This window comes from Pseudomonas sp. LB-090624 (assembly GCF_003205205.1).
Lineage (GTDB): Bacteria > Pseudomonadota > Gammaproteobacteria > Pseudomonadales > Pseudomonadaceae > Aquipseudomonas.
On record NZ_QJRL01000002.1, the window covers coordinates 1 to 227,557 of the forward strand.

General features: G+C 63.1%; 208 protein-coding genes, 4 pseudogenes and 1 riboswitch (1 of these 213 cut by a window edge). Of the genes and pseudogenes, 108 read left to right on the plus strand and 104 right to left on the minus strand.

Annotation, left to right across the window (positions count from 1 at the left end):
* Window positions 1-319: 319 nt before the first annotated feature.
* From DMX11_RS01960 to DMX11_RS01975, 4 genes are all read right to left on the minus strand, one after another.
* Entirely contained in the window at window positions 320-880 is a 561-nt protein-coding gene (locus DMX11_RS01960) for a nucleotidyltransferase family protein (protein WP_110742912.1), read from the minus strand.
* Between the two features lie 193 nt (window positions 881-1,073).
* On the minus strand, window positions 1,074-2,015 hold the full coding sequence (locus DMX11_RS01965) for an AraC family transcriptional regulator (RefSeq protein WP_110743297.1): 942 nt from the start codon (window positions 2,013-2,015) through the stop codon (window positions 1,074-1,076).
* Between the two features lie 27 nt (window positions 2,016-2,042).
* A complete protein-coding gene (locus DMX11_RS01970; RefSeq protein WP_110742914.1) occupies window positions 2,043-2,876 on the minus strand; it encodes an oxidoreductase in 834 nt (277 codons plus the stop codon).
* A 584-nt stretch (window positions 2,877-3,460) separates the two neighbouring features.
* A complete protein-coding gene (locus DMX11_RS01975) occupies window positions 3,461-4,972 on the minus strand; it encodes a sensor domain-containing diguanylate cyclase (protein ID WP_110743298.1) in 1,512 nt (503 codons plus the stop codon).
* A gap of 425 nt (window positions 4,973-5,397) precedes the next feature.
* On the opposite strand from DMX11_RS01975, the pseudogene DMX11_RS01980 reads away from it, so the two are divergent.
* Window positions 5,398-7,034 (plus strand): annotated as a pseudogene (locus tag DMX11_RS01980) (mechanosensitive ion channel family protein).
* 11 nt (window positions 7,035-7,045) lie between these two features.
* Here DMX11_RS01980 and DMX11_RS25945 read toward each other — a convergent pair.
* Window positions 7,046-7,201, minus strand: a complete 156-nt coding sequence (locus tag DMX11_RS25945; RefSeq protein ID WP_158286148.1) for a hypothetical protein — start codon at window positions 7,199-7,201, stop codon at window positions 7,046-7,048.
* 37 nt (window positions 7,202-7,238) lie between these two features.
* On the opposite strand from DMX11_RS25945, the gene DMX11_RS01985 reads away from it, so the two are divergent.
* Genes DMX11_RS01985 through DMX11_RS02005 form a run of 5 tightly spaced genes read left to right on the plus strand, consistent with a single transcriptional unit; the run spans window position 7,239 to window position 11,285 of the window.
* Complete coding sequence (locus DMX11_RS01985) at window positions 7,239-7,835, plus strand: paraquat-inducible protein A (RefSeq protein ID WP_110742916.1); 597 nt, start codon at window positions 7,239-7,241, stop codon at window positions 7,833-7,835.
* Entirely contained in the window at window positions 7,832-8,476 is a 645-nt protein-coding gene (locus DMX11_RS01990) for a paraquat-inducible protein A (RefSeq protein ID WP_110742918.1), read from the plus strand. The genes DMX11_RS01985 and DMX11_RS01990 overlap by 4 nt, the downstream gene beginning before the upstream one ends.
* On the plus strand, window positions 8,457-10,112 hold the full coding sequence (locus DMX11_RS01995) for an intermembrane transport protein PqiB (RefSeq protein ID WP_110742920.1): 1,656 nt from the start codon (window positions 8,457-8,459) through the stop codon (window positions 10,110-10,112). Before DMX11_RS01990 ends, DMX11_RS01995 begins: the two co-directional genes overlap by 20 nt.
* Window positions 10,113-10,128: 16 nt before the next feature.
* A complete protein-coding gene (locus DMX11_RS02000; RefSeq protein WP_110742922.1) occupies window positions 10,129-10,677 on the plus strand; it encodes a PqiC family protein in 549 nt (182 codons plus the stop codon).
* Between the two features lie 47 nt (window positions 10,678-10,724).
* Window positions 10,725-11,285: a hypothetical protein gene (locus tag DMX11_RS02005; protein WP_110742924.1), complete on the plus strand. Its 561-nt coding sequence runs from the start codon at window positions 10,725-10,727 to the stop codon at window positions 11,283-11,285.
* Between the two features lie 37 nt (window positions 11,286-11,322).
* Here the strand turns inward: DMX11_RS02005 and DMX11_RS02010 are convergent, their stop codons facing one another.
* Together DMX11_RS02010 and DMX11_RS02015 are read right to left on the minus strand one after the other, a co-directional pair.
* Window positions 11,323-12,597 carry a Y-family DNA polymerase gene (locus DMX11_RS02010; protein WP_110742925.1) on the minus strand — a complete coding sequence of 425 codons (1,275 nt, stop codon included), beginning with the start codon at window positions 12,595-12,597 and terminating at the stop codon, window positions 11,323-11,325.
* Window positions 12,587-13,015, minus strand: coding sequence for a LexA family transcriptional regulator (locus DMX11_RS02015; RefSeq protein ID WP_110742927.1), 429 nt, complete (start codon window positions 13,013-13,015; stop codon window positions 12,587-12,589). Before DMX11_RS02015 ends, DMX11_RS02010 begins: the two co-directional genes overlap by 11 nt.
* Window positions 13,016-13,117: 102 nt before the next feature.
* Between DMX11_RS02015 and DMX11_RS02020 the strand changes: the two genes are divergently transcribed.
* From DMX11_RS02020 to DMX11_RS02035, 3 genes are all read left to right on the plus strand, one after another.
* A complete protein-coding gene (locus tag DMX11_RS02020; RefSeq protein WP_110742929.1) occupies window positions 13,118-13,837 on the plus strand; it encodes an SOS response-associated peptidase family protein in 720 nt (239 codons plus the stop codon).
* Window positions 13,838-14,564: 727 nt separating this feature from the next.
* A complete protein-coding gene (locus tag DMX11_RS02030) occupies window positions 14,565-16,151 on the plus strand; it encodes an ABC-F family ATPase (protein ID WP_016715632.1) in 1,587 nt (528 codons plus the stop codon).
* Between the two features lie 182 nt (window positions 16,152-16,333).
* On the plus strand, window positions 16,334-17,521 hold the full coding sequence (locus tag DMX11_RS02035) for an MFS transporter (RefSeq protein ID WP_110742931.1): 1,188 nt from the start codon (window positions 16,334-16,336) through the stop codon (window positions 17,519-17,521).
* On the opposite strand, the gene DMX11_RS02040 is transcribed toward DMX11_RS02035, so the two are convergent.
* Entirely contained in the window at window positions 17,489-18,529 is a 1,041-nt protein-coding gene (locus DMX11_RS02040) for a dienelactone hydrolase (protein ID WP_110742932.1), read from the minus strand. The genes DMX11_RS02035 and DMX11_RS02040 overlap by 33 nt on opposite strands.
* Before the next feature lie 201 nt (window positions 18,530-18,730).
* Between DMX11_RS02040 and yghU the strand changes: the two genes are divergently transcribed.
* The 4 genes from yghU (at window position 18,731) to DMX11_RS02060 (ending at window position 23,161) form a co-directional block, all read left to right on the plus strand.
* Window positions 18,731-19,570, plus strand: coding sequence for a glutathione-dependent disulfide-bond oxidoreductase (gene yghU, locus DMX11_RS02045; protein WP_110742933.1), 840 nt, complete (start codon window positions 18,731-18,733; stop codon window positions 19,568-19,570).
* Between the two features lie 192 nt (window positions 19,571-19,762).
* Window positions 19,763-21,466: an amidase gene (locus DMX11_RS02050; protein WP_110742934.1), complete on the plus strand. Its 1,704-nt coding sequence runs from the start codon at window positions 19,763-19,765 to the stop codon at window positions 21,464-21,466.
* A gap of 106 nt (window positions 21,467-21,572) precedes the next feature.
* The gene (locus tag DMX11_RS02055; RefSeq protein ID WP_110742935.1) at window positions 21,573-22,247 is read left to right on the plus strand and encodes a transcriptional regulator; all 675 of its coding nucleotides are present in this window, start codon (window positions 21,573-21,575) and stop codon (window positions 22,245-22,247) included.
* Window positions 22,244-23,161, plus strand: coding sequence for a pyridoxal-phosphate dependent enzyme (locus DMX11_RS02060; protein WP_110742936.1), 918 nt, complete (start codon window positions 22,244-22,246; stop codon window positions 23,159-23,161). Before DMX11_RS02055 ends, DMX11_RS02060 begins: the two co-directional genes overlap by 4 nt.
* A 49-nt stretch (window positions 23,162-23,210) precedes the next feature.
* On the opposite strand, the gene DMX11_RS02065 is transcribed toward DMX11_RS02060, so the two are convergent.
* Complete coding sequence (locus DMX11_RS02065) at window positions 23,211-23,420, minus strand: DUF2945 domain-containing protein (RefSeq protein ID WP_110742938.1); 210 nt, start codon at window positions 23,418-23,420, stop codon at window positions 23,211-23,213.
* Window positions 23,421-23,614: 194 nt separating this feature from the next.
* Here DMX11_RS02065 and DMX11_RS02070 point away from each other — a divergent pair, with 194 nt between their 5' ends.
* Together DMX11_RS02070 and DMX11_RS02075 are read left to right on the plus strand one after the other, a co-directional pair.
* Window positions 23,615-24,712: a carboxynorspermidine decarboxylase gene (locus DMX11_RS02070; protein WP_110742939.1), complete on the plus strand. Its 1,098-nt coding sequence runs from the start codon at window positions 23,615-23,617 to the stop codon at window positions 24,710-24,712.
* Window positions 24,713-24,745: 33 nt separating this feature from the next.
* Window positions 24,746-25,990 (plus strand): saccharopine dehydrogenase family protein, encoded by a 1,245-nt coding sequence (locus tag DMX11_RS02075; RefSeq protein WP_003248123.1) that lies wholly within the window; start codon window positions 24,746-24,748, stop codon window positions 25,988-25,990.
* A 75-nt stretch (window positions 25,991-26,065) separates the two neighbouring features.
* Here DMX11_RS02075 and DMX11_RS02080 read toward each other — a convergent pair whose 3' ends face one another.
* Entirely contained in the window at window positions 26,066-27,112 is a 1,047-nt protein-coding gene (locus DMX11_RS02080) for a class I SAM-dependent methyltransferase (protein WP_110742941.1), read from the minus strand.
* Window positions 27,113-27,356: 244 nt separating this feature from the next.
* Here DMX11_RS02080 and DMX11_RS02085 point away from each other — a divergent pair, with 244 nt between their 5' ends.
* On the plus strand, window positions 27,357-28,718 hold the full coding sequence (locus tag DMX11_RS02085; RefSeq protein ID WP_110742943.1) for a UDP-glucose/GDP-mannose dehydrogenase family protein: 1,362 nt from the start codon (window positions 27,357-27,359) through the stop codon (window positions 28,716-28,718).
* Here the strand turns inward: DMX11_RS02085 and mqo are convergent.
* Window positions 28,715-30,292: a malate dehydrogenase (quinone) gene (mqo, locus tag DMX11_RS02090; RefSeq protein ID WP_110742945.1), complete on the minus strand. Its 1,578-nt coding sequence runs from the start codon at window positions 30,290-30,292 to the stop codon at window positions 28,715-28,717. The two genes, DMX11_RS02085 and mqo, sit on opposite strands and share 4 nt — an antisense overlap.
* Before the next feature lie 142 nt (window positions 30,293-30,434).
* Between mqo and DMX11_RS02095 the strand changes: the two genes are divergently transcribed.
* Entirely contained in the window at window positions 30,435-31,655 is a 1,221-nt protein-coding gene (locus DMX11_RS02095) for a putative DNA modification/repair radical SAM protein (protein WP_110742947.1), read from the plus strand.
* On the plus strand, window positions 31,646-32,494 hold the full coding sequence (locus tag DMX11_RS02100; protein WP_110742949.1) for a TIGR03915 family putative DNA repair protein: 849 nt from the start codon (window positions 31,646-31,648) through the stop codon (window positions 32,492-32,494). The genes DMX11_RS02095 and DMX11_RS02100 overlap by 10 nt, the downstream gene beginning before the upstream one ends.
* A gap of 41 nt (window positions 32,495-32,535) precedes the next feature.
* On the opposite strand, the gene DMX11_RS02105 is transcribed toward DMX11_RS02100, so the two are convergent.
* From DMX11_RS02105 to DMX11_RS02115, 3 genes are all read right to left on the minus strand, one after another.
* Window positions 32,536-33,507 carry a biotin-dependent carboxyltransferase family protein gene (locus DMX11_RS02105; protein WP_110742951.1) on the minus strand — a complete coding sequence of 324 codons (972 nt, stop codon included), beginning with the start codon at window positions 33,505-33,507 and terminating at the stop codon, window positions 32,536-32,538.
* On the minus strand, window positions 33,504-34,391 hold the full coding sequence (locus tag DMX11_RS02110) for an allophanate hydrolase subunit 1 (RefSeq protein WP_110742953.1): 888 nt from the start codon (window positions 34,389-34,391) through the stop codon (window positions 33,504-33,506). Before DMX11_RS02110 ends, DMX11_RS02105 begins: the two co-directional genes overlap by 4 nt.
* An 86-nt stretch (window positions 34,392-34,477) precedes the next feature.
* Window positions 34,478-35,236: a 5-oxoprolinase subunit PxpA gene (locus DMX11_RS02115; RefSeq protein WP_110742955.1), complete on the minus strand. Its 759-nt coding sequence runs from the start codon at window positions 35,234-35,236 to the stop codon at window positions 34,478-34,480.
* Between the two features lie 120 nt (window positions 35,237-35,356).
* Between DMX11_RS02115 and DMX11_RS02120 the strand changes: the two genes are divergently transcribed.
* Window positions 35,357-36,274 (plus strand): LysR family transcriptional regulator, encoded by a 918-nt coding sequence (locus DMX11_RS02120; RefSeq protein WP_110742956.1) that lies wholly within the window; start codon window positions 35,357-35,359, stop codon window positions 36,272-36,274.
* Between the two features lie 17 nt (window positions 36,275-36,291).
* Here DMX11_RS02120 and DMX11_RS02125 read toward each other — a convergent pair whose 3' ends face one another.
* The 5 genes from DMX11_RS02125 to gtdA all read right to left on the minus strand — a co-directional run bounded on the left by DMX11_RS02125 (window position 36,292) and on the right by gtdA (window position 41,379).
* Window positions 36,292-37,485 (minus strand): 3-hydroxybenzoate 6-monooxygenase, encoded by a 1,194-nt coding sequence (locus tag DMX11_RS02125; protein WP_110742957.1) that lies wholly within the window; start codon window positions 37,483-37,485, stop codon window positions 36,292-36,294.
* A 29-nt stretch (window positions 37,486-37,514) separates the two neighbouring features.
* Window positions 37,515-38,156: a maleylacetoacetate isomerase gene (maiA, locus tag DMX11_RS02130; protein WP_110742958.1), complete on the minus strand. Its 642-nt coding sequence runs from the start codon at window positions 38,154-38,156 to the stop codon at window positions 37,515-37,517.
* Window positions 38,157-38,174: 18 nt separating this feature from the next.
* A complete protein-coding gene (locus tag DMX11_RS02135) occupies window positions 38,175-39,527 on the minus strand; it encodes an aromatic acid/H+ symport family MFS transporter (RefSeq protein ID WP_110742959.1) in 1,353 nt (450 codons plus the stop codon).
* 81 nt (window positions 39,528-39,608) lie between these two features.
* A complete protein-coding gene (locus tag DMX11_RS02140; RefSeq protein ID WP_110742960.1) occupies window positions 39,609-40,307 on the minus strand; it encodes a fumarylacetoacetate hydrolase family protein in 699 nt (232 codons plus the stop codon).
* Between the two features lie 16 nt (window positions 40,308-40,323).
* Entirely contained in the window at window positions 40,324-41,379 is a 1,056-nt protein-coding gene (gtdA, locus tag DMX11_RS02145) for a gentisate 1,2-dioxygenase (protein ID WP_110742962.1), read from the minus strand.
* A gap of 141 nt (window positions 41,380-41,520) precedes the next feature.
* Between gtdA and DMX11_RS02150 the strand changes: the two genes are divergently transcribed.
* The 9 genes from DMX11_RS02150 to DMX11_RS02190 all read left to right on the plus strand — a co-directional run bounded on the left by DMX11_RS02150 (window position 41,521) and on the right by DMX11_RS02190 (window position 52,424).
* Window positions 41,521-42,447 (plus strand): LysR substrate-binding domain-containing protein, encoded by a 927-nt coding sequence (locus DMX11_RS02150; protein ID WP_110742964.1) that lies wholly within the window; start codon window positions 41,521-41,523, stop codon window positions 42,445-42,447.
* An 87-nt stretch (window positions 42,448-42,534) separates the two neighbouring features.
* Window positions 42,535-44,601: a maltose alpha-D-glucosyltransferase gene (gene treS / locus DMX11_RS02155; RefSeq protein WP_110742966.1), complete on the plus strand. Its 2,067-nt coding sequence runs from the start codon at window positions 42,535-42,537 to the stop codon at window positions 44,599-44,601.
* 286 nt (window positions 44,602-44,887) lie between these two features.
* Entirely contained in the window at window positions 44,888-46,216 is a 1,329-nt protein-coding gene (locus DMX11_RS02160) for a hypothetical protein (protein ID WP_110742968.1), read from the plus strand.
* A gap of 32 nt (window positions 46,217-46,248) precedes the next feature.
* Window positions 46,249-48,480, plus strand: coding sequence for an Ig-like domain-containing protein (locus DMX11_RS02165; RefSeq protein ID WP_110742971.1), 2,232 nt, complete (start codon window positions 46,249-46,251; stop codon window positions 48,478-48,480).
* A 15-nt stretch (window positions 48,481-48,495) separates the two neighbouring features.
* A complete protein-coding gene (locus DMX11_RS02170) occupies window positions 48,496-48,969 on the plus strand; it encodes a curlin (RefSeq protein ID WP_110742972.1) in 474 nt (157 codons plus the stop codon).
* A 16-nt stretch (window positions 48,970-48,985) separates the two neighbouring features.
* Window positions 48,986-50,431 (plus strand): curlin, encoded by a 1,446-nt coding sequence (locus DMX11_RS02175; RefSeq protein ID WP_110742973.1) that lies wholly within the window; start codon window positions 48,986-48,988, stop codon window positions 50,429-50,431.
* Between the two features lie 188 nt (window positions 50,432-50,619).
* Window positions 50,620-51,267 carry a DNA oxidative demethylase AlkB gene (gene alkB / locus DMX11_RS02180; RefSeq protein WP_110742976.1) on the plus strand — a complete coding sequence of 216 codons (648 nt, stop codon included), beginning with the start codon at window positions 50,620-50,622 and terminating at the stop codon, window positions 51,265-51,267.
* Window positions 51,268-51,436: 169 nt separating this feature from the next.
* Entirely contained in the window at window positions 51,437-51,724 is a 288-nt protein-coding gene (locus DMX11_RS02185) for a hypothetical protein (RefSeq protein ID WP_110742979.1), read from the plus strand.
* Window positions 51,725-51,809: 85 nt separating this feature from the next.
* Window positions 51,810-52,424 (plus strand): Yip1 family protein, encoded by a 615-nt coding sequence (locus DMX11_RS02190; protein WP_110742981.1) that lies wholly within the window; start codon window positions 51,810-51,812, stop codon window positions 52,422-52,424.
* A 19-nt stretch (window positions 52,425-52,443) separates the two neighbouring features.
* On the opposite strand, the gene DMX11_RS02195 is transcribed toward DMX11_RS02190, so the two are convergent.
* From DMX11_RS02195 to DMX11_RS02215, 5 genes are all read right to left on the minus strand, one after another.
* Window positions 52,444-52,704, minus strand: coding sequence for a DUF1652 domain-containing protein (locus DMX11_RS02195; protein ID WP_110742984.1), 261 nt, complete (start codon window positions 52,702-52,704; stop codon window positions 52,444-52,446).
* 186 nt (window positions 52,705-52,890) lie between these two features.
* Window positions 52,891-53,817, minus strand: coding sequence for a DNA-3-methyladenine glycosylase (locus tag DMX11_RS02200; protein WP_110742986.1), 927 nt, complete (start codon window positions 53,815-53,817; stop codon window positions 52,891-52,893).
* Between the two features lie 129 nt (window positions 53,818-53,946).
* Window positions 53,947-54,813, minus strand: a complete 867-nt coding sequence (locus DMX11_RS02205) for a pirin family protein (RefSeq protein WP_110742988.1) — start codon at window positions 54,811-54,813, stop codon at window positions 53,947-53,949.
* A 94-nt stretch (window positions 54,814-54,907) separates the two neighbouring features.
* Complete coding sequence (locus tag DMX11_RS02210) at window positions 54,908-55,780, minus strand: alpha/beta fold hydrolase (RefSeq protein WP_110742991.1); 873 nt, start codon at window positions 55,778-55,780, stop codon at window positions 54,908-54,910.
* 21 nt (window positions 55,781-55,801) lie between these two features.
* Window positions 55,802-56,422: a LysE family translocator gene (locus DMX11_RS02215; RefSeq protein WP_110742993.1), complete on the minus strand. Its 621-nt coding sequence runs from the start codon at window positions 56,420-56,422 to the stop codon at window positions 55,802-55,804.
* A 133-nt stretch (window positions 56,423-56,555) separates the two neighbouring features.
* On the opposite strand from DMX11_RS02215, the gene DMX11_RS02220 reads away from it, so the two are divergent.
* The 8 genes from DMX11_RS02220 (at window position 56,556) to DMX11_RS02255 (ending at window position 63,951) form a co-directional block, all read left to right on the plus strand.
* Window positions 56,556-57,035, plus strand: coding sequence for a GNAT family N-acetyltransferase (locus DMX11_RS02220; protein ID WP_110742996.1), 480 nt, complete (start codon window positions 56,556-56,558; stop codon window positions 57,033-57,035).
* 112 nt (window positions 57,036-57,147) lie between these two features.
* Window positions 57,148-57,370: riboswitch (cobalamin riboswitch) on the plus strand.
* A 93-nt stretch (window positions 57,371-57,463) separates the two neighbouring features.
* Entirely contained in the window at window positions 57,464-57,652 is a 189-nt protein-coding gene (locus DMX11_RS02225; protein ID WP_110742999.1) for a CbtB-domain containing protein, read from the plus strand.
* 13 nt (window positions 57,653-57,665) lie between these two features.
* Window positions 57,666-58,352, plus strand: coding sequence for a CbtA family protein (locus DMX11_RS02230; protein WP_110743001.1), 687 nt, complete (start codon window positions 57,666-57,668; stop codon window positions 58,350-58,352).
* Complete coding sequence (locus DMX11_RS02235; protein ID WP_110743003.1) at window positions 58,352-58,738, plus strand: cobalamin biosynthesis protein; 387 nt, start codon at window positions 58,352-58,354, stop codon at window positions 58,736-58,738. Before DMX11_RS02230 ends, DMX11_RS02235 begins: the two co-directional genes overlap by 1 nt.
* 35 nt (window positions 58,739-58,773) lie before the next feature.
* A complete protein-coding gene (cobM, locus tag DMX11_RS02240; RefSeq protein ID WP_110743004.1) occupies window positions 58,774-59,526 on the plus strand; it encodes a precorrin-4 C(11)-methyltransferase in 753 nt (250 codons plus the stop codon).
* A gap of 66 nt (window positions 59,527-59,592) precedes the next feature.
* Window positions 59,593-59,835, plus strand: coding sequence for a DUF1272 domain-containing protein (locus tag DMX11_RS02245; protein WP_110743005.1), 243 nt, complete (start codon window positions 59,593-59,595; stop codon window positions 59,833-59,835).
* Between the two features lie 219 nt (window positions 59,836-60,054).
* Window positions 60,055-60,669 (plus strand): response regulator transcription factor, encoded by a 615-nt coding sequence (locus tag DMX11_RS02250; protein ID WP_110743006.1) that lies wholly within the window; start codon window positions 60,055-60,057, stop codon window positions 60,667-60,669.
* Between the two features lie 12 nt (window positions 60,670-60,681).
* Window positions 60,682-63,951 carry a transporter substrate-binding domain-containing protein gene (locus DMX11_RS02255; RefSeq protein WP_110743007.1) on the plus strand — a complete coding sequence of 1,090 codons (3,270 nt, stop codon included), beginning with the start codon at window positions 60,682-60,684 and terminating at the stop codon, window positions 63,949-63,951.
* Here the strand turns inward: DMX11_RS02255 and DMX11_RS26355 are convergent.
* The 3 genes and pseudogenes from DMX11_RS26355 to DMX11_RS02265 form a co-directional block, all read right to left on the minus strand.
* On the minus strand, window positions 63,926-64,420 hold the full coding sequence (locus DMX11_RS26355) for a methyl-accepting chemotaxis protein (RefSeq protein ID WP_371105382.1): 495 nt from the start codon (window positions 64,418-64,420) through the stop codon (window positions 63,926-63,928). The genes DMX11_RS02255 and DMX11_RS26355 overlap by 26 nt on opposite strands.
* Before the next feature lie 42 nt (window positions 64,421-64,462).
* A pseudogene (locus DMX11_RS26360) lies at window positions 64,463-65,281 on the minus strand (PAS domain-containing protein); the annotation flags it as partial.
* A 109-nt stretch (window positions 65,282-65,390) separates the two neighbouring features.
* A complete protein-coding gene (locus DMX11_RS02265) occupies window positions 65,391-66,410 on the minus strand; it encodes a LacI family DNA-binding transcriptional regulator (protein ID WP_110743009.1) in 1,020 nt (339 codons plus the stop codon).
* Between the two features lie 207 nt (window positions 66,411-66,617).
* Here DMX11_RS02265 and DMX11_RS02270 point away from each other — a divergent pair, with 207 nt between their 5' ends.
* The 3 genes from DMX11_RS02270 (at window position 66,618) to DMX11_RS02280 (ending at window position 69,011) form a co-directional block, all read left to right on the plus strand.
* Complete coding sequence (locus tag DMX11_RS02270) at window positions 66,618-67,157, plus strand: gluconokinase (protein WP_110743010.1); 540 nt, start codon at window positions 66,618-66,620, stop codon at window positions 67,155-67,157.
* Window positions 67,158-67,268: 111 nt separating this feature from the next.
* A complete protein-coding gene (locus DMX11_RS02275; protein WP_003253832.1) occupies window positions 67,269-68,621 on the plus strand; it encodes a GntP family permease in 1,353 nt (450 codons plus the stop codon).
* 84 nt (window positions 68,622-68,705) lie between these two features.
* Entirely contained in the window at window positions 68,706-69,011 is a 306-nt protein-coding gene (locus tag DMX11_RS02280) for a hypothetical protein (RefSeq protein WP_110743011.1), read from the plus strand.
* A 19-nt stretch (window positions 69,012-69,030) separates the two neighbouring features.
* Here the strand turns inward: DMX11_RS02280 and DMX11_RS02285 are convergent, their stop codons facing one another.
* The 4 genes from DMX11_RS02285 to DMX11_RS02300 form a co-directional block, all read right to left on the minus strand.
* Window positions 69,031-70,458, minus strand: coding sequence for a sigma-54 dependent transcriptional regulator (locus tag DMX11_RS02285; protein WP_110743012.1), 1,428 nt, complete (start codon window positions 70,456-70,458; stop codon window positions 69,031-69,033).
* Entirely contained in the window at window positions 70,427-71,920 is a 1,494-nt protein-coding gene (locus DMX11_RS02290) for a HAMP domain-containing sensor histidine kinase (protein WP_110743013.1), read from the minus strand. Before DMX11_RS02290 ends, DMX11_RS02285 begins: the two co-directional genes overlap by 32 nt.
* A gap of 297 nt (window positions 71,921-72,217) precedes the next feature.
* Window positions 72,218-73,678: a HAMP domain-containing sensor histidine kinase gene (locus DMX11_RS02295; RefSeq protein ID WP_110743014.1), complete on the minus strand. Its 1,461-nt coding sequence runs from the start codon at window positions 73,676-73,678 to the stop codon at window positions 72,218-72,220.
* Between the two features lie 123 nt (window positions 73,679-73,801).
* The gene (locus DMX11_RS02300) at window positions 73,802-74,395 is read right to left on the minus strand and encodes a lytic transglycosylase domain-containing protein (protein ID WP_110743015.1); all 594 of its coding nucleotides are present in this window, start codon (window positions 74,393-74,395) and stop codon (window positions 73,802-73,804) included.
* Window positions 74,396-74,580: 185 nt separating this feature from the next.
* Between DMX11_RS02300 and gspG (DMX11_RS02305) the strand changes: the two genes are divergently transcribed.
* The 7 genes from gspG (DMX11_RS02305) (at window position 74,581) to DMX11_RS02335 (ending at window position 85,235) form a co-directional block, all read left to right on the plus strand.
* Window positions 74,581-75,006 (plus strand): type II secretion system major pseudopilin GspG, encoded by a 426-nt coding sequence (gspG, locus tag DMX11_RS02305; RefSeq protein ID WP_110743299.1) that lies wholly within the window; start codon window positions 74,581-74,583, stop codon window positions 75,004-75,006.
* Between the two features lie 11 nt (window positions 75,007-75,017).
* Window positions 75,018-76,208, plus strand: a complete 1,191-nt coding sequence (locus tag DMX11_RS02310) for a type II secretion system F family protein (RefSeq protein ID WP_110743016.1) — start codon at window positions 75,018-75,020, stop codon at window positions 76,206-76,208.
* Between the two features lie 204 nt (window positions 76,209-76,412).
* A complete protein-coding gene (gene mexE / locus DMX11_RS02315) occupies window positions 76,413-77,654 on the plus strand; it encodes a multidrug efflux RND transporter periplasmic adaptor subunit MexE (protein WP_110743017.1) in 1,242 nt (413 codons plus the stop codon).
* Window positions 77,655-77,666: 12 nt separating this feature from the next.
* Window positions 77,667-80,846 carry an efflux RND transporter permease subunit gene (locus DMX11_RS02320; protein ID WP_110743018.1) on the plus strand — a complete coding sequence of 1,060 codons (3,180 nt, stop codon included), beginning with the start codon at window positions 77,667-77,669 and terminating at the stop codon, window positions 80,844-80,846.
* Window positions 80,843-82,258, plus strand: coding sequence for an efflux transporter outer membrane subunit (locus DMX11_RS02325; protein ID WP_110743019.1), 1,416 nt, complete (start codon window positions 80,843-80,845; stop codon window positions 82,256-82,258). The genes DMX11_RS02320 and DMX11_RS02325 overlap by 4 nt, the downstream gene beginning before the upstream one ends.
* A 226-nt stretch (window positions 82,259-82,484) precedes the next feature.
* Complete coding sequence (locus DMX11_RS02330; RefSeq protein WP_110743020.1) at window positions 82,485-83,540, plus strand: HEAT repeat domain-containing protein; 1,056 nt, start codon at window positions 82,485-82,487, stop codon at window positions 83,538-83,540.
* 78 nt (window positions 83,541-83,618) lie between these two features.
* Window positions 83,619-85,235: a response regulator gene (locus tag DMX11_RS02335; protein WP_110743021.1), complete on the plus strand. Its 1,617-nt coding sequence runs from the start codon at window positions 83,619-83,621 to the stop codon at window positions 85,233-85,235.
* A 6-nt stretch (window positions 85,236-85,241) separates the two neighbouring features.
* Here the strand turns inward: DMX11_RS02335 and DMX11_RS02340 are convergent, their stop codons facing one another.
* Entirely contained in the window at window positions 85,242-87,230 is a 1,989-nt protein-coding gene (locus tag DMX11_RS02340; RefSeq protein WP_256590490.1) for an ATP-binding protein, read from the minus strand.
* 273 nt (window positions 87,231-87,503) lie between these two features.
* On the opposite strand from DMX11_RS02340, the gene DMX11_RS02345 reads away from it, so the two are divergent.
* Together DMX11_RS02345 and DMX11_RS02350 are read left to right on the plus strand one after the other, a co-directional pair.
* Window positions 87,504-88,190 carry a type 1 glutamine amidotransferase domain-containing protein gene (locus DMX11_RS02345; RefSeq protein ID WP_110743023.1) on the plus strand — a complete coding sequence of 229 codons (687 nt, stop codon included), beginning with the start codon at window positions 87,504-87,506 and terminating at the stop codon, window positions 88,188-88,190.
* Between the two features lie 131 nt (window positions 88,191-88,321).
* Window positions 88,322-89,128 carry a CSS-motif domain-containing protein gene (locus tag DMX11_RS02350; protein ID WP_110743024.1) on the plus strand — a complete coding sequence of 269 codons (807 nt, stop codon included), beginning with the start codon at window positions 88,322-88,324 and terminating at the stop codon, window positions 89,126-89,128.
* Between the two features lie 22 nt (window positions 89,129-89,150).
* Here the strand turns inward: DMX11_RS02350 and hppD are convergent, their stop codons facing one another.
* The gene (hppD, locus tag DMX11_RS02355; protein ID WP_110743025.1) at window positions 89,151-90,227 is read right to left on the minus strand and encodes a 4-hydroxyphenylpyruvate dioxygenase; all 1,077 of its coding nucleotides are present in this window, start codon (window positions 90,225-90,227) and stop codon (window positions 89,151-89,153) included.
* A 300-nt stretch (window positions 90,228-90,527) separates the two neighbouring features.
* On the opposite strand from hppD, the gene DMX11_RS02360 reads away from it, so the two are divergent.
* Both DMX11_RS02360 and rarD read left to right on the plus strand, forming a co-directional pair.
* A complete protein-coding gene (locus DMX11_RS02360; protein ID WP_110743026.1) occupies window positions 90,528-92,114 on the plus strand; it encodes an EAL domain-containing protein in 1,587 nt (528 codons plus the stop codon).
* A 33-nt stretch (window positions 92,115-92,147) separates the two neighbouring features.
* Window positions 92,148-93,035, plus strand: coding sequence for an EamA family transporter RarD (gene rarD, locus DMX11_RS02365; protein ID WP_110743027.1), 888 nt, complete (start codon window positions 92,148-92,150; stop codon window positions 93,033-93,035).
* On the opposite strand, the gene DMX11_RS02370 is transcribed toward rarD, so the two are convergent.
* The gene (locus DMX11_RS02370) at window positions 92,998-94,569 is read right to left on the minus strand and encodes a TerC family protein (RefSeq protein WP_110743028.1); all 1,572 of its coding nucleotides are present in this window, start codon (window positions 94,567-94,569) and stop codon (window positions 92,998-93,000) included. The two genes, rarD and DMX11_RS02370, sit on opposite strands and share 38 nt — an antisense overlap.
* A gap of 414 nt (window positions 94,570-94,983) precedes the next feature.
* Here DMX11_RS02370 and DMX11_RS02375 point away from each other — a divergent pair, with 414 nt between their 5' ends.
* Window positions 94,984-95,565 (plus strand): LysE family translocator, encoded by a 582-nt coding sequence (locus DMX11_RS02375; protein WP_110743029.1) that lies wholly within the window; start codon window positions 94,984-94,986, stop codon window positions 95,563-95,565.
* Here the strand turns inward: DMX11_RS02375 and DMX11_RS02380 are convergent.
* From DMX11_RS02380 to DMX11_RS02390, 3 genes are all read right to left on the minus strand, one after another.
* Entirely contained in the window at window positions 95,530-96,378 is an 849-nt protein-coding gene (locus tag DMX11_RS02380) for an AraC family transcriptional regulator (protein WP_110743030.1), read from the minus strand. The genes DMX11_RS02375 and DMX11_RS02380 overlap by 36 nt on opposite strands.
* Before the next feature lie 44 nt (window positions 96,379-96,422).
* Window positions 96,423-97,541: a glycosyltransferase 61 family protein gene (locus DMX11_RS02385; RefSeq protein WP_110743031.1), complete on the minus strand. Its 1,119-nt coding sequence runs from the start codon at window positions 97,539-97,541 to the stop codon at window positions 96,423-96,425.
* A gap of 73 nt (window positions 97,542-97,614) precedes the next feature.
* Window positions 97,615-98,769 (minus strand): hypothetical protein, encoded by a 1,155-nt coding sequence (locus tag DMX11_RS02390; protein WP_110743032.1) that lies wholly within the window; start codon window positions 98,767-98,769, stop codon window positions 97,615-97,617.
* A 452-nt stretch (window positions 98,770-99,221) separates the two neighbouring features.
* On the opposite strand from DMX11_RS02390, the gene DMX11_RS02400 reads away from it, so the two are divergent.
* The 3 genes from DMX11_RS02400 to DMX11_RS02410 all read left to right on the plus strand — a co-directional run bounded on the left by DMX11_RS02400 (window position 99,222) and on the right by DMX11_RS02410 (window position 102,664).
* Window positions 99,222-100,841, plus strand: coding sequence for an NADP-dependent glyceraldehyde-3-phosphate dehydrogenase (locus tag DMX11_RS02400; RefSeq protein WP_110743034.1), 1,620 nt, complete (start codon window positions 99,222-99,224; stop codon window positions 100,839-100,841).
* Between the two features lie 110 nt (window positions 100,842-100,951).
* Window positions 100,952-101,419, plus strand: coding sequence for a VOC family protein (locus tag DMX11_RS02405; protein WP_110743035.1), 468 nt, complete (start codon window positions 100,952-100,954; stop codon window positions 101,417-101,419).
* Window positions 101,420-101,482: 63 nt separating this feature from the next.
* Window positions 101,483-102,664, plus strand: a complete 1,182-nt coding sequence (locus DMX11_RS02410; RefSeq protein WP_110743036.1) for a hypothetical protein — start codon at window positions 101,483-101,485, stop codon at window positions 102,662-102,664.
* A gap of 53 nt (window positions 102,665-102,717) precedes the next feature.
* Here the strand turns inward: DMX11_RS02410 and DMX11_RS02415 are convergent, their stop codons facing one another.
* Window positions 102,718-103,605, minus strand: coding sequence for a MerR family transcriptional regulator (locus tag DMX11_RS02415; RefSeq protein ID WP_110743037.1), 888 nt, complete (start codon window positions 103,603-103,605; stop codon window positions 102,718-102,720).
* 155 nt (window positions 103,606-103,760) lie between these two features.
* Between DMX11_RS02415 and DMX11_RS02420 the strand changes: the two genes are divergently transcribed.
* The 7 genes from DMX11_RS02420 (at window position 103,761) to DMX11_RS02450 (ending at window position 109,264) form a co-directional block, all read left to right on the plus strand.
* Window positions 103,761-104,207, plus strand: coding sequence for a PAS domain-containing protein (locus tag DMX11_RS02420; RefSeq protein ID WP_110743038.1), 447 nt, complete (start codon window positions 103,761-103,763; stop codon window positions 104,205-104,207).
* Window positions 104,208-104,310: 103 nt separating this feature from the next.
* A complete protein-coding gene (locus tag DMX11_RS02425; RefSeq protein WP_110743039.1) occupies window positions 104,311-104,733 on the plus strand; it encodes a nuclear transport factor 2 family protein in 423 nt (140 codons plus the stop codon).
* Window positions 104,730-105,482, plus strand: coding sequence for an SDR family oxidoreductase (locus tag DMX11_RS02430; RefSeq protein WP_110743040.1), 753 nt, complete (start codon window positions 104,730-104,732; stop codon window positions 105,480-105,482). The genes DMX11_RS02425 and DMX11_RS02430 overlap by 4 nt, the downstream gene beginning before the upstream one ends.
* Before the next feature lie 3 nt (window positions 105,483-105,485).
* Window positions 105,486-106,733: an NAD(P)/FAD-dependent oxidoreductase gene (locus DMX11_RS02435; RefSeq protein ID WP_110743041.1), complete on the plus strand. Its 1,248-nt coding sequence runs from the start codon at window positions 105,486-105,488 to the stop codon at window positions 106,731-106,733.
* On the plus strand, window positions 106,730-107,539 hold the full coding sequence (locus tag DMX11_RS02440; RefSeq protein ID WP_110743042.1) for a DUF1365 domain-containing protein: 810 nt from the start codon (window positions 106,730-106,732) through the stop codon (window positions 107,537-107,539). The genes DMX11_RS02435 and DMX11_RS02440 overlap by 4 nt, the downstream gene beginning before the upstream one ends.
* Entirely contained in the window at window positions 107,514-108,776 is a 1,263-nt protein-coding gene (locus DMX11_RS02445) for a cyclopropane-fatty-acyl-phospholipid synthase family protein (RefSeq protein ID WP_110743043.1), read from the plus strand. Before DMX11_RS02440 ends, DMX11_RS02445 begins: the two co-directional genes overlap by 26 nt.
* The gene (locus DMX11_RS02450; RefSeq protein WP_110743044.1) at window positions 108,776-109,264 is read left to right on the plus strand and encodes a DUF2878 domain-containing protein; all 489 of its coding nucleotides are present in this window, start codon (window positions 108,776-108,778) and stop codon (window positions 109,262-109,264) included. Before DMX11_RS02445 ends, DMX11_RS02450 begins: the two co-directional genes overlap by 1 nt.
* Here the strand turns inward: DMX11_RS02450 and DMX11_RS02455 are convergent.
* From DMX11_RS02455 to DMX11_RS02500, 10 genes are all read right to left on the minus strand, one after another.
* On the minus strand, window positions 109,202-109,384 hold the full coding sequence (locus tag DMX11_RS02455; RefSeq protein WP_110743045.1) for a DUF2256 domain-containing protein: 183 nt from the start codon (window positions 109,382-109,384) through the stop codon (window positions 109,202-109,204). The two genes, DMX11_RS02450 and DMX11_RS02455, sit on opposite strands and share 63 nt — an antisense overlap.
* Window positions 109,381-109,923, minus strand: a complete 543-nt coding sequence (locus tag DMX11_RS02460) for a DUF3833 domain-containing protein (RefSeq protein ID WP_110743046.1) — start codon at window positions 109,921-109,923, stop codon at window positions 109,381-109,383. The genes DMX11_RS02455 and DMX11_RS02460 overlap by 4 nt, the downstream gene beginning before the upstream one ends.
* A gap of 2 nt (window positions 109,924-109,925) precedes the next feature.
* The gene (locus tag DMX11_RS02465; RefSeq protein WP_110743047.1) at window positions 109,926-110,465 is read right to left on the minus strand and encodes a chalcone isomerase family protein; all 540 of its coding nucleotides are present in this window, start codon (window positions 110,463-110,465) and stop codon (window positions 109,926-109,928) included.
* Between the two features lie 83 nt (window positions 110,466-110,548).
* Window positions 110,549-111,913, minus strand: coding sequence for a sensor histidine kinase (locus DMX11_RS02470; protein WP_110743048.1), 1,365 nt, complete (start codon window positions 111,911-111,913; stop codon window positions 110,549-110,551).
* Window positions 111,910-112,572, minus strand: coding sequence for a response regulator (locus DMX11_RS02475; protein WP_110743049.1), 663 nt, complete (start codon window positions 112,570-112,572; stop codon window positions 111,910-111,912). The genes DMX11_RS02470 and DMX11_RS02475 overlap by 4 nt, the downstream gene beginning before the upstream one ends.
* A gap of 2 nt (window positions 112,573-112,574) precedes the next feature.
* On the minus strand, window positions 112,575-113,216 hold the full coding sequence (locus tag DMX11_RS02480; protein WP_110743050.1) for a tetratricopeptide repeat protein: 642 nt from the start codon (window positions 113,214-113,216) through the stop codon (window positions 112,575-112,577).
* Complete coding sequence (locus DMX11_RS02485) at window positions 113,213-114,019, minus strand: SDR family oxidoreductase (protein ID WP_110743051.1); 807 nt, start codon at window positions 114,017-114,019, stop codon at window positions 113,213-113,215. Before DMX11_RS02485 ends, DMX11_RS02480 begins: the two co-directional genes overlap by 4 nt.
* Complete coding sequence (locus DMX11_RS02490; RefSeq protein ID WP_110743052.1) at window positions 114,006-114,686, minus strand: TenA family transcriptional regulator; 681 nt, start codon at window positions 114,684-114,686, stop codon at window positions 114,006-114,008. The genes DMX11_RS02485 and DMX11_RS02490 overlap by 14 nt, the downstream gene beginning before the upstream one ends.
* A gap of 8 nt (window positions 114,687-114,694) precedes the next feature.
* On the minus strand, window positions 114,695-116,158 hold the full coding sequence (locus DMX11_RS02495; protein WP_110743053.1) for an AMP-binding protein: 1,464 nt from the start codon (window positions 116,156-116,158) through the stop codon (window positions 114,695-114,697).
* Window positions 116,148-116,825, minus strand: a complete 678-nt coding sequence (locus DMX11_RS02500; protein WP_110743054.1) for a thermostable hemolysin — start codon at window positions 116,823-116,825, stop codon at window positions 116,148-116,150. The genes DMX11_RS02495 and DMX11_RS02500 overlap by 11 nt, the downstream gene beginning before the upstream one ends.
* Window positions 116,826-117,097: 272 nt before the next feature.
* Here DMX11_RS02500 and DMX11_RS02505 point away from each other — a divergent pair, with 272 nt between their 5' ends.
* The 3 genes from DMX11_RS02505 (at window position 117,098) to DMX11_RS02515 (ending at window position 121,161) form a co-directional block, all read left to right on the plus strand.
* Window positions 117,098-117,400, plus strand: a complete 303-nt coding sequence (locus tag DMX11_RS02505) for a hypothetical protein (protein WP_110743055.1) — start codon at window positions 117,098-117,100, stop codon at window positions 117,398-117,400.
* Between the two features lie 282 nt (window positions 117,401-117,682).
* Window positions 117,683-119,440, plus strand: coding sequence for an OPT family oligopeptide transporter (locus DMX11_RS02510; RefSeq protein WP_110743056.1), 1,758 nt, complete (start codon window positions 117,683-117,685; stop codon window positions 119,438-119,440).
* Between the two features lie 200 nt (window positions 119,441-119,640).
* Window positions 119,641-121,161, plus strand: coding sequence for an NCS1 family nucleobase:cation symporter-1 (locus tag DMX11_RS02515; RefSeq protein WP_110743057.1), 1,521 nt, complete (start codon window positions 119,641-119,643; stop codon window positions 121,159-121,161).
* Between the two features lie 93 nt (window positions 121,162-121,254).
* On the opposite strand, the gene DMX11_RS02520 is transcribed toward DMX11_RS02515, so the two are convergent.
* The 3 genes from DMX11_RS02520 to DMX11_RS02530 all read right to left on the minus strand — a co-directional run bounded on the left by DMX11_RS02520 (window position 121,255) and on the right by DMX11_RS02530 (window position 124,333).
* Complete coding sequence (locus tag DMX11_RS02520; RefSeq protein ID WP_110743058.1) at window positions 121,255-121,692, minus strand: MerR family transcriptional regulator; 438 nt, start codon at window positions 121,690-121,692, stop codon at window positions 121,255-121,257.
* A 114-nt stretch (window positions 121,693-121,806) separates the two neighbouring features.
* Complete coding sequence (locus DMX11_RS02525; RefSeq protein ID WP_110743059.1) at window positions 121,807-123,030, minus strand: M20 aminoacylase family protein; 1,224 nt, start codon at window positions 123,028-123,030, stop codon at window positions 121,807-121,809.
* A 1-nt stretch (window position 123,031) separates the two neighbouring features.
* The gene (locus DMX11_RS02530; protein ID WP_110743060.1) at window positions 123,032-124,333 is read right to left on the minus strand and encodes an MFS transporter; all 1,302 of its coding nucleotides are present in this window, start codon (window positions 124,331-124,333) and stop codon (window positions 123,032-123,034) included.
* 372 nt (window positions 124,334-124,705) lie between these two features.
* Here DMX11_RS02530 and DMX11_RS02535 point away from each other — a divergent pair, with 372 nt between their 5' ends.
* A complete protein-coding gene (locus tag DMX11_RS02535) occupies window positions 124,706-125,836 on the plus strand; it encodes a porin (protein WP_110743061.1) in 1,131 nt (376 codons plus the stop codon).
* On the opposite strand, the pseudogene DMX11_RS02540 reads toward DMX11_RS02535, so the two are convergent.
* The 3 genes and pseudogenes from DMX11_RS02540 to DMX11_RS26015 form a co-directional block, all read right to left on the minus strand.
* Window positions 125,813-126,238: pseudogene (locus DMX11_RS02540) on the minus strand (LysR family transcriptional regulator); the annotation flags it as partial. The gene DMX11_RS02535 and the pseudogene DMX11_RS02540 sit on opposite strands and share 24 nt — an antisense overlap.
* A gap of 107 nt (window positions 126,239-126,345) precedes the next feature.
* The gene (locus tag DMX11_RS02545; protein ID WP_110743062.1) at window positions 126,346-126,846 is read right to left on the minus strand and encodes a peroxiredoxin; all 501 of its coding nucleotides are present in this window, start codon (window positions 126,844-126,846) and stop codon (window positions 126,346-126,348) included.
* Window positions 126,847-126,949: 103 nt separating this feature from the next.
* Complete coding sequence (locus DMX11_RS26015; RefSeq protein ID WP_177410701.1) at window positions 126,950-127,090, minus strand: hypothetical protein; 141 nt, start codon at window positions 127,088-127,090, stop codon at window positions 126,950-126,952.
* A 396-nt stretch (window positions 127,091-127,486) separates the two neighbouring features.
* Between DMX11_RS26015 and DMX11_RS02550 the strand changes: the two genes are divergently transcribed.
* Together DMX11_RS02550 and DMX11_RS02555 are read left to right on the plus strand one after the other, a co-directional pair.
* Window positions 127,487-128,470, plus strand: coding sequence for a DUF1852 domain-containing protein (locus DMX11_RS02550; RefSeq protein ID WP_110743063.1), 984 nt, complete (start codon window positions 127,487-127,489; stop codon window positions 128,468-128,470).
* Window positions 128,471-128,496: 26 nt separating this feature from the next.
* Window positions 128,497-129,531, plus strand: coding sequence for a methionine synthase (locus DMX11_RS02555; protein WP_110743064.1), 1,035 nt, complete (start codon window positions 128,497-128,499; stop codon window positions 129,529-129,531).
* 118 nt (window positions 129,532-129,649) lie between these two features.
* On the opposite strand, the gene DMX11_RS02560 is transcribed toward DMX11_RS02555, so the two are convergent.
* The 11 genes from DMX11_RS02560 to pedF form a co-directional block, all read right to left on the minus strand.
* On the minus strand, window positions 129,650-130,264 hold the full coding sequence (locus tag DMX11_RS02560) for a hypothetical protein (protein WP_110743065.1): 615 nt from the start codon (window positions 130,262-130,264) through the stop codon (window positions 129,650-129,652).
* A gap of 559 nt (window positions 130,265-130,823) precedes the next feature.
* Complete coding sequence (locus tag DMX11_RS02565; RefSeq protein WP_110743066.1) at window positions 130,824-132,488, minus strand: NahK/ErcS family hybrid sensor histidine kinase/response regulator; 1,665 nt, start codon at window positions 132,486-132,488, stop codon at window positions 130,824-130,826.
* The gene (gene ercA, locus DMX11_RS02570; protein WP_110743067.1) at window positions 132,472-133,635 is read right to left on the minus strand and encodes an alcohol dehydrogenase-like regulatory protein ErcA; all 1,164 of its coding nucleotides are present in this window, start codon (window positions 133,633-133,635) and stop codon (window positions 132,472-132,474) included. The genes DMX11_RS02565 and ercA overlap by 17 nt, the downstream gene beginning before the upstream one ends.
* An 89-nt stretch (window positions 133,636-133,724) precedes the next feature.
* A complete protein-coding gene (gene pqqD, locus DMX11_RS02575; RefSeq protein ID WP_110743068.1) occupies window positions 133,725-133,997 on the minus strand; it encodes a pyrroloquinoline quinone biosynthesis peptide chaperone PqqD in 273 nt (90 codons plus the stop codon).
* Between the two features lie 51 nt (window positions 133,998-134,048).
* A complete protein-coding gene (gene pqqA / locus DMX11_RS02580; protein ID WP_003243383.1) occupies window positions 134,049-134,120 on the minus strand; it encodes a pyrroloquinoline quinone precursor peptide PqqA in 72 nt (23 codons plus the stop codon).
* Window positions 134,121-134,351: 231 nt separating this feature from the next.
* Complete coding sequence (locus tag DMX11_RS02585) at window positions 134,352-135,872, minus strand: aldehyde dehydrogenase family protein (protein WP_110743069.1); 1,521 nt, start codon at window positions 135,870-135,872, stop codon at window positions 134,352-134,354.
* 126 nt (window positions 135,873-135,998) lie between these two features.
* On the minus strand, window positions 135,999-137,786 hold the full coding sequence (gene pedH, locus DMX11_RS02590; RefSeq protein WP_110743070.1) for a PQQ-dependent alcohol dehydrogenase PedH: 1,788 nt from the start codon (window positions 137,784-137,786) through the stop codon (window positions 135,999-136,001).
* 133 nt (window positions 137,787-137,919) lie between these two features.
* Window positions 137,920-138,852, minus strand: coding sequence for a quinoprotein relay system zinc metallohydrolase 1 (locus DMX11_RS02595; protein ID WP_110743071.1), 933 nt, complete (start codon window positions 138,850-138,852; stop codon window positions 137,920-137,922).
* A gap of 40 nt (window positions 138,853-138,892) precedes the next feature.
* Complete coding sequence (locus DMX11_RS02600; protein WP_110743072.1) at window positions 138,893-139,660, minus strand: quinoprotein dehydrogenase-associated SoxYZ-like carrier; 768 nt, start codon at window positions 139,658-139,660, stop codon at window positions 138,893-138,895.
* Window positions 139,661-139,681: 21 nt separating this feature from the next.
* Window positions 139,682-140,557: an ABC transporter substrate-binding protein gene (locus tag DMX11_RS02605; protein ID WP_110743073.1), complete on the minus strand. Its 876-nt coding sequence runs from the start codon at window positions 140,555-140,557 to the stop codon at window positions 139,682-139,684.
* Window positions 140,558-140,562: 5 nt separating this feature from the next.
* Window positions 140,563-141,024 (minus strand): cytochrome c-550 PedF, encoded by a 462-nt coding sequence (pedF, locus tag DMX11_RS02610; RefSeq protein WP_110743074.1) that lies wholly within the window; start codon window positions 141,022-141,024, stop codon window positions 140,563-140,565.
* Between the two features lie 254 nt (window positions 141,025-141,278).
* On the opposite strand from pedF, the gene exaA reads away from it, so the two are divergent.
* Together exaA and DMX11_RS02620 are read left to right on the plus strand one after the other, a co-directional pair.
* Window positions 141,279-143,174, plus strand: coding sequence for a quinoprotein ethanol dehydrogenase (gene exaA, locus DMX11_RS02615; protein ID WP_110743075.1), 1,896 nt, complete (start codon window positions 141,279-141,281; stop codon window positions 143,172-143,174).
* A 66-nt stretch (window positions 143,175-143,240) separates the two neighbouring features.
* Window positions 143,241-143,900 (plus strand): pentapeptide repeat-containing protein, encoded by a 660-nt coding sequence (locus DMX11_RS02620; protein WP_110743076.1) that lies wholly within the window; start codon window positions 143,241-143,243, stop codon window positions 143,898-143,900.
* 444 nt (window positions 143,901-144,344) lie between these two features.
* On the opposite strand, the gene DMX11_RS02625 is transcribed toward DMX11_RS02620, so the two are convergent.
* Window positions 144,345-144,983 carry a response regulator transcription factor gene (locus tag DMX11_RS02625; RefSeq protein WP_110743077.1) on the minus strand — a complete coding sequence of 213 codons (639 nt, stop codon included), beginning with the start codon at window positions 144,981-144,983 and terminating at the stop codon, window positions 144,345-144,347.
* Complete coding sequence (locus tag DMX11_RS02630) at window positions 144,983-146,257, minus strand: histidine kinase (protein ID WP_110743078.1); 1,275 nt, start codon at window positions 146,255-146,257, stop codon at window positions 144,983-144,985. Before DMX11_RS02630 ends, DMX11_RS02625 begins: the two co-directional genes overlap by 1 nt.
* A 150-nt stretch (window positions 146,258-146,407) precedes the next feature.
* Here DMX11_RS02630 and DMX11_RS02635 point away from each other — a divergent pair, with 150 nt between their 5' ends.
* The 6 genes from DMX11_RS02635 to DMX11_RS02660 all read left to right on the plus strand — a co-directional run bounded on the left by DMX11_RS02635 (window position 146,408) and on the right by DMX11_RS02660 (window position 151,599).
* Window positions 146,408-147,601 carry an ABC transporter substrate-binding protein gene (locus tag DMX11_RS02635; RefSeq protein ID WP_110743079.1) on the plus strand — a complete coding sequence of 398 codons (1,194 nt, stop codon included), beginning with the start codon at window positions 146,408-146,410 and terminating at the stop codon, window positions 147,599-147,601.
* Window positions 147,602-147,631: 30 nt separating this feature from the next.
* Complete coding sequence (locus tag DMX11_RS02640; RefSeq protein ID WP_110743080.1) at window positions 147,632-148,621, plus strand: YVTN family beta-propeller repeat protein; 990 nt, start codon at window positions 147,632-147,634, stop codon at window positions 148,619-148,621.
* The gene (locus DMX11_RS02645; protein ID WP_110743081.1) at window positions 148,618-149,358 is read left to right on the plus strand and encodes an ABC transporter ATP-binding protein; all 741 of its coding nucleotides are present in this window, start codon (window positions 148,618-148,620) and stop codon (window positions 149,356-149,358) included. Before DMX11_RS02640 ends, DMX11_RS02645 begins: the two co-directional genes overlap by 4 nt.
* The gene (locus DMX11_RS02650; RefSeq protein ID WP_110743082.1) at window positions 149,355-150,146 is read left to right on the plus strand and encodes an ABC transporter permease; all 792 of its coding nucleotides are present in this window, start codon (window positions 149,355-149,357) and stop codon (window positions 150,144-150,146) included. The genes DMX11_RS02645 and DMX11_RS02650 overlap by 4 nt, the downstream gene beginning before the upstream one ends.
* A gap of 168 nt (window positions 150,147-150,314) precedes the next feature.
* Window positions 150,315-150,875 carry a PQQ-dependent catabolism-associated CXXCW motif protein gene (locus DMX11_RS02655; protein ID WP_110743083.1) on the plus strand — a complete coding sequence of 187 codons (561 nt, stop codon included), beginning with the start codon at window positions 150,315-150,317 and terminating at the stop codon, window positions 150,873-150,875.
* Between the two features lie 58 nt (window positions 150,876-150,933).
* On the plus strand, window positions 150,934-151,599 hold the full coding sequence (locus DMX11_RS02660; RefSeq protein ID WP_110743084.1) for a response regulator transcription factor: 666 nt from the start codon (window positions 150,934-150,936) through the stop codon (window positions 151,597-151,599).
* A gap of 45 nt (window positions 151,600-151,644) precedes the next feature.
* Here the strand turns inward: DMX11_RS02660 and DMX11_RS02665 are convergent, their stop codons facing one another.
* The 9 genes from DMX11_RS02665 to pstS form a co-directional block, all read right to left on the minus strand.
* Window positions 151,645-153,543 carry a NahK/ErcS family hybrid sensor histidine kinase/response regulator gene (locus DMX11_RS02665; RefSeq protein ID WP_110743085.1) on the minus strand — a complete coding sequence of 633 codons (1,899 nt, stop codon included), beginning with the start codon at window positions 153,541-153,543 and terminating at the stop codon, window positions 151,645-151,647.
* Window positions 153,512-154,675: a nitric oxide-sensing protein NosP gene (nosP, locus tag DMX11_RS02670; RefSeq protein WP_110743086.1), complete on the minus strand. Its 1,164-nt coding sequence runs from the start codon at window positions 154,673-154,675 to the stop codon at window positions 153,512-153,514. Before nosP ends, DMX11_RS02665 begins: the two co-directional genes overlap by 32 nt.
* 140 nt (window positions 154,676-154,815) lie before the next feature.
* On the minus strand, window positions 154,816-156,003 hold the full coding sequence (locus tag DMX11_RS02675) for a porin (RefSeq protein WP_110743087.1): 1,188 nt from the start codon (window positions 156,001-156,003) through the stop codon (window positions 154,816-154,818).
* A gap of 258 nt (window positions 156,004-156,261) precedes the next feature.
* Window positions 156,262-156,861 (minus strand): hypothetical protein, encoded by a 600-nt coding sequence (locus DMX11_RS02680; RefSeq protein WP_110743088.1) that lies wholly within the window; start codon window positions 156,859-156,861, stop codon window positions 156,262-156,264.
* A complete protein-coding gene (locus DMX11_RS02685; RefSeq protein ID WP_110743089.1) occupies window positions 156,861-157,559 on the minus strand; it encodes a hypothetical protein in 699 nt (232 codons plus the stop codon). Before DMX11_RS02685 ends, DMX11_RS02680 begins: the two co-directional genes overlap by 1 nt.
* A 94-nt stretch (window positions 157,560-157,653) precedes the next feature.
* Entirely contained in the window at window positions 157,654-158,415 is a 762-nt protein-coding gene (gene pstB / locus DMX11_RS02690) for a phosphate ABC transporter ATP-binding protein PstB (RefSeq protein WP_017148287.1), read from the minus strand.
* 76 nt (window positions 158,416-158,491) lie between these two features.
* On the minus strand, window positions 158,492-159,385 hold the full coding sequence (gene pstA / locus DMX11_RS02695) for a phosphate ABC transporter permease PstA (RefSeq protein WP_064491590.1): 894 nt from the start codon (window positions 159,383-159,385) through the stop codon (window positions 158,492-158,494).
* A complete protein-coding gene (gene pstC, locus DMX11_RS02700; protein WP_110743091.1) occupies window positions 159,382-160,350 on the minus strand; it encodes a phosphate ABC transporter permease subunit PstC in 969 nt (322 codons plus the stop codon). The genes pstA and pstC overlap by 4 nt, the downstream gene beginning before the upstream one ends.
* A 70-nt stretch (window positions 160,351-160,420) precedes the next feature.
* Window positions 160,421-161,452: a phosphate ABC transporter substrate-binding protein PstS gene (gene pstS / locus DMX11_RS02705; protein WP_110743092.1), complete on the minus strand. Its 1,032-nt coding sequence runs from the start codon at window positions 161,450-161,452 to the stop codon at window positions 160,421-160,423.
* Window positions 161,453-161,722: 270 nt separating this feature from the next.
* Between pstS and DMX11_RS02710 the strand changes: the two genes are divergently transcribed.
* Complete coding sequence (locus tag DMX11_RS02710) at window positions 161,723-162,103, plus strand: termination factor Rho (RefSeq protein WP_110743093.1); 381 nt, start codon at window positions 161,723-161,725, stop codon at window positions 162,101-162,103.
* A 33-nt stretch (window positions 162,104-162,136) separates the two neighbouring features.
* On the opposite strand, the gene DMX11_RS02715 is transcribed toward DMX11_RS02710, so the two are convergent.
* A complete protein-coding gene (locus tag DMX11_RS02715) occupies window positions 162,137-162,370 on the minus strand; it encodes a hypothetical protein (RefSeq protein ID WP_110743094.1) in 234 nt (77 codons plus the stop codon).
* Between the two features lie 315 nt (window positions 162,371-162,685).
* On the opposite strand from DMX11_RS02715, the gene DMX11_RS02720 reads away from it, so the two are divergent.
* Window positions 162,686-163,912 (plus strand): MFS transporter, encoded by a 1,227-nt coding sequence (locus DMX11_RS02720; protein ID WP_110743300.1) that lies wholly within the window; start codon window positions 162,686-162,688, stop codon window positions 163,910-163,912.
* A gap of 18 nt (window positions 163,913-163,930) precedes the next feature.
* On the opposite strand, the gene DMX11_RS02725 is transcribed toward DMX11_RS02720, so the two are convergent.
* The 6 genes from DMX11_RS02725 to DMX11_RS02750 form a co-directional block, all read right to left on the minus strand.
* Window positions 163,931-164,821 carry an alpha/beta fold hydrolase gene (locus DMX11_RS02725; protein WP_110743095.1) on the minus strand — a complete coding sequence of 297 codons (891 nt, stop codon included), beginning with the start codon at window positions 164,819-164,821 and terminating at the stop codon, window positions 163,931-163,933.
* A 26-nt stretch (window positions 164,822-164,847) separates the two neighbouring features.
* Entirely contained in the window at window positions 164,848-165,981 is a 1,134-nt protein-coding gene (locus DMX11_RS02730) for an aminotransferase class V-fold PLP-dependent enzyme (protein WP_110743096.1), read from the minus strand.
* A 122-nt stretch (window positions 165,982-166,103) separates the two neighbouring features.
* Window positions 166,104-166,973 (minus strand): oxaloacetate decarboxylase, encoded by an 870-nt coding sequence (locus DMX11_RS02735; protein ID WP_110743097.1) that lies wholly within the window; start codon window positions 166,971-166,973, stop codon window positions 166,104-166,106.
* 120 nt (window positions 166,974-167,093) lie between these two features.
* Window positions 167,094-167,702 carry a L(+)-tartrate dehydratase subunit beta gene (gene ttdB / locus DMX11_RS02740; RefSeq protein ID WP_110743098.1) on the minus strand — a complete coding sequence of 203 codons (609 nt, stop codon included), beginning with the start codon at window positions 167,700-167,702 and terminating at the stop codon, window positions 167,094-167,096.
* Window positions 167,699-168,607 carry a L(+)-tartrate dehydratase subunit alpha gene (gene ttdA, locus DMX11_RS02745; protein WP_110743099.1) on the minus strand — a complete coding sequence of 303 codons (909 nt, stop codon included), beginning with the start codon at window positions 168,605-168,607 and terminating at the stop codon, window positions 167,699-167,701. Before ttdA ends, ttdB begins: the two co-directional genes overlap by 4 nt.
* A gap of 10 nt (window positions 168,608-168,617) precedes the next feature.
* Window positions 168,618-169,964 (minus strand): dicarboxylate/amino acid:cation symporter, encoded by a 1,347-nt coding sequence (locus tag DMX11_RS02750; RefSeq protein WP_110743100.1) that lies wholly within the window; start codon window positions 169,962-169,964, stop codon window positions 168,618-168,620.
* 194 nt (window positions 169,965-170,158) lie between these two features.
* On the opposite strand from DMX11_RS02750, the gene DMX11_RS02755 reads away from it, so the two are divergent.
* From DMX11_RS02755 to DMX11_RS02765, 3 genes are read left to right on the plus strand one after another with little or no spacing between them, the layout of a single operon-like run.
* A complete protein-coding gene (locus tag DMX11_RS02755; protein ID WP_110743101.1) occupies window positions 170,159-171,088 on the plus strand; it encodes a LysR substrate-binding domain-containing protein in 930 nt (309 codons plus the stop codon).
* 26 nt (window positions 171,089-171,114) lie between these two features.
* Window positions 171,115-172,470 (plus strand): MATE family efflux transporter, encoded by a 1,356-nt coding sequence (locus DMX11_RS02760; RefSeq protein WP_110743102.1) that lies wholly within the window; start codon window positions 171,115-171,117, stop codon window positions 172,468-172,470.
* 40 nt (window positions 172,471-172,510) lie between these two features.
* A complete protein-coding gene (locus DMX11_RS02765; protein WP_110743103.1) occupies window positions 172,511-173,152 on the plus strand; it encodes a TetR/AcrR family transcriptional regulator in 642 nt (213 codons plus the stop codon).
* Between the two features lie 33 nt (window positions 173,153-173,185).
* On the opposite strand, the gene DMX11_RS02770 is transcribed toward DMX11_RS02765, so the two are convergent.
* Together DMX11_RS02770 and DMX11_RS02775 are read right to left on the minus strand one after the other, a co-directional pair.
* Window positions 173,186-175,894, minus strand: coding sequence for a glycoside hydrolase family 3 C-terminal domain-containing protein (locus DMX11_RS02770; RefSeq protein ID WP_110743104.1), 2,709 nt, complete (start codon window positions 175,892-175,894; stop codon window positions 173,186-173,188).
* Complete coding sequence (locus DMX11_RS02775) at window positions 175,891-176,133, minus strand: hypothetical protein (protein WP_146230334.1); 243 nt, start codon at window positions 176,131-176,133, stop codon at window positions 175,891-175,893. Before DMX11_RS02775 ends, DMX11_RS02770 begins: the two co-directional genes overlap by 4 nt.
* A gap of 489 nt (window positions 176,134-176,622) precedes the next feature.
* On the opposite strand from DMX11_RS02775, the gene gspE reads away from it, so the two are divergent.
* The 11 genes from gspE (at window position 176,623) to gspD (ending at window position 186,437) form a co-directional block, all read left to right on the plus strand.
* Window positions 176,623-178,311, plus strand: coding sequence for a type II secretion system ATPase GspE (gspE, locus tag DMX11_RS02780; RefSeq protein ID WP_110743106.1), 1,689 nt, complete (start codon window positions 176,623-176,625; stop codon window positions 178,309-178,311).
* A 1-nt stretch (window position 178,312) separates the two neighbouring features.
* Window positions 178,313-179,512 carry a type II secretion system F family protein gene (locus tag DMX11_RS02785; RefSeq protein WP_110743107.1) on the plus strand — a complete coding sequence of 400 codons (1,200 nt, stop codon included), beginning with the start codon at window positions 178,313-178,315 and terminating at the stop codon, window positions 179,510-179,512.
* Between the two features lie 10 nt (window positions 179,513-179,522).
* Window positions 179,523-179,945 carry a type II secretion system major pseudopilin GspG gene (gspG, locus tag DMX11_RS02790; protein WP_110743108.1) on the plus strand — a complete coding sequence of 141 codons (423 nt, stop codon included), beginning with the start codon at window positions 179,523-179,525 and terminating at the stop codon, window positions 179,943-179,945.
* A 2-nt stretch (window positions 179,946-179,947) separates the two neighbouring features.
* Window positions 179,948-180,388: a GspH/FimT family pseudopilin gene (locus tag DMX11_RS02795; protein WP_110743109.1), complete on the plus strand. Its 441-nt coding sequence runs from the start codon at window positions 179,948-179,950 to the stop codon at window positions 180,386-180,388.
* Entirely contained in the window at window positions 180,385-180,747 is a 363-nt protein-coding gene (locus DMX11_RS02800) for a prepilin-type N-terminal cleavage/methylation domain-containing protein (protein ID WP_110743110.1), read from the plus strand. Before DMX11_RS02795 ends, DMX11_RS02800 begins: the two co-directional genes overlap by 4 nt.
* The gene (locus tag DMX11_RS02805; protein ID WP_110743111.1) at window positions 180,744-181,352 is read left to right on the plus strand and encodes a type II secretion system protein GspJ; all 609 of its coding nucleotides are present in this window, start codon (window positions 180,744-180,746) and stop codon (window positions 181,350-181,352) included. The genes DMX11_RS02800 and DMX11_RS02805 overlap by 4 nt, the downstream gene beginning before the upstream one ends.
* Window positions 181,349-182,062: a type II secretion system protein GspK gene (locus DMX11_RS02810; RefSeq protein ID WP_110743112.1), complete on the plus strand. Its 714-nt coding sequence runs from the start codon at window positions 181,349-181,351 to the stop codon at window positions 182,060-182,062. The genes DMX11_RS02805 and DMX11_RS02810 overlap by 4 nt, the downstream gene beginning before the upstream one ends.
* Window positions 182,063-182,136: 74 nt before the next feature.
* Window positions 182,137-183,102 (plus strand): PilN domain-containing protein, encoded by a 966-nt coding sequence (locus tag DMX11_RS02815; protein WP_158286149.1) that lies wholly within the window; start codon window positions 182,137-182,139, stop codon window positions 183,100-183,102.
* Entirely contained in the window at window positions 183,083-183,697 is a 615-nt protein-coding gene (gene gspM, locus DMX11_RS02820) for a type II secretion system protein GspM (protein WP_110743114.1), read from the plus strand. Before DMX11_RS02815 ends, gspM begins: the two co-directional genes overlap by 20 nt.
* Entirely contained in the window at window positions 183,694-184,206 is a 513-nt protein-coding gene (locus DMX11_RS02825) for a type II secretion system protein N (RefSeq protein WP_110743115.1), read from the plus strand. Before gspM ends, DMX11_RS02825 begins: the two co-directional genes overlap by 4 nt.
* Window positions 184,203-186,437 carry a type II secretion system secretin GspD gene (gspD, locus tag DMX11_RS02830; protein ID WP_110743116.1) on the plus strand — a complete coding sequence of 745 codons (2,235 nt, stop codon included), beginning with the start codon at window positions 184,203-184,205 and terminating at the stop codon, window positions 186,435-186,437. Before DMX11_RS02825 ends, gspD begins: the two co-directional genes overlap by 4 nt.
* 161 nt (window positions 186,438-186,598) lie before the next feature.
* On the opposite strand, the gene DMX11_RS02835 is transcribed toward gspD, so the two are convergent.
* The 4 genes from DMX11_RS02835 to DMX11_RS02850 all read right to left on the minus strand — a co-directional run bounded on the left by DMX11_RS02835 (window position 186,599) and on the right by DMX11_RS02850 (window position 190,006).
* Window positions 186,599-187,294 carry an anti-sigma factor domain-containing protein gene (locus DMX11_RS02835; protein WP_110743117.1) on the minus strand — a complete coding sequence of 232 codons (696 nt, stop codon included), beginning with the start codon at window positions 187,292-187,294 and terminating at the stop codon, window positions 186,599-186,601.
* Window positions 187,291-187,839, minus strand: coding sequence for a sigma-70 family RNA polymerase sigma factor (locus DMX11_RS02840; RefSeq protein ID WP_110743118.1), 549 nt, complete (start codon window positions 187,837-187,839; stop codon window positions 187,291-187,293). The genes DMX11_RS02835 and DMX11_RS02840 overlap by 4 nt, the downstream gene beginning before the upstream one ends.
* A 104-nt stretch (window positions 187,840-187,943) precedes the next feature.
* Window positions 187,944-188,471: a DUF3455 domain-containing protein gene (locus tag DMX11_RS02845; protein WP_110743119.1), complete on the minus strand. Its 528-nt coding sequence runs from the start codon at window positions 188,469-188,471 to the stop codon at window positions 187,944-187,946.
* A gap of 152 nt (window positions 188,472-188,623) precedes the next feature.
* Window positions 188,624-190,006 (minus strand): PLP-dependent aminotransferase family protein, encoded by a 1,383-nt coding sequence (locus tag DMX11_RS02850; RefSeq protein WP_110743120.1) that lies wholly within the window; start codon window positions 190,004-190,006, stop codon window positions 188,624-188,626.
* A 121-nt stretch (window positions 190,007-190,127) separates the two neighbouring features.
* Here DMX11_RS02850 and DMX11_RS02855 point away from each other — a divergent pair, with 121 nt between their 5' ends.
* Window positions 190,128-190,997, plus strand: a complete 870-nt coding sequence (locus DMX11_RS02855) for a DMT family transporter (protein WP_110743121.1) — start codon at window positions 190,128-190,130, stop codon at window positions 190,995-190,997.
* Window positions 190,998-191,167: 170 nt separating this feature from the next.
* Window positions 191,168-193,021 (plus strand): ABC transporter ATP-binding protein, encoded by a 1,854-nt coding sequence (locus tag DMX11_RS02860; protein ID WP_110743122.1) that lies wholly within the window; start codon window positions 191,168-191,170, stop codon window positions 193,019-193,021.
* A 66-nt stretch (window positions 193,022-193,087) separates the two neighbouring features.
* Here DMX11_RS02860 and DMX11_RS02865 read toward each other — a convergent pair whose 3' ends face one another.
* A complete protein-coding gene (locus DMX11_RS02865; protein ID WP_110743123.1) occupies window positions 193,088-193,858 on the minus strand; it encodes an IclR family transcriptional regulator in 771 nt (256 codons plus the stop codon).
* Window positions 193,859-194,013: 155 nt separating this feature from the next.
* Here DMX11_RS02865 and DMX11_RS02870 point away from each other — a divergent pair, with 155 nt between their 5' ends.
* The 4 genes from DMX11_RS02870 to DMX11_RS02885 are packed head-to-tail and all read left to right on the plus strand — an operon-like array spanning window position 194,014 to window position 198,581.
* Window positions 194,014-194,823 carry a shikimate dehydrogenase gene (locus tag DMX11_RS02870; RefSeq protein WP_110743124.1) on the plus strand — a complete coding sequence of 270 codons (810 nt, stop codon included), beginning with the start codon at window positions 194,014-194,016 and terminating at the stop codon, window positions 194,821-194,823.
* Window positions 194,824-194,827: 4 nt separating this feature from the next.
* Window positions 194,828-196,561 (plus strand): FAD-binding protein, encoded by a 1,734-nt coding sequence (locus tag DMX11_RS02875; RefSeq protein WP_110743125.1) that lies wholly within the window; start codon window positions 194,828-194,830, stop codon window positions 196,559-196,561.
* Window positions 196,546-196,866 carry an NIPSNAP family protein gene (locus tag DMX11_RS02880; protein WP_110743126.1) on the plus strand — a complete coding sequence of 107 codons (321 nt, stop codon included), beginning with the start codon at window positions 196,546-196,548 and terminating at the stop codon, window positions 196,864-196,866. The genes DMX11_RS02875 and DMX11_RS02880 overlap by 16 nt, the downstream gene beginning before the upstream one ends.
* A gap of 41 nt (window positions 196,867-196,907) precedes the next feature.
* The gene (locus DMX11_RS02885) at window positions 196,908-198,581 is read left to right on the plus strand and encodes an FAD-dependent oxidoreductase (protein ID WP_110743127.1); all 1,674 of its coding nucleotides are present in this window, start codon (window positions 196,908-196,910) and stop codon (window positions 198,579-198,581) included.
* A 9-nt stretch (window positions 198,582-198,590) separates the two neighbouring features.
* On the opposite strand, the pseudogene DMX11_RS02890 reads toward DMX11_RS02885, so the two are convergent.
* Window positions 198,591-199,010: pseudogene (locus DMX11_RS02890) on the minus strand (type VI secretion IcmF C-terminal domain-containing protein); the annotation flags it as partial.
* 211 nt (window positions 199,011-199,221) lie between these two features.
* Here DMX11_RS02890 and DMX11_RS02895 point away from each other — a divergent pair.
* Window positions 199,222-200,547 carry an MFS transporter gene (locus tag DMX11_RS02895; RefSeq protein ID WP_110743128.1) on the plus strand — a complete coding sequence of 442 codons (1,326 nt, stop codon included), beginning with the start codon at window positions 199,222-199,224 and terminating at the stop codon, window positions 200,545-200,547.
* 114 nt (window positions 200,548-200,661) lie between these two features.
* Here DMX11_RS02895 and DMX11_RS02900 read toward each other — a convergent pair whose 3' ends face one another.
* The 3 genes from DMX11_RS02900 to DMX11_RS02910 form a co-directional block, all read right to left on the minus strand.
* A complete protein-coding gene (locus DMX11_RS02900; RefSeq protein WP_110743129.1) occupies window positions 200,662-201,477 on the minus strand; it encodes a sugar phosphate isomerase/epimerase in 816 nt (271 codons plus the stop codon).
* Between the two features lie 27 nt (window positions 201,478-201,504).
* Window positions 201,505-202,557 carry a Gfo/Idh/MocA family protein gene (locus DMX11_RS02905; RefSeq protein WP_110743130.1) on the minus strand — a complete coding sequence of 351 codons (1,053 nt, stop codon included), beginning with the start codon at window positions 202,555-202,557 and terminating at the stop codon, window positions 201,505-201,507.
* 139 nt (window positions 202,558-202,696) lie between these two features.
* Complete coding sequence (locus tag DMX11_RS02910; RefSeq protein ID WP_110743131.1) at window positions 202,697-203,473, minus strand: IclR family transcriptional regulator; 777 nt, start codon at window positions 203,471-203,473, stop codon at window positions 202,697-202,699.
* 193 nt (window positions 203,474-203,666) lie between these two features.
* Here DMX11_RS02910 and DMX11_RS02915 point away from each other — a divergent pair, with 193 nt between their 5' ends.
* Complete coding sequence (locus DMX11_RS02915) at window positions 203,667-205,379, plus strand: FAD-dependent oxidoreductase (protein ID WP_110743132.1); 1,713 nt, start codon at window positions 203,667-203,669, stop codon at window positions 205,377-205,379.
* A gap of 139 nt (window positions 205,380-205,518) precedes the next feature.
* Here the strand turns inward: DMX11_RS02915 and DMX11_RS02920 are convergent, their stop codons facing one another.
* The 4 genes from DMX11_RS02920 to DMX11_RS02935 all read right to left on the minus strand — a co-directional run bounded on the left by DMX11_RS02920 (window position 205,519) and on the right by DMX11_RS02935 (window position 212,493).
* On the minus strand, window positions 205,519-208,401 hold the full coding sequence (locus DMX11_RS02920; RefSeq protein WP_110743133.1) for an HD domain-containing phosphohydrolase: 2,883 nt from the start codon (window positions 208,399-208,401) through the stop codon (window positions 205,519-205,521).
* Window positions 208,402-208,539: 138 nt separating this feature from the next.
* On the minus strand, window positions 208,540-210,033 hold the full coding sequence (locus DMX11_RS02925; protein WP_110743134.1) for an aldehyde dehydrogenase: 1,494 nt from the start codon (window positions 210,031-210,033) through the stop codon (window positions 208,540-208,542).
* Window positions 210,034-210,228: 195 nt separating this feature from the next.
* On the minus strand, window positions 210,229-211,611 hold the full coding sequence (locus DMX11_RS02930; protein ID WP_110743135.1) for an aspartate aminotransferase family protein: 1,383 nt from the start codon (window positions 211,609-211,611) through the stop codon (window positions 210,229-210,231).
* A gap of 39 nt (window positions 211,612-211,650) precedes the next feature.
* Window positions 211,651-212,493 carry a helix-turn-helix transcriptional regulator gene (locus DMX11_RS02935; protein ID WP_110743136.1) on the minus strand — a complete coding sequence of 281 codons (843 nt, stop codon included), beginning with the start codon at window positions 212,491-212,493 and terminating at the stop codon, window positions 211,651-211,653.
* A gap of 281 nt (window positions 212,494-212,774) precedes the next feature.
* Here DMX11_RS02935 and DMX11_RS02940 point away from each other — a divergent pair, with 281 nt between their 5' ends.
* From DMX11_RS02940 to DMX11_RS02955, 4 genes are all read left to right on the plus strand, one after another.
* Window positions 212,775-214,157, plus strand: a complete 1,383-nt coding sequence (locus DMX11_RS02940) for an APC family permease (RefSeq protein WP_110743137.1) — start codon at window positions 212,775-212,777, stop codon at window positions 214,155-214,157.
* Between the two features lie 201 nt (window positions 214,158-214,358).
* The gene (locus DMX11_RS02945) at window positions 214,359-215,732 is read left to right on the plus strand and encodes an 8-oxoguanine deaminase (protein WP_110743138.1); all 1,374 of its coding nucleotides are present in this window, start codon (window positions 214,359-214,361) and stop codon (window positions 215,730-215,732) included.
* Between the two features lie 184 nt (window positions 215,733-215,916).
* A complete protein-coding gene (locus tag DMX11_RS02950; protein WP_110743139.1) occupies window positions 215,917-216,507 on the plus strand; it encodes a biliverdin-producing heme oxygenase in 591 nt (196 codons plus the stop codon).
* Between the two features lie 270 nt (window positions 216,508-216,777).
* Window positions 216,778-217,128 (plus strand): hypothetical protein, encoded by a 351-nt coding sequence (locus DMX11_RS02955; protein WP_110743140.1) that lies wholly within the window; start codon window positions 216,778-216,780, stop codon window positions 217,126-217,128.
* A 68-nt stretch (window positions 217,129-217,196) separates the two neighbouring features.
* On the opposite strand, the gene DMX11_RS02960 is transcribed toward DMX11_RS02955, so the two are convergent.
* Entirely contained in the window at window positions 217,197-217,352 is a 156-nt protein-coding gene (locus tag DMX11_RS02960; protein WP_110743141.1) for a DUF2986 domain-containing protein, read from the minus strand.
* A gap of 237 nt (window positions 217,353-217,589) precedes the next feature.
* On the opposite strand from DMX11_RS02960, the gene DMX11_RS02965 reads away from it, so the two are divergent.
* The 3 genes from DMX11_RS02965 to DMX11_RS02975 all read left to right on the plus strand — a co-directional run bounded on the left by DMX11_RS02965 (window position 217,590) and on the right by DMX11_RS02975 (window position 221,701).
* Window positions 217,590-219,344 (plus strand): phosphoethanolamine transferase CptA, encoded by a 1,755-nt coding sequence (locus DMX11_RS02965; RefSeq protein WP_110743142.1) that lies wholly within the window; start codon window positions 217,590-217,592, stop codon window positions 219,342-219,344.
* A 163-nt stretch (window positions 219,345-219,507) separates the two neighbouring features.
* A complete protein-coding gene (locus DMX11_RS02970) occupies window positions 219,508-220,176 on the plus strand; it encodes a TetR/AcrR family transcriptional regulator (RefSeq protein ID WP_110743143.1) in 669 nt (222 codons plus the stop codon).
* A gap of 10 nt (window positions 220,177-220,186) precedes the next feature.
* Complete coding sequence (locus DMX11_RS02975; RefSeq protein ID WP_110743144.1) at window positions 220,187-221,701, plus strand: MDR family MFS transporter; 1,515 nt, start codon at window positions 220,187-220,189, stop codon at window positions 221,699-221,701.
* Between the two features lie 135 nt (window positions 221,702-221,836).
* Here the strand turns inward: DMX11_RS02975 and DMX11_RS02980 are convergent, their stop codons facing one another.
* Together DMX11_RS02980 and DMX11_RS02985 are read right to left on the minus strand one after the other, a co-directional pair.
* The gene (locus DMX11_RS02980; protein ID WP_110743145.1) at window positions 221,837-222,109 is read right to left on the minus strand and encodes a hypothetical protein; all 273 of its coding nucleotides are present in this window, start codon (window positions 222,107-222,109) and stop codon (window positions 221,837-221,839) included.
* A gap of 145 nt (window positions 222,110-222,254) precedes the next feature.
* On the minus strand, window positions 222,255-223,136 hold the full coding sequence (locus DMX11_RS02985; RefSeq protein WP_110743146.1) for a LysR family transcriptional regulator: 882 nt from the start codon (window positions 223,134-223,136) through the stop codon (window positions 222,255-222,257).
* Between the two features lie 191 nt (window positions 223,137-223,327).
* On the opposite strand from DMX11_RS02985, the gene argC reads away from it, so the two are divergent.
* Window positions 223,328-224,269, plus strand: a complete 942-nt coding sequence (argC, locus tag DMX11_RS02990) for an N-acetyl-gamma-glutamyl-phosphate reductase (protein ID WP_110743147.1) — start codon at window positions 223,328-223,330, stop codon at window positions 224,267-224,269.
* A gap of 78 nt (window positions 224,270-224,347) precedes the next feature.
* Window positions 224,348-225,034, plus strand: a complete 687-nt coding sequence (locus DMX11_RS02995) for a GNAT family N-acetyltransferase (protein ID WP_110743148.1) — start codon at window positions 224,348-224,350, stop codon at window positions 225,032-225,034.
* A 109-nt stretch (window positions 225,035-225,143) separates the two neighbouring features.
* On the opposite strand, the gene DMX11_RS03000 is transcribed toward DMX11_RS02995, so the two are convergent.
* The 3 genes in view from DMX11_RS03000 to DMX11_RS03010 are tightly spaced (each overlapping or abutting the next) and all read right to left on the minus strand, a layout consistent with a single transcriptional unit that may run on beyond the window.
* On the minus strand, window positions 225,144-225,899 hold the full coding sequence (locus DMX11_RS03000; RefSeq protein WP_110743149.1) for an ABC transporter permease: 756 nt from the start codon (window positions 225,897-225,899) through the stop codon (window positions 225,144-225,146).
* Window positions 225,899-227,104, minus strand: coding sequence for an ABC transporter substrate-binding protein (locus DMX11_RS03005; protein WP_110743150.1), 1,206 nt, complete (start codon window positions 227,102-227,104; stop codon window positions 225,899-225,901). Before DMX11_RS03005 ends, DMX11_RS03000 begins: the two co-directional genes overlap by 1 nt.
* A protein-coding gene (locus DMX11_RS03010) for an ABC transporter ATP-binding protein (RefSeq protein ID WP_110743151.1) crosses the window boundary here: on the minus strand, window positions 227,091-227,557 show its 3' portion. 355 nt of this gene lie beyond the right edge of the window; the window shows 467 of its 822 coding nt (coding positions 356-822); its start codon lies beyond the right edge, outside the window — the gene reads right to left on this strand; the stop codon is at window positions 227,091-227,093. The genes DMX11_RS03005 and DMX11_RS03010 overlap by 14 nt, the downstream gene beginning before the upstream one ends.

Consider the following 227,557-nt stretch of genomic DNA (forward strand, 5'->3'; position numbering starts at 1 on the left):
TGGCACAGGTGTTACTGGCCCGAAACAAACGTAGGAGCGAGCGCAGCTCGCGATGCGCCGCGCGGGCGGCGCTCGATCTCATAGGCGCAGAAGATATCACGGCGAACGTCCGCAATGGGTCGAAAGCTGCCGATCGCGAAACTTCACCAGTCTTCAAGCATGCGCACTAGCTGTCGATGCCGCGCTTCCGGTGATGGGTCAATAAGCTTGGTGGATGGTCGGTAAATCGGTCACGCAAGCTCGTCTTAGTCTTAGCGCCATTCCATCGGTCTTTGCTTTTTTGTTCTGCTCATCCAAGCGTGCTACCACTGTCTGACGCTCATTCAACCAACTGAAGCCATGGCCAGCGTGCCTGGTAGCTGGCAGCTTTCGCTCTAAATAAATCTGGACGTGGATTCAACGCGTTCATCCTAAGCCAGTTGTTCGAGAGGTCGTTCAAACCGTGGGTGCAGTAAAGTTTACCAGTACTGACGTCAACACCAAGGCAGGTCGATCGAATGAGATAGCGGTCGATACCATCCGTTACCTTTTCCAACGGTGAATAGGCCGCGCCGAATTTCTCTTCGTACCACAAATGCACGCGGGCCTGATTGCGGATCTCGACGTGGACGCCTAAATGGGAGAACGCCTGCTGAACCCGGGCAATGACTCGGTCTTCCGCTTCCCATGACAAGTCTGCGTCGAAGTAGGCGATGTCATAGTCCTTGATGCCCCACTCGGCAGGTTTTCCCGAGCGGTGATTCCAGAACGTCTGGAACAATGCCCCTGCAACCAACATGGCATTCGGAATGTCGAGTGTTGCCAGGGTCTCCAACAGCGCCCGGTTTATCGGGTTCTGATGGATGATCTCCAGTAGGTGCTCTTTGTTAAGGGGACACATGGATGCCGTCCTTGGTGGCGTCTCAGAACGCTGAGTGTACCTGCCGACATTGTGACCAGTGAAGACAGGGTACCGCTCGATTGCCGCTATCCACCCATGGCAGCATTGGGTCGGCAGCGGCAGCTCACGACCATCCGCTGTCGACCCCGATCAAGGCCTGATGGGTGCCGGGCAAAACAAGACTGTTCGTAGGTCAGTGTGATGACACGAACGGCGATGGCGTTGTCGGTGCCGGCAATGCATACGTTCGTTTCATCCACGCCACCTCCGCTATGGGTGTGCGGCCGAAAAGGCGTTTGAAGTCGCGGCTAAACTGCGAAGCACTTTCATAGCCCACCAGAAATGCGGATTTGGCTGCAGTCAAATCGTTACGCAGCATCAGTAATCGTGCTTGATGCAACCGTGTCGACTTGAGGTACTGCATGGGCGAGGAGTCGGTCACCTTGCGAAAATGCAGATGAAAATTGGGCACGCTCATCTGCGCTTCCCGGGCCAGGGCTTCTACATCCAGATGCTCATGGTAGCACCTGTGGATTTTATGAATGGCGCGCGTCACCTTGCCGAACTTGCCCTGCTGGGCGATGGCCGCACGTAACGTACCGCCTTGTTCACCGGTAAGGATGCGGTAGTAGAGCTCGCGCAGCATCGCCGGACCGAGGATTTGCGCGTCGGCAGGGTTACCCATGACTTCCAAAAAACGCAGGGTCGACTGGCGCAGCGGTTCGTCCATGGGCGATGCGTACATGCCCATAGGCTGAGCCGCGCTGAAGTTCCAGATCTCATCCACCTGCTGAATCATCTCGCCGGCCAGGGTGAAATCCAGACGCAGGTACACCGCCAGCATTGGCTCCGCCTCGCTGGCGTCAGTCTCCATCGTAAAAGGCACCGGCACCGAAACCACCAGATAATGCTGGGCGTCATAGACGTAAACTTCATCACCCAGATAGCCGCGTTTCTGCCCCTGACAGAGGATGACGATGCCGGGTTCATACAAAACTGGCGTACGTGTCAGTGGCCGGTTGGAACGCAGAAAACGCACATCATCCATTGGGCTCAGGTTGTAACCCTCCAACGGCGCAAGCTGGCTCATCAACTGCACCATACGCGCTGTACTCGGGTCCTTGGGTTTTGGCATCGAATGCACGATCTCCACATTTTTTGCTCAACCGTCCGTAGAACAGCTAAGCGCCTCCCATTGCTTGATACTCTCCGCCGTCCGGTGCAGCTTGTCACGCACCAGTGCCAGGGCGTCGCTGCCCAGCAGCAGGTGAGCCGGCGGGGTGGGACTGGCGATAATCGTCAGCATGGCGCGTGCGGCTTTCTGCGGGTCGCCCAGTTGATGGCCGTTTTTTTCCTCGCGCGCTTTGCGCACCGGGTCGAAGCTCGCATCGTAGTCACTGATACTGCGCGGCGTACGCTGCATCGAACGCCCCGCCCAGTCAGTGCGAAACGACCCTGGTGCTACGGCGGTGACAAAAATATTGAAGGGTGCGAGCTCTTTGCTCAACGCGTCAGAGATGCCCTCCAGTGCAAATTTGCTGCCGCAGTAATAGGCAATGCCCGGCATGGTGATATAGCCGCCCATGGAAGTGATATTGAGGATATGCCCTACCCGCCGCTGGCGAAAATACGGCACGAACGCCTTGGTCACCGCCACTGCGCCAACTACATTCACGTCGAACTGACGGCGCATTTCCTCCAATGGCGACTCCTCGAAAACACCCTCGTGGCCATAACCCGCATTATTGACCAGCACATCCACCGGGCCATGCTGATGCTCAACAGCGGCAACCACTGCGTCGATGGCAGTGATGTGGGTAACGTCCAGCACCACGCCATGGGCCCGCTCAGGCGATAGCGCCTCGAACGTTGCCAGGGCGGATTCGCTGCGAACAGTGCCGATCACTCGATGCCCCTGCACGAGCGCTTCCTTAGCCAGGGCCTGACCAAAGCCACTGCTGACGCCGGTGATAAAGAGGGTTTTCTCAGCACTCATGGGGTGCACTCCTGAAGAAATAAGGTGAGGCCATGTTAGGGCTGAGAGTGGTGAGGGACTATGCCGGATTGGATTTGAGTATTGCCTGATCCTATCTGGGTGCTCGGTGGACGCTGCTGATAAAAATCTAGACCCCAGGAAGCATGGGGTAGATCTACAGGCTTCCATCTAAACGTCTCCCATGGCCGAAATTTTCGGGTCACACGACTGACCGCTGTCGACCCATAGCGGACGTTCACCGTGATATCTTCTGCGCCTATGAGATCGAGCGCCGCCCGCGCGGCGCATCGCGAGCTGCGCTCGCTCCTACGTTTGTTTCGGGCCAGTAATACCTGTGCCAATCGCGCGCGATCGTCTTGTTGGTGCGACGCAACATCGCGTCATGCGCCAAAGCCTTCGCGCGCAAACCTCACAGGAATAATTGGCCCGAAATAGACGTAGGAGCGAGCGCAGCTCGCGATGCGCCGCGCGGGCGGCGCTCGATCTCATAGGCGCAGACGATCTCATGGCGAACGTCCGCAATGGCTCGAAAGCTGAAGTCCGCGTCCGGAGGCTAGCGACCCATAGTGGGTCATCTGTGCCTCTCAGGTCGTCACCCCCACGAAGCATTCCACTCGGTTTCGCCCCGTTTCTTTAGCCCGGTAAAGGCATTCATCCGCACGTTTGAGAACTGTCTCGCACGCCATGGTGGCATCGTCGCAACTTGCCACTCCAATCGATACGGTGATGCGGCCCACGATCGGGATCTCGCTGTTCGCGACAGCCTCACGAACCCGTTCTGCAATCAGGTTCGCGACATCCGTGCCTGCGTCGGGCAGTATCAGCAGAAACTCCTCGCCGCCGGCCCTGCACGCCAGATCAGCGGCCCGGCAATGCTCCATAAGCGTCTGTGCGACCTGCCTGATTGCCAAGTCGCCTTTGTCGTGGCCGAAAGTGTCATTGACCCGCTTGAAGTGGTCGATGTCTACCGACAACACCGAGTAGTTTCGCCCGGCCGTTCGCAAGCCTTGCAACTCATCGTCCATTGCCCTGCGGTTGGCCAATCCGGTGAGCGGGTCGGTAAGGGCCTGGCGGTTGAGCCGGCCCATCTTCGCCTGCAGCAACTGCACCCCTGCCAGCATGGCCTGGCGAATGGCCGCTGCTTCACGGTACCAAGCATTGACCCGACGCAGGTCCTCGGTGGTTTGCGGGGCGGCCAGCTGGCCGGCGATCCTGGAAAGCTCACGCAAAGGCCGTGAGATCATCAGCGCACCGGCACCAATCAAGATGATGCCGATGATCGCAGCCGGGACCATGCCCATTACCATGTCGCGCATCAACGTACTCAGTGGTGCCAGACTTGCGTCCTGCGGCTGCTGGGCAACCACTGCCCAACCCGCGCCCGATACCTGGGCATATCCCGCCAGCATCGGGATGCCTTTGTAGTTGCGCACCGCCATGGAGCCGCTACGGCCCAGTAACGCGGCGTCTACTGTTTTGCTGTAGCCAAGCTTTTCGCCAATCCGCGCACTGTCTGGGTGATAGAGCAATTGTCGATCCCGGTCGGCAACGAACGCAAAAGTGCCCTCATGGTAAAAGTGCTGGCTGATCAACGTATGCAGTGCACTTTCCTGCTGCAGATAAATGGAGCCACCCACAATGCCGACAAAGCGGTGGGCAGCGTCGAAGACCGGTACGGCAACGAATACCACCCTGTTGCCAGCAGCCGACATATAGGCAGAGCTGACGTAGGGTTGGCGCGCTGCAAGTGCCTGATTGACCGCCTCAGAGCCCAATGTCGAGCCATTCATCTGTAGGGTGTCAGGGAATACATCCAAGACTTTGGAGGTGGCGTCGACGATGATGATGGCGTTGAAATCAGCGTCCTGTTGCTGCAGTCGCAGCGTCTCGGCATGCATGATTTCAGCGCTGCCCCAGTGGCTGCCCAGTCGTTCGGCACTGAATTGCAAATGGCTCTGCGCCCCACGGATGAATTCCTCGATGCTCGATGCGAGCTTGGCTGCATACGCACTGTTCGATAGCAAGGCGTGCTCGATCAGTGCTTCACGCTGCACCCGATAGGCGGTGACCAGGCCGTTGACCAAGGTCGCCAGCATGGCCACCAGCACCAGGCCAAGAATCAGCAGCCGCAAGTCGAGTACCTTCGCCAAGCTGCGGGGTCCGCCCAATTGTGTGTCGGGTGGTGGTTGCTGTTCGCCAGGCTGGTTAATCACGGCTGCGGGCCCTCCCCTCAAGCCATCGCGCCGCTACTATTGTTGACAGCTTCATGCCCTCTCCTTGACTGCTTCCCCAGCAGGCCCGCTGGCCTGGGCTAACCATAGCCAATCCCGGATTACCCGCAACTGTGCGCCGCTCGATCATACCGGGCCATGGCTGACGAAACCGGTGCCTCGGCTGACGTCGTGGAACACGATCATTGAGGCTAGATTAAAGGTGCACAAAGACTTGATGCCGGCAACTGAATGCTGTCTGAAGCCGACTATGCTGGAAGCAACTCACTCGCAGGCACAGGGGCTGATAAATGAGCAGGCAGCGCAGGTTCGGAGGGGTTGCTTGGCTGACGCTGCTTATCCACGTGCTGTTTTCCCCTCTGCTTCATGCGGACACACCTGGGGCCGTACCCGAGATAGAGGGTGTCGTTGCCGAGCCCGCCCCCCTGACCGTCATGAACCGCACGGTATTGGTGTTTCGTGCGTCCCTGCTGGGCGAAACACCTGCGGTGCGTGCCCAGCGCGCCAAGAAGGTCATCGAGGACACGCTCCAGGAAACCAATGACCTGGAGGTCCGCCTCGACCCTATTCTGCACAGCTACCTGGTGCTGCTTGGCGGGCGCCGTGCCTTCATTGTGACGCCACTGGATGCTGCGGCCGATAGCATCACAGCGGGCGAGGCAGCCGAGCAGGCGGCCGAGAATCTGCGTTTGGTTGTGGAGGAAACCCGTCAGGCGCGTAGCCTGCGCTTTTTGCTCACCGCGATAGGCTACAGCGCTGCAGCCACTTTGATCTTTTTCATTCTGGCCAAGGCCGCAGGCTACTGTCGACGCAAGCTCCTGGGGCTGTTACCTGCATTGATGGGCAAACATTCCGAGCGTTTCAAGGTCGGCCACACGCCACTGTTCGACCTGCAAAACCTCTACTACCTGATCGACCGCTCGCTGTGGCTGCTGACTGGTTGGTACTGTTGTTGCTGTGCTACCAGTGGCTCGGCTTCGTACTCTCTCAGTTCCCCTATACCCGGTCTTGGGGTGAAAGCCTCAATATCCACCTGATGGATCTGCTCGACTACCTGATCAGCGGCATCCTGCATGCCCTGCCCGGCCTGGCGGTTGCACTGTCGATCTTCTTCATCGCCCGTGGCATCAGCGCTTTCTCCAAGCGCGTGCTACGGCGCATGGCACGCCCGGGCACGTTGAAGTGGCTGACCACCGAAACCTTGCAACCGACCATGCGCCTGACTTCGCTGGCGATCTGGCTATTCGCGCTGGTGATGGCCTACCCCTACCTGCCAGGGTCAGGTACCGATGCTTTCAAGGGGCTGTCAGTGTTGCTCGGTCTGATGATTTCGCTGGGTGCAACCAGCGTCATCGGCCAAGGCGCTGCGGGGTTGATCCTCACCTACACCCGCACGCTGCGCGTCGGTGAATTTGTGCGCGTAGCCGACTACGAGGGCACAGTGACCGAGGTGGGCATGTTCACCACGACGATTCGCACCGGGCTTGGCGAAGTCCTGACACTTCCCAACTCCATGATTACCGGCTCGGTCACGAAGAACTATTCACGCATCGTGCAAGGGCCAGGCTATGTGGTCGATACCGTTGTGACCATCGGCTATGACACGCCTTGGCGCCAGGTCGAGGCGATGCTGCTGGAAGCGGCGAGGCGCACCGAGGGCGTGTTGCAGGAGCCCCAACCCCAGGTATTCCAGACGGCACTTTCGGACTTCTACCCAGAATATCGCTTGGTGGCCCAAGCCATTCCCTCAGAACCCAGACCACGCGCGTTGCTGCTGAGCCTGCTGCACGCCAATATCCAGGATGTGTTCAACGAGTTTGGCGTGCAGATCATGTCGCCCCACTACCTCGGCGATCCGGAACAACCCAAATGGGTGCCCAAGGACCAGTGGCATGCGGCCCCATCCAAGCCTGAAAACACTGCTTGAGCCATGTTCGCTCAGGGGGTGGTCAGCGCAATGATCACCGGCCCCCAGAGCGCCAGCAGCACATTCGAGATGGCATAGCACAGGGTAAAGCCGATGACCGGCGTATTGCTGCCGGCGGCTGAAAAATCTGAATTATTTGCCGAATGCTCCAGCGCTTCTATATTCACCTAGACCCTGAATCAGTGCATTTCATTGAGCGACCCCATGCCGACAACGGACGCGTTGATTATCTGCGAGCACTGCGATTGCGTGTATAAAAAATCCACGCTCGGCAAGCACCAGAAAACTATCTGTGTCAGGTGTGGTGGGGTATTGGAGCGCTATAACGGTTTGACCGTGCAACAGCGCCTGGCGCTCACGTTCACCGCGGCAATATTGTGGCTGTTCGCGAATTTCTATCCGGTAATGAGCATCAGCCTGAAAGGCCTCAAGAACAGCGCGACATTATGGGACTCGGTGGTTGCCCTGAGCCAAGGCCCGATCACCTTCATGGCCATGGTCGCAGCCATATCGATCATCATCGCCCCGGGGTTCCAGGTGGTGCTGCTGGTATGGGTACTGAGTTTCGCTCTGGCCTCCCGTCGCGCACCCGGCTTCAAACCGGCGATGCGCTGGCTGGAAACATTGCGCCCGTGGAGCATGCTCGAGGTGTGCCTGCTTGGGGCAATGGTAGCGGTATTCAAATTAGCCGGCATGCTCGACGTTTTGCCCGGCATCGGCCTTTTCGCATTGGCCGTGCTCAGTCTGCTGATGATCCGCATCGCCGGGCGCGACATCCGCGAGTTATGGGACATCCTATGAATCCGCCACCAACGGCCAGCCAGCTCCACCTGTGCCTGTGCCACAGCTGTGGTCTGGCTTGCGACATGACTGACGAGCCGCACCACTGCCCACGGTGTGATGCCCCCTTGCACCGGCGCAAGACCAACTCCCTGACGCGCACCTGGGCATACATGCTTGCAGCCCTGGCGTTCTATGTGCCGGCCAACCTGTTGCCGGTGATGAACACAACGATGTTGGGTGATGGGGCCGACAGCACCATCATGAGCGGCGTGCTGGAGTTCTGGGAGCATGGCGCGTGGGATATCGCGCTGATTATCTTCATTGCCAGCATCGCAGTACCCGGCATCAAGTTCGTTGCTCTTTCGATGCTGCTGATCACTGTGCAGCGTGGCAGCCAATGGGCGCGTAAAGAGCGTTCTAAGCTGTACCGCTTTGTCGAGCTGATCGGGTACTGGTCGATGCTGGACGTGCTGGTGGTTGCCCTGGTGGCCGCACTGGTGAAATTCCAGGCCCTGGGTGACATCGAGCCGCGACCCGGCATTTTGTTCTTCGGCCTGGTGGTGGTCTTCACCATGCTTTCAGCAATGAGTTTCGACCCGCGTCTGATCTGGGAAAGCCCAGCCTCCGAGGAGCCCATGGATGAAACCATCCATCAATGAAGGACCGCAAAATCCGGGGCATGCCCCGGTCAAGACTCGCAGGTTCAGCGTATCGCTGGTGTGGATCGTCCCCATCGTCGCCGTGCTCGTGGGCCTTTCATTGGTCATCCACAGCAAGATGCAAGAAGGCCCGACCATTATCCTTTCCTTCAAGACAGGTGATGGCCTTACCGCCAATAAAACCGAAGTCAAGTATCGCAGTGTGGTCATCGGCCACGTATCCGAAGTCGAGCTCAGTGCCGACCAGAGGAGCGTCAATGCCACAGTCAAGTTGGCCAAGCAGGCCGAAGGATTCACCCGGGAAGATTCAAAATTCTGGGTTGTGCGGCCACGCATCGGAGCCGGGGGCGTATCCGGCATCGACACGCTGCTTTCCGGAGACTATATCGGCGCCGACATCGGCCAGTCCAACAACCGTGTCAGGCAATTCAAAGGCCTGGAAAACCCACCGCCGATTACCTATGGTGAGCCAGGCAAACGCTTCACACTGCACACCCAGGACTTGGGGTCACTGGATATCGGCTCCCCCGTGTACTACCGCAAGATCCCCGTTGGGCAGGTCGTAGCCTACGCGCTGGATGCCGACGGCAAAGGCGTCAGCATCGAGGTGTTCATCCACGCCCCGAACGATGCCTACGTTACCGAAAATACCCGCTTCTGGAATGCCAGCGGCATCGATGTGAACGTCGACGCCAATGGTTTCGCGGTGAAGACCGAATCGCTGTCCACGTTGCTGGTGGGGGGAGTCGCCTTCCGCGCGCCGGAGTACAGCCCCAACGACACCGCGGCTGCCGAAAACAGAGCTTTCGACCTGTTCGCTGATCAGCAAACAGCCCTGGCCCCACCAAACGGCAAGGCGCAGTACCTGGCACTGCGTTTCGACCAGGCGCTAAGAGGCCTCAAGGTGAACGCACCGGTCGAGTTTCTGGGCGTGGAAATCGGCAAGGTTGTGTCGGTCGACCTGGATTTCGATGAGGTAAAACGCAGCTTCCCGCTCAACGTTGGGATTGTGGTCTACCCTCAACGCCTTGGTCGGGCACACCAGAAGCTGCTCAAAGCGCTCCACCATGATCCTGAGGATTTAGCAGCCACTGCACAGATTTTCAGCACCTTCGTCGCTAACGGCCTGCGCGCCCAAGCCCGCAGCGGCAACCTCTTGACCGGGCAGCTTTACATCGCTCTGGACTTCTTCCCCAAGGCTCCCAAAGCCTCCTTCGATACCAGCGCCAGGCCCATCGCGATCCCGACCATCCCCGGCAGCCTCGAACTGTTACAGGAACAACTGCAGGCGATGGTCGACAAGATAAACAAACTGCCGGTGGAGCGCATCGCAAGCAACCTGGACGGCAACCTGGTGGAGTTGCGCAAAAGCCTGGCTCAGTTCAATTCGAAAACCCTGCCTGGCGTGCAGAACACGCTGGCGGATGTCAGCAAGACCCTGCAATCGGCAAACTCGACCCTGGCCGATGACTCTCCTCAACGGGAAAAGCTGACCGAAACCCTCGACGAGCTCGGGCGCATGTCGCGCTCACTGCGGGAGCTTTCGGATTACCTGGGCCGCAACCCCGAATCGCTGATCCGCGGGCGCCCCAACAACGCTGCGCCGATGGATCTACAAGGGCCGCCGCGCAATTGAGCAAAGGAGCTGAGCCATGGCCTTACCCTTCAAGATCACCCTGCTGTTGGCGTGTACGCTGCTGGCCGCCTGCCGCAGCGATCCGATCCAGTTTCACACCCTGACACCTGCGCAACCGGGCGACGCCTACGGCGGTGCGGATGTTGTCATCGAGGGCTTGAGTGTTCCGCCGCAAGTGGACCGGCCGCAAATGGTCATTCGCCAGGGCAACAGCGGCCTGGCAATCCTCGAAACCCAATGGTGGGGCGCCAGCCTGGCCGATGAGCTACGCAGTGCCTTGACCGACCAACTGAGCCATGCCGGCGCGCGTCGCAAAGCCTCCGTACGGCTGGAGGTGCAGCGTTTTGATTCGATCCCCGGCCAGTACGGCCTGATCGACGTCAAGTGGCGCCTGCGCGCGGCGGATGCCAGTGAGCTGCTTACCTGCCGTAGCACCCTGCAGACGCCCGCCGGCCCTTCCATCGATGACGTGGTGAGCGCACAACAAAACAATGTCAAACGCCTCGCCAGCTTGATCAGCCGGGCGGCCAGCGGCGACCAAAGCAGCTGTCCTTCAGCCCAGTGAGCTTTGCGTTGATTTACGAGCGCTAAGGTACATTCGAGGAGGCTCTCGTGGCCAACTTCACCGTTCTGGTGACTGTGCTTTCGATGGTACTGGGTTTGTCCATAACCAGGATTCTGTTGGGCCTCATCACCGTTTTTCGGATCCGCCGCACGGCCCGGCCAGACTGGGTAGCGCTTGTGTGGGCTTTCACGCTGTTTCTGTTTCAGCTGCAATTCTGGTGGGCCCTCAATGACCTCTCCACCATCAAGAAGGAATTTTCATTCGGCGAGTTCCTGCTTCTGGTCAGCCTGACCCTCGCGCTATTCAGCGCAGCGGCGTTGATCCTTCCAAGTCGCAGCGAGGACGAACTGAACGGCCTCAAGGTCTACTTCGAGCAGGATGGGCGGTACGCTTTATTGGCGACTTGTATGTACCTCGGATTAGGTAGCGTGATCAATGTCTTGCTCTTCAATGCCTCACCCTTTCAGCTATGGGCAGTATTGGATCTGGTCATGATTACAGTGTCCCTTGCAGCATTTTTTGCAAAGTCTCGCCGGCTCTATGCGCCCCTGACATTGGCCTATCTACTGTTGTCGGTATTCGATATCGCTGTGTCATTGAACTCATAGGCAGCGCTGCATTTAGCCAGCCAGGCCGATGGCAAGCTCAACATTTGACCGTCCACAAATGATCGATCCGCGTCGTATAGGATTGGCTCATCATCTCCCTCCTCATCCCCCAGTCCGGGGCTGCCGGCACGCTGGCGGCGCGCATTGTCCCCCTCCCCCAGCGCCCGTTGATGTCATCCATCACCTGCATCAGTCGACCACAGGCCACCGACTGCTTGAGCGCAAACAGGTCCTCTGAAAATTCGCCCGGTTGCCGCAAGTCCATCAGCAACACCTCCGCCTTGCTGTACCGGAACCCAGGCCTGAAAATCCGGCCAACCGCATCGGTGGCCAACCGGGTCATCAACAGCGTGTCGCAGGTAGGGTATGGCAGTTCTACCAACGCGCCCTGGGCATGGTGGGCTTCATCCGGGTTGAACATGCCGGTACGAATGCTGACCCGCATGCGCTTGCAAACCGACCCCTGAGCCCGAAGCTTTTCCGCCGCGCGGCCAACGTACGTAGCCACGGCCTGCCTGATAGGCGCCAGGTCGGTCAGGCGCTTGCCGAACATGCGGCTGCAGCAAATCTCCTGCTTTGGCGGTTCGACCTCGTCCAGTTCCAGGCAGGGCGTGCCGGCCAGTTCGCGGGCCGTCTTCTCCACCACCACACTGAACTTCTGCCGCAGCGTCCAGGCATCAGCCTTGGCCAGGTCCATCGCCGTATGGATGCCCATCGCCTCAAGGTGGGCGGTCATGCGCCGGCCAACGCCCCACACCTCCTTCACCTCGGTGTTGCGCAGCACCCAGTCACGCTTGAACGGTTCGGTAATGTCGACCACCCCGCCAGTCTGGGCTTGCAGGCGCTTGGCCATGTGGTTGGCCAGCTTGGCGAGGGTCTTTGTGCGGGCGATTCCAACCCCTACCGGTATACCGGTGCATTGCAATACCCTGGCCCGCAGCTTGCGCCCGAAGTGGGTCAGGTTGCCCTGGACGCCGGAGAGATCGGCGAAGCATTCGTCGATGCTGTAGACCTCTGTCGCTGGCACCATCGACTCGATCAGCGTCATGACACGCTCGCTCATGTCGCCGTACAGCGCGTAATTACTGCTGAAGGCCATGATGCCGTGTCGGCGCAGCTTGTCCTTTGCCTGAAAATACGGTTCGCCCATCTTCACGTATGGCTTAGCATCGTACGACCTGGCGATCACGCAGCCGTCGTTGTTGCTCAACACGACAATCGGGGTCTTGGCCAGGTCCGGCCGGAACACCCGCTCGCAGCTGGCATAGAACGAGTTGCAGTCGATCAGCGCGAAAACCGGGTCACTGCGCATGGTCGCGAACGCTGTAACGCACAACGCCCCAGATGACGAGCTCGTCGCCCTCCATGATGTACCGTGGTGGGTAGGCGGGGTTCTCCGATTGCAGGATCACCACGCCATCGCGACGGTGAAGCCGCTTGCAGACCGGCTCGGTGTTGACGGCAGCAATCACCACATCGCCGTGCTCGGCCTCGCGGCCGCGGTCTACGATGACGATATCACCCGAATAGATCCCTGCCCCCTGCATGCTGTCGCCCTCCACTTTCACCAGATACACATGGGGTGCCCGGAGGTCGAATAGCTCATCGAGGGAAATATGGCCTTCCAGGTGGTCTGCAGCCGGCGATGGAAAGCCGGCCGGGACGTGGAACGCATAGAGCGGTAGCGGTTCTGTGAAGCCGGTTGGCGTACCCAGGAATGTGATGGTCATGACGGAAGGTCCAGTGCAAACTGTATGCATATACAGTAAATCTGGCATCGGGTGCCCGGTCAATCCTGGGTGATGAAATTTCTGACGGGCGAGAGGTGGAAAATGTGCGGACGGTACTCGATGTATGAGTCGATGGATCACTACCTGCGCCAGCTGTCGCTGGACCTGGTGGTGATCAATGGTTACGACCATGAGCCGATCAACCGCTACAACATAGCGCCCTCCACGCGCGTGGAAATCGTTCGCCAGGTAGCGGATGGGTTGAGCGTGGATCGCGTCAAGTGGGGATGGTCGCCGTTCTGGGCGAAAGGTACACGCCCGGATCCGATCAATGCGCGGGCCGAGACGGTAGCGACGGGGAAGTTCTTCAAAGGCCTCTGGCCGAACGGCCGCGCCCTGGCGCCTGCCAATGGCTGGTTTGAGTGGATCGTCGATCCAGCGGACGCAAAGCGAAAGCAGCCCTGCTATATCACCAGCGCCGACGGCGGGCCGCTCTTCTTCGCGGCGCTGGCCGAAGTGCACCACGGCATTGAACCGGACGAGCGCGATGGGTTCGTGATCATCACTGCAGCAGCCGATCAGGGGCTGGTCGACATCCACGACAGAAAGCCCTTGGTGCTGGCCCCTGAAGTTGCCAGGGAATGGGTGAACCCGGCCACAACGCCCGAGCGCGCAGTGGAGATCATCGAAGCGGGATGCCGGCCTGCTCAGGATTTCCGCTGGTTCCCGGTAGGAAAAGCAGTCGGCAATGTCCGCAATCAAGGAGCGGAACTGATTGAACCTCTTGATGAGCAGGGCCGCCAGGGCAACTTATGGCGTTGAGTTAGGTGTGGCTGGAGGTGTTCGTCATGACAGTGTTGGCGCTTGCAAGATCGAGCGCCGCCCGCGCGGCGCATCGCGAGCTAGCGCTCGCTCCTACGCTTGTTTCGGGCCAGTAACGCCTGTGCGGGCGCGCGCGACCGCCTGGTTTGTACGACACGATACCGAGCCATGCGCCGAGGCGTTCGCGCACAAATTCCACAGGAATAACTGGCCCGAAACAAACGTAGGAGCGAGCGCAGCTCGCGATGCGCCGCGTGGGCGGCGCTCGATCTGACAAACGCTGAAAATATCAAGGCTGACACCCCCATGCCCAACGCCTCCCCCCCGCGGATGGCGACCCTTCGTCGTATGGCTTCCAAATTAGCCCACCTGTAAGCCCTTTCAGGTTCCAACGACGCAAAGGTGGGCTGTGGTTCAACGAGCCAAGTGTTACAATCCGCCGCCTAAAATCGGCGCTCAAGGCGCTGACCATCCGAAAACGCCGGCAGGACGACACCCGCCATACCTAGCCACCATGTGCCTGATGCCTGTTATGAACCCCGGTTCATTGCGACCAGCTCGGCCACAGCGTGGAAATGGTGCCCTCTACTTGCGCGAAATGGATCAGCTCCTCCTTGGACTGGAGGGAGCTGGAGAACCTGCCGCCCCGAGTCGTATTGGTCCGACATTGGCCCAAAACGGACCCGAGGGCCTAAATACACCTCTGGAACCCCCGCAGGACAAGCACTTGATTTCTACCGCCAACATCACCATGCAGTTCGGCTCCAAGCCACTGTTCGAAAACGTTTCCGTCAAATTCAACAACGGCAACCGCTACGGCCTGATCGGCGCCAACGGCTGCGGCAAGTCGACCTTCATGAAAATCCTCGGCGGTGACCTTGAGCCGTCCGGTGGCCAGGTCATGCTCGAGCCGAACACCCGCCTGGGTAAACTGCGCCAAGACCAGTTCGCCTACGAGGAATTCACCGTGATCGACACGGTGATCATGGGCCACGGCCAACTGTGGAAGGTCAAGGCCGAGCGCGACCGTATCTACTCGCTGCCGGAAATGACCGAGGAAGACGGCATGGCCGTCGCCGAGCTGGAAACCGAATTCGCCGAAATGGATGGCTACACCGCCGAATCCCGCGCCGGTGAACTGCTGCTGGGCCTGGGTATCCCGCTGGAACAGCACTTCGGCCCGATGAGCGAAGTAGCGCCAGGCTGGAAGCTGCGTGTGCTGCTGGCCCAGGCACTGTTCTCGGACCCGGACGTGCTGCTGCTCGACGAACCGACCAACCACCTGGACATCAACACCATTCGTTGGCTGGAAACGATCCTCACGGCGCGTAACAGCACCATGATCATCATTTCCCACGACCGTCACTTCCTCAACAGTGTCTGCACCCACATGGCCGACCTGGATTATGGCGAACTGCGCCTGTTCCCGGGCAACTATGACGAGTACATGACCGCCGCCACCCAGTCGCGTGAGCAGCTGCTGTCGGACAACGCCAAGAAGAAAGCCCAGATCGCCGAGCTGCAGACCTTTGTCAGCCGTTTCTCGGCCAACGCCTCGAAAGCCAAGCAAGCGACTTCGCGTGCCAAGCAGATCGACAAGATCCAGCTGGCCGAGGTCAAGCCGTCCAGCCGAGTCAGCCCGTTCATCCGTTTCGAGCAGACCAAGAAACTGCACCGTCAGGCAGTGGTCGTCGAGAAAATGGCAAAAGCCTTTGACGACAAAGTGCTGTTCAAGAACTTCGACATCACGGTTGAAGCAGGCGAGCGCGTTGCGATCATCGGCCCGAACGGTATCGGCAAGACCACCCTGCTGCGCACCCTGGTCGGCGAAATGACGCCGGATGCCGGCTCGGTGAAGTGGACCGACAGTGCCGAAGTGGGCTATTACGCCCAGGACCACGCCCACGACTTCGAAGACGACATGACCCTGTTCGACTGGATGGGCCAGTGGACCTCCGGCGAGCAGGTGATCCGCGGCACGTTGGGTCGCATGCTGTTCTCCAACGACGAAATCCTCAAGTCGGTGAAAGTGATTTCCGGCGGTGAGCAAGGCCGCATGCTGTTCGGCAAGCTGATTTTGCAGAAGCCGAACGTGCTGGTGATGGACGAACCGACCAACCACCTGGACATGGAATCGATCGAAGCACTGAACCTGGCGCTGGAAAACTATCCGGGTACTCTGCTGTTCGTCAGCCACGACCGCGAGTTCGTGTCGTCGCTGGCCACGCGCATCATCGAGCTGTCGGCCGATGGCGTGGTCGACTTCAGCGGCACTTACGATGACTACCTGCGTAGCCAGGGCGTGTTGGTCTGATTGCAGCGCAAAGCCTGGCCACCGTGGGTGGCCGGGCCTCTTCGCGGGCTTGCCTGCAAAGAACCGACCACCAGTCCCACCCACTGGTACTATCCGACGAATAATTCGTTAGCCTGCTTTCTTTTCCTTCGCGCAACGGCCATGATGGGACCACGCCCAACCGCCCGCCCGCGAAAGAGCCCATGACCGCGCAACAACCTGCCCCCGCCAGCAACACGCTGCACATCACCCTGCAGATCCTGTCGATCGTTTTCTACACCTTCATTGCCTTCCTCTGTATCGGCTTGCCGATTGCGGTGCTGCCCAGCTACGTGCACGACCAACTCGGCTTCGGCGCAGTGGTCGCCGGGGTTACCATTGGCCTGCAATACCTGGCCACCCTGCTCAGCCGCCCATTCGCCGGCAAGGTGGCGGACACCCTGGGTGGTAAACAGGCGATCCGCTTTGGCTTGCTGGGGATTGCCAGTTGCGGGGTGTTGACGCTGTTGTCGGCCTGGACCCTGAGCGCACCACTGCTGAGCCTGGCCCTGCTACTAGCCGGGCGCTTGCTGCTGGGCATCGCCCAGGGGCTTATTGGTGTGGCTACCCTGAGCTGGGGTATCAGCCAGGTGGGGCCGGAGCACACTGCCCGGGTAATCTCCTGGAACGGTATCGCCTCGTATGGTGCCATCGCCATTGGTGCGCCCCTCGGGGTGCTGGCTGTGGACGTGCTGGACTTCAGCGTGCTGGGGCCGGCGTTGCTGGTGCTGGCAACCCTCGCCCTGCGGGTTTTGCGCAAGCGCCCCGACGTGGTCGTGGTACGCGGCGATCGCCTGCCGTTCTGGTCAGCGTTCGGCCGGGTGGCGCCGTGCGGCCTGGGCTTGACCCTGGCTTCGATCGGCTACGGTACCCTCACCACCTTTGTCACCCTTTACTACCTTGAACGCGGTTGGGCCGGCGCGGCCTGGTGCCTGAGTGTCTTTGGCGTCTGCTTCATCATTTCGCGGTTGTTGTTCGTCAACGCGGTCAACCGCTTTGGGGGCTACAACGTGGCAGTCGCCTGTATGGCCACGGAAGTACTGGGTCTTGGCCTGCTGTGGCTTGCGCCTTCACCGCCGTGGGCGCTGGTGGGTGCCGGGCTGACCGGGTTCGGGCTGTCGCTGGTGTACCCGGCGTTGGGTGTCGAGGCGATCAAGCAGGTGCCCAGCAGCAGCCGCGGCGCAGGGCTGGGGGCCTATGCGGTGTTCTTCGACATGGCGCTGGCCATCGCCGGGCCGGTGATGGGGACCGTGGCTGTGCACCTGGGCTATGCCTCGATCTTCTGTGTGGCCGCCCTGCTGGCCCTGGCCGGTGTGGGTCTAACGTTGCTGCTGCGCGCCCGCCGCAGCTGACTGCTCAGCCGGCTCCGGCGCCCCCAGGGCCTGGCGGAAGAATGCCGCCGTCTCGCGTTGCAGCGAATGATGGATATGCCGACGGTCGACGCCGGCGGCATCCTTGCATAACGCCGGCATCCGCGCGGACTGCTCGGTATCGCAATGGGCCATGAACACGAAATGCCCGGCACCCGCCAACAAGCGGTAGTCCGGCGTGATGGGCAGTTTTCGGGCCAGGGGTTCGGCATTGCGCTCTACGGCCACCAGCTGGTCACTGTCACCGCTATAGATCAGCACCGGCACGTGAACCCCGAGTAGCGCATGGCGCCCGAACAGCAGGCTCAAAGGTGCCATCAACATGGCGGCGCCCACCCGCGGGTCAGCCTCGGGCACGAGTTCGCTACGATCGGCAATCAGTATGCCGTGGGTCTTGCAGGCATCGGCGTCGTTCGGGCGCTCCAGGCAGTACTGGCGCAGGCGGTCCAGATCCGGGCGCGCCCCAGAGAGGATCAACGCGGTTTCACCCCCCGCCGAATAGCCGATCACACCGACCTTGCCGCCATTCAGGTAAGGCCCGACCAACGCATCATCGCGGGCTGCTGTGATGGCAGCACTGACTTGCAGCGGTCGGCCATAGAGGTTGCTCAGGGTACCGAGGCGACTAGGGTCGCGAGCGTTGTCGCCTGGATGCACCACCGCCACCACTACGAACCCCTGGCGCGCCAGCGAGGTCGCCAGGTAGTGCAAGGCCAATGGGCTGCCGGTATTGCCGTGCGACAGCAGCAGCAGCGGGAATCGCCCCATGGCGACTGGCGCTTCTTCGGCGACTTCCAGCGGGTAACCCTCTATGCGGGTGCTGCGGGCTTGGCCAGCGGCCGGATAAAAGGCCAGCGCCTGCATGGGCCGGCGGTCGACCGGGTCGGCCAGGGTCATGTGGTGCAGCCCGACTGTCCATGGCGCAGCTTCGGCATGGGCCAACAGGCCGCCGAGCAAGGCCAACGCCATCAGGCTGCGAGGGAGAGTCATCGGCCGGCGGTTCCGTGCAGGGCGAAGGGAGAGCCCAGCATAGAACCCGCCTGCCCCGTGCCGGATGAAAACTGGATGAAAACCGCGTCATGCAAAGCGTGCGCGCGCCCTGTGCATTTGCGCATTGCGTCGAACCCGTGGCATAGATGCAGGTCCACGTCTTTACGTGACCGTTTTCGCGCCATTGAAGGAGTTTCATGCATGAGCAAGCCCGCCTACGTGCCACCCAAGGTCTGGCGCAACGACGCAGCCTCCGGCGGCCAGTTCGCCAGCATCAACCGCCCGGTTGCCGGCCCGACCCACGACAAGGCGCTGCCACTGGGCAAGCACCCGCTGCAGCTGTATTCGCTGGCTACGCCCAACGGCGTCAAGGTGACCATTGCCCTTGAAGAACTACTTGCCTTGGGCCATGCGGGTGCCGAATACGATGCCTGGCTGATTCGCATTGGCGAAGGCGACCAGTTTTCCAGCGGCTTCGTCCAGGTCAACCCCAATTCGAAGATCCCCGCCCTGCTCGACCGCAGCGTCGAGCCGCCGGTGCGGGTGTTCGAGTCCGGCTCGATCCTGCTGTACCTGGCGGACAAGTTCGGCGCTTTGCTACCAACGTCGCCCGCGGCGCGCACCGAGAGCCTGAACTGGCTGTTCTGGCAAATGGGGGCGGCGCCCTACCTGGGCGGTGGCTTTGGCCACTTCTATGTGTATGCGCCGGAAAAGTTCGAGTACGCCATCAACCGCTTCACCATGGAAGCCAAGCGCCAGCTGGATGTGCTTGAACGCCGGCTTGCCGAAAGCCGCTACCTGGGTGGCGAGGACTACAGCATTGCCGATATCGCCGTGTGGCCATGGTACGGCGAGCTGGTGCGCGGCAATCTGTATGGCGCAGCGGAATTCCTGGCGGTGGACGAGTACCCGCATGTGCGGCGTTGGGCCGACGCAATTGCCACGCGCCCGGCAGTGCAGCGTGGCACCCGGGTAAACCGTACATGGGGGGATGAAGCCAGCCAGGTACCGGAGCGGCACGCGGCGCAAGACCTGGACTGACCTGTCCAAGGTCGCCCAGGCGAGTGGACGCGGCCCTGCAGGGGACCGCGTCGTCCTTGAAGGGGGCGGTTCAGCCCCCCGACAATGCCCGCCTGCATAAAACCATTTGCCCCGGCGCAAACCTGCGTCCGCCCAGCCCTTCTTGTACACTCCTCGCAATAGCCCCCACCTGTACATTTTTTTGGTGAACGCATGATCGAGGTAACCGAGGTTTCCATTGCCGAGCTGCGCGCAGCGCTCGAGTCGGGCCGCACCACAGCGGTCGAGCTGGTCAAGGCCTACCTGGCACGTATCGACGCCTACGATGGCGCTGACACTGCCACCGCCCTGAACGCTGTCGTGGTGCGCAACCCAGAAGCGCTGAAAGAAGCCGAGGCCTCCGATGCCCGTCGCGCCAACGGCCAGGTGCTGAGCCCGCTGGACGGTATCCCCTACACCGCCAAGGACAGTTACCTGGTAAAGGGCCTGACCGCTGCGTCCGGCAGCCCGGCCTTCAAGGACCTGGTGGCCCAACGCGACGCCTTCACCATCGAGCGCCTGCGCGCCGCCGGTGCCGTGTGCCTGGGCAAGACCAACATGCCGCCCATGGCCAACGGTGGCATGCAGCGTGGCGTGTATGGCCGCGCCGAAAGCCCGTACAACGCTAACTACCTGACCGCACCCTTTGCCTCGGGCTCGTCCAACGGGGCCGGCACGGCCACCGCTGCCAGCTTCAGCGCCTTCGGCCTGGCCGAAGAAACCTGGTCGAGCGGCCGTGGCCCGGCGTCCAACAATGGCCTGTGCGCCTATACCCCGTCGCGCGGGGTGATTTCGGTACGTGGCAACTGGCCGCTGACGCCAACCATGGACGTGGTCGTGCCCTATGCGCGTACCATGGCCGACCTGCTGGAAATTCTCGACGTCGTTGTCGCCGATGACGCCGACAAACGCGGCGACCTGTGGCGCCTGCAACCCTGGGTACCGATCCCCGCAGCCTCCACGGTGCGCCCGGCTTCGTACCTGGACCTGGCCGTGGATGCCAGCGCGCTCAAAGGCAAGCGCTTTGGCGTGCCACGCATGTATATCAATGCCGACGCCGAAGCCGGCACCTCGGAACAACCAGGCATCGGCGGGCCGACCGGCCAGCGCATCAACACCCGCGCCTCGGTGATCGACCTTTGGCAACAGGCCCGTCAGGCCCTGGAAGCGGCCGGCGCCCAAGTGCTGGAAGTGGACTTCCCGCTGGTGTCCAACTGCGAAGGTGACCGCCCGGGTGCGCCGACCGTGTACAACCGCGGCATCGTCAGCAAGGCGTTTCTGCATGATGAGTTGTGGGAGCTGTCGGGCTGGGGCTTCGACGACTTCCTGCGCGCTAACGGCGACCCCAAACTCAACCAGTTGGCGGATGTCGATGGCCCGCAGATCTTCCCGCACGACCCGGGCACCCTGCCCAACCGTGAAGACGACCTGGCGGCCGGCATGGACGAATATGTCAACATGGCCAAGCGCGGCCTGAAGACCTGGGACCAGATCGAGACCCTGCCCGATGGCCTGCGTGGCCTGGAACAGACGCGCAAGCTGGACCTGGAAGACTGGATGGACACGCTGGGCCTGGACGCGGTGCTGTTCCCTACCGTGGCCGACGTGGGCCCGGCGGATGCCGACGTCAACCCGGCATCGGCAGACATTGCCTGGAGCAATGGTATCTGGGTGGCCAATGGCAATCTGGCGATTCGTCACCTGGGCGTGCCGACCGTGACCGTGCCGATGGGCGTGATGGCCGATATCGGCATGCCCGTGGGGCTGACCTTTGCCGGCAAGGCCTACAGCGACAACGCGCTGCTGAGCTATGGTGCCGCCTTCGAGGCGACCGGCTCGCGCCGCATGATCCCGCCACGTACGCCGGCTCTCGGCTGAGTACTGGGGGCTGGCTTGCCAGCCATGATGCCGGCAGGCCCGACACAGATCGCATAATTCAACTTCATGTGTAAGAATGCACAAAATGTTGAATTTTCGATCTGCCATGCCCATCGCCCCCCTCGAAGAACGCCAGCTCACCCTCACCGTGCTCAAGGCCGCTATCCAGGCCTTGGGCAGCGTTGCCGCCCGCAACATGGAAATCCTCCTGCACGACCTCGACCACCCCGAACACTCGGTGGTGGCGATCGTCAATGGCCATCTTTCAGGGCGCAGCATCGGCAGCCCCATCCTTGCAGCACCGGAACAGGACCAGGGTTTCAAGGCCCTGATGCAGGCCTCAGCCGACCAGCAAGGCCGTGAGCCGGTGGTGCTGCCCGACTACCCCACCACGCTCAAAGGCCGCACGCTACGCAGCGCAACGGCCATCTTCCGTGACAGCAGCGGCCACCCGTTCGCCAGCCTGTGCGTCAACACTGACGTCACAGGCCTGGACGCTGCCATGAACTTCCTTCAGCAGTTCCAGCCACTGGGCGCCACGCCAGCCGCCAGCGAACCGGCCGACATGGAGCTGCTGATGAGCGAAATCATCCAGGCCTCGCTGCAACGCAGTGGCCAAGGGCGGATGAACAAGCAGGCCAAGGTCGAAGCGGTACGGGTGATGCAGGAGCGTGGCCTGTTCATCGTCAAGGGCGGGGTCGAGAAAGCCGCCAGCGCCCTCGGCGTCACCCGCTACACCATCTACAACTACCTCGAACAATTGCGCGGAGCCAGCCAATGACCTTGCACATTCAGACCCCCCTGATCGAATCGCGCCCGCTGTCGCTGGCTGCCGGGCGCAACATCTGGCTCAAGCTTGATGCCCTGCAACCCTGCGGGTCGTTCAAGCTGCGCGGTGTGGGCCACGCCTGCGAGGTCCATCAGGCGCGTGGCGCCAGGCACTTCGTGTCGTCCTCGGGCGGCAACGCCGGCCTGGCGGTAGCCTACGCCGGGCGCAAGCTGGGGGTACCGGTGACGGTGGTAGTGCCCGAAACCACCACTGAACGGGCCAAGCAGCTGCTGCGCCTGGAGGACGCCAAGGTGGTGGTGCACGGCAGCTCCTGGCAAGAGGCCAACGAACTGGCACTGACCCTGGTCGGCGCTGGCGATGCCTTTATTCATCCGTTCGATGACCCGTTGCTGTGGGCCGGGCATGCCAGCCTGGTCGACGAGGTGGCAGCAGCCGGGGTCAAGCCCGATGCGGTGGTGCTGTCGGTGGGCGGTGGCGGGTTGCTTAGCGGAGTGGTCGAAGGGCTACAGCGCAATGGCTGGGGAGATGTGCCGGTGCTGGCGGTGGAAACCACCGGCGCTGCCTCGCTGCACGCTGCCATGCAAGCCGGGCACACGGTCGAACTGCAGCGCATTGCCTCGATCGCCAGCTCGCTCGGTGCCAAGCGGGTGGCTGAACAGGCGCTGGCCTGCACGCTCAGGCATCCGGTGCACAGCCATCGGGTCACTGACCGGGCGGCGCTGGAAGCCTGCGAGCGGTTCCTGCTCGACCATCGGCTGCTGGTGGAGCCCGCCTGTGGGGCGGCACTGGCGTTGGCCTATGACTCGAGCGCACTGGCCGGTTTGCAGAATGTGCTGGTTGTGGTGTGTGGCGGGGCTACGGCCACGCTGGAGCAGATCCAGGCTTGGTTGCAACACGCCGATTGAGGTTAGCTGTACCGACCTCTTCGCGGCGGTTCGACGCCGCGAGGGTCATTCAGTCCCTCTCCAGCGCCGTTTCCTTGTGCATCGCCAGGTGCCCGGTCTTGCTGCTTTTCACCTCATACTGCGGCTCATCCTGCGAACAGTGCCGGTGCCGGCCGCAAAACTCGACGTCGCGGGTATGCACCTTGACCACCGTGCCGTGGATGATCCCGGCCTCGGAATTCCAGCGCACGTTGTCGCCTGGCTTGTACACGTTGCTCATCGGATTCTCCTCCCGGTACACGGTTGCTGATTACGATAGTCACATGCCGTTGTTCTACTGAGCCCGCCGCAACCGGAAAATCCCCTCGCAACGACGTCAACCCTGACGAAATGCATATCCCACCCTTTCGGTCTGCGGCAAGTGAAGGCACAATGCGTGTCCTTTTTTTGGCCGGCCTGGCCGGGGGCCTTTAAATGATCAAGACGCCGTACTACCTCATCGATAAAACCAAGCTGCTCAGCAACATGGAGAAGATCGCCTACGTGCGTGAACACTCTGGTGCCAAGGCCCTGCTTGCCCTCAAGTGTTTCGCCACCTGGTCGGTATTCGACCTGATGCAGCAGTACATGGACGGCACGACTTCGTCCTCCCTCTTCGAGCTCAAGCTCGGCCGCCAGAAGTTCGCCGGCGAAACCCACGCCTACAGCGTGGCCTGGGCCGACGACGAGGTCGAGGAAATGCTCGAGAACTGCGACAAGATCATCTTCAACTCGATCGGCCAGCTGCAACGCTTTGCCGAACAGTCCGAAGGCAAGGTGCGCGGCCTGCGCGTCAACCCGCAAGTCAGCAGCTCCGACTACCTGCTGGCCGACCCGGCGCGCCCGTTCAGCCGCCTGGGCGAATGGGACCCGGCCAAGATCGAGCAAGTGATCGAGCAGATCTCCGGCTTCATGTTCCACAACAACTGCGAGAACGGTGACTTCGGCCTGTTCGACAAGATGCTCAGCCACATCGAAGAGCGCTTCGGCCACCTGCTGCACAAGGTCGAATGGGTCAGCCTGGGTGGTGGTATCCACTTCACCGGTGAAGACTATGCGGTCGATGCTTTCTGCGCGCGCCTCAAGGCCTTCGCGCAAACCTACGGCGTGCAGGTGTACCTGGAACCTGGCGAAGCCGCCATCACCAACAGTGCCTCGCTGGAAGTGACCGTGCTCGACACCCTGTACAACGGCAAGCACCTGGCCGTGGTCGACAGCTCGATCGAAGCGCACCTGCTCGACCTGCTGATCTACCGCCTCAACGCCAAGATGGCCCCCAACGACGGCGAGCACACCTACATGGTCTGCGGCAAGTCGTGCCTGGCCGGTGACATCTTCGGCGAGTACCAATTCGATCGTCCGCTGGCCATTGGCGACCGCCTGTCGTTCATCGACACGGCCGGTTACACCATGGTCAAGAAAAACTGGTTCAACGGTCTGAAAATGCCATCCATCGTGGTCAAGCAACTCGACGGCAGCGTCGAAGTGGTTCGCGAGTTCGGTTTCGAAGACTACGTTTCCAGCCTGTCGTAAGACCGGCTTTCAGAGTAAGGAGCGAAAGGTAAATTGAAGAAGAACGTTCTTATCATTGGTGCAGGAGGTGTCGCCAAGGTGGTGGCCCACAAGTGCGCGCAGCATAACGACGAACTGGGTCGTATCGCTATCGCGTCACGGAACATCTCCAAATGCCAGGCCATCATCGACAGCGTCAAGGCCAAGGGTAGCCTCAAGGTACCCGCCGACATCCAGGCCTTCTCGCTCAACGCCCTCGATGTCGAGGCAACCAAGGCGCTGATCCGCGAAACCGAATCGCAGATCGTGATCAATGTGGGTTCCGCCTTCCTCAACATGTCGGTGCTGCGTGCCTGCATCGATACCGGTGTCGCCTACCTGGACACCGCCATCCACGAAGAGCCGGGCAAGATCTGCGAGACCCCGCCGTGGTACGGCAACTACGAGTGGAAACACCTCGAAGAGTGCCAGGCAAAGAACATTACCGCCATTCTCGGCGTCGGTTTCGACCCGGGTGTGGTGAACAGCTACGCCAAACTTGCGCAGCAGCAGTATTTCGACAGCATTGATTCGATCGACATTCTCGACGTCAATGCCGGTTCGCATGGCAAGTACTTTGCCACCAACTTCGACCCGGAAATCAACTTCCGCGAGTTTACCGGGCAAGTGTGGAGCTGGCAGAACAGCCAGTGGACCAGCAACACCATGTTCGAAGTCAAGCGTACCGACGACCTGCCCGTGGTAGGTTCGCAAAACCTGTACCTGACCGGCCACGATGAAGTTCACTCGATTTCGAAGAACCTCAACGTGCCGAACGTGCGCTTCTGGATGAGCTTCGGCGAGCACTACATCAACGTGTTCACCGTGCTGAAAAACCTCGGCCTGCTCAGTGAGCAGCCGGTGAAAACCGCCGAAGGCCTGGAAGTGGTACCGCTGAAAGTGGTCAAGGCCGTGCTGCCGGACCCAGCCTCGCTGGCCCCTGGCTACACCGGCAAGACCTGCATCGGTGACTTGGTCAAAGGCACCAAGGATGGCCAGCCGCGCGAAGTGTTCATCTACAACGTGGCCGACCACGAAGAAGCCTACGCCGAGACTGACAGCCAGGGTATTTCCTACACCGCCGGTGTACCGCCAGTGGCTGCCGCCCTGCTGGTTGCCCGGGGCGAATGGGATGCCAAGCGCATGGTCAACGTCGAGGAACTGCCAGCCGAGCCGTTCCTCAAGGCGTTGGACGTGATGGGCCTGCCGACCCGCGTCAAGGATGAAAAAGGTGATCGTCCTTGGGACGCTGAAGCCTAAGCAGTCACGCAGACGGGGCGCCAACCAGGCGCCCCGTCTGTTTTTCAGGCCCGCGAACAAGCAAGCCAGCAAGCGCTACTTACGGGCCTCCAGAATCAGGTTGAACGGCGTTTGCGTGGCCCGCCGGAAGCTGCGGAACCCCGCCTCCTCGAAGACTGCCCGCAACCGCCCCTCCCCGGCCTGTGCCCCCAAACCCAGACCCACCTCTTGCGACAACGAATTCGGCGTGCAGATAAACGTCGACGCTGCATAGAACAAGCGCCCGACCGGCGTCAGGTTGCCCTCCAGCGAATCCTCGGCGTAAGGCTCCACCAGCATCACCGTACCGTCGTCCTTCAACGCGCGGTAAGCATGTTTCGCGGCCCCCACCGGGTCGCCCATGTCGTGCAGGCAATCGAAGAAACACACCAGGTCATGGTCATGCCCCGGATAGTCCTTGGCGCTGGCCTGCTGAAAGCTCACCCGCCCAGCCAACCCCGCCTCGCGGGCACGTTCGCTGGCCGTGGTAACGGATGGCCCATGGTAGTCGTAGCCCACGAAGGTGGATGCCGGAAACGCCTGGGCCATGACCAGGGTCGAGGCGCCATGGCCACAACCCACGTCCGCCACCTTGGCGCCCGCCTGCAGTTTGGCCACCACGCCCTCGAGTGCCGGGAGCCATTCAGCCACCAGAAAGGTGCGGTAACCCGGTCGAAAGAACCGCTCGGTGCCGCTGAACATGCACGGGTGATGGTCGCCCCAGGCCAACCCGCCGTCACCACGCATGGCTGCAACCAGCTTGTCCTTGTCATGGAACAGTGCCGCCACCACTGCCGCGCCGCCGGCCATGTAGGCCGGCGAATCCTCCAGCGCCAGGGCCATGGCCTGCTCTTCCGGCAGCACGAATCGGCCTTGGTCATGCACCATGTAGCCCGATGCCGCCTGGGCGTTCAGCCATTCGCGCACCAGCCGCGGGTGGCAGCCGGTCTTCTGCGCCAGTGCCTCGGGGGTAGTCGGCTGGCTGTCAGCCATGGCCCGGTACAACCCCAGTTCATCGCCGAGAATGACATTGGCCAGGGTCGCCGCCGCGCCCATGTCGCCCACCAGCTTGCCCATGAAATCGTGAAGCCTTGCCTCGTCCATGACCTGTCCTCCTCTGCAAGAAGGCCATCGCCAGCGCTGAGGGTCCGCTCCGGGTGACGGTGGTCGGTTCAAGGGTTTCGGCTCGCTGTACGAACGGTTACCTGCAAGCCATAAGTAAGTTTAGATGGTCTGCCTGTAGGCAAAGCAATCCAGGCTGAATAGCCAGCGAAATCAGCCAGCAGGTAACAATTCCTAAACACCGATGTGACATTTTTTTTCAGCTTTCTAATCAAGGAGCGGTGAAATGAAGGTCACGGTTTTCGGTACCGGTTATGTCGGCCTCACCCAGGCTGTGTGCCTGGCCCAAGTGGGGCACTCGGTGTTGTGCATGGATGTCGATGCCGAGCGGGTCGCCGCCCTCGGCGCCGGACACTGCCCGATCTTCGAGCCCGGTCTTGCGCCCATGCTGGAGAACAACCTGGCCTGCGGTCGCCTGCGCTTCACCACGGATGCCGGCCAGGCTGCCATCTTCGCCAGGTTACAGTTCATTGCAGTCGGCACCCCGCCACAAGCCGATGGCAGTGCCGACCTGAAGCACGTGTTCGCCGTGGTCGACAGCATCCTCCAGCATGCTGACGGCCCCAAGGTCATCGTCAACAAGTCCACCGTGCCGGTGGGTACGGTACATCGCCTCAAAGCGCGCATCGCCCAAGCCGTGGCCGATGGCAGCCGCTTCCAGGTGGTCAGCAACCCGGAATTCCTCAAGGAAGGGTCGGCAGTGGCCGACTGCATGCGCCCCGAGCGCATCATCGTCGGCGGCGCGGGCCCTGCCGAACTGGAATTGCTGCGCGAGTTGTACCTGCCCTTCAGCCGTAACCGCGAAAAATTCATGGTCATGGATGCGCGCAGCGCCGAGCTGACCAAGTACGCGGCCAACTGCATGCTGGCGACCAAGATTTCCTTTATCAACGAAATTGCCAACCTCGCCGAGTATCTGGGCGCCGATATCGAAATGGTGCGCCGTGGCATCGGTTCAGACTCGCGCATCGGCTACGACTTTATCTACGCCGGCTGCGGCTTTGGCGGTTCGTGCTTCCCCAAAGACCTGCAAGCCCTGCGCCGCAGTGCCGAGGCCGAAGGCTTCGAGCCACAGTTGCTACGCGCGGTGGAATCGGTCAACGAGCAGCAGAAGAACCGGCTGTTCAGCAAAATCCAGCGCCACTATCACGCTGGCCTGCAGGGCAAGGTATTCGCCCTGTGGGGGTTGTCGTTCAAACCCAACACCAACGACATTCGTGAGGCCGCCAGCCGGGTTTTGCTGGAAGCGCTGTGGGCCGCGGGCGCCCGGGTGCAGGCCCATGACCCGCAGGCCATGGAAGAAATCCAGCGCCATTACGGGCCGCGGGCCGACCTGCAACTGGTGCCCTGCAAGGACGCTGCACTGGAGGGTGCGGATGCCCTGGTAATCGTTACCGAATGGCAGGAATACCGCGTGCTCAACCTGGACAAGGTGCCGCAACAGCTGACCGACCGGGTGGTGTTCGACGGGCGCAATCTGTTCGAACCTGAACACATGGCCGCCGCCGGCCTGACTTACTACGGCATCGGCCGCGGCCAGGTGCAGGCACCGGGGGCGCCCGCGAAGGACCGCCCGCAGGCCTGCTAAGGCTTCACAACGCCCTCGGGAGGGTTCAACTGCAGCACCTCGTTGGTATAGGCCCACTCCTTCTGCACCTGGTCCGGGTGGTCGTTCAGGCGCATGCCGTAGGACGGAATGATCTGTTTGATCTTTGCCTGCCACGCGGGCGAGGCCACTTTGTCCTTGAACACCTTGTTCAACACATCGAGCATGATCGGCGGGGCGGTCGAGGCGCCCGGCGAGGCGCCCAGCAAGCCCGCGATGCTGCCGTCTCTGGACGTTACCACTTCGGTACCGAGCTTGAGCACACCACCCAAGGCCTCATCCTTCTTGATGATCTGCACCCGCTGGCCGGCCTGCCACAGCCGCCAGTCTTCCTGCTTCGCTGCGGGGAAATAGGTGCGCAGCGCCTCGAAACGGTCGTTGTCGGATTGCAGCACCTGGCCAATCAGGTACTGCACCAGGTCGAACTCGCGCACCCCAACCCGTACCATCGGCCAGGCGTTGTGCACACTGGTGCTGGCGAGCAGGTCAAGCAGCGAGCCCTGTTTAAGGAACTTGGTCGAAAAGGTGGCAAACGGGCCAAACAGGATCATGCGCTTGCCGTCGAGCACCCGGGTGTCCAGGTGCGGCACCGACATCGGCGGCGCACCGGTGGCGGCTATGCCGTAGGCCTTGGCCATGTGGCGCTGGGCGATGGCCGGGTTGTCGGTGACCAGGAACGACCCCCCCACCGGGAAGCCGGCATAGTCCTTGGCTTCGTCTATCCCCGATTTCTGCAGTAGCGGTAATGCCGCACCACCAGCGCCAATGAACAGGAATTTGGCGTCGGTAGCTGCCTTGCTACCGTCCTTCAGGTTCTTGTACTCGACATGCCAGGAGCCATCGTCGTTGCGGGTGATGTCCTGCACCTCGGTCGACAGCTTGAGGTCGAAATTCGGCCGGGTCTGCAGGTAGCCCACGTACTGCCGGGTGATCTCGCCAAAGTTGACGTCGGTACCGATCGGCGTCCAGGTCACGGCCAGCTTCTGGTTGGGATCGCGGCCTTCCATCATCAGCGGTACCCATTTGCGGATCTGCTCATGGTCTTCGGAATACTGCATGGGCTTGAACAGCGGGCTGGCTTGCAGCGCCTCGTAGCGCTTTTTAAGGAAACGGATGTTGTCATCGCCCCAGACAAAGCTCATGTGCGGGGTGGTATTGATGAACGAATGCGGATTTTTCAGCACCCCCTGCTTGACCTGCCAGGCGAGAAACTGGCGCGTTACCTGGAACGACTCGTTGATTTCCACCGCCTTGCTGATGTCGATCTTGCCGTCTTTTTCCGGGGTGTAGTTCAATTCTGCCAGGGCCGAGTGGCCGGTGCCGGCGTTGTTCCAGCCGTTGGAACTCTCCTCGGCAACCTTGTCCAGACGCTCGACCATTTCCATCGACCAGCCCGGCTCCAGCTCATTGAGCCACACGGCCAAGGTAGAGCTCATGATGCCGCCGCCCACCAGCAGCACATCGACCTTCCTGGTTTCCGCCGCTTGGGCATTGAGCATGCCAATGGCCAAGGCCAGCCCGGCCATCGCCAATTTTGGCTTGATGGTGATCTTCATAACCTCTCCCGCGCCTCGTTGCTGTCCGTGGTTCAGCCACAAGCTTAGCCGACGCATTTAGTCGGGTATGTCGAAGCAGACACTTGCAATCGGCCACATCTCAAAATACTGTATGAATACTCAGTATCGCAGGTCAGCCACCATGCAACTCATCGCCAAACTCGGCATCCTTGCCGACGCAGCCAAGTACGACGCCTCCTGCGCCAGCAGTGGTGCACCCAAGCGCAATTCGCGCGGTGCTGACGGCCTGGGTGCCACCAACGGCATGGGTATCTGTCACAGCTATACCCCGGATGGCCGCTGTGTCTCGCTGCTCAAGGTCCTGCTGACCAACTTCTGCCTGTACGACTGCCAGTACTGCGTCAACCGCCGCTCCAGCAACGTGCCGCGCGCACGCTTCAGCCCCGAGGAAGTGGTGCGTCTGACCCTGGACTTCTACCGGCGCAACTGCATCAGCGGCCTGTTCCTCAGCTCTGGCATCATCCGCTCGGCGGACTACACCATGGAGCAACTGATCCGCGTCGCCCGGCTGTTGCGCGAGGAGCACAACTTTCGCGGCTACATCCACCTCAAGACCATCCCCGATGCCGACCCGCTGCTGATCGAAGAGGCCGGCCGCCTGGCCGATCGGCTCAGCGTCAATATCGAACTGCCGACCGACGCCAGCCTCAAGCGACTGGCACCCGAGAAGCAGGCGCACACCATTCGCCAGGCCATGGGGGTGATCCACCAAGGCCAGCAAGCCGTGGCCAACGAGCCCAAGGCGCCACGCTTCACCCCGGCGGGGCAAAGCACTCAGGTCATCGTCGGTGCCGACAGCACCGACGACAGCACCTTGCTGCGCAATGCCGAGTCGCTGTACCAGGGCTATGGCCTGAAGCGCGTGTACTATTCAGCCTTCAGCCCGATCCCCGACAGCCCGGGCAGCGTGCCGCTGGCCGCACCACCGTTGCTGCGCGAACATCGGCTGTACCAGGCTGACTTCCTGCTGCGCGGGTATGGCTACAAGGCCGGTGAACTGCTGGGCCAGAGCGGTAACCTGGCGCTGGACATCGACCCCAAGCTGGCTTGGGCGCTGGCCAACCGTGAAGTCTTCCCACTGGACGTGAACCGCGCCGAGCCAGCGCTTTTGGCACGCATCCCGGGTATCGGTCTGCGCAGCGTACAGCGCCTGGTGGCCCTGCGGCGGGAACGGCGGATCCGTTATGACGACCTGATTCAGTTGCGCTGCGTGCTGGACAAGGCGCGCCCGTTCATCGTCACCAGCGACTACCGCCCCGCACAGGCCGAATTGCGCAGCAGCCTGTTGCGGGCGCGCTTGCGTGAGCCGCAAGCGCCGGTACAGATGGGGTTGTGGGGGTGATTGCGCTCGATTGCGACGACCTGTTCGACACCTGGCGCGACCAGGCCCGGGGGTTGTTGGGGCATGGCATCGACCCATCGCAAGTCACCTGGTCGCAAGGCCCCATGGCGGACCTGCTGGCCGTGCCGGCAGCGCCGCCTGAGGGGCCTGGGCCTTTTCGGGCCAAAGTCCCGGCAGCACTGCTGAGCCAGTTGGAGCAGGCCTCGCGCTACCGTGGCGAACAACGCTGGAATTTGCTGTACGAAGTGCTGTGGCGCGTGGCCCATGGCGACCGCACGGCCATGCTGGCTGGCGACCGCCTGGGCAGTGAGCTGCAACGGCGTATCAAGCAGGTGACACGTGAAGCGCATCACCTGCATGCCTTTGTACGCTTCGTGCCGCTGCCTGATGACCTGGTTGAACATTTACAGCTTGACCTGGTGGCGTATCACGAGCCGGCACATGACATTCTGCAAAGTGCCAGCCCGCACTTTGCTGACCGCTTGGGGCGGTTACGCTGGTTGATCGCCACGCCACAGGATGGCATTCGCTTCGACGGTACCGGGTTCGACTACCAGCGGCACTGCCCCGAAACCTGGCGGCTTTGGGCCCGCAACGCCGAAGACCCGGGCGCGGAGCTATGGCGCACCTACTATCGCCACACTTTCAACCCTGCCCGCCTGAACCCCGATGCCTTGCGCCTGCACATGCCCGGGCGGTTCTGGCGACACTTGCCGGAGGGCATGCTGATTCCCCAGCTCGAAGGCCTGGCACGCCAAGGCAAGCAACGAGACGGCCAGGCCCTGGAAGTGGCCACTCAGGCCGGAAAAAAAATCAGCAAACCCACACCGTCGGCGTGAGGCAACGTGGGGGCCAGCCGAGCAAGGCGCTGTGCTGAGGGTCAGGTGAAGAGCCTGGCCAGGCAGCCGAGCTTCTTCTTGTACGACCGTCGCGCCTCCAGCGCCTGTTCCATGCTCACTTTCAGGAACCGCGCCTGCTGGTTGGGTTGCATCTGCCCGATCAGGTCCAGATCAGCGCTGATGACTGTTCCAATCATGGCATAGCCACCCCCCGAGACGGCATCGCGGTGCAGGATGATCGGCTCCAGCCCGGCCGGTACCTGGATCGAGCCAATCGGGTAGCAGCTGTCCACAATGTTCGATGGGTCGGAGCCTGCACCGAACGGCTGCTCCCGCGGCTGGAAGCCCAAGGCGCTGCCGCCCTTGTAGCGGTAACCGATACGGTCCGCTTCAGAGCCGACGGTCCACGCCTCGGTGAAAAAGCTTTGCGCTGCGGATTCAGTCAGGCGGTGGAAGTACAAGCCCGGCACCACCCGTAACACCACCTCACCGCCCAAGGCCTGGCGCAGCGCCATCGGCAGGCTTGCGCCGGCCCGGCTCTTGCCGCTGGGCACCCCGACCGGCAACAGGTCACCGGCCATCAACTTTCGGCCCTGAAAGCCACCCAAGGCCCCCAGCGCATAGGTCGAACGGCTACCTAGCACCTCCGGCACAGCAATACCGCCAGCCACTGCCAGGTAAGCCCGGGCGCCTGCCGTGGGGAAGCCGAAACGCAGCACTTGCCCGGCGCGCACGGCAAACGCCGTGTCCGGGCGCTGCTCGCGGCCATCCAGCAGCACTGGCATCTGTGCACCGCACACCGCCACCAGCGTATCCTGCTGGAACTCCAGTTCCGGCCCCACCAGCGCACACTCCAACCCGGCGGCGCCCGCCGGGTTGCCCACCAGGTGGTTGGCGGCGCTCAGGGCGTACTGGTCGAGGGCGCCGGAGGGCGGTATGCCCAGGTGGTAGTAACCTTCGCGGCCAAGGTCCTGCACGGAAGTCGCCAGGCCCGGTTTGAGTACCTTGATCATGCCAGCACCTCCTGCAGCGATTTCGGGTAGCCGACCGGGTCGGCGAGAAAGGCGTCCAGGGAAAACTCCACGGGACGAATGCGCAGGTCGAAACGGCCCTCCTCCACATCCGCCACCGCCTGGTCATAGGCACGACGGTCAATGGGTTTGAACTGCACGATGTCACCGGGGCGGAAGAACACCATGTGCTCCTTGAGGTAGTTCAAGGTCTGCTGCGGATCGTAGATGGGTGCCGGGGTTACGCCGAACATCTGGTAGCCGCCAGCCCCGCGCACCGAGTAAATGCAGCCGAAGCAACCGCCATGGCCGAGGGTGAGCTTGGGCGTGTCGGTACGCGGTCGCAGGTACTTGGGCACCTGCAACTGGCGCTGGCGCTCGACCATCTGGAACATGAACGGCAGCCCGGCGACGAAGCCGACCATCGACACGAACCACGGCGCACCGCTGTGCGCGGCAATGAATGCGTCGACATCGGCCAGGCCATTGATGCGTGCGGCATACTCCAGGTCGGTACTGGCCGGGTCTTGGTGGCGATCACGAAAACGCATCAGCGTTTCATGGGTCCAGGGGTCGTTGTACAGCACCGGAATCTCGATGATCCGCGTGTGCAACGAACGTTCGGCCACCGCCTGCGCTTCGGCGCCGCGCACGGCTTCGAGCAGGGTTTCAGGGGCAATGCGGTCGGGGTCGAAACGAATCTGGAACGACGCGTTGGCCAGGCACACGTCCAGTACACCCTCCAGCGCCAGGCGTTCTACCGCGCGGGTGACGGCCATGCCCTTGAAAAAGGCTTCCAGCGACATGCTTTCGCTGACCTCGGCAAACAGATGCTCGTCGGCGCCGAAGCTGTAGCGGATCGGGGTGGTAGCAAGCGATTCGGCCATGACTGTTCCTTTTCTTGGAATCTTTATAGAAAGGCAGGCAAAAACAACATACACAGGCTCCGGGCTCAATTGGCCGGATGCCTCACTCAACGTGGCGCACGTACCGCGATACCGGCCGTGTCCAGTGCCTTGCGCGTGGCCTCGACCAAGTCGAGCGCCCCGGGGGTGTCACTGTGCAGGCAGATGGAGTCGAATTCGATGGCCAGGTCCTGGCCTTCGACAGTGCGCACCACGCCTTGCCGGCAAGCGCGCAGAACACGCTCGGCAACCGCTTGTGGCTGGTAGCCCCGCACGTTGCGGGTGAACACGATCGAGCCGCTCAGGTCGTACTCGCGGTCGGCGTAGAACTCGCGAACCACCGGTTGGCCGAGGGCCTGGGCAATGCGGCAGATCACCGAGCCTGGCATGCAGAACAGCAGCAGTTCCGGCTCGATCACCCGTAGGTTTTCCACCAGCAAGCGTGCGGCTTCTTCGTCACGCGCCAGGTGCATGTACAGCGCCCCGTGCGGTTTGATGTGCTGCAGGCGCACGCCTTGGGCACGGGCTATTTCGCGCAGCGCGCCCAGTTGGTAGAGCACGTCGTCGACCAGTTCCTGTGCTGGCGCATTGATGTGCCGGCGGCCAAAGCCGACCAGGTCACGAAAGCCCGGGTGGGCACCCACGGCAACGCCCAGTGCCCTGGCACGCTCGACAGTGCGGCGCATGGTGCCGGGGTCGCCGGCATGGAAACCGGTGGCGATGTTGGCGCTGCTGATGTAACCCATCAGCTCATGGTCGACGCCATCGCCAATGGTCCAAGGGCCAAAGCCCTCGCCCATGTCCGAGTTGAAGTCTACTGCTTGCATGACGGCGTCTCCTGGCACTTGTGACTGCATGCAAGCCACGTTAGATTCTCCGCACCCCCTTGGGAAGATCTATAAACAGATAGGGTGCCTTCTGAAAAACAGATACCCCCGGAGTTCACTGTGTCGCTGACCCTGCGCCAGGTACGCTACTTCGTCGCCACCGCCGAAATTGGCCAGATTTCCCAGGCGGCGATCCACCTCAACATCTCCCAGTCAGCGGTCACCACGGCCATCAAGGAGCTCGAAGCGATGCTCGGCGTGCTGCTGTTCCAACGCTCGCCCCAAGGCATGAGCCTGACCGAGGCTGGCCGGCATTTCCTGAACCGCGCCTATGTCATCCTGCGCAGCGTCGACGATGCCCTCAACAGCCCGCTACCAGACGTGCGCGCCAGTGGCCTGCTGCGCCTGGCGGCCAGCTATACGGTGATCGGCTACTTCCTGCCGCACCACTTGCAGCGCCTGGAACACTGGCACCCGGATGTGACCCTGGAGCTGTACGAGCAGGAGCGCAGTGCCATCGAACAAGGGCTGCTGGAGGGGCGGTTCGACATGGCTGTGGTGCTCACCGCCAATCTCACCCACCCGGACATCGTTTCGGAAACACTGTTCAACTCCGAGCGCCGGCTGTGGCTGCCCGGGCATCATCCCCTGTGCGAGCGCTCAGCGGTGAGCCTGGCCGATGTGGCAGGTGAACCGTTCATCCTGTTGACCGTGGATGAGGCCGAGCAAAGTGCCATGCGTTACTGGGAACAGGCCGGGCAGCGGCCGAACGTGCGGGTGCGGACCAGTTCGGTGGAAGCGGTGCGCAGCATGGTGGCCAACGGCAGTGGCGTGGCGATCCTTTCAGACCTGGTGCACCGCCCGTGGTCGCTGGAGGGCAAACGCATCGAGACAGTGACCATCAGCGACCCGGTGACGCCGATGAGCGTGGGCTTGGCCTGGCACCGGGAACGGGCGTTCAGCCCGGCGATGCAGGCGGTGCGCAATTACTTCCATGATGCGTTTCTGGCACCGCAGCAGTTGTCGGCCCGGCGCTGAGGCTGCCGGGCCTGTCATCAGCGTTTCAGGCAGGTATCGATGTTCCAGCCATACAACCACTGCACGGCATCGTAGAACTGCTCCTGCGAACGGCCTGCCCACAGCTGGTTGCGCACCAGCCGCTCGACGCCCTTGGCATGATAAAGCCGCCCCATTTCCCGCGCCGACCACAACACCCGTGCGGTACGGGGTATGCGGATCGATTCGTACAGGCGGAACGCCGCCTGCAAGTCATGCTCACAGGCCTTCACCGCCTCCCCTAGCACCACCGCGTCCTCCAACGCCATGCACGCGCCCTGGGCCAGGTACTGGGTCATCGGGTGAGCAGCATCGCCCAGCAGGGTCGCCCGCCCTTCTCCCCAGTGCTCCACCGGGTCGCGGTCGGCGGTCGCCCAGCGGCGCCAGGAGGTTGGCCGGTCGAGCATCTGCCGGGGCCGCGGGTGAATGCCCTCGAAATAGGACAGTACCTCTTCCTTGCTGCCGTCGGTCACACCCCACTGCTCCTCGTTACGGCTATGGAAAGTGACCACGAGGTTGTACTGCTGGCCGCCGCGCAGCGGGTAGTGCACCAGGTGGCAGCGCGGGCCGGCCCACAGCATCGGCGCGTTGACGCGCAGATCTTCGGGCATGTTCTGCACATCCACCACGGCGCGGTACACCACGTGCCCGGTGACCCTCGCCGGGTCGCCAACCATGCGCTCGCGGATCACCGACTTCACCCCGTCACAGCCAATCACCGCGTCGGCCTGGTAGCGGTTGCCCTTGCTGTCGGTCAGGGTCACGCCATGGTCGTCCATCTCCATGCCGGCGATAAGCGTCGAGGTTTGGAAACGGATCAGCGGATTCTGCTGCACGGCTTCAAGGATCGACAGGTGAATGTCGGCACGATGAATCACACCATACGGATTGCCGAAACGCTGGCGAAAACGCTCGCCGACTTCAACCCGCCCTACCTCATGGGCATCGATGGCGTCCATCATGATCAGGTGGTCGGTAAACACCGAGCGATTGCGCGCAGTATCACCGACGCCCAGCGCATCCAGCGCGGCATAGGCGTTAGGGCCCAGCTGGATACCGGCGCCGATTTCACCGATGTGTTCGGCCTGTTCCAGCAGCAGCACCTGGATACCTTGGGCAGTCAGGGCCTGGGCGGCAGCAAGGCCACCGATGCCCCCGCCGACGATGATGATTTTTTGTTGTTGGGCAGTCATGGTTGGGATCTCCGTACAGGCTGCGGTTCTTATTGGATGAAATCGGCTTGGCGGCCGGGCGCAGCACGCTGGAAGGCTGGTTGCGCCTGGCAGTGGTCGTACACCGCCATCACTCGCGGGTAAGCGTGCAGGTCACAGCCCATGCGTTCGGCGTTGGCCACTTGCGGCACCAGGCAGCAGTCGGCCAGGGTCGGCTGTGCACCGAAGCAGTAGGGGCCTTGGCCATGGCGTTGCAGGAGGGCTTCGAGAGCGCCAAGCCCCTCGGCCACCCAGTGCGCGTACCAACGGTCCTTTTCCTCAGGCCCTACGTTCAGCACACCTTGCAGGTAACCAAGCACGCGCAGGTTGTTGAGCGGGTGGATATCGGAGGCGATCAGATGCGCCACCTCCAGCACCCGGGCACGCAGCAAGGGGTCGCCGGGCAGCAACGGCGCCTGCGGATAGCGCGCGTCGAGGTAGTCGATGATCGCCAGCGACTGGGTCAGGGTGACGCCATCGTTATCCACCAGCACCGGCACGCCACCCAGGGGGCTGAGCGCACGGTGCGGCGCCTGGCGTTGTTCTCCGGCACGCAGGTTGACGCCGTGGTAAGCCACTTCCAGGCCTTTCAGGGCCAGGGCAATGCGCACACGGTACGAGGTGGAACTGTTGAAAAAGCTATAGAGCTGCATGGCAGTATTCCTGCGGGTTCAGGGCATGAGGTGGGTGTTGGCGGGCAACGCAGGGGCAGGTCGCACGCCCTTCAGGAAGATCGCTGCAGCGGCCAGTACCGCAGGCAGCATGAGCACGCTGAACAGCAGCTCGAAGGACAGCCCGGCATCCATCAGCAATGCACCGCCGAAGGTGCCGCACACCGAGCCGACTCGCCCTACCCCGTGTGCCCAGCTCACACCCGTGGCGCGGCTGCTGGTGGGGTAGAACGCTGCAGCCAGGGCATTGGCACCGACCTGCGAACCGCTGATGCAAAAGCCCATGCCGGCCACGCTCAGCCCCAGCAGTACGTAGTCGCCATGGCACTGACCAATGGCGAACAGGCACGCCGCGCCGCCGAGCAAGGCCAGCATCAGCACGCTATGTGGCTCGAAGCGGTCCATGGCCGCCCCCAGGCACAATGCGCCAAGGGTGCCACCGATCTGGAACAGCGCGCTGATCAGCGCCGCCTGGCTCAGGCTCAGGCCGGTGTCACGCACCAGCAACGGCAGCCAGTTGGTCATGCCGTAGATGATCAGCAGGCTCATGAAAAACGCCAGCCAAAGCGCCAGGGTGCCGCGGCGCAACGGCGCGGCAAGAATCTGCCGCACCGGCGAATGGCCTTCTACCGCGTCATCGATGCGCACGCCCTGGCAGCCCACGGGCAACACACCAATGCGCCGCACAATGGCAAGCGCCTTGCAATCGGCCGGATTGCGCCGCGCCAGAAAACGCACGGACTCGGGCAGCGCAAACCACAATACCGGCAGCAACGCCAGCGGCAGCACCCCTCCCAGGGCCAGCACACTGCGCCAGCCGAAGACTGGCAACAACTGCGCAGCGACCACCCCGCCCAGGGCTGAGCCGAGGGTGAAGCCGCAGAACATGCCGGTCACCATCAATGAGCGTCGGCGTTGCGGGCAGTATTCGGAGGTCAGGGTAATGGCGTTGGGCATCGCCCCGCCCAGGCCCAGCCCGGTAAGCAGGCGCAACAGTGCAAGGCTGTGCAGGTCCTGGGCGAATGCGGCAGCCAGGCTGAAGACGCCGAAGCAGGCCACCGACAGCAACAGCACGCGCTTGCGGCCAAAGCGGTCGGCCAAAGGCCCGGCCATGAACGCTCCCAGCATCAGCCCGACCAGTGCTGCACCCAGCACCGGCCCAAGCTCGGGGGCGCCGATTTGCCAGTGTTCGCGCAGCGCCGGGGCAATGAAGCCGATGGCGGCCGTGTCCAGGCCATCGATGGCGGTGACCAGAAAACACAGCAGCAAGACCCGCCACTGAAAGCGCGTCACCGGCTGGCTATCGATGAAGGCTTGTACATCCACGGTGTTGTTTTTATCGGTGGAAGACATGAGCGAAACCTCCGGGCCGGCGCCAGGCGCAGGCCACGTGTTGAACCGGGGTGAAAGGCCAGCTGCGCTGGCCCACGGCAATCAGACGACGCGAACGCAGATTTCGCCCAGGCCTTCGACGCCACCCACCATCAGCTCGCCAGCGATCACCGGGCCCACGCCTTCGGGGGTACCGGTCATGATCAGGTCACCCGGCTGCAGCTCGAAGAAGCGCGACAGGTAGGCGATGGTTTCCGGCACCGACCAGATCAGCTTGTCGATGTCGCTACGCTGGCGGTCCTGGCCTTCGACCTGCAGCCAGATGCCGGCCTGCGCCGGATGACCAACCTGGCTGGCCGGGTGAAGCGGCCCGATGGGTGCTGAGGCGTCGAATGCCTTGCCGATCTCCCATGGCCGGCCCATTTCGCGCATCTTCATCTGCAGGTCGCGGCGGGTCATGTCCAGGCCCACTGCATAACCGAACACGTGTTCGTTGGCTTGCTCGGGCGCGATGTCGCGCCCGCCTTTACCGATGGCTGCGACCAGTTCGATTTCGTAGTGGTAATTGCTGGTTTGTGCCGGGTATGGCAGCTCCAGGGTCTGGCCGTCGGCCGTGGGTACCACGGCATCGGCCGGCTTGCAGAAGAAGAACGGCGGCTCGCGGTCCGGGTCAAAGCCCATTTCACGAGCGTGGGCAGCGTAGTTGCGGCCCACGCAGTAAACGCGGCGTACAGGAAAGCGCTGGTCGCTGCCGGCGATCGGCAGGCTGGTGGTGGCGGCAGGTGCAAACAGGTAAGTCATGGCAGGGCTCCTTGGATCAATGATGTTCGCGGGCTTCGCGCAGCAGCCCGAGGGCTTCCTGCACCGGCCGATCGGAATAGCTGAACAGCACACACGCGTCGTCCGCCTGCAGGCTCAGCGTTACCCAGCTCGGCACGACGAAGGTATCCTTGGGCTCGAAATGGAAGGTCTGCCCACCGATGATGGCGCGCCCCCGTCCCTCGACCACCGAGTACACGGTGGCATCGGTGCAGCGGGCAGTCTTGCCGGCGAACCCGCGTGGCAGCAGCTGCATGCAGGTACCGATGGTGGGCATGGCCCAGCCGCCAGTGGCCGGGTTGACATACCGCAGCTTCACGCCATCCCAGGCATCCACCTCGCCCTGCTGCTCGAGCGTGGCCAGCGCTTCGCGGGTACGCGTATACGGGTAGCTGAAAATCGGTGAGGTAGCGCCCTGCACTTCATGGCGCAGCGGCAGCATGTTGGCGCCGTAGCGGGCCAGGCTGTTACCGTCCGGGCGACTGACCGGCTGCACGGCCTGCGGGTAATTCTCGGCGAAACCGGCGCCATAGAAGCGCACGGTGGGGATGTCCAGGCCGTCGAGCCAGATCACCGGCTCGCCGCCTTCGGTTTCGCTGGGGTTGCCGTGGTCATGCCAGGTCCAGGACGGGGTGATGATGAAGTCGCCCGGGTGCATGGTGGTGCGCTCGCCGTCCACTGCGGTGTAGGCGCCCTTGCCTTCGACCACGAAACGCAGCGCCGACTGGCTGTGGCGGTGGCTGGGGGCAATCTCGCCCGGCAGGATCAGCTGCAGCCCGGCATACAGGCTGGGGGTGATCGAGGCCTGGCCGCGAATGCCCGGGTTCTCCAGCACCAGCACCCGGCGCACCGCCTCTTCGGCGCTGATCAGCTGACCGGCCTCCATCAGGTACGGGCGCACTTCACTGAAGCGCCACAGCGCCGGGACGCAGGTGGTGGTGGGCTGCGGCGGTACCAGGTTGTGCAGCTGTTCCCACAGGGGGAACAGCGCCTGGCTGTCGATGCGTTGATAGAAGTCGGCGCGGGCCGTGCCGATGTTGTAGTTGTTATTCATCGCTTCACCTTCGGTGGGCTGGGAAGGGGCGATTGGCAGTGGCAGCGCCCCGTTGTGCGATCGATTAAACGCCCGCCAGGCATACAAAAAAAATGATATTTTCATATGCATCCATACCAAAAAGATGATGAGAGGCACGCCATGCACTGGACCCGCCGCCTGCGCCCAAGGCACCTGCAACTGCTGGTGACGCTGGCCGAAACCGGTAACCTCAGCGACACCGCTCGGCAGGCCTACACCACCCAGCCTGGGCTGTCGAAGTTCCTCAAGGAGTTGGAGGAAGATGCCGGCGCCCTACTGTTCGAGCGCCATGCCCGGGGCCTGCGGCCGACCGCCGAAGGTACCCTGCTGGTCAACCATGCGCGGCGGATACTCAGCGAGATGGAGCGCGCACAAAGCAATCTGGATGCCTTGCGCGAAGGCAGCGCGCCCAACGTGGCGATAGGCACATCACCGGCTTCGGCGCCAAGCCTGGTGCCTGACGCCATCCTGTACTTCCTGGAAAAACACCCGAAAGCGCAGGTATCGCTGCAGGAAAGCACGATGAACGTGCTGCTCGAACGCCTGCAGCTGGGCCAACTGGATGTGGTGGTCGGGCGGGTCGACAACTACCAGCCCAGCCAGGCCCTGCACAGCGAGATGCTGTTTCGCGAACCCATGCAGGTCGTTGCCCGCCCCGACCACCCGTTGGCCGCGCGCAAGGGCCTGAGCTGGGATGACCTGTATCAGTACGATTGGCTGTTGTGGCCGCCCGCCACGCCGATCCGCAACCGCCTGGACACGGCCCTGAGCAACGCCGGGCGCAAGCCGTTGCCGTGCCGCATCGAATCGTCGTCGCTGATGGCCAATTTGTGGTTGATGCAGAACAGCGACATGCTGTCGGTGGCGTCCGGGCGGGTGGCCGAGCATTTCCATGGGCGCGGGTTGTTGCGCCAGCTGGATTTCGAGCTCGAGGCCGAAGGCTCGATCGGTATGTGCTGGCGTGATGAACCGCATATCGAAGGGGCAGTGCTGGATTTGCTGGAGAGCCTGCGCGAAGCGGCCCGCAGCCCCATTCGCAAGCCGTGACCGGTGCTGGTTTCTGCGCGGGCCGAACGTTCAGGCCGCGACGCCGTCATAACCTGAGCCGGTGCCGACACGCAAAGAGGACGCGAAATGACCCAGCCCGACCCGTCGTACGTCAAATGGCTCGAAGACCGCGCCATGCTCAAGGCCTCCCAGGACCGGGCCAGCCTGTACTCAGGCCAGTCGCGACTGTGGCAACAACCCTATGCCGAAGCCCAGCCCCGCCGAGCCACGGAAATCGCCTCGGTCTGGCTCACCGTCTACCCCGACGCCATCATCGCCCCTGAGGGCTGCTCAGTCCTCGGCGCCCTGGCCCACGAAGCACTGTGGAAGCGCCTGTCGGAAATCGGCGTGCAGGGCCTGCACACCGGCCCGATCAAGCTGTCCGGCGGCATTCGCGGCCGCGAGCTTACCCCCAGCGTGGACGGCAACTTCGACCGTATCAGCTTCGACATCGACCCGCTTTACGGCAGCGAGCCGGAGCTGATCCAGATGAGCCGCATGGCCGCCGCGCACAATGCCGTGACCATCGACGACCTGATCCCCTCACACACCGGCAAAGGCGCCGACTTCCGCCTGGCCGAGATGGCCCACGCGCCCTACCCGGGGCTGTACCACATGGTCGAAATTCGCGAGGAAGACTGGCCGCTGCTGCCGGAGGTGCCGGCAGGCCGTGATGCCGTCAACCTGCTGCCCGCCCAGTGCGACGAACTCAAGGCCCGCCATTACATCGTCGGCCAACTGCAGCGGGTGATTTTCTTCGAGCCTGGGGTGAAGGAAACCGACTGGAGCGCCACACCGCCCATCACCGGTGTCGACGGCAAGACCCGGCGCTGGGTGTACCTGCACTACTTCAAGGAGGGCCAGCCATCGCTGAACTGGCTGGACCCGACCTTTGCCGCCCAGCAGATGATCATTGGCGACGCCCTGCACGCGCTGGACTGCCTGGGCGCACGCGGCCTGCGCCTGGACGCCAACGGCTTTCTCGGCGTGGAAACCCGCGCCAGCGGTACCGCCTGGTCGGAAAGCCACCCGCTGTCGATCGTCGGCAACCAGTTGCTCGGCGGCATGATCCGCAAGGCCGGTGGCTTCAGTTTCCAGGAGCTGAACCTGACCCTCGACGACATCGCACAGATGTCCAAGGGCGGTGCCGACCTGTCCTACGACTTCATCACCCGGCCGGCCTACCAGCATGCATTGCTGACCGGCGACACCGAGTTCCTGCGCCTGATGCTCAAGGAAATGCACGCCTTCGGCATTGACCCGGCCTCGCTGATCCATGCCCTGCAGAACCACGACGAGCTGACCGTGGAGCTGGTGCATTTCTGGACCCTGCATGCTCACGACATGTACCTGTACAAGGGCCAGACCCTGCCAGGCAGCATTCTGCGGGAACATATCCGCGAAGAAATCTACGAACGGCTGTCGGGCGAGCATGCTCCGTACAACCTGCGCTTCGTCACCAACGGCATCGCCTGCACCACCGCCAGCCTGGTTGCGGCGGCATTGGGTATTCGCGACCTGGAACAGATTGGCGCAGCGGACATCGAGCTGATACAAAAGGTGCACCTGCTGCTGGTCATGTACAACGCCATGCAGCCCGGGGTGGTCGCGCTGTCTGGCTGGGACATGGTCGGCGCCCTGCCCTTGCCGGCCGAAGCCGTGGCCGAGCGCATGCTGGACGGCGATACCCGCTGGATCCACCGCGGTGGCTACGACCTCGCCGGGCTGGACCCGCAGGCCGAGACATCGGTGCGCGGCATGCCCCGCGCCCGGGCGCTGTATGGCAGCCTCGATAACCAGCTGGAGAACGCCGATTCGTTCGCCAGCAAGGTCAAGAAGCTGCTCGCGGTACGCCAGGCCTATGGCATCGCCACCAGCCGCCAGGTACTGGTGCCCGACGTGAGCAGCCCAGGTTTGCTGGTAATGGTGCATGAGCTGCCGGCGGGGCGCGGCATCCAGATCAGCGCCCTGAACTTTGGCCAGGACGTGATCGCCGAGGAGCTGCAACTGACCGGATTCACGCCGGGCCCGGTGGTGGACATGATCAACGAGACGGTCGAGGGCGACCTGACCGAAGATGGCCGGCTGATGGTGAACCTGGACCCGTACGAAGCGCTGTGCCTGCGCATCGTCAACAGCAGCGGCCATGTCTGACCGTCGGTAAGGCTGCTCCACGGTGTGGGAGCAGCCTGCCACTGCCTGCCCAAGCGATGAAGCCTTGCAGGTGCCCTGGCCCTGACCGGGTTGGAAATGGCTGCCCCAATCCCCCAACCTTGGGGAACGCTGCCCACCGGCAACACGCGGGTAGCAGCCCTGCCGAAAAACCGCACGCCCCGTTCTACAAGGCCTGCCAAGCAATTATCAGGTTTTGGCACAGCTCTTGCCGACTACCTCCCAGACGCCCCAAGTCCATGGGCCCGTTTGCAGGAGGAATTGACTCATGCACCGACCGATACCCCACCCGCTGGCAGTGGCGATTTTCGCCGGCATGCTCCAGCTCCCGGCGCAGGCTGCCTTGAATGCTGTCGATCCAGGCGCCTATGTCCCCGCCAACGGTGGCTTTCCCGCCTGGTACCAGGACAGTCACGGTCGTACCCTCGACCTGTGCCTGACCAAAGCGGTCAGCTCACGTGTAGCCGGCGCACCCGGCGCCCCGTCGTACATGTGCACACTGTTGCCCACCCCCGGCGTGTTCGACGATACCCAACCCATCGTGTTCCCCACCAACTTCCCGGACGAAGCGTTCTGGTTCACTGCCGACGCCGCCATTGTCGATGCCACCCGCGGTATCGACCTCAGCTATGGCACGGCGATCGAAGCGGCATTTGCCGCCGAGGAACCGGTCGAAGGCGACCAGGTCAGCTTCGCCCGGGTACGCATCCGGGTAGACGTGCCGACCGCCGGTACCTACGTCATCACCCACCCGTACGGCGTCGAGGTATTTGACGTTCCCGCCGCCGGGCGCCGGGCAATCAACATGACCCGCGACATCGGCATCGCCGGCGCGGGCGACTTCACCGGCGCCCTCAAGGGTGACGTCGGGCCGTTCCTGCGCAGTGTCAATGGCCCCTACACCGAAGGCAGCGAGCGCTTCATTGGAGACCCGAACCTGGAAGAAAGGGTCACCGGCAGCCCGTTCAACACCAACTATGTACGCATCGAAGGCCCGGGTGGCATCGACCTGCGCACCGAGCTGTTCTCGATCTCGGGCAAGCTCTCGCCCGTCGCCCTGCCGACCCCGCTGATGCCACAGCGCAGTACGTATTCACGGCACAGCGAGAACGACGACCTGCGCGCCCAGCAGGATATCTTCGTGATGGCCCCGCCGCCGCCCGCCAGCGTCACCCTGACCAGCCAGACACCCAACCTCAACCTCACCGAGGCCAACGGGACCGGCGCCTGGTACGCCCAGTCGGCGCTTAACCCCGCCGCTGGCACCCTCGTCACGCTGACTGCCGACAACAGCGTGGCCATCCCCACCAGCAGCCTGACCACCAGCAACCTGCCGCTGACCGACCTGGTCACCATCACCCAGGCGCAGTACCGCCTGTCCACCGGCGAACTGACCCTGGTCGCCAGCACCAGTGACGAAACCACCCCACCGGCCCTCACCGCTCATACCGGCAACGGCACGTTGATCGGCAACCTGGGCGGCAGCGGCGCGGTGAAGACGTTGAGCACGACCCTCTCGCCCATTCCGCCGGCCAAGGTGCAAGTCACCAGCGCCAACGGTGGTAGCGACACCGAAGACGTGGTGCTGGTGCCATGAACAGACAAAGGCTCAGCCTTCAAGGAGGCAGCATGAACACTTGGTCGCGCCGTGCGCTGTTGGCCGCCGGTTTCTCCCTCACCGTTACCAGCGCCGCGTTTGCCGCGCTGTCTGATGTCGACCCGGGGCCCTACACCTTCGCCACCGGTGGCTACCCAATGTGGTACAAGGACGGTCTGGACCAGTCCTTGGAGCTGTGCCAGTCACGCGCCACCAGCACCCGGGTGCCGGGCACCCCGGCTGCCCCGTCCTACATGTGCACCCTGCTGCCCGAACCCGGCATCTACGATGACGCGCTGCCCCTGGTGTTCCCCGACAACTGGCCGCCGGAGATGTTCTGGTTCCTGGCCGAAGCTACCATCCCCGCCGTCGGCAACAGTGGCTACGAGCTCGATGCCTACGTCGCCGGCCTGGAAGCGGCCTTCGCCGCCGAAAACCCGGTAGACGGCGACCAACAGAGCTTCGCGCGCATACGGATCCGGGTTTCGGTACCGACTGCAGGCGTCTATACGATCACCCACCCCTATGGTGTGGAGACGGTCAACGTCGCCACGCCCGGGCGGCGTGCGATCAACATCACCCGCGACGTCGGCATCGGCGCTCCCGGCAACTTCACCGGGGCCCTCAACGGCGCCCTGGGGCCATGGCTGCGCGGCGTGGGCGGGCCCTACACCGAGGTCAACCCCGACACTGGCGCCAGCGAAACCTTCATCGGTGACCCAAACCGCCCTGAAGCCGTGGTCGGCAGCCCGTTCAACACCAACTTCATCCGCATCGACGGCCCTCCCGGGCGGATCGAGACGGCACTGTTCACGGTCTCCGGCAAAGTGCTGGACCAGCGCGCGCAAACGCCGGTATCCCTGGAACGTGCTACCTACTCACGCAATGCCACCGGTACGCGTACCGAAGTGTTCGCCAAGGCCCCCAAAGAGGCCAGCCTGTGCATGCGCAACGGTATCGCCTTGGTCGGCATTCCACCTTCGCCCTGCCAGTTCACCCTCACCGCCGACAACAACGGGCTGTTCTTCCACCAGCAGCCCGGTACCGACGCACCGCCAACGGTGGTTGTGGTCACCGCCAGCAACACGGCGGCCGGCACCCAGCCGACCGCGCTGTCGAGCAAGCTCACCGACGTGGTCAAGGTCAGCACCGCACGCTACGACTGGGCCAACAAGCGCCTGCTGATCGAGGCCAGTTCCAGCGATGAAGTGGCGATCCCGGACCTGCTTGCCCAAGGCTATGGCCGCATGTCCAAGTCGGGCACGCTGCAAAGCCTGACCGTCAACGACGTGGCGCAGCCACCGGCCACCGTCACGGTCAAGTCCGCACGCGGCGGTAGCGATGTCGAGCCGGTGATCGTGGTCGGCAACGCGCCGGTCGAGGCTGCCAACCAGCCGCCGCTGGCCCAGGCCGATATCGGCAGCACCAGTGTCGGAGTACCGATTACCCTGAACCTGCTGCAGAACGACAGCGACCCGGACGGTAACGTACCGCTGACCATCAGCGACCTCACCCAACCAGGCACTGGCCTGGGCGGGGTGGTGCTCAACGGCACCACATCGATCACCTACACACCGCCAGCCGGCGCCACGCAACCGCTGGTAGCCACCTTCAACTACCAGGCGATGGATGCCAAAGGCCTGAAGTCGACACCGGCCACGGTCACCATCAACGTTGCGCCTAACCAGGCACCCACCGCCAACCCGGAGACCGTCGCTACCCTGGGCGTACCACTGACCATCAATGTGCTGGCCAACGATACCGACCCGGAAGGCAACCTGCCGTTGGCCGTGGCGACCGTCACCCAGCCAGCCGCCGGCCGTGGCACGGTCAGTACCGACGGCGCCACGGTGACCTACACCCCTCCGGCCACCGTGACCACTGCCTTCAGCACCACGTTTACCTACCAGGTACGCGACTCGCTCGGCGCGCTGTCGACGCCGGGTACGGTCACCGTCAACGTGTCGCCACGGCCTGCCGCGGAAACCTTCACAGTCACGGCAGCCACGGTCACGGCGCGCTCCAACAACCGTTACAACTGGGACATCAGTGGCACCTCATCGGTGACTACCGGCAACGTCGTTACCGTGCGGGTTACCACCACCACCGGCGTGCAGACCCTGGGCACCACCACCGTCCCGGTCACCGGCCGCTGGCGCCTGGCGGTCAGTAACAGCACCACGATAATCCCGACCGCCGCGCCGACGGCGACCATCACCACCAGCACGGGTACCACCCGCACCGTCAACGTGGTCGTGCAGTAACGGCGGGGTAACGCGATGAAACGCTTGTATCCAGTGCTGCTCAGCCTGGCCCTGGTGGGCCAGGCCAGTTGGGCCGACGACCTGATGGACAATGCCGACCTTGCACCCGGCAACGACCTCGGCGAACCGGTGATCATCCGCCTGCTGCCGGTCGGCGCTGGTCAGGCCGCGGTGATCGAGCAGCAAGGGTCGGGCAACCGCGCCGCCCTCGACCAGAACGGCCAGGCCTTGCTGGGCCGTATCGTCCAGGCCGGCGGTGCGCAGGAAGCCTACATCCTGCAAGAAGGTAGTGACCTGATGGCCAGCATCAGCCAGCAGGGCAATGGCAACAGCGCGTCGATCCGCCAGAGCGGCAGCAGCAACAGCGCTGCCATCGAGCAGATCGGCAACGACAACAGCGCCAGCATCGTGCAGTCCGGCTCGGGCCTCAACAGCTCCGTGACCCAGGCTGGCAATGGCCAGCATGTTCAGATCACCCAATTCCGATAGACCTGGAGGCACCACCATGTACAAGCTCGCTCCCTTAAGTGCCGCTATCGTTCTGGCCTTGGCAGGCCAGGCCATGGCTGCTGACAGCACCTCGTCACAGACCCAGGACGGCAAGGAAAACATCGCCGAGGTCAGCCAGACCGCTGCCCCCTTTGCTTCAGCCACCCAGAACCAGACGGGTAAAGGCCATAACCACCTCGCGGTGCAATCCGAGAGCACCAGCGACATCCAGCAAAGTGCCAATGGCTCGTACAACGCTGGGTACGCCGAGCAGCTATTCGAAAACGGCAGCCAGATAACCCAGCAGGCCAGCGGTAACTACAACGATGCCTTCGCCAGCCAGTCGTTGGGCACCAGCAACGAGGCCCTGCAAACCCAGCAAGGCGCCGAGAACCGCTCGACCGTGTGGCAGGACAGCCAGGAAGGCAGCAAAGCCACCACCTGGCAATCCGGCCAACGTAACGAAGCCTTCGTCGAGCAGACATTCGGCGGTACCAATAACCGCAGCACCGTCAACCAGACCGGCCAGGACAACTACGCGGCGGCAGAGCACCTCAACTACATCGATGGCGATATCCAGGTGTACCAGGATGGCCGCGAAAACTGGGCCTACGGCGACCAGCGCGACGGCACCGGCGGCACCATCGGTATTGGCCAGTACGGGACTGGCAACTCGGTCGAAGTGTGGCAGGACAACCAGCTTGGCAGCCAGGCCTCGGTCACCCAATCAGGGCAGCTCAACGAGGGCTACATCGACCAGAGCTTCGGTACCGACAACAAGGTCAGCCTTGCGCAACAAGGCCGCGCCAACGCCAGCTGGTCGGACCAGTTCGAGACCAACAATTCGAACACCACCATTACCCAGACCGGCAACAACAACCTGCACTACACCTACCAGAATGGTGAGAACCTCAACCTGACCATCAACACCAAGGGCAATGGCAACACCATCACCGCCAGCAACTGGAAAGGCGCGAAGATGGGTGGCCAGTTCGGTACCAACCAGACCGCCACCATCAACCAGAACGGCAACGGCAACGGCGTGAACCTGACCCAGAACGGTGAAAACCATGTGGCCACGCTGAACCAGAAAGGTACCGGCAACCAGATGCAGACCAAGCAGGCCGACAGCAACAACGAGCTGTACTTCGAGCAGAACGGTACCGACAACATCCTGATCGCTGACCAGCGCGGCACCGATAACTATGCCTACGGCAATAGCCAAGGCACCGGTAACGCGATCAACCTCGACCAGTCGGGCTACAGCAACCAGAGCTATACCAACCAGCTGTACGGTGGCGGCAACGAAGCCACCATCAAGCAGACTGACAGCATCAACGTCGCCTACGTGACCCAGGGAGGCCAGGGCAACCAAGCGTTCGTCGACCAGAGCGGTATCGCGCAAACCGCCACTATCACCCAGCTGGGCAGCGCGAACATGGCCACTGTGACCCAGAAGTAAACCTCTCCCCCCTTGAACCGCGGTGCTCCTCTCCCTGGTGCCGCGGTTCCTTTTTCTGGGGCTCGACAAACGACGGCCTGTTGAAGCAACCCCGTGCGGCGAACGTGGTGTAATGGTCGCTGATCCCGCGAATAGGCCAGGGGCTGAAAGCGCATTACAATTGGCCTACCAGAACCGATGCCCTGTCCATGATCCAGTCCGACCTTGACCTGTTCGGCCACCAGCCGCAACGCCTGGCCAGCCACACGGTGCTGCTGCCGGGCTTCGCCCTGGCCGAAATCGAGCCGGTGCTCGATGCCCTGCGCCCGGTGCTGCGCGCCGCCCCATTCCGCCACATGCACACCCCGGGAGGCTTGCGCATGGCGGTAGGCCTGACCAACTGCGGCGCACTGGGCTGGGTCAGTGACGAACAGGGCTATCGCTACAGCGCCAGCGACCCGCTCAGCGGCCAACCCTGGCCCGCCCTGCCCCAGGTTTTGCTCAGCCTGGCCGCCCGCGCCGCCGCCATGGCGGGGTTCGATGGCTTCGTCCCGGATGCCTGCCTGGTCAATCATTACCTGCCCGGTACCCGTCTGAGCCTGCACCAGGACCGCGACGAGCAGGACTTTGGCCAGCCCATCGTTTCGGTGTCGCTGGGCCTGCCAGCGGTGTTCCTGTTCGGCGGCTTGCAGCGCGCCGACAAGGCCCGACGCGTACCGCTCAGCCACGGCGATGTACTGGTGTGGGGTGGCGAAGACCGCTTGCGCTTCCACGGCGTGCTGCCGGTCAAGCCAGGCGTGCATCCGCGTCTGGGCGAGCGGCGCATCAACCTGACCTTGCGCAAGGCCGGGCCCTGAACAAGGTCGGTCATGTGCCGCTCGGCGCAAATACGATGAACGCTCATGAAACATGTTGAACATCTGCGCCAGGCAAGCTTCAAATGATAAGCCGCGCCTTACTCTGCCTGGAGCCAGCCATGCCCAATCCGCCCAGCCTGTCGAACCGCCGCAACGGAGCCCCGCGCTGATGAAGATGCCCGGCCGTGCACCCAATGCCTCGTTGCAACTCGATTACGTACGCGACACCTTGTTCGGCCCGGTGGCGCAGAGCGTGGAATGCGAGTGCCAGCTGGCCCCGCTCAACCTGCAAGGCCGCCCGGCACTGCGCCTGCATATCTGCCCGCCATTGCCCGATAAAGTCGACCGTGCCCACAGCATGGCGTTCATGTGGGACGGGCGCAGCTACCACGGTGTAGTCCGCGACAAAGGCAAATGTGGCGACGGCGGCCTGAACCTGCTGCTGGAGCTGCAGTAAGCCGATCAACGGCGACCATCCCGGCTGAACCGGCTGCGCGCAGCCTGGCTCCATAGCAAAAGGGCCACACCTGCTGGAGTACGCCATGAACAGTCCGTTGCTCAAGCTCTTTACCCACCCGGCCGACGCTTGGCTGGAGATCCGCCGGGCCGAGGAAGATCACCCACAGCAATACCTGCCGCGCCTGCTGATGCTGGCGCTGATCCCTGCCGTATGCCTGTTTGTCGGCACCACCACCTTTGGCTGGAGCCTCGCGGCCGAGGAGCGGGTACGTCTGAGCATGGGCAGCGCCGCGCAACTGGCGGGGCTTTTGTATGCCTCCACGGTCATCGGCGTGATGCTGATGGGGGTGATCATCCGCGGGATGTCACGCGGGTTCGATGCGCAACCCAGCCTAAACCAGTGCATCGGCTTCGCCGCCTACTGCGCGACACCGTGGTTCTTTGCCGGGGTGGTTGGCCTGGTGCCGATTCGCTGGGTGGCGTTCACTGCGCTGCTGGCCGCCTCGGCCTATGCCAGTGTTTTGCTGTATGGCGGGTTGCAGACGTTCCTGCGGCTGAAGAAAGAGCAGGCCATGCTATTCGCGACATGCGTCTGGGGCGTGGGCTTGCTGGTGATGGTGACCATTCTGGTCGCGATGATCCTGTTCTGGTTCAATGGCCTGATGCCAGAGTATGTACGCCCGGCCAGCCTGGGCTGACCGGGGCACGCGGGCGCATTCAGGCAATTGCCTTGACCGGCGTCGGGCGGGTGTCACGCAGCGCATGCAGTTGCCCGACCAGGTTTACCACGTCACGGCAACTGTTGAGGTTTTGCAACGGGATTTTGTGAAGCGTCACACCCTCGTCAAGACTCTGGCCCTGGCCGAGGCGGATGGTCAGGTTGGTGCCGTCCAGGCAGCTGACTTCACAGCGATCCGGCAGGCAGGCCTGCTCGATCATCTGCCGCATCTCTAGCATCGAAACTCCAATCAACGACATGGTACGACCCTCTCTGTGGGATGGCCTGTTGTGTGGAAGTACGCCTTTTTCGGGCGGGGCGCCAATTGATAATGCCCATGCCCTGTTGGCCGTCCATGCGCCAGGGCAATGATCATGCGGGGAATCCTCTAGCACCTTAGTGGAAGATCGCTCGCCACGGCTGGGTGTTCGAATGGAATGGCGAACTTAGCGACGAGTGGTCCCAACAGGACTCAGCGATGCCCACAGGTGCTGTGCCGCGTAGGCCCGCCAGGGGCGCCACGCCAGTGACCGTTCGGCGAGCCGAGCCTGTTCACCTTCGAGCAGGCGCAATGCCTTGATCAGGGCCACGTCACCCAACGGCAAGGCATCGGCTGCGCCAGCCTGGCGCAGCGCCAGGTACTGTGCACTCCAGGGGCCGATACCTTTCACCCTGCACAGGTTGCTCAGCAGGTCATCCAGCATTTGGCCGGGACGCAGCAGCCCTGGTGCAGCAAGCAAGGCATTGGCCAGGGTGCCGAGGGTCGCGGCGCGCGCCCTGGGCATACCCATGTTTTCGAACTGCGCAGTGGCCAAGGTTGCCAATGCCGGGAACACATGGCTCAGGCCCGTCGCGGTAAAGCGCAGGGGCACGCCGTGGCGCTGTACCAGGCGGCCAGCCAGGGTCATGGCGCCGGCTACGCTGATCTGTTGGCCCAACACCGTACGCATGGCTTGTTCGCACGCGTCCCACCCTTGTGGCACGCGCAGGCCTGGTCGGTGATCGAGCAAGGTTGCCATCAAAGGGTCCCGCGACAGATCGGCACGGATGCGCGCGGGATCGGCGTCCAGGTCGAACACCCGCCTCAGCTTCGCGATCAGGCCTGGTAACGCCGATGATGGAACGCCTTCAAGATGGATACGCAACTGGTCGCGCACAGGGGTGGCATGCAGCACAGCGTGGCGGCCAGCGACGACCAGCGTGCGGCGATAGGTGCCGTCGTCGCAGGTCTCGATGCCAGGGATACAGCGGGCGGCGAGAAAGGCCAGGGTCGAGGGCCAGTGGTACGGGGCACGGTAACGCAGCCACAGGGTGTGGTGGCTGAGGGTGGTGGACGACCGGCGCACGGCGTGCAGGGTTGATAGCTTGGGCATGGGCCGATCATGCCAGAAATGGCCGGGGGCCAGTTCCTGTTCAAGGGCGCCGGGGCGCGCCGGGTCCCAGACGCGAGGCAAGGCCGCGGCCCCAGGTAAACGCGGATCCCTGTGGCAGCGGCCCAGTTTTCAACCCTGCACCTGCCCGAAGCGCCCGGCATGGAAGTCGTCGAACGACGCGGCGATTTCCGCCTGGCTGTTCATCACGAACGGGCCATAGCCAACGATCGGCTCATCGATCGGTTCACCGCTGAGCAGCAGCACACTGGCACCGTCCAGCGCTTCAATGCTCACGTTCTCACCTGCCCGGTCCAGCAACACCAGGCAGGAAGGCCCGGCCTCGCGCTCGCCATTGACCCGCAAGTTGCCGCGCAACACCACCAACGCCGCATTGCGCCCGCCGGCCACCGGCAGTTGCAGGTTGGCGCCAGCGTTCAGCCGCAAGTCCCAGACATCCATGGGGGTAAAGGTGCGCGCCGGCCCTTGATGGCCACGGTAGTCACCGGCAATCACCCGCAGGCTACCGGCACCCGCGTCCAGTGCCACCACCGGGATATCATTGGCCAGTAACGTCTGGTAGCCGGCCGCTGCGCGCTTGTCTCGCGCCGGCAGGTTGACCCACAGCTGAACCATCTCCAGCGTACCGCCACTGTTGGCAAACCCCGGGGAATGAAACTCTTCATGGATGATGCCATTGGCAGCGGTCATCCACTGCACATCCCCAGGGCCGATCAAGCCACCCGCCCCCGTCGAGTCACGGTGTTCCAGTTCGCCCTGATAGACGATGGTCACTGTCTCGAAGCCGCGGTGCGGGTGCTGACCAACGCCGCGGCGGGCATGGGTTGGGGCGAAATCATGCGGGCCAGCATAGTCCAGCAGCAGAAACGGGCTGATGCGGCTGGCCAGGTTGTCGTATGTGAACAGGCTGCGCACCGGAAAGCCATCACCCACCCAATGGGCGTGAGGGCTGCTGTAGGTACCCAGGATCTTTTTCATGAGAAGGCTCCTCTTGGCTGGGATAACCTTATCAATGATGCCAATGTATCGATAGACAGAAGAAACAGGCCAGATCGTTCCATGGATGGAACAGTCAGCGCTGCAAGAAATTCAGCACCTGCTCGGCAGCCATCGCCGGGTCTTCCTGCATGAAACAGTGCCCCCCGGCGACCTGTTGCGCACTGACATGCCTGTTGAGTGCCGCCAATCGGTTGACCGAACGCGGCACGAACGGGTAAGTATGCTCGCCATACAACACCCGCGTCGGCGTGCGGATTGCGCCAAGGCTGGCCCACATGCGCGTTGGGAACGAGCTGAAGATTTCCACCTCACGGCTGGGTCGACACTTGAGCACCACGGCTTCGCCACAGTCGCCAATGGCATGCTCCACGTAGGCCTGCAGCGCCGCATCGGTCCAGCCTTTGAAGATGCCACGGCCGTGCAGCGATGCCAGCGCCGCTTCACGGTCAGGCCAGTGACTGCGCCGGCCGGCAGCCTTGCGCGCCAGCGCATGGCGCTGGTGCAGGCCGACCAAGGCGGCCGCGCCCATCACCCCGAGCATGCGCCGGCTGAACAATACCGGGTCGAGCAATACTGCACGGGCGAACAACTGCGGGTCGCTGGCCAGGATCAGCCCGGTCAGCACACCACCGAAACTGTGGCCAACGGCAAAACGCGGTACCTCGCCGTACTCGCCACGGCCGGCTTCAAACGCCTCCACGGCCAGCGCAGCGGTGCGGTTCCAACCCCGAAACACCCCGCCGTGGTCGCTGTCACCATGGCCTTGGACATCACACAGCCACAGGTCGAAATGCTCGCCCAGGCGCATCAGTAACGGTTGGTAGGCCAGGCAGCAGAAACCATTGCCATGCAGGAAATGCAGCAACGGCTTGCCACTGGCCGGCGTCCGCCAGCCACGCAGGGTGAAGCCTTCGGCGCATTCGTGGGACCAGGGAATCAACTGCATGGGTTCGCTGTACTCGCAGAACTAGGAGAACGCAGATTCTACAAACAGCAGCGGGTACAAAGAAATCACCAGCAGCAGGGCCATCAGGACATTGAACAGCATCAGCCAGCGGGGATTCTGCAACAGGTTGCGCAGGGCGCTGCCGAACATGACCCATATCCCCACACTCGGCAGGTTGACCAAGGCGAACAAGGCGGCGATCACGATCACGTTGGTGACATAGCCTTGCGCGGGGGTGTAGGTGGTGATCGCCCCGACCGCCATTACCCATGCCTTTGGGTTGACCCACTGGAATGCCGCCGCGCCCCAGAAGCCCAGTGGCTTGCGGGCGCTGGACGAGGCCGTGCCGACCGGCCCTGACGTAGCGATTTTCCACGCGAGGTACAGCAGGTACGCTGCGCCGGTGTAGCGCAGCACCGTATAAAGCGCTGGCCAAGCCTTGAAAACCTCGCCCAGGCCCAGGCCCACGGCCAGGACCATCACCATGAAGCCGCAGCTGATGCCCAAGGCATGGGGGATTGAACGGCGCACGCCGAAGTTCACGCCCGAAGCCAGCAACATGGTGTTGTTGGGACCTGGAGTGATCGAAGACACGAACGCGAACAGCACGAAGGCGGTCAGCAGGTCGGCAGAGGCAAGCATGGCGGGGCATTCCACTTTCGTTATAGGTGCTGTCACACTAACGGAGTCGCCCCCACTGCGACCGATACAGTTCCATTAAAATACGCAGATACACATCACTGTATCGTTATCGTGAATCAAGGAAGCCGTCCTCATGACCCTGACCATTCGCCCTGCCCTCCGTACCGATGCCGAACAGATTCTGGCCTTCATCACCGAACTGGCCGAGTACGAACGTGCCCGCCACGAGGTGGTCGCCACCCTGGCTGACATCGAGCACAGCCTGTTCGACGAGGGCAGCACGGTGCACAGCCTGATGTGCGAACGCGATGGCCGGGCAATCGGCTATGCCGTGTATTTCTATAGCTACTCGACCTGGCTCGGACGCAGTGGCATCTACCTGGAAGACTTGTACATCACGCCCGAGCAGCGCGGTGACGGTGCTGGCCGGCAATTGCTGCAGCACATTGCCCGCGAGGCGGTGGCTAACAACTGTGGGCGGCTGGAGTGGAGCGTGCTGGACTGGAACGAGCCGGCGATCGGCTTCTATCAGAAGCTCGGGGCCGAGGCGCAGGATGAGTGGGTCCGCTACCGGTTGGAGGGGGAAAAACTGGCCGCCTTCGCCCGGGGTTGATTGGCGAGGGTATGAAACCTGCCTGAAAGCGCTTCAGCTTGATCCACCCTTTCGCAGCACAAGGCCACGCCTGCAGGATCTGGCAATTGACGCCACGCCCGCCCCATGCTCTCCTTATGCCTCGCGTTCAGGTGCCCCTTTGGGGTGAAACGGGAAACCGGTGCGTCGCAGGCCCTCCAACAGGGCCGGACAATGCCGGTGCTGCCCCCGCAACGGTAAGCGAGTGAAACGTCTGTACCACTGTGCCTTGTAATGCGGCATGGGAAGGTGACGTTTTCAAGGAGCCCAGCTCTTCCTCGCAAGCCCGGAGACCGGCCTGGCGTTCATGAACACCCCGCGGTGGGCGGGCGCTGTTGCATTCCCCTGGGCGAGCGTGCCCGGGGCTGCCGCGCTTGCCCATTGCCCACAAAAAAGCAGAGGACCGCGTCATGCCCGTCACCAGCGCCAAGCCACACAGCCTTGCCACCCCCGTTACCCTCAGCCAGCGCGTAGTCATCGCTGTCGGCGCCAGCCTGCTCGGCCTGTGCCTGGTGTATTTCGCCGGTTTCTCGCACATCGAGGCCGTGCACAACGCCGCCCACGACACCCGCCACAGCGCCGCCTTCCCCTGCCACTGACTGAGTACGCCCGATGATCACGCGCATTGCCCGTACCGCGGGCTTCAGCGGGCTGCTTGCGGCCTTGTTGCTGACGCTGTTGCAAAGTTTCTGGGTCGCCCCGCTCATTCTCCAGGCGGAAACCTACGAGTCCTCGGCCCCGGCCGCCCACCACGAACATGGCAGCGAAGCACCTGCCCATGAGCACAGTGCCGAAGCCTGGTCGCCGGAAGACGGCTGGCAGCGCGTACTGTCCACCACCGGCGGCAACCTGGTAGTCGCGGTCGGCTTCGCCTTGATCCTCGCCGCCCTGTACAGCCTGCGCGAGCCAAGGCGCATCGGCACTGGCGCCTTGTGGGGCCTGGCCGGATTCGCCGTGTTCTGCCTGGCCCCGACCCTGGGCTTGCCGCCGGAACTGCCAGGTACGGCGGCTGCCGACCTGGGGCAACGTCAGGCCTGGTGGATCGGCACCGCCAGTGCGACCGCCCTGGGCCTGGCGTTGCTGGTGTTCGCCCGTCACTGGCTGCTGAAGGCGCTGGGTGCGGTATTGCTGGTCATCCCCCATGTGATCGGTGCACCACAACCCGAGGTGCATGAAAGCCTGGCCCCCGAAGCGCTGGAAACCCAGTTCAAGCTGGCCTCCTGGCTGACCAATGCCGCCTTCTGGGTAGCCTTGGGCCTGCTCAGCGCGTGGCTGTTCCGCCGTTCCAGCCAGGCCTGATGCAGGCCTTCTACGCAGGCATCGGTTGTCGCCGGGGTTGCCCGGCGGATACCCTGCACCACCTGCTGCGCCAGGCGCTGGATCACCAGGGCCTGGCGTTGGCCGACCTGCGCGGCATCGCCAGCATCAGCCTGAAGGCCGACGAACCCGGCTTGCAGGCGCTGGCCGAACGCCTCGGCGTGCCTTTGGTGCTGTACCATGGCACGCAACTGCAAGCTTACGCGCCATTGCTCAGCCACCGTTCAGCCGCGGCCCATGCCCACACTGGCTGCTGGGGTGTGGCCGAGAGCGCCGCACTGGCCCTGGCCAGCCAACGACTGGGCACCGCCAGCCTGCTGCTGCCCCGCCAGGTACTGGGCCAGGCGACCCTCGCCCTGGCCTGCTGAACGCTTCATTACCCTCTTCACTGCAAGGATTTTCCATGACCGTCTACTTCATCGGCGCCGGTCCCGGCGACCCGGAACTGATCACGGTCAAGGGCCAACGGCTGATTCGCCAATGCCCGGTGATCATCTACGCCGGCTCGCTGGTGCCTGCCGCCGTACTCGAAGGGCATCAGGCCGACACCGTGATCAATAGCGCCGAACTGCACCTGGAGCAGATCATTGCGGCCATGCACGACGCCCATGAGCGCGGCCAGGATGTGGCCCGGGTACACAGCGGCGACCCTAGCCTGTACGGCGCCATCGGCGAGCAGATCCGCCACCTGCAGGCACTGGGCATCGATTACCAGATCATCCCCGGGGTCACTGCCACCGCAGCCAGCGCCGCCCTGCTCGGCTGCGAACTGACCCTGCCGCAGGTCGCGCAGACGGTGATCCTCACCCGCTATGGCGACAGCTCGCCCATGCCGCCCGGCGAACAGCTGCACGACCTGGCGCGCCATGGCAGCACCCTGGCGATCCACCTAGGGGTCAAGCACCTTGCGCGCATTGTCGACGAGCTGTTGCCGCACTACGGCGCGCATTGCCCGGTGGCAGTGGTACACCGGGCCACCTGGCCAGACCAGGACTGGGTACGCGGCACGCTGGGCGATATTGCCGAGCGTGTGGCAGCCAAAGACTTTCGCCGCACGGCGCTGATCCTGGTAGGCCATGTACTGGGCGATACGCCGTTCGCCGAATCCGCCTTGTACCGTGCCGGTCACGCCCACCTGTATCGCCCAGGCGACTGAGCATTGCCAGCCTGACCACGGGCATAGCAGACTGCGGGTTCCCGCCTGCGTACAGGAGCCATGCCGATGCTGGAATTACGCCCCAACTGTGAATGCTGCGATACCGACCTGCCGGGCGACAGCCCTGACGTGCTGATCTGCTCCTTCGAATGCACGTTCTGCCGTACCTGTGCCGAAACCCGTTTCCAGGGCCGCTGCCCGAACTGCAGCGGCCAGCTGGTGGCGCGCCCAACGCGGGTCGGGCAGGCACTGGCCAACAACCCTGCCTCCACCCTGCGCATCAACAAAGCACACTCAGCCTGCGCGTGATCGGCCACAAGAAAACGACATCACCGCTGCTACAGGGTGATGTTTCCCGTTTTTTGTAGGACTTTTCAACAACAGACGCAGGTACTTTCAACACTTCTATACTCGGCATTACCAAACCTCGGGAATGGTCGTATCGTGCAGCGCTTCCGATAATCCTACTTGCAGACGTATTCCTGAGTGTTCCAGGAAACGGACCACATCCCGACAGGAGTTTTCTTCATGACAACCGTGCTGATCGTCGACGACCACCCCATCGTCCGGCTGTCTTTGCGCATGATGCTCGAACGCGAACGCTTTCAGGTGGTTGGCGAGGTGGGCAATGGCAGTGAAGTGGCACAGGTGGCCCGCGAACTGCGCCCGGACGTCGTCATTCTCGACATTGGCCTGCCAGGGCTGGACGGCATGGAGGTCATCAAACGCCTGCAATGCCTGGAGCCTGTACCGAAGATCATGGTGCTCACCGGCCAGGCCACCGACCTGTACGTACGCCGTTGCCTGGATGCCGGCATCGGCGCCTTCGTCACCAAAGAAGAGGATCACGACGCCCTGCTGTTCGCCCTCAAGGCATTGGTCAAGGGTTATTCGACCTTTCCGCAAATGTCGGTCAACAGCAATTCGCTCGACAGCGAGCCGGTTCGCCTGGCCAGCCTGTCCAACCGTGAAATGGAAGTGTTGCGGCGCCTGGCACGTGGCGAGAACAACAAGAATATCGGCACCTGCATGAACCTCAGCGCCAAGACCATCAGCACCTACCGGGGCCGCATCATGGAAAAGCTCAAGACCGAATCACTGGTGGAAATGGTCGACCTGGCCAAGCGCAACAGCGTCTACTGAGTGCCTAAACCCATGAAGCGCCTGATGGCGAGCGCCCTGGTGACCATCGGCCTGGTCCATTGCAGCGCGTTGCTGGCCGATAGCGAACCCCGCCAGTTACTGGCGCGCTCGGTCAGCGCCGCTGCCCCGCTGGTACTGTCCGGTGACGACCGCCACTGGCTACGACAACACCAACGGCTGGTACTGGGCAGTTCGCGCCCCGACTACCCACCGTTCGAAATCAACGTCAGCCAGCATGACTACGAGGGTTTGAGTGCCGATTATGCCGGCATCATCGGCGAACAACTGGGTATTGCCATCGAGGTACGTCGCTACAACAGCCGTCACGAAGCCATCACTGCGCTGCGCGAGGGGCGCATTGACCTGCTGGGCAGCTCCAACGCCTTCGAGGCCGCGGACGCCCAGCTCACCCTCAGCACGCCCTATGCCGACGACCTGCCGGTGATTATCACCCGTGAAGGGCGCAGCCTGAAGCACACACCCGACCTCGGTGGCCTGCGCCTGGCCATGGTCGATCACTACCTGCCGGCCAGCAGCGTGCGCAACCTGTACCCCAACGCGCAGCTTAGCCTGTACCGCTCGACCCTGGCCGGGCTCGCGGCTGTCGAGCTGGGCGAGGCAGACGCGTACCTGGGCGATGCCATCAGCACCGACTTCATCATCGGCAAGAGCTTTCAGGGTACGCTGAAGATCGATCACTTTTCCCCTGCATCCCCCGAACCCTTCGCCTTTGCCCTGGCCCGCGACAACCTGCGCTTGCGCCAGCTGGTCGACAAGGCGCTGGCGCGCATCAGCGAGAGCGAACGCTTGAACATCCTGCGCCGCTGGAGCAGCGGCAACACCAGCTTGCTGCTACAACGCCACTTGACCGCCCTCAGCAACGAAGAGGAAGCGTGGATTGCCGACCACCCCGTCGTCAGCGTATTGGTCAATACTTCGCTAGCGCCCCTGACGTTCAACGATGCCAAGCACCACCCCAGCGGTATAACCCTCGATCTGCTGAAGCAGATCGCCCTGCGTACCGGTTTGCAATTCAAGCCTGTCGAAAGCACTTCGGCCTCCGCCATGGTCGAGCGCCTGCGCAAAGGTGATGCGATGATGATCGGCGCCTTGGGCTACAGCGCAGACCGTTTGAAGCAACTGCGCTACACCCGGCCCTACCTGATCAGCCCACGGGTACTGGTCACACGCAGTGATCATCCCTCCCCCGCACACACCAAGGCGCTGGGCGGCCAGCGCATCGCCCTGGTTCGAGGATCGCCGCAACGGGCAGCCCTGCAACAACGCTACCCGCAAGCCCGCCTGGTGGAGGTGGACAACCCCCTCGGGCTGATGGAGGCCGTGGCCAATGACCGCGCCGACGTTGCGTTGAGCAGCCATATCAATGCTGCCTACTACATCAACCATGTGTTCAAGGACCGCCTGCGCATCGCCAGCGTACTTGACGACGAGCCGGCCATTGCCGCTTTCGCCGTGGCCGCCGACCAGCCGCAGCTTCAGGCCATTCTCGACAAGGCGCTCTTGAGCATTCCGCCCGAAGAGCTCGACCAGCTGATCAACCGCTGGCGCACCAGCACCCTGGTCAGCGACAGCCCATGGCGCGATTACCGCACCCTGGCCCTGCAGGTGCTGGTGCTGTCGGCCCTGCTGCTGGCCGGGGTGGTGTTCTGGAACAGCTACCTGCGCAAGCTGATCAACCAGCGCACCGAGGCCCAGCATGCGCTGCAGGCCCAGCTGGCGCTGAGCCGCGGGCTGCTTGAACAGCTGCGTCAAGCCAAGGACGACGCCGAACAGGCCAGCCAGACCAAAAGTACCTTCCTGGCCACCATGAGCCATGAAATACGCACCCCGATGAACGCTGTGATCGGTCTGCTGGAGCTGGCCCTGGAAGACTGTCGCAGCGGGCGCAGCGATACCCAGACCCTGCAGACTGCACACGATTCGGCCATCGGCCTGCTTGAGCTGATTGGCGACATTCTCGATATTTCCCGCATCGAATCCGGCCACATTACCCTGCAGCCGGTGCCCACCGACCTGGTCGAACTGGTGCGCGCGACGCTGCGGGTGTTCGACGGTAATGCCCGGGCCAAGGGGCTGCACCTGCACAGCGAACTGCCGTCAGAACCGGTCTGGGTGCTGGCCGACCCGCTGCGGCTCAAGCAGGTCATGTCCAACCTGATCAGCAATGCCATCAAGTTCACCGACCGTGGTGAAGTGCAGGCCAGCCTGCTACTGCCCAAGGTCGCCGGGCACGGCATGCTGACCATCGAGATGAATGTACGCGACACCGGTATCGGGATCAGCCCCGCCGACCAGGCGCGGTTGTTCAACGCCTTCGTCCAGGCTGAAGGGCCGAGGGCCCGGCAAGGTGCTGGCCTGGGCCTGGTCATCAGCCGCACCCTGGCCGAATTGATGGGCGGCGTGTTGACCCTGCAGAGTGTCGAAGGCGTTGGTACCCGGGTACAGGTCAACCTGCAACTGCCCACCTGCGCTGCGCCGGCCCAAGCCACACAGATGCTGCCGCCGGAAACCCGCAGCGAAGCGCTGAACATTCTGGTGGTCGACGACTATCCCGCCAACCTGCTTCTATTGGAGCGGCAACTGCACACCCTGGGGCACCACGTTACCCTGGCGGAGAACGGCGAAGTCGCCCTTGCCCACTGGCAGGCCGGGCGCTTCGACCTGGTGATCACCGATTGCAGCATGCCCGTCATGGACGGGCACGAACTCACGCGCTGCATTCGCGCCCTGGAAAGCGAACGCGGCCTGTTACCGTGCTGGATCCTGGGTGTCACGGCCAACGCCCAGGCCGAGGAACGCGCCCGCTGCCTGGCCAGTGGCATGGATGAATGCCTGTTCAAACCGATCGGCCTGCGCACGCTCAAGACCCACCTGCCTCAGGCCCGCCCCCGGCAACACCCGGCGGTAGCAGGCCGTGGGGCGCTCAACCTGGCCGAACTGCGCCACCTGACTCAGGATGACGAGCAACTGACTCGGCACCTGCTGGAGCAACTGTCAGTGAGTGTTGGCGAAGACCTGGCCACGTTGCGCGCGTTGGGCGCGGATGCCTCGGACGAGGCCGTGCGTACCTTGGCCCATCGCATCAAGGGTGGCGCCAAGATGATCAGGGTGCGCACCGTGGTCAGGGATTGCGAAGCCATCGAACAGGCCCACACAGAGGGTCTATCGACGGTGGAACAGCGTGCGCACCTGGAGGCCAGCCTGCAGGTGCTGCTGGACGAGATGCGCGACGCGCTCAATGCAATTGCAGCGTCGAACTGATCTGGCTGATGGCATCTACCACGTGCCGTGAGCCCTGCTGGATTTCCATGATCACCGTCCCGGCCTCGTTGGCCAACGCCACCCCATGGCCGGTACGGTTCAGGCTCGACTGCATGCTGGCCACCGCCAGTAGCGACAGGTCGTGGTTCTGTCGCACCACATCGACGATTTCCAGGGTGGCCTTGCTGGTGCGCGCCGCCAGGTTGCGCACCTCGTCGGCGACCACGGCAAAGCCGCGCCCGTGCTCGCCGGCCCGGGCCGCCTCGATGGCCGCGTTCAGCGCCAGCAGGTTGGTCTGGTCGGCAATGCCGCGAATGGTCAGCACGATCTGACCGATCACATCTGACTGCTTGCTGACCGCGTCGATGCTGCGCGCCGCGTCGTTCAGTTCCTGAGAAATCTGCTCGATCACCTGCACCGTCTGCTGTACCACCTCGGTCCCTTTGCGTGCGCAGGCGTCAGTCTGCACCGAACTGGCATGGGCGGCATCGGCAGCGCTTTGTTGGGTACAGATCTGGTGGGTGATATCGCTGGCGAACTTGACCACTTTGTAGAGGCGGCCCTTGCTGTCGAAGATCGGGTTGTAGGAGGCCTCGAGATAGACCGTCTGGCCCTGCTTGTTGACGCGTTCGAAACGGTGCGAGTGGTATTCGCCACGGTTGAGCGATGCCCAGAACTCCCGGTATTCGGCCGACTCGCGCTCATGCGCCAGGCAGAACAGCCCGTGGTGCCGGCCGACCACTTCATCGAGCCGGTAGCCCATGGTATCGAGGAAGTTCTGGTTGGCCTTGATCACGCGGCCTTGCGGCGTGAACTCGATCACCGCCATGGAGCGGCCGATGGCCTTGAGCAGGCTTTCACTTTCGTGTTCGAGCATCACCCGCTGGCTGATGTCGGCAGCCACCTTGATCACGCTGGTGACCTGGCGCTGGTCATCCAGCACAGGCATGTAGCTGGCTTCCAGCCAGACTTCGCGCCCGGCCTTGTCCACCCGCTCGAAGGTACCGCTGATGGCCTTGCCCTGCCCCAGCTCGCGCCACAGTTGCTGGTACTCGGCACTTTTGGCGTAGTCCGCCTCACAGAACAGCCGGTGATGCTTGCCCCGCAGCTCGTCGGCGCTGTAGCCCATGGCCTGGCAGAAGCGCTCGTTGGCATCGAGGATGGTGCCGTCGGGCGTGAACTCGATCATTGCCATGGAACGGCTGATGGCGGCCAGTTTGGCCTGTGCATTGGCCAACGCCTGATGACTGCGCTGGATCTCGACCAAATCTGCTTTGCGGTGGGAATCGAACATGACGCAGGGCTCCCTTATGCGCGGTTTTCTGAGCATAGATCGCCGCAGGCGCCGTGCAAGCACAGTGCTATCACTTTGTGACTACTACCTGTTCACCAAATCCCCAGGCCGTTGCGGTCGCTGTCGCTGCGACCTCGCAGGGCCTTCAGGAGCTTTCCCGCACCATCAGCTCAAAACCCAGGTCCTGCTGCGCATTGGCCACCCGTTTGCCATCCAGCAACGCCAGCAACGCCTGCGCCGCGCCCCGACCGACGGCAGCCCGCGGTGTGCGGATCGACGTCAGGCGCGGCACCATGTGGGCCGAAGCCGGCAGGTCGTTGAAGCCAACCATCGCCACCTGGCGTGGCACCTCCACCCCTTGGCGCAATGCCTGCAGCACTGCGCCCTGGGCCAGGTCGTCGTTACAGAAGAAGATACCGTCGACATCCGGGGCCTGCTGCAGCAACTGGCTGAACAACGTACTGCCCAACGCGATCGACGAAGGCTCCGGCGCCAGCACTTCCAGCTCGGCCGCCTGTAGGCCGGCCTCGGCCAGCGCCTGGCGAAAGCCCTCGGCCCGCTGCATCACCCGCGGGTCGAGCTGTGCAGCAATGAACGCAAGGCGCTTGCGCCCGCGCTCGATCAAGTGCCTGGCAGCTGCGCGCCCGGCCTGCTGCTGTGAAAAGCCGACCGACAACGCCCCCGGCTGACCATTGAGTTCCATCATGTGCACACACGGCACACCGCTGGCGGCCAACATCTGCCGGGCCGTATCGCTGCGATCGAAACCGGTCAGCAGCATGCCGCAAGGCTGATACGCCAGGTAGTTGCGGATCAGGTTCTCTTCTTCGGCAAGGTCGTAGTGATAGTTGCCGATCAGCACCTCAAACCCACGCGGGCGCATGACCTCGTGAATCGCCTCCAGGGTGTCGATGAACAACTGGTTGGACAGCGACGGGATCAGCACCACCACCGACTGGCTGCGTGCCGAGGCCAGCGCCCGGGCGGCATGGTTGGCCACGTAGCCAAGGTTCGCGGCTGCGGCAATGACTTTTTCGACTAGCTCCGGCGCGACTGTGCTGACCCCGCGCAGGGCGCGCGAAGCGGTAATCGGGGAAACCCCGGAAAGCCTGGCAACTTCTGCCAGCGTGGGACGACCTGTAGTTCGGGAGCCGGTGCGGGACATGGATGTTGTAATTTTACTACTTGCAAGGAGAGGGAACGGCCACTAAGGTAGCGCTGTCTCAGGACGCAGGCAATGTAATCTTTGGTAGCAGCCATCACGCGCTCGCCACCAGGCGTCCATACTGCGTAAGGACAAGACCAATAACACCGGGGAGGTGGCTGTACGTCTGAGACGAGACAGCGCTATCTCACCCCGCAGGAGGTACTGATGAATTCTCCCCTGTCCGCCATTGTGGTGATGGGTGTGGCCGGTTGCGGCAAAAGCTGCATCGGTGCCGCCATCGCTGCCAGAAGCGGCGGTCGCCTGATCGAAGGCGACGCTTTCCACCCTGCCGAAAACATTCGCAAGATGAGCGCTGGCATCCCGCTGGACGACAGCGACCGAGCCGGCTGGCTGGTGCGCCTTGGTAAAGAGCTGCAAACCACCACCCAGGCCGGGGAGCGTCCCATCCTGACGTGCTCGGCACTCAAGCGCCGCTATCGCGAAACCCTGCGCGAGGCGATGCCAGGGCTGGTGTTCGTGTTCCTCGAACTGACCCCCGCCGAGGCCGAAAAGCGCGTTCTCGCCCGCCCCGGCCACTTCATGCCGGCCAGCCTGATCGATAGCCAGTTCGCGGCCCTGGAATCCCCACGCGGCGAACCGCTGACCCTGGCACTGGACGCCACGCAGCCCATCGATGCACTGGCCGAAGCGGTAGACCGCTGGCTAAAGCACTGCGGTGAGCAGGGCCTGGCGCAAACCGCCTGAACCTGGCGGTTTTCCCGGCTCACCAAAGACAGCGCTACCCCGACCCGCGAACGCGGGCAAAGTTCCACATAGCTCCGCCCAAAACAACGATAAGACCGAGGCCTTCAAACCATGTTCGGACTGGCTACTGATACCTTCCTGCTGCTCGACGCGCTGGTTACCATCGTCGGGCTGATCTTGCTGATCACCCATTTCAAAGTGCACCCCTTCGTTGCCCTCACCCTCGCGGCCGGTTTCCTGGGCCTGACTTCCGGCATGCCGGTGGCCAAGGTAATGAAATCGTTCCAGGACGGGTTTGGCGGCGTGCTTGGCTTTGTCGGCATCGTGCTCGCCCTGGGCACCATGCTTGGCAAACTGATGGCTGATTCCGGCGGTGCCGACCAGATCGCGCAAACCCTGATCCGCGCCTTCGGCAAGAAGAACGTGCATTGGGCGATGATGTTCGCCGCCTTCCTGGTGGGCATCCCGCTATTCTTCGAAATTGGCTTCGTTCTGTTGATTCCACTGGTGTTCATCGTTGCCCGGCGCTCCGGGGTGTCGCTGGTGAAGATAGGCATTCCGCTGCTGGCCGGCCTGTCGGTGGTACACGGCCTGGTGCCACCCCACCCAGGCCCCCTGCTGGCGATCGGCATTTTCCACGCCGACATCGGCAAGACCATCTTCTACGGCCTGATCGTTGCGCTGCCTACCGCGATCATTGCCGGTCCGCTGTTCGGGAACTTCATCTCCCGCTATATCCCGGGCAACCCGTCCCAGGAACTGATGGACCAGATCGCCAAGGAATCCGATCAGGGCAACCTGCCGAGCTTCAGCATCACCCTGATCACGGTGCTGCTGCCGGTGGCGTTGATGCTGCTGAAAACCTTTGCCGACGTGGTGCTGCCTGCCGAGCATATCGTGCGCCAGTGGATGGACCTGATCGGCCACCCGATCACCGCCCTGCTCGCCGCCCTGCTGCTGGCCTTCTATACCTTTGGCTCCGCTCGCGGCTTCAACCGCCAGCAGATCATGAAAATGCTCGACCAGAGCCTGGCGCCTACCGCCGCCATCGTCCTGATCGTCGGTGCCGGTGGCGGTTTCAAGCAGATGCTGGTCGACACCGGGGTGGGCAATGTGATCGGGCAGATGGCCGTGCAGGCTGAAATTTCGCCGATCATGCTGGCCTGGCTGGTGGCGGCGGTGATCCGCATCGCCACCGGCTCTGCCACGGTCGCCACCATTACCGGCGCGGGCATCGTCGCCCCGGTGATCGACCTGGTACCGGGGGTGAACCGGGAGCTGCTGGTGCTGGCCACCGGTGCCGGCTCGCTGATCCTGTCGCATGTGAACGACGCCGGCTTCTGGCTGGTCAAGCAGTACTTCAACATGACCGTGGCGGAAACCTTCAAAACCTGGAGCATGATGGAGACCATTCTTTCCATCGTCGGGATCATCTTCATCATGCTGCTATCGCTGGTGGTGTAACCGTTGATCGGGGTAATGGCACCATGACGTTCCGGCTAGGGCCGAAGGGAAATATGAGTCCTGACCGAAGCAAAGGAGCTTGCCATGCCCCGTTCCAGCATCCTGCTGATCGCCCTCCTCGCCTCGCCGTTGGCGCTGGCCGTCGGCACCGGCCCGACCTACCCCGACGACCCGCATAGCTCCGCGCCGCAACCTGGCGCGGATAGCACCCTCAACCCCATCGAAAAACCCATGCCGCGGGATACCGACCCGCGCATAAAGGGTAACGACCCGGACAGCCCACCTGCGGAGCAGACTGACGACCGCGATTTGCCCGGGATGGGCGGCAGTGGCTCGGAGGGGGCTCAGGGCCAAGGTGACACCGGCACGAACACGGGTAACCGCCCCTGAAGCCATCGTTGCTGCCCAGTCACCACTGGCGCTTGTCAGGCCGGGTGAGGCCCAGTTTCTCGATCCGGTACCGCAGCATGTCCCGTGACAGCCCGAGCATGCGCGCCGACTTGGTCACGTTCCAGTCGGTGCGGTCGAGGGTCTTGCACACCAGGTCGCGTTCCATGTCCGGCAGGCTGGTACCGGGCTCCGGTTCATGCCGGGGCATTTCGAACATGGCCGGTGCCGGTTGCTGCACAAAAGGCTCATCAACCAAGGCCATACACAGGTTGAGCTGATGCGCCTGCACCACCTCGTTGGGCGCCAGCAGCACTGTCTGCTCCAGCATGTTGCGCAGCTCGCGCACATTGCCAGGCCAGCTGTAACCGAGCATCAGGCTTTCCGCCTCGGCAGAAAAGCGCAGGTTGGGCTTGCCATAACGCCGGCCATGGTGGGCCAGGAAGTGACGCGCCAGCAGCAGTATGTCCTGCCCTCGCGCAGACAGGCGTGGCACTTTCACAGCAATGATGCGCAGGCGGAAAAACAGGTCGCGGCGGAACTTGCCCTGCTGCACCATCTGCTCCAGGTTGCAGTTGGTGGCGCTGATCACCCGCAGGTCGACCTTGCGCTCCTTCACCGCGCCAATCCGGCGGATGCTGCGGTCTTCCAGCAGCTTCAGCAGCTTCGCCTGCAGCACCAGGTCCATCTCGCCGATCTCGTCGAGGAACAGGGTGCCACCATCGGCAGCCTCTACCAGCCCGACCCGGCGCTCCTTGGCATCGGTGAACGCGCCCTTCTCATGGCCGAACAATTCGGCTTCCAGCAGGTTGGCAGGGATCGAGGCGCAGTTGAACTCGATGAACGGCCCCTTGCTGCGCGAGCCATCAAAATGCAGCGCGCGCGCCACCAGCTCCTTGCCAGTGCCGGTTTCGCCTTCGACCAGCACTGGTGGCAAGTCGTCGCTGGCCATCCGCCGCTCGGCATCGAGCACCTGGCGCAGGGTGTGCTTGAGGGTAAGCATGGTGGGCGACTCGCCGATCATTGCCTGTAGCCCGGACTTTTGCGCTTCGCGCTCCTGGTAGAACGACAACGTGCGCTCCAGGCGCTCGGTAGCCAAGGCCTTGTCCAGGGTGAGCTTGAGCTCGGCCAGCACCACCGGCTTGGTCAGGTAGTGGAAGGCCCCCTCCTTCATGGCTTGCACGGCATCTTCGACATTGCCGTAGCCGGTCATCATGATCACTTTCAGGTCCGGCGCCTGGACAACCAGGTTGCGCAGCAGGTCGTGCCCGCTCATGCCCGGCAGCGAGTTGTCGGTCAGCACCGCGTCGGGCTGGACCCGGCTGATTTGCTCCAGGGCAAGCTCCGCGCTGTGGCACACGGTGACCTCGTAGCCCTTGAGGCTCAGGTAGGTGCGAATGTTGTCGGCGAGGATTTCATCATCCTCGACTACCAGGATGTTGTGCTCCATAGACCCCTCCCGCTTCGATATTGAATGTAAGGCTGACGCGGGTTCCTTCCTCTTCGCGGCTGCTCAGGCTGACCGAGCCGCCAAAACGTTCCATGATGCGCTTGACCAGGGCCAGGCCGACACCAAGGCCGCCCTGCTTGGTGGTGAAGAATGGCTTGAATACCTTCTGTTCCTGCTGCTTGCTCATGCCCTTGCCAGTGTCGGTGAGCACGAACTCGGCGCGCAGGCCCTCCTGCACGATGACCTGGGCATTGAGCATGCCGCCGGCGGGCATGGCCTCCAGGGCATTGGCGAACAGGCTGTTGAGAATCTGGGTAAGCTGCAGCGGCTGGCTGGCCACCCACTGCACGTCCGGCCCTTCGAAATGGAAGCGCACGCCGTTGCGCTCGATCTGCTGGGCGAAGGCCAGGTGGGTATCCTCGATGGCCGCCACCAGGTCCACTGGCTCGGGTTCGTCGCTGCTGGGGCGCAACGACACCAACAGGTCGCGCACCCAGCGTGACATACGGTCGACCTGACTGATGATGTCGCTGATGTTCTTCTGCGCGGCGGGGTTGGCGATGTCCTGGGCCAGTTCGGCACTGGAGCGGATGTTGGCCAGCGGGTTGCGCAAACTGTGGGCCACCGCCGACGACATTTCGCCCAACGCCACGTAGGTTTCGCTGGCCACCAGCCGGTCCTGCTGCAGGCGCAGCATCTGCGCCGCCCGGCGCACGATCCAGAACAGCCCGAAGTAGATCAACGCGCCACCCACCAGGGTCGAGGCCCAGATCAGCACATAGCCGCGCTGAATGCGCCGAATCAGGTCCTGCGGCTCCTTGTAGATTTCCACCATGGCCAGCACCTGCTCGCCCTGGCTGTCGAACAGCGGGATGTAGTTCTCGATGAACAGATAGCGTGGATGACGCTGAAACTTCTGTTCCTCGCGGTCTTCCTCGGCCTTGTGATAGCTGGCCGATACAGCCTTGCGCGAGCGGAAGGCGCGGTCGAGGTCGTCATCGGCATCAATGCGCTTGCCGATCAGTTCGGAATTGGTGGACCAGACGATGGTGCGGTCGCGGGCGTAGACATTGGCCAGCAAGGTGTCCGGCAGGTGCTCGACATGGTCGAGGAACTCTATCCGCGTAGATTCAGCCAGTGCCGGGCTGAACTGCAGGTGCTGCAGGTCCAGGCGCGGGTCGAGCAATTCGCCCATGGTGGTACCTGGCGGCAACTGCGAATGGCGCACCTCGGCCTGGGCCATGGCCTGGATGAACTGTGCGGTGAGCATTGCATCCCGCTGAACGCTGTCACGGACCACGAATCGAGTCGAGACATACCCCAGTCCACCCGCGACCGAGGCGATGATCAACAAGCTGATGACCGAAAACCAGCGCAACAGGTTGAATTCATGCAGGGGGAGAGCGAGACCGCTGGCGGTCGCACTGGCCTTGTCGGGCGCTTCGTTTTCCAGCATCTGCATCGCGTGGTTCCCGCGCAGGGCGTCCGTTCAGAAATGCATCGACCCGGGCATGGCGCCGTTGGATGACATTCCACCTCGGCAGCCATGGCTGGCTGCCATTTGTCACGTGTGGTGCTCCACAGATACGAAGCAAAAACCCAGCCAATCGATTAAACAAAATATATATTTATATATATCAATCATTTACTGAACATACTTCATCCCAAATAGCGGATATCCCCCCACTATTGGGTACCTTTTACCCATGTTAATCAAATCGTTTCATATCAATAACTTATGAGCACAAGTGAAATTAGATTACGAGCTTTCTGCCAGGCGAAAAATCAGCGAAACCCGCGTGCCATGGCCTTCACTGCTGCTAAGCCGAACTGTACCGCCGAATCTCTCCATGATGCGCTTCACCAGCACCAGCCCCACCCCCAGCCCACCTTGTTTGGTGGTGAAGAACGGCCGGAAAGCCATACGCAGTTGTTCTTCGTTCATGCCCTTGCCATTGTCGGACAAACGCAAGATCAGGCTGCGCCGTTTCTGCCGCACGACCTCGATGCGCAGTCGGCCACCTTGTTCCATCGATTCCAGGGCATTGGCGATCAGGCTGCTGAACACCTGGCGCAGGAGCGCAGGGTGCCCTAGCACCTGCACGGCCGGTAACGGTTGCAAGTCCAGGGTCACCCCGCCGCGCGCCAGCGGCACCGCGTAGGTTTGCAGGCTTTCCTGCACCGCCTGCGACAGGTCCACTGCCACCGCCTCATCGTTCAGCGGGCGCAGGGACTGCAGCATCTGGCGGATCCACTGCGACATGCGATCGACCTGGCTGATGATGTCATTGACCTGGCGTTGCGCCGGGCCTTCGTCAAATGCCTGGGCCAGCTCTGCACTGGAGCGGATGCTGGCCAGCGGGTTGCGCAGGCTATGGGCCACCGCGGATGACACTTCGCCCAGTGCCACGTAGGTTTCACTGTTGATCAGGCGCTTCTGCTGCACCGCCAGCAACCGGGCGGCGCGGTGCATGATGCCGTAGAGGCCGACATACACCAGCGCGGCGCCCACGGTGATCGCCAGCCAGATCAGGATCAGGCCGTGCTCGATGCGCACGATCAGGTCATGGGGCTCCTTGTAGATTTCGACCATGGCCGTGACCTGCTCACCATCGGCATCGAACAGCGGAATGTAGTTCTCGATGAACAACTGCTCGGGTGGGGTCACGAACTTCTGCTCGGAGCGGGCCTGCTCGAAGTTGTGGTAGCTGGCCGACACCCGCATCTTGTACTGGAACGCCCGGTCCAGGTCGTCGTCGCCCTCGATCAGCCTGCCGATCAACGCCGGGTTGCTGGACCAGATCACCGTGCGGTCCGGGGCGTAGATGTTGGCCAGCAGCATGTCGGGCAGGTGGGCGATGTGGTCGAGAAACTCACCGCGGGCCTTGCGCCGGGCATCCGGGTCGACATCAGGGAGGTTGGCGCGATCGGTGCGCGGGTCCAGTAGCTCGCCCATGGTGCGCACGTTGGGGATAGACACATGGCGTACTTCGGCATCGGCAATGGAGGTGATGAATTGCGCGGTGAGCAAGGCGTCGCGTTCGACGCTTTCGTCGATGATGAAGCGGCTGGAAATCAGCCCCAGCCCCGCAGCTACCGACAGGATGATCGCCAGGCTGACCCAGGCGTACCAGCGCAGCAGGTTGAACGGCTTGCGCGGGGCGGCCAGCTCGCTACCGGCAGGCACTTCAATGGCGTCGGAACGAGGGGCGAGGTCCATGATGGACTCCACTGCTGGGCACCTTCAGATGGTTATAGCCCAGAGTTGGGGAAACCATAGTGCTAAATTGATAGCATCCGCCGAAGGGTCATTCCTGTCGTGAGCGCGGCCATGGGGTGTCGCTTACAACGGCGAATCATCCGCCAGCCCTTGCAACTTGCGATACTCCCGCAACACCGTGGGCACATAACGCCGGGTTTCGGCGAACGGTGGTACCGCGCCGCGCCGCAGCACGGCATCCGGGCCGGCGTTATACGCCGCCACCGCCAGGGTGATGTCATTGTCGAAAAGCTTGAGCATCTGCTTGATGTAGCGTGCCCCGCCCTGCACGTTGTCTTCCGGGTCCAGGCGGTCTTCCACGCCCATTTCGCGCGCGGTATCCGGCATCAGCTGCATCAGCCCCACTGCCCCCGCCCGGGAACGCGCCTTGGGGTTGTAGCCGGACTCAGCCTTGATCAGCGCATGGAGCAGCGCCGGCGGTACATTGTGGATGCGGGCCGCCGTGGCGACCACTTCGGCGTACGGGCGCCCGGTGATCATCTGCGCCTTGGCCGGACCGACCTGGGCCAGCGGTTCGCTGATCACCTTCTCGTAGTGGCGCCCGGGTCGATGGACGTTGGTCAATACGTAGCCGCCCTTGGCATCGATGGAGATGTACATATCGGCCTGGGCAGCACCTGCCGCCAGCCAGAACAAGCCAAGGATGAGTCCACGCATGTCGGCCGCCTCTTCGTCGTGGCCCCCGATGTGGGGGAAATCCCCCGGAAAACCCGAGGACACAGACCACGACGCAAGCACTGTGCCGCTTCCTGTGCCGCATGGCGCAAGGCCCCGAGGCAGACGTGCACGGCTGTTGCATGCTGCCTGGCAACCTGTGTTCCCATGCAGTGGAGGGCTTCACCATGCAGCGCAGATCCAACCCACAACGTGGCTTCACCCTGCTTGAACTGTTGGTGGTACTGGTGGTGCTCGGCCTGCTGGCCGGCATCGTCGCGCCCAAGTATTTCAGCCAGCTGGGCCGCTCCGAGGCCAAGGTAGCGCGGGCGCAAATTGAGGGGCTGAGCAAGGCCCTGGACCTGTACCGCCTGGAGGTCGGCCACTACCCCAATAGCGAGCAAGGCTTGCAGGCTCTGGTGATTGCCCCCAATGGCGAACCTCGCTGGACCGGTCCCTACCTGCAAAAAGCCGTGCCACAAGACCCGTGGGGGCGCCCGTATATCTACCGGCAGCCTGGCGAGAACGGCGGTGAATACGACCTGCTGTCAATGGGCAAGGACGGCCAGCCGGGCGGTGACGGGGAAAATGCCGAAATCACCAGTTGGCAATAGGGAGAGCCGCCATGCGCTACAGCCTGAAGGCCCTGGGTAGGCAGGGCGTGGTGCAGTTGCAGATTGACGCCGAGGACGCTGACCAGGCGCGCCGCCTGGCCGAGGACCAAGGCCTGCGTGTACTTAGCCTGCGCGGCAACGGCGGTGCCTGGCGGGGTATGGCCTGGCGGCGCGAGGCGGCGTTCGACCTGGTCCTGTTCAGCCAGGAACTGTCTACCTTGCTCAATGCCGGCCTGCCGCTGATCGATGCATTGGAGAGCCTGGCAGAGAAGGCACCGGCGTCAGCCGCGCGCAAAGTGCTGAGCGAACTGGTACGCCAATTATACGAAGGCCGCTCGCTGTCACAGGCCTTGGGCCAACAACCCCGCGTGTTCCCGCCGCTGTACGTGGCACTGGTGCAGTCCAGCGAGCGCACCGGGGCGCTGGGGGATGCCCTGGCCCGCTACATCAGCTATCGCCAGCGCCTGGACCTGGTCCGGCAGAAGCTGGTGGGCGCTTCGGTATACCCTTTGCTGCTCTTGCTGGTAGGGGGTGGCGTGGTGCTGTTCCTGCTTGGCTACGTGGTGCCGCGGTTCAGCCAGGTATTCGAAGGCATGGGCACCGAGCTGCCCTGGCTGTCGCGGGTGCTGATGCAGATCGGCCTGTTCCTGCATGCCGAGCAGTTGCCCCTGGCGTTGGCCACTGTCGCCGGGGTGACGGCGCTGTGGCTGCTGCGCCGGCACCCCCGGGTACGGCACTGGGCATCCTGCCAGCTGCGGCGTCTGCCGGCCCTGCACCAGCGCCTGATGATGTACGAACTGGCGCGCTTCTACCGCTCGCTGGGTATCCTGCTGCAAGGTGGCATTCCCATCCTTACCGCCATGGGCATGGCCCGTGGCCTGCTCGGCAGCGCGGCAGCCCAGGGCCTGGAACAAGCCAGCCAGCGGGTCGGCGAAGGCCTGCCGCTGTCCGATGCACTGGCAGCCGGCCACCTGGTCACGCCGGTGTCACTGCGCTTGCTGCGGGCCGGCGAGCAGTCCGGAAACCTCGGTGAGATGCTGGAGCGCTGCGCCGACTTCCATGACCAGGAAATCGGCCGTTGGGTGGAATGGTTCGTCAAGTTGTTCGAGCCGTTGCTGATGACCTTCATCGGCTTGCTGATCGGCCTGATCGTGATCCTCATGTACATGCCCATCTTCGAGCTGGCCTCAAGCATTCACTGACCAGGTGACCACGTTCACCTGGCGGAGCGCCTTTGTGTCGCGACGGGCTGCTTTGCGGCCCTGAAATCCTCTACCATGCCGCCAATCGATGATGGATCCGCACATATCATTCAGCGTGATAATAACCTTCGTCCCGTTCGATTCGTGCCTCACGCGCAACACACTCACACTCCGCCCACTACTAATACATTGGCGGAGTTCTCCATGGAACAATCACTCAAACCCTTGCGCTTCCCCCTCGCTGCTTTGGCAGTGGTGGTGATCAGCGCTTGCGGTCGAACCCCCGACGCCGTGCAGGCTCCCGCCGCGCCCAAAGTCAGTGTGGCCAAGGTGATCGAGCAACCGATCAACGAATGGGACGAGTTCACCGGCCGCCTCGAAGCCCCTGAAACCGTCGAAGTGCGCCCGCGGGTCTCCGGCCAGATCGACCAGGTCGCCTTCACCGAAGGCGCCCAGGTCAAGAAAGGCGACCTGCTGTTCCAGATCGACCCGCGCCCGTTCCAGGCTGAAGTCCGCCGCCTCGAAGCCCAGCTGCAACAGGCCAAGGCCACCGCCATCCGCAGCGCCAACGAAGCCCGCCGGGGTGAGCGCCTGCGTGACAGCAACGCCATTTCCGCCGAACTGGCCGAATCGCGCAGCAGTGCCGCCGCCGAGGCCCGTGCCGGGGTGGACGCAATCCAGGCCCAACTCGACCTGGCCCGCCTCAACCTCAGCTTCACCCGTGTGACCGCGCCCATCAGTGGCCGCGTCAGCCGTGCCGAATTCACCGCCGGCAACATCGTCAGCGCCGATGTCACGCCGCTGACCAGCGTGGTCTCGACCGACAGGGTCTACGCCTACTTCGACGCCGACGAGCGCGTGTACCTCAAGTACACCCAGCTGGCCCGCGAAGGCCAGCGCGGTCAGACCACCCCGGTGTACCTGGGCCTGACCAACGAAACCGGCAACCCGCACCTGGGCCAGATGAACTTCGTCGACAACCAGGTCAACCCGCGCAACGGCACCATCCGCGGCCGTGCGGTGTTCGACAACCGCGACGGCCAGTTCACCCCGGGCCTGTACGCACGCCTGAAGCTGGTCGGCAGCGCCCAGTACGATGCCGTGCTGATCAACGACGAGGCTGTCGGCACCGACCTTGGCAAGAAGTTCGTACTGGTCATGGACAAGGACAACAAGGCCGCCTACCGCGCCGTGGAACTGGGGCCGAAGCTGGAAGGCCTGCGGATCGTGCGCAGCGGCCTGGGCAAGGAAGACCGCATCGTGGTCAAGGGCCTGCAGCGGGTACGGCCTGGCTCGCCGGTCACCCCCGAGGAAACCCCGATGGCCAGTGAGCAGACCCTCGCCGCCCTCGCCCAGCAGCGCCAGGCGCTGGAGGCCAGCACCCCGGCGCCGAAGGTGGCGGGCAACAATGTGAAAGTCGCCAGCGCCCAGGCGCCACGCGGTTAAGGGACCACACCGATGAACTTCTCTAAATTCTTCATTACCCGGCCGATCTTCGCCGCGGTGCTGTCCCTGGTACTGCTGATTGCGGGTTCTATCTCGCTGTTCCAGCTGCCGATCAGCGAATACCCCGAAGTGGTGCCGCCGACCGTGGTGGTGCGCGCCAATTTCCCAGGCGCCAACCCCAAGGTCATCGGCGAAACCGTCGCCGCCCCCCTGGAGCAAGCCATTACCGGCGTGGAGAACATGCTGTACATGTCCTCCCAGTCCACCGCTGATGGCAAGCTGACGCTGACCATCACCTTCGCCCTGGGTACCGACCTGGACAACGCGCAGGTGCAGGTGCAGAACCGCGTCACCCGCACCCAGCCCAAGCTGCCCGAGGAAGTGACCCGTATCGGTATCACCGTCGACAAGGCCTCGCCTGACCTGACCATGGTCGTGCACCTGACCTCGCCGGACAACCGCTACGACATGCTCTACCTGTCCAACTACGCCATTCTCAACATCAAGGACGAACTGGCGCGCCTCGGCGGCGTGGGCGATGTGCAACTGTTCGGCATGGGTGACTACTCGCTGCGCGTGTGGCTGGACCCGAACAAGACCGCTTCGCGCAACCTTACCGCCAGCGATGTCGTAGCCGCCATCCGGGAGCAGAACCGCCAGGTCGCCGCCGGCCAGCTCGGCGCACCGCCCGCCCCCGGTTCGACCAGCTTCCAGCTGTCGATCAATACCCAGGGGCGACTGGTCAACGAGGAAGAGTTCGAAAACATCATCATCCGTGCCGGTGCCGATGGCGAAATCACCCGCCTGAAGGACATTGCCCGGGTCGAGCTCGGCTCCAGCCAGTACGCCCTGCGCTCGCTGCTGAACAATCAGCCGGCGGTGGCCATTCCGATCTTCCAGCGCCCGGGCTCCAACGCCATCGAGATCTCCGACGAAGTGCGGGCGAAAATGGCCGAGCTGAAGAAGGACTTCCCTGAAGGCATGGACTACAGCATCGTCTATGACCCGACGGTGTTCGTCCGTGGCTCCATCGAGGCAGTGGTGCACACCCTGTTCGAAGCCTTGGTGCTGGTGGTCCTCGTGGTCATCCTGTTCCTGCAGACCTGGCGCGCTTCGATCATCCCGCTGATGGCCGTACCGGTATCGCTGATCGGTACCTTCGCTGTCATGCACCTGTTCGGCTTCTCGCTCAACGCGCTGTCGCTGTTCGGCCTGGTGCTGGCCATCGGTATCGTGGTGGACGATGCGATCGTCGTGGTGGAGAACGTCGAGCGCAACATCGGGCTGGGCCTGAAACCGCTGGAGGCGACGCAAAAGGCCATGGGTGAAGTGACCGGGCCGATCATCGCCACCGCCCTGGTACTGTGCGCCGTGTTCGTCCCTGCCGCGTTCATTTCCGGCCTGACCGGGCAGTTCTACAAGCAGTTCGCCCTGACCATCGCCATTTCCACGGTGATCTCGGCCTTCAACTCGCTCACCCTGTCGCCGGCACTGGCTGCCGTGCTGCTCAAGGACCATCACGCGCCCAAGGACCGTTTCTCGCGGTTCCTGGAAAAACTGCTGGGCAGCTGGCTGTTCAACCCGTTCAACCGCTTCTTTGACCGTGCGTCCAACCGCTACGTCGGTGGCGTGCGCCGGGTCATCCGCTCCAGTGGTATCGCCCTGTTCGTGTATGCCGGGCTGATGGGCCTGACCTACCTGGGCTTCTCGTCCACACCGACCGGCTTCGTGCCAGCGCAGGACAAGCAGTACCTGGTGGCGTTTGCCCAACTGCCGGATGCCGCCAGCCTCGACCGCACCGAGGCGGTGATCAAGCGCATGAGCGAAATCGCTCTGAAACAGCCTGGCGTGGCCGACTCGGTGGCCTTCCCTGGCCTGTCGATCAACGGGTTCACCAACAGCCCCAACAGCGGCATCGTGTTCACCCCGCTCAAGCCGTTCGACGAGCGCAAGGACCCGAGCCAGTCAGCCGCCGCCATCGCTGCCTCGCTGAACGCCCAGTTCGCCGATATCCAGGACGCCTACATCGCGATCTTCCCGCCACCGCCGGTACAAGGCCTGGGCACCATCGGCGGCTTCCGCCTGCAGATCGAAGACCGTGGCAACCTGGGCTATGAAGCGCTGTACAAGGAAACCCAGAACATCATCGCCAAGAGCCATAACGTGCCAGAGCTGGCGGGCCTGTTCACCAGCTACCAGGTCAACGTGCCGCAGGTCGATGCCGCCATCGACCGGGAAAAGGCCAAGACCCACGGCGTGGCGATCAACGATATTTTCGACACCCTGCAGGTCTACCTGGGCTCGCTGTACACCAACGATTTCAACCGCTTTGGCCGCACCTATCAGGTCAACGTCCAGGCTGAGCAGCAATTCCGCCTGGATGCCGAGCAGATCGGCCAGTTGAAGGTGCGCAACAACCTGGGCGAGATGATCCCGCTGGCGACCTTCCTCAAGGTCAGCGACACCTCCGGGCCGGACCGCGTCATGCACTACAACGGCTTCATCACCGCCGAGATCAACGGCGCTGCTGCCCCGGGCTACAGCTCCGGCCAAGCCGAAGCGGCGATCGAGAAGCTGCTGAAAGAGGAACTGCCCAACGGCATGACCTTCGAGTGGACCGACCTGACCTACCAGCAGATCCTCTCGGGCAACACCGCGCTGTTCGTGTTCCCCCTGTGCGTGCTGCTGGCCTTCCTGGTACTGGCCGCCCAGTACGAAAGCTGGAGCCTGCCACTGGCGGTGATCCTGATCGTGCCGATGACCCTGCTGTCGGCGATCACCGGGGTGATCGTGTCGGGTGGAGACAACAACATCTTCACCCAGATCGGCCTGATCGTCCTGGTCGGCCTGGCGTGCAAGAACGCCATCCTGATCGTCGAGTTCGCCAAGGATGAACAGGCCAAGGGCCTCGACCCGCTGGCGGCGGTACTGGAAGCCTGCCGCCTGCGTCTGCGGCCGATCCTGATGACCTCCATCGCCTTCATCATGGGTGTGGTGCCGCTGGTCTTCAGCTCCGGTGCAGGCTCCGAAATGCGCCACGCCATGGGTGTGGCGGTGTTCTCGGGGATGATCGGCGTGACCGTGTTCGGCCTGTTCCTGACCCCGGTGTTCTTCTTCCTGATTCGCCGTTTCGTCGAGCGTCGCCAGGCCCGCAAGGCCGCGCACGCCCAAGTGTTGGAGAACCATGCATGAACCTGCTCAAACCGCTGACCCCCAGCCTGCTGGCACTGGCCCTGGCGGCCTGTGCGGTGGGCCCGGACTACCAGGCCCCGGCCACCGAGCCTGCCCGACTGAGTAGCGACGCGCAGGCCAAGGCCTACGACCTTAGCCGTTTCGAGACCCTGTGGTGGAAGCAGTTCGACGACCCCGTGCTGAACCAGCTGGTGCAGGCGTCGCTGGACGGCAACCGTGACTTGCGCGTGGCTTTTGCCCGCCTGAAGTCGGCTCGCTCGATTCGAGAAGATGCCGAGAACGACCCGTTCCCAGTGGTTACCAGCAGGGCCAGCAGCGACATCGGCAAGGGCCAGATCCCCGGCCAGACCACCGAACGGGTCAATAGCGAGCGCTACGACCTGGGCCTGGACATGGCCTGGGAGCTTGACCTGTTCGGGCGCATTCAGCGCCAGATCGAAGCCAGCGAAGCCCAGGAAGCGGTGGCCGCCGCCGACCTGCAGCAGTTGCAAGTCAGCCTGATCGCCGAGCTGGTGGATGCTTATGGGCAGCTGCGTGGTGCGCAATTGCGCGAGAAAATCGCCCTGGCCAACCTCAAGACCCAGCAGGAATCGCGCACCATCACCGAGACCCTGCGCGATGCCGGCGTGGGCAACGACCTCGACGTGGTGCGTGCCGATGCCCGCCTGGCCGGGGTCGAAGCCACAGTGCCGCAACTGCAGGCCGAACAGGCACGAGCACGGCACCGTATCGCCACCTTGCTCGGTCAACGACCTGACGCGCTCAGCATCGACCTGTCGCCCAAAGCCTTGCCGGCCATCGCCAAAGCGTTGCCGGTAGGCGACCCGGGCGAGCTGCTGCGCCGGCGCCCGGACATCCGCAGCGCCGAACGCCAGCTGGCAGCCGCCACCGCCAACGTTGGCGTGGCCACTGCCGACCTGTTCCCCCGCGTGAGCCTCAGCGGCTTCCTCGGCTTTACTGCCGCACGGGGCTCGCAGATCGGCTCGTCGGCGGCCAATGCCTGGGCACTGGGGCCGAGCATTACCTGGGCGGCCTTCGACCTGGGTAGCGTGCGCGCCCGTTTGCGCGGGGCCAAGGCTGATGCCGAAGGGGCATTGGCCAACTACGAGCAACAGGTATTACTGGCCCTGGAAGAATCGGCCAACGCGTTCAGTGATTACGACAAAACCCAGCAGCGACTGCTCTCGCTGATGCGCCAGAGTGACGCCAGCCGCAAGGCGGCGGAGCTGGCTTCGATTCGTTATCGCGAGGGCACGGTGGACTACCTGGTGCTGCTCGATGCCGAGCGTGAGCGGCTAAGCGCCGAAGATGCGCAGGCCCAGGGCGAGGTCGAGCTGTACCGCGGCATTGTCTCGATCTACAAGGCCCTGGGTGGCGGCTGGCAACCGGAGACGGTGGCCAGCGCACCCTGATCCCACTGCTTCAACGACTCCTTTGGTTGGCTCCTCCCCCAACCGTTTGCCCCGCAGGCTCTGGTTTGCGGGGCTTTTTTATGCCTCGGCAGTTGCAGCACAGGGCAATCGCCCGCCGTGCCCGCAACGCCACCGCACAGACTCGCTGATGACAACTGGCCCCCTCGGTTGCATTTACCCCCTGCCTGCCCCAAGCTCTGCCCTTCCCGCCGCCACGGACCGCCCGATGCCCAGACGCAACCGCTACCTGATCGCCGTGCTGCTGTTGATCCTGGTATCGGCCCTGTTCGGCTACCTGTGGCGCGATGCTCCGCCCGCCCAGCCGACCTTGCCCGCGCACAGCTATGCCAAGGCCCTACGCCAGGCTCACGAGGGCCAGCCCGGCGCTGCCCGGGTGTTGTACCAGCAACTGCAACGTAACGACCTGCCCGCCATTCGTCGGGCGGCGCTGTACGCCGAGCTGCCCAACTACCCCTCGCCGCAGGCATTGAAACTCGCCCGCCAGGATCTGGAACATGCCGACCCGCTGGTGCGCCGTGCAGCCATCACCAGCATCCGCCGCCTGCTGCCGGCGGCGCAACGCAGCCTGGTGCTCGGCCCGCTGCTGGACGACGATGAGCAAAGCGTACGCTTTGGCGCAGTAGATGCCCTGCTCGGACTTGCCCCGGACGACATCGGCCTGTACTTCGGCCCGCTGCAGGCAGCACTGGAACAGTACCAGCAGGCTCTCGAGCAACAACCCGAGGATGCCGACGCCCAGGTGCACCTGGCGCGCCTGTACCTGCACGAAAGCGACTACACCCAGGCCGCTGCGGCCCTGCAGCGAGCACTGGCGGTCGCCCCCGGCAACCTTGACGCCCTGGCCACCCAGGTACGCTTGCTGGAGCGCCAGGGGCATCACGATGCCTCGCGCCAGGTCTTGGGCAAAGCCTTGGCGCTGAGCCCCGACTCCGCCTTTCTACAGTATGAACTGGGGCGCTGGCTGAACCGCCATGAGCAGCGCGAATACGCCTTGCTGGCCCTTTCCCGCGCCGTCGAGCTAGACCCTGACAACACCGACTACCGCTATACACTGGCGCTCACCCTGCATGACCTGGACCAACTCGATGCCGCCCAGAAACAGCTGGAAACCGTGCTCAACCGGCAGCCGGCCAATCGCCGGGCGCGGGTATTGCTGATCCAGTACTGGAAAGAGTCTGGCCAATTACAGAACGTACAGGTGCTACTCGCCGAGCTGGAGCGGCAGAACCCTGACGACCCCGTGCTGCAACAGGGCTTGTAGGCATTCCCTGAACATTGTTGAACCCCGGGTCTACGCCAGGGTCCAGTGGTTATCAGCCCACCTTGCAGGAGAGTCGTTGTGGCGAGTTCGTTGGCGCTGGATGAACGTGCCTTGATCCTGGCACCCCCGCAGTTAGCTGCGGAGACCTCGCGTCTGCTCGCCTTGGCCGGCATCGATAGCCTGTGCGCGGTCGACTTGGACAACCTGCAGGCGCGCCTGAGCGAGGGCGCGGGGCTGGCGATCATTGCCGAGCAGGTCTTCCACCAGGGCCCCAGCGCGTTGCTGCAGGCATTCATCGATCAGCAGCCGAACTGGTCGGATCTACCGATCGTGCTGCTCACCCAAGGTGCCTGGTCGGCGGCTAGCGCCAGTAATCACCCGGTCGGCAACCTGGTATTGCTGGTCGCACCCTTTGAAAACGCCCAGCTGTTGCACATGACCCGATCCGCCCTGCGCAACCGCCGCAGGCAGTACCGGGCGCGTGATCAGCTCCACTGCTTGCAGCAGCGCCTGGACGCCCAGCTTCCACAGCCCTGCGAGGAGCAGGAGCGCAGGGTGTTCGCCGCCCATCAGACCCGCAAGATGGAAGCCATCGGCCAACTGGCCGGTGGGGTGGCCCATGACTTCAATAACCTGCTCACCAGCATCGGCGGCAGTTTCGAGCTGATCGAGCGACGCCTGCGTCAGGGCCGCGGTGAAGGCTTGGACGGCGTGTTGCGCATGGGTCGCGAGGCGGTGTCACGCGCCGCCCAGTTGACTCATCGCCTGCTGGCCTTCTCTTCCCGACAATCGTTGCGCAACCAGCGCATCGACCTGCGTGGTGTGCTCAAGGCCAAGCGCCTGAAGGCCAGCCTGAACCCGAGGATCACCCTGCAGGTGCAGCTCGCCAGGGGCCTGTGGCCGGTGGAAGCCGACGACCAGCAATTGCAGGAAGCCCTGGACAACCTGCTGCTCAACGCCTGCGAAGCCATGCCCAGTGGCGGCCTGCTGCGTATCGAGGCAAGCAACCAGCACATCGACAGCAGGCAATGGGCAGGGGGCGCCTTGTGCCCCGGGGACTACCTGCGCCTGAGCATCATCGACGACGGCCAAGGCATGGCCCAAAGCACACTGGAACACGCTTTCGAACCGTTCTTCAGTACCAAGGCAACGGGCCAGGGCATCGGCCTGGGTCTGTCGATGGTGTACGGTTTCAGCAAGCAGTCCCATGGGCATGTCACCCTGCGTAGCCAGATTGGCCAGGGAACGCGGGTAGACCTGTACCTGCCGCGGCATGTCGGGCAGGCTCAGGAAACCACCTTGCCGCCCTCCCCCAGACAAGCGAGCAGGGGCCATCGGGTGCTGCTGGTGGAGGACGACCCGCATGTGCGCCAGTTGCTGTGCCAGACCCTGCGCGACCATGGCTTTTCATGCCACAGCGCAGCGAATGCCAGCGACGGGCTTGCGGTGCTGCGCTCGTCGCAGCCAGTGGATCTGTTGGTCAGCGATGTCGGCTTGCCCGGCATGAACGGCCGTCAGCTGGCCGAGATCGCGCGCACGCTGCGCCCAGGCTTGCCAGTGTTGTTCATCACCGGCTACGCGGAAACCGCAATGGCCCGTGAAGGCTTTCTGGGCGCAGGCATGCACCTGATCTGCAAACCCTTCGAACTGCAACAACTGCAGGCGCAGGTGACGGAGATTCTCGGCAAGCCCTGAAGGGCGCTACTCTTCGAGCATTCGCAGCGCCTCATCGGCAAGGTCTGCCAGCGAGAAAGGCTTATTCAGCAATGCCGTGCCGGGCTGGTCGAGCAACTGCGCTTCGATCGGATGCTCGGCATACCCGGTAATGAACATGATCTTCTGCATTGGCAGTTGCATGCGCATGGCCTTGGCCACTTGCCGGCCGCTGAAGCCGCCCGGCAAGCCGATGTCGGTAATCACCAGGTCGAACGGGCCATCATGGCGGAACCGCTCCAACGCGCTATTGGCATCGCTCACGTCGACGACCTGAAAGCCGCGCTCGGTCAGGTATTCGCGCATGACAGCCCGCAGGTTGCGTTCGTCATCGACCAGCAACAATCGCTCGCCCCGGGCGGCGCGCTGCAACCGTTGCACGGGCTTTGGTTCCTCGGCCAACGGCTCGGGCCAGCGCGGGAAGAGCATGGAAACCTTGGTCCCCAGGTTCGCGGTCGATTCAATCCACACGTACCCACCCGACTGACGGACAAAGCCATACACCATCGACAAGCCCAGCCCGAAACCCCGCCCGATGGGCTTGGTGGTGAAAAATGGCTCGAACGCTCTGGCAATGTCCGCAGCCGGCATGCCGTGGCCATCATCCTCGACATGCAGGCCCAGGTAATCGCCTGGCGGCAGACCGTCCTGATCCGGAAAACTGTCGGTCAGCCGTTCATTGACCGTACGGATCGTGACATTACCGCGTTCCTGACAGGCTTCACGGGCGTTGGCACACAGGTTGATCAGCGCATTCTCAAGCTGCGGTACGTCCAGGTTCACCGCCCACGGCGCGATATCCAGCTGCCAGTGCAGACGCATTTCTGCGCCCAGCGTCTTGCACAGCAGCGGCTCGCTCAGGCGCAGCTGCCGATTGAAATCCAGCGGCTTCGGCGCGAGCGGTTGGTGGCGGGAGAACGCCAGCAAGCGATGGGTCAGCTCCATGGCCCGCAGCACCGAATCCCGGGCTACGTCCACATAGGCCTCCAACCGCTCCAGCCGCCCCTCCTGAAGGCGCCGCTGCAACAGTTCCAGGCTCCCCCCGATACCGGACAGCAGGTTGTTCATCTCATGGCCCATGCCGCCGGCCAGCTGGCCGACCACCTCCATGCGCTCATTGCTGCGCATCAGCGCCTCAGACTGACGCGCGGCCAGCTCGCGCTCATCGGTGATGTCCCGGCCAACGGCTGTCATCAGGTGCCCATCGAATCGCGCACTCCAGCTGAACCAGTGGTAATGCCCGTCGCGGTGACGCAGGCGGGTTTCGACCAGGTCGGCATCGCAGTATTGCAGCAGCCCGGAAATAGCCACGTGAACTTCCACGGCATCGGCCGGATGCACCAAGTCCAACACCGGCATCCCTTGCACCTGTGCTTCGGTCCAACCCAGGATGCGCGACCAGGCGGGGTTGACAGCCTGAACCTTCAGGTCAGCGCTGACAGTCATCATGGGATCGCGCGCCAACCGCCAGATCTGCTCGCGCTCCGCCACATGCCGCTCGATCTGCCGCTCGAAGCCTTGCACCTGTTCACGCCAGCGGTGGTGTGCCTCGACGCTGGCAGTGCTCTCGATCACCGTGTGCAAAAAACCCGCGACGCTGCCCTGCTCATCGTGCAAGGGGGCGTAGCCGAACGCGCACCAGAGCGGCTCGGCGTGCTCGCCACACGTGATGCGCAGGGGCGGGTCCTCGACGTAACTCGCACGCCCTTCGAGAGCCTGGAACACCCATGGCCCGACTGCCGACCACACGTCGCTCCACAGCGCATCGAAGGCCATCCCCAGGTCGTCCCTAGACCCGGCCCGCAGTGCCCGGTAGGCATCATTGTGGACCACGCACAGGTCGGCCCCCCAGACCACAGCGCAGGGGAACGGTGACAGGTGCATCATGTCGACGGCAATTCGCAGTGAAGCCGGCCAGCGCACCAGCGGCCCAAGTGACGTGCGTCCCCAGTCGAACTGCGCAATCCGCTCCGCCATACGCTCGCGCCCAAGTACAGCTGGCGGCGGCAAGCCGACCTGCGTCTCAGGCCCGGATGGTGTTCCATGTGCGACCAATATCGTGCTCCTGCAAGGCTCTGGGTTGGCCACGGTGCTGGCAGGCTCTCCAAGGCCTGCCCTGTGGGCCTTGTTCAAGTTAGCACAGCACGCGTTGCCATCCATGGCGGACTTGCAGCCGGCAGCTATGCTCATTAGGTTTTCCCTCGGGCCGGGAAGCAACGGCCTCTTCAGGTTGCCGACAGGAGCGTGGTCATGAGCAAGAAAATGCTGGTGGTACTGACCAATACAGCCAAGTATCCAACCCTCAAGCGGGCGACCGGATTATGGCTGGGTGAGGCCGTGCACTTTGTCGAGCAGGTCGAAGAGGCCGGCTATAGCGTCGATTATGTCAGCCCATTGGGCGGGTATGTTCCCATCGACCCGCACAGCCTGCAAATGGCACCCGACCTGGACTGGCAATGGTACGACGACAAGCAGTTCATGACGCGACTGGGTAGCACCCTCAGCCCCGGCCTGGTCAAGGCCGAGGACTACAGTGTCATCTACTACACCGGCGGGCATGGGGTGATGTATGACTTCGTCGACAATCAGCCCCTGCAGGAACTGGCGCGCAAGATCTACGAGAACAAGGGCATTGTGGCAGCGGTATGCCACGGCGTGGTCGGCTTGCTGAACATCAAGCTCAGCGATAACAGCTTGCTGCTGAAGGACCGGCAGGTGACCGGCTTTTCCAATACCGAAGAAAAATTGGTCGAGCTGGACAAGACAGTGCCATTCCTGACGGAAAACGAACTCGTTGGCCGCGGCGGAACATACAGCAAGCATGATGATCCCTGGCAGCCCTTCGTGGTTGCCGATGACCGGCTGATCACCGGGCAAAACCCCGCCTCTACATCCGCTCTGGCGAAGGCAGTGCTCGCCAGGCTCAGAGCCAGCTAATGGCCTACCCCAGATTTCCGGTTTTCCTGTAGCGCACGTTACCTTCGGCCTACAGTTGACCGGCCGTTGAACACATAGGCTCTGGGCTCGGCTGTTCACCTCGAACAGCGTTGTAGCGGAGCGATTGGCCTATGTCGAAGATTGTGCACGCCGGGCGCAGCCTGCTGGAGGTGCTGCTGCTCATGGCAGTGGGGCTGGTGCCTGTGGTGTCCGGGTTGCTGGTGATGGTTTTCCAACTGGAGTCCAAACTCGCGGAAAACGCGGCAATTTCAGTACAGGAAGCGGTCTACAGCGTCGACCAGGCATTGGACCGATTGCAGGAAGCTGCGGTGCTGGCCCTGCCACTTGCCGGCCAATCCTGCGGCACCGTCAAAAGCACCTTGCAGGACCAGGTCGCCAGCCGCTCGATGCTGAGGTCACTGACCTTGCTAGAAGACAGTCAGGCCTATTGCAGCACCACCTCGGACTCGCTGGCGCACTTGTCGTCCTTCGCCTTGTCGGGTCGGCAGGTGGAAATTTCCTATGGGCCAGCTGACAAGCGCCGCAGACTGCTGGTCAACTTCTATTTGCCTGGAAACAACCGGGGCGTCATCGCGACCGCCTACGCCTCACAGCTTCGTAACGAGCTCGACGGTTTCCAGGACGGCTTGACGCTGTTGCTGGAATTCGGCGACCGCTACATCTGGAGCGAAGGTGACAGTCGCACCGGCCAGCGCCCCTCGCACTCCGAGTTCTCGGTCAGCGCGGTATCAGCGAAATACGGATACAGGGTGAAAGGCGGCTATGCCGAAGGGTTCACCAGCCTGGAAATTCGCCAATCGATGCTGCAGACCCTGCCTTCGTTGATACTGGTGGGTATCCTGACCGGGGCCATGGTCTTCCTTGCCCTGTTCAGGGCGCGTGCCATCAGGCGCAGCAACGCCGCCGACGCGACATGACGGCGTCGGCGGCGAGAGGTCGTCAATCGGTGCTCAGCACGCCACGACGCACTTGGTCACGCTCGATGGATTCGAACAGCGCCTTGAAGTTGCCCTCACCAAAGCCGTCGTCCCCCTTGCGCTGGATGAACTCGAAGAATACCGGCCCAAGCAGGGTTTCCGAGAAAATCTGCAGCAGCAGGCGTTTGTCTCCAGGCTGCGAGGCCCCATCCAGCAGGATGCCACGCGCTTGCAGCTGGTCGACCGGTTCGCCGTGGCCTGGCAGGCGTTCTTCGAGCATTTCGTAGTAGGTTTGCGGTGGCGCAGTCATGAAGCGCATGCCAAGGCCCTTCAACGCATCCCAGGTCTTGAGCAGGTCATCGGTCAGGAAGGCGACGTGCTGAATACCCTCACCGTTGAACTGCATCAGGAACTCTTCGATCTGCCCCGCACCCTTGGACGACTCTTCGTTGAGTGGGATGCGGATCATGCCGTCCGGTGCGGTCATCGCCTTGGACGTCAGGCCGGTGTACTCACCCTTGATGTCGAAGTAGCGGATTTCACGGAAGTTGAACAGTTTTTCGTAGAAGCCGGCCCAGTAAGCCATGCGCCCGCGATAAACGTTATGGGTGAGGTGGTCGATGATCTTCAGGCCAGCACCTACCGGATTGCGGTCCACGCCTTCGATGAAATTGAAGTCGATGTCATAGATCGAGCTGCCTTCCTCGAAACGGTCGATCAGGTAAAGCGGCGCACCACCGATACCCTTGATCGCCGGCAGGCGCAGCTCCATCGGGCCGGTTTCGATTTCCACCGGCTGGGCGCCCAGCTCCAGGGCACGGGCATACGCTTCGTGGGCATTGCGCACGCGGAACGCCATGCCACATACCGACGGGCCGTGTTCGGCGGCGAAGTACGAGGCGATGCTCTTGGGTTCGTTGTTCAGGATCAGGTTGATGCCGCCCTGGCGATACAGGTGCACATCCTTGGAACGGTGGGTAGCCACCTTGGTGAAGCCAAGGATCTGGAACACTGGTTCGAGCACGCCGGGGGTCGGCGACGCCAGTTCAATGAATTCGAAGCCCATCAGGCCCATTGGATTGTCGAAGATATCAGCCATGTTCGTGTCCTCATCTGCAGCGAAAATATTATTGATTGCGTGGGATGTGGAACAGAAACGGCGGTGAGCACGGGATGCCCCGCACGCTGCGGGCGAGGAAGTCACCTATGATCAGCTTGAACCCATGGTATGTCATATGGACCCATTCTCGGCGGGCTTGATCCTTCGGAAGTGAAGAACCTTATTGTTGTATTCGTAAACGGATTCTACATTGCGTAAAATTGTTTGTCGCGGTTTAGTTGCTCGCACACAGCGACAAGCGGCTATTCTCTCGTTGTCCCTTATCGTAGCCAGGTCCGCATGCCCCTTAACGCCAAACGCCGCGCCACGCTCAGCTGGCGCACCCTGCTACCCTGGGTCGTCGGTGTGCTGCCGCTGATGTGCGGCCTGATCGTGATGAACTGGCAGGTCGAACGGGAGATGCAAACAAGCAGCCAGGCTACCGCTCGCCAGGTCGTGGCGCATGTCGAACGCATCCTCGACAGCCTTTCCAAGGCTGCCAATGTTCTGCTGCCGCTGGCCCGCAGCCCTTGCGACGAGGTGCAGCTCAGGCTGCGCGCCGAGGTGACGCGCAACGCCTTCGTGCGTTCGACCAACCTGTTCCGGGGTAACAGCCTGTATTGCACTTCCCTGTTCGGCGATTTTGACGAGCCGGTCAACCCGGCCGACTACGTCGACGGCAAGCTGTGGCTGATGGACGGCAATTCAGTCACCCCTGGGCACGCACTGCTGGTGTACCGTGCCAGCGCCGGCGACCAGGGGGCAATCAGTACGGTGGATGGCGACCACCTGCTGACAGCACTGCGCCTGATCGGCCCCGACGTTAACCTGCACATCCGCGTAGGTAACGCCTGGATGGGCAAGGATGGCATCGTCCACAAGGGCCTGCCGCCCCCCGCCGCCAATGCAAACGTGCTGCTTGGCTCGACGCGTTACCCGTTCAGCGTGCAGGGCGGCTATGACGCCAGCTACCAAGGCCAGTTGTGGCGCAGCCACTACCCTGCCCTGGTTGCCTTGCTGATTGTATTGGGCGTGGTTGCGGCCCTGGTATGCCGCTGGCAGGTTCGCCGCGCCAGCTCACCCCGTGCCGAACTGCGCCGGGCGCTGGAGGCCGATGAGTTCCTGCCGTACTTCCAGCCAGTGGTGCGCAAGGGCGATTTCCGTTGGGCCGGCGCCGAAGTGCTGATGCGCTGGAACCACCCCCAGGAAGGGCTGGTGCGCCCCGATCTGTTCATCCCTTACGCTGAACACAGCGGGCAGATTGTCGCCATGACCCGCGCCTTGATGATGCACACGGCACAGAGCCTCGCACCTTACGCCGGGCTGCTCGAGGACGGCTTCCACATAGGCGTCAACATCACCGCCGACCACTGCCGCGACCTGAACCTGCTGAATGATTGCCGTACTTTCCTGCAGCACTTCCCGCCGGGCCGGGTAGTGCTGACCTTGGAACTGACCGAGCGCAAGCTGATCGAGCCCACGCCAATAGCCCTGGAGCTGTTCGAGAAGCTCGCTGCCATGGGCGTCAAGATCGCCCTGGACGACTTCGGCACCGGCCAGTCCAGCCTCAACTACCTGCGCCAGTTCAAGGTCGACTACCTGAAGATCGATCAGAGCTTCGTGGCCATGATCGGGGCCGATGCGCTGTCTGTGCACATTCTGGAGACCATCATCGAGCTGTCCGCCAAGCTGGGCCTGGGCATCGTGGCCGAAGGCGTGGAAACCGAAGCCCAACGCGACTACCTGGCCCGCCATGAGGTGGACTTCCAGCAGGGCTACCTGTTCGCCAGGCCCATGCCCGCCGCGCAGTTTCTCGAGGCGCTGGCCGCCCGCCCAGGCGCAGCGCTGTTGCCGCAAGCCGCGCCCCCTGAGATCATGCGCGGCTGATCCACCCGCTCAACTCCCGTATTCGAGGCACTCGTGTCAAAAGGCATTGTTTCATCGGTCATGGCGTCCTGTCTGTTCGCTGTGATGTACTTCTATACCTCCCTGCTCGAGCCACTCGATGGCGAAGAAATCTTCGGCTGGCGCACCCTCTTGACGCTGCCCTGCCTTACCCTGTTCATGCTCGTCTCGAAAGATTGGAAACGCGTCGCCGAGCTACTGGGGCGGGTTAGGCGCACGCCGGTGTTGTTGCTGGGGATGGTCGGCACTTCATGGCTGATGGGCGTGCAGCTGTGGCTGTTTCTCTGGGCGCCCCTGCACGGGCGCAGCCTGGAAGTGTCGATGGGCTATTTCCTGCTGCCGCTGGCCATGGTCCTGACCGGGCGACTGGTGTATGGGGAGCGCCTGTCGCGCCTGCAAAAGGTGGCCGTGGGCTGCGCTGCACTGGGCGTGGGGCACGAGCTGTACCAGAACGGCAGCTTTGCCTGGGAAACCTTGTTGGTGACGATCGGCTACCCGATCTACTTCGTGCTGCGGCGGCGTTGCCGCACCGACCACCTGGGTGGCCTGTGGTGCGACATGTGCCTGCTGCTGCCGTGGGCGCTGTACTTCGTCACCCAGGGCCCGCTTTCCGGTGCCGACCTGCAGGCACACCCTGGGCTCTATGCGCTGATCCCGATCCTTGGCGCGATCAGCGCCTCGGCCCTGATCGCCTACGTGCTGGCCAGCCGCATGCTGCCATTCAGCCTGTTCGGCCTGCTCAGCTACGTCGAGCCCGTGCTGCTGGTGGGCGTGGCGTTGCTGCTGGGCGAAACCATCGGCCCGGACCAGTGGCTGACCTATCTGCCGATCTGGGCCGCAGTGCTGGTGCTGGTCCTCGAGGGCTTCAGGCACCTGCTGCGTCAGCGTCGCCGGTCGGTATAAGGCGCACCTGGCGCACCCGTCGCTCTTCAATCGCCTCCACGGTCAGCGTCCAGCCATTCCAGGCCAGCTGGTCGCCGACCATCGGCAGGCGATCGAGAAGGCTCATCACCAGCCCCGCAAGGGTCTGGTAGTCCTCGGTAGCACGGGCACAGAAGCCAGTACGTGCCTGCACCTGGCTCAGGTTCAACGCGCCACTGACCACAAAGCCAGCGCCCTCCTGAACAATGCCTGGGCCTTCCACTTCGCTGGCATCCGGCAGTTCACCGGCAATCGACTCGAGGATGTCGGTCATGGTCAGCAGGCCGGTGAAGTCACCAAATTCGTTGACCACAAAGGCGATGTGGGTCGACTGGCCGCGCATCTGCTCCAGCGCGTTGAGAATGCTGAAGCTCTCCAGCAGGTTCAGCGGCACCCGAGCCATGTCCTCCAGGTCGGGCTGACTGCCCGACAGCAATTCCTTGAGCAGCTCCTTCTTGTGCACGAAGCCCAACGGTTCATCGACCCGGCCATCGCGAATCAGCGGCAGGCGCGAATACGGCGAATTGGCCAAGGCCTGGGTGATGGCCTCTGCCGGCTGTGCGAGGTCGATCAGGTCAACCTCGGCACGTGCGGTCATCACCGTTCGAATTGGCCGCTCGGCCAGGTTCAGCACGCCACTGATCATTACCCGTTCACGGCGGTCGAACAGCACCTGCTCCCCGCCACCTTCGACCAGGTCGGCGATTTCCTCGCCGACCTCGTCAGCCTCGACCCGACGGCCCCCCAGCAGGCGCAGCACGGCATGTGCAGTGCGTTCACGCAACGGCTTGTGCTGTTGCAGGCTGCGCTTGCGACGGGCGCGCGCCAGCTGGTTGAACAGCTCGATGAGGATCGAGAAGCCGATGGCCGCGTACAGGTAACCTTTCGGGATATGGAAGCCCAGGCCTTCCGCCGTCAGGCTGAAACCGATCATCATCAGGAACCCCAGGCACAGCATGATCACTGTGGGGTGGGCGTTGACGAAGCGGGTCAGCGGCTTGCTGGCAACGATCATGATACCGATCGAGAAGATCACCGCGATCATCATCACGGACAGCTCATCGACCATGCCCACCGCCGTGATCACGGCATCCAGCGAGAACACGGCATCCAGTACCACGATTTGGGCAACGATCGGCCAGAACGCGGCATGGCGCAGGGTACCACTGGCCTGGGTCACGTGACCTTCCAGCCGTTCGTGCAATTCCATGGTGGCCTTGAACAACAGGAACACGCCGCCGAACAGCATGATCAGGTCACGGCCTGAGAAACTCTTGCCCAATACCTCGAACAACGGCGCGGTCAGGGTGACCATCCAGGAAATACTGGCCAACAGGCCCAGGCGCATGATCAGCGCCAGGCTCAAGCCAATCACCCGCGCGCGGTCGCGCTGGTGTGGCGGCAACTTGTCGGCGAGGATGGCGATGAACACCAGGTTGTCGATACCCAGCACCAGCTCGAGGACGATAAGCGTCAGCAGGCCCAGCCAGGCCGTGGGGTCGGCTAGCCATTCCATTAGCGGCTACTCACGAGGGAAACGTCACGGGGACGGGGGAAGGATGGCCAGAAAAGCCGAAGACTGGGGGGCTCCGCGAAGGTGCTCATATAGACCTTGATAACAGATTGGGACAGTGATGCTACAAGGACAGCAGGTTGCTGTTGTAGCGCAAAACTATTACAAAACCTGTACCCCTCCATCGCCACCCCTCATTCATCGTCGCAGCGTTGCTGCCCGTTACGATTCAGAAGGTCAATCGTGACACTTCTTCCGTGCCTGCCTGTGTCACGCCATGGGGCCCTGCCGGCTCATTGAAACAATGACTGAGACAAACTGGCACTGACGTCGGGCGGGAGCAGGTACTTTTGTTCAATACATCAAAACGCAAGGCGCGCGAGGATAACGGCTCCCCACATCACCCGGATCTTCCTCATGAGCCTATCCCTGTCCATGGCCGCCTTCGCCCTTGCGGCCTCTATCTCCCCCGGCCCGGTCAACATCGTCGCCCTTGGCAGCGGTGCCCGCCATGGCCTGCGCGCCAGCATGGCGCATGTGGCCGGTGCCACGCTGGGTTTCTGCCTGCTGCTGGTGCTGGTTGGGCTGGGCCTGCATCAATTGCTGCTGCGCTGGCCTTTGCTGGGCCTGATGTTGCACTGGGGCGGGGTGGCGTTTCTGCTGTATATGGCGTGGAAGCTGGCCAGTGACGACGGTAACCTGAACAACGCACAGCCCGGCCGACCCTCTTCAGCCTGGCACGGCGCAGCGATGCAGTGGCTCAACCCCAAAGCCTGGTTGGCAGCCGTTGCCGGGGTGGGCGCCTACACCGGCGGTGAACAGCACTTGCTGTGGCTGTTTACCTGGATCTATGGCCCAATCTGTTTCATCTCGGTGGCCTCCTGGGCCTGGGCCGGCAGCGTGATTCGCCAGTACCTGCACAACCCACATCACCTGCGCATGCTCAATCGGAGCCTGGCCGTGTTACTGGTCGCCAGCGCGGTTTACCTGGTGCTTTAAGGCATGCACGGCTTCTGCAGGAGCGCCCAAGCTAGCAACGGCATTTCTGTAATGCCCGGGTGTCGCCGCAAGGTGCTGTTTGAATGCCCGCTGCAGGTGTGCCTGATCAGCGAACCCCGCCTCCTGCGCAACCTCAGCAATCGCCCGGCCCTGGCGCAACTGCGCTCGGGCCAACTGCACGCGCTGGTCCAACAGGTAGCCATGCGGCGTCAGGCCGAAGCGTTGGCGAAAAGCACGAATCAGGTAGGAACGGGACAGGCCGCAAGCCCCGCAGATGTCCTCGAGGCTGAGTGGGTCACTGCGATGGGCGCGTATAAAAGCTGCCGCCGCATCCAGCCGTGGGTTGCCCGCATCATGCACGGGGGCAAGATCGTCCAGTAACGCTGGCAACGCCTTGAACAGGGCCGCGAAACGGGCCTCGCGATCATGCAGGCAGGGATCGAGCAGGTCGGCAAAGGCCTGCAACAAGCGCTGGTACAACAACGCCGAGGTGCTGTAGGTCTGCCTCGGCAGGGCGAACGCCTGCGCCTGCAACCACGGCAGGTCAACAAACAGCATCAGGTAGGACCACGGCTCCCCGGCAACAGGGTTGCAGGTATGTACGACGCCTGGATTCATCAGCACAGTGGTCCCCGCCGCCACTTCGACGCGCTGGTCACCATTCAGGTAGGTGCTGCGCCCACCCGTGATCACCCCGATTGAAAAGGACTCATGAGAGTGCGCGGCGTAGCAGACCTGCCGCCCGTCCCCTACCCTTCGGGCTTCGACAAACGGCAACTCAGGGTCGCGCCAGAACCGTGATATTTCGATCATCCCATGCCCCGCCCGCCGCAGCCATGAGCGTGGATACTACACACTTAACGCGGAAACAGGTCCAAGGTGCGCTCTACTTCCCCGATATCCACCCTGAAGCCATCCCCTTCCGGTACACCCACCACGAAGCCGAAATGCTGGTTGTCCCGATCCGTCAGGTACTTGTAGTAGCTGACGAAGCGGTTCGGCGGCTGCAAGGTCAGCAGGCAGCCGCCGGGCTGTAGCACATTCACGCCATGCACCAACTGGCTACCCTCCACCCCGACGACCACCTTGGCCCCGGCGCAGGCCGCAACAATACTCGGCACATCGGATTTCAACGGGTTGACGATGCGAAAACCACGGGTGACCCGCAAGTGCTCGGCAAGCTCGAGCTCGTTGCGCAGCAGCCGCAGGTCACCATCACCACCGCGCAGCAGGAACACCCCGGGGTGTGGCGCATGCGGCACATGCGACAACAGCTTGTCACCCATGGCCCGGTAGCGGGCATGCCGGCTGCGGTTGTTGCTCTGGTCATCGAACAGCACCAGCTCGCGAAAGAACGCACTGCGCAGGCGCAGCGGCTTCATGTCCAGCCAGTCCTCATAGGCCGGCGCCTGGGTAAACAGCGGGTACCTGGCCGAGGGTGCGGTGGTCACGGGTATGCCTTCGTTACAGGCCAGTGCATAAGTCGGGCAATCCTCCATCAGCCAGGTGCCGAACCACGAATTGCCATTTTGCGTGCAGTAGATCGCCGCGCGGTCGATCTCGTGATCGACCGCAATGCTCGGAAAGGTACTCGGCTTCAGCGATAGCCAGTGACTGGCCTTGCCCTTGTACAGCGCCCCATCGACCAGCCACACATCCTTGATCAGGTAGCCGCGGGTCGGCCCTTGCAGCGTGCTGATGCCGCCTTCCATGGTGCGCGCAGGGTGCACATAGGGGTAGAAGCGCTTGCCCTCCCAGCCTGTCACCCGCTCCAGCTGGCCAGGCAAATAGATGGCCGGCGGCGACAGGGTGGTCTCGCCCGGGGCAATGTCCCAGCTTTTGCTGGCGATGCTCTTGAGATCGATGGCCGTGTTCTTGCCCAGCCGCTTGCGCGCCATGTAGCGGTAGGCGGCCAAGGTCCAGGTGTGCCGCCTGGCGGCGGACGATGCACTGAACTGCGAAATGTCGCCTCCCATGAAGCGCTCCCCCTTGATGACGAGGTGTGAAGCCTGGCGCCTGGCACCAGATCAAGGCCTCCCTGGCAACGATTCAACTGCAGGTGACCCGCTGCATCGTGGGCGGTGACTGCAGGCTGGCGTAACGACTGCGCAGGTTCTCGACGAACGGCTCACCTGCACCGTTACCTCCGTAGAGGTAGATCTTGTGCAGGCCGCCGAAGACCATTTCGTGGTAACGGCTGGCCACTTCCTCGTCGCTCGGCCCCTCGGGCAAGCCCAGGTGCAACGTGAGCTTGTCGCCTTCCACCGCGAACATCGGCGTGTCCCAGAGAAACTTCGCCGTGCCGGTTTTGGGCAGGCGAACAAACAGATAGGCATGGTTACCCAGCGAGTCGATATCGCCGCCGCGGCGGCGCTTCCATTTCAGCAGGCCATCGTCCGGGCGTGCGAGGCACAGGCCGATATCGTAATAGTCAAAACCCTGCTGCAGCGCCCATTCGAGGGCCATGTAGGTGGTAATCGAATTCACCTCGCGCAGCTTTTTGGCATCGCTGAACACCGCTTCGCAGTAGCCGAAACGCAATGTGCTCCAATAACGCTTGCCAGCACGCACGACTTCGCAGCCGAGGTGGCAACCGATCACCTCGCCATCGACGGTAATCAGGTCGAGCCGACCAACCTGCCTGGCGATGCGGAACACTTCTTCCGTGGGAAACTGTGCGGCATGGATGCCCTGCCTGGCGCTGGCGTAAGGGCGCAGCAGGGCGCGGTCCGCCATGGCGATCTCTTCGTCCGAAAGGGCCTGGCGCATCTGGTACAACGGGCGGTTCTTGCGAATGCTGCGCCGCAGTTCGCTGTCGTAACGCGCGGTGATGTCTTCCAGCGAACGCCCCAGTGGTACCACCGCACTCAGGTAATGGGGCACTGACAACGCGCCGGTCGTGGGCATTTCGCTGATCAGCACCCTGTGATCGGCTGGCGCCGTGGAGCTTGCGCTGTCAACGATCGACGCACTCCCCTGACCCTTGCCGCCAATCAGCAGCTTGGCCATTTCGCGTTGCTGTTTCCTGCCGATGTAGACAATTTCGTAGGGGCTTTCCTGTTGCAGCCGGAACCTCGCCACTTCCCAGCGCCAAAAACAGGCACGCGCCATCACTTCACGCCCTTTGCTGGCCAGTTGCCTGATTTCGTATCGCATAGAGGGCGAGATGAATTTTCGCGCCGCTGCAGTCAAGGTCGCTTTCATTTATTCCTCAACGTCCTTTTAAAGCCCTAAGGTCTACCGGAAAAAGAGAAAAACTCAGCAAGCGCACTTAACGCTTTGATAATGATCAACTAACCCAACACATTCATCTCACATCCAGTAACAATTTAAGATGCCCGCAAACCCTTTGGCAAGCACACTTCACGGCCATTTTGAATACGTTTAATGGCGTCAAATTCCCTTCAACAATGTGTGCCTGGATAAGTTATTGCTATAAACATGCCGCCCCCACAGCACCCTATTACAATTTCGCTATTTGCCCATTCATTTTGATTGCCCTTTTGCATAACGCACAGGCATGCATGGTGAACTCCCCGGAGGCACGGGGCGCGATCCTGAGCCAGACTGGTGTTTTTTCCGCAGGCGGTGCATGCTCCAGGCTGAAGCGATTCACCTGGACGTAAACCCGCCCTGTAATGTGAGGTGCAGTACCCATGGACCGTCTGCTCGATTCACTTTTCCCAAGCGCCGGGGACATCCCGGAAATCTGGCGCCTGGGGGCCCCGCTGGAACAACGCGACTACCTGGTAAACGGAGAGCTCAGGCGCTGGGACGGCCCCTTGGCCACGGTACGCAGCCCGGTCTGGCTCAAGGGCGGCAGCGAAGAACACCAGGTGGTACTGGGCAGTGCCCCGCTGCTCGATGCCGACACTGCGCTGACCGCGCTGGATGCCGCCGTGCAAGCCTACGACAAGGGCCGCGGCGCCTGGCCGAACATGCGCGTGGCAGAGCGTATCCAGCACGTTGAAACCTTTCTCGCCCGCATGCGTGAACAGCGCCAGGCTGTAGTCAAGCTGCTGATGTGGGAGATTGGCAAGAACCTGAAGGACTCGGAAAAGGAATTCGACCGCACCTGCGACTACATCGTCGACACCATAAACGCGCTCAAGGACCTCGACCGCCGCTCCAGCCGTTTCGAACTGGAGCAGGGTACGCTTGGCCAGATTCGCCGCGCGCCATTAGGCGTGGCACTGTGCATGGGGCCGTACAACTACCCGCTCAACGAAACCTTCACCACCTTGATTCCGGCGCTGATCATGGGCAACACCGTGGTGTTCAAGCCGGCCAAGTTCGGCGTGTTGCTGATCCGCCCGTTGCTGGAAGCATTCCGCGACAGCTTCCCCCCGGGGGTGATCAACGTCATCTACGGCCGTGGCCGCGAAACCGTGAGCGCACTGATGGCCAGCGGCAAGGTGGATGTATTTGCCTTCATTGGCACGCACAAGGCGGCCAGTGACCTGAAAAAACTGCACCCGCGCCCGCATCGCCTGCGCGCTGCGCTGGGCCTGGATGCGAAGAACCCAGGCATCGTGCTGCCTCAGGTCGACCTCGACAACGCCGTGGAGGAAGCCGTTACCGGGGCGCTGTCGTTCAATGGGCAGCGCTGCACGGCACTGAAGATCCTGTTCGTCCACGAAGACGTGGTCGAGGCGTTCCTCGACAAATTCCAGCGCAAGCTCGCCGCGCTCAAACCGGGCATGCCGTGGGAACCTGGCGTGGCGCTGACACCGCTGCCCGAGCCCGGCAAGGTCGACTACCTCGACGGCCTGGTCACCGATGCAACGGCCAAAGGTGCTCGCGTACTGAACGAGGGTGGCGGGAGCAGCCGCGGCTCGTTCTTCTACCCGGCGTTGCTGTACCCGGTGAATCACAACATGCGCGTGTACCATGAAGAGCAGTTCGGCCCCCTGGTGCCGGTGGTGCCCTATCGCGATCTGCAGACGGTGATCGATTATGTGCTGGACTCCGACTACGGCCAGCAACTGAGCCTGTTCGGCAACGACCCGGCAACCATTGGCAGCCTGGTCGACATCTTTGCCAACCAGGTCGGGCGCATCAACATCAATGCCCAATGCCAGCGTGGCCCGGACACTTACCCGTTCAACGGCCGCAAGAACAGCGCCGAAGGCACCCTTTCGGTACATGACGCACTGCGCGTGTTCTCGATCCGCACCCTGGTCGCCACACGCTTCCAGGAAGCCAACAAGCAGCTGATCAGCGAGATCATCCGTAATCGTGAGTCAACCTTCCTGACGACCGACTACATCTTCTGAACGCCGCGCTTATAGAGAATCGATCTAGTACCGCTGTCGATTTTCCCTCTGCGCAAACGACTCTAAGCAACAGGGCGCCGGCCGGCGCCCTCTGCACAGGAGCGTCGAACATGGCAGCCAAACCCATCCCCGAAGGCCAGCATAGCCTCACCCCATACCTGGCCATCAATGATGCCGCCAAGGCCATCGAGTTCTACAAGCAGGCCTTTGGCGCGCAAGAGGTGTTCCGCCTTGACGGCCCCGGCGGGCGGGTGGGCCACGCCGAGCTGAAAATAGGCGATTCATCGCTGATGCTGGGCGACCCCTGCGACATGGAGGGGGGCCTCACCGCCAGCCAGAAGCTCAGTGGCGCAGGCGTGGGCCTGCACCTGTATGTCGAAGATTGCGACAAGGTCTACGCCCAGGCACTGGCCGCTGGCGGTACCCAGTTGCACCCCCTTACCGACCAGTTCTATGGCGACCGTAGCGGCACCCTGAAGGACCCGTTCGGCAATATCTGGTTCGTTTCCACCCACAAGGAGGACCTGACGCACGAGGAAATCCGCGCCCGTGCCGCGAAGATGTTTGGCGGCAACTGAGCGGCAAGTTGAAAGCGGCGCCACTTTGCTTGAAGCTTGGGGCTCGTAGCTTGGAGCTGCTTCATGCGAATCATCGACAAAACCGCCGCCCAGGTGCGCAGCCTGACCCCCGCCGAAGAGGAGCTGCTGGTCGGTTTCGCCACCGGCAGCCTGCTCGGCCCGCGCCTGCTGCAGGCCAACCAACTGCTGATGAAGGTGCGCAACGCCAACCAGTGGCTGGCCTGCGACTGCCGCAGCGACGCCTTGCCGGTGCTTAACGTTACCCTGAACGGCAACACTGGCACGCTGTTTCTCAAGAACAACCCGGGCACCGCCGAGCACGCCCTTGGCTGCCCATTCACCAAGGACGAGCGGGAAGCCGCCGAGCGCGAAAACGACCCCACGCCACCTGCTGCCTGGCTGCCGCCCGACACGCCGCTGCGCCTGATCAGCGACTTTCGTTCCGACAGCACCACTGCTGGCGGCGATGGCAGTGAACGACGCGAGCAGCAGCGGCTGCTGTCGCTGCTGCTGACCTGGATCGAAACCAGCGGCCTGAACCTGTATGCCACGCACCTGAAGAAGGACCTGACCGGGCAGTTCGCCGAACTGCGCAGTGTCGCCAGCCGCTACCCATTGCTGGAGCGGGTGCCCGCCAGCAACTACCTGGAAACCCGCCTGGACATGAAGCACATGATGATGCTCAAGGCCCGCCTGCGCGAAGCCAAGGTGTTCGGCAACCACCGCCGTCACGGCCTGCTGCTGGACTGCGTCGACCAGATCAAGGGGCGCAAGCTGTTCAACAACCGCAGCGGCGACGGTTTCGATTTCCAGGGGCACCACCTGTACTGGGGCGGCAACCGCACCACTGGGCCACTGCTGGCGCTGATGCTGTACTCACCGACCAGTGCGGGCAGCCATTTTTATGAGCTGATCCATGTGGCCAGCGTGCCGGTACTGTCACGCGCCCACCTGTTCCCGGTGTACCGCGATGAAGAACGCGAACCACTCAAGGCCTTGGTGTCATTGGTCGACTGGATGGCAAGCAAGGGCGTGAAAGTGCAGATGCGCCGGCCGGTCATTGGGGGCCAGGTGGCGGATGAGCTGGTCATGACCTCGGATCAGGACCGGGTACTGTCGGTATCACTGCTGGAGCAACCGATCGGCCCCGAGCCGGATACCGAGAACTTCAAGCGCTACGCCGATTTCAAAAGCCTGGAAACCTTTCGCAAGTTCGTCGCCGGTTTTTTCATGCGCGAACGTTGAACACCTGCTGCAAAAAACCGTGGTGCTGCCCCTGCTTTTCAACCCCGGCGAGCTCAAAGCTCCAGCCCACCGGCAAGCAAGGCACTCAGCACCGCGGCGATGTCAGCACCCTGTTCGTCCAGCACGCGCAAGGGGATGCCCTGCAATTCGGCTTGGGAGCCTGCCAGCCCCTCGCCTAGCAACGCCAGCGGGCAAGCGATCTCCATCTGCAAGGCCCGCAGTTGCCGGGCCAGGGCCGCGCTTACCGGGCCCTCTACGGCAACCACCAGCGCCGCAGGCTGCATAGCCGCACACACCAGCGCCAGCTCTGCCAGTGGTTGCGCGCAGCCGAGCACGTCGATGCGCTGTTGCTCGCTGCTCAACAACAGGCCGGTACACAGCAGTTGCAACTCGGCGTGCCCCTCGGTGCCTGCCAGCAACACCCGCGGCGCATCGGCCTGGTTCATGTGCAGGCGCAACAACAGGCGCGCGCGCAAAAAGGTGTCGAAGAACAGCCATTGGCTGCGTTGCCCAAAAGCACGGCCTGAAGCCAGTTCAAGCCAGGCCGGCATCAGCACTTCACGCAGCACGGTGGCCTTGGGCAGCAGCGTGAACAACTGGCCGTGCAGCACGTCCAGTGCTTGACCATCGAACGCCTTGGTTGCACGCAGTACGGCAGCGCGCCAGTCAGCGAAGGCCAAGCCCGACTGCACCGGCGCCTTGCGCTGGCCGGCAAGCCGCTCACCCACCTTGCTGATCGGCAGCCCATTGGCGGTCCAGTGCAGGATGTCGCGTATCCGCTGCACATCCTCGGCCGTATACAGCCGGTGCCCACCGTCGGTGCGTTGCGGGCGGATCAACCCATGGCGCCGCTCCCAGGCACGCAGCGTGACCGGGTTGATGCCCGTGAGGGTCACAACATCGCGCATGGGCATCAGTTCGGGTGAGGAAAATTCAGTCATCAAGCGGGCCGTCCGGGAGGTGGCCCATTGTAAACCCATACCTACCCTTCTGCGCAGCGCCGACCTGGGTCATCATGCAACTAATCGCGCCCGAAGCCTTGCACATGGGGCTACGCTGCGCTTACCTGACACTACATTTTCGTAGGTGGGCCTGCATGATCAACGCAAAACTCCTCCAACTCATGGTCGAGCACTCCAACGACGGCATTGTCGTTGCCGAGCAGGAAGGCCAGGACAGTATCCTCATCTATGCCAACCCGGCCTTCGAGCGCCTGACCGGCTACAACGCCGAAGACATCCTCTACCAGGACTGCCGCTTCCTGCAGGGCGAGGACCACGATCAGGCGGGTGTCAGGCAGATCCGCGAGGCAATCCGTAAGGGTGAGCCTTGCCGCGAGGTGCTGCGCAACTACCGCAAGGACGGCAGCCTGTTCTGGAACGAGTTGTCCATCACCCCGGTGTATAACGAAGCGGACCAGCTCACCTATTACATCGGCATTCAACACGATGTTTCCAGGCAGATCACTGCCGAAGCACGCATTCTCGAGCTGGAAGCGGAGGTCGCTGAACTGCGTCGTCAGTTGCAGGAAAAAAACCGTTAAACAAAATCTGTACAAGAACATTGATCTTGTACAGCTTTATCCCTAGGCTTCAGCTATATCTGTACAACAACCCACTGTTGTACAGCATGGTCCGGAGCCAAGCATGTCATCTTACCTGCAGCAGTTCGCCGAACGCTTCGCCAGGCTCGATGGGGATAACCTCGATGCGCTGGAAGACCTGTACAGCGAGGACGTGGTCTTCCGCGACCCCCTGCATCAGATTCACGGCCTGGAGGCGCTGCAGGCCTACTTCGCCCAGTTGTACGCCAACGCACGGGACATCCGCTATACCTTCGACGCTGCCGATGAGGTGCTGCCTGGCCAGGGGTACCTGCGCTGGACCCTGCAATTTCGCCACCCTCGCTTAGCCAAGGGCGGGCCGGTGACCGTGCAGGGCTGCAGCTATTTGCAATGGCGTGACCGCGTCCACGTTCACCAGGACTTTTTCGACGCAGGCGCCTTGCTGTACGAGCATGTACCGCTCATGGGTGGTGCCATTCGCTGGCTCAAGGGCAGGTTGGCATGAGCCGCTGTTGGCTGACCGGCGCCAGCAGCGGCATCGGTGCCGCACTTGCCCAAGCACTGCTGGAGCAAGGCCACCAGGTGGCGCTGGGTGGCCGCCGTCGGCAACCGCTGCAGGCCTTGGCCGAGCGGTTTCCCGGCCAGGTGCTGCTGGCCGACGGCGACCTCGACGACCCTGCGCAGGTGGCGCAGATCGCCGAACGGATCCAGCAAGCCTGGGGCGCGCTGGATATGGCGGTGTTCAACGCAGGCACTTGTGAATACCTGGAACCTGGGCACTTCGACCCAGCATTGGTCGAACGCGTGGTGCGTACCAATTTATTGGGCGTCTGCCGGTGTTTGGCGGCCGCCCTGCCCTTGTTGCGCGCAGGTGTACGTCCGCACCTGGTGGTGGTCGGCAGCTCGGTGACCTGGTTCGCCCTGCCCAGGGCAGGTGCCTATGGCGCGTCAAAGGCCGCCGTGCGTTATCTGATGGAATCGCAGCGCATTGACCTGGCCCGTGAAGGCATCGACGTGACCCTGGTCAGCCCGGGGTTTGTCGACACCCCGCTGACCCGGCGCAATGACTTCCCGATGCCGCAAATGTGGTCGGCCGAGCGCGCCGCACGCCATATCGTCAGGCGGCTGCCTCGGCGCCCGCTGGAAATCAACTTCCCTGGCCTTTTCACCTGGTGCTTGCGCCTGCTTGGAGCGCTGCCAGCGCGCCTGCGCCTGGCACTGGGGCAACGCCTGGCACGCCATGAACAGGAATGACCCATGCGTATAGCCATTATCGGAAGCGGCATTGCAGGCCTGACCTGCGCCTACCTGTTGTCTCGTCGGCACACGGTAACGGTGTTCGAGGCCGCCAGCTGGATCGGTGGCCATACCCATACCGTCGACGTCACCCTGGGGGGCGAACGGTATGCCATAGACACCGGCTTCATCGTCTTCAACGACTGGACCTACCCCCATTTCATTCGCTTGCTGGACCAGCTCAACGTCGCCTCCCAGCCAACAGAGATGAGCTTTTCGGTGCATGACCCGATCAGCGGCCTGGAGTACAACGGTCACGACCTGGATACCCTGTTCGCCCAACGCAGCAATCTGCTGTCCCCGGGTTTCTGGGGGATGCTGCGCGAAATCCTGCATTTCAACCGCCAGGCGGTAGCCGACCTCGACGCCGGGCGCATCGACACCAACACCACGCTGGGCACGTATTTGCAGGCAAAAGGCTATGGCCGGCGGTTCATCGAACACTACATCGTGCCCATGGGCTCGGCGATCTGGTCGATGTCGCGCGCGGACATGCTTGGCTTCCCGTTGCAGTTCTTCGTGCGGTTCTGCCGCAACCATGGCTTGCTGTCGGTGAACCGGCGCCCACAATGGCGGGTGATCCAGGGCGGTTCGCGCAGCTATGTCGGGCCCTTGAGCCAGCCCTTTGCCGAACGGGTGCGTCTGGACTGCAAGGTTTACCGGGTCGCTCGTGACGAAGGCGGTGTCACTGTCCACAGCGACGCCGGCACGGAGCGCTTCGACAAGGTCGTGTTCGCCTGCCATAGCGACCAAGCCCTGGCCCTGCTGGAAGCGCCGCGCCGGCAGGAGCGCGCCGTGCTGGGTGCCATCGGCTATGCCGACAACGATGTAGTGCTGCACACCGACACCCGCCTGCTGCCACGCCGGCGCAAAGCCTGGGCCAGCTGGAACTATCGCTTGGGCGACAACGGGCAGGCGCCGGCCGCGCTGACCTACAACATGAATATCCTGCAGGGCATACAGGCCCCCGTGACGTTCTGTGTCAGCCTGAACCAGACCGCGCTCATCGATCCGGCCCAGATCATCGCCCGCTTCACCTACGCCCACCCGCAATACAGCCTTGCCGCATTTGCGGCGCAGCCGCGCCACGCGCAATTGCAGGGCTACATGCACAGTTATTTCTGCGGCGCCTACTGGGGCAATGGCTTCCACGAAGACGGCGTCGCCAGCGCGCTGCAGGTGGCCAGCCACTTTGGTGAACAATTATGAACAGCAGCCTGTGCCTGGGTTGGCTCAGCCATCGGCGCCTTGGCCCGCGACCACATGCGTTTCGTTACCGGGTGGGCATGTTCTACCTGGACCTGGACGAACAAGGCTGGCTGCTGGGCCTGTCGCGCTGGTTGAGAAGGTCACGCCTGGCACCGTTGAGCTGGCGGGAGACCGACTACCTGCCGGCGCTGACCCGCCAAGGCCAACCGCTTGCCCAGGCCGCGCGGCTGCTGGTAGGCCAGGCCACTGGGCGCATGCCCGACGGGCCGGTACGCCTGCTGACCCAACTGCGTTGCTGGGGGCTGTCGTTCAACCCGGTGAGCTTCTATTTCTGCCACGACCGCGACGGGCACCTGCAGGCCATTCTGCTGGAGGTGCGCAACACCCCATGGCGCGAGCGGTTCCACTACGTGTTGCCGGTGCAAGGCGGGCTGGCGCAACACTTTTCCCTGACCAAGCGCTTCCATGTATCGCCGTTCATGCCGCTGGACATGGACTACCGCCTGCGCTTCCACCTCGACGAAACGCGGGTGCGCATTCACATGGAAAACTGGCGACGCGGCCACAAGGTATTCGAGGCCGACCTGGCCTTGCAGCGCCAGCCACTGGATCGCTCGGCGTTGCACCGCTACATCCTGGCATTTCCCTGGATGAGCCTGCGTACCGTGACCGGCATTTACTGGCAAGCCTTGCGCCTTTTCTGCAAGCGCACGCCCATCCACAACCACATCGCCAGCCAGGCTGACCTGGCCCTTGGCCAACCTTGCGAGGACTCTGATCATGTCGAATCCCACCCTGAGCGTTAGCAAGTCGGCAGGCCTTGCACCCTGGCTTGGCGGGCTGGCGCGCAACGCCGTGCTGGCGCAGTTGGCCAAGTTGCGCCATGGCCACCTGCGCTTGCTCTGTCACGGCCGGCAATGGGCGTTCGGCGATGCTGACAGTGCCCTGCAGGCAGAGGTGGAAATCCTTGATGACGCCGCTTGGGGCCTACTGGCGGGCAATGGCTCGATCGGTGCTGGCGAGGCCTATATCCATGGTTACTGGCGCAGCCCGGACCTGGGGCTGGTCACCCGCCTGTTCGTCGCCAACCTTGAGGTGCTCGATGCCCTGGAAGGCGGCCTGGCACGGCTCGGCCGCCCCGCCCTGCGGTTGCTGCACCGGTTCAACCGCAACAACCGGCGCGGTGCGCGACGCAACATCATGGCCCACTACGACCTGGGCAACACGTTGTTCGAGCACCTGCTGGACCCCACCATGATGTACTCGGCCGCCCAGTTCGAGCACCCCGGTCAAACGCTGGAAGCGGCCCAGCGGCACAAGCTGGAGCGCACCTGCCAGAAACTCGACCTGAGCCCGAGCGACCACCTGCTGGAGATCGGCACTGGCTGGGGCAGCCTCGCAATCCATGCCGCAAGCCGCTTCGGCTGCCGGGTCACCACCACCACACTGTCACAGGCGCAGTACAGCTATACACGTCAACGGGTCAAGGACCTTGGCCTGGAGCAACAGGTCACGGTGCTGCAAGAGGACTACCGCGACCTGCGCGGCACGTTCGACAAACTGGTTTCCATCGAGATGATCGAGGCGGTCGGCCACCGCTACCTGCCCACGTACTTTCGCCAGTGCGCAGGCCTGCTCAAGGCGGATGGCTTGATGCTGCTGCAAGCCATCACCATTCGTGACCAGCGCTATGACCAGGCGCGGCGCTCGGTGGACTTTATCCAGCGCTACATCTTCCCCGGCGGCGCCCTGCCATCGCTAAGCGTGTTGCTTGACACCGCCAGCCGCCAGACCGCGCTCAACCTCGTGCACCTGGAGGACTTCGGTGTCGACTACGCCCTGACCCTGCGGCACTGGCGCGACAACCTGAAGCAGGCACGCGCCCCGCTCGCGGCGTTGGGCTATGACGAGACATTCCAGCGCTTGTGGGAATTTTACCTGTGCTATTGCCAGGGCGGCTTTGAAGAGCGGGCCATCGGCGTGGCGCAGCTGCTGTGGGCAGCGCCGAACGCCCGCCGCGCGCCGTTGCCCGAGAACAGGTAATGGCTACCCGCTGGCTGGTTGCCAATGCGCTGTGGCTGCAGCTCGGCTGGTGGCTATGCGTGTTGGGTGCCAGCACCACGTCACTGTTGCTGCTGGTGCCCTTGGGCCTGGTATTGCACCTGTGGGCGTGCCCACAGCCGCGTGCGGAAGCCAGGGCACTGGTGCGTGTGACCTTGGCGGGTTGTGTGCTGGACAGCGTGCTGGGGGCTGTGGGGGTGTTCGATTTTGCCGCATGGCCGCTGCCCTTGTGGCTGGCGCTGCTGTGGCTGGTGCTGGCCAGCGGCTTGCGCCACAGCCTGGCCTGGGCCGGATGGCCGTTCCTGCGCGGGGCGGCAATCGGTGCAGTGGGCGGCCCCCTGGCCTATCTGGGCGGAGCCAGGCTGGCCGATGTAGCCTTGCCCCACGGGCCTTTGGCGACCGGCCTGCTACTGGTGCCGATCTGGGCGTTGGCCTTGCCCTTGTTGGTTCGCCTGGCTGCGTGGCGCTGAACGCCTGCAACGCTGCGAGCAATAGCGCACCTGGTCCCAGCAGCGCGCCCAGCGCTTGCGCCAGGTGAACGGCCGGCCGCAGGTAGCGCAAACCTTGCTGGCATGCCCGTGCAGCCTCATGGTGTACCCTCTGGCAGGCGACGGAAGAACAGCGTGATCTGGCCGATCTCCACACCCAGTTTGCGCATGCTGGAGCGGTTGATCAGGGTGTCCTGATCCATCAGGTACATCCAGTCGTCCAGTTCGACTTCCCAATGCTTCCCGTCCACGGGCAGGTCCAGCCGGTAGCGCCAACGCAGCGCGTTGCCCGCCACTTCACCTTGCGCTTCGCCGATCACGTCCCCCGCCGTGCCACGCCACCGGCCGGGGCCATCCGGCACCAGGGTCCAGGTTCGCTGCTGGCGTGTGCCGTCGCTGTACACAAAATGCTCGTCGAGGATCAACCGCTCACCTTCACGACGGCTGTCGATGCGCACGTGGAATCGTTTGACCACCTCCCCGGAACGCTTCTGGAACATGCCCCAGGCTTGGACAGGGCGGGAAAAGAAGTCCGCCAGGTCGAGCTTGGGTTGCTCGCCGGCATAATGCTCGACCCCCACATTGCCGCAACTGCCCAAAAGCAGGCAGCCGGTTAGCAACAGCGCTTTGCCAAGGTTCATGATCACTGGCCTCCGTCGGTGTCGGCCAGCCCCAGCAGGCGCCGACGCAATTGTGGGTCCCTGGCATCCGGGCCAAGCCAGATGGCGAAGAATGCCCGGGCAAATACAGGGTCGGCGATTTCGCTGCTGAGTGTGCTGCCAACATAAAAGCGGCACCCCTGGCCCGGCAGGTAAACGCCCGTGATGCGCATACCGGGGCGTACGTCCACGAATGCCCGTTCCAGCGCCTCGGTCCACTGCGCACTGCGTTGCGCAGTCATACTGGCCGGGTCAAGCCTGCGCATTTCCGCGAGACTGGCCTGCACCAACGTGTCCCTGGACAGTGACCGGTGGTACAGAAGCTCAAGCGCGAACGGTTGGTCCCAGCCCTGCACAGGCGCGATTGCCCATAACCGGGCGGTGTACAAGCGTAAGCCCCACCAGCTGAACTCACCTTCGCCCAGCCGTTGTGCCGACGGTAAGTCCGACCGCCAGTCCGCCGCCGTTGCAGACAGGGCCGTCAGTAACAAGCACAGACAAGTCCAACGGGCTGGGTGCGCCATGCTGACCTCGGTGACTGCGTAAAATACTGTACAACAATATCAACTTGTACAGGTTTGTCACCATAAATGTATAGGTTTACCGCTCAGGTCAATGGCAAGCGCAAGGTGGCAGCCAGGCCCCCGCTCGGTCGATTCTGCAGGTGCACCTGCCCGCCCAGGCGGTCGATGATGGTGGCGACGATGGACAACCCGAGCCCTGCGCCATTGGGGCTGTTACGGCTGTAGAAACGCTCGAACACCCGAGAGACTTCCGAGGCCTGGATGCCCGGCCCCTCGTCTTCGACGATCAGCTCGAAACGGTTGTCCAGGCGCCTGAGCAACACACTGATGCGCCCTCCCGACGGCGAGTGTTCTACAGCGTTGGAAACCAGGTTCTGCAGCGCAATGGCCAACGCACCGGCATCGATGGCCAAGTGGTGATCGCCTTCGCCAATGTCCAGCGACGGCTCGAGGCCGCGGTCGAGTATCCACGGGGTCAACTCTGCCAGGGTGTCGGTGACCACCTCGGCCAGGTCGACCTTGGCCGCTGCCTGCTGGCCCAGCCGAGGTTCGACCCGGGCCAGGGTCAGCAATTGGTTCACCACCCGGGTCAGCCGGTCGACGCCCCCAATCAGAAAGCCCAGTGCCTTGTGCCGCTCGGCCTCGGTGCTGGCCTCCAGCGCGTTCTGCGCATGCAGGCGCAGTACCGCCAGCGGCGTACGCATTTCGTGGGCCGCATCAGCGATGAACCGGTGCTCGCGCCGCAACATGTCCTCGATTTGCGCCAGCAGGCGGTTGATGGCCGCCTGCATGGGCTCCAGCTCCGATGGCAACGGCGCCAGGCGCAAGGGCTCGAGCGAATCGGCGTGGCGTGCGCGGATGACCGTGGCCATGTTCTGCAACGGTCGCAAGCCCCAACCGATCGCCACCCATACCAGCAGCACCAAGGCCAGGCTGCCGAGCAGGAACGGGAACAGGGTGTGGCGCACGATCCGGTCGATCAAGTCGTAACGAACATCATCGCGTTCGCCCACCCAGATAACCCAGTGCTTCTCGGGTACCGGCAAGACGAAGCCACGCCATTGCCGGTCGCCGCTGGAAAAATCGTAGAACCCCGGTTCGCTCGGTGGCACCGCAAGCGCCGGTGCACTCGGGGTATGCACCAGCAAAGCGCCACCCTCGCCCCACACCTGGAACGCCAGCTTGCTCTCGTAGGGGTGGCCGACCCGGTGATGGCCCGCCTGGGCCAACGCATCGTTGAATGCCTTGTACATGGCTTCACGCGAGCCGCCTTGCACCGGCAGGCTCATCACCCCCAGCAGCAAGCGGGCGTTCTGTGCCAGGTGGGCGTCGTACACCTCGTTTATTTCATGGCGGCTGTCGTGGTAGTTGTACAGCGTCAGCAGCCCGGTACCCAGCAGGAGCAACAGCATCACGCGCCAGAGCGTGCGTCGACGCAGCGAGCTCATACCTTGCCCTCGACCAGGTAACCGATGCCTCGCACTGTACGGATAAGGCCGTTGTACAGTTTTTTGCGCAGGTGATAGATGTGCACTTCCAAGGTATTGCTTTCGGGCTCCTCATCCCAGCCATACAGCAGCTGGGTCAGGCGTTCACGGGTGAACACCTTGCCAGGCTGCGCCAGCAACTCATGCAGCAAGCGGTACTCCTTTGGGGTCAATGTCACTTCGACCCCCTGGTAGTGCACTTGCTGGGTAGCGGGGTCGAGCATGACGCCCGCATGCTCGATCAACACCTTGGCACGCCCGGCGCTACGCCTGAGCAAGGCACGCAACCGCGCCTTCAGCTCGTTCAGGTCGAACGGTTTCACCAGGTAGTCATCGGCGCCGGCATCTAGCCCGGCGATACGATCATCCAGGGCATCCCGGGCGGTGAGGATCAGCACCGGCAGGCTATTGCCAGCGCCCCTCACGCGCCGTAGGACCTCGATGCCATCCAGGCGCGGCAAGCCGAGGTCCAGAATTGCCAGGTCGAACGTTTCAAGTTGCAGGGCATGCAAGCCATCCTGGCCGTCTCGCAACCAGTCCAGCGTATACCCCTCCTGGCGCAAACCATCGCAGATCCCCTCGCCCAACGCGGTATCGTCCTCAACCAGCAGTAGCCGCATGTTCAGTCCTGTTTGTCCTTTATTGCCTTGAGTAAAGCATCGATATCCGCGCGCCGGCCCTGGTCCGCCAGTTCACGGCCCGGCCGCGGCGGTGCCTGCAAGGCTTTGTGCAAGGCCGCGGTGGCTTCAGGGTAGCGCTTTTGCCGGTACAGGTGGTCGGCCCAGAAGTAGTTGCTGTCGATGCCGTCTGGGTTCACCTTCAGGGCTTGGCGCAACAGCTCGTCGGCCTTGTCGGCATCACCAAAACCTATCGGCCAGCCTGGGACCTGGTCATAGAGCGTGCCAAGGCTGGTGTAGGCCGAGCCTTGCAGGGCCTCAGGGTCCAGTTTCAGGGCTTGCTCCAGACTGGCCTTGGCCGCCTTGACCTTGCCCAGCGCGCCCAGGCCACCAACGGCACCTGCCCAGCTGCTGTTGATGATGCCCTCCCAGATCAACGGCTCCGGCGTGCCGGGGTGTTGCTTGACGAATGCCGCCGCATCGCCAGACAACCTTTCAAAAGCATCTGCCCGTTGCGCTTTTGGTGTCTGATACTGGATCTGCGCCCAACGCTGCTGCAGGTTGCTCAGCTGTTGGTTGCCGGCCGGGTCCAATGCCCAGCTGAAGGGGGTGAACGCCAGCAGGCTGACAATGACCAGGCGCTTCATTTGCTCGACTCCTTGGTATGGCCGCCAATGTAGCGGCGAATGACGGGCAGTTGCTTGCGCAAGGCGCGGTCGACCACCCCTGGCAGCATGCCGTTGATGCGCACGAAGAGCTTTTCCGGCCACCCCAGGTACAGCTCGTTGCGTTCCGACTGGACCGCCACGAGCACGGCACGGGCCACATCGGCAGGGTCGTCCATGCCGACCTTCAGGGCCTGGTTGAGTGCAGTCGCGGCGCTGCTGTTCATGTTGGTGCGGGTAGCACGAGGCGCGGCATACAGCACATTCACCGTGGTGTCGGCCAGCTCCCGGCGCAACGCCTCGGAAAAACCGCGCAGGGCAAACTTGCTGGCGCAGTAGGTGGCATAACCGGGGTAGCCGATCGAGCCATAGGTGGAGCCGACATTCACCACCAGCGCCTTGGGTTGCGCGCGCAGCATGGGCAGGCAGGCGCGGGTCAGTTGCAAAGGCGCCTTGATGTTGATGTCGAGCAACTCGTCCAGCGCATATTCGTCCAGCTGGTCGAGCAAAGCGAAGCGGTTCACTCCGGCAGCATTGATCAACACATTGACCCCGCCCATCTCATGGGCGCGGTTGACGACCTGATCACGCCCCGCCTGGGTGCGCAGGTCGGCCGTTTGCCAGCGCAAGCGATCCGGGTAGCGGTTCATCAGCCCTGCCAGCTTGCCCAGATGCCGGCTCACCGCCAGTACCCGGGCGCCGGCCGCGCACAGTTGCCCGGCCAGTTCCAGACCGATGCCGCCGCTGGCACCGGTCAGCACCACCACCGATTCAGACAAGCGCATGCTGCACCTCGGTATGGTCCACCCGAGGCAGGCCTTCGAACATGGCGGTATACAGCGGGTACACCACCTTGGCGGCGCGAATCACCGCCTGCTGATCATCCGCGTCCTCCAGCCGGTCCATCAGGCGCTTGTAGGTGACCATGTGGTCCTGGTCCAGCGCACCGTGGGAGCTGAGGTAGCTGAATGCCTGGTCGGGCAGCCCGAGGCTACCCTGGATCGCACCGGCAGCGTGGGTGGCCAGGGCAATGCTGGTGCCTTCCAGCACATTGACCAGGCCGAACAACCCGACCGGGTTGCCGCGGGCGATCAGGTCGTACAGGTAGGCAACCATCAGTTCGATCGGCAAGGCGGGCCGACCATCCCGCACCGCCTCCCAATCACCGCCACAGGCCTTCATATCGTTGAGGATCCACTGCTCGTGGCCATATTCTTCATCGATGTATTCGCACACCGCGCCACGCAGCCATTCCAGCCGTGAGGGCAGGCGCGCGCCGCAAGCCATCATCAGCGGCACGGTGTGGCGCACATGGTGGTAGGCCTGGGTAAGGAAGGCGATATAGCTGGCCCGGCTGACCTGGCCAGCCAGCGCCTCGCGAATCACAGGCACCGCGAACAAAGCCTGGCGTTCGTGGCTGGTTTGCAACTGCAACGTATCGAAAAATGACATGACGGACCTCATAACGGGATTTCGGACAACAGAGAGTGGTAACGCTGCAGGATCGCCTCACGTCGTGGGCGGCCGTTGGCAGTCAGGGTGTGCCCGGTTGCCGTGAACGGCGCGGGTAATCGTCGCCAGGCATGCACCCTGGCGTAGTCGGGCAGGCGCGCATTGCATTGCTGCACGGCTTGCTCGATGGCCGCGTCCGTGGCGCCGGGGTCGAGTGGCCAGAGCAATCCCAGGTTGCGCGGCAGGCCTTCGCCGTGGACGAACGCCTGGGCGATTACCCCGCTCTGGGTCAGCTCGGCCTCTACCCATTCAGGGTTGACGTTGCGCCCGAAGCTGGTGATGAACTGGTGTTTCTTGCGCCCGTTCAGGTGCAGGTAGCCTTCATCATCGAAGAAACCCAGGTCGCCGGTGGCCCACCAGGCCTCCCTGGTCGGCGTCTCCCCCAGGTAGCCAAGCAGCAGGGAGCCGGCAACCAGCACCTCGCCATCCTCGGCAATGCGTACCTGCACATGGGGCAATGGCCGGCCAACGCTGCCTCGGCGCAGCGCACCGGGGCGGTTGAGCGACACCACCGAGGCACACTCCGACAGCCCATACCCTTCGAACACTGGCAAGCCGATGGCCTCGGCCCGCGCCAGCAGGCTGGGTGCCACCCGTGCGCCGCCCACCGCGACAAAACGCAGCGGGCCGACGCGCGTCAGCCCACGCTCGATCGCCGTCACCAGGCCCAACAGCAGCTGTGGAACCAGAATCAGGCTGTGCGCGCCGCTGAGCGCGATGGCACCCAGCAATCGCTTGAAATCAACCTGGCTGGCACCGCCCATGCCCAGCTGCGCCTGTGGGTAGAGCAACACGCTGGCCCCTGCCATCAAGGCGGCGTAGACACCCAGGTTTTCCAGCAATACGCCCAGCGGGAGCACCGCCAGGTAGCGCTGGGGCTGCGTGGGCCGGCTGGCCAGTTCCAGTTCATGGGCAACCCGCAGCACGGCATCCGCGCCCAGGCATACGCCTTTGGGGCTGCCCGTGCTGCCGGAGGTGTAGGTGATCTTGGCGGTACCTTGAGGCAGCGTGGCAGGGGGCTGTACTGCGCGGGCCCAGAAACCGTCCTGTTCGACAAAGCCCAGTTGGCTGAGCATGCCCTCCCAGGTCTGCGGGCAAAGCACCAGGCTGGCGCCACTCTGTTCGATGCAATGCTGCACCTGGGCTGTGCTGAAGAATGCTGGCACGGTCACGCAGGCGCGCCCCGAGACCAGGGCCGCCAAGTCCCAGAACAGCAGTTCGGGGCCGTTATCCAGCCCCAATAGCAACACGCCGGCCGGTCGTTGGCTCAACACCTCGGCACGCTGCCAAACCTCAGCCAGCAGTTGCTTGTAGCTGTAGCGGGCCGTGGCCCCTTCTATCGCCGGGGCGTCGCCCCGCTCACGCCCGTGCGCCAGCAACACCTGCCGGAAATGCTCAAGTTCATGCGGCATGCCCGGCCTCCTCGTCCAACGCCGGAAAGCCAAGGCGGCGGAACACACCTGCGGTGCGCAGCAGGTCGAAGCCGTGATGGATTTCGCCAACGAACACTTGCGGATGTTGGGCGTAATAGCTGCCCCACTGCTCTGCAGGTTCGCCCAGGCGTGCCGGGTCGGCCGGCGCGAGCAAGGTGGGTACCAGCCCCAGGCGCTGGAAGCTGTTGATCAACGTAGAGGCACCGGTGAACGCCACCCACTGCAGCCCTCGCCTGGCAAGCAACCACGTCACGGCCGTTATCATGATGCGCGCGCTGCCAGCACTGAGTGACGCCAGGTTGCCCACCTCGACCATGCATTCACGTCCCAAGGGCAGGCTGGTGATGTGCGAAATTGCACTCTCCAGTGGCACGTCCAGGTAGCGTTCGAGAAACAGCGGGCCGCTGCTGGCGGGGCGTATTCCCGCTGCGGCAATCAGTTGGCCGTGGCTGTCCCGCAGGGCCAGCAACTCGGGCAGGTAGTGATGGACATCGGCATGGTGCACATCAGCGAAACAGCGGTGAATGAAGTGCTCGAGCTCATCACGGCCGGGCTCGCCCTGCAGGTGCAGGGACAGACAGGCGTGATGCTCCGCGTGGGTGCCAATGGGCAATGGGAGCAGGCTGCTCCACAGGGTATGGGTCATGAAACTCCCCCCGACTGGGTTAGTGAGGGTGAGTATCGGAGGCAAGTCTGAAGGGAATCTGAAGTTGCCTGAAAAAGTCTGTGTCGGCTCGCGAAGCGAATGACACCGTTACGCAGGCCCGGTGTTGGCCTGGGTTTTCAGCCACTAAAGGTTTGCACCCTGTTACTTAAAGCGCCTCGTCCGAAAAACCCTAAACTTTTGCAGCGCCCGGAAATTTTCCCAAGTCACAACTGAACACAGACCTTCCTGTGTTTGACTTGAGGTAAGCGATCATGGCGAACAATCAAGACAAAGGCGGCCATCAAGGCGGTGCCGGCAAACCTGACATGGGCCAAGCCGGCCAGCAAGGAGGCCATGGATCAGGCGGGGACGCTGGCAAGCACCAAGGCGGCCAGCAAACCGGGCAACGGCCTGAAGACAAGATGAACAAGGACTGGGACGCGTCCCAGGACAAAGGTCGCCAGGGTGGCCAGTCGGGCGACAATAGCCGCGACACGCAAACGGCTGACAAGACAGGCTCGATGGGCGGCAAGCAGGCCCGCGATGATCAGCAGGACATGGACAAGAACCGCTGATTGCATTGACTGAGCAGCCTTGCTGCGAAAGGGTCGTGAGTGGCAAAGCACCGCTTCAGCCTTAGCGCCCACTGCTTCGCAGCACACGGCTGCTCCCGCCGCAGAACCTTGCCGGCCCTATCGTATGCTGGGGCCGGCCCTCCCCGCACTCATCCCGCGTCCCGCGTCCAAAGACAGCTGCCTCTCCAGGCGCTATAACCGAAGTCGCTGCGCAAGCCGCACGGAACCTTCGTGACTGTCAGTGCTCAGTTGTGCAGAGTGCTTGCGACACAAAGGATTGCCATGGAACACGTTGCATCCACTGCCCTCCCCGAAGTTCGCGTCGAACGGGAACTGAGCCCGCGAGCGGTGCTGACCGGCGCGGTACTGGGCATCTTGCTAACGCCGTCGAATGTCTATGCAGGGCTGAAGATCGGCTGGTCCTTCAACATGTCGATCATCGCCCTGCTGGTGGGTTTCGCGCTGTGGCAGGGCCTCGTTGGGCGCAGCACGCACCGGCCCACATGGTCGCTGCATGAAAGCAACATCAACCAGACCGTGGCCTCGGCCGCAGCCTCCATCGTTTCCGGCGGGCTGGTGGCGCCGATCCCGGCCTATACCCTGCTCACCGGTCATCAGCTGGATCCGCTGCCGATGATGGCCTGGGTTTTCTCGGTGAGCTTCCTGGGCATCTGGATCGCCTGGTATCTGCGCCCCGCCTTGCTCAACGACCATGACCTGAAGTTCCCCGAGGGCATGGCGACCCTGGAAACGCTGCAGCAGATCTACCATCACGGCCAGGAGGCCATGACGCGGATCAAGGTGCTGTGCAGCGCCGCGTTGTTGTCAGGGCTGGTGAAATGGGTAGACGGTTTCGCCTGGGCAATACCCCGTTGGGCACCCACACCCACGCTTGAGCGCCTGACCTTTACTGTCGACCCCTCGCTGATGCTCATCGGCTTTGGCGGCATTATCGGTATCCGCGTGGGCCTGACATTGCTGCTGGGGGCCGCGCTGGCGTGGGGTGGGTTGGCACCGTGGCTGATCGACCATGCCCTGGTAGTGCTGGCGCCCAACGCCAGCGGCCCGCAGTTCGCGGCACTGGTGGAATGGCTGTTGTGGCCGGGGGTCAGCCTGATGGTGTGTGCGACCCTGACAGCGCTTGCGCTGCGTCTGCTGCAAGTGACCCGCCGACCACCCCGCGCCCCTCGGGCTAACCAGGCAGCACGGGCCAGGGGCCGGTGGTCACCGTGGCCGGCGTCGGGGTTGCTGGTTGCCAGCGCACTGGTAGTGAGCTTGCAGGTGCTGCTGTTCGGGATCGATGGGTGGATGGCGTTGTTGAGCATCCCGCTGGCGGTGTGCCTTGCCGTGGTCGCCGCACGCGTGGTCGGGGCCACCGGCATCGCGCCGATCGGCGCTATCGGCAAACTGTCGCAGCTGGGCTTCGGCCTGGTCGCCCCGGGCCAGGTAGCAATCAACCTGATGAGCGCCAACACCGCAGGCGGCGCGGCCGGGCAGTCCACCGACCTGATGAACGACTTCAAGGTCGGTCAGGCGATCGGCGCCACCCCGCACAAGCAGCTGATCGCACAGTGCATTGGTATCGCGATCGGCAGCGTGGTCGGCGTGCTGGTCTACCTCGTGCTGATACCCGACCCAAAGGCCCTGCTGCTCACCGAGCAATGGCCCGCGCCGGCGGTAGCGACCTGGAAAGCAGTGGCCGAAACCCTGACTCAGGGGCTTGGTGCACTGGCGCCCGAACTGCGCTGGGCCATTGCTGCCGGCAGTGCGGTGGGCGTCGTACTGGGCGCGCTGGACAGCCTGCTGCCGCGGCGCGCGGCGCGTTGGCTGCCAAGTACGGCCGCACTGGGCCTGGCGTTCATTCTGCCCGCGTCGATCAGCCTGATGATGGGCCTGGGCGCAGTCCTTACCTGGCTGGTCAGCTGCCGCTGGCCGAGTATCGCCGAGCGCTTTGCGATTACAGCGGCCGCTGGGCTAATTGCCGGTGAGAGCATCATGGGTGTTGGGGCATCGTTCTGGGAAATGCTGCGCGCGCTCTAGGGGTGCATCCTGCGGATGCAGCGGGTAACAACCGCGCACTGAACTGTGCACAAAATTCCCAGCCCCCACCCTCATCGAACCCTGCAGAAGCGGGTAGCGAAGCCAGACAGCCATGAAAACCGCCGAAGTCCAAGGTTGGTACGAATCTTGTTTGTATACAAATACAAAGAATAAAAGTACACAACCATCATGGAGTTCCGATGGCGTCGATTTCGCGTTCCGATGTTAGCCAGCTTGCTGTTCGCCCCGCCGATGAGGCCGAGGCCGCTCAGCTGGCGTTAAGCCTGCGCCTGTATAGCGCCGACCTGGCCCCGACCCGCGCGGCCAATCGAACCTGGGGCCGCTACAGCCTGTTCGCGCTGTGGACCAACGATGTGCACAACATGGCCAACTACTCCTTCGCCATCGGCCTGTTCGCGCTGGGCATGAGCGGTGCGCAGATCCTTGCCGCCTTTGCCCTCGGTGCGCTGGTGATCTATGGCTTGATGAACCTTTCTGGCTACATGGGCCAGAAAACCGGCCTGCCCTACCCGGTCATGTGCCGGATCAGCTTCGGCATCCATGGTGCACAGATCCCGGCACTGATCCGCGCGGTGATCGCCATCGCCTGGTTCGGCATCCAGACCTACCTCGCCTCGGTCGTATTGCGTGTCCTGCTCACCGCCATCGCCCCAGACCTCGCGGCTTACGACCAGAACTCGATCCTCGGCCTGTCGACGCTGGGCTGGGTCACATTCCTCGGTATCTGGTGCGTGCAAGTGGCGATCTTCGCCTACGGCATGGAAATGGTCCGCCGCTTCGAATCCTTCGCCGGGCCGATCATCCTGGTCGCCTTCGCCGGTTTGGCAGGCTGGATGTACTGGCGCAGCGGCCTGTCGATTTCCTGGTCCAGCGGCAACGCCCCGAGTGGCGCTGCCATGTGGCTGAAGGTGTTCGGTGCAGCTGCGCTGTGGGTTTCGCTGTACGGCACCATGATCCTCAACTTCTGCGACTTCACCCGCAACTGCCCGGACCGCCGCACCATCAGCGTGGGCAACTTCTGGGGCCTGCCGGTGAACATGCTCGGGTTCGCGCTGATTGCCGTGGTACTGGCCGGCGCGCAGTTCAGCATCGACGGCAGGCTGGTACAGGGCCCGACCGAAATCGTCGCGGCCATTCCCAGCACCGCCGGCCTGGTGCTGGCGTGCCTGGCGTTCCTGATCGTCACCGTGGCGGTGAACATCATGGCCAACTTCGTTGCTCCGGCCTACGTGCTCACCAACCTGGCCCCGAACCTGCTCAACTTCCGCCGCGCCGGCCTGCTCAGTGCGTCCATTGCGGTACTGATCCTGCCTTGGCACCTGTACAACAGCCCGTCGGTGATCGTGTATTTCCTCGGCGGCCTGGGTGCCCTGCTCGGCCCGCTGTACGGCATCATCGTCACCGACTACTACCTGGTACGCCGCAGCCGGGTGAACCTGCCGCAGCTGTATAGCGAAAGCAAGCACGCCACCTACCATTACAACGGTGGGGTCAACTTGCGCGCCGTAGCGGCATTCATCCCGGCGGCGCTGATCGCCATCGTGCTGGCGCTGGTACCGGCGTTCGAAACGCTGTCACAGTTCTCCTGGTTCTTCGGCGCCGGCCTGGGCGGCCTGATCCATTACGCCCTGGCCAACCGCAACGCCGGCTACCTCGAGGTCAGTGGCGAAAGCATTGCGGTGGATAGCGCGCACCATTGAGGTGGCATCACGCGCCAGCCACGTCCCTGCTGGCGTGGGGGCGGCCACCGGCTGCTGGTGGCCGCTCATGGCCGGCTTCGTACCAAGCCGGGTTCATTGCCCGACAGTGCTGGGCTTGGGCGAGCCAAGCGCTTCGCGCAGGCGGCCAAGCACACGTTGGCTGTTGTCCCCGCAGGGCATGTCGGCGGGCTTGTTTTCAATGCCATCGATCACCATCAGCAACTGCGCCTTGTTGCGCGCCAGGCGTACCTGCACCGCCTCGATCTCCTCGACCTTGCGCTTCAGCCCGGACAGCAGCTGGTCATGGCGCCAACCGTTCGAGCTCACCGGCAGCAGGTGCCGGATCTCGTCCAGGGAAAACCCCGCAGCCTGGGCGCTGGTGATCAACTCCAGGGTCCACAGCGCATCCTCTGAATAGTCACGGTAGCCGTTGGCCTTGCGTTCGACCGATTGAATCAGCCCGCTGGCCTCATAGAAACGGATTCGCGATGGGGCAAGCCCCGTGATTTTAGCTAGCTGTCCAATCCTCATACCGCACCTTCAGGAAGCATCGACCTTGAACCCACTTTAACGCCGCAGGCGCGAACAACCTATCGATTACGCGCGCCCGACGTTCAGGCAATGCTGCAACCTGGGCTGCGATGTCTACGGCTGCGGTGCTGGCTGCCCACCGCCGGACGGGGCCGACTGCAGGTAATCTTCGACCCACTTCACCCAGCAATCGGCACCGATCTTCACCAACGCATCGTTGAAGTCGTAGTGTGGATTATGCACCGAGCACCCATGGAACTCGCCCGTACCGTTGCCCAGCATGAAGTAACAGCCAGGCCGCGCCTGCAGCATGTAGGCGAAGTCCTCGGTGCCCATCACCTTCTTCGGCATCTTGTCCAGCAGCGCACCGTCGGCAAATAACGGCCGCAGGCTCTCACGCAGCCATGCGCTTTCATGTTCGCTGTTGCACAACGCGGGTGCCAGCTGGGTGAACTCCACATCGATCTGCACGCCAAAGCTTTCGGCGTGGCCTTTGGCCAGGGCTTCGATGCGGCTGTTGATCTTCTGCTGGGTCTCAGCCGTGTCGGTGCGGACGCTCAGCAGCATGCAGGCTTCGTCGGGGATGATGTTGTAGACGGTACCGGCCTGGATCATGCCGATGCTGATGACCGCATACTCCTCGACACTGAGGTTGCGCGACTTGATGGTCTGGATGCCACCGATCAGGCTGTTCAACGCCATCACCGGGTCGACCGAGAGCTCCGGCATCGCACCGTGGCCGCCCTTGCCGGTGATGCGCACGCTGACCCGTTCGGAAGACGCCATGGTGGGCCCGGCCTGCACCACGCAGGTACCCACTGGCATGCCGGGCATGTTGTGCAACGCATACACCGAATCACACGGGAAGCGCTGGAAAAGGTCGTCGTCGATCATCGCCTTGGCCCCGGCCAGGCCCTCTTCGTCCGGCTGGAAGATCAGGTTCAAGGTGCCATTGAAGTTACGCGTGGACGCCAGCCGTGCGGCAGCGGCCAGCAAAATAGCGGTGTGCCCGTCATGACCACAGGCATGCATGCGGCCGGGGATCTTGCTGGCATGCGCGAAGGGGTTCTTTTCACTCATGGGCAGTGCATCCATGTCGGCACGCAAGCCGATGCTGCGCGGGCTGTCGCCCACTTTAAGCACCCCGACCACACCGTGCCCGCCCACATTGCGATGCACTTCATAGCCCAAGGCCTGCAGCTTGTCGGCGACCAGGGCCGCGGTGTCCGGGGTTTCACCGCCCAACTCGGGCGCTGCGTGGATCTGCCGGCGCAGCATGACGAACTCGTCCAGCTCGGCGATCGGCTGCCGAGGTTGATTGCTCTGCACAATACCCATGTCATTCGCATCCTTTGTTTTCAGGGAAGTAGTTGAGGCAAGCCAGGCTCACAACGCCGCCAGCCACCAGGAACCAGGCCGGGGCCAAGGGAGTGCCCAGCGCCGCGATCAGCCAGGTTGCCACCAGCGGCGAGAAACCGCCGAACAGGGTGACCCCCAGGCTGTAGCTGACCGAGGTGCCGAACGAGCGGCGGGCTTTCGGGAAACCCTCCATGATCAGTGCGAAGAACGCACCGGCACCGATGCAGGTCGGCAGGATCAGCAGCGCCACGCACATCATCGCCAGGGCCATGTGCTGCACATGGCCGAGCAGGTAGAACACCGGCAGGGTCAGCACCACCGGGGTGGCAACCGTCCACACCAGCAGGCGTTTGCGCAGCTGGTACTTGTCGGCGAACTTGCCCGCCAGCGGGCAGATGAGCGCCATGCAGCCGCTGCTGATACAGGCAATCGCCATCGCGCTGCCTGGCGGATAGTGCAAGGCTGTGGTCAGGTAGGTGGGCATGTAGAACACGAACAGGTACATGCCGATGGTTGAACTGGCCATCAGGCCGATGCCCTGGGCGATGCGCTTGACCAGTTCGGCGTCCAGCCCCTGCTGGGCCTTGTGTGCCGACGCCGCTTCATGGGTTTCCGGCAGGCGCGTGCGAATGTACCAGCCGACCGGGCCGATCAGCAGGCCGAAGATGAACGGGATCCACCACCCCCAGCTGTCCAGGGCAGCGGGGTCGAGCAGCTGGCTGAGGGCCAGGCCAAAGCCGGCTCCCACCAAAGCGGCGTAGCCTTGGCTGGCCGCCTGCCAGCTGACGCTCTGGCAGCGTTTGCCGACCGTACTGGACTCCATCAGGAACACCGACGCGGTACCGATTTCCCCCCCGGCAGACATGCCCTGGATAAGCCGCCCGGCCACCAGCAACAGCGTGGCGAAAATGCCAATCTGCGAATACGTGGGGGCAAACGCGATCAATGCGGTACCCAGGGTCATCAGCCCGATGGTCAGGCTCAATGCCGCCTTGCGCCCATGCCGGTCGGCGTAGCGGCCAATGACCATCGCGCCGACCGGGCGCATCAGGAACCCGACACCGAAGGTGGCCAGCGACATCAGCAGCGACGCCATCGGCGAGTCGGAGGGGAAGAAATGCTTGCCGATCAGCACAGCGAAAAAGCTGTAGATCGTGAAGTCATACATTTCCAGCGCGTTGCCCAACGAGCAGGCGATCAGGGTCTTGCGGGAGGAAGAGGCTTGCGCGGTCGAATGCGTGCCCGTCTGCAGGATCGGCGGTGCAGGTAGCGGTCTGGTCATTGTTATCTCCGTTGGCAAATCGCGGCATGCAGCGAATATCGGCCAATCAGGCCTTCAACACACTTGCAGTTTCGGCATATGGCTAACCAGTGGTTAATTGACCGATGCGGCCGCTGGCCAATTTGCCCTGAACTGGCGCACGGTTCGCCATGCCTTTGCGGCCTGCCCCGTAATCGCTCACAGATCCACAGCCACAAGGCGCCTTGCGGAAAGCGCGCAGCCTGTCTGGAACAGTCATGGTTGCCAGTCCGATTGCCGGGCAGGCCCCCGATTAACCAAACGGCATGGCCGGGCCGAATAGGCAATCACGCTGCAACGTGGAGTTCACCGACGCTACAGCCACCACATCACCGTGCTGGCCTGGAGTCGTGAATGATTACTCGCACTACGTCGTTGCTGTTGATGATCCAAGGGGCTTGCCTTGCCGCGCAGGCACAGGCCGAGGGCTTTCCGACACTCGCGCGGATTGCACCGGGTTTTGGTTATTACGGGGTGGACTACGGTTTCGATGACAAGCTCAAGGTCTATGGCACCGTCGACGCCTTCGCCAGCTATCACGACTCCCAGCACCACACGGGCTACAAGCTGGCCGGTGGCGGCGCATGGACCAACAAGCTCGGGCTGTATGTGCGCAAGGGGCTTAGCGCTGAAAGCGCGCTGGAACTGGTTGTCGAAGAAGGCTTCAACGTCAACGGCAAGGCGCTGGACAGTACTTGGGACAGCATCGGCAGCCTGCGCCTGGCGGCAGTCGCCCTGCGCTCGAAGTCCTTGGGCAAGCTGGAGTTCGGCAAGACCTACAACATGGGGACCCCAACGTACGCTGACCCGTTCCTGGCTACCTACGGCTCGCCCTACACCTACATGGCCCTGCCAGCTGGTGGCAAGGGCGCGTTTTACCTGGACATGCGCCCCAAGCACACCCTCGCCTACACCAGCCCTAACCTCAACGGCTTCAGCCTCGGCACCGCGGTAAGCTTCGGTTTCGACGATGTCACCAGCCAGGGCCGCACCCTGCGTGGCGGCGGCGCCCGCCTGCAATACCGCAACAGCCAGGTGATGCTGCTGGGCTCCTACAACCTGTACTACAGCGACCCGTGGGACGACGCCGGCCACTCGCGCCAGACCGCCAACCACTTCAAGAGCCTGTCGGCGTTCTACGACTTCGGCCCGCTGGCCACCAGCCTGACCTGGCAACGCCAGGACGTGGACCAGGCCGGCACGCCCAGCACAACGCTGTATACCTTCGGTGTAATGGCCCCGGTCGGTGAGCTGGACGTGCTACGCCTGGCGCTCATGCAACGCCAGGTCACGGCCGACGACAAGGACGCATTCGGGGTAATGCTCGGCTATGACCACTTCATTACCCCGCGCTGGGCCGTGTATGGCCGGCTGGGCATGATCGCCAACCAGCGGGCATCGTCGGTCACCTACGCCGGCACCCCGTTGGACCAGGTGGGCGACAACCCGGCCAACCTTGCGCTAGGCATGTACTACCACTTCTGAGGCGACCGCGCGGGTTTGCCTCAGCACCTGCCCGCGCAAGCTGTGGAACAGCTCCTGGGCAGGTGCGGTGAGGCTGTGGCGGTCTATGCAGACCAGGTTGATCGGATAGTCCGGGATCAACTCCTGCACCGCCATGGCCACGTACTGCGAATCGAGGCCGAAGGTGAACCCCTGGTCTACTGCCAGCTCACTGATGGTCATCAACGACTCGGTATTCTTCAACAGCTTGAGCGCCATCATGATCGACGTGCACTCAACGGTGTTCTGCGGTACCCGCAGGCCGTTGGCCTCGAACAGCTGGTGAAATTGCGAAGCCTGGTCGGTCAGCTCGTCCAGGCTGATCCAGTGCCCGTACTGCAAGGTCCGCAGCGATTTGGCGAACTTGTGCTGGTTCGATGCATGGCGAGTTGGTGAAGTTCCAACCGTCTGTACCTTATTCTTAGCGTGGGCGGTTCGAAATGGGCGTCGGTGGCCCGACACGGCCTGGGTGCAAGGCCGGGGACGTGCTGCTAGCGCAATGCTGCCAGCAGGCTCGACGCATCACTGACTTCGAACTTGCCAGGTGCTTCAAGCGCAACGTAGGTGACCACCTGATCGTCGACCACCATCGCATAGCGCAGCGAACGGCGGCCCATACCGCGCGCAGAAAGGTCCTGCAGCAGCCCCAACGCGTCACTGAAATCGCCATTGCCATCGCCAATCATGCCCACTGCATCGGCTACCTGCAGGCTGTTGCCCCAGGCGTTCATGACAAAGGCGTCGTTCACCGAGACACAGAGGATTTCGTCAATGCCAGCTGCGGACAATGCTTGCGCCGCAGCGACATAACCGGGGACGTGGCGTTCGGAACAAGTAGGCGTGAACGCTCCCGGCAAACCGAAAATCAGTACTTTTTTCTGCTTGCAACGCTCGCGGATGGAAAAGGCCCTGGGCCCGATCGCGCAGGCCCCCGCGTCGTTGTTGTACTGGTAAAGGGTGACGTCGGGCAGCTGATCGCCAACTTTGATCATCGCGGTATCCTGGGTAAGTTGATGGCCGAGCGTCACATGATGCCGCAGGTCACCAAGGCAGGTACACAACGCTCTCGCCAGAACCGCTGCACCAGCCTGCAATTCACAGCAGCAGAATCGCCTGGTCATGGTCGATGGCGGGAACAGGCACCTGACCACGGGTAACCGCCAGCCATGCGCGCATGCGCTCGGTATCGAAAATCTGCCCTTCCTCCATCATCACCAGGATGAGCGATTGGGACATTCGGTAACACCCGCATCGGGCACAACGCCGCTCTTCCCATCCAAGGGTGCACTCAACGGATTCCGCCTGCCCTGCACAGATCAGACAACTCATGTAAGCCCCCTTTTATTGTTCTTCCATGGGAGGTGGGTACCAACGCATGAGCCCGTAATGGCTCTCGTTTGACATGAGATATTCATGCCAACTCAAAATTCCCTCCCTTTTATCAGGAAATAATTCGCGATGGCGTCATGAGAAAAACTAAATGTTTTCTGAATCATCTTCAATTTCATTCATGCAATGACCCTGCCTAGAATAGGCTTCGATCACGGACAACAGACGACCGAGCCTTCAGCCTTGCGCATGCTGCCGCGCAGCAATGAAGCATCTCGGCGCAGGTATCAGGACACCGAACACATGAACGAAGCACCGACATTCATCGTCACGCGCACCCCTTTCGATGAGCACTATCACCCCGGCGAAAACACCCGCATCACCACCAATTTCGCCAACCTGGCGCGGGGTTCGAATCGCCAGGAAAACCTGCGCAACACCCTGAAGATGATCGACAACCGTTTCAACGCCCTGGCGCACTGGGACAATGCCGACAATGATCGCTACAGCCTTGAGCTGGACATCATTTCGGTCGCACTGCGTCTGGGTGCCGAGCAGCACGGTAGCGCCCTGCCGCTGATCGAGATCCTGAAGACCCATATTGTCGACCACAAGACCGACACCCGCCTCGAGGGTATGGTCGGTAACAACTTCTCCTCGTACGTCCGCGACTACGACTTCAGCGTCCTGTTGCTGGAACACAACAAGGGTCGGCCAACTTTCAGCACACCCGACAACTTTGGCGAGCTGCATGGCAACCTGTTCAAGTGTTTCATCAACTCGCCAACCTACAAGCAGCACTTCAACAAACCACCGGTCATCTGCCTGAGCGTGTCCAGCAGCAGGACCTACCACCGCACCGAAAACCAGCACCCGGTCCTGGGCGCTGAATACCTGCAGGACGCCTATTCGCTGACGGACGACTACTTCAACAAGATGGGCCTGAAGGTGCGCTATTTCATGCCGCCGAACAGCGTGGCGCCATTGGCCTTTTACTTTGCCGGTGACCTGCTGGCCGACTACAGCAACCTTGAGCTGATCAGCACCATCAGCACCATGGATACCTTTCAGAAGATCTATCGCCCCGAGATCTACAACGCCAACTCTGCGGCCGGAAAGTCCTACCAGCCCAGCCTGAAACACCAGGACTATTCCCTCACGCGCATTGTCTACGATCGCGAGGAACGCAGCCGCCTGGCGATCGAGCAGGGCAAGTTTGCCGAAGAGCAATTTGTCAAACCGTACCAGGCCACGCTCGAGCAATGGTCCGCTCGATACGCCCGCTGATCACTTCACGTACAAGGTTACCGCTGATGAACACCCTGCTTCCCACCTCCACTGCCGGCAGCTTGCCCAAACCTTCGTGGCTGGCCGAACCGGAAACACTCTGGTCACCCTGGAAGTTGCAAAATGCGCAATTGATCGAAGGCAAACAGGATGCCCTGCGCCTGGCCCTGCAAGAACAACAGCACGCCGGCATCGATATCGTCAGTGACGGCGAGCAGACACGCCAGCATTTCGTCACCACGTTTATCGAACACCTTGCCGGGGTAGATTTCGCAAAGCGTGAAACTGTCCGGATTCGCGACCGCTACGATGCCAGCGTCCCCACGGTCGTCGGCGCTGTCGCCCGCCAAAAACCGGTGTTCGTCGAAGACGCCCGGTTCCTGCGGCAGCAAACCACCCAGCCGATAAAGTGGGCGCTGCCCGGCCCCATGACCATGATCGACACGTTGTATGACAGCCATTACAAGAGCCGGGAAAAGCTCGCTTGGGAATTCGCCAAGATTCTCAATCAGGAAGCCCTGGAACTGGAAGCGGCCGGCGTGGATATCATCCAGTTCGACGAACCCGCCTTCAATGTGTTCTTTGACGAAGTGAATGACTGGGGCGTGGCTACCCTGGAACGGGCCATTCAAGGCCTCAAGTGCGAAACGGCCGTGCACATCTGTTACGGCTACGGCATCAAGGCCAACACCGACTGGAAAAAGACCTTGGGCTCGGAGTGGCGGCAATATGAAGAGGCCTTCCCCAGGTTGCAGCGCTCCAGCATCGATATCATTTCGCTGGAGTGCCACAACTCACAGGTGCCGATGGATCTGCTCGAACTGATTCGTGGCAAGAAAGTCATGGTCGGCGCCATTGACGTTGCCAGCCATGGCATCGAAACGCCCGAGGAAGTTGCCGACACCCTGCGCAAGGCCCTGCAGTTTGTCGACGCTGACAAACTTTACCCGTGCACCAACTGCGGCATGGCGCCCCTGCCACGCCGGGTCGCCAACGGCAAGCTCAAGGCGCTGAGTGCAGGAGCAGCCATCGTCCGCGCAGAGTTGGCGAACCGCCGCTGAAGGCAATATAGCCACAAGACGTCGGTGGCGCAATTCATCACCCGTCATCAACACGCTGCGAACCAGGCGACCGGTTCGCAGCGTATCCGCATTCCCGCTAGGGTTCACGTTCACGCATTCAGCAAGGGATACCCGCCAGCGGCCATGCGGGTGCTTGGGTTTCTTGGGCTTGGGCGCGTTGACGTGCCCACTGGGTCAGGGCTGCCATCAGGGCAAAGCCCAGCAGGATCATGACCGGATAGGCCAGCAACAACTCGGTCAGCGAATACTTCCAGGCCAGCGGCCGGCCAACCCCCAGCATCGCTGCGTACAACCAGGAAACACCCGACAGGGCGCCGGAGAACAGGGCGAACAGGCGCACGCCGATATTCAAGTCGATCAAAGAACCGGCCTTGAGCAAGGCCGGCAAGACATAACGGTGCAACAACAGGCCATTGAACGTCAGCAACAGGACAATAATGACCTTCGCGTGAAGTTTGGGATTGGCAAAGTAGTTCATGCCTTTTTCAAGGTAGTCAATACCAATCACGGCAGCGCCGGTCAGCCACAACCCTAACAAAGCATAGGTCACAGACTTCTGTAACCGCGCCATGTGCTTACCGTCATGGCCGGCCTGTTTGTGGCCTTTCAATAAGTCCCTGACCATCTCGGCATCACTGGTAAACACCAGGCCGATGGCAATGCAACAGGCCAACAGATGAACATAAATCACCGACAGCCGCACCAGTTCCATGGATTCTTTTTGCCCGAACAGGCTAATAATTGTATTAAACTCCACGTCGAATTCTCCACGTAATACATCAGCGCCCCATAGCCGTGCGACAGGCGTGCGAACCCCTTGATCGCAGCGGCAAACGCCAAATCATATCGTTAGTTTGAACAGCGGATTGTCTTACCTAGGCGTACAGCGGCTCAACCGGATGAGCCTCGGTTGGGCATGGGCATTACTCCACTTTCAACGGTAAAAAAAAGCCCCATGTGCATCCCTGCGATGCAGATGAGGTTGAACGTCCTTTACTTTCTGGGGAGTGGGCAAAGTGCAGTTCCAGTGGAACACACCTGCTGGCAAATAAGAGCCGCCAGCGAGCGAATCGTTCATATTTCATACAGCACCACCGACCAGCGGTATTTAAAGTCGCGTTAGTTAGTTTGCTAACTTCTTGCAAGCTGACCGATTGGGTAATTTTTTGTCGGGAGTTGGATCCAGACCAGGCAGCGCCTACACATTGCTCTAACCCGCTGCATACAGAACGCCGCCCCGGAAAGAACAGCGCCAACCTGCTCAATGGTACTTACCCCAACAGCTGGCTCAACACCGCGCGCAATTTGCCTGGTTTCACCGGTTTGTTCAGTAAGGGTGCGCCAAGTGTCAGCAGGGCCTGTCGGCATTGATCACTGCGATCGGCAGTGATGATGACTGCCGGTATCGGGGTGGCAAAATGCTCGCGTAAATGCCGCACCACCTCGCAACCCACCACGCCGTGATCGAGATGGAAGTCGGCCAGGATCAACTCCGGTGCCCGCCCCTGTAGCGCCTGCATGGCCGCCGCCTGGTCGGTAGCCGTAACCACCTCGCAACCCCACTGCCCCAGCAGCGCACCCATGCTTTGGAGGATGCTCACTTCGTTGTCCAGCACCAGCAGGCGCCGGCCCGGCAGCGGGTTGCCGGCGCTGGGCTGCGGCGCGGCCTGGTGTGCCGCCTGCGGTACTTCTTGGCCAATCGGCACTTCGATGCTGAACATCGAACCCCGCCCCGGCCACGAGCGCACTTCGATCCGGTAGCCGAGAATCTTGGCGATCCGCTCGACGATCGCCAAGCCCAGGCCCACGCCCTTGCGGTCCGCCGCACGGCCAACGTCCAACTGGTTGAACTCGAGGAAGATGGCTTGCAACCGGTCCTGCGCAATGCCCCGCCCGGTGTCCCATACCTCCAGGCGCAGGTGTTTGCCGCGGCGCCTGGCGCCTAGCAAGATCCGACCCTGATCGGTGTAACGGCAGGCGTTGCTGAGGAAGTTACGCAAGATGCGCGTCAGCAGCCGCAGGTCAGTGCTGATGGCGTAGTCGCCAATGCGCGCATGCAGCTTCAGGCCTGCCGCGTCGGCCACGGAACGAAACTCCGAAACCAAGGGCGCGTACAGTTCGTCGAGGCGGTACACCGCCACATCCGGCTTGACCGCTGCCTGGTCGAGTCGGGAAATGTCCAGCAGGTCGGTCAGCAAGTCCTCGGCACCCTCCAGGGCCTGGTGGGTACGCTCCACCAATATGTGCTCGGCGTCCGGCAAGGGCCGTTCACGCAAGGTCGAGATCAGCAGGCGGGCGGCATTCAATGGTTGCAGCAGGTCGTGGCTGGCGGCCGCGAGGTATTTGTCCTTGCTGCGGTTGGCGGCTTCGGCGGCATCGCGGGCCTCGAGCAATTCGTCCGTTCGCGCAGCGACCCGTTGCTCCAGTTCGTCATTGAGTTGTTGCAAGCGCTGCTGCGCCTGCTTGCGCTCAGTGATGTCGGCGACAAAGCCTTCCACCAGGCCTTCCTGGCCGGGCTTGAGCAACAGGTTCATCAGCACATCGAGGTAACTGCCGTCCTTGCGCCGCAAGCGGGTTTCATAGCCATGCAGGCTATGCTCACGGGCGAGGATCGCCGTGATGGCGTGCAGCTCCTGGGCACCGCCGTCGAACAAGTGAGCGGCCAGGTCAGTCAGCGAAAACAGCACTTCCTGCGGGTCGTCGTAGCCCAGCATGCGTGCCAGCGCCGGGTTGGCGGCACGCATGCCGTCCTGCAGGCTGGCCTGGAAAATGCCGTGCACGGCGTTTTCGAACAGCCATTTGTAGCGGTTGCGCTCGGCCTCAAGTTCATCCAGGCGTGCGGACAGTTCCGGGTAATGGCTTTTGCGCGCCGAGTGATCACCCAGCCCCAGCAGCCCGGCCAGCGCCCGTTGCTGGTCCTCAGAGGGCCTCGCCATAGACCACCTCGACATCCCGCTGGCTGGACGCGCGGGGGTTGGTGAGGATGCACGGGTCATCCATCGCATGTTGCGACAAGAACGGAATATCGGACGTGCGCACCCCGTGCAGGCCCAAGGTTTCATGGAAGCCGATGGCATGTTTCAGGGCAATCAGGTGCTCCACCAGGCGCCCGCAGATCTGCCGGTGATTGAGACCACGGCAGTCAATGCCGAACACTTCGGCAATTACCTTGAAACGCTCCGGCGCCGAGCTGTAGTTGAACGCCACCACATGCTCCACCAGCACCGCGTTGCACAAGCCATGCGGCAGGTCGAGGAAGCCGCCCAGGCTGTGCGACATGGCGTGCACCGCGCCGAGAATCGCGTTGGAAAACGCCAGCCCCGCCTGCATGCTGCCGAGCATGATCTTCTCGCGCAGGGCGATATCGTGGGGGTTGGCGATCATCTCCACCAGATTGCCGTTGATCAGGCGCATGGCTTCCAGCGCATGGGGGTCGGTCAGCGGGCCGTGGCCAGTGGACACAAAGGCCTCGATGGCGTGCACCAGCGCATCGATGCCGGTACACGCCGACAGGAACGGGTCCATGCTCAGGGTGGTTTGCGGGTCGATCAGCGACACGTCCGGCACCACCGCCTTGCTGACGATGGAGAACTTCATGCGTTCCTGCTGGTTGGAAATGATCACGAATTGCGACACGTCGGCCGAGGTGCCGGCGGTGGTCGGGATCAGGATCAGCGGCGGGCTCGGCACGCGGATCATGTCCACGCCTTCGAACTCGAGGATGCTGCGCCCGTGGGCGACCACGATGCCGATGGCCTTGCCGCAATCCATCGGGCTGCCGCCGCCCACAGCGACGATCACATCGCAGTGGTTCTGCCGATAGATCTCGGCGCCGAGCATCACCTCCTCGACCCGCGGGTTGGGTGATACGGCAGTGTAAAGGCAATAGTCGATACCCTGCCCCTGCAGGCTGGCCTCGACGTCGGCCACCCAGCCAGCGGCGATCACGCCGGGGTCGCTGACTACCAGGACCTTGCGCGCACCAAAGGTCTTGGCGTAGTTGGCAACATTGTGTCGGCAGCCGGCACCAAAGATGATTTCAGGCGAAACGAACTTGCGAAGCGGGCTGAAAATCTGGCTCATCGTAAAGCCTGTTTTTATTGTTCTGGAAGGTAACCGCCAGCGTAAAGCATCCCGCAGCGAAAGCAACCAGACCAAAGCGGGGCAAGCGCTCATTCGATCCACGCCTTGGCGCGGGCCACCTCCAGGAACGCCAGGACGTCCTCGTCAAGGCCGGGTACGCCCGGGAAACGCTGCGCCAGGCGGTCGATGATCATTGCCACGCTACGCTGGCCATCCAGCAGCTCCAGTACCCAGCCGGCACTGGGGTTGAGCTCGATGATGCCCCCGGGGCACAGCAGTACATGGCGCGCCTGCAAAGGCTCCCAGTGCAGACGCAGGCCTTTGCCCAGGGCCAGGGCCTGCTGGCGATCGATCAAGTTCACAGGGGCATCCGGTTTGAAGATCCGGCCATCGCAAGGATGGCCGGAGGGGCATCAGCGATTGGCGAAGTACATCGTCACTTCGAAGCCAATGCGCAGGTCGGTGTAGGCGGGTTTGGTCCACATAGGGGCTAGTCCTCTTCTTGTGCCGGAGAATTCCGGTAGAAGCATTAATGCACGGGGGGGAACTGGGGCGAATGCTACTTTGGAACGAGCTTGCGGGGTGCGATGGTACGAGTAGGCATTGGCGAGTGCCGGCCTCTTCGCGGATGAACCCGAGCCCACAGGTCCTGCGCCGGTTCTGGAACCAACGGTGAACCTGTGGGAGCGGGCGAGCCGCGAAGGCCCCGACCCGGCTTAGAAGAAGCCCAACGGGTTGATGTCGTAGCTCACCAGCAGGTTCTTGGTCTGCTGGTAATGGTCCAGCATCATCTTGTGCGTCTCACGCCCCACGCCCGACTTCTTGTAGCCCCCAAACGCGGCATGCGCCGGGTACAGGTGGTAGCAGTTGGTCCATATCCGCCCGGCCTTGATCCCACGGCCCATGCGGTAGGCGCGGTTGATGTCGCGGGTCCACAGGCCGGCACCAAGGCCGAATTCACTGTCGTTGGCGATTGCCAGGGCTTCAGCTTCGTCCTTGAAGGTGGTGACGCCCACCACTGGGCCGAAGATTTCTTCCTGGAACACGCGCATCCGGTTGTGGCCTTTCAGCAGGGTCGGCTGGATGTAGTAACCGGTGGACAGGTCGCCCTGCAGGCGCTCGGCAGCCCCGCCGGTCAGCAACTGTGCACCCTCCTCCCGGGCGATCTGCAGGTACGAGAGGATCTTGTCGTACTGCTGCTCGGAAGCTTGCGCCCCCACCATGGTCTCGGTATCCAGCGGGTTGCCGCGGGTGATCCTGGCGATCTTCTTCATCACCTCGGCCATGAACGGTTCGTAGATCGACTCCTGGATCAGCGCCCGCGACGGGCAGGTGCAGACCTCGCCCTGGTTGAAGAACGCCAGCACCAGGCCTTCGGCCGCCTTCTCGATGAACGCAGGCTCGGCCTGCATGATATCTTCGAAGAAAATGTTGGGCGATTTGCCGCCCAGTTCGACGGTGGACGGGATGATGTTCTCGGCTGCGCACTTCATGATGTGCGAGCCCACCGGGGTGGACCCGGTGAAGGCGATCTTGGCAATCCGCTTGCTGGTAGCCAGGGCCTCGCCCGCTTCACGGCCAAAGCCCTGGACAATGTTCAACACGCCTGCCGGCAACAGGTCGGCAATCAGCTCGGCAAACACGGTGATCGACAGCGGCGTCTGTTCAGCCGGCTTGAGCACCACGCAGTTGCCGGCGGCCAGGGCCGGGGCAAGCTTCCAGGCCGCCATCAACAGCGGGAAGTTCCACGGGATGATCTGCCCGACCACACCCAGCGGTTCATGGATGTGATAGGCCACAGTGCCTTCGTTGATCTCGGCAGCACCGCCTTCCTGCGCGCGAATGCAGCCAGCGAAATAACGAAAGTGATCCGCCGCCAGCGGCACGTCGGCGTTCAGGGTTTCGCGCACGGCCTTGCCGTTGTCCCAGGTTTCGGTAACCGCCAGCACTTCCAGGTTCTGCTCGATGCGGTCGGCGATCTTCAGCAGTACCCGGGCACGGTCCTGCACCGAGGTCTTGCCCCAGGCGTCGGCCGCGGCATGTGCGGCATCCAGCGCACGTTCGATATCCTGGGCGGTAGAACGGGGGAATTCGCCAATCGGCTGGCCATTGACCGGCGAGCTGTTGGTGAAGTACTGGCCAGCCAGCGGCGCCACGAACTCGCCATTGATGAAGTTGCCGTAGCGGGGTTTGAAGGATACGACGGCACCTGGAGTTCCGGGTTGTGCGTAGATCATGCTGAGCCTCTGCGGGTCGATGCCTGTCCCACGACAGGCGATGCTTCAATGGTAGAAAGCCCCGCGTGCCGGGCGAATGCATCGTTGGCAGCGGGGCTCTCGTCATTTGGTAGTAGGGTCTGGGCCTCAGCGCTTGGCGCTTGCGGTGTGCTGCAACTGCTTGGGCAATTTGAAGGTCCAGAGCATGCCGCCCTGGTTGAAGTCCTTCACCCGCTTGGCCACTTCACCGCCCCACAGCGGCACCGCGCCGCCCCAGCCGGACACCACCGAAACATACTGCTCGCCGTCCATTTCCCAGGTTACCGGCGAGCCGAGCACGCCAGAGCCGGTCTGGAATTCCCAGACCTTGTCGCCGGTCTTGGCGTTGAACGCCTGCAAGAAGCCCTCCGGCGTCCCGGTGAACACCAGGTTGCCCTTGGTGGTCAGCACACCGCCCCACAGCGGCGCGTAGTTCTTGTGCCGCCACACTTCCTTGCCGCTGACCGGGTCGATGGCACGCAGCACCCCGATGTAGTCCTCGTTCAGTGGCTTGATGGTGAAGCCGGCACCCAGGAACGCCGCGCCCTTTTTGTAGGCAATCCCTTCGTTCCAGATGTCCATGCCCCACTCGTTGGACGGCACGTAGAACAGCCCGGTGTCTTTGTTGTAGGCCATCGGCATCCAGTTCTTGGCACCGAGGAAGGCCGGGGCGACGAATACCGAGCTGCCCTTGGCTTCACTCCCCGGCGCGCCCGGGCGGCTGGCTTCGTTGTAGATTGGCCGGCCATCCTTGTCCAGGCCGGTGGCCCAGGTGATCTTGTCGACGAAGGGGAAGCCGCGGATGAACTTGCCGTTGGTGCGGTCCAGCACGTAGAAGAAGCCGTTGCGGTCGGCGGTGGCGGCGGCCTTCACCTCCTTGCCGCCGTCCTTGTAGTTGAACGAGATCAGCTCATTAACGCCGTCGAAGTCCCAGCCGTCATGCGGCGTGCTCTGGAAGTGCCACTTGATGGTGCCGTCATCCGGGTTCAGCGCCAGACGCGACGAGGAATACAGGTTGTCACCCGGGCGCAGGTGCGAATTCCAGGGTGCCGGGTTGCCAGTGCCGAACAGGATCAGGTTGGTTTCCGGGTCGTAGTAGCCGCCCAGCCAAGGCGCGGCGCCGCCGGTCTTCCACAGGTCGCCAGGCCAGGTCTTGCCCGCCTCACCGCCGGAAATACCGTTCTCGATCGCCTTGCCGTCCTTGTACACATAGCCCATGTGCCCTTCCACGGTCGGCCGCATCCACAACAGTTCACCGTTCTCCGGGTTGTAGGCCTGGATCTTGCCCACCACGCCGAACTCGCCGCCGGCCACGCCGGTAATCAGCTTGCCGTTGACGATCATCGGCGCGGCGCTGATCGAGTAGCCTTCCTTGTGGTCGGCCACCTTCTTGCTCCACACCACCTTGCCGGTGTCCTTGTTCAGTGCCACCAGCTTGGCGTCCAGGGTGCCGAAGAACACCAGGTCGCCGTACAGCGCCACGCCCCGGTTGATCACGTCACAGCACGGGCGGATGTCGTCCGGCAGGCGGGCATCGTACTGCCAGAGTTTCTTGCCGGTGCGGGCGTCCACGGCGAACACCCGCGAATAGGAGCCGGTCAGGTACATCACGCCGTCCTTGACCAGCGGCTGGGCCTGCTGGCCGCGCTGCTTCTCACCACCGAAGGAGAATGCCCAGACCGGCCGCAGCTCCTTGACGTTGTTGCTGTTGAGCATGTCCAGCGGGCTGTAGCGCTGGCCCTGCACGCCCAGGCCATTGGTGACGATCTGCTGCGGGTTCTTCGGGTCCTGGAGGATTTCTTCATTGCTGACGGCGGCGTGGGCCGCGCCGGCCAGCAGCATGGCGCTGAGCACCAGGCTCTGGGCGAACGCGGGACGACGTGCGGATCGGGTCATGTCGGCTACCTTTGGTTTTTTTGTTGTGTCCGGGAAAATTTCCCGGTGTGCCGAGAATTCTTGGTCGCGGCCTGTTCGCCAACAATTGCCAGGAATGCGGAGTTTTCTAGTTCCTTGGTACAGGGCAGGCGCGTCAGTGCCTGGCGTCAACGCGCCGGAATTGTTGGCGCTCGTAACGCGGATACAGATGGCTGACACTGCGAATCAGCTCATACCGGGTCAGGCTGACCCCGGCAAACCGCTCGGGGATTGGGCTGCGGATCATCTCGGCCATGTCATCGCCACGCGCAGCGCCCTCACGCAGCAGGCTATCCAGCCAGCCCAGGTAATCGCGCATCTGCGTAAACGGCCGGGTGTCGCTGGCCACCGGGCCATGCCCGGGCACCAGCTGCTTCCAGGGCAGCGCCTGCAAGGTCTCGAGGTCCTTGAGCCAAACATCCAGCCCTGGGCTGTTGGGCGTCGTCAGGGCACGCTCGTAGAACACCAGGTCGCCAGCGAACAGCACCCCGGTCGATTCATCGAGAATCGCCAGGTCAGCGCCGGTATGCCCACCCAGCCCCAGCAAACGCAGGCGGTGCCCACCGACTTCATGGATACCGGGCTCCACTACCCGGCTCGGCAACACCACCTCGGTGCCCCGCATCCAGTCACCGACCAGGCGGTACATGTTCTCGGCCATGGCATCCCCCTGCTGACGCAGCAGCTCAGAGGTACCTGCCAAGGCGCCAATGGGCACATCGGCAAAGGCCTGGTTGCCCAGCGCGTGGTCTGGGTGATGATGGGTCAGCAGCACTTCGAGCACCGGCTTGTCGGTGACGGTGGCAATGGCTTGGCGCAACGCCTCGCCATAGCGCTTCGACGGCCCGCTGTCGATCACCACCACACCCGCGTCGGTAACGATGAACGCGGTGTTGACCACATTGCCGCCATTGGCCTTGGCAAAATTGTCGGTACTGCCTTCCAGCAACCAGGTGCCCTCGGCAATCTGCCGGGGCACCAGCCCGTATTCCAGGTTTGCCTGGGCCGGCAGCCCCAGGCACAGCAGCAACAGCAGGATCCAGCGCATGGCAGGTGCCTCGGGTCGGGTAAAGGGTCAGGCCTGGCGCTCAGGGCAGCGCCGCCTCGAACTGGTTGCCGCTGTTGTCCTGCAACAGCAGCCGGGTTGGCCCGGGGCCCAGGACATCGAAGCCCAAATTGGGGTTTTCGCTGACCGCCGGGTACAGTTCCAGGCTGGCCAGGGGCTGGCCATCGGCGCCTTGCAACTGCGCATGGTTGAGAAAGAATTCGGGAATACCACTGACCAGGCCGTTGTCCATCGGGTGGCTCACCTGCAAGCGCAAGCGGCTGCTATCGCCGCGTCCGTAGCGCCCACCCAGCACCTCGCCGAGGTGTTCCTCCCAGCCGGGTTGGGTGCGTACCACGCTGGGCGCAGTACAGCCGCCGCCGGCAGCATCGATCAGGGTAGAGCCGACATGCCACAGGCCGTCGCGGGTGAGCACGGCCGCGCGCAGCGGCGTGGCCTGCTCGATACGGATACGGATCGACAACCAGGGCAGCACACGCTCGCCGGGCCGAAAGTCGACAATGCGCGGCAACGGGTTGAGCTCCGCCCAGGCGATGATACGCACCACCTCGCCGGTAAACGCCCGGGCATCGATCTCCAGCGGCACCTGGCGTGCGTCCTCGGCAAAGGGTGGGGCCAGCAGCTTGACCCGGTCATCGAACACGAACGGTGCCTGGCCGAGCAGTTGCTTATGGTAGAAGTCCCACATCACCGACGGTACCGGGTCCTTGCTGGCACTGGGCTCGCTGGCCAAGGCCTGGGGCGCCCAGGGCATCCAGCACACCAGCAGGACAGTTGCTCGCCAGTTCATCCTCCACTCCTTCGATGAGCACTACCGATACATTTCCGGCGTCTGATAGCGCAGGCCGTAATGGGCATAAATCGCCTGCATCCGCCCATCCCGGATCAACGCCTCTAGCGCCTCCTCTACCGCATAGGCCAGTTGCCGGTTGCTTTCGTGCACCGCCATGCCGATCTCCCAGGCTTGCTTGCCAAGGTTCGGGTAAGCGTTTTCCGCCAACGCCAGTTGCGGGTCAGCGGCCTGGTGCAGTTGCCAGTCAACTTCACCACGCATCGCCATCACCGCATCCACCTGGCCGGCGTGCATGGCCGCAAAGGCCTGCTGAACGCTGGGGTAATGATGGGTTTTGGCACTGAGCATGCCGTTGAAAACCGAGGTCAGGTAGAACGACGGCACACTGTCTACCTCGACGCCGATCGGGTGCTGCTGGAACACGGCGACACTGGCCACCGAGGCCAACCGGCGGCGGTCGTAGGCCACTTGCCAGCGCTCTTCCTGATAAGGGCCGAACATCACCACCTGGCCGTTTTCCAGTTCACCCAGTTCGTTGCGCTTCTGCGTGTAGTCGTGGTCGTACGGCACCCGCATCATCAGGTCGGCCAACTGCTGGTGGCGCAGCGGGCTGCCGCGCCAAATGTAATCGCGCAGGTCGTCGTCGAGCTTTTCCCCAGGGGGCGCCCAGATCAATTGCAGGCGCACGCCCATGGCCTCGGCCAGCGCCTGGGCCAGCTCCACATCCACACCACGCGGCTGGCCGTGGTCCTGGAAGCTGTAGGGCGCAAAGTCCTTGTACACCGCCACCTTCAGCTCACCGGCAGCGATGATCGTGTCGTAGTTGCGCACCTGCGCCTGGGCCGCTGCACAGCACAGCAACAGGCCCGTGAACAGCACCGCCATCAGGCGCATGGCCGTCACTCCTCGACGTGCACGCTGTCCAGGTAAGTGCGCACCGCCCACAGGGCTTCCTGGCTCAGGTAATCGGCCATTTTCGGCATGTACACGCGGCCGTCGCGGACCGCGCCGTGGCGTACGCGCTCGACGAACCATTCATCGCCGGCGTCGCCGGCATCGAGCAGGCGCAGGTCGGGGGCAATACCGCCAGATTTGGCTTCCAGGCCATGGCAGGCCGCGCAGTTCTGGTTGTAGGCCGAGGCGCCGATCTCCACCGCTTTGTCGTGCTCAGGCGAACTGCGGTAAGGGTTGACCGCTGCCCAGCCGTCACCGTCCAGGCTCACGCCAGCGTCCTTGATCGGGGTCAGGCCCTGGGTCTCCACCGCCTGCGGGACCACATTGCCATGGGCCCAGGCCGTGCCGGTCAACACAGCCCCGGCCAACAGCCCTGCAGCAAGCAACACATTGCGTTTTATTGTCATTGTCATGCCCTCACCATTGCACGCAAAGCCTCAACCACAGAGGCCGTGCCGCCATCTTAAAAACACCTCGCAGGCGGCCGAATGCTGCTTTGGTGGCCGGGCCTTACTCCCTTGGTAGTAGGGCTTGTGGCGAACGGCCAAATGAGGTGCCGGCCGGGAACTCTTCCCGGCAAGGGCGGGATATTTTCCGTATCCCGCAAGCGCCACTGCGCCCCACCCTGTGCAGGCCAAAACCTCCATTGGGAACTGCAACCATGACAATAAGATCGCTACCCGCCCTTTCCCCTCTGGCCCTGAGCGTGCGCGTGCTGCTGATGGCCGGTAGCCTGGCCCTGGGCAGCGTGGCAACTGCGGCCACCCCCCCAGCGGCACCTGCCGGCAAGAATGTCACCTGGGAAGACATCGCCAACGACCACCTCACCACCAGCGACGTGCTGCAGTACGGCATGGGCACCAATGCCCAGCGCTGGAGCCCGCTGGCCCAGGTCAATGACAAGAACGTGTTCAAGCTGACCCCGGCCTGGTCGTACTCCTTCGGCGATGAGAAGCAGCGCGGCCAGGAATCACAGGCCATCGTCAGCGACGGCGTGGTCTACGTCACCGGCTCGTACTCGCGGGTATTCGCCCTCGATGCCAAGACCGGCAAACGCTTGTGGACCTATAACCACCGGCTGCCCGACAACATTCGTCCGTGCTGTGACGTGGTCAACCGCGGGGCGGCGATCTACGGCGACAAGATCTACTTCGGCACCCTCGACGCGCGGGTCATCGCCCTCGACAAGCGCACCGGCAAAGTGGTGTGGAACAAGAAGTTCGGCGACCACAGCGCCGGCTACACCATGACCGGTGCGCCAGTGCTGATCAAGGACAAGACCAGCGGCAAGGTGCTGCTGATCCACGGCAGCTCCGGTGATGAATTCGGCGTGGTCGGCCAGCTGTTCGCGCGGGACCCGGACACCGGCGAAGAGGTGTGGATGCGGCCCTTCGTCGAGGGCCACATGGGCCGCCTGAACGGCAAGGACAGCACCCCGACCGGCGACGTCAAGGCGCCGTCCTGGCCGGACGACCCGACCACCGAAACCGGTAAGGTCGAAGCCTGGAGCCACGGCGGTGGTGCCCCTTGGCAAAGCGCGAGCTTCGACCCCGAAACCAACACCATCATCGTCGGCGCCGGCAACCCAGGCCCCTGGAATACCTGGGCGCGCACGTCCAAGGACGGCAACCCGCATGACTTCGACAGCCTGTACACCTCTGGCCAGGTCGGTGTCGACCCGAGTACCGGCGAGGTCAAGTGGTTCTACCAGCACACCCCCAACGATGCCTGGGACTTCTCCGGCAACAACGAGCTGGTGCTGTTCGACTACAAGGACAAGGACGGCAAGGTGGTCAAGGCTACCGGCCACGCTGACCGCAACGGTTTCTTCTACGTTGTCGACCGCAACAACGGCAAGCTGCAGAACGCCTTCCCCTTCGTCGACAACATCACCTGGGCCAGTCACATCGACCTGAAGACCGGGCGCCCGGTGGAGAACCCCGGCCAACGCCCAGCCAAGCCGCTGCCGGGGGAAACCAAGGGCAAGCCGGTTGAGGTGTCGCCGCCATTCCTGGGCGGCAAGAACTGGAACCCCATGGCCTACAGCCAGGATACCGGCCTGTTCTACATCCCCGGCAACCAGTGGAAAGAGGAGTACTGGACCGAGGAAGTGAACTACAAGAAAGGCTCGGCTTACCTGGGCATGGGCTTCCGCATCAAGCGCATGTACGACGACCACGTGGGTACCCTGCGCGCCATGGACCCCTCCACCGGCAAGCTGGTGTGGGAACACAAGGAGCACCTGCCGCTATGGGCCGGGGTGCTAGCAACCAAGGGCAACCTGGTGTTCACCGGTACCGGCGATGGCTTCTTCAAGGCCTTCGACGCCAAGACCGGCAAGGAATTGTGGAAGTTCCAGACCGGCAGCGGCATCGTCTCGCCGCCCATCACCTGGGAACAGGACGGCGAGCAGTACATCGGCGTGACCGTGGGCTACGGCGGTGCAGTACCACTGTGGGGCGGCGACATGGCCGAGCTGACCAAACCGGTGGCTCAGGGTGGTTCGTTCTGGGTGTTCAAGATCCCGAGCTGGGACAACCAGACTGCACAGCGTTGACCTGCAGCGGGGAGCGGCCTGCGCCCCTCCCCGTTTCTGACCTTGACCTGCCCAGAGGCTTTCACCATGAATTACCTGCCCTTTACCTTGCTGCTGGCGCTGTCCCCTGCCCTGGCAGTGAACGCCGACGACGCCGGCAACGATGCCCCCTTGGTCATCGACGGCTGCGTGATAGCCGAAGCCAGCCAGTGCCCAGGGGCCAACCTGCGCGGCGCCAACCTGGCCAACCAGGACCTGCGCAAGATGAACCTGGCCGGTGCCGACCTGCGTGAGGCCGACCTGCGTCATGCCCAGCTGGACCTGGCAAATCTGGAAAAAGCCCGCCTGCAAGGTGCCAACCTGACCCGCGCCAGCCTGCAACAGAGCAATCTGCGCCTGGCCGACCTGAGCAACAGCAAGCTGGTGGCCATTCAAGGCTGGGGCTTGTTCGCCCAGGGCGCACAGTTTGCAAAGGCGGACTTGCGCGCAGCCTACCTGCAGTTCGCCAGGCTGTCCGGGGCAAAGCTGCAGCAGGCCAACTTGCAGGCGGCGGACCTGGAAATGGCCTGGTTGAGCAAAGCCGATCTGCAAGAGGCCAACCTGGGCGATGCCAACCTACAGGAGGCCAAGTTTGGCCAGAGCAACCTGGCACGCGCCGATTTGCGCGGGGCGCGGCAGCATTACGGGAACTTTCAGGAGGCCAATATGGAGGGGTGCAGGGGTTGCCCTGAGACCTGGGACAAATGAGTGAGGGGTTCGCCGTGGCAGGTTCAGGGCCTGTGAGATCGAGCGCCGCCACAAAAACCAAGCCGTGCACCCGGTGGCCTTGTCGCAATCTGCAATTGCAGGGGGTGAGTAATGGCTTGGTCCACCTGTCGGGTGGGCCAGTAGCGGCTGGTAGGTGCATGCCTTGAGTTGTTCGTCGCCTGTGAGATCGAGCGCCGCCCGCGCGGCGCATCGCGAGCTGCGCTCGCTCCTACCTTTGTTTCGGGCTAGTCACGCCTGTGACAGGCGCGCGCGACCGCCTTGTTCGTTCGACGCAATATCGCGCCATGCGCCAAGGCGTACGCGCGCAAATCCCCCAGGCGTAACTGGCCCGAAACAAAGGTAGGAGCGAGCGCAGCTCGCGATGCGCCGCGCGGGCGGCGCTCGATCTCAGAGGCGCTGAACCTCCAAAGCCAGGCGCTCACCTCACCCCGCCACCCGCACCACCCCCAGGTCAATCCCCAGATGCACCAGCTCGGCATGCGAGCTGACCTGCATCTTGCTCTTGAGCAAGGTCAGGTGGTTGGACACGGTCTTGGCACTGATACACAACTGCTCGGCAATTACCCGCGCCGGGGTGCCCTTTGCCAGCATCGTGAAGATCTCCAGTTCGCGCTGGGTCATGCGCTGTAACCGCGGGTCACCCGTGCTTTGCTGTGACCTGCAAGCCAGCTGTGTGGCCAAGGGCTGTTCGATGTAGGCATGCCCGGCCAATACCCGCTGCACCGCCTCGATCAGCACCTCAGGCGCCGAGTTCTTGGTCAGGTAGCCCGAAGCCCCCGCCTCCAGCGCCTGGCGTACCAGCGGCAGCTCGTCGTGCATGCTGAAAAACAACACCCGCAACTGCGGAAGGCGCTGGCGCAGGCGACGGGTGGTTTCCAGGCCACTGATACCGGGCAGGCCAAAGTCCATGATCACCAGGTTGGGTACCTGCTCCTGCACCCTCGCCAGCGCTTCTTCACCACTGGCGGCCTCACGCACCTGCACCAATGGCAGCACCGCCCGCAGCAGGCTGGCGTAGCCCTGGCGGACCACGGCGTGGTCATCGACCAACACGATATTCATCACACCTCCTCCGGTATGTTAAGGGCCAGCGCCCAGCCAGCCCCCGGGCGGCTGAAAATGCGTAACTCCCCACCAAGGCTGCGGGCCCGCTCAGCCATCGAGTGCAGGCCTACCCCTGGGCGACGGGGCTGGCAAGCGCCACAGCCGTTGTCGCGAATGAACAGGCGCAAGCCCTTGGTACTGCGCTGCAGGCGTACCCGCACCTGGGTGGCACCGGCATGCCGGGCGACGTTGGTCAGCGCCTCCTGCAGCAAGCGGTACAAATGCGTTCTGCTCGCCCCAGGCAGCGCCGGCAGATGCTCACCAACCCGCAGCCGGCACTCGATGCCCTGGCTGGCCTGCCACTGGCTCACCAACAGCCCGAAGGCCTCGGCCAGCGGCATGTAATGCAGCGCCACCGGATATAAATTGTGCACCAGCGCACGAAAACCTTGCTGCAGCCGCTCGCAATTGACTTCAAGGGCGTGCGCCGTCTGTGTCACCCGTTCAGGCTGTTCGGCCACCATGCGCAACAGGCACAGCTGGGCACGCATGCCGGCCAGGTATTGCCCCAGATCATCGTGCAGGGTCTGCGCCAACTGGGTACGCTCCTGCTCCTGCACTGCCAGCAGAGCTTGAGTCAGTTGGGCATTGTCGGCCTGGGCCTGCTCCAGGGTTGCGGCCATGCGGTTGAAGTGTTTCGCCAACTGGCGCGCTTCCGGCAAGCCGGCCTCGCGCAGGCGCGCCGTCAATTGTCCGCCTGAGACTTGGTGCAAGGCCCCCAGCAGCTCATCCAGCAGGCCCATGGCCCGCCGCACCGCCCAGCGGATGGTCAACAGGCTCAACAACAATGCCAGCCCACAAACGCCTAGCAGTTGCTGCAGGGAGTCCCAGACTTCATCGATTTCATCCCGCGCATCCACGGCAATCAACACGCGGCGGCCATCACTCAAGTCCAGCAACCGGCTGCCTTGGTAACGCTCACCGACCAACTGGCGGCCAAGCCAGGCATCCATACCGGCCTCTTGCGGCAGCGTTGGCACCTCACCCGGTGCCAGCCAGTGCACACGCACATGGCGCAGGCTCTTGGTCAAACCGGGTTGCAGGCTTGCCGGGTCGCGTTCAGCGGTTTCGCCCAAGTACGCCAACACAGCCTCGGCTGACTGCAACTCACGCTCGACGTCGGCCACTGCCTGGTGCAACAGCACCCCGGCACAAGCCAGCGTCACCAAGGCGAAGCATAACGTGACCCAGAGGTTGACTCGCCACAGGGCCGACAAGTTGACAAGGCGCACAAGCGGTTCTCCTCAGGCCATTGGGGACCATCGTAAAACTGCGGCCCCCGCACTGAATTACTACCTTGGTACCGGCCGAGCGCTACTTTCTGCATATTTCCCGCTGCCGAAGGGCTTCCTATGCTGGCGCCATCTGCCGTGGAGTGTGTCATGCGCCAGCCTGCCCACCTTGCCCTCACCTGCCTACTGGCCCTGGCCGCCGCGCTGTCTGCGCCCCTGACGCCTGCCGCGCAGGGCCAGCCCGCAGAGACGCTGCAAGTACGCATCGGCTACCTGGGCTATCGCCCCGACCCAGGCCCGCTGCTGTCCAACATCATCCCTGAACCCGGCGATGCCGGGTTGCAAGGCGCCGACCTGGCCATTGTCGACAGCAACAGCACCGGGCGCTTCCTGAAACAGCAGTTCCAACTGACCCACGCCAACGTCGACAGCCCCGAGGCGCTGCTCCAGGCGGCCAAGGCCCAGCATGACCAGGGCCTGCGCCTGTTCGTGGTCAACGCCCCGGCCACCAGCCTGCGCGCACTGTCTGCCGCCCTGCCCGACAGCCTGCTGTTCAATGCTGGCAGCCCGGACGACAGCCTGCGCAGCAGCCAGTGCCTGGGCAATGTGCTGCACAGCCTGCCGGGCCGGGCCATGCTCGCCGATGCCCTGGTGCAGTTCCTGGTACTGCGCAAATGGCAGCGGGCGTTACTGGTGGTCGGCCAGACGCCAGACGACCAGGCCTACGCCGCCGCCCTGCGCCGCTCGCTGAAACGTTTTGGCGTGCAACTGGTCGCGGAAAAGGCCTGGACCTTCGACAACGACCAGCGCCGCAGCGCCCAGGCCGACATGCCGCTGTTCACCCAAACGGCCGAATACGACGTGGTGCTGGTGGCCGACGAGCGCGGTGACTTTGGCGAATACCTGCCCTACCAGACCTGGTACCCGCGCCCGGTGGCCGGCACTCAGGGCCTGACCCCTACCGGCTGGCACAAGACCGTGGAAACCTTCGGCGCGGCACAGCTGCAAAAGCGCTTCGAAGCCCAGGCCGGGCGCTGGATGAACGACCGCGACTTCGCCGCCTGGATGGCCGTGCGCAGTGTCGCCAGCGCGGTCAGCAAGTTGCACCAGGCCCAGCCGCGCGCGGTGCAGCAGCTGTTGCTCAGCGAGCAGTTGCCGCTGGACGGGTTCAAGGGCCGCAAGCTCAGTTACCGCCCGTGGAACGGCGAACTGCGCCAGCCGATCCCGCTGGTGCAGCCACGCGCCCTGGTCAGCACTTCGCCGCAGGAAGGCTTCCTGCACCCCTTCAACGAAATGGACAGCCTGGGCTATGACAAGCCCGAAGTGACCTGCAGCTACCCCTGAGCCGATAACCACAACCATAAGGATTTCGCCATGCGCCGCCCCGTCTTCCCCCGGGCCCTGCTCTACCCCAGCCTGCTCTCGGGCGCCTTGGCGCTGGCCTGCGGGCACGCCGTGGCCGCCACTGCCTGGGTGTCCAACGAAAAGGACAACAGCCTCAGCCTGATCGACATGCAAACCCTGGAGGTCACCCAGACCCTGCCGGTGGGCCAGCGCCCGCGGGGCCTGCTGCTGTCGCATGACCACAAGCTGCTGTACATCTGCGCCAGCGACTCCGACCGGGTGCAGGTGATGGACGTGGCCACGCGCCAGATCATCAAGGAGCTGCCCTCCGGCAAAGACCCCGAGCAGTTCGCCCTGCACCCCAACGACCGCTGGTTGTATGTGTCCAACGAGGACGACGCGCTGGTGACGGTGATCGACACCGTGACCGACAAGGTCCTGGGGCAGATCGATGTCGGCATCGAGCCCGAAGGCATGGCCGTGAGCCCCGATGGCAAGTGGGCGGTGAACACCAGCGAAACCACCAACATGCTGCACTGGATCGACACCAGCACCCAGACCTTGGCCGACAGCACCCTGGTCGACCAGCGCCCGCGCTTCGTCGAGTTCAGCCAGGACGGCTCGAAACTGTGGGCCTCGGCGGAAATCGGTGGCACGGTGACCATCCTCGACGTGGCCACCCGCCAAGTGCTGAAAACCCTCAACTTCCAGATCAAGGGCGTGCACCCGGACAAGGTCCAGCCGGTGGGTATAAAGCTCAGCGCCGATGGCAAGTACGCCTTCGTCGCGCTGGGGCCAGCCAACCATGTGGCAGTGATCGATGCCAAGACCTATGAGGTGCTCGACTACCTGCTGGTCGGGCGGCGGGTCTGGCAACTGGCATTCACCCCCGACCAGAGTCGCTTGCTGGCCACCAACGGCGTCAGTGGCGATGTGTCGGTGATCGATGCGCAACACCTCAAGGTGCTCAAGTCAGTGAAAGTCGGGCGCTACCCCTGGGGTGTGGTGGTGACCCCATGAACGCCCTGGAAGTCAGGGACGTCAGTTTTGCCTACGGCCAGCGCGAGGCACTCAGGCAGGTTGGCTTCGGTCTGGCACCTGGGCGTTTCGCCGCGCTGTTGGGCCCCAATGGCGCCGGCAAGTCGACCTTGATCGCCCTGCTTACCCGCCTGTACGACCTGCAACAGGGCGACATTGACGTGTGCGGCCATTCATTGCGCACCAGCCCGCGCCCAGCCCTGCGCCAACTGGGCGTGGTGTTTCAGCAGAGTACCCTGGACCTGGACCTGAGCGTCGAGCAGAACCTGCGCTACCACGCCGCCCTGCATGGCCTGTCGCGGCGCCAAAGCAGCCAGCGCGTCGAGGCCGAACTGGCTCGCCAAGGCCTTGGCGAACGCCGTCATGATCGCGTGCGCGAGCTGAACATTGGCCATCGTCGCCGGGTGGAAATTGCCCGCGCGCTGCTGCATGAGCCGCGCCTGTTGCTGCTCGACGAAGCCAGCGTCGGCCTTGACCCAGCCAGCCGCCTGGCGCTCAACCAGCACCTGCGGCTGCTGTGCGTCGAGCAGCAATTGAGTGTGCTGTGGGCCACCCACCTGCTGGACGAAGTACAGCCCAGCGACGACCTGCTGATACTCCACCAAGGGCGCCTGGTGGCCAGTGGTACGGCCGATGCGTTGAGCCAGGAGCATGGTGGCGACCTCGACCACGCCTTTGCCCGCCTGACCCGCACGCCTTCAGGAGCCAACGCCCAATGAACGCTTACTGGCAATGTTTCAACGGCATCATGCAGCGCGAATGGCTGCGCTTCGTGTTGCAGCGCACGCGCCTGCTCAGTGCCCTGGTGCGCCCGCTGCTGTGGCTGCTGGTATTCGCCGCCGGGTTTCGCGCAGCGCTGGGCATCGCGATCATCGAGCCCTACGACACGTACATCCCCTACGAGGTGTACATCATTCCCGGCCTGGCCTGCATGATCCTCTTGTTCAATGGTATGCAGGGTTCGTTGTCGATGGTCTATGACCGCGAGATGGGCAGCATGCGGGTGCTCCTGACCAGCCCCTTGCCGCGGCCGTTCCTGCTGGGCAGCAAGTTGCTGGCGACCTCGCTGGTTTCCCTGCTACAGGTGTATGCATTCCTTGCCATTGCCTGGCTGTACGGTGTGCAGCCGCCGGTTGCGGGGTTGCTGATGGCCCTGCCGGCATTGCTGCTGGTGGCCTTCATGCTCAGCGCCCTGGGGCTGTTGCTGTCGAACGCCATCCGCCAGCTGGAGAACTTCGCCGGGGTGATGAATTTCGTGATCTTCCCGCTGTTCTTCCTGTCGTCGGCGCTGTACCCGTTGTGGAAGATGCGCGAGGCCAGCGAATGGCTGTACGGGTTGTGCGCAGTAAACCCGTTTACCCACGCCGTGGAGCTGGTGCGCTTTGCCTTGTACGAGCGGCTGAACCTGCTGGCGCTGGCGGTGTGCCTGGGCTTGACCGGGCTGTTCACCCTGCTGGCGATCCTCACCTTCAACCCCCAGCATGCAGCGCTGCGCAAGCCGCGCTGAAAACCTGGCGTGTAACGCGGATAGTGTGTGGGAGCGGCCTTGGGCGTCTCCATGCCTTCAGGCGCCCGGCCATCTACTACTTTAGTACTGCATTTACTGTCTATCGTCGCATTCACAAAGCACCGCCACTGGCATGTAATGAGTCCATAACAAAAAGGAACAACCTCCATGCCACGTGCCCTGCCCCGGCTGCCACGCCCTTTGCTGGCGGTACTTACGCTGAGCCTGACGCTAGGCATCGCCCAGGCTGACACGGCGCCGCTGTTCTCCGCCGAAGGTTACCGCACCAGCCTCTACCGCAGCCCGACCCCAGCCCAGGCCGAAGGCGGCCAGGTCATCGACACCGCCACCCTGCAACGCCTGCTGGGCCAGAACCCACGGCCGGTACTGATCGACGTCTACCGCCGGCAATGGCTGCAGGGCCGCTTCATCGAAGACGCGCCCCACGCCAACCTGCCTGGCAGCCTGTGGCTGGCCAACACCGGCGACGGCGAACTGAGCCCGGCCTGGCAGGACTACTTCGTGCATAACCTGGAGAAAGCCACGGGCGGGCACCCGGAACAACCGGTGGTGTTTTACTGCCGCGCCGATTGCTGGCTGAGCTGGAACGCGGTAAAACGCGCTAAAGCCCTGGGCTATGCCAACCTTTACTGGTACCGAGATGGCCTGGACGCCTGGCAGCAGGCCGAGCTGCCATTGCAACCGGCGCAACCGGTGCCCTTTCCCTGATTTGCTTGCCTGCAACTGCGTGCCCTGCTCCATCCAATAAAAACAAGGTGAAAAGGCCATGTACAAAATTCTGATTGCCGACGATCACCCCCTGTTTCGTGAAGCCATCCACAATGTCATCAGTGATGGTTTCAAAGGCAGCGAGGTCATGGAAACCGCCGACCTGGACAGCGCCCTGGCCCTGACCCAGGCGCATGACGACCTCGACCTGATCCTGCTCGACCTGAACATGCCTGGCATGCACGGCCTCAATGGGCTGATCACCTTGCGCAACGAAGCGCCGACCACACCTGTGGTGATTGTCTCTGCCGAACAGGAAAAGCAGATCGTGCTGCAGGCCATCACCTACGGCGCCGTGGGTTTCATCACCAAGTCGTCACCGCGCTCGCAGATGATCGAGGCCATCGAGCAGATCCTCAACGGCAATGTCTACCTGCCGCCAGACATCATCCGCGCGCAAAAAAGCAGTACCAGCCGGCGCCATAACGATGCCCCAAGCTTCCCGCCAGAAATGCTCCAGGCCCTGACCCGCAAGCAACTGCTGGTGCTAGAGCGCATGACCAAAGGCGAATCGAACAAACAGATCGCCTACACGCTGGACATCGCCGAAACCACAGTCAAGGCCCACGTTTCGGCGATCTTGCGCAAACTCAATGTGCACAACCGGGTACAAGCCATCCTCAGTGCTGGCGATATCGATTTTGCTGATTATCTACGCCGTTGACCAGTTCCGGCGGCTTCGCGGGTAACCCCGCGAAGCCGCCAACCGCTATGCCACGCCACTGGCCAGCAGATGGCTCATCGCCGTCTTGAGTTTCATCGGCCTTACGGGCTTGTGCATCAGCGTGTGACCCAGCTCGCGGATTTGCTGCTTGAGATCGTTGCTGTAGTTGGCAGTGATCATCAGCGCCGGTAGCGGCTGGGCGCGGCGGGCATTGATCCGCGCCACGGCGTCGACACCATTGCAGTCGTTGTCCAGGTGGTAGTCGGCAATCAGCAGATCGGCCTCGGCGTGGTAGTTGTCCACCTGGCGCGCCAGGTCTTCCTCCGACAGCGCAGTGACCACCCGGCAGCCCCAACCTTCCAGCAAGGTGCGCATGCCCGCACAAATCGCCGCATCGTTATCCAGCACCCATACCCGCGCCCCGCGCAAGCGTTCGAGCATCGGCTCGCAGATCGCCGGGCTCGGCTGGGCCTTGGGTGCAGTGGCGCTCAGCGGCACCTCGACAGCGAACACCGAGCCTTTGCCCAGCCATGACCGCACGCGGATCCGGTGGCCGAGGATGCCGGCGATCTTCTCCACGATTGCCAGGCCCAGGCCCAGCCCACGGTCCTGGTCCGGGCGCTGCACATCACCCCGCTTGAACTCCAGGAACATGTCTTCCAGGTGCTCTTCGGCAATGCCGATGCCGCTGTCCCATACTTCAATCCGCAAGCCACCGCGCTGGCGCCGACACCCCAGCACCACGCGCCCGCTGCGGGTGTAGCGGATGGCATTGCTGAGCAGGTTGCGCAGGATGCGTGCCAGCAGCTGGATGTCACTGCGCACTACGGCAGAACACCCCACAAAATGCAGCTCTAACCCTTCGCTACGCGCCACCTGGGCGTATTCGGCAGCCAGGTTGTCCATCAGTTCGTGGAGGGCAAACGGGGCGAAATCGGCCTTGATCACCCCGGCATCGAGCTTGGAAATATCCACCAGGGTACCCAACAGGTTTTCCACATCCTCCAGCGAATTGCTGACATTTCGCACCAGGTGGGCAGCGCTTTGCGGCTCGTCGCGCTCGAGCAACGCACTGGTGAACAGCCGCGCCGCGTTCAGCGGTTGCAGCAGGTCATGGCTGACTGCAGCCAGGAACTTGGTTTTCGACAGGTTGGCCTGCTCGGCCTCGCGCTTGGCCTCGCGCAGACGCGACTCGGCCTGGCTGCGCTCTTCGATTTCGCGCAGCAACTGGTCGTTGAGGCTAGTCAGTTCGGCAGTGCGCTCGCGCACCCGTTGCTCCAGGTGCTGATACGCCTGGTGCAACGCCTGTGCGGTGTTGCGACGCTCGGTGATGTCGCGGATCAGCACGAAGATACCCACCACTTCGCCACTGGACAGGCGGTTCGGTACGTAGGAACGCAGCATGTAGCGTTCTTGGCCGTTGATATTGGTCTCGGCAAACTCAAACGTTACGCTCTCCCCCGCCAGCGCCCGCGCCACGTAACCTTCCAGGCGCTGGTAATGCTGCTCGCTGTGGGCCTCGCGCAGGCTCTGGCCCAGCATCACGCCATGCGGCCAGCAATACCACTCTTCGTAAACCTTGTTGGTGAATTCGTAGACCAGATCGGCGTTCAGGTAGGCGATCAGCGCCGGAACGTTGTCGGTAATCAGGCGAATCTGGTGCTGATGGGCCGTCTCGGCCCGCTGCCGGGCCTCGCTGAGCAGGCGGTTGACGGCCTTGAGCTCGGCCATGGCCTGGTTCAACGCATCGGTGCGCTCGCGCACCTGCTCGGCCAGCACCACCGAATGCTGGAACGCGGCGTATGGGTCGTTGCCCCGGGTCACGCCCGACTCGATGCGCTCGATCAGTGCGCCATTGATGCGCTGCAGCTTGTGGTTCTGGTGCTGCAGCCGGGTCAGCTCGGCCTGCAGTTCAGCGACCGACAGGCGGCCGGTTGCGGGCAATGGCGACCCCGGTGAAGGTCTGGTTGATGTGCATGCCATTGAACTGTTCTCCGTAGGTGTTGAAGCCAATCACCCGTTGCTCGCGCAGGAACGCGCCGACCGGCTCCAGGCCGTGATGGGCCTCCAGTTCCAGACGCCGCAGGAAACAATCACAACCGATGGTCAGCAACAACGGTCCAAGACGCTGGTGCAGGCCATCGAACAGCTGGTGCAGGTTCGGCAACAGCGGGCCCGGGGTCATGGCCGTGAGCACGATGCCGTTCTCCACCGCGCAGTAGAAGCTCAAGCTGAGGTCAGGATGCATTTGCTGGATCGCCCGCACGTAGTACTGATCATGAATGCGCACGGCCAGCGGGTGGGCGGCGAACACCCGGTGATCGAGCGCAGCCACGGGTACACCGATGTGGCGGGCATATTCCTCGGCCGCCGGCTCGGCATTCAGTTCGAAAACCCGGCGCTGGGCGCTGTCGGCACCGGTTACCACCAGCTTTTCCTGGCGCGGCAGGATGTGATGCGTGGTGAACGCTTCGAAGTCGAGCCAGGTGTTGACCAGCACCACCACGGCTGCGCCGTTGTGAAATGTACCGCCGTAATACACATGGGTGCGGTTCAGGTAGTTGTCGTCACCGGCCGAGCCGCCGAAGTGCGGGATATCGCCCAGTGCTGCGCTGAGTGCGGCAAGCACCATCTCCTCGCGGCTGGACAAGCCATCGAGCAGCGTGAGTGCAAAACTGTGGCCCTTGATTGGCGCCAGGGTATTGCTCCGGCAGGTGCCGACCAGCCGCTCGACCATCTGCTGCGCGTCGATCAGGCTGAAGCGCTCCATCTCATCGATCAACGCGGTGGCGATCGAAAAGTGCCGGTGATCGAAGCCCACCGCCGTCACGCAATTGCGGCCGTAGCCCAGCGGGGTGATTTCACCGGCGCTGGTGCAGCCAACCAGACGTATGCCGCCAAAGTCCTGTTCCAATGCTTCGCCTAAAGCCTGCAAGTCGTACTCGGCGGAGCAGAAGAACAACACGAAACCCAGGTGCGGGTGCAGCAACTGCCGCGCCAGGTCCTGAGCGGCCAGCCGTGCGTCCGTCGCCTGAGACATGGCACTGACCACACCGTCGTTATGAGCCTGCTGCATCGTGGTCTCCGGCACGGGGTGGCTGAGTGTTCAGTTTACGGAGCGGGTGGCGGGTGACGAATGCTACTTGGGTAGCGGGTGGGCGGTTCCATGGGCGTAAAAGACCGCGTCATTCGGGGCCGCCTTGCGGCCCCGGCCACTTACCAGGTCAACACCGCGCCCACCGCAAAGGTATCGGTGTCTTCGTTCTGCGCACTGGTGTCATGCCCGTCGATGGAAAACTGGTTGTACTCGGCAACCAGTTTCAGGTTGTCGTTGATGTCATGGAACAGCGCCACACCCCGGGTCTCGTAGTCCGCGCCGCTGCCAACCGCACCGTTGCCATCGTCCTTGGTCTTGCCATAGGACAGCGCCACGCGGTTCTTGCCAAACGTGTACGAGCCCTGCAGCAGGTAGCCGTCACTGTCCACATTGCGCAGCACCGGCTCACCCGCGTTGTTGGTGAAGAACGGGTTGATGCCCTTGGCCTGGAACCCCGAGCCGGTCAGCGACCAGCCGCCCATCTTCGCCTGCACCCCGTAGCCCACCCCCTTGGAAGTGATCGTTTCTACCGTGGAGTCCGTATTGTCCGAGGTCTGGTAACTGCCGTTGACCCAGCTGTAGATCTGCGCGCCACCCAGGTCGAACTGGTAGGTGATCTCGCTCTCGGTGCGCGGGTTTTCCTGGTAAGCCTTGCCGGTCGGGCTGCTGTCGTTGGTGTCCACCGGGTCCATGATGCCCACCGCCACCCGCAGGCCGTCCATCACCGGCGTGCGGTAGGTGATCTGCGAGGTGGGGAATGGGTACGGATAGCCGCTGCCGATGTTGCCGAACGACACCCCGCCGCCATCCACCAGGCCAAGGGTGTCACTGACCTGGCCATACCCGGCCAGCAGTTCGTCGAGCAGGATGTTGGAGCGGGCGAACAGCCCGAAGTCCTTGCCGATCAGCACCTCGCCCCACTCGGGGTTGGCCACCGTACCGTAGAACTGGCGCACGTCGATGGCCGTATCGGTGCCGTTGGTTTCGCTGTCGTTGATGGTGACCCAGAACGAGGCGCGTGCACCGAGTTTCAAGTCATCCACCTGCTTGCCCATGTTGAAGCCGAGGTAGTTCGGCAAGAAGCCCATCTTCACCCGCGACTGGCGGCGGTCAAACTGCTCGCCCTCGCGGTCGACCTCGCTGTTGACGTAGAAGGCGTTGATATAGCCATCGGTGGAAAACGTCGTCTGGTCCTTGTCGTACAGCATGATCTCGGCTTCGGCGACGCTGCTCAGGCCAAGCGCAGAAAAGCTGGCGATGGCGGCTGCGAGAAAACGAGGCGGCAGGTGCTTATTGTTGTTGTGCATGGCGCGCTCCAAACGGGGACGGGATGTCGGAGGCGATTATCAGAAGTGGGCAAATTGCCAGAAACGCTGCTTTGGCTTGGGGTGGCGAGTGCTTTGGGGCGGGAGGGTGTGGCCCGGTGATTTCGTCCCGGTACCTGCTTGGGTCTGGGTTCGAGACTTATGGCTTAGGCAGGAGTGGCAGGCGGGCATCAATACGATTGAATGAACCGGGGCCGCCTTGCGGCCCCAATTACATTGTCTGAGCGGAATCTCCTGGCTTTAGGAAGCCAGTGCCTGCGACCGCTGGCACGCGGGCATTTCGTAGCGGTGTGGTTGCTGCCAGGCCAGGCGTGCCTGCACATCCACCACCGCGTCCTTCACCTTCTGCGCCCAGTGCTCATCCTTCGGGCATACCACCACCACGCGGAAACCGTGGTCGACACCTTCCAGGCGTACACCTTCGGAATCATCTACGTGCAGGTCGATATCAAAAGCCGAAGGCAGCTTGGACGGTGAGTTTTCCAACCCGTTCTGGGCCAGGATCCGCTGGTGCCGATCACTGTTGACCACACCATCGACATGAATGCCGTAAAGCATCAGCCACCGGCGGATGTAAGCCGGGGTGCGCCCCGACGAGGTATAGATCCAGATGCTGCAGCCTTGGCGACGCAGGTCGCGGATCAGTTCGCGGGTGCCGCTGCGCAGCGGCTCGCCCAGCCAGCGATGGACGAAACCCGGCAGCTTGCTCTGCTCCGCGGCGGCGTGCTCGGCCAGGCAGGCCAGCGTGTCGTCGATATCGAACGAGACGCGTACCTGACCGCGATTGAGCTTGCGCTCAATGGCTTGCCGCCCGCGCTCGAACAGGGATGCCTGTTGCATCAGCGGCCCCTCTCGCAGACCGACACCGGAGTGCCGCGCAGGAAGAACGTGTCTGCCGCAGGCGCCTTCGCTTCAAGGAAAGCGGCGTACTTTTTCTTGATCTTGGGTAGTTCGTACAAGGCCTTGACACCGTGTTTGGCGGAGTTGCGTATGACCGAGGACGGATTGAAGTAACCCTCGGCGTTGTCCAGTGACAGCACAAATGGCGGTAGCCCGGCCCGCATCAGCAAATAGCTGACAATGAGCGAACCCGTGCGGTTGTTGCCTTCGATGAACAGCTGCGGCTTGCTGAGAATCCGTACATACACACCGGCTGCCCGCTTCCAGATCGAATCGCTGCGGTACGAGCAATACCAGTTGTACAAATCCTTGATGCCGCCTTCAACGTTGTTGAAAAAGTGTGCTTCGGTTGCCGCAAGGTGCGGGGCGAATTCCACACGGCGGGCTGGGTCGCTGCCACACAGCACAGTGGCATTGATCTCCAGCATCAGGTTCAGCTGTTGCAGGTCGAACAGGTCGATACCGCGAGCGACATAGTCGTCAATCAGCGCGTAGCCTTCAACCACATTCAGCAACACCTCGTCGGTAAACGGGTCCCGCGGTTCGGTGAAATGCTGGCTGAGTTCGGCAAAACGGCTCTGCACCTCGCGCAGTGCGCGCTCTACCGCTGACAGATCTAGACGACGCGTCGCTCGCATTGGAAATCCCGGGTAACACTTTAACGGAAGGTAACGCGACCGGGTCTTGCAACCTTCCTGGTCGCAACACCCGGCCACCTTGTGCAGGAGTGACTCAGCTGAACTTGCCGCTGATGTAGTCACTGGTCAGTTGCTCGCGCGGGTTCTGGAAGATTTGCGCGGTCGGCCCCATCTCCACCAGGTAGCCGGTGCGGGTACCCTGGGAGATATCGACCGAGAAGAACGCCGTGGTGTCAGCCACACGAATCGCCTGCTGCATGTTGTGGGTCACCAGGGCGATGGTGTAGTCCTTCTTCAGCTCGACCATCAGCTCTTCCACGCGGCGGGTGGCGATAGGGTCAAGTGCCGAGCACGGCTCATCCAGCAGCAGCACTTCCGGCTCGGTGGCAATGGCGCGGGCGATGCACAGGCGCTGCTGCTGCCCACCGGACAGCGACAGGCCGCTGACCTTGAGCTTGTCCTTCACTTCGTCCCACAGCGCGGCGCCTTGCAGGGCGTGCTTGACGCGGTCGCCCAGGTCACCCTTGTAGCGGTTCAGGCGCAGGCCGAAGGCGACGTTGTCGAAGATGCTCATCGAGAACGGGTTGGGCTGCTGGAACACCATGCCGATGTACCGGCGCACCACCACCGGATCAACGCCCTTGCCGTAGACATCCTGGCCAAGGAAGTGCACGTGGCCTTCGAAACGGAAGCCCTTCACCAGGTCGTTCATGCGGTTCAGGCTGCGCAGCACGGTACTCTTGCCGCAGCCCGACGGGCCGATGAAGCCGGTAATTTCGTTCTTGCGAATTGGCACATGGCTGTCACGCACGGCCATGAAGTTGCCGTAGAAGATCTTGTCCAGCTTGCAGTCCATGACAATGGGGGTGGCTTCGCTGGCCACGGGAGCGGCTCGTTGCACAGTGGATACGTTCAAGTGGATGCTCCCTTTCTCAGTACTTGGGCTTGCCGAATACACGGCTAAGAATGTTGATGACCAGCACGATCATGACCAGCACCAGCGAGGCCGCCCAGGCGAGCTCCAGCTGGTTGTCGAATGGCATGCCGGAGAAGTTGTAGATCAGTACCGCAAGCGAGGCTGTGGGGTTCATCACCGCCAGGTCGCCGTCGTGGTAGATCCAGTAGTTGCTGAACAACGCGGTGAACAGCAGTGGCGCGGTTTCGCCAGCGGCGCGAGCCACGGCCAGCATCACGCCGGTAAGGATGGCCGGCAGGCCGGTGGGCAGGACGATCTTCCAGATCACCTGGGCACGGGTGCAGCCCATGCCGTAGGCGGCATCCTTCATGATCTTGGGCACCATCTTCATCGACTCTTCAGCGGTGAGCACCACGATCGGCAGCATCAATACCGCCAGCGCCACGCCGCCTGCCGGTGCCGAGTAGGTACCGGTGGTCATCACCACCAGGGCGTAGGCAAACACCCCGGCCAGGATCGACGGCAGGCCGGTGAGCATCTTGGCAGCAAAGCGCGCGGCATTGGCCAGTTTGCTGTCCGGGCCGAGCTCGGCGAGGAACACCGCGGCCAAAATCCCGACCGGCACCGCGATGGCGGCGGCAATGCCGACCATGACGAAGGTACCGGCCATGGCGTTGCCGAAGCCGCCGCCCATTTCGAAACCGGTAGGTGGCAGTTCGGTGAACACTTCCAGGTTGAGCCGTGCGCCACCGCGGGTGATCAGCATGTACAGCACGGAAATCAACGGCACGCTGGCCACCAGCGCCGCGAACCAGGCCAGCGTGGTCAGGATCAGGCTGCGCAGGGCACGGCCTTCCAGCTTGCGCTGCAGGCTGGGCAGCGCGGCTACTGGGGTCGTCAGGTCAGTCATTGTTTGTTACCCCGCTGGGCGTAGAGCATGATCATCGAACCGAGCACGTTCACCAGCAGGGTGATGAACATCAGTACCAGTGCTGCATACATCAGCACCTCGACCTCGTTCGGGCCGGCTTCCGGGAAGTTCAACGCCAGCAGCGCCGCCAGGGTGTTGGCCGGGGCGAACAAGGAAACGGAAATGGTGTTGGCATTGCCGACCAGCATGGCCAGCGCCATGGTCTCGCCAAGTGCGCGGCCCAGGCCCAGCACCAGCGAACCGAAGATGCCGGTGGCGGCGGAAGGCACCATCACCTTGAGGATGGCTTCCCAGTGGGTGGTACCCATGCCGTAGGCCGCCTGCTTGGTTTTCATCGGCACGCTGGTCAGCGCATCCTGGGAAACGGCAGCGATGGTCGGCAGGATCATGATCGCCAGGACCAATGCGGCAGGCAGCAGGCCAGGCCCGCTGAGGGAGGTGCCGAAGAACGGGATCCAGCCCAGCTCGCTGTTCAACCAGGTAGTCACTGGCCGAATCGCCGGGATGACCACATAGATGCCCCACAGGCCGTAGACCACGCTGGGGATGGCGGCGAGCAGCTCGACGATGGTGCGAAACACCGCGGCAAGCCTGGCCGGAAGAAAATCCTGGGTGAGAAAAATGGCCATGCTGACGCCGAAGAAACCGGCGATCAACAGTGCGATGAAGGCGCTGTACAGCGTGCCCCAGATCGCTGGCAGAATACCGTACTTGCCTTGGTTGACATCCCAGACGCTACCGAACAGTACATCGAAGCCGTGCTTCTCGATGCCAGGCAGTGCCTTGCGGCCCACTTCGTAGACCAGCGCGAAGACCAGCGCCAGCACCAGCACCACACCAATACGTGCAAGCGCACGGAAGGTGCGATCGACCAGAAAGTCTTTCGCAGACGGTGGCTGGCACGCGGAATCGGGGTTATCCGGTATGGCAAAGGGTGTGTTCATGGGCAAGTTCCGGGACTAGGGACAAACACCCCCGGCATGGCTTCATGCCGATACCGGGGGCGCCTGGGTATTACTGGATGTTGGCAGAGGCTTTACGCACCTGGTCGACAACCGACGGAGGCAGCGGGATGTAACCCATCGAGTCGGCGATGGTCTGGCCTTTGGTCAGGCTGTACTCGACCATTTCACGCATGGCCTTGGCTTTTTCCGGGTTGCCGTTGTCCTTGCGGAAGATCATCCAGGTGTAGGAAGTGATCGGGTAGGACTTGGCGCCGTCCGGGTCAGGCAGCCAGGCCACCAGGTTTTCCGGCATGTTCACCGCAGCCAGTGCTTCAGCACCGCTCTCGGCATTCGGCACGACGTATTGGCCAGCCTTGTTCTGCAACATGGCGAAGTCGACCTTGGCCAGCTTGGCGAAACCGTACTCGATGTAGCCGATGGCGCCCGGGGTCTGGCGGACGGTGGCGGTTACCCCGTCGTTCTTCGGCGACTTGATGAACTTGTCGGTGGCCGGCCAGTTGACGGTGTTGCCTTCGCCCAGCCCTTGCTTGAAGTCAGCGTTGATGGCCGACAGGTGCTTGGTGAAGACGGCAGTGGTGCCGCTGGAGTCGGCACGCACGACCACGGTGATCGGGGTGGCGGGCAACTTCAGGTCAGGATTGGCCGCAGCGATTTGCGGGTCGTTCCACTGGGTGATCTTGCCGAGGAAGATGTTGGAGTAGACGTCGCGCGGCAGCTTCAGCCCTTTAGGGTTACCCGGCAGGTTGTAAGCCAGGACGATTTCACCGGCAGTCATCGGCAGCAACTGCACGCCTTCGCCAACCTTGGCGATGTCTGCTTCGCTCATGGCCGAGTCGCTGGCGGCGAAGTCGACGGTCTTGTTCAGAAAGTCCTGAACACCCGCCCCGCTCCCTTTGGACTGGTAGTCGACAGTGACGCCAGCAGTGTTCTTGCTGAAGTCCTTGAACCAGGTCAGGTAGATAGGCGCCGGGAAGCTCGCACCGGAACCGGTCAGGCGAACGTTCTCCGCGGCGAAAGCCCCGGAAGTGGCGCAAAGCGAAACGGCAACGGCGAGTGCAGCAGACTTCATCAGGCGAATCATCGAAAAGCGCTCCTTGTGATGGCCGGCACACTTTGCATCAGCTGTGTTACAGCTTTGTGACTATTGAGTGGCAGAGCCTGCGGTAGAGCTTTTCAGCCGTGCCATGACGGCAGGTTGATGTCATGCGTGGGTAAAATGACCGCTTTACGCACAACGCCGGGTAGGCACCTGCGCGCTTCAACGGATAACCCGAACCGCCTGTCCATTGCCCGGCACTCTGCCGGCGCGCAGGGGTTCAACCGGTCAGGCAAACCAGCAGGAGTGAAGACCATGCCACGCGGTGACAAAGACACATACACGGACAAGCAGAAACGCAAGGCCGAGCACATCGAGGAAAGCTACGAGCACAAAGGGCTGTCCAAGGATGAAGCCGAAGCGCGCGCCTGGGCTACCGTCAACAAGCAATCCGGCGGCGGCGAGAGAAAGGGTGGTTCAGGGCGCACCACCGCTTCCAGCGAGAAGCAGACTGCTCGGTCCGATTCGGCCAAGCGGGCAGCGAAGACACGTCAGGGCCACTCGCGGACTTCTGGTAGCTCCCTGGAAAGCCAGAGCAAGCAAAGCCTGATGGTGGAGGCGCGCAGCAAAGACATCAAAGGGCGCTCCAGCATGACCAAGGCTCAGCTGGTAGCGGCGTTAGGCAGGCACGGTTGAGAGGTGCGGGGTGCTCCGCCCTCACATCCACTGTCAACCATTCCCGGCGATACCGGCGTCATCCGCACCCCGGCAACGGTTGCGGCAGGCACATTCGAACTCCGCTTGGGCACGGGTAGGGAAATTCACGCTCAGGCGGACCTTTTCCAGCGTGTCGTAGAGGTCATAGCCCTCCCCCAATGCGGCGGGAAAGCCAAGCCGCCGAGGATAAACCTCTTTCTGCAGTGGCACTGCGGGAACCACAACGAAGCGTGTCTGCATGATCATCCCTCTTCGGCAGTGCTTAAGTATTAGTACTGCTGTGTGAAAGCATCAAGATGACTCATGCAATATTTTGGGTCAGCAGCGCGCCTCGGGGTGATGGAAGGGTGCCGGGTGTGAACGTGGCATCCCCCGTTTATGCGCGTCAAAGAAAGGTGCGACTGATAGCGGCCGCTCTGCGCAAGGCGTTTCATCGATTGCAATGATGATTACTATCACGCGGGCGGCCTGTCGAGCTGACAGGCCTGCCCCCTATAATCGCCGGCAAATCTCCCCTCTTGCGCCTGTTTCAGGCGACATCCCTCCTTGGAATTCGACACCATGCCAAGTGCCAGCCAGGCCCCTCGGGGCGTTCCCGAACACAATCAACAAAGCGTCGCCCAGCAGTGGCTGGCAATTCTCTCGGTCGCCGTCGGTGCCTTTGCCCTGGTCACGAGCGAGTTTCTGCCGGTGGGGGTATTGAATGACGTGGCCAGCGATCTCGGCATCAGTGCCGGCCTTGCCGGCCTGATGGTCACCCTGCCTGGCATCATGGCCGCGCTGGCCGCCCCGATCATTTCCGTGGGCGTTGGCGGGCTGGACCGGCGTTACCTGCTGATCGGCCTGACGCTGATCATGATCATCGCCAATGCCATCGTTGCCTACGCGGGTGACTTCAACCTGCTGCTGGTCGGCCGCGTGCTGCTAGGGGTAAGCATCGGCGGCTTCTGGGCCACCGCCATCGCCCTCAGCGGGCGCCTGGCACCTGATGGCATGGGCGTGGCCAAAGCCAACTCGATCATCATGGCCGGGGTTACCCTGGCAACGGTTGTCGGCGTGCCTGTGGGCACCTGGCTGAGTGGCCTGATGGGCTGGCGCATGACCTTCCTGGTTACCGCCCTGGTGGGTGTCCCTGTGTTGCTGGCACAAGTGTTCCTGCTGCCACGCCTGATGCCGGAAAAGGCCATTCGCATCAGCGACCTTCCGGCCCTGTTCATCAACCCGCAAGCGCGGGTCGGCCTGATTGCCGTATTGCTGATTGGGCTGGCGCACTTTGCCGCGTACACCTATGTTGCGCCGTTCTTCAAGCAGAATGCCGGCTTTGATGGGCCTGCCATTGGTTCGTTGTTGCTGCTGTATGGCGTGGCCGGCTTCATGGGTAACATTTTTGCCGGCTTTGCTGCAAACCGCAGCGTGCGGCACACCTTGATGCTGGTCGCACTCATGATCGCCGCCAGTACCGCCCTGTTTCCGTACTTCGCCACCGGCATGACGGGCGCTGCGATGCTGATCGCACTGTGGGGCTTTGCCTTCGGCGCGTTCCCAGCGTGCGCCAATATCTGGATGTTCGTCGTCGCGCCCAAGGATGTCGAGCGCGGCATGCCGCTGTTCGTGGCCTTGTTCCAGGTGATCATTGCCGTGGGCTCGTTCTTCGGTGGGCAGGTGGTCGACCACATGGGCACGGCGGTGCTGCTGAGCCTGGCCACGGCACTGGTGGGCTGTGGGTTTGTCACGGTGCTGGTGCTGGGGCGCAATGTCAGCAACAGCCTGGCGGCGCAGCCGGGCTAAGGTTGCCCAGGGCAAGACTCAGCGACCAAGGAAGTCAGTAACCGCACCGGTGAACGCCCGCGGCTGGTCCAGCATGACGAAGTGGAAGCTGCCATCGATACGCGTGAAGCTGATATGCGGCGTTCCCGCATAGGCGTTACGGAAGGTCGCATCAACGCTGGCAGCGGGTATGCCATACAAGGGGTCATAGGCATACACGACCTCGACCGGTACCTGGATACGGCCAAGCTCAGGGCGCAGGTCGGTAGTCATCAGCTCATAGGTGGCATCGGCTACGGTTTGGCGGTCGGAGCGCAGCGCTGCGTCAATCAGCGCAGGCCTGGCCGCCGGAGTCTTCGCCAACCGTTCAATGGCTGTGCGTTGCATCGCTTCGGCCTGTGGCGCCGGGGCGCCCAACTGCGCATCACGTAGTTGCGCAGCGTGTGGTGCAGCGGTTGCGGCGGTCGCAGCAGGGTCGATCAGCAGCGTATAGAAGGGCAGCGCATCGACCACCATCAGCCGCCCTACCCGCTCGGGATGGCGTGCGCCAAGCATCAGTGCCACCTCGCCACCCAGCGAATGGCCAATGATGGCTGGCGCCTCAAGCTGTTGGCTATGGATGTACTCTGCGACTGCTTCGGCTACTGGGGCAACTACGCGCCCGTCTACAGGAGGCACGCCAGGGGCACCGGCAAACCCTGCAACCTGCACCCGATGCAGGCGATACTGCTGGCGCAGGTTGCTGGTGAGCCCTGCCCATACTTCGGATGACGAGGCCAGCCCCGGGATCAGGATAACGTCCGGCCCGGCACCGTCGACCGTTACCGAAATGCGTTCACCCCCCACAGACGTCGGCTGGCTTGGTGCGGCCAAGGCCGCAGTCAGCGAAACGCTGGTACCGATTGCCGCAAGCAAAGTGCGGACACGCATGTTTGCCACTCCTTTGACTTCAACCTTCAGTTCACCATCACGTCTTCCAGTGCCTGCTGAAGTGTACTGACCGTGCGCTCGATATTGTGCAGTTTTTCCAGCCCGAACAGGCCGATGCGGAAGGTCTGGAAGTCGGCCGGCTCGTCACATTGCAACGGCACCCCGGCGGCAATCTGCAGGCCGTGGTCGGCAAACTTCCGACCGTTCCTGATATCGGCATCATCGGTGTAACTCACCACGACACCCGGGGCCTGGAAGCCGGTTGCCGCTACGCTTCTGATGCCTTTACCGGTCAACAGGGCGCGCACCCGTTCACCCAGTGCCTGTTGTTCGTTGCGCAACTTGTCGAAGCCGTAAGCCTGCATCTCGTTCATCACATCGTTGAACCGTGCGAGGGAGTCGCTAGGCATGGTCGCATGGTAGGCATGGCCGCCCTGCTCATAGGCCTGCATGATTTGCAGCCACTTTTTCAGGTCGCAGGCAAAGCTGCTGCTTTGCGTCTGCTCGATGCGTGCGAGCGCCAACGCACTGAACATCACCAAGGCACAGCAAGGAGAAGCGCTCCAACCCTTCTGCGGCGCACTGATCAACACGTCGACCGCGCACGCCTCCATGTCCACCCAAAGCGTGCCGGAGGCGATGCAGTCCAGCACTAACAGGCCCCCCACCGCATGCACGGCGTCACCGACCGCCCGCAGGTAATCGTCGGGCAGGATGATCCCGGATGAGGTTTCGACGTGGGGGGCGAAGACAATCTGCGGCTTGTGCGCCTTGATGGCTGCCAACACTTCATCCAGAGGGGGTGGCGCGTATGCTGCCTGGCGACCGGTTTCGACCGGTCGGGCTTTCAGCACCGTGGTAGCCGCCGGGATGTTGCCCATCTCGAGGATCTGGCTCCAGCGGTAACTGAACCATCCGTTGCGAACGACCAGGCATCGCTGGCCGGTGGCGAACTGCCGGGCTACCGCCTCCATGCCGAACGTACCGCTGCCCGGTACTACCGCGACAGCGTGGGCGTGGTAGACCTGTTTCAGGGTGCTGGAAATATTCTTCATCACCCCCTGAAACACCTGCGACATGTGGTTGAGCGAGCGGTCGGTGTACACCACCGAATATTCGATCAGCCCCTCAGGATCAATACCGGGATAGAGCTTTGACATGCGGTGATTCCTTCGGCAGAGGTGTCAGTGGTATCGACCCTGCCTCAAGCCTCGGCAAATGACAAGGTCGATTGGCCCAGTTGTAGCCCCTGCTCGAGGTCACCGCCACCCAGCCCGAACGCCTAAGTGGCGGGAAACTGCATGAACATTGAGGCCTGGCCACTGTAGATTTCTTGCAACGCGTATTTCTTTACCAGCGTAGTAGCACATTCACTTGCGGTGCTGTTCGGGTTGCGCTGGGCCCGCAAGCTTTCGAAGGTTGCTTGAACCGCTGCAAAATAAGCCATGTGTCCGTCCACCACGATGCGAGTGCCAAGGTCCGCCAAGCCGGGGGCATCTCGCAACTCGCTGTTACCGTAGGTGATGAGCATGATCGGCGTGCTGAGCCCATCCGCAATAGCGGCGAGGCTTTCAAAATGCTTTACGCCCACGAGGCAAATGGCATCAGCGCCGGATTGTTCAAATGCCCTGGTTCGTTTGATGACATCCGTCAATGACTGGGCCCCCGCATGCGTGCGGGCGATTATCGCCAGCGACGCATCGGCCCTCGCCTCTTTGGCCGCGCGTAGTTTACCGACCGCCTCATCAAGACCGATAAGTTCGACCGCTCGCCCGCCAAAGCGCGCAGGCAGTAAAGTGTCTTCGATGGTGATCGCTGCAACGCCCGCCCGCTCGAGTTCGGTAACGGTACGCATCACGTTCAGCGCGTTGCCATAACCGTGATCAGCATCGGCAATAATGGGCAGACGGGCGACTCTACCAATGCGTGCGGCCTGCTCTGCAAACTCGCTCAGCGTGATCAAAGTGACGTCTGGGGCACCCAATACCTGCAGCGAAGCAACGGACCCACCTAAAATTCCCACTTCGAAACCAAGGTCCGCTGCGATACGAGCCGACAAAGGATCGAACACTGAAGCCGTGCGGATACAAGTTTGACTTTGGAGTATTCTGCGAAAGTCATTACGCAATTCATGGTGGCAGTGGTTTCGCATGGCGATCTCTTGAAATGATCCAGTCAGCCGTGAAGTGAGGCCGTGCCAGGATCCAGAGGTGTCGTAAGGAAATTGAGAGAGCGGGCAGTTCAGGCCTGTTCGCTGAACTGCCCAGGCTCATCACTTGATGAATCGAACTTGGCTGTTGATCTTCTCGATGACCGCACCTTTGCGTTCGTTGAAGCGTGCCTTGTTCTGCTCGAACAGGTTGTTGCCCTTGGTGTCGATAGAGATGATCAGAGGCCCGAACTCACGCACCCGGTTGACCCAGAGCGTCTCCGGCATGCCCAGATCTTGCCATTCAGCCCGCTCGATTTCCTCGACCTGGGTGGCAGCCAGCACTGCGCACCCACCAGGGAACACGGCGTGCACCGCTTTGTTCTCCAGGCACCCGGTGGTGGTCTCAGGGCCCATGCCGCCCTTGCCTACGATCAGCTTGACACCGGTCTGCTCGATGAACTGCTTTTCGAACTTTTCCATGCGCATGCTGGTGGTCGGGCCGATGGAGACCATCTCGAAGGTGCCATCTTCTTTCTTCTTGACGATGGGGCCAGCGTGGAAAATAGCGCCACCCCGCAGGTCAACCGGCAGCTCCCGGCCCAGCTCGATCAGCCGGCGGTGAGCGACGTCACGGCAGGTCACCAGCTGGCCGGTCAGGTAGACAACATCACCGACGTTCAGGTTAGCCAGGTCTTCATCACTGATCGGGGTATTGATGATTTTTTTCACAGTACTACCCCTTCGTGGGAGAGGATGTCGTAGGTCAGGTCAGCGTTGATGCGGATCTTGCCGCGGCGGTGCGCCCAGCAACCGGTGGACACCGCCACCCCAATGGTCGAGGGGTGGCGCGCCGAAGACTCGATGTTCACGCCCATCACGCTGCTGTTGCCGGTCAGGCCCTGCGGGCCGATGCCAATTTCATTGAGGCCTTCTTCCAGCAGTTTTTCCATCATTGCCGCGCTTTCGTTCGGGTGGCTGGAGTCCACTTCGCGCAGGATGGCCTTCTTCGACAGGCGTGCTGCGGTCTCCACCGAGGTGGAGACACCCACACCTACCAGCAATGGGGGGCAAGCGTTGACACCCCGCGAAGTGATGACATCGAAGACAAACTCTGTCACCCCTTCATAGCCTTGGCCTGGCATCAATACCTTGGCCGAACCCGGCAGCGTGCAACCGCCACCGGCCATGTACACGTCGACGATGGCGTAGTCGGCATCGGGGATAATTTCCCAGTCCAGCCACGGGATCTTCGAGCCGGTGTTGGTGCCCGTGTTCTTCTCGATGAAGGTTTCCACCGCATTGTGGCGCAGCGGCCCGCGGATGGTGGCTTCCTTGGTTGCGTTTTCGAGGATGCCTTCCATTTCACCGAGCAGCGGGAAGCGTGCACCGGCCGAGATGAAGTACTGAATCACCCCGGTGTCCTGGCAGCTGGGCCGGTTGAGCTTGTCGGCGTATTCCTGGTTGTCGGCCATCGAGTCGTACACCGCAATGGCCAGCGGATTGGTTTCTGCGGCACGCAGCTTGGCGGTTTTTTCTTTGACGTCCTTGGGCAGGCGTTTGCCAATGTAGGCAGTAAACTTGGCCAACGTGTCAGTCAATGATGAGACGGCTGCTTCTTTCTCTGTGGTATCCACGGTTATTTCCTCAGTGCATCACAAGGTGTTTTTTTTCAGGGCTGTCGGCGGGTTGTGTCGCCGTAGCCGGTGACTCTGTCTTTTCTTGCTCCCCGAAGGCTTTGCCATCCAGCACCTGGTTCATCCGATCGCTATCGAGTGCACCCACCCATTTCGCAATGGCCATGGTTCCGACCGCGTTGCCGATGGTGTTGGTGATGGCGCGGGCCTCGGACATGAAACGGTCGACGCCGAGCAGCAGCACCATGCCGGCGACCGGAATGTTGTCCATGGTTGCCAGGGTCGCGGCGAGCGTGATGAAGCCTGAGCCAGTTACCCCGGCCGAGCCCTTCGAGGTGAGCAGCAGCACGCCCAGTACGATCAGTTGATCCATGAGGGACAATGGCGTGTTGGTGGCTTGGGCGATGAAGATCGCGGCCATGGTGTAGTAGATGCACTGGCCGTCAGGGTTGAAGGTAAGCCCGGACGGGATAACCAGGCCGACGACGGGTTTGGACACCCCAACCTTTTCCAGCTTGTTCATCAATTGCGGCACTACCGACTCGGATGAACTGGTGCCGAGCACGGTGAACAGCTCTTCGCGCAGGTACTTGAGAAACTTCCACAGGCTGAAGCCCGACATCCGCGCGATGCTGCCCAGGATGATCACCACGAACAGGAAGCACGTGAGGTACATAGTCGCCATCAACTTGCCTAGCGACACGATTGAACCCAAGCCGTACTTGCCTACGGTGAACGCCATTGCCCCACAGGCTGCCAACGGCGCGACGCGCATGACCAGGCCAACGATGTAGAACATGCCGTGGGAGAAGGCTTCCAGCACGTCAACGACCGGCTTGCCGCGTTCGCCCAGATTGGCCAGGGCAATGCCCAGCAACGTGGAAAACAGCAGGATCGGCAGGATCTCATTCTTGGCGAAGGCGTCGACTACGCTGCCTGGAATCAGGTGGAGCATGAAGTCGGTAAAACCACCCGCGCCCGTGGCTGCGGCCGAGGTGTAAGTGGAGATTGCCTGGGTATCCAGGGTGGCAGGGTCGACGTTCATCCCCTGTCCCGGTTGCACCAGGTTCACGACAATCAGGCCCAGTACGAGCGCAAACGTTGACAGTACCTCGAAGTAGATCAGGGCTCGCGCACCTACCCGGCCCAGTTCCTTCATGTTTTCCATCTTGGCAATGCCCAGCACCACCGTCGCAAAGATGATGGGCGCGAACACCATCTTGATCAGCTTGATGAATGCATCACCCAACGGCTTCATGTCCGCGCCGACCTGCGGCCAGAACACGCCCAACAGGATGCCGATCGTGACCCCGATCAGAACCTGCACGTACAACTTGCTTACCAATCGCTTGGCCATTGCCGTCTCCGAATTATTGTTGTGAGTCGGATTTATGTGGCGACTGGGCTACACAGCGCGAGGCAAGCTCGCGCACAGGCTGGCAGCTAATAGCCCAGATTTTTTGTGGTTAATCACGCAGGGCTTAAGTTAATGGTTTTTTCAGAATGGTGTAATACAATGAAATTAAACTCATTGTTTACCTGGAGTTAATTATGAACGCCGTGTCCGAGCTTGCTTTCTTCAGTCAGCTCGTCGGGGCAGGTAGCCTGGCGGCCACGGCTCGCGAACTGAACCTCACCCCACCTGCAGTGACGAAGCGTCTTGCGCAATTGGAAAAGCGCCTTGGGGTTCGATTGCTGAACCGGACCACACGCAGCATCAGCCTCACGGCAGAGGGTGAGACCTATCTGGTCAATGCCAAGCGGATCCTGGAGGAAATCGAGGAGATGGAGCGTCAGGTCTCAAGTAGCCGCGCTGAACCAAAGGGATTGCTGCGAGTGAACGCGCCTCTTGGCTTTGGGCGTACCCATGTAGCGCCAGCCATCTCTTCCTTCGCCAAGCGTTACCCCGAGGTGGAAGTCCAGCTGCACCTGAGCGACCGTCCGATCAATCTCCCGGATGACGCGATCGACGTGGCTATCCGTTTCGGTGACCTGCCGGACTCGAGACTGATTGCTCGAAAGATTGCCAGCAACCGCCGACGTCTCTGTGCCACACCGGGCTATCTGGACGCCTTCGGAAGACCCGAGTCTCCGCGGGATCTGATGAAACATAACTGCATCGTATTGCGGCAGAACGATGCGGCATTCGGGACTTGGCGATTGAGTCGGGGGAAGCAAATCGAGTCGATAAAGGTTCATGGTGGCTTGAGCACCAATGACGGTGAGGTCGCACTGTGCTGGGCTTTGGAAGGGCATGGGATACTCATGCGCGCAGAATGGAACCTGGCTGATCACTTACGATCCGGAAGGCTCGAAGAGGTGCTAGGGGACTACGAAACGCCTCCGGCGGACATCTATGCGGTTTATCTGGAGCGCCTGAATCTTTCTGCGAAGGTGTCATTTTTCATCGAGCACCTCAGGGAATGCTTCAAGAGCAAGGCGGATCAGCAGGCAAACAGCCTTGCGGCCTGGGCGCGTTGACACGGCTTTCCAGCAGATAATCCAGCATGAAGACCTCAGTCATCACCTTCACACGCGGCAACATCGGCCACCATGTACTGGTGATGTCGTCGACAAGTGCTATCGCCCTGCTCGCCACGTTTCTCACGGATATCCTTACGCTTACCTATATCGCCCTGCTACACGACGAACCCTTGGTGGCCGCCGTCGGCATCGCCAAGACCCTGGCGTTTTTCAACGCTAGCCTGGTGACCGGCATCATCGTCGCCGCAGGCACCATGATTTCCCGCCGCATAGGCCAAGGAACCTGTGCTGCGCTACCGGCACTGATCAGCCACATGTTGCTCCTGTCGACATTGGCCGCGACCGTGATAGCGCTCATCCAGTGGCGCTATCTGGACTTTTTCGCCGACTTGCTGGGGGCAAATCTTCCGGCCTCCGCCGTTGCCCGCCCGTTCATCGCCATGACCTTGCTGGCCGCGCCACTCATGACCATCACCCAGGCGGCGGCCCAGGCGTTGCGTGCCAGCGGACACAGTGGCCGGGCCTTGGCCGTGGTGCTGACCGCGGCCCTGTGCCTGGCGCTCGTCGACCCGATATTGATTTTCGTGCTCGATCTAAAGCTGTGGGGCGCCGGACTGTCCTGCTTGTTCTCAGGCATCGTCGGGAGCGTTGTCGGCCTGGTTCAACTGCGCCGGCATGTGGGGCTGACCATGAACATACGTTGGCGCCTGGTACGCCTGTATGGTGTGCGGATCAATCGAGTCGCCCTGCCCTTTACCCTGGCGAGCCTTGCCATGCCGCTGGCGCTTACCTACGCCATGGCGCAATTGGCCAAGTACGGGGTCTCGGCAATGGCCGGCATGGCGCTTATGGATCGGATATTGCAAATCACATACTGCCTTTATTTCGCCCTGCCGAGCGCGCTGGTACCGATCCTTGCGCAGAACCTGGGCGCCGGTGCCGGCGTGCGGGTACAGGCTACACTGCGCAGCGCCTGCAAGCTGGTGATCGGCCATGGTCTGGCAGTTTGGGCACTGTTGCTGGTAGCGGCGCCGTGGCTGGGGCCGCTGTTCGGGCTGTCCGGGCCTGGGCAACACCTGGTCGAACAGCTGTGCCGCTTCGGCCCCGGGTTGTGGCTGCTCATTGGCCTGGACTTCATTGCACTTTCGCTGTTCATCAGCAGTGGTCGGGTGTGGTGGGTACCCGCCTTTGCCTGGCTGCGCGCCACCGTGGGCAGCGTGCCGTTCGTATGGGCAGGTGCGCAGGCCTACGGGGCCAGCGGGGTCATGCTCGGGCTATGGTGTGGCAACGCACTGATCGCGGTCATTTCAATCGTTACCGCTGTTGCCATCAATCGCCGGGCACGTATTGGCCGCACCGACACTGGATGTTTGCCATAATCAGAGCCCTGCACACCTCAACACCGTTCCCAGTGGGTTTATGTCAGAACAGGATCACAACGAGTCGGCCGTCGCACCGGCCACCAAACGCCGCCGCGCGCCGAAGGGCGAGATGCGCCGCGCTGCGCTACTGGATGCTGCAACCCTGGTCTTTGCCAAGGATGGATATGGCGCCGCGTCCATGCGGGATATCGCCGAGCTGGCCGGCATCACCACGGTCGGCCTACTGCACCACTTTCCCAACAAGGTCTCGCTGCTGCGAGCACTGATCGACCGCCGTGATCAGCGGATCACGGACCAATTCGCCACGCTTGAGATCGCGCCGACGCTGGACAGTTTCCTGGCCTTCGTGCGCATGAGCATGACGTTCAGTGTCCAGAGCCTGCCGGAATGCCAGGCAGCGATGATGATCGGTGTCGAGAGCCTATCGGAGCGGCACCCGGCCTGGCCTTGGTACATGGAAAAGTTCGAACTCACCCATGCCCACGCCCGAACGCACCTGGCCACGCTGATCGAGCATGGCCAGGTGCGGCCGGATGTGGATGTGAAAGCGCTGGCCACTGAAATCTTCGCTGTCATGGACGGCCTGCAGCTCCAGTGGCTGCGCGCCCCCGAACAGGTCGACGTGGGCGCGACGTTCGATGCCTACCTGCAGCGCCTGGCGGATACCATCCGCCCCTGAGCGACCGGTCCGTCCATGAACCGGCGGGCCGCCTCAGTAGGCCTGCGAAGCGCTGACCTGCACAGCCGCACGCAGCGGTGTCGGAAGCGGGTTGCTGTCGCGGGTGGTCAGGTGCTGTGGGATCAGGGTCAGCAAGGTGCGTTGCAGGGTCAGGTGCTCGGAATCCGGGCCCACCCAAACCTTGAACTTACCGGCATCGACATCCCAGCTGTCGGTGTTCTGCACGAAGTACGCCAGCGAGCGCGAATCGATCGGCAGGCTTACAGTCTTGCTCTCGCCGGGTTGCAGATAGACCTTTGTGAAGCCCTTGAGCTCCTTCTTCGGGCGGTCGACTTGCGGGTCGATCGGCTGAATATAAAGCTGGGCGACTTCAAAGCCTGCCTTGTCCCCGCTGTTGGTCAGGGTGAACTGGGCATTGATGGTATTGCCCGGTGTCATCACGTTGCTCGACAGCTTCAGGTCCGAATAGTCAAACGTGGTGTACGACAAGCCGAAGCCGAACGGATACAGCGGTTTGGCGTGGGTTTTGTCATAGCCTCGGTAGCCCAGGTACAAACCCTCGCTGTAGTCGATCTCGGTCAGCGGGTTGTCGCCGCGGTAGGCCGCCGGGTCCGGATACGAGGCATAGCTCGGGTTGTCTTCGATGTGCTTGTCGATGGTCACCGGCAGCTTGCCCGACGGGTTGACCTTGCCGTACAGGATCTCTGCCAGCGCCTGGCCACCCTGCTGGCCCGGGAACCAGGCGTGCAGTGTTGCGCCCACCGTGTTGGCCCAAGGCTGCATATTGGCAACGCCACCGCCGTGCATGACCACGATGGTGTTGGGGTTGGCCTTGGTGACGAACTTGATCAGGTCAGCCTGCTGGTCCGGCAAGTCGTAGCCGTGATCGGAGCCTTCGCCTTCGTTTTCGTAGTTGGTGCCGGCGGCGACCACCACGGCATCGTATTGCGCCAGGTCCTGCGGCGGACGCAGGGACGCCCAGCTCATCTGCACGCCGGCCAGACCACCCAGCGCAGGGGTGAAGTTGCCCTGCACGCGGCGGTACTCGAGCTTGACAGTGTACGACTTGCCCGCCACCAGGGCTGCGCTCTGGCCGGAGGTGACCAAGGCGTTGACCACGTCGGAGGAGTACGGCACACCGTCGCTTTCCACCACCAGCTTGCCGTCGACCCAAAGCTTGTACGGGCCATCAGCACGCACCTTGAACACATGCTTGCCGGAAATGGTTGGCTTGATGGTCGCGGTGAAGCGCGCTGAGAACGCGCCGGCGGCCGGGCTGAAGCCGCTCACTGCGGTCGTGCCGTTGTCGGTCTCGTTAGTGCTGGTGGTCCAGTTCAGGTTCACCCCAGGCTCGACCCGGGTAAGTACAGGCGAGCCGCTCAGGCTGGCATTGCTGAAATACTCGGCTTTGACACCGGCATTGCTGACCTTGCCACTGCCCGGCTGATACCACACCGCCGTTTTCGGATTCAGGCTCAGCGCCGACAGGTAGGTGACGTTGCTGCTGCTCGAGGCCAGCTGCTGCAGGCCGCTCAGTTCGGTGACATAGCTGTTGGGCGGCGAATTCGCGGTGCCGAACGGCGAAGCGGGTGCCTGGGCGGCCCAATCACCAATCACCGCGATTTTGGCCGTGCGCGCCAGTGGCAGCAAGGGCTTTCCGGCGGCTGTCTGAGCGTTGCGCAGCAGCACGATGGATTCGCGCGCGAGGTTTAGCGAGGCGCGCTGACCGTACTCGGTGTGCTCCAGGGGCTGCGCGCTATTCATATGTTCCTGCAGGTCGTAGCTGACGATCCCCCGCAGGTTGCGCTTGACCTTGTCATCGATCACGTTCTGGGTCAGCTGGCCGCTCCAGAGGTACGGCAGCAGGTTGGCTTCGGTAAACTGCAAGCCCGACGGCATATCGATGTCGGTGCCGGCCCACGCCCCTTTGAACGGGTCGTGGATAGCGTTGAAGTCACTGATTACCATGCCCTGGTAGCCCCACTCACCCTTGAGTACCTCGGTGATCAGGTGATGATTTTCACAGGCGTAGTCGCCATTGACCTTGTTGAAGCCGCACATGATCGAGGCGACGTTAGCGTTCTTCACCATGGACTCAAAGCCCGGCAGGTACAGCTCGCGCAGGGTGCGCTCGTCGGCCACGACATTGACCGCCTGGCGGTTGGCCTCCTGCTCGTTAGCCAGGAAGTGCTTGCCGCTGGCCTGAATACCCTGAGCCTGGATGCCGTTGACCACGGCCGGCGCCAGCACAGCGCCGAGGAACGGGTCTTCGCCGCTGAGGTATTCGGCGGAGCGGCCGTTGTAAGGCGTGCGGTACAGGTTGACCCCTGGCGAAAGCATCTGCTGCCCGCCAGAAATGCGTGTCTCATAGGCAATGGCCAGGCCGAACTCCTTGGCCCGGTTGATGCTCCAGCTCGCCGCAAGTGCAGACTGTGAAGGGTACTGAGCGCCGAAGGTAGCGTTGTTGACGTGCACCCCCATCGACGAATCGTAGGCTACGGTGCCCTGGATGCCCCACTTGAGCAGCGGCGGGATCATGTGGCCATCATTGACCCGGGTGAAGTTGATCTTCTCGGCGGTGTTCATATTGTCGAGGATTGAACTGACCCGCGCTTCGACTTCGTTGCCGCTGGCCGGTGCTGCGGCCAGCGCGCTGGATGCCTGGATCACGCCAAGCGCCAACAGGCTCAGGCCCAGAGTGTGTTTCAGGGTATTCACGCGGCGGTTCCTTGTAGGGCTCATGGTTGGCTGGCCTGGGTCGGGGCGTCGCTGGTGTCGACAGGGGCATCGATCACGGCGTTCGAGGCTGCGGCCTCCTGGCTGACCCGATCGACGCCGGTGATGCGGTCGCGCTGAGCATCGAGCTGTTCGCGCGCGCTCTGGGTGGTCGCCTGTTGGCGAGTAGTCGAAGTGTCTGCAAAAGCATTGATAGGCGTGGCCAGCAGTGCGGAACAGGCGAGCGGCAGCAATAGTCTATTCATCGAATAGTTCTCGATTGAAAGGTTTGAAATGAACGACATGGCCCGGGCCCAGGCATGCAGCGGGCATAAGTCTGGGCACTGTGAGGAAAAGTTCAAGCCGCCAGAAACATTCGGGCGAAGCGCAAGCCGAATAGACGCGAAAAAGAGGACTAATAGTGCTTTATTTCATATGTTATTAACGCTTCAAATCATAGAATTAACGGATTGATTGGTTTTTTATTGCCTTAATAATCGTGAACGCAGGATTCTAGGTCTTTTTTAACCATATCATAGCAATAATAACCCTATCACAAAACCTAGTTGCAGTTAGGTTTAAGAGTCTGATAAGCTCTCCCAGCCAACAGTCAAGTCCACACTCATTAGCGGGAATTTATCTCGACATACACTCTATTGCGCCTTTAAACACAACGACGTATTCTCCGGCCGTCTTTGAATTAGCAACTAATTGAATGCCTTCATATAGCCAGTACACTGCATAAAGCCATCATCATGAACTTGGAAATCCCTACCGCCGACGCGCTATGTGAGTGGCTGCAAAGTGCAGGCGCACTGCACGCGGCCGATATACAGCGCGCCGCCCGCCTGGGCGTGGCTCAGGGCATTTCCGAGGATGAAAAACTGCACACACTGTTGCGCCTTGGCGCCGTCAAGGCCGACCAACTGGCCGCCGCCTACGTTCACTTGACCGGCGCCGCGCGGCTGGGTGACGAGTCGGTCGAAGGGATGCCCAGCGCGACAGAACGGTTTGCCCGTCACCATGGCGTTGTCACCTTGAGCGAGACGGCCACCCATGTACGGGTGGCGACAGCCGTTCCCGTTTCCGCCTATGCCCTTTCGGCATTAGGCTATCTCGCCGACAAGCCCGTCGAGCCAGTCCTCGGCACTGCCGAACAGGTGGGCGGTTTGATCGAACAGGCTTACGGGGCCGGCCGCTCAGCGATGGGCGCACTGGTCGAGGCACTGGACGACGACAGCGTCAGCGAAGGCGACATCGAGCACCTCAAGGACATGGCGTCCGAGGCGCCAGTGGTGCGCATGGTCAACCTGATGCTGCAGCATGCCGTCGACCAACGCGCCTCGGACATCCATGTCGAACCCTTCGAAAACCAGTTGAAGGTGCGTTACCGGGTCGATGGCGTGCTGCTGGAGGGCGAAGCGCCCCCCAGTGGCTATGCCGCAGCGATCATCTCTCGCCTGAAGATCATGGCCCGCCTCGACATCGCCGAGCGCCGCCTGCCCCAGGATGGCCGAATCATGCTGCGCATGCAGGGGCGCGAACTCGACCTGCGGGTATCCACCGTACCCACCAGCTTCGGCGAATCGGTAGTGATGCGCCTGCTCGACCGGCAGACCGTCCGCTTCGACTTCGCCAGCCTCGGCATCAGCGGCCCCGTCTTGCGCCGCATCGAGCACCTGCTGGCCCGCCCGCACGGAATTTTCCTGGTCACCGGCCCGACCGGCTCGGGCAAGACCACCACGCTTTACACCGCGCTCTCCGGCCTGAACAGTGCAGAACGCAAGATCATCACCGTCGAAGACCCGGTCGAGTACCAACTCACCGGCATCAACCAGATCCAGGTCAAGCCCGCCATCGGCCTGGGCTTCGCCACTGCCCTACGCTCCATCGTGCGGCAGGACCCGGATGTGATCATGATCGGCGAAATGCGCGACCTGGAAACGTGCAGCATCGCCATCCAGTCGTCCCTCACGGGGCACCTGGTCTTGTCGTCGCTGCACACCAACAGCGCGGCAGCAAGCATCACCCGCCTTCTTGACATGGGCGTCGAAGGCTATCTGCTGGCCTCGACCCTGCAGGGCATCCTTGCCCAGCGCCTGGTACGCCGCCTCGACCCGCGCACCCGCATTGCCTTCGAAGCCCCGGTGGAACTGGTCGAGCGCCACCAGTTGCAGCGCTACACCGAACAGCGGCCGATTGTGCTGTACCGCCCCGACGAGCAAAGCCCGGGCGGCGGGTACCATGGCCGCAGCGCTATCACCGAGCTGCTGGTGATGGACGACGATCTGCGCAGCCTACTGATGCGTCAAAGCGATGCCGCCAGCCTTGAGACGGCGGCGCGTGACAAAGGCTTGGTCACACTTTACGAAGAAGGCCTGCGCCAGGCCCTGGCCGGCATCACCTCGCTGGAAGAAGTATTGCGCGTCACGGGTGGCGACTGACATGCCGGTCTATGCCTACAGCGCGCTGGACAGTGAAGGCCGCAAGCAACGAGGTGAAGTGCAGGCCGCCGACCAAGCCCTGGCTGCGCGCCAGTTGCATCAACGCGGCCTGCTCGTGCTCAGCCTCAAGCCAGCCAATCGGCTGCTGCGCACCGGCACGCGAAGCAGCGTGCTCAAGCCTGCAGAACTGATCAGCTTCACCCAGCAGCTCACCACCCTGATCAGCGCCGGCCAGCCGTTGGACAAAGCCCTCGCTACCCTGTTGAAGAACCTGCGCAAGCCAGCTGCAAAGGCCCTGATCGAACGCGTGCGTGACCAAGTCAAGGCCGGCGAACCGCTGTCCCTGGCGCTGGAAGAACACCCGGCTACCTTCACGCCCTTCTATACCAGCCTGGTGCGCGCAGGTGAAGCGGGCGGTGTCCTGAACGTCACCCTGACACAACTGGCCAATTACCTGGAGCGCAGCCACACACTGCGCGCCGAAGTGCTCAATGCCCTGATCTATCCCGCGTTCCTGGTGATTGGCGTGATCGGTTCGCTAGGATTGCTGCTGGCCTATGTGGTGCCGCAGTTCGTGCCGATCTTCCAGGACCTCGGCGTACCGATCCCCTGGGTGACCCGGGCGATTCTGGCGTTGGGCGACTTCGTCAACGCCTGGGGGCTGACCAGCCTGGGCACCTTGACCGCCGCCTTCTGGGCACTGCTGGCGATGCGCCGCAACGGACAACGGCGCATCGCCCAGGACCGCTGGCTATGGTGCAGTCGCCTGCTCGGCCCGCTGCTGCAAAAGCTCGAAACCGCGCGCCTGGCACGCACCCTTGGCACTTTGCTGAGCAACAGCGTCACCCTGCTGGCAGCACTGTCGATCAGCCGCGACGTCAGTGCCAACCATGCGCTGCGCGAACACGTTGGGCAGGTCGCCGAGGCAGTCCGCCAGGGCTGCAGCCTGCCCCACGCACTGTCCGCCGCCCCACTGTTGCCAGACTTGGCCCTGCAGATGATCGAGGTCGGCGAGCAGTCCGCCAGCCTCGGCGCCATGTTGCTCAAGGTTGCCGATGTCTACGACAGAGAAAGCAAACGCACCATCGACCGCCTGCTGGCTGCACTGGTGCCGACCCTGACCATCGTCATGGCGGTGCTGGTAGCAGCGATCATGCTCGCCATCATGCTGCCGCTCATGAGCCTCACCAGCACAATCTAGGAAACCACCCATGCGCTCCCGTACCCGTACCACCGCCCGTCAGGCGGGCTTCACCCTGCTCGAAATGCTCGCGGTCATCGTGCTGCTGGGTATCGTCGCGACCATCGTTGTGCGCCAGGTCGGCGGCAACGTCGACAAGGGCAAGTACGGTGCCGGCAAGGCGCAACTGGCGAGCCTGAGCATGAAGGTAGACAGCTACGCGCTGGACGTCGGTGCGCCGCCGGCCAACCTGGAGCAGTTGCTGCACAAACCGGCCAACGCCAGCCAATGGGCCGGCCCCTACGCCAAGCCGTCCGATCTGCTCGACCCGTTCGGGCATGCCTTCGCCTATCGCTATCCGGGCCAGCACGGCAGCTTTGACCTGATCTTCCTTGGCCAGGACGGCGCTCCCGGTGGCGAAGGCTACAAGGCCGACCTGGGCAACTGGCAGTAACCATGGCCGCGCCGCTGCACCACCAGCGTGGTTTCACGCTGTTCGAATTGTTGCTGGTGATCGTACTGATTGGCGTAGCCACCCCATTGCTGGCAATCGGCATCAGCCGCGGCCTGCACAGCGCCCAGGAGCGAACGGCGCTGGCCAACATGGTCAGCGCCCTGCGCAGTGCGCGCATGCAGGCTATCGGCAGCGGCCAGCCGGTGCGTGCCGGCTTCGACCTGCAGCGGCGCGAGGTACACAGCGCCGGGCATGCGCCCGCCCGTTGGCCTGAAGATTTCAGCGTGCGCCTGCACACCGCAGAAGGCCTCGGCGCCGCCTTTGAGTTCTACCCCGATGGCGCAGCCAGTGGCGGCAACATCCAAATTGCCCGGGGCGAGCGGCACTGGCGTATCGATGTCGGCTGGCTGACCGGTCGCGTGACGCTGAAGTCCCTGCCATGAACCGACAACGCGGGTTCACCCTGCTGGAAATGCTCGCTGCCATCGCCCTACTGGTCATCGCCGCGTCGGTCCTGCTTGGCGCCTTTGCCCAGAGTGGCCGCTCGCTGCAACAAGTGGCGCGCGCCGACCGGCAACACAGTGCCGCACGCTCGCTGATCGATGACATCGACCTCGGCACACTCGAACCAGGCCAGCAGCGCGGCCGTTGGCACGGCCTGCCTTGGACAGTGGATGTGAGCCTGGCAGCTGTTCCGCCAGGTCGGGTCACCCTGTACCGGCTCGACCTGACCGTGGGCGAAGGCCGCTATGCCTCGCACTACAGTACCTTGCGCGCCCGCACCTCAGAGGCCCCCAAATGAAGCGCCAGGGCGGCTTCACGTTGCTGGAGGTGTTGGTGGCGATCAGCTTGCTGGGCCTGCTACTGGGCCTGGTCGGCAGTGCCTTGGTGGCTTCCAGCCGCGCCGTGACCAAGGCGCAGCGCTACAGCGACAACCTGGACGAACGCCGCGCCACGCAGCGCTTCTTGCGCCAGTCCCTGAGCCAAGTGCTACCGCTGACCGGGCGCACGGCCGAAGGCCGCCACACCAGTACTTTCGAAGGGGCTGGCGACAGTGTGCTGTTCTATGCGCCGCTGCCAAGTTCGGTGGGCGGTGGGCTTTACCGCCAGCGCCTGCGGGTGCACGGCCATCGTCTCGAAGTGCAGCTGGCCAGGCTCGATGGCCGACAGTTGCAGCCCTGGGGCGAGCCACAGCGGCTGCTCGACGGCGTCGAAGCGCTGACCTTGCAGTACCGCGGCCACACCCCGTTGGGCAAGCCGACCGGCTGGCTGGCGCAATGGCCCTGGCCAGAGCGGGTGCCGCAGGCAGTGCGGGTCGACCTCCGTCTGCACGGCGGCCAGCAGGCCTGGCCAACGTTGCAGGTGAACCTGCTGCTGGACCTGTCCGGCGACGGAGGTCGGCCGTGAAGCGCCAGCGCGGTGCCGCACTGCTACTGGCGTTGTGGGTGATCGGGCTGCTGAGTGTACTGCTCGGTGGCCTGGCCGTCGGGGTGCACCTGCAACAGCGCCAGGCCCTCTGGCAAAGCCGACAGGCCCAGGCGGCGCTGGCCGCCCAGGCTGGCCTGGAGCTGGCCGTGGTCAACCTGCTGAGCCGTGATACTCAGCGCTGGCAACCCGATGGCCAGCTGCATGTCGAGCACTTTGCCGGCAGCACACTGCGCATCAGGGTGACCAGCGAGCGCGGCAAGCTCGACCTCAACGCGGCCCCGCCCGCACCGATCGAACGGCTGCTACGCGCAAGTGGCGCCAGCGCCGAACAGGCCAAAACCATCACCCACGCTTTAAGGACGAGGCGCAACGAGGTACCCCTGCGAATGCTCGAAGAATTTCGTCAACTGTCCGGTATGAGCTACGCGCTATACGCGCACATGCTGCCGTCGATAACCGTGTGGTCGGGCAATGCCGAGCCCGACCCGAACCTGATCGAGCCGAAGCTGGCCCGCGCCCTTGGCCTCAGGCCAGGCAAAGGAGAAGTCGCCAACGCCGGCCAGATCCTCAGCGCCAGCAGCGAGGCGACCCTGGCAGGTGGCTTTGCCGCGCGCGTGCACGCCACCTTTGTCCTGCTGCCGGCCCACACCGGCGGCAAACCCTATCGCGTCCTGCGGTGGCAAGAGTGATGCCCTTGGCGAAACGCTGTGCGGCAGCCCTCGCTGCCTATCGGCAGGCCTGCGATGAATCGTGGCGGCACAGCATGGCCAGGCGCTGGCTGCTGGCCTGGCGCGCAGAACTGACAGGCCTGTTGCCGGCTGCGCTGGCCGAACGCCTCGGGCAGCGCAGTGCCCCGCAGGTACTCGGCTGGCCCTTGCCCATGGACCTACAGCCCGGTTGCCCCACCGTGCTGGTGCTGAACACCGGGCAAGTGCTGGCGCAGCGCATCTGCCTGCCGCAGGCCGCCACCCGCAACCTCAGGGAAGTGCTGACCTACGAGATCGACAAATACACCCCGTACACCGCCGAGCAGGTGCATTTCGTTGCCCGAGTGGTGCGCCAGCAGCCACCGAACGCCGAGGTCGAGCTGGTGGCCATCGCTCGCCAGCGTCTCGATATCCTGCTTGCCGCGTGCCGTGAACGTAGCCTGCCGTTGCTGGCCATTGACGTTCAGGGTAGCGATGGCCAGCGCCTGGCCGTTGACCTGCTGCCCGCCGGCAGCGACGCCGGCCTGCCCCGCCCGTCCCGCCTCGATCAAGCCTTGTGGCTGGGCCTGGCGGCCTGCTGCCTGCTGCTGATTGCTGTGTTCATCGCGCAGCGCCAGAGCCTGGTGACGACCATGCAGCAGCAAGTCACCCGCCAACGCATGGCCGTGCAGCACATCGAACAACTGCGCCAGGCCCTCGACAGCAGCGTCGGCGCCGCTTCGTACCTGGCCAGCCGCAAGGCTGGCCAGCCCACCGTGAGCGCGCTGCTGGCTGACCTCACCAATTGCCTGGGCAATGAAACCTGGATCGAGCAACTGGAGGTCCACGAAGCTGGCGAGGTGACGTTCTCCGGCCAGAGTGCGCGCAGCAGCGCGATAATCGCCCAGCTGAAGACCTGCCAGACCCTGGAACATGCCCAGTTCCAGGGGGTTATCCAACCAGACAAGGCCACCGGCCAGGAGCGCTTTTCGATCAGCGCCCGGCTCAAGCGGGAGGTGCCCCATGCGCCCGCTCAACCCTAGGGAACGCAAAATCGTTGCGCTAGGCTTGCTCGCCCTGCTGCTCTGGGCCGGTTGGTCCCTGTTCGTCGACAGCCTGTTGCTGGCGCCGCTGCGTGATCTTGATGAGCAGGCGCAAACCTTGCGTGAACACCAACGCCGCTACGCCAGCCTGATGCTGCAACAGCCTCAGCTGGAAGCGCGACTGCGACAGGCGCGCAACGACCCGGCGCAGCGCGACAGCCTGCTGCCCGGTGACGACCCCAATGCCGTGGCCGCCGACCTCATGCAACACGCCGTCGAGCAGGTACGTCGCCAGGCCTCGAGCGGTGCCGGCTGCGAGGTGACCCAGCGCATGCCGATCGCTCCTGCGAACAGCGAAGATGGCCGGCCCGAGCCGTACCGCCCGGTCAAGGTCAGCTTGACCCTGGCCTGCGCCATCGAACCGCTGGCTGCACTGATGCATGCCTTGGAGTACGGCCAGCCCAGCCTGTTCATCGACCAGTTGAGCATCCGCCGCAGCACGGGGGCTCCAGCTCAAGGCCCGGCCGGGCGCCTGGAAGTGCATTTGCTGATTCGCGGCTATTTGCATGCTGCCAGTCCAGGAGCACAGCCATGAAGGCACAGACCCTGCGACTGACACTGCTGACCGCCAACGTGATGGTGCTGGCCAGCGCGGCTTGGGTATTCATGACTCCCGCCCAACCGCATTGGCTCGAAGCCCACGCACGCGCCAGCGCCGCCCCCAGCCCTCCGCCCGTGCGCCCGGCCGAACCCGCCAAGGCGCAGTTGGCCGCGGTGTGGCTGCATCCGCTGTTCAGCCCAGGCCGCCAGCCGGATGCCCATGGCTCGCAAGCCCAGGCGCCGGCACTGGCGGGGATGACCCTGAGCGGCGTGCTGCTGGACGGCGAACGCCGTTTCGCCTATGTGCGCGACGGCAGTAGACCGGCCACCAAGGTCGCCTTGGGCGACACACTCGCCAGTGGCTGGACCTTGAGCCAGCTCGGCGCCACCCATGCAACGTTCACCCGTGCCGGGCAGACCCATACGCTCAACATGCCCCTGCTGCGTCTGCCTGCCCCCTCCACCGCACCCGCCCTCACTCTTCCGCGTACGACGACACCATGACCATGCCGCTATCTTCCCTGTTCCCCCACCTCACACTGCGGGCGCCTTTGCTCGGACTGGGTGTCGCCATCAGCCTCGCGGGCTGCGCCCTGCCCGGGCAAGACCTGCACAGTGACCCTGCTCTGCTGCAGCAAGCACTTGAAGGTGCCGGTGCCCCGGCCCCGGCGAGCCAACCGAATGATACGCCTCCAGCACCAGCAGCGAGCGCTGCACCGAGTCGGCAGATCATCCAGGGCAACCAGCGCTTCACCCGTGCTGCGAGCCGGCCGGCCGCGACCGCTGGCAACGACCAAGGCGATATCGTCTTCAACTTCACCGATCAGCCGATCGAGGCGGTGATCAACAGCGTGATGGGCGACCTGCTGCATGAGAACTACAGCATCAGCCAGGGCGTGAAAGGCAGCGTCAGCTTCTCCACCTCTAAACCGGTGAACAAGCAGCAGGCGCTTTCGATTCTGGAGACCCTGCTGTCCTGGACGGACAACGCCATGATCCGCCAGGGCGAGCGCTACGTGATCCTGCCCGCCGACAAGGCCGTTGCCGGCAAGCTGGTCCCGGAAGCCGCTGTGGCGCAGCCACCCGTAGGCCTCGCTGCACGCCTGTTCACCTTGCGTTACATCGGTGCCAACGAAATGCAGAAGCTGCTGCAGCCGTTCGTGCGCGACAATGCCTTCCTGCTGGTGGACCCGGCACGCAACGTCATCAGCTTGGCCGGCACCCCGGAGGAGTTGGCCAACTATCAGGACACCATCGACACCTTCGACGTCGACTGGCTCAAAGGCATGTCGATAGGCGTGTACGGCCTGCAACGCGCCTCGGTGGCCGAACTGATGCCGCAGTTGCAGAAGCTGTTCGGCCCGGACAGCGGCATGCCGTTGTCCGACATGGTCAAGTTCATGCCCAACGAACGTACCAACTCGATCGTCGCCATCTCCTCGCAGCCGCAATACCTGCAGGAGGTCGGCGACTGGATCCGCACCATCGACGAAGGGGGCGGCAACGAGCCGCAACTCTTCGTTTACGACGTGCGGAATATGAAAGCCGCCGACCTGGCGCGCTACCTGCGCCAGATCTACGGCTCGGGAAAGGTCAGCGACGATACGCCGGCCAAGGTCGCCCCAGGCCTGAAGACCACCAGCTTGACCTCGCTGAACGGGACTGGCACCCAAGGCCTGAACGGTAACGGCATGAGCGCACGAGTGAGCCAGGCCGATGACGAACAGAGCGAAGCCTATGACGAGCCCGCGGAACAGGGCGGCGACAGCGAGACGGGCAGCGTTGCCGCCGAAGCGGGCGAAGACGGTGCCAAGCGCCTGGAAGAAACCGTGCGTATCACCGCGCAGAAAAGCAGCAACCAACTGCTGGTGCGTACCCGCCCTGCCCAGTGGAAAGAGATCGAAGCCGCGATCAAGCGCCTGGACAGCCCCCCCATGCAGGTGCAGATAGAAACCCGCATCCTCGAGGTCAAGCTCACGGGGGATCTCGACCAGGGCGTGCAGTGGTATTTAGGCCGCCTGGCTGGCAACTCGTCCAGCACCACCGTGGCCAACGAAAGCGGCAGCCAGGGTGCGCTGGGCGCGGGTGGCGTGGCACTGGGCAGCAGTTCGATGTTCTACTCGTTCGTCAGCAGCAACCTTCAAGTGGCCCTGCGGGCCCTGGAGACCCGTGGCCTGACTCAAGTGCTGTCGGCACCATCGCTGGTGGTGCTGAACAACCAGCAGGCGCAGATCCAGGTCGGCGACAACATCCCGATCAGCCAGACCACCGTTAACACCAGCAACTCCGACACCACCCTGAGCAGCGTCGAGTACGTGCAGACCGGGGTCATTCTCGACGTGGTGCCACGAATCAACCCCGGCGGGCTGGTGTACATGGACATCCAGCAACAGGTAAGCGACGCCGATGACAGCGCGGTGACCACCACCCAGCCCAACCCGCGCATCTCCAGCCGCGCGGTGTCGACCCAGGTGGCGGTGCAGAGCGGCCAGACAGTGCTGCTCGGCGGCCTGATCAAGCAGGACAACACTCAGTCGGACACCCGCGTCCCGGGGCTGTCGCGCATTCCCGGCCTGGGCTGGCTGTTTGGCAGCAGCTCCAAGAGCCGTGACCGCACTGAGCTGATCGTGCTGATCACCCCGAAGGTCGTCAACAACCCGGAGCAAGCGCGCCAGGTCACAGCCGATTACCGTCAGCAGATGCAACTGCTGAAGGCCCAGGTGACCGGCTCATGATAGTGCAACTGCCAGAGCCGACGTTGACGCTCAGCGGGTCTTCGCTGGCGATCCGACGTATCGTGTTTCGCTCCCCCTTGGCAGGCACCCTCCTCCTCGGGTCAAGAGCGCCGCTGAACATGATCAGCCGCCTCTGCTTCGGCAGATTGTGGACATCCCGCTCATATCACTTTTACCGCACGGCCAATGAATTTCACCGGCCCCGTCGGCCGTCCGGTAGGTGAACCGCCAGATCTCTCCAGCGTCAGCTCGAACAACTGGTTGGCCTCCAACGGTGGCAGGCTCTGAAGCGGAACACGGTAGGGTTCACCAGGGTTGACCAGACCTAGCGAAACCGGTGCGCCCCACTGCTCGCCCTTGGTCCAGAACTGCAGGGCCATGCCTTCGGGGACGGCATCCTTGCCAAGCGGGATCAACTCGATCGTGCGGCTATCGCTGGTCTGCACCACCCAGCCGGGCGCCTGGCTGCTCGGCGCCACCAGCACCACCACGAATTCAGTGGCTGGCGGGGGGGCGGTTAGCAAGGTAAACGCCAGCAACACGCTTGCAGCCAACCCCGCAGCACTTAACCCTTGCCACAGGCCGAGGCGCTGCCACCACTTGCCCGGGTGCTGCTGTTGTGCAGCCAGTTCATTCAGGCTGCGCTGGATTCGGCCCCATAGGCGGGCGCTCGGTGGCTGCGGCGCTGCCAGTGCGGTCAGCTCCAGCAAGCGTGCCTCCCAGGCATCCACCGCGGCGCGCAATGAAAGGTCGGTGCGCAGGCGTTCGGTTACTGCGGCGTGTTGCTCCGGCGACAATGTCCCCAGTACGAACTCGCCAGCCAGGGTGTCCAGTGCTTCGGCAGTATCCGGCTTCATTCCAGGCACTCCCGCAGCGCCTTCAGGCTGCGCTTGATCCAGGCCTTGACGGTGCCCAATGGCGCGCCCAACAGCCCAGCGATTTCGGCGTGGCTGCAGCCGTCCACATAGGCGTGCAGGATGCAACGCTGTGGTGCGGGTTGCAATTGTTCGAGGCAACGGTAGATTTTCGCCGAGCCCGACCAGAGGTCAATGTCATCGAGCGCCCCGTGCAGTGCTGGCGCAGTGTCGATGTCGGCGTCATCCAGCACGGTTTCGCGGCGAGTGTCGCGGATGGTATTCAGTGCCAGGTGGCGCGTGATGCTGTAGATCCAGCCTCGCGCCGAGCCGCGCGCCGGGTCGTAGCTGGCAGCGCGGGTCCATATGCGAATCATCGCATCGTGGACAATGTCTTCTGCGGTGGCGTCATCACGCGCGATGCGCCGGGCAACCCCCAGCAGGCGCGCGCCCTCATGATCGTAGAGCGCCTGCAGGGCCCGCCGGTCACCCTGTGCACAGGCCAGCAGGCAGCGATGGAAGTCGAAGGGGGCGACGGGCGAATTCAACGTGTGCGGCTTCCTTGTGTCATGCCAGGTACCCCGGCCATCCAGCCGGGGGGCTTGCCGATGAGCGTAGATGAACGATTGCAAGACGTCTGCCCGAATGCGCTTTACCTGGTGGTCCAGAACACATAGTCGGCCTGGTACTGGACGACCTGCCTGGCCCCCTTGTTCTGCGCTGTGCAGTCGCTTGTTGGGGCCACGCCGCCGCGAGTGGCCAGGCGCTGAATATAGCTGACCCCCTGCATCGCGCCCTTGCCCTCTGCCGGGTTCGCCTTGACCAGTTGATAGGGTATGGCGCCTGCGCCTGCGGGTGCCACCGCCACCTGGGTGCCGGTGACTTTCGAGCCATCTTTCGCCTGCCAGGTGGCGGGTGGGCCAAAGTAATCACCCACCTGCTTGCCGGCGCGATCATTGAGCACTGCCTTGGGGCCGACGAACGTCCATTCAGTCTGCCCAGGGGCGTTGGCCTTGTCGCGGCACTCATAGGTAATCTCGCCAGCGCCAACGGTCTCGAGCATGACGCGATGGCCATCAGGGACCTTGACTGCCTCTGGTAGCGCGGACTGGGCGTGGGCAGGCTGCAGCGCCACGGCGATGCTGCAGGCGAGCAGGCAAGCTGAGAGTTTTAGGTTCATGCGCAGAGCTCCTGAAAAGTCATTGGGCTGGGCAGTCACAGGCTACCCACTCTCAATACCCGCCAACCGACGTACTGGATGCACCCATTAGAAAAAATTCTGCGATGGCCATCCGCTCGGCCCATTCCGGAGGGTGTCCATGAGGGTTGCGTCTAAGCACCCAGCGCCCGTTTCAACACTTCGTAAATTTTGGCATCGGCCGATTGGGCAACGTTGAAGCGCAAGAAATCACCCGCAGCCATGGACTGGCTGAACGCATTCCCAGGCGCCAGCACCACACCCTCCTTCACGCAAGCCCTGGCCAAGGTTGCTGCATCCTTGCCTCGAGGGAGTTGGCACCAGACATACATGCCCGCCTGGGGAGTTATCCAGGGCTGGATACCCATGGCCCGAAGCCTCGCTACCGTGCTGTCCATTGCCTCGGCCAGCCTGAGGCGGACGCTTTCCATGTGTTTGCGGTACCCGCCATCAGTGATCACCTGATGGATGATGTCGGCGGCCAGGCGACCACCCCCGAATGTGGTGGCAATCTTGAGATCGGCCAGGCTCTCGATCCATTCACTGCGAGCAGCGATATAGCCGCATCGAATCGAAGCGGAGATGGTCTTGGAAAAGCTGCCTATCTGGATGACCCGAGACAGGCCATCGAAGGCAGACAGCCGTGGAGCCGGCGTATGTTCGAAATCCCCGAAGATGTCGTCCTCTACAATCACCAGGCTGGAGCTGTCGGCCAGCTTCAGCAGCCTGTGTGCCGTAACCGGAGACAGGGCGGCCCCGGTCGGGTTATGGATGCCGGCATTGGTGATATACAACCGGGGAGCATGCTCCAGCAGGGCAGCGCCGAACGCATCGATGTCCGGCCCGGTCGCCGTGAAGGGAACGCCGACGATGTTAACCCTGTGTGCTTTGAGCAGTGCGTGAAAATTGAAATAACACGGGTCATCCACCAGCACGGTATCCCCAGGCTCCAGCAGAAAACGGCAGATCAGGTCGATGGCGTGGGTGCCGGACTCCGTGAGCATGATCTGTTCAAGCGGGGCTTCGATACCGATGCCTGCCAGCCTTCGCGACAAGAACTGCCTGAGGGGCGGGTGCCCAAGCGGTGACGCGTACTCGGTCAGTGCCAACATGTCCGCACGGGCAATGGTTCGCAGCGCTTTACGCATGCCCGTTTCGTACATCCAGGATGCCGGTAGCCATCCGCATCCCGGTTTCAACGCGTCGCTGGAGGTTGCCAGCGACTGGCGCGAGATCCACAAGGGGTCGACTTCACGATCGAGCCTGGGGCCGAGTTCGGTGAGTATCAATGGCGCCACCGGGCCGGCCACGTAAAAGCCCGAGCCCGGGCGAGAATTGAGCACGCCCTCTGCCATCAACCTTTCATAGGCCTCCAGAACGGTAGAAACCGAAACCTGCATGGTCTGAGCCATGGCGCGGACCGAGGGAACCCTCGCGCCAGGTGTGTAGGTTCGAGAGGTTATCCGCGACTGAATCTCAGCCATGACCGATCGAATTCGCGTTCCGTTGCGTTTCATCACACCCCCAACTGTGCTGGATCCATATACATAACAGTTCGGCTGAACTGTATTGGATTGTACATGGCCTGCGTAAGCCTGTCGGTGATGTACTGAGCACTGGCTTAGCGAGGACATACCGATGGAAAAATCAACAAGCGGATGGATCAATGGCTTCATAGGTGTCGCCATTTTCGCGGGTTCGCTGCCGGCAACCCGTGTTGCCGTAGCGGCCTTCGAACCCACCTTCCTGACCTGCGCCAGGGCAACCATCGCCGCCCTTTTGGCTGCGTTTTTCCTGCTGGTACTCCGGCAACCTCGGCCAGCACGCGGAGATCTGTCGTCATTGGCGGTGACAGCACTTGGGGTGGTTATCGGCTTTCCGCTACTGACGGCACTGGCCCTTCAGCACGTCACCTCAGCCCATTCCATTGTCTTTGTCGGGCTTCTGCCACTGTGCACCGCAGCGTTCGCTGTCCTGCGGGGCGGTGAGCAACCTCGGCCACTGTTCTGGGTGTTCTCGCTGGCAGGTGCCGGGCTGGTCGCTGGCTACGCGTGGATGAACGGCGGAGAAGCGTCGCCAGTGGGGGACGTGCTGATGATGGCTGCGGTGGTTGCCTGCGGGTTGGGCTATGCGGAGGGGGCACGTCTGTCTCGAACACTGGGTGGCTGGCAAGTGATCAGCTGGGCATTGATCGTGGCGTTGCCGCTAATGCTGCTGCTGACCATCGCCAACCTTCCAACCCTCGATGCCCTCGCCAAGGTAACCGCCCCTGCCTGGTTCAGCTTCGGCTACGTGTCACTGTTCAGCATGCTGATCGGGTTTGTATTCTGGTACCGAGGGCTTGTGCAGGGTGGCATTGCGGCGGTGGGCCAACTGCAACTCGTTCAGCCGTTCATGGGGCTTGCCCTGGCCGCGTTGCTGCTGCACGAACAGGTGAGCTGGATGATGCTCGTGGTCACGCTGGGCGCTGTCATCTGTGTTGCCGGTGCAAGGAAATACGCCCGCTGAGCCGGCGGCAATAAAACTGAACCGGAAATCGCCTTTTTTGTCATCCGTCGGCATAGGCGCGCCGTCACACGGCGGCTGCTTCAACACGCCGATCAATACTTGCCCGGTACATGTCATTTACTATCTGTTCACGACACGGCCAAGTAGAACCTGATTTTCCGGAGACAAGCATGCTTCGTATCTTTGAGCGCTGGCTCGACCCCTTCCCTCCCGACGAGGTGCCACCGCCGCCCATGGGGTTGTTGCGCTTCATGTGGGCCTGCACCCGCGGCGCTCGTGGCTACATCCTGGCGCTGGCACTGCTCAGTGCCGGGGTGTCGGTGTATGAGGCCTGGTTGTTCGCCTTCCTCGGTCAAGTGGTCGACCTGCTCTCGGCCTGGCAGGCTGGCGGCACCGTTGGCCCGGAGGACACCCGCGTGCTGTGGGGCATCGGCATCGTCCTGCTGGTCAGCGTCGGGCTGGTGGCGCTGCGCACCATGGTCCAGCACCAGGTCCTGGCAATCAACCTGCCGCTGCGGCTGCGTTGGGACTTTCACCGGTTGATGCTACGCCAAAGCCTTTCGTTTTTTTCTGACGAATTTTCCGGCCGCGTTACCACCAAGGTGATGCAGACAGCGCTGGCGGTTCGCGATGTGCTGTTCACCCTGATTGAAATCCTGCCTGGCATTGGCGTGTACTTCATCGCGATCATTGCCTTGGCCGGTGGCTTTGCCCTGAAGTTGATGCTGCCCTTCATTGCCTGGGTGGTGCTGTTCGGCCTGGCCATGCTGTACTTCGTACCCCGCCTGGGCAAGGTTGGGCAGGAGCAGGCCAATGCCCGCTCGTCGATGACCGGGCGGGTATCCGACGCCTACACCAACATCACCACGGTGAAGCTGTTCTCGCACTCGAATCGCGAAGCGCACTTTGCCCGTGCTGCCATGGAGGATTTCAAGCAGACCGGTTTCCGCCAAATGCGCCTGGTCAGCCAGTTCGAAATCGTCAACCAGGCGCTGGTGGTGGGCCTGATCATGGCTGCCGGCGGCTATGCCCTGTGGCTGTGGCATCAGGGCCAGGTCGGTACCGGGGCCGTCGCAGCGATTACCGCCATGGCTTTGCGTATCAACGGTATGTCGCACTGGATCATGTGGGAAATCACCTCGTTGTTCGAGAACATCGGCACCGTGCAAGACGGCATGGCCACCCTCACCCGCGGTCCACAGGTGAAGGATGCGCCAGATGCGGCGCAGCTGGGGACCAAGGGGGGCGCGGTAAGCTTCGACAAGGTCAGCTTCAACTACAACGGCGAGCGCCAGGTACTGAACGACCTGAGCCTGCACATTCGCCCGGGCGAGAAAGTCGGCTTGGTCGGCCGCTCCGGCGCCGGCAAGTCCACCTTGATCAACCTCCTGCTGCGTTTCTACGACGTGGACAAGGGTGAAATCCGCATCGACGGGCAGAATGTGGCCAAGGTCACCCAGGACAGCCTGCGCAGTGCCATCGGCATGGTCACCCAGGACACCTCACTGTTGCACCGTTCGATTCGTGACAACATTGCCTACGGCCGCCCCGACGCGACCGACACGCAAATTCGCGCCGCAGCGGCCAATGCCCAGGCCGATAGTTTCATCAGCCAACTCAGCGACCGCCACGGCAACAGCGGTTACGACACCCTGGTGGGCGAGCGCGGCATCAAGCTGTCGGGCGGTCAACGCCAGCGCATCGCCATTGCCCGTGTAATGCTGAAGAACGCGCCAATCCTGTTGCTGGACGAAGCCACCAGTGCCCTGGACTCGGAAGTGGAAGTGGCCATTCAGGAAAGCCTGGATGAAATGATGCAAGGCAAGACCGTCATTGCCATCGCCCACCGTTTGTCGACGATCGCCGCCATGGACCGGCTGATCGTGATGGACCAGGGGCACATCATCGAGCAAGGCACCCATGCCGAACTGCTGGCAAGGAAGGGTACCTATGCGCGCTTATGGCAGCACCAGAGTGGCGGGTTCCTGGGTGAAGACCAGGGCGTCGCCGAGCAGGTAGAGTAGCGCGGTGACGCAGCGCAGGCGCGGGCTTGCCCGCAAGAGTTCACGCGGTACCGGGGCTCGGCCAGCTCAGTCCAGCACCGGCCGCAACAACGCCTGCGCCTCATACAATGCCGGCAGATAGCGCAAACGTATTTCATCCATGCTCAACCGCGAAGCGTGAGTGGTGATGGTGAGCGTCGCTTTCAGCCGACCCGCCCGGTCCAGTAACGGCACGCCCAGCACCCGCATGCCGATTTCGTACTCCTGGTCGACAATGCAGAACCCCTGCCCCTTCACCCGCTGCAACTCTGCCTCCAGTGGGCCTCGGTCAGTCTGCGTATAAGGGGTCAACGGCCGCAGCGGATTACGCGCAAAGTATTCATCCCGTGCGCCCTCATCCAGCCAAGCCAGCCATACCCGCCCACCGGCCGTGCAATACATCGGCACCCGTGAGCCCGGCCGGATCGACAACGACGCCACATGGCTGTAGCGGCTGCGCACCAGGTGAATGATCTCATCACCATCGCGGGTCCCTACCGACACATGTTCCTGGGTTTGCCGTGCCACCTGCTCGACGATCGGCCGTAGCATGCGCGGCAACTGAGCCGAGTCCACATAGGCCTGGCCAAGGCGCAAGGCCTTGGGCGTCAGCCAGTACTCACGGCTGTCCGTTTCGGCAAAGCCTTCGTGCACCAGCGTCAGCAAAAAGCGTCGCGCGGCGCTGGGTGTGAGGCCGGACAACCTGGCCGCTTGCGGCACGCTCAGGCGCGGCTGCTCGGCGCTGAACAGCTGCATCAGCGCCAGCCCCTTCTGCAAGCCGGCGATCAGGTCACGGGGATGAACAGGGGGGGTGTGCATGCGTTGACCTCATACGCTAGGAGAAAAAAACGTCGATTACTGCGATATCCGGATCATGACTGCGATTATCGCATCAATCGCCCGATCAACGCATTGTCGCCTGACCTCACCTGCCTCACCCTTGCCTCCATAACAACGCCAATAAGGAGGTCAGCATGATTCGTGGTTCAAGTGAACTGGTTGCCATCGTCGGTTCGCCCATCGCCCAGGTAAAGTCCCCGGAAAACTTCAACACCTGGTTCGCCAACAACAACTGCAACGTCGCCATGCTGCCCATTGATTTGCATGAGGCAGCGCTGGACAGCTTTGCCGGGGCTTTGCGCGGCTGGCAAAACCTGCGCGGTTGCGTGGTCACCGTACCGTACAAACAAGCCCTTGCCAGCCGCCTGGACGGCCTGAGCGAACGCGCAACAGCACTGGGCTCGGTCAATGTGATTCGCCGCGAGCGCGACGGGCGCCTGATGGGCGACAACGTGGACGGCGCGGGCTTCATCGGTGCCGCGCGCAAACACGGTTTCTCGCCAGCGGGCAAGCGGGCGTTGGTCATCGGTTGCGGCGGCGTCGGCAGTGCCATCGCCTATGCACTGGGTGAGGCCGGTATCACCAGCATTACCCTCAGCGACCCCAGCACCGCACGCATGGGCGCGCTGTGCGAACTGCTCGGCAATGCCTTCCCAGGGCTGACGACAAGTACGCAGTTGAGTGGGCTGGAAGACTTCGACCTGGTGGCCAACGCATCTCCCGTCGGCATGGGCACCTGCGCAGAGCTGCCTGTGTCAGCGGCCTTGCTGGCCACTCTGCAGCCCGACACGCTGGTTGCCGACGTAGTCACCTCGCCAGAAATCACCCCCCTGTTGAACCGTGCCCGACAGGTCGGTTGCACAATCCAGACCGGGCCGGAAATGGCCTTCGCCCAACTGGGCCACCTTGGCGCCTTCATGGGCGTCACGCCGCTGGAGATCTGAAGCCATGGCGACTCATGAACCTACACCACACAGTTTTGACCTGGTTGTACTGGGCAGCGGCGCTGGTGGCTTTGCCGCTGCCGCCACGGCGGCCCGCCATGGGCTGAAGGTGCTGGTGGTGGAAAAGGCCGGGCACTTTGGTGGAACCTCGGCTATTTCCGGTGGCGCGGTGTGGCTGTATGGCACCGATCAGGCTCGCGCGGCCGGGGCCGAGGACTCCGCCGAGGCCATGCGTACCTACCTCCAGCACGTCATCGGCGCTGGCTACGACCCGACCCTGGCCGACGCCTTCATCGACCAAGGCCACAAGGCCCTGCGCTGGCTGGAGCAGCATACCGAGCTGCGCTATGCCCTGCGCCCGCACTCGCCGGACTATTACCCGGATGCACCCGGCGCCACCCAGTTTGGGCGGGCGCTGGAAATGGTCGAATACGATGGCAAGCACCTCGGCCCGCGCTTCAAGGACCTGCAGATGCCTCCGCCCGGCATGCTGCTGTTCGGCGGCATGATGGTCAACCGCGTGGACATCCAGCACTTCCTTAGCATTCGCCAGTCGCCCAGGTCGCTGTGGCATTGCCTGAAACTGATGGCGCGCTATGCGCGAGACCGTCTGCAGCACCCGCGTGGCACCCGGCTGACCACCGGCAACGCCTTGATCGCCCGGCTTGCCACCAGCGCTTTCGGCTGCGGCGCCCATTTGTGGTTGCACAGCGAAGCCGTAGAACTGATCGTCGAACAGGGTGTGGTCACTGGCGTGCTGGTAGAGCGCGAAGGCCGCCGCGAGCGGGTGTTGGCCCGGGGCGGCGTGGTGTGCGCCATGGGCGGGTTCGCCGCCGGCGCGCTGGCCGCCGACTATCGCCCGGCTCAGGGCGCGCCACACCTGAGCATGTCCCCCCCTGGCAACGACGGTGCCGCCCTGCGCCTTGGCCAGGCGGTTGCAGCAGCGACCGGTGAAGGCTTGGCAGCCAATTTCTTCTGGGCACCGGTTTCCGAATTGCGCCATGCCAGTGGTCAGCGCGAGCGCTTCCCGCACCTGGTCACCGACCGCGCCAAACCGGGCGTGATTGCGGTAGACCCAACCGGGCGGCGCTTCGTCAACGAGTCCGACTCGTACCACCATTTTGTGCAAACCATGTTCGCCAAGGGCATTGCCAGCTGCTGGCTGGTCTGCGATGCCGAAGCGATGAACCGCTATGGGCTGGGCCTGGCGCGACCCAAGCCGGTAAACAACCAGGCGTTGATCGATGCCGGCTACTTGTACCAGGCCGCTACCCCGCAGGCCCTGGCCCAGGCCATAGGCGTCGACCCGCAAGTGTTTGCGCACACCTTGGAGCAGTTCAACCGTGATGCCGGCAATGGCATCGACCGTGTGTTCGGCAAAGGTGGCAACAGCTACAACCACTACATGGGCGACCCGCTGCACACGCCGAACCCCTGCCTGGCGCCACTGGCCAGCGGCCCGTTCTACGCCATCCGCATCCACACCGGCGACCTCGGTTCGGCCCGCGGCCTGGTTACCAACGCCAATGCCAATGTACTGAACCGCAACGGCCAGCCCATCCCCGGGCTGTACGCGGTCGGTAACGACATGAACTCACTGATGAAAGGCACCTACCCCGGCCCTGGCATCACTCTGGGCCCTGCCCTCACCTTCGGCTGGCTCGCTGCCAACCACATTACCGCGCGCCTGCAGGCGCCGACCACCCAAACGGAGACCCCAGCATGTACTACGAACTGAGAACCTACACCCTCGACCCACTGAAGATGGCCGACTGGCTGGCCCTCTACCAAAGCCACGCCCTGGAGGTGCAACGCGAACACCTGGGCGAGCTGGTGGGCTTTTTCACTACCGAGTTCGGCGACGTCAACCAGGTGGTGCACCTCTGGGGCTACACCAGCCTCGACGAGCGCATCGCACGCCGTGCTGCCATGGCAGCGGACCCACGCTGGACGGAATTCTCGCGGCGCAACCGCGAGCTGGGGGCGGTACTGCGCCTGCAATCCCGGCTGCTGCGGCCCACCGGCTTTTCGCCGCTGCAGTAAGCCATACGCCGTCTCTTTCACACCCCTAGCGGAACACTGACATGCAATCCCTCGAATGTGACGTACTCGTCATTGGCTCCGGTGCATCTGGCCTGGCTGCCGCCGTTACCGCCGCGCATCATGGCCTGCGCGTGATCGTCGCGGAAAAAGCCAGCCAGCTGGGCGGCACCAGCGCCTGGTCGGGGGGCTGGCTGTGGATACCGCGCAACCCGCTGGCCATCGCCGAAGGCATCGTCGAGGCTGACGATGCGCCGGAGCGCTACCTGCGTGGGCAAACCCACAGCAGCGCGCTGGATCCGCGCCAGCGCGCGTTCCTGCGTCATGGCCCGGAAATGGTGGCATTTTTCCAGCAGCACACTGCCGTGCAATTCCAAAGCGGCAGCCGCATGCCCGACATGCATGAAGGGGACGGCAGTGCACGCGGCGGCCGTTCGCTGTGCGCCCTGCCCTACGACGGTCGTCTGCTGGGGCCATGGTTGCACACGCTGCGGCCGCCGCTGGACATCGTCAGCCTGGCCGGCATGGGTATCGCTGGAGGCGCCGACATGGCCGCCTTTTTCAACGCCACCCGCTCGCCCAAGGCGGCGCTGCATGTCGGCAAGCGCCTGCTGCGTCATGGACGGGACCTGCTGCTGCACAGTCGCAGTCAGCAGTTGGTCAATGGCAACGCGCTGGTGGCACGCCTGCTGCGCAGCGCCCTCGATCTTGGAGTGACCTTGCTGACGGGCAAACCAGCCACTCGCCTGCTCGGCGAAGGCCGGGTCAGCGGCGCCCAGTTCGCCGATGGCCAAGTGATCCATGCGCACCGTGGCGTGGTGCTGGCTTGCGGTGGCTTCCCCCATGACCGCCAGCGCATCGCACAACTGATGCCGCACGCACCCGATGGTGAGCAGCATTACTCGGCGGCACCCAAGGAAAACACCGGTGATGGCCTGCGCCTTGGCGAACACGCCGGGGGACAGGTCTCCACCGATGCGGCGCAGGGTGGTGCCTGGGCGCCGGTATCACGGGTGCCGCGACGCGATGGCAGTTTCGCTCACTTCCCGCACCTGATTGACCGCGCCAAACCCGGTTTCATCGCCGTGCGCCGCAATGGTCGGCGCTTCGTCAACGAAGCCGACTGCTATCACGACTTCATGAACGCACTGTTTGCCGCCACGCCGCAGGGTGAACCTGTGGAGGCCTGGCTGATCTGCGACCATGCCGCGCAACGCCGCTATGGCATTGGCTGGGCCAAGCCCTTCCCTTTCCCGGCCCGCTTCTACCAACGCAGTGGCTACCTGCACAGGGGCGCCAGCTTGGCGCAACTGGCGCAGCGCTGCGGCATTGATCATGCGCAGCTGCAACGCACAGTGGCGCGATTCAACCAACATGCGGCCCAGGGCCTCGACCCCGCTTTCCAGCGTGGCGTATCCGCCTACAACCGGGCCCAGGGCGAACCGTTGCATGGGCCCAATCCGTCGCTACGGCCACTGCTGAAGGGCCCGTTTTACGCGGTCAGGCTGTTACCAGGCAGCCTGGGTACCTTTGCCGGCCTGGCAACAGACGCTGCAGCCCGCGTGCTGGACGGCGCGGCACAGCCGATCCCCGGGCTGTATGCGGTGGGCAACGACATGCACAGCGTGATGGGCGGGCACTATCCGAGCGGCGGTATCACTTTGGGGCCGGGAATGACATTCGGCTACCTGGCTGGCAAATCGTTGAGCGGTCTGTAACCCCATTTTTTACAATGACCTCTCAGCCGACAGCACCACCTGCCCCCCACGGGCAGGCTGTTGCAACAAGCCCCGAGGCAAGTGAAAACCCTTGAATGGTTGCTGGGTTATGGGATTGAAGGCTTTTTCCGCATTCAGCCGGTAGCGCATCACGCCATCGCCGGCCCTGAAGCTCAGGTCGACGCTGGTGGCCGTTCGCCCATTCAGCGAGCCACGGCTGAGCAAGCGGAACATCGACCAGGGACCCCGGTATTCCAGGCTGCTGCTATTGCCATTCTGCGTTAGCAGGGTCAGGTTGCTACGCACGTGCTGCCTCAGCGTGTTGGGCCAGACGATCCCAATGATCTGGCGCGGGCCGTGGGTGTAGGAAATCAACTGGCCATCCAGGTCCAGCAGGCTGGTACGTTGATTGGCGCTCAGGCGGAAGGGTCAGATGCCGTCTACGCTTGAACAACGTGGATACCTGCCGCGCCCACTGACCTACGCAACCGTTCGATAACCGAACAGTAGCCCGTCTCTTGAATTGACGCTGCCGCCTTCACTGCGCACCATGCACCGGCCTTGCGTGCCCCCCTGCCTGGGAACCGGTCACGTACTCGTAGCACCGCAGCTGAATACAATTTCAAGAAACGAGCAGTTTATGAACCACTCCAAGATCACCCCCGCCGCTACCCGGATGCCTCAGGGTTCGATCGGCGACAAGCTTCGCGGCGCCTTCGGCGTCGGCAAGACCCGTTGGGGCATGCTGGCCCTGGTGTTCTTCGCCACTACCCTGAACTACATCGACCGCGCCGCCCTTGGCATCATGCAACCTGTGCTGGCCAAGGAAATGAGCTGGACGGCGATGGACTACGCCAACATCAACTTCTGGTTCCAGGTCGGTTACGCCATCGGCTTTCTGCTGCAGGGCCGCCTGATCGACAAGGTGGGAGTGAAACGCGCCTTCTTCTTTGCCGTGCTGCTATGGAGCCTGGCCACTGGCGCACATGGCCTGGCCACCTCGGCGGCAGGCTTCATGGTCTGCCGCTTCATCCTAGGCCTGACCGAGGCCGCCAACTACCCGGCTTGCGTAAAGACCGTGCGTTTGTGGTTCCCAGCGGGTGAGCGGGCGATTGCCACCGGGCTGTTCAATGCCGGCACCAACGTCGGCGCCATGGTTACCCCGGCGCTGTTGCCGTTGATTCTGGCGGTGTGGGGCTGGCAAGCCGCGTTCATCGCCATGGGCAGCCTGGGCCTGGTGTGGGTGGTGCTGTGGCTGTTGAAGTACTACAACCCTGAGGACCACCCCAGCGTACGCCAGAGCGAGGTGCAGTACATTCAGCAGGATGAAGAGCCCGAGCCGTCCCGCGTACCGTTCAGCCGAATCCTGCGGCTACGTGGCACCTGGGCGTTCGCGGTGGCCTATGCGATTACCGCGCCGGTGTTCTGGTTCTACCTGTACTGGCTGCCGCCGTTCCTCAACCAGCAATACAGCCTGGGCATCAACGTGACCCAGATGGGTATCCCGCTGATCATCATCTGGCTGACAGCGGACTTTGGCAGCATCGGTGGCGGCATCCTGTCGTCGTGGCTGATCGGCCGTGGCGTGCGCGCCACGACGGCGCGGCTGGTGTCGATGCTGATCTTCGCCTGCACCATGGTCAGCGTGGTCTTCGCCGCCAACGCCAGCGGGCTGTGGGTCGCGGTGGCGGCCATCTCGCTGGCGGTGGGCGCGCACCAGGCATGGACGGCAAACATCTGGAGCCTGGTGATGGACTACACGCCCAAGCACCTGGTGAGCACGGTGTTCGGCTTCGGCAGCATGTGCGCGGCAATCGGCGGGATGTTCATGACCCAGATCGTCGGCAGTGTGCTGACCGCGACCAACAACAACTATGCCGTGTTGTTCACCATGATCCCCGCGATGTACTTCCTGGCGCTTGTATGGATGTACTTCATGGCGCCGCGCAAGGTCGAGAGCGCCTGAGGGCGCTGACCCGTTACCTCTACGGGGCCCTTGCGGGCCCTTTTTTTCGGCGGGCAGTTATCGTTGTGCGGGGCACGTGATGCATGGCACGGGCCATGCGCCACGTGTTTGGATTCAGACCGCGGCCAACACTGCCTTGGCCCTTTCCAGCGCCATACGCGCGCGCTGTTCGCCACTGATCCCTTGCTCCAGCAATTGCCGTGTCGGGATTTCCAGGCTTAGCGGAACGGTTGCCGGCAACGCGCGCAGCAGGCCGACCAGATCGGCGTCGCCTTCACCGGGGAACCGTCGTTCGTTACGCGCCTGGCGCAGGATTTCGTCCATCTCGGCCGGCACCGGGCCGGCAACGTCACACAGCTGGGCATAGCGCATGCGCTGCGGTGCCAACTGCGCCAGGTCGCTCAGCGACGAGCGCGAGCGGTTGAAGTGGAATGCATCCACCAACACGCAGCCATTGGCGTGATCGGCGTTGGCCACCACGCGCATGGCCTGGCGCAGGTCGCGCACATCGGTCCACGGCATGAACTCCAGGTGTGGGTAGATGCCATGCACTGCCGCCAGTTCGCACAGGGCAGCAAAGCGATCGGTCAGGCGAGCTTCATCCGGGTCGTTGCCCGCCACCAGCAACTCTGTCCCGCCCAACTCGGCGCCCACCGCCAGGATCGGCTCGAAATCCGCAACGCAGGTTTCCGGCTTGAGGCGCAGGATCTCCAGGTCAAGCACCTTGATACCGGTATCACGCAAGCGCGCCAGGGTCTGCCGGCGCAGGTCTGCATCGGCCACCAGCGGGAAGTGCTGCTCCTGCTCGGTGGCCGGCACCAGGCGCAGACCAACATGGCTATAGCCGGCGCGGGCGGCTGCCTCGACCATGTCCGGTGGGGACAGTTCGAGCACCGTCAGGGCGGCAAGAGAGAAAATACGGTCAGTCATTTATCGTCACCAAAAATTGAGGGCGTACTAGGCAATGTGCTCCGGCGCACAGGCACGGCCGCTTTCGGCGGCTTGGCGAATAGCGTCGATCAGCGCCAGGGTGCGACCACCGTCGGCGGCATCGATCAGCGGCGCCTGTTCACCCCGGGCAACCCGCACGAAGTGCTGCATCTGCAAAGTCAGTGCATCGCCAGCGGGGATGGCTTCCTGGTTCTGCAGCAACGGCGTATGCCAGCCCGAACCAGCGTCGGCGTAGTGCCAGCGCTTGAGCTGGGGAATGCTCAACGCGCCCTGGGTACCCGCCAGCAGGTAGCACGGCTGGTCGGCCTGGCGTGGGTAGACCGGGCTTTCGCCAGAGTCCAGTTCCCAGCTCCACGGCGCCGCCACGGCGTCGGAGCCGGTCAAGCTGCCCAACGCCCCATTGGCGAACTGCAACAGCACTGCAGCGCTGTCTTCGTTGGCGAAACCGCGCACGTCGTTGCGGGTGAACGCCTGCACCTGTACCACTTCGCCACACAAGTGGCGCAGCAGGTCGAGGTCGTGGATCAGGTTGGTCAGCAAGAAGCCGGCGCCCGGCTCGCGACGCCATGGCGTTTCAAAGTAGCTGTCGGGCTTTTGCAACTGCCACAGTGCAGTGACATTGATCAGCCGGCCCAGCTTGCCTGCACTGATTACCTGATGCGCTTTGGCGATCAGGGGGTTGTGCCGGCGATGATGACCAACCAGGACCGGCACATTGCGCCTGCGCGAGGCCTCTACCAAGGCCCGAACTTCATCCAGATGCACGCCGACCGGCTTTTCTACCAGTACCGGCACACCGGCTTCGACGCAATCCAATGCGGTGGCCACATGCTGATTATTCGGGTTGGCGATGATGGCTGCTTCTGGGCGCACGCGCTCCAGCATCTGCCGGTGGTCAGCAAAATACGGCACGCCGCATTCGGCTGCGAAAGCCTCGGCCTGTGGGCCAGGATCGGCCACCGCGCACAGTTGAGCCTGAGGCACGTTGCACATGTGCTGGTAGTGCTGGCGACCCATGATGCCAGCACCGATCAGGGCAATACGAAGGGGTGCGTTCAACAGCCTGTCCTCTTGTCATTGTTGTGTAATGAATTCTGAAACCACGTTCCACAATTCACTTTCAGCAATTTAGAACCAGGTTCAGCTTTTCAGAAGAACCCGGACAAGAGACTGTGCGGTAATCGACCGGAATATCCCCTTAGGCGAACAGTTCGCTGGCCGGGCTGGCGGCCGACAACTCCTCTGCAGCTCCCAGCAACAGGGGCGCCAGCTCTGCGAGGCGGCTCTGCGCCATGCGGGCGCTGGGCCCGGCAATGCTCAGCACACCGATGACCTCGGTGCTTTGCGGGCGCCGTACCACCGCAGCCAGGGCCGAAGTACCGATGGCCGACGTTTCTTCCACCCAGGCATAACCACGTTCTCGGGCTCGGTGCAGGTAGGCGATCAGCTCATCGGTGGAACGTGGGGCGTTCGGGCCGAACCGGGTGGGGTCGGCAATGCCTTGGCGCAACACCATCTGCAGCGCCTGTTCATCGTCCAGGCTGGCCAGCCAGGCATGCCCCGACGCGGTGTAGAACAGCGGGGCATCCCGGCCCATGTCCGGGTCGTAGCGCAGCCCGGAGCGGGCGCCCTGCGACTTGGCGATCCAGGTTTGTCGGGCGCCATCGATCACCCCAAGGCGCACCAGCTCGCCGCTGTCCTGAGCCAGGCGGTCGAGAATCGGCTGAATGATGTCGGCGCCACTGCTGGCCAGATAACGGAACCCCAGGGCTACCAGCTTGGCCGACAACTGGTAGCGGCTAGTGTCGCGGTTTTGCCGCACATAACCCAGCCGCACCAGCTCGGCGAGCATGCGATGGGCCGCGCTTTTAGGGATGTCCAGGCGCTCGGCCAGGGTTTGCAGCGGCAGCCCCTGAGGCTCACCGGTAAGGGTTTCAACAAGACTGAAGGCGCGTTCGATCTGACTACCAGCCATGACACAGGTCCCTGCTATTTTTTGCGAATTCTAGAAGATGATTCCACATTGCCGATAGCGGCCGCATCCAGCCGGCCACTAAATGGCCGATTATCGCCCGCTTCTTGCCCTGCTCGCTGCCCTCTCCCTTGCAGATCACGGGAGCGGCGATGAGAATGTGGAACAACGTTCTAATAAACAATAGGATTGCGCAATGCCTTCTGCTCCCTTCGAAACCGAGTGCGACGTACTGGTCATAGGTTCTGGTGCTGCCGGGCTGGCTGCCGCGGTAACGGCTGCCTGGCATGGGCAGAAGGTCATCGTGGTGGAGAAGGAGCCGGTATTCGGCGGCGCTACGGCCTGGTCCGGTGGCTGGGCCTGGGTGCCGCGCAACCCGCTGGCTCGGCGGGCCGGCATCGAGGAGGACATCGAGCAGCCGCGTACCTATCTGCGCAATGAATTGGGGGCCAATTATGACGCCGAGCGCGTCGATGCCTTTCTTGAGGCGTGCCCGCACATGGTGGCGTTTTTCGAGCAGCACACGGCGCTGCAGTTCGCCGACGGCAATGGCATCCCGGACATGCACGGCGACACCCCGGGCGCGGCCCAGGGCGGGCATCAGGTGATTGCAGCCCCGTATGATGCCCGCGAGGTGGGTGCGCTGCTGCCGCGCCTGCGCAAGACCCTGCGCGAAACCTCGTTCATGGGTATGCCGATCATGGCCGGCACCGACCTTGCCGCGTTCCTCAACATGACCCGCTCGCCCAGAGCCTTGCTGCACGTATGCAAACGTTTTGGCCGCCACCTGTATCACCTGGCCCGCCATGGCCGGGCAATGCACCTGGTGAACGGCGTGGCACTGGTGGCGCGGCTGGCCAAGTCGGCGCAGGATCTGGGCGTGCACCTGCAAGAGTCGGCGCCGGCCAAGCGCTTGCTGGTCGAGGATGGCCAGGTGCGCGGCGCGTTGGTGGCGACGCCACAGGGCGAGCAACGAATCCGGGCCAAGGCTGTGGTGCTGGCGGCAGGAGGCTTCCCCAACGACACTGCGCGGCGTCGGCAGTTGTTCCCGCGTGACGCCACCGGCCACGACAACCTGGCCCTGCCGCCAACGGGCTGTTCAGGGGATGGCCTGCGCCTGGGCGAGTCGGCCGGTGGCGTTGTCGCTACCGACCTGCAGTCGCCTGTGGCCTGGGCACCGGTTTCGCAGGTGCCGCACCGCGATGGCAGTGTCGGCCACTTCCCGCACATCATCGAGCGTGGCAAGCCGGGCATTATCGGCGTGCTGGCCAACGGCAAGCGCTTCGTCAATGAAGCCCATGGCTACTACGACTATGTATCGGCCATGGTCGCGGCAGTGCCGCAGGATGAGGAAGTGTGTTCGTGGTTGGTGTGTGACCATCGCTTCCTGCGCCGCTATGGCCTGGGCCATGCCCGCCCTGCCCCGCTGCCGGTGTGGCCACATGTGCGCAGCGGCTACCTGAAACGCGGCGCCACGCTCGATGAATTGGCCGCTGCCTGCGGCATCGACCCCGCCGGGTTGCGCGCCACGATCAGCGATTTCAACAGCCATGCCCGTAATGGCCAGGACCCAGCGTTTGGCCGTGGTTCCACACCGTTCAACCGCAAGCAAGGCGACCCGCAGCACAAAGGGCCAAACCCCTGCGTGGCGCCAATCGAGCATGGGCCGTTCTATGCGGTGAAGGTCAAGCCGGGTTGCTTTGGGACCTTCGCCGGGTTGCGCACCGACGCCAGCGCCAGGGTGCTGGATGAGTCCGGGCGGCCGATAGGCGGGCTGTATGCGGCAGGTACCGACATGGCCAGTGTGTTTGGTGGTTGGTATCCGTCTGGCGGTATCAACCTGGGGCCGGCATTGACCTTTGGCTATGTGGCCGGTCGGCATATTGCCGGGGTGCGGGAGTATGAGTGAGGCGGGCCCTTGCTCACAGTCGCTGCTCTGATCGCCCTGGAAAGACGAGTCATGTGGGGCCTTGCGCCGCAATGGGGTGCGAAGCGCCCCCCGGGATCTGAGCTTCACCCACTACACGCGCGTGGGCAAAGGGTCATGCTCAGGCCGGGCAGCGCATCTGCTCAAGCCAGTAGGCCACATCCACCTCATCGATCTGCTCGGCGCGCAGGAAGCGCTCAGCATACTGGCGGTAGACACCGCTGTTGAGGAACAACTGCAGCAGTTGCCCGTCGAGGTGCCCGTCACGGGCCATGAACACCAGGATCTTCACTGACTCGGACAAGGTCTTCGCTGGCTTGTAAGGTCGATCAGCGGCCGTCAGCGCCTCGAATACATCGGCAATCGCCATCACCCGCTCAGCCACACCCAGGTCGCGCTCGCCAAGCCGGCGCGGGTAGCCGCTGCCGTCCATTTTTTCGTGGTGGTTGCCGGCGATATCCGGTACCCGCCTGAGCTGCCGCGGGAATGGCAGCGAACTGAGCATGATGATGGTCTGCACAATGTGTTCGTTGATCTTGAAGCGCTCCTCGTCATTCAACGTGCCACGGCGGATCGCCAGGTTGTACAACTCGCCATGGTTGCTGGCATTGGCCGGCAAGCGCATGTCGAAGCCCCAGGTATTACGCGGGTCGTCCTTGGCCACGGGCGGCTTGCGCGCGCCCCAGGGCACCCGATGTTCCGGCCGGTCGGCCAGCAGCGGCTCGTCCACGGGCAGCGTGGCTGGCGGCACCCCGGCAAAGCGTTCGGCTTCATCGCGGGAAATGCCCAGGCGGTTATCGAAGTGGCGTTGCCAACGACGCTGGCCGATCAGCTGCAGGCGCTCGATATCCGCGTCCTGCATGAACTCCCCGCCAATGTTGGCTTGGGCGACAAAGGCAAAATCGTCCTGCAGCCGGGCCTGGCTGCGCGCGCGTGCGGCTTGCAGTGCCTGCGGCTCGGCACCGCTGGCAAGGCCCTGCCAGTAGGCCAGTTCGGCATCACGCCACAGCACTTCGAAGCGCATGCGCACTTCGTGAATGCGGTTGTACAGGGTTTCCAGCTTGGTCGCCTTGTCGACCACGTACTCGGGGCTGGTGACCTTGCCACAATCGTGCAGCCAGGCCGCCACGCGGAATTCGTAGCGTTCGGCTTCGCTCATGCTGAAGCTGGCAAAGGGGCCTCTGTCAGCGGCCACCGCCTGGTCCAGCAGCATTTGCGCCAGCTGTGGCACCCGCTCGCAGTGGCCACCGGTATAGGGGCTCTTGGCGTCGATGGCGTCGGCCAGCAGCTTGATCATGGCATCCAGCAGGTTCTGCTGGGCTTCGGCCAGTTGCCGCGTTTCGATGGCCACTGCTGCCACCCCGGACAACTCTTCGACAAACCGGCGGAACGGCAACCCCACCTGCTCGCACGCCTGTTCATCGTTCAGTTGCAACACCAGAATGCCCAGCAATGCCTGGCCACGGTCGTTGAGCACCACGGCCAGGCTGCGCTCATGCAAGCCTAGGGCGGCAGCCACCCTGACGGCCAACTGCTGGTCGCCATCATCCACAGCCAGTTCGCCGGGGTACTGCTCTCCCCGGCAAGAGGCGGCCAGGCGCAATACGGTGTGGTCGTCATCATAAAGGTACACCGCCCCGCCGCTGACCCCGGCCGCTTCCACCAAGTGGGTCAGTACGCCGTCGAGCATGTGCTCCAGGTTGCGCTCCCGGCTGAGCGTGAGAGTAATCGCCTGGAAGCTGACAATGGTGCCTGACATCTGGCTGAGTACCCGGCTCAACTCACGCACCTCGGTCACTCGTGAACGCACCCCCACCTCACGGCTGAAGTCGAAGCTGGCAAGGCCTTGCACCTGCGCGGCCAGCAAGCGCAACGGGCGGCCGATGCGCCGCCCGAGCACGCCGCCGAGTACCAGCAGCACGGCCATCAGCGCGGCGGTCCAGAGCAGTTGTTCGAACAGCACCTTGCGTGCGCCCGCCAGCAGCTCATGGGCCGGTACTGCAATCAGCAGCTGCAAGTCCTGCCCGGCCAGGGTTGTCAGCGGTACCCGCATGCCAAACCAGGTCTCGCCGTGCACCTGATAAGGCTGCGGCCGGGTGCCTTGCGGCAGGTCGGCAAACAGTTGCTGCAGGCTGGCGATGCCCAGCTCGCCAACCCGCGACAGCCGCACTGCCGGCCCTTCATGCACGATCACCCGTTGCAGGTTGGGGTAGGCCACCACATTGCCCCGGTCGTCGATCACGACAATCTCGGTGCCGGGGGTCATGCGCAGGTCCTGAGCCTCACTGGCCAGGTCGTTGACCGAAACATCCATACCGATCACCGCCCCGCTGTCGACACTGCGTTGGGCCATGGTCATGCCGATTTCACCGGTGGTGAAAAACACGTAGGGGCGGGTCAGCACTGTGTCGGGTTGTGCGGTGGCCTCGGTAAACCAGGGGCGCATGCGCGGATCGTAGCGGTAGTCCGGCCTGGCCTGGGTTTGCAGCAGGTTCAGTGCCCGGTCGTAGAACCGCCATTCCCCCTGCACTGCCCCGCCTTCACGGCTGACGGTCTGCACCAGGAACGCCGTGCCCGGTGGTGCAGCGAAACGCTGCAGCAGCTGCGGGTCGCGCAGGTGACGCACCAGCATGAACTCGCCATTGGGGTACCCCATGTAGGCGGCGCTGAGCATGCGATTGGCGTCCAGCGCCGCGACCAGTTGCGGCAGCTGTTGCAGGCGCTGTGCAAGGGTGCGGGCGGACGGGTTGTAGGCCAACAGGCGGATGCTGCTTTGCACCGGCTCGATCAGGCGACGGGCGCGTTCGTCAATGGTCTTGCCGACTTGCTGGGCAGCATCGCCCGCGGCGGCCACGAGGGTCTGGCGAAGGCCGCTATAGCCTTGCCAGGCCAGGGCAGCGCCCAGTACCAGCATGCCCAGCATGATGGCCAGGGCCACCAGCCATTGCAGCGAAACGCCCCGTGCGGCGCTGCCAGAGGCACGACCATTCGACACGTAGCCCATCCCAGGTACTCCATGTGCGGCACACTGCCTTGGCTGATATCCGCAGCAGTGTAGAGGGCGCGTGGGCTTTTTGCCGGGGTGGACGGCTAAATTAGTGCAGGTGGGCGTCGGGTACGTGCCGACCGGTTTACCCGGCGGTTAGCTGCGCAACTGATACCAGGTGGTCTTGAGCTGCGAGTACTTGTCGAACGAATGCAGCGACAGGTCGCGGCCAAACCCCGACTGCTTGCCACCACCGAACGGTACCGTCACATCCAGCGCATCGACCGTGTTCACCGACACGGTGCCAGCCTTCAGTGCCCGTGCCACCCGGTGCACCTGGTTGAAATCATCGCTCCACAGCGAGGCTGCCAGGCCATAAATGCTGTCATTGGCCAAGCGCACCGCCTGCTCTTCACTGTCGAAAACACTGACCGCCAGCACCGGCCCGAACACTTCCTCCTGCGCCAGGCTGAAGTGCTGTTCGACACCGGCAAAAATGGTTGGCTCGATGTAGTTGTCCGAACCGTCGATGGTCAGGCGTCGGCCGCCACACACCCGCTGAGCGCCTTGATGGCCAGCACGGGCGATGGCAGCCTCGATGCGGCTGGTCTGCTGGGCATCGACAATCGCCCCGGCGCGGCTTGCCGGGTTCAGCGGATTGCCGGGCAACCAGTGGCGGGCCTTGGCCTGCAGGCGCTCGATGAACTCATCATGGATGGAGCGCTGCACGTACAGCCGCGAGTTGGCCGAACACACCTCGCCCTGGTTGAAGAAAATGCCGAAGGCGGCCTTTTCCGCTGCCAGGTCCAGGTCCTGGCAGTTTTCGAACACCAGGTTGGGGCTCTTGCCTCCGCACTCCAGCCACACCTGCTTGAGGTTGGACTGCGCCGAATACTGCATGAAGTACTTACCCACCTGGGTGGAGCCGGTGAACACCAGGCAGTCCACATCCGGGTGCAGGCCCAGGGCCTGCCCGGCCTGCTCGCCCAGACCCGGCACCACGTTCAGTACACCTTCCGGCATGCCGGCTTCCAGCGCCAGCCGGGCCAGGCGCAGGGCCGAGAACGGTGATTGTTCCGCAGGCTTGAGCACCACGCTGTTACCGGCAGCCAGCGCGGGGGCCAGCTTCCAGGCGGCCATGTCGAGGGGGAAATTCCACGGCACCACGGCGGCCACAACGCCCAGCGCTTCGCGGGTAATGGTGGCCAACGCATTGGCTGCGGTGGGCGCGACCTGGTCGTAAAGCTTGTCCAGCGCCTCGCCGTACCAGGCGAAGACATGCGCCGAGCCCGGTACATCGATGTTGTAGGCGTCCATGACCGGCTTGCCCATGTTCAGCGAATCGAGCAAGGCCAGCTCTTCGCGATGGGCCATGATCAGTTCGGCCAGGCGCAGCAGCACCTTCTTGCGCTCGCCGGGGGCCATACGCGGCCACGGGCCTTGCTCGAAGGCTCGACGGGCGCTGGCGACGGCCAGGTCGACTTCGGCATGGCCGCAGGCGGCAACCTGTGCCATTACGTGGTTGGTGGCGGGGTTGATGGCTGCGAAGGTAGCACCATCCTGTGCGTTGACGGGCTTGCCGTCGATCAGTGCACTGGCCGGGAGGTAGAGGTCTGCGGCGCGTTGTTGCCAGAATTCGAGGGTGTACATGTGTACTCCAGACGACCGTCGTCGCGGTCCTTCTTGCGCAAGTAACAAGTACCGCACCGTTCGCAGGCACGCCGCACTCGCTCCGTGGGAGCGGGCATGCCCGCGAATCAGGCGACACGGTGGATGGCACCGGCTTTGCCGGTGTTCGCGGGCGTGCCCGCTCCCACAGGGAAGTGCGTTGCCCAGGTCAGCGGTTCAGAGCTTGCCGACCAGGCGCGCCGTGCGGTCGACGGCAATGCGGGTCTTCTCCACCAGCTCATCCAGCTCACTGTGGTTGGCGATCAACGCCGGGGCCATGATCATCCGCCCCAGGGTCGAGCGGATGATCACCCCTTCCTCGAAACCGAAGGTGCGGCACTGCCAGGCCAGGTCGTTCTCATTGGCAAAGCGCTTGCGCGTCGGCTTGTGCTCGGCGAACTGCAATGCCGCCACCAGCCCGGCGCCCTGCACCTGGCCGATCAACGGGTGGTCGGCGAACACCTCGCGCAGGATGCGCTGCAGGTAAGGCCCGGTGTCGTCCTTCACCTGGCGAACGATGCCTTCATCCCGCAGCGCCTTCAGGTTGGCAATGGCCACCGCCGCGGCCACCGGGTGGCCGGAATAGGTCAGGCCGTGGGCGAACACCCCACCACGCTCCACCAGCGCCTCGGCAATGCGCTTGCTCAGCACCAGGCCGCCCATGGGCACATAGCCGCTGGTCAGGCCCTTGGCAATCGACAGGGTGTCGGGCTCGAAACCGAAGTATTCATGGGCAAACCACTCGCCAGTGCGACCAAAACCACCAATCACCTCATCGGCGCACAGCAGCACGTCGTACTGGCGGCAGATGCGCTGGATTTCCGGCCAGTAGCTTTCCGGCGGGAAAATCATCCCCCCTGCCCCCTGGAACGGTTCGGCGATGAAGCCGGCCACGTTCTCGGCACCCAGCTCAAGGATCTTTTCCTCCAGCTGCAAGGCGCAGCGGCGGCCAAACTCGGCCGGGCTCAACTCGCCCCCTTCGGCATACCAGTACGGCTCGTCGATGTGCGCCACATCCGGGATCAACCCGCCCATCTCGTGCATGAATTTCATGCCGCCCAGCGCCGTGGCCGCCAGGGTCGAGCCGTGGTAGCCGTTCCAGCGGCCGATCATGATCTTCTTGCTCGGCTGGCCGGCCACCTGCCAGTAGCGGCGCACGGTGCGGATCAACACCTCGTTGGCCTCGGAGCCGGAGTTGGTATAGATCGCGTGGCTGTAGTGCCCGGGCAGCAGGCTGAACAGCAGCTCGGACAGCTCGATCACCGCCGGGTGGGTGGTGTGGAAGAACATGTTGTAGTAGGCCAGCTGGTCCATCTGCGTGGCAGCAGCGGCAGTCAGGTCGCGGCGGCCGTAACCGAGCTGGGTGCACCACAGGCCAGACATGCCGTCCAGGTAGCGCTTGCCCTCGCTGTCCCACAGGTGCAGGCGTTCACCACCGACGATCACCCGCGGCCCTTCGGCGTTCAGCGCCTTCTGGTCAAGAAAGGCATGGATATGGTGCGCGGCATCGGCTGCCTGGTAGTCACGGGTCTGGCGTTGCGGGGCGAAAGGCGCGTTCATTGTTGGTTTTCCTTTGCGGTGGGGGTGCAGGGCAGGCGCTCAGCGCAACTTGCCCATGTAGCTTTCCAGCGGGTCCTTGCCCAGCACGCCCTGGGCATTGGCCAGCGCGTCGATGAACAGGGAAAACAGCTCGGACTGGGTGCCGATGTCGAGCTTGGCGTAGACGTTCTTGCGGTGCGACTTGATGGTGTCTTCCGACACGCCCAAGCGCTCGGCCAGCGACTTGGTCGAGTGGCCACGCAAGATCAACTGGGCGATGCGGCATTCACGCTCGGTCAGCAGCGAACTGCCGAAATTGTTGAGCGCGGCGTGGATACGTTGCTCAAGGATGTTCTCGAAGCGCCCGGCGCGGCTGTCCAGCCCGGCAAAATGCTTGCGCAGGACCGCAAGCACCCAGGGCGTGATGCACCCGAACAACGCGCGGCTGTGCGGGTCGAGTTTGTCGGTGAAGGCCAGCGATACCGCCAGGCTCTGGCCGGGCGCCAGTTGCAGGATGTAGTTGAGCTCGTCCTCCAGGTGCGAGTGGCGATAGAACGATTGGTAGTACTCGCTGACCTCGAAATGGTCGGGCGCCACGTCGAACAGGCCGTAGCTACCCGACTCGACCTGCTCCACGCAGGCACCGTAAAACGGGTCGAGCAGGTAAAAGCCCGACAGGTAGCGGCTGACATTGCCCTCGGGCTGCCAGGGCGCCTTGTCGTCCTGTTCGAACAGTGCGCAGGGCATGCCGTCGTGCGGGTACAGGTACACCGTGGTGGCCTGGATCGGCCGGACCACGCCGAGCGCCGCAAACAGGTTGGCGGCAAAGCCCGGCCGGCCGATCGCCTCGGTGACCTTGGCCAGGTGCTCGAACCACTGTTCTGAAAGCAATTGATTAGTCACTGTAGGCCTGCCGTATAAGGTGAGGCACCGCTGCCAGTGCGGTGCGTTGTTGAGCAGATACTCCCATGGCCTTGCCGGCACCGAAATCACCCTTTGGGGTGAGCCGCCACGTCGCTGCTTCAGCTCACCCCAAAGGGTGATTCCGGGTGCCGTCGGGGTGTGGGAGCATCAACCTGCCCCAGCGCTGCGAGCCTTCCGCTCGACCTCCTTGCATGACGCCCACCGGTAGCGAGCCCTGCTCGCCTGCCGCGGTGCCCTGCATCCCTTTTCAGGAGTTAGCAATGCATACAACAACAAGTACAGCTCATCCCGCCGCCCCGCATGCACCCTCGCAACCCGCTCCCAGCAGCGGGCGCTTTCGCAAGTCCATGGGGATGACCGCTCTGGTGCTGTTCGGCCTGGCCTACATGGTGCCGCTGGCCGTCTTCACCACCTATGGGCTGGTCACCCAGATGACCAAGGGGCACCTGCCCACCGCCTATCTGCTGACCCTCGCCGCCATGTTGCTCACCGCCTACAGCTACGGCCGCATGGTCCAGGCCCACCCCTACTCCGGTTCGGTCTACACCTACACGCGCAAGGCCTTTGGCAGCCACATCGGCTTCATCACGGGCTGGACCCTGCTGCTCGATTACATTTTCCTGCCATTGCTCAGCTACCTCCTGATCGGCATCTACATGTCGGAGTACTTCCCGACCATTCATGCGTGGGTGTGGGTGGCAGGATCCATAGCCCTGGTCACCTTCCTCAACCTGATCGGCATCGAATCGATCACCCGGGTCAACTGGATCCTGGTGGTGGCGCAGCTGGTATTCATTGTCGTGTTCGTCAGCTTGTCCGTGCTCAAGCTCAACGGCCAGGCGCAACCGGTGTCGCTGCTGGCACCGTTCCACCACGAGGGCTTCAGCGTGCCGCTGATCATGACGGGCGCGGCCGTGTTGTGCCTGTCGTTCCTGGGCTTCGATGCGGTATCGACCATGGCCGAGGAAACCAGCAACCCGACGTATCGCATACCGGTGGCGATCCTTGCCGTGTCCCTGATCGGCGGCTTGCTGTTCCTGGTGGTCTCGTACTGCGCGCAGATGGTGTTCCCCGACTGGGGCAGCTTCGCCGACCCAGATTCGGCCTCGGTAGACGTGATGCGCCGGGTGGGCGGCGAGCTGCTGGTCACCGCCTTTACCGCTACCTACGTGGCCGGCTGCTTTGCATCGGCCATGGTGTCGCAGGCCAGTGTGTCGAGGGTGCTGTTCGCCATGGGCCGTGACGGTGCGTTGCCGCGTGCATTCGGCCAGCTGGTGACGAAGAAACGCGTGCCGGCCACGGCCATCCTGGTGGTGAGCCTGCTGTCGTTGATCGCCCTGGTGATCACCCTCGACACGGTGGCCAACATGATCAGCTTCGGCGCGCTGTTCGCGTTTTCGGCGGTGAACCTGGCGGTGGTCAAGCACTACCTGGTAGACCAGCGACTGCGTGGTGGCCGTAATGTCCTGCTCTATGGCGCCATTCCCGGGTTGGGCTTCCTAAGCACGCTGTGGCTGTGGAGCAGCCTGACCAGCCTGTCGTTCACCATCGGCCTGTGCTGGATGGGCCTGGGCCTGCTGGTGCTGCTGGGGCTGACCCGGGCGTTCCGGGTCAAGCTGCCGGCGTTGCAGATGGCCGACTGAGCACGGTCTTTGCGGAAGGGGCCTTGTGTTGCGCAAGCCCCCCTCTGCGATGGCAGATCATTGTCAACCGCCTGGACCTGCCTGTTCACGGAGTGTCGCTGGCGCATTGCAAGATGTATACAACTTCAAGGTTTCCTGATTACATAAGCGCTCGCCTACGACATCGGTAACCGCCGATGCGTATTGCGACGGGCTTAAGCCATGTCATTTGCTACTACCAAGAAAACCCTTCTCGTCAAAAACGCCGAACTTCTGGTCACCATGGACGGCGAGCGCCGTGAGATCAAGAACGGCGGCCTGTACATCGAAGACAACCTGATCAAGCAGGTCGGCCCCAGCGATACCCTGCCGCAGCACGCCGACGTGGTGCTGGACATGGCCGGCAAGGTGGTCATCCCCGGCCTGGTCAACACCCACCACCACATGTACCAGAGCCTGACCCGCGTGGTGCCGGCAGCCCAGGATGGCGAACTGTTCAACTGGCTGACCAACTTGTACCCGATCTGGGCACGCCTGACCCCGGAAATGATCGCGGTGTCGACGCAGACCGCCATGGCCGAGCTGATCTTGTCCGGCTGCACCACCTCCAGCGACCACCTGTACATCTACCCCAACGGCTGCAAGCTCGATGACAGCATCCATGCTGCCGCCGAAATCGGCATGCGCTTCCACGCCGCGCGCGGCAGCATGAGCGTGGGCCAGAGCCAGGGTGGCTTGCCGCCTGATTCGGTGGTGGAAAAGGAAGCTGACATCCTCAAGGAATCCCAGCGCCTGATCGAGGACTACCACGACGCCAGCCACGGATCGATGCGGCGCATCGTGGTAGCACCTTGCTCGCCGTTCTCTGTCAGCCGCGACCTGATGCGCGAAGCCGCCGTGCTGGCGCGCCAGTACGGCGTGTCGCTGCATACCCACCTGGCCGAAAACGTCAACGACATCGCCTACAGCCGCGAGAAATTCGGCATGACCCCTGCTGAGTACGCCGAAGACCTCGGCTGGGTCGGCCACGATGTCTGGCACGCCCACTGCGTGCAACTCGACCAGCACGGCATCGAGCTGTTCGCCCGTACCGGTACCGGTGTCGCCCACTGCCCGTGTTCGAACATGCGCCTGGCCTCCGGCATCGCCCCGGTACGCAAGATGCGCGACCACGGCGTACCGGTCGGCCTGGGGGTCGACGGTTCGGCGTCCAACGACGGCGCCAGCATGATCGGCGAAGTGCGCCAGGCCCTGCTGCTGCAACGCGTGGGTTTCGGCCCCGACGCCATGACCGCCCGCGAAGCGCTGGAAATTGCCACCCTGGGGGGCGCCAAGGTGCTCAACCGCAATGACATCGGTGCCCTGGCCCCGGGCATGGCCGCCGACTTCGTCGCCTTCGACCTGGGCCACGTGGCCTATGCCGGCGGCCTTCACGACCCGTTGGCGGCCCTGGTGTTCTGCACCCCGACCCAGGTGCACACCAGCGTGATCAATGGCCGCGTGGTGGTCAAGGACGGGCAGTTGGCAACCGTCGATCTGCCACGGGTGCTGGAACGCCACAACCAACTGGCCCACCAACTGGTCAGCGGCGCCTGATTCAGGCGGGCCGCTTGGCGGCCCGCATCCTCCTTTTTGTTGCAGGATTGGCTGCCAACGCCGTCATGGGCGGCTTCAACGGTGTTCGGCCCTGGGGGTCCCATGGTCGACATGCGTGGTGCTTGCTGCTTGCCTGGGATGGCAAGCATGATGAGCTCATTGCCCTTATGCCACGGATATGCCAATGACCGCTGCACCCTCACTTATACCGGACTCAGGCCGCTGCAAACGCTTGAAAGCGGCCAGCAGCCGGGACCATGACAGCGTCGATCAACTGGTGATGGCCGCCCGGCCCTTCGAGAGCCGCGAACGCTATGGCCGCTTCCTGCAGGTGCAGCACCGGTTTCATGGCAGCCTGTTGGCGCTGTACCAGGATGAACGCCTCAACCTGCAACTGCCGGGCTTGCTGGCACTGTCGCGCTTTGCGGCGGTCGAGGCCGATTTGCGCGACCTGGGCCTGCCGCTGCCGTCGCCTGTGCAACCGGTGTGCGCCAGCCCGGCCCAGGCCCTGGGCTGGCTGTACTGCAGTGAAGGTTCGAACCTGGGCGCGGCGTTTCTGTTCAAGCACACCCAACGCCTGGGGCTGGCTGGCGACCTAGGCGCGCGTCACCTGGCGCCGCACCCGGATGGCCGAGCGCTGCACTGGCGCGAGTTCGTTGCCAGGCTGGATGGCTTGCTGCTGGATGAACGGGAAGAAGCCCAAGTGGTGGCAGGGGCAATTGCTGCGTTCGACAGTTATCGGGGGCACTTGCGCGAGGTGTTCACGGACGGTTGACTGCGCGCATGGCACCTGCAGCCTCGGTGTTAGCAACCGCAGCCAGTCCACAGAAATCGTCAGCCCGAAACCTGCGCAGCATGTGTATGTGCAAGCACGCAAGTTCTACAAGTTGTTGCTGCAGCGAACTTTTTCTCGATTGCAGGTCTATGAGTGAGGCGCAGAAAGGCGGCGGCAGGCGAGAAAAGCTCCGCCCCGTCCCTGCTGGCCAGATAGCTCAATTGTGATCAGAGGTTGGCTTCGCTCATGAAAAAACATGTCGCTAGGTTGATGCTGCTCGGCCTGTTCTCGTTCGCGGCTGTGGGCACGGCATCGGCAACACAAATGAAAGCACCAGACGCCGTTGCACCGGCCGTTCAGTCACCGCTGCAGCCGGCCAGCAACCCCTGGTCGAGGGTGGCCAGTGTGGCCGACACACAGCCGGCCACGCTGCTGGCGCACGATGACGATCGTTGGCACGACCACAGGAGCGACTGGCGCCGCGAGCAATGGCGGCGTGAGCAGGCCCGTCGAGATTGGGAGCGGCGCCGCGACTGGGAACGCCGCCGGGATTGGGAGCGCCGTCACGAGCGGGCAATGCACCAGCGCCACTATGACGAGCACCGTCACTACCGCCGCTGAAGCTGACCCGCCCCAGCTGTAGCGGCCTTGCGTTGCATTCGCGACACAAGGCCGCTCCAGGGTTTGCCTCAGTCGGCCCGTTGGCTGATGTCCCCTGCCGCCTCGGCCTCCATCTTCAAACGCTCAGCCTTGCATATGTATTTCGGCTTGCGCGGCGCCAGCTTGGCGCTGGCCTTCTTCTGGTGCGCCTGCAACAGCTGCTTGATCTTCTTACGACGGTTCATGGTCCACGGGCCTTTCAGTACGGTTCGCTACCGCCATCATACCCGTGCGCCTGGCGCATTGCGCAGCCGTTGCGCCAGACGCCCTTTCGGCCTCGAGGCCCCGGCACAACCAGCAGATCAGCGGTGATGGCTATCTGGCGCGTGGCCTTGACGTTATTTTCACAGCCCACCGATTAGCGTCACGCCCCTATCGGCCGCGGGCATATCCGCAGGCTGCCAAGGTACGACGAGGCATACGTGTCACACACTCTATCCCCCGCAGCGCACAAGCGCGTGGACTGGGCCGGCCTGGGCTGGCTGTTGCTGTTCTTCTGGTACTTTTCCGGGGTTACCCAGGCGTTGCTGTTGTTCAGCGGTACCACCGGCTTTTCCGGCTTCCGTAACGCACTCTTCCTCAGCAGCCTGTGGCTTGCCCCTGTCTTGCTGCTGCCGCGCTTCACCCGCGTCACTGCCGCTATCCTGGGCGTGGTGCTGTGGGCTGCATCGCTGGTAGGCCTGAGCTATTTCGGCATCTATCGCCAAGAGTTCTCGCAAAGCGTCATTTTCGTGATGTTCGAGTCCAATACCGCCGAGGCCGGGGAGTACTTCAGCCAGTATTTCAGTATCTGGCTGGGCCTGGCGCTGCTGCTGTACACGCTACTGGCGGTGCTGCTGTGGCGGCGCGTACGCCCGGTCTACCTGCCGCTGCGCAGCCGCCTGCCAGTGGTCGTACTGTTGCTGGCAGCCAACCTGGTGCTGCCGTTCTACAAGCAAATGGTCACCCAGGACCGCAATTTCGCCGACGCCCTGGAAAAAGTGCAGCAGCGCCTGGAACCGGCTGTGCCCTGGCAATTGCTGGTCGGCTACCGGCAGTACCGCCAGCAACTGGACAACATGCAGGAGTTGCTGGCCCAGAACGCCGCGCTGCCGCCCTTGCAAAACCTGCGTGACAGCAGCGGCACGGCCCCTCGCACCCTGGTACTGGTGCTGGGTGAATCCACCACCCGCGAGCACATGCACCTGTACGGCTACAACCGCGACACCACGCCCAACCTGGACGCGCTGGCCGCCCACGACAAAGGCCTGACCGTGTTCCGCGACGTGGTATCGCCTCGGCCGTACACCATCGAAGTGATGCAGCAGATTCTCACCTTCGGCGACGAGCAGAACCCCGACCGCTTCCTCACCGCCCCGTCGCTGATCAACCTGATGAAACAGGCAGGCTACAAGACCTTCTGGATCACCAACCAGCAGACGATGACCAAGCGCAACACCATGCTGACCACCTTCTCGCAGCAGACGGACGCGCCGATCTACCTGAACAACCAGCGCAACCAGAATGCCAGCCAGTATGACGACGTGGTGCTGGCACCGTTCGAAAAGGCCTTGCAAGACACTGCGCCGAACAAGTTCATCATCGTGCACTTGCTGGGCACGCACATGGACTATCGCTTCCGCTACCCGGACAGCTACACCCATTTCAAAGACAGACAGGGCGTACCAGGCGCACTGACAGATGACCAGGTAGAAACCTACAACTTCTACGACAACGCGGTACGTTACAACGACTATGTGGTTTCGAGCCTGATCAAGCGTTACTCGGCCGGCACGCCCAATGGCTTCCTGATGTACCTGTCCGACCATGGTGAAGACGTGTACACCTCTGGCAACCACGACCGCCTGGGACGGAATGAAGGGGCGCCGACCCGGCCGATGTACACCATCCCGTTCCTGCTGTGGACCTCCCCAAGCTGGCAGGCCGCGCACCCGCGGGACTTGCAGGCAATGGCCAGCCGCCCGTACAGCAGTTCGCACCTGATCCACACGCTGTCCGACCTGGCTGGGTTGAGCTATGACCGGTTCGAGCCAGCCAAGAGCCTGGTGAGCCCACTGTTCGTGGTGGCGCCGCGCTGGATTGGTGACCCGTATCGCAAGGATGGCTTGCGTGAGTTCGATCACCTGCCGCTGGACAAGGCTGAACGCGTTCAGCAGACGGCCAGTAGTGACGAGTAAAACGGCAAGCGCTTGAACGGACTGCTTCAGGCTTGAGATGACCCGAGGCGCTTTGCGCCTCCAATGGGGGTGCCTACTACCCCCATAAATTAAATTTAAATTGGATTTAGACTAAATCTAAGACATGCTCTGCCCATCTTCCTCGCCCGCAGAGCTCCCCACCATGTCCACAGCCCCCCGCGAACCGCGCAAGGACGGCGCCGTCACCCGCACCCGCATCCTCGAAGCCGCCGGCGAACTGTTCGCCGCGCTCGGCTACGCCGAAACCAGCAACAAGGCAGTCGCTGCCAAAGCCGAGGTCGACTTGGCCTCGATCAACTACCACTTCGGTAGCCGCAACGGCCTGTACCTGGCCGTGCTCGACGAAGCCCGCCAACGTTTCCTCGACCTCAGCGACCTGCAACGCATCACTCAAGGTCCACAAGCGCCCGAGGACAAATTGCGGGTGCTGGTGGACCTGGTGGTGCATAAAGCCACTTCGGCCCGGGACAACTGGCACCTGCGGGTGCTGGCTGCGGAAATCCTGGCCCCCAGCCCCCATGGCCAGGCGCATTTGCAGGCTGCCGCACCGCTGCGCCTGTCGCTGCTCAAAGCGTTGTTCAGCGAGGTAAGCCACATTCCCGCAGACGACCCTGCCCTGACCCGCTGCATTCTGTGCGTCACCGCGCCCTGGGCCATGTTGCTGATCGGCCCCCGCGGTGGCTCTGGGGCGCTGAACGAGATTCTACAAATGCCGGTCGACGCAGTTGCCGCCCAGTTGTACCGCTTTGCCCTGGCAGGCTTGCAGGACGCCGGCCAACAGCATGCCCAGGCCCACGCCACACCCCGTTGAGGTCCGCCCAATGCAACCGACTTCCACAGATACTTCCCCGGCCGCCACAGACGCGCAGACCTCCATCCCGCTGCTGCTGGCAGCGCTGATGCTGGTGATGTTCCTGGCCGCCCTCGACCAGACCATCGTCTCGACCGCGCTGCCGACCATCGTCAGCGATCTGGGCGGCCTGCGCTGGCTGTCGTGGGTAGTTACCGCTTACCTGCTGGCCTCGACGGTGGTGGTGCCGCTGTATGGCAAATTCGGCGACCAGTTCGGCCGCAAGCGCGTACTGCAGGTCGCCGTCGTGCTGTTTCTGCTGGGCTCGGCGCTGTGTGGCGCGGCGCAGACCATGGGTGAGCTAATCGCCTTTCGGATCCTGCAAGGCCTGGGGGGTGGCGGCCTGATGGTGGTGGCGATGGCCGCTATCGGTGATGTCATCCCGCCCGCCGAACGCGGCCGCTACCAAGGCCTGTTCGGCGGCGTGTTCGGCCTGGCCACGGTGGTCGGGCCATTGATCGGCGGCTTCCTCGTCGAGCACCTGTCCTGGCACTGGATTTTTTACATCAACCTGCCGCTGGGCTTGCTGGCGCTGCTGGTGATCGGCAGCGTGTTTCGCCCGCATGTGGCACTGGTGCAGCACAAGGTGGACTACATCGGCGCGTTCTTCCTTACCGTGGCACTGGGCGCGGTGGTGCTCATCACCAGCCTGGGCGGTAGCCTGCTGGCGTGGCAATCGCTGGACATGCTGTGCCTGTCGCTGTTCGCCCTGATCGGCCTGGTCGGTTTCGTTGTCGAGCAACGCCGCGCCGCCGAGCCGATCATGCCGCTGCACCTGTTCCGCCACCGCACCTTCGTGCTTGCCGGCCTGATTGGCTTTATCGTCGGGGTGTCGTTGTTCGGTGCAGTCACCTTCCTGCCGCTGTACATGCAGGTGGTAAAGAATGCCACCCCGACCAGTGCCGGGTTGCAGATGCTGCCGCTGATGGGCGGCTTGCTGGTGGTGTCGGCGATCACCGGGCGACTGATCAGCCGCTGGGGCCGCTACCGGATGTTCCCGATCCTCGGCACGCTGCTGCAGGTGGTTGCGCTGGGCCTGCTTAGCCGGCTTGACCTGGACACCCCCATGGCGCTGATGAACCTGTACATGGGCCTGCTGGGGGCTGGCCTGGGCATGGTCATGCAGGTGCTGATTCTGGCGGTGCAGAACAGCGTCGAACCGCAGCACATGGGCGTGGCCACCTCCGGGGCAACCTTGTTCCGCTCGATTGGCGGCGCCATCGGTGTGTCGCTGTTCGGCGCGCTGTTCTCCCATGCCCTGCTGGGCGGCCTGGCAAGCGATTTCGCCGCGGGTGCCGGTGGCCCGGCGAGCCTGTCGCCTACCGCCGTGCACGCCCTGCCTGCGGCCCTGCAGCACAGTTACCTGCAGGCGTTTTCCCGCGCCATGCATGAGGTGTTCCTGCTGGCCGGCGGCATTACCAGCGTCGCGTTCGCGCTCTCCTGGCTGCTGCGCGAAGTGCCGCTACGCCAGGCCGCACAGCGGTGATCGAGGGCCAACGCGGCGGCAGTACCGACGAAAACGCTTTACATCCATTCGCATGATTGCAACCGCGTGATCATGCTCATTGGATGTAAAGCGCCTGGATCGCAGGTAAGCGATGTGTCTTGCGCAGGTCCGTGCCTACTTGCCGCGTGCCTTGTTATAGATGGTCTTGGCCCGATCGGCCGAAGCCTGGCATTTGCTCATGTCCCCTGAGGCCTGAGCTTCTTTGGCCTGCATTAACAGCTCATGGTAATCGTGCGCCATGCCGCCGTGCAGGGCCTGGCCATCGGTTTTCTTGATGTCCTCGAGCTCCTTGATCTTGGCCGCACAGTTGCCCGCAGGGTCTGCATGTGCGGCAAGACTGAGGACGGAAGCGATTACCAGCAGAGGGATGCATTTCGTGGATTTCATGAAGCGTTCTCCTGGAAAACCCTAAGGTGGGTCGAGGTGCATGCGGCTCGACGGAAAAAAGCATAGTTGCCCGGTGCCAGCCCCGCAGCGCTTCAGCCCGGCGGTAGCGGGGCCTTGTCAGACAGGGACCACTACCCGCCACTCTTCACTGGCGCAACCGCTCCAGTGCCTGCAACACATGCCCCGTCGCCCGCTCCACCTGCCCTTCCCGGCAAGCAATGCCCAGCTGGCGCCACAGCCCCGGCCGCAAGGGCCGGCGGGCAACACGTCGGTCCAGTTCCGCCACCTCTCCCTCCTGCGGCAACAGCGTCGCCCCATACCCGGCACCCACCAGGCTTTTGATCGCATCGTTGTAGTTCAGCTCGATACGCGGCTCTGGGTATAGCCCCGCCGCCGCAAACCATTCGCTCGTCACCCTCGACAGCTGGGTGCTGCTGTCATTGAGAATCAACGCCCGCTGCGCCAGCCAGCCAGGGGTGACCCTGGCCGGTGGCTGCCAGTCAGCCGGTATGTAGGCCAGGATCGGGTCGCGCCGCCAGGGGGTGACCATCACCCCCTTACCGGCCACTTGCGGCAAGGCTACCAGGCCAATATCCAGCGTGCCCTCGCGCAAGCCCGCCAGTGATGCCTGGGAGGTCAGCACCTGTACCTGCACATCGATCCGCGGGTGCTCGACCCGCAAACGCGCCAATGCCTGGGGCAGCAAATGGGCGATGGCACCGGTAGACGCACCCAGGCGTACCCGCCCGGTCAGGCCCTCGACCTGGCGGCGTACTTCGTCCAGCGCCAAGCCGGCGTCGGCCAGCAGGCGCCGGGCACGCGTCAGCAGCGTTTCACCGATGGCCGTAGGCCGAACCTGGCCACGGGTGCGGGTGAGCAACGGGGCGCCAATGCGCGCTTCCAGCTCGGCTATGTGCAAGCTGATGGTGGGTGGCGCGAGGTTGAGTTGGCGGGCGGCCTCGGCAAACGAGCCGAGGTCGCTGATGACTACCAACGTGCGGAGGCGGTCGAGGCTGATTTCGCGCATGGCATCAAGTTTTCCTGGCAGTGGCACTTTTGCAGAAAAGCGCCTTAGCCCGCGGCCGCAGCCTTGGGCTGCGCGGAGGTCACGGAAGCTCTCTCATTCATTAAAAATGAACATCAGCATCATGATATTCAAATTTCCTTTATCAAGGCCACCAGCGAGCATAGGCCATCCCCTCTGAACGGAACGCGACCATGCCCACCCCTGTTGTCTTCATCGATGGTGACCAAGGCACCACCGGCCTGCAGATTCATGCCCGCCTGCAAGGCCGTAACGATTTGCGTCTGCTGACCCTGCCCGAGGCCGAACGCAAGGACCCACAGCGCCGTCGCGAAGCGATCAACAGCGCCGACATCGCGCTGCTGTGCCTACCCGACGCCGCCGCCCGCGAGGCGGTGGCGGCCATCCTCAACCCTCAGGTGAGGGTGATCGACGCCAGCTCCGCGCACCGCACTGCGCCAGGCTGGGTCTATGGCCTGCCTGAGCTGGATGACCAACAGGCCGAGCGTATTGCCCAAAGCAAACGCGTAAGCAACCCGGGCTGCTACCCGACCGGCGCCATCGCCCTCCTGCGCCCGCTGATCAAAGCAGGCCTGCTGCCGGCCGACTACCCGCTGAATATCCATGCCATTTCCGGCTATTCCGGTGGCGGCCGCGCAGCCGTCGAGCGGCATGAGCAACCCGGCGCCGACCCAGCCCCGACCCTGCAGCTGTACGGGCTGGACCTGGCGCACAAGCACGTGCCGGAGATCCAGCTGCACGCTGGGCTGTCGGCGCGGCCGATGTTCATGCCGGGTTATGGCGCCTACCGCCAAGGGATCGTACTGAGCATCCCGCTGCAGTTGCGCCTGCTGCCCGGGCAGGTCAGTGCCGAACAGCTGCAAGGCTGCCTGGAGCAGCACTACCAAGGCGCCCGTCACGTCCGGGTGATGCCGCTGCACCAGCACGGGGCCGCGCCAAACCTGGACCCCGAGGCGCTGAACGACAGCAACGACCTGCGCCTGGCCCTGTACGCCAACCCCGAACATGGCCAGGTATTGCTCACTGCCGTGTTCGACAACCTGGGCAAAGGCGCCTCTGGCGCGGCGGTGCAAAACCTCGACCTGATGCTGGGCGCACTACAGGCACAAGGCTGATTGGGCAAAACCGGTTAGACTGTACCCCCGCGTCGACACGGCGCGGGCTGTATTCCCACCCGCCGGAGCCTGCCCCCGATGTTCATCCTGAGCCGCCTCGACAGCGTGCCGCCCGAGTCTTTCCAAAACCAGATCCGCGAGCTGGTGATCCACAATGTCGGCGAACTGAGCAGTGTCGCCATCACCGTCGACAACCCGCTGTACCCGCTGTACCAGTACGGCGTGGGCATGGAGGTGCACCAGTACCTGCAAGCGCTGGACGGCACCCGCGGCCTGGCCGTGGCGCTGACCCTGGCGCTGGACGCCGAAGCACCAGACCAGTTGCTGGGCTTTGCCCTGTCACTGCCGGCCGAGGACGACGAGCAGGCCTGTGCCTTGGCATTTCTCGCCGTGCGCCCCAGCCATCGGCGCCAAGGCATCGCCCGCGCCCTGCTGGGCGACCTGCAGGCGCATCATGCCTGTGTCGAGCTGAACGCCTTTGCCAGCCAGGTGCCCTGGTTCGAGGCCATGGGCATGCAGGTGGTGGCCGCCAGTGGTCCGCAGGTGCTGATGAGCAGCACCGGGCAGGCCAGCGGCGCACTGATCGGTCGGCTGGACATAGCACCGATCTACCAGACGGCGGAAGTGCTGCAGATTCATACCTACCTGCTGAATCAGCAGGGTGAGGATGCGATGCTCGAAGCAGAGCAGATGCGAGATGAGCGGCTGGATGAACTGACCGCCCAAGCACTGGAGTGTGTACGCCAGCGCAAGACCGTGCATTGACCCAAGGGGCTGTTGGCGACTAACCCCACTCACAGGTACAACGCAGGCCTTGAGCACTGTGCCGTACCTGTGGGAGCGGGTTTACCCGCGAAGTAGCAGCCTTGGCCCCTCAGCCATGCACCCAACGCCGATGCAGCCCGCGCGCCAAGGCATCGAGCACGAACCCCAGCACGCCGATCAGCAGCACCATCGCCATCAGCTCCGAGTACGCCAACCGGTCCCGGGTATCGAGAATGAAATACCCCAGCCCCGCACTCACCCCCAGCATTTCGCACGGCACCAGCACGATCCACAGGATGCCGATGGCCAGGCGCACGCCAGTCAGCACATGGCCAATCACCCCCGGCACGATCACCTTGCACAAGGTTTCCCAGCGCGTGGCGCTCAAGCTGCGGCTCAGTTGCAGCCAGCGCGGGTCCAACTGCCGTACTCCGGCGGCCGTGTTGAGCAGGATCGGCCACAAGGCGGCAAATGCCAGCAGGAAGTAGATCGGCTGGTCCCCCACGCCCATCAGCATCACCACCACCGGCATCCACGACAACGGCGAGATCATGCGCAGGAACTGAAACGCTGGCGTCGTAGCAGCCTCCAGGTGCCGGTAGCTGCCCACCAGCAAACCCAGCGGCACACCGATCAGCAGCGCCAGCAGCAGCCCCACCAGAATGCGCTTGAGGCTGACCCAGATGTGCCCGTATACCTCACCCTGCCCCAGCAATTCGACCAGGCTGGCCAGGGTTGCCGCCGGCGAAAAGCGTGCCGACAGGCCATCGGCCTGACCAAACACAGCCACACCGGCCCACCACAACAGCAACAGCCCCAGTAAGCCGGCCAGACCAAGCCCGGCATGTACGACATGCGTGCGCATCAGACCACGAACTCCTCGCTACGCTCGAAGTTATCGGCAATACCGAACACCGACGGTCCGCCCACTGCAGCAATGGCATTGCGCACAAAGCGGTCGTCGACCAGGTCGCGAGCGGTCTGCACCGGGTCCAGCCCGGCGAGGAAGGCGTTGTCACCTTCGATCAGGGTGTTTTTCAGGCGCTTGACCAGTTCTTCGGTGTAGCTCGGGAACGGGTATGGCTGGAAGTCGATGCGCTTTTCATCCCACTGCTGATGGCGAATGGCCCCACTGGCGATGTAGCCGGCGCGATCCTCGGCGGCCGGGGCGAGAACCTTGCTCAACACCGCCGGCTCGTGCGGGGTGTATTTGTTGGGGCCGGCCTTGGACAGCAAGGCTGCGGCTTCAGCGCGGTGGTCCCGGGTCCAGTGCTGGGCCTTGACGATGGCGTTGACTACCTTCTGCGACCACTCCGGGCGGTTGTTCAGATCGTGCTCGTGCATGAACACCACACAGCAGGCATGGTTGCGCCAGACGTCCCCGGTGAAGCGCTGCACGCGGCCAACCTTGAGGTTCTCGGCCAGCGCGTTGAACGGCTCGGCGACGATGTAGCCGGCGATGCGCTTGCTGGCCAGGGCTGGCGGCATGTCCGATGGCGGTAGCACCAGCAGGTTGACCTCGTTGGCGGCCAGATGCGCGTTGGCCGGCTTCGACACCGGCGTCAGACCATTGTCATTGAGCATCTGCTGCAGCACCACGTTATGGATCGAGTACCAGAACGGGATGGCCACGGTCCTGCCGCCGAGGTGTTTCACGTCGCTGATGTCCGGGGCCACGGTCAGGCCGGAACCGCCCACGTGGTTCCAGGCCACCACCTTGGCCGGCACCTTGCTGCCATAGCGTGCCCACACGGTCATCGGCGACAGCAGATGGATGACGTTGACCTGGCCAGAAATGAACGCCTCGATCACCTGGGCCCAACTGCGCAGCAGCACCGGGCGCTCGGCCTTGATGCCCTCGGCCTCGAACAGGCCATTGTTGTGCGCCACCAGCAATGGCGTGGCGTCGGTGATCGGCAGGTAACCGATGCGCACCGGCGCGTCGGGCTCGGCAGCGGCGCGGGCCTGCAGGCTCGACAGTAAGGGCAACGCCCCGGCAGCGGTCAGCATGGCACCGAGCTTGAGAAAATCACGACGTGAAGAAGCGGAACAGCAGTCATCCATGCACATGGACAGCCTCCGAGGGCAACGGGGTTGAGGTAGGTTCGACTGTGCGGCTTGCCCGCCGAAGGGTTTTGAGAATTTCGATGCGCAAGGCGCCCAGTTCCTCGACCCGCTGCGTCCGTGGTTGCGGCAGGTCGATGTGCCACTGGCCAAGGATGTGCGCTGGGTGGTTGCCCAGTAGCAGAACCCGGTCTGACAGCAGCAAGGCTTCGTCGATATCGTGGGTGATCAGTACCGCCGCCGTGTTGTGGGTGGCGATCAGTTGCAGCAGCAGTTGCTGCATGTCGGCGCGAGTCACTTCATCCAGTGCGCCGAACGGTTCGTCGAGCAGCAGCACTTCGGGCTGGCGGGCCAGGCAGCGGGCCAGTGCGGTGCGCTGGGCCATGCCGCCAGACAGCTGCGCCGGGTACTGGCTGCGCGCGTGGGCCAGCCCAACGGCGGCAATGGCATGGTCGATAC

Excerpts from the sequence above, each read along its gene's own strand:
- DMX11_RS01960 (WP_110742912.1), bottom strand. The coding sequence starts at position 880 with ATGTGTCCCCTTAACAAAGAGCACCTACTGGAGATCATCCATCAGAAC.
- DMX11_RS01965 (WP_110743297.1), bottom strand. The coding sequence starts at position 2,015 with ATGCCAAAACCCAAGGACCCGAGTACAGCGCGTATGGTGCAGTTGATG.
- DMX11_RS01970 (WP_110742914.1), bottom strand. The coding sequence starts at position 2,876 with ATGAGTGCTGAGAAAACCCTCTTTATCACCGGCGTCAGCAGTGGCTTT.
- DMX11_RS01975 (WP_110743298.1), bottom strand. The coding sequence starts at position 4,972 with ATGCTGGCGACCTTGGTCAACGGCCTGGTCACCGCCTATCGGGTGCAG.
- DMX11_RS01985 (WP_110742916.1), top strand. The coding sequence starts at position 7,239 with ATGCCGACAACGGACGCGTTGATTATCTGCGAGCACTGCGATTGCGTG.
- DMX11_RS01990 (WP_110742918.1), top strand. The coding sequence starts at position 7,832 with ATGAATCCGCCACCAACGGCCAGCCAGCTCCACCTGTGCCTGTGCCAC.
- DMX11_RS01995 (WP_110742920.1), top strand. The coding sequence starts at position 8,457 with ATGAAACCATCCATCAATGAAGGACCGCAAAATCCGGGGCATGCCCCG.
- DMX11_RS02000 (WP_110742922.1), top strand. The coding sequence starts at position 10,129 with ATGGCCTTACCCTTCAAGATCACCCTGCTGTTGGCGTGTACGCTGCTG.
- DMX11_RS02010 (WP_110742925.1), bottom strand. The coding sequence starts at position 12,597 with ATGCGCAGTGACCCGGTTTTCGCGCTGATCGACTGCAACTCGTTCTAT.
- DMX11_RS02015 (WP_110742927.1), bottom strand. The coding sequence starts at position 13,015 with ATGACCATCACATTCCTGGGTACGCCAACCGGCTTCACAGAACCGCTA.
- DMX11_RS02020 (WP_110742929.1), top strand. The coding sequence starts at position 13,118 with ATGTGCGGACGGTACTCGATGTATGAGTCGATGGATCACTACCTGCGC.
- DMX11_RS02035 (WP_110742931.1), top strand. The coding sequence starts at position 16,334 with ATGACCGCGCAACAACCTGCCCCCGCCAGCAACACGCTGCACATCACC.
- DMX11_RS02040 (WP_110742932.1), bottom strand. The coding sequence starts at position 18,529 with ATGACTCTCCCTCGCAGCCTGATGGCGTTGGCCTTGCTCGGCGGCCTG.
- yghU (WP_110742933.1), top strand. The coding sequence starts at position 18,731 with ATGAGCAAGCCCGCCTACGTGCCACCCAAGGTCTGGCGCAACGACGCA.
- DMX11_RS02050 (WP_110742934.1), top strand. The coding sequence starts at position 19,763 with ATGATCGAGGTAACCGAGGTTTCCATTGCCGAGCTGCGCGCAGCGCTC.
- DMX11_RS02055 (WP_110742935.1), top strand. The coding sequence starts at position 21,573 with ATGCCCATCGCCCCCCTCGAAGAACGCCAGCTCACCCTCACCGTGCTC.
- DMX11_RS02060 (WP_110742936.1), top strand. The coding sequence starts at position 22,244 with ATGACCTTGCACATTCAGACCCCCCTGATCGAATCGCGCCCGCTGTCG.
- DMX11_RS02065 (WP_110742938.1), bottom strand. The coding sequence starts at position 23,420 with ATGAGCAACGTGTACAAGCCAGGCGACAACGTGCGCTGGAATTCCGAG.
- DMX11_RS02070 (WP_110742939.1), top strand. The coding sequence starts at position 23,615 with ATGATCAAGACGCCGTACTACCTCATCGATAAAACCAAGCTGCTCAGC.
- DMX11_RS02080 (WP_110742941.1), bottom strand. The coding sequence starts at position 27,112 with ATGGACGAGGCAAGGCTTCACGATTTCATGGGCAAGCTGGTGGGCGAC.
- DMX11_RS02085 (WP_110742943.1), top strand. The coding sequence starts at position 27,357 with ATGAAGGTCACGGTTTTCGGTACCGGTTATGTCGGCCTCACCCAGGCT.
- mqo (WP_110742945.1), bottom strand. The coding sequence starts at position 30,292 with ATGAAGATCACCATCAAGCCAAAATTGGCGATGGCCGGGCTGGCCTTG.
- DMX11_RS02095 (WP_110742947.1), top strand. The coding sequence starts at position 30,435 with ATGCAACTCATCGCCAAACTCGGCATCCTTGCCGACGCAGCCAAGTAC.
- DMX11_RS02105 (WP_110742951.1), bottom strand. The coding sequence starts at position 33,507 with ATGATCAAGGTACTCAAACCGGGCCTGGCGACTTCCGTGCAGGACCTT.
- DMX11_RS02110 (WP_110742953.1), bottom strand. The coding sequence starts at position 34,391 with ATGGCCGAATCGCTTGCTACCACCCCGATCCGCTACAGCTTCGGCGCC.
- DMX11_RS02115 (WP_110742955.1), bottom strand. The coding sequence starts at position 35,236 with ATGCAAGCAGTAGACTTCAACTCGGACATGGGCGAGGGCTTTGGCCCT.
- DMX11_RS02125 (WP_110742957.1), bottom strand. The coding sequence starts at position 37,485 with ATGACTGCCCAACAACAAAAAATCATCATCGTCGGCGGGGGCATCGGT.
- maiA (WP_110742958.1), bottom strand. The coding sequence starts at position 38,156 with ATGCAGCTCTATAGCTTTTTCAACAGTTCCACCTCGTACCGTGTGCGC.
- DMX11_RS02135 (WP_110742959.1), bottom strand. The coding sequence starts at position 39,527 with ATGTCTTCCACCGATAAAAACAACACCGTGGATGTACAAGCCTTCATC.
- DMX11_RS02140 (WP_110742960.1), bottom strand. The coding sequence starts at position 40,307 with ATGACTTACCTGTTTGCACCTGCCGCCACCACCAGCCTGCCGATCGCC.
- gtdA (WP_110742962.1), bottom strand. The coding sequence starts at position 41,379 with ATGAATAACAACTACAACATCGGCACGGCCCGCGCCGACTTCTATCAA.
- DMX11_RS02150 (WP_110742964.1), top strand. The coding sequence starts at position 41,521 with ATGCACTGGACCCGCCGCCTGCGCCCAAGGCACCTGCAACTGCTGGTG.
- treS (WP_110742966.1), top strand. The coding sequence starts at position 42,535 with ATGACCCAGCCCGACCCGTCGTACGTCAAATGGCTCGAAGACCGCGCC.
- DMX11_RS02160 (WP_110742968.1), top strand. The coding sequence starts at position 44,888 with ATGCACCGACCGATACCCCACCCGCTGGCAGTGGCGATTTTCGCCGGC.
- DMX11_RS02165 (WP_110742971.1), top strand. The coding sequence starts at position 46,249 with ATGAACACTTGGTCGCGCCGTGCGCTGTTGGCCGCCGGTTTCTCCCTC.
- DMX11_RS02170 (WP_110742972.1), top strand. The coding sequence starts at position 48,496 with ATGAAACGCTTGTATCCAGTGCTGCTCAGCCTGGCCCTGGTGGGCCAG.
- DMX11_RS02175 (WP_110742973.1), top strand. The coding sequence starts at position 48,986 with ATGTACAAGCTCGCTCCCTTAAGTGCCGCTATCGTTCTGGCCTTGGCA.
- alkB (WP_110742976.1), top strand. The coding sequence starts at position 50,620 with ATGATCCAGTCCGACCTTGACCTGTTCGGCCACCAGCCGCAACGCCTG.
- DMX11_RS02185 (WP_110742979.1), top strand. The coding sequence starts at position 51,437 with ATGAAGATGCCCGGCCGTGCACCCAATGCCTCGTTGCAACTCGATTAC.
- DMX11_RS02190 (WP_110742981.1), top strand. The coding sequence starts at position 51,810 with ATGAACAGTCCGTTGCTCAAGCTCTTTACCCACCCGGCCGACGCTTGG.
- DMX11_RS02195 (WP_110742984.1), bottom strand. The coding sequence starts at position 52,704 with ATGTCGTTGATTGGAGTTTCGATGCTAGAGATGCGGCAGATGATCGAG.
- DMX11_RS02200 (WP_110742986.1), bottom strand. The coding sequence starts at position 53,817 with ATGCCCAAGCTATCAACCCTGCACGCCGTGCGCCGGTCGTCCACCACC.
- DMX11_RS02205 (WP_110742988.1), bottom strand. The coding sequence starts at position 54,813 with ATGAAAAAGATCCTGGGTACCTACAGCAGCCCTCACGCCCATTGGGTG.
- DMX11_RS02210 (WP_110742991.1), bottom strand. The coding sequence starts at position 55,780 with ATGCAGTTGATTCCCTGGTCCCACGAATGCGCCGAAGGCTTCACCCTG.
- DMX11_RS02215 (WP_110742993.1), bottom strand. The coding sequence starts at position 56,422 with ATGCTTGCCTCTGCCGACCTGCTGACCGCCTTCGTGCTGTTCGCGTTC.
- DMX11_RS02220 (WP_110742996.1), top strand. The coding sequence starts at position 56,556 with ATGACCCTGACCATTCGCCCTGCCCTCCGTACCGATGCCGAACAGATT.
- DMX11_RS02225 (WP_110742999.1), top strand. The coding sequence starts at position 57,464 with ATGCCCGTCACCAGCGCCAAGCCACACAGCCTTGCCACCCCCGTTACC.
- DMX11_RS02230 (WP_110743001.1), top strand. The coding sequence starts at position 57,666 with ATGATCACGCGCATTGCCCGTACCGCGGGCTTCAGCGGGCTGCTTGCG.
- DMX11_RS02235 (WP_110743003.1), top strand. The coding sequence starts at position 58,352 with ATGCAGGCCTTCTACGCAGGCATCGGTTGTCGCCGGGGTTGCCCGGCG.
- cobM (WP_110743004.1), top strand. The coding sequence starts at position 58,774 with ATGACCGTCTACTTCATCGGCGCCGGTCCCGGCGACCCGGAACTGATC.
- DMX11_RS02245 (WP_110743005.1), top strand. The coding sequence starts at position 59,593 with ATGCTGGAATTACGCCCCAACTGTGAATGCTGCGATACCGACCTGCCG.
- DMX11_RS02250 (WP_110743006.1), top strand. The coding sequence starts at position 60,055 with ATGACAACCGTGCTGATCGTCGACGACCACCCCATCGTCCGGCTGTCT.
- DMX11_RS02255 (WP_110743007.1), top strand. The coding sequence starts at position 60,682 with ATGAAGCGCCTGATGGCGAGCGCCCTGGTGACCATCGGCCTGGTCCAT.
- DMX11_RS02265 (WP_110743009.1), bottom strand. The coding sequence starts at position 66,410 with ATGTCCCGCACCGGCTCCCGAACTACAGGTCGTCCCACGCTGGCAGAA.
- DMX11_RS02270 (WP_110743010.1), top strand. The coding sequence starts at position 66,618 with ATGAATTCTCCCCTGTCCGCCATTGTGGTGATGGGTGTGGCCGGTTGC.
- DMX11_RS02275 (WP_003253832.1), top strand. The coding sequence starts at position 67,269 with ATGTTCGGACTGGCTACTGATACCTTCCTGCTGCTCGACGCGCTGGTT.
- DMX11_RS02280 (WP_110743011.1), top strand. The coding sequence starts at position 68,706 with ATGCCCCGTTCCAGCATCCTGCTGATCGCCCTCCTCGCCTCGCCGTTG.
- DMX11_RS02285 (WP_110743012.1), bottom strand. The coding sequence starts at position 70,458 with ATGGAGCACAACATCCTGGTAGTCGAGGATGATGAAATCCTCGCCGAC.
- DMX11_RS02290 (WP_110743013.1), bottom strand. The coding sequence starts at position 71,920 with ATGCAGATGCTGGAAAACGAAGCGCCCGACAAGGCCAGTGCGACCGCC.
- DMX11_RS02295 (WP_110743014.1), bottom strand. The coding sequence starts at position 73,678 with ATGGACCTCGCCCCTCGTTCCGACGCCATTGAAGTGCCTGCCGGTAGC.
- DMX11_RS02300 (WP_110743015.1), bottom strand. The coding sequence starts at position 74,395 with ATGCGTGGACTCATCCTTGGCTTGTTCTGGCTGGCGGCAGGTGCTGCC.
- gspG (WP_110743299.1), top strand. The coding sequence starts at position 74,581 with ATGCAGCGCAGATCCAACCCACAACGTGGCTTCACCCTGCTTGAACTG.
- DMX11_RS02310 (WP_110743016.1), top strand. The coding sequence starts at position 75,018 with ATGCGCTACAGCCTGAAGGCCCTGGGTAGGCAGGGCGTGGTGCAGTTG.
- mexE (WP_110743017.1), top strand. The coding sequence starts at position 76,413 with ATGGAACAATCACTCAAACCCTTGCGCTTCCCCCTCGCTGCTTTGGCA.
- DMX11_RS02320 (WP_110743018.1), top strand. The coding sequence starts at position 77,667 with ATGAACTTCTCTAAATTCTTCATTACCCGGCCGATCTTCGCCGCGGTG.
- DMX11_RS02325 (WP_110743019.1), top strand. The coding sequence starts at position 80,843 with ATGAACCTGCTCAAACCGCTGACCCCCAGCCTGCTGGCACTGGCCCTG.
- DMX11_RS02330 (WP_110743020.1), top strand. The coding sequence starts at position 82,485 with ATGCCCAGACGCAACCGCTACCTGATCGCCGTGCTGCTGTTGATCCTG.
- DMX11_RS02340 (WP_256590490.1), bottom strand. The coding sequence starts at position 87,230 with ATGGCGGAGCGGATTGCGCAGTTCGACTGGGGACGCACGTCACTTGGG.
- DMX11_RS02345 (WP_110743023.1), top strand. The coding sequence starts at position 87,504 with ATGAGCAAGAAAATGCTGGTGGTACTGACCAATACAGCCAAGTATCCA.
- DMX11_RS02350 (WP_110743024.1), top strand. The coding sequence starts at position 88,322 with ATGTCGAAGATTGTGCACGCCGGGCGCAGCCTGCTGGAGGTGCTGCTG.
- hppD (WP_110743025.1), bottom strand. The coding sequence starts at position 90,227 with ATGGCTGATATCTTCGACAATCCAATGGGCCTGATGGGCTTCGAATTC.
- DMX11_RS02360 (WP_110743026.1), top strand. The coding sequence starts at position 90,528 with ATGCCCCTTAACGCCAAACGCCGCGCCACGCTCAGCTGGCGCACCCTG.
- DMX11_RS02370 (WP_110743028.1), bottom strand. The coding sequence starts at position 94,569 with ATGGAATGGCTAGCCGACCCCACGGCCTGGCTGGGCCTGCTGACGCTT.
- DMX11_RS02375 (WP_110743029.1), top strand. The coding sequence starts at position 94,984 with ATGAGCCTATCCCTGTCCATGGCCGCCTTCGCCCTTGCGGCCTCTATC.
- DMX11_RS02380 (WP_110743030.1), bottom strand. The coding sequence starts at position 96,378 with ATGATCGAAATATCACGGTTCTGGCGCGACCCTGAGTTGCCGTTTGTC.
- DMX11_RS02385 (WP_110743031.1), bottom strand. The coding sequence starts at position 97,541 with ATGGGAGGCGACATTTCGCAGTTCAGTGCATCGTCCGCCGCCAGGCGG.
- DMX11_RS02390 (WP_110743032.1), bottom strand. The coding sequence starts at position 98,769 with ATGAAAGCGACCTTGACTGCAGCGGCGCGAAAATTCATCTCGCCCTCT.
- DMX11_RS02400 (WP_110743034.1), top strand. The coding sequence starts at position 99,222 with ATGGACCGTCTGCTCGATTCACTTTTCCCAAGCGCCGGGGACATCCCG.
- DMX11_RS02405 (WP_110743035.1), top strand. The coding sequence starts at position 100,952 with ATGGCAGCCAAACCCATCCCCGAAGGCCAGCATAGCCTCACCCCATAC.
- DMX11_RS02410 (WP_110743036.1), top strand. The coding sequence starts at position 101,483 with ATGCGAATCATCGACAAAACCGCCGCCCAGGTGCGCAGCCTGACCCCC.
- DMX11_RS02415 (WP_110743037.1), bottom strand. The coding sequence starts at position 103,605 with ATGACTGAATTTTCCTCACCCGAACTGATGCCCATGCGCGATGTTGTG.
- DMX11_RS02420 (WP_110743038.1), top strand. The coding sequence starts at position 103,761 with ATGATCAACGCAAAACTCCTCCAACTCATGGTCGAGCACTCCAACGAC.
- DMX11_RS02425 (WP_110743039.1), top strand. The coding sequence starts at position 104,311 with ATGTCATCTTACCTGCAGCAGTTCGCCGAACGCTTCGCCAGGCTCGAT.
- DMX11_RS02430 (WP_110743040.1), top strand. The coding sequence starts at position 104,730 with ATGAGCCGCTGTTGGCTGACCGGCGCCAGCAGCGGCATCGGTGCCGCA.
- DMX11_RS02435 (WP_110743041.1), top strand. The coding sequence starts at position 105,486 with ATGCGTATAGCCATTATCGGAAGCGGCATTGCAGGCCTGACCTGCGCC.
- DMX11_RS02440 (WP_110743042.1), top strand. The coding sequence starts at position 106,730 with ATGAACAGCAGCCTGTGCCTGGGTTGGCTCAGCCATCGGCGCCTTGGC.
- DMX11_RS02445 (WP_110743043.1), top strand. The coding sequence starts at position 107,514 with ATGTCGAATCCCACCCTGAGCGTTAGCAAGTCGGCAGGCCTTGCACCC.
- DMX11_RS02450 (WP_110743044.1), top strand. The coding sequence starts at position 108,776 with ATGGCTACCCGCTGGCTGGTTGCCAATGCGCTGTGGCTGCAGCTCGGC.
- DMX11_RS02455 (WP_110743045.1), bottom strand. The coding sequence starts at position 109,384 with ATGAGGCTGCACGGGCATGCCAGCAAGGTTTGCGCTACCTGCGGCCGG.
- DMX11_RS02460 (WP_110743046.1), bottom strand. The coding sequence starts at position 109,923 with ATGAACCTTGGCAAAGCGCTGTTGCTAACCGGCTGCCTGCTTTTGGGC.
- DMX11_RS02465 (WP_110743047.1), bottom strand. The coding sequence starts at position 110,465 with ATGGCGCACCCAGCCCGTTGGACTTGTCTGTGCTTGTTACTGACGGCC.
- DMX11_RS02470 (WP_110743048.1), bottom strand. The coding sequence starts at position 111,913 with ATGAGCTCGCTGCGTCGACGCACGCTCTGGCGCGTGATGCTGTTGCTC.
- DMX11_RS02475 (WP_110743049.1), bottom strand. The coding sequence starts at position 112,572 with ATGCGGCTACTGCTGGTTGAGGACGATACCGCGTTGGGCGAGGGGATC.
- DMX11_RS02480 (WP_110743050.1), bottom strand. The coding sequence starts at position 113,216 with ATGAAGCGCCTGGTCATTGTCAGCCTGCTGGCGTTCACCCCCTTCAGC.
- DMX11_RS02485 (WP_110743051.1), bottom strand. The coding sequence starts at position 114,019 with ATGCGCTTGTCTGAATCGGTGGTGGTGCTGACCGGTGCCAGCGGCGGC.
- DMX11_RS02490 (WP_110743052.1), bottom strand. The coding sequence starts at position 114,686 with ATGTCATTTTTCGATACGTTGCAGTTGCAAACCAGCCACGAACGCCAG.
- DMX11_RS02495 (WP_110743053.1), bottom strand. The coding sequence starts at position 116,158 with ATGCCGCATGAACTTGAGCATTTCCGGCAGGTGTTGCTGGCGCACGGG.
- DMX11_RS02500 (WP_110743054.1), bottom strand. The coding sequence starts at position 116,825 with ATGACCCATACCCTGTGGAGCAGCCTGCTCCCATTGCCCATTGGCACC.
- DMX11_RS02505 (WP_110743055.1), top strand. The coding sequence starts at position 117,098 with ATGGCGAACAATCAAGACAAAGGCGGCCATCAAGGCGGTGCCGGCAAA.
- DMX11_RS02510 (WP_110743056.1), top strand. The coding sequence starts at position 117,683 with ATGGAACACGTTGCATCCACTGCCCTCCCCGAAGTTCGCGTCGAACGG.
- DMX11_RS02515 (WP_110743057.1), top strand. The coding sequence starts at position 119,641 with ATGGCGTCGATTTCGCGTTCCGATGTTAGCCAGCTTGCTGTTCGCCCC.
- DMX11_RS02520 (WP_110743058.1), bottom strand. The coding sequence starts at position 121,692 with ATGAGGATTGGACAGCTAGCTAAAATCACGGGGCTTGCCCCATCGCGA.
- DMX11_RS02525 (WP_110743059.1), bottom strand. The coding sequence starts at position 123,030 with ATGGGTATTGTGCAGAGCAATCAACCTCGGCAGCCGATCGCCGAGCTG.
- DMX11_RS02530 (WP_110743060.1), bottom strand. The coding sequence starts at position 124,333 with ATGACCAGACCGCTACCTGCACCGCCGATCCTGCAGACGGGCACGCAT.
- DMX11_RS02535 (WP_110743061.1), top strand. The coding sequence starts at position 124,706 with ATGATTACTCGCACTACGTCGTTGCTGTTGATGATCCAAGGGGCTTGC.
- DMX11_RS02545 (WP_110743062.1), bottom strand. The coding sequence starts at position 126,846 with ATGATCAAAGTTGGCGATCAGCTGCCCGACGTCACCCTTTACCAGTAC.
- DMX11_RS26015 (WP_177410701.1), bottom strand. The coding sequence starts at position 127,090 with ATGTCCCAATCGCTCATCCTGGTGATGATGGAGGAAGGGCAGATTTTC.
- DMX11_RS02550 (WP_110743063.1), top strand. The coding sequence starts at position 127,487 with ATGAACGAAGCACCGACATTCATCGTCACGCGCACCCCTTTCGATGAG.
- DMX11_RS02555 (WP_110743064.1), top strand. The coding sequence starts at position 128,497 with ATGAACACCCTGCTTCCCACCTCCACTGCCGGCAGCTTGCCCAAACCT.
- DMX11_RS02560 (WP_110743065.1), bottom strand. The coding sequence starts at position 130,264 with ATGGAACTGGTGCGGCTGTCGGTGATTTATGTTCATCTGTTGGCCTGT.
- DMX11_RS02565 (WP_110743066.1), bottom strand. The coding sequence starts at position 132,488 with ATGGCGAGGCCCTCTGAGGACCAGCAACGGGCGCTGGCCGGGCTGCTG.
- ercA (WP_110743067.1), bottom strand. The coding sequence starts at position 133,635 with ATGAGCCAGATTTTCAGCCCGCTTCGCAAGTTCGTTTCGCCTGAAATC.
- DMX11_RS02585 (WP_110743069.1), bottom strand. The coding sequence starts at position 135,872 with ATGATCTACGCACAACCCGGAACTCCAGGTGCCGTCGTATCCTTCAAA.
- pedH (WP_110743070.1), bottom strand. The coding sequence starts at position 137,786 with ATGACCCGATCCGCACGTCGTCCCGCGTTCGCCCAGAGCCTGGTGCTC.
- DMX11_RS02595 (WP_110743071.1), bottom strand. The coding sequence starts at position 138,852 with ATGCGCTGGATCCTGCTGTTGCTGCTGTGCCTGGGGCTGCCGGCCCAG.
- DMX11_RS02600 (WP_110743072.1), bottom strand. The coding sequence starts at position 139,660 with ATGAACTGGCGAGCAACTGTCCTGCTGGTGTGCTGGATGCCCTGGGCG.
- DMX11_RS02605 (WP_110743073.1), bottom strand. The coding sequence starts at position 140,557 with ATGCGCCTGATGGCGGTGCTGTTCACGGGCCTGTTGCTGTGCTGTGCA.
- pedF (WP_110743074.1), bottom strand. The coding sequence starts at position 141,024 with ATGACAATAAAACGCAATGTGTTGCTTGCTGCAGGGCTGTTGGCCGGG.
- exaA (WP_110743075.1), top strand. The coding sequence starts at position 141,279 with ATGACAATAAGATCGCTACCCGCCCTTTCCCCTCTGGCCCTGAGCGTG.
- DMX11_RS02620 (WP_110743076.1), top strand. The coding sequence starts at position 143,241 with ATGAATTACCTGCCCTTTACCTTGCTGCTGGCGCTGTCCCCTGCCCTG.
- DMX11_RS02625 (WP_110743077.1), bottom strand. The coding sequence starts at position 144,983 with ATGAATATCGTGTTGGTCGATGACCACGCCGTGGTCCGCCAGGGCTAC.
- DMX11_RS02635 (WP_110743079.1), top strand. The coding sequence starts at position 146,408 with ATGCGCCAGCCTGCCCACCTTGCCCTCACCTGCCTACTGGCCCTGGCC.
- DMX11_RS02640 (WP_110743080.1), top strand. The coding sequence starts at position 147,632 with ATGCGCCGCCCCGTCTTCCCCCGGGCCCTGCTCTACCCCAGCCTGCTC.
- DMX11_RS02645 (WP_110743081.1), top strand. The coding sequence starts at position 148,618 with ATGAACGCCCTGGAAGTCAGGGACGTCAGTTTTGCCTACGGCCAGCGC.
- DMX11_RS02650 (WP_110743082.1), top strand. The coding sequence starts at position 149,355 with ATGAACGCTTACTGGCAATGTTTCAACGGCATCATGCAGCGCGAATGG.
- DMX11_RS02655 (WP_110743083.1), top strand. The coding sequence starts at position 150,315 with ATGCCACGTGCCCTGCCCCGGCTGCCACGCCCTTTGCTGGCGGTACTT.
- DMX11_RS02660 (WP_110743084.1), top strand. The coding sequence starts at position 150,934 with ATGTACAAAATTCTGATTGCCGACGATCACCCCCTGTTTCGTGAAGCC.
- nosP (WP_110743086.1), bottom strand. The coding sequence starts at position 154,675 with ATGCAGCAGGCTCATAACGACGGTGTGGTCAGTGCCATGTCTCAGGCG.
- DMX11_RS02675 (WP_110743087.1), bottom strand. The coding sequence starts at position 156,003 with ATGCACAACAACAATAAGCACCTGCCGCCTCGTTTTCTCGCAGCCGCC.
- DMX11_RS02680 (WP_110743088.1), bottom strand. The coding sequence starts at position 156,861 with ATGCAACAGGCATCCCTGTTCGAGCGCGGGCGGCAAGCCATTGAGCGC.
- DMX11_RS02685 (WP_110743089.1), bottom strand. The coding sequence starts at position 157,559 with ATGCGAGCGACGCGTCGTCTAGATCTGTCAGCGGTAGAGCGCGCACTG.
- pstB (WP_017148287.1), bottom strand. The coding sequence starts at position 158,415 with ATGGACTGCAAGCTGGACAAGATCTTCTACGGCAACTTCATGGCCGTG.
- pstA (WP_064491590.1), bottom strand. The coding sequence starts at position 159,385 with ATGACTGACCTGACGACCCCAGTAGCCGCGCTGCCCAGCCTGCAGCGC.
- pstC (WP_110743091.1), bottom strand. The coding sequence starts at position 160,350 with ATGAACACACCCTTTGCCATACCGGATAACCCCGATTCCGCGTGCCAG.
- pstS (WP_110743092.1), bottom strand. The coding sequence starts at position 161,452 with ATGATTCGCCTGATGAAGTCTGCTGCACTCGCCGTTGCCGTTTCGCTT.
- DMX11_RS02710 (WP_110743093.1), top strand. The coding sequence starts at position 161,723 with ATGCCACGCGGTGACAAAGACACATACACGGACAAGCAGAAACGCAAG.
- DMX11_RS02715 (WP_110743094.1), bottom strand. The coding sequence starts at position 162,370 with ATGATCATGCAGACACGCTTCGTTGTGGTTCCCGCAGTGCCACTGCAG.
- DMX11_RS02720 (WP_110743300.1), top strand. The coding sequence starts at position 162,686 with ATGCCAAGTGCCAGCCAGGCCCCTCGGGGCGTTCCCGAACACAATCAA.
- DMX11_RS02725 (WP_110743095.1), bottom strand. The coding sequence starts at position 164,821 with ATGCGTGTCCGCACTTTGCTTGCGGCAATCGGTACCAGCGTTTCGCTG.
- DMX11_RS02730 (WP_110743096.1), bottom strand. The coding sequence starts at position 165,981 with ATGTCAAAGCTCTATCCCGGTATTGATCCTGAGGGGCTGATCGAATAT.
- DMX11_RS02735 (WP_110743097.1), bottom strand. The coding sequence starts at position 166,973 with ATGCGAAACCACTGCCACCATGAATTGCGTAATGACTTTCGCAGAATA.
- DMX11_RS02750 (WP_110743100.1), bottom strand. The coding sequence starts at position 169,964 with ATGGCCAAGCGATTGGTAAGCAAGTTGTACGTGCAGGTTCTGATCGGG.
- DMX11_RS02755 (WP_110743101.1), top strand. The coding sequence starts at position 170,159 with ATGAACGCCGTGTCCGAGCTTGCTTTCTTCAGTCAGCTCGTCGGGGCA.
- DMX11_RS02760 (WP_110743102.1), top strand. The coding sequence starts at position 171,115 with ATGAAGACCTCAGTCATCACCTTCACACGCGGCAACATCGGCCACCAT.
- DMX11_RS02765 (WP_110743103.1), top strand. The coding sequence starts at position 172,511 with ATGTCAGAACAGGATCACAACGAGTCGGCCGTCGCACCGGCCACCAAA.
- DMX11_RS02770 (WP_110743104.1), bottom strand. The coding sequence starts at position 175,894 with ATGAGCCCTACAAGGAACCGCCGCGTGAATACCCTGAAACACACTCTG.
- DMX11_RS02775 (WP_146230334.1), bottom strand. The coding sequence starts at position 176,133 with ATGAATAGACTATTGCTGCCGCTCGCCTGTTCCGCACTGCTGGCCACG.
- gspE (WP_110743106.1), top strand. The coding sequence starts at position 176,623 with ATGAACTTGGAAATCCCTACCGCCGACGCGCTATGTGAGTGGCTGCAA.
- DMX11_RS02785 (WP_110743107.1), top strand. The coding sequence starts at position 178,313 with ATGCCGGTCTATGCCTACAGCGCGCTGGACAGTGAAGGCCGCAAGCAA.
- gspG (WP_110743108.1), top strand. The coding sequence starts at position 179,523 with ATGCGCTCCCGTACCCGTACCACCGCCCGTCAGGCGGGCTTCACCCTG.
- DMX11_RS02795 (WP_110743109.1), top strand. The coding sequence starts at position 179,948 with ATGGCCGCGCCGCTGCACCACCAGCGTGGTTTCACGCTGTTCGAATTG.
- DMX11_RS02800 (WP_110743110.1), top strand. The coding sequence starts at position 180,385 with ATGAACCGACAACGCGGGTTCACCCTGCTGGAAATGCTCGCTGCCATC.
- DMX11_RS02805 (WP_110743111.1), top strand. The coding sequence starts at position 180,744 with ATGAAGCGCCAGGGCGGCTTCACGTTGCTGGAGGTGTTGGTGGCGATC.
- DMX11_RS02815 (WP_158286149.1), top strand. The coding sequence starts at position 182,137 with ATGGCCAGGCGCTGGCTGCTGGCCTGGCGCGCAGAACTGACAGGCCTG.
- gspM (WP_110743114.1), top strand. The coding sequence starts at position 183,083 with ATGCGCCCGCTCAACCCTAGGGAACGCAAAATCGTTGCGCTAGGCTTG.
- DMX11_RS02825 (WP_110743115.1), top strand. The coding sequence starts at position 183,694 with ATGAAGGCACAGACCCTGCGACTGACACTGCTGACCGCCAACGTGATG.
- gspD (WP_110743116.1), top strand. The coding sequence starts at position 184,203 with ATGACCATGCCGCTATCTTCCCTGTTCCCCCACCTCACACTGCGGGCG.
- DMX11_RS02835 (WP_110743117.1), bottom strand. The coding sequence starts at position 187,294 with ATGAAGCCGGATACTGCCGAAGCACTGGACACCCTGGCTGGCGAGTTC.
- DMX11_RS02845 (WP_110743119.1), bottom strand. The coding sequence starts at position 188,471 with ATGAACCTAAAACTCTCAGCTTGCCTGCTCGCCTGCAGCATCGCCGTG.
- DMX11_RS02850 (WP_110743120.1), bottom strand. The coding sequence starts at position 190,006 with ATGAAACGCAACGGAACGCGAATTCGATCGGTCATGGCTGAGATTCAG.
- DMX11_RS02855 (WP_110743121.1), top strand. The coding sequence starts at position 190,128 with ATGGAAAAATCAACAAGCGGATGGATCAATGGCTTCATAGGTGTCGCC.
- DMX11_RS02860 (WP_110743122.1), top strand. The coding sequence starts at position 191,168 with ATGCTTCGTATCTTTGAGCGCTGGCTCGACCCCTTCCCTCCCGACGAG.
- DMX11_RS02865 (WP_110743123.1), bottom strand. The coding sequence starts at position 193,858 with ATGCACACCCCCCCTGTTCATCCCCGTGACCTGATCGCCGGCTTGCAG.
- DMX11_RS02870 (WP_110743124.1), top strand. The coding sequence starts at position 194,014 with ATGATTCGTGGTTCAAGTGAACTGGTTGCCATCGTCGGTTCGCCCATC.
- DMX11_RS02875 (WP_110743125.1), top strand. The coding sequence starts at position 194,828 with ATGGCGACTCATGAACCTACACCACACAGTTTTGACCTGGTTGTACTG.
- DMX11_RS02880 (WP_110743126.1), top strand. The coding sequence starts at position 196,546 with ATGTACTACGAACTGAGAACCTACACCCTCGACCCACTGAAGATGGCC.
- DMX11_RS02885 (WP_110743127.1), top strand. The coding sequence starts at position 196,908 with ATGCAATCCCTCGAATGTGACGTACTCGTCATTGGCTCCGGTGCATCT.
- DMX11_RS02895 (WP_110743128.1), top strand. The coding sequence starts at position 199,222 with ATGAACCACTCCAAGATCACCCCCGCCGCTACCCGGATGCCTCAGGGT.
- DMX11_RS02900 (WP_110743129.1), bottom strand. The coding sequence starts at position 201,477 with ATGACTGACCGTATTTTCTCTCTTGCCGCCCTGACGGTGCTCGAACTG.
- DMX11_RS02910 (WP_110743131.1), bottom strand. The coding sequence starts at position 203,473 with ATGGCTGGTAGTCAGATCGAACGCGCCTTCAGTCTTGTTGAAACCCTT.
- DMX11_RS02915 (WP_110743132.1), top strand. The coding sequence starts at position 203,667 with ATGCCTTCTGCTCCCTTCGAAACCGAGTGCGACGTACTGGTCATAGGT.
- DMX11_RS02920 (WP_110743133.1), bottom strand. The coding sequence starts at position 208,401 with ATGGGCTACGTGTCGAATGGTCGTGCCTCTGGCAGCGCCGCACGGGGC.
- DMX11_RS02925 (WP_110743134.1), bottom strand. The coding sequence starts at position 210,033 with ATGTACACCCTCGAATTCTGGCAACAACGCGCCGCAGACCTCTACCTC.
- DMX11_RS02930 (WP_110743135.1), bottom strand. The coding sequence starts at position 211,611 with ATGAACGCGCCTTTCGCCCCGCAACGCCAGACCCGTGACTACCAGGCA.
- DMX11_RS02940 (WP_110743137.1), top strand. The coding sequence starts at position 212,775 with ATGCATACAACAACAAGTACAGCTCATCCCGCCGCCCCGCATGCACCC.
- DMX11_RS02945 (WP_110743138.1), top strand. The coding sequence starts at position 214,359 with ATGTCATTTGCTACTACCAAGAAAACCCTTCTCGTCAAAAACGCCGAA.
- DMX11_RS02950 (WP_110743139.1), top strand. The coding sequence starts at position 215,917 with ATGACCGCTGCACCCTCACTTATACCGGACTCAGGCCGCTGCAAACGC.
- DMX11_RS02955 (WP_110743140.1), top strand. The coding sequence starts at position 216,778 with ATGCTGCTCGGCCTGTTCTCGTTCGCGGCTGTGGGCACGGCATCGGCA.
- DMX11_RS02960 (WP_110743141.1), bottom strand. The coding sequence starts at position 217,352 with ATGAACCGTCGTAAGAAGATCAAGCAGCTGTTGCAGGCGCACCAGAAG.
- DMX11_RS02970 (WP_110743143.1), top strand. The coding sequence starts at position 219,508 with ATGTCCACAGCCCCCCGCGAACCGCGCAAGGACGGCGCCGTCACCCGC.
- DMX11_RS02975 (WP_110743144.1), top strand. The coding sequence starts at position 220,187 with ATGCAACCGACTTCCACAGATACTTCCCCGGCCGCCACAGACGCGCAG.
- DMX11_RS02980 (WP_110743145.1), bottom strand. The coding sequence starts at position 222,109 with ATGAAATCCACGAAATGCATCCCTCTGCTGGTAATCGCTTCCGTCCTC.
- DMX11_RS02985 (WP_110743146.1), bottom strand. The coding sequence starts at position 223,136 with ATGCGCGAAATCAGCCTCGACCGCCTCCGCACGTTGGTAGTCATCAGC.
- argC (WP_110743147.1), top strand. The coding sequence starts at position 223,328 with ATGCCCACCCCTGTTGTCTTCATCGATGGTGACCAAGGCACCACCGGC.
- DMX11_RS02995 (WP_110743148.1), top strand. The coding sequence starts at position 224,348 with ATGTTCATCCTGAGCCGCCTCGACAGCGTGCCGCCCGAGTCTTTCCAA.
- DMX11_RS03000 (WP_110743149.1), bottom strand. The coding sequence starts at position 225,899 with ATGCGCACGCATGTCGTACATGCCGGGCTTGGTCTGGCCGGCTTACTG.
- DMX11_RS03005 (WP_110743150.1), bottom strand. The coding sequence starts at position 227,104 with ATGTGCATGGATGACTGCTGTTCCGCTTCTTCACGTCGTGATTTTCTC.